The 220,723-nt window shown below is 71.4% G+C and carries 210 protein-coding genes (2 of these 210 running past the window's edge); 113 read left to right on the top strand and 97 right to left on the bottom strand.

What is annotated here, in order from left to right; genetic code table 11:
• Positions 1–971, bottom strand: partial view of an APC family permease gene (locus ACFVTX_RS07375; RefSeq protein WP_386898939.1) — the 5' portion only. It extends 460 nt beyond the left edge of the window; only the first 971 of its 1,431 coding nucleotides appear in the window; its start codon is at positions 969–971; its stop codon lies beyond the left edge, outside the window.
• Positions 972–1,160: 189 nt separating this feature from the next.
• Positions 1,161–2,906: an alpha-glucosidase gene (locus tag ACFVTX_RS07380; protein ID WP_386898940.1), complete on the bottom strand. Its 1,746-nt coding sequence runs from the start codon at positions 2,904–2,906 to the stop codon at positions 1,161–1,163.
• A gap of 205 nt (positions 2,907–3,111) precedes the next feature.
• Between ACFVTX_RS07380 and ACFVTX_RS07385 the strand changes: the two genes are divergently transcribed.
• Both ACFVTX_RS07385 and ACFVTX_RS07390 read left to right on the top strand, forming a co-directional pair.
• Positions 3,112–4,251 (top strand): ROK family protein, encoded by a 1,140-nt coding sequence (locus ACFVTX_RS07385; protein ID WP_386898941.1) that lies wholly within the window; start codon positions 3,112–3,114, stop codon positions 4,249–4,251.
• Positions 4,252–4,392: 141 nt separating this feature from the next.
• Positions 4,393–4,878 carry a nucleoside deaminase gene (locus ACFVTX_RS07390; RefSeq protein WP_386898942.1) on the top strand — a complete coding sequence of 162 codons (486 nt, stop codon included), beginning with the start codon at positions 4,393–4,395 and terminating at the stop codon, positions 4,876–4,878.
• A 9-nt stretch (positions 4,879–4,887) separates the two neighbouring features.
• Here the strand turns inward: ACFVTX_RS07390 and ACFVTX_RS07395 are convergent, their stop codons facing one another.
• Positions 4,888–6,624, bottom strand: a complete 1,737-nt coding sequence (locus ACFVTX_RS07395; protein WP_386898943.1) for an L-aspartate oxidase — start codon at positions 6,622–6,624, stop codon at positions 4,888–4,890.
• Between the two features lie 77 nt (positions 6,625–6,701).
• Here ACFVTX_RS07395 and ACFVTX_RS07400 point away from each other — a divergent pair, with 77 nt between their 5' ends.
• Both ACFVTX_RS07400 and ACFVTX_RS07405 read left to right on the top strand, forming a co-directional pair.
• A complete protein-coding gene (locus ACFVTX_RS07400) occupies positions 6,702–7,676 on the top strand; it encodes a LysR family transcriptional regulator (RefSeq protein WP_386898944.1) in 975 nt (324 codons plus the stop codon).
• Complete coding sequence (locus tag ACFVTX_RS07405) at positions 7,673–9,976, top strand: HelD family protein (protein ID WP_386898945.1); 2,304 nt, start codon at positions 7,673–7,675, stop codon at positions 9,974–9,976. Before ACFVTX_RS07400 ends, ACFVTX_RS07405 begins: the two co-directional genes overlap by 4 nt.
• A gap of 36 nt (positions 9,977–10,012) precedes the next feature.
• Here the strand turns inward: ACFVTX_RS07405 and ACFVTX_RS07410 are convergent, their stop codons facing one another.
• Positions 10,013–10,822, bottom strand: coding sequence for an SDR family oxidoreductase (locus tag ACFVTX_RS07410; RefSeq protein WP_386898946.1), 810 nt, complete (start codon positions 10,820–10,822; stop codon positions 10,013–10,015).
• Positions 10,823–10,893: 71 nt separating this feature from the next.
• Between ACFVTX_RS07410 and ACFVTX_RS07415 the strand changes: the two genes are divergently transcribed.
• Positions 10,894–11,505, top strand: coding sequence for a TetR/AcrR family transcriptional regulator (locus ACFVTX_RS07415; protein ID WP_386898947.1), 612 nt, complete (start codon positions 10,894–10,896; stop codon positions 11,503–11,505).
• 38 nt (positions 11,506–11,543) lie between these two features.
• On the opposite strand, the gene ACFVTX_RS07420 is transcribed toward ACFVTX_RS07415, so the two are convergent.
• Positions 11,544–12,446, bottom strand: a complete 903-nt coding sequence (locus ACFVTX_RS07420; protein ID WP_386898948.1) for an alpha/beta fold hydrolase — start codon at positions 12,444–12,446, stop codon at positions 11,544–11,546.
• Positions 12,447–12,511: 65 nt separating this feature from the next.
• Between ACFVTX_RS07420 and ACFVTX_RS07425 the strand changes: the two genes are divergently transcribed.
• Positions 12,512–13,255 carry a formylglycine-generating enzyme family protein gene (locus ACFVTX_RS07425; protein WP_386898949.1) on the top strand — a complete coding sequence of 248 codons (744 nt, stop codon included), beginning with the start codon at positions 12,512–12,514 and terminating at the stop codon, positions 13,253–13,255.
• A 15-nt stretch (positions 13,256–13,270) separates the two neighbouring features.
• Here the strand turns inward: ACFVTX_RS07425 and ACFVTX_RS07430 are convergent, their stop codons facing one another.
• A complete protein-coding gene (locus ACFVTX_RS07430; RefSeq protein ID WP_386898950.1) occupies positions 13,271–13,879 on the bottom strand; it encodes a TetR/AcrR family transcriptional regulator in 609 nt (202 codons plus the stop codon).
• A gap of 67 nt (positions 13,880–13,946) precedes the next feature.
• Here ACFVTX_RS07430 and ACFVTX_RS07435 point away from each other — a divergent pair, with 67 nt between their 5' ends.
• The 3 genes from ACFVTX_RS07435 (at position 13,947) to ACFVTX_RS07445 (ending at position 19,685) form a co-directional block, all read left to right on the top strand.
• The gene (locus ACFVTX_RS07435; RefSeq protein ID WP_386898951.1) at positions 13,947–16,400 is read left to right on the top strand and encodes a glycoside hydrolase family 3 C-terminal domain-containing protein; all 2,454 of its coding nucleotides are present in this window, start codon (positions 13,947–13,949) and stop codon (positions 16,398–16,400) included.
• Positions 16,401–16,403: 3 nt separating this feature from the next.
• Positions 16,404–19,145 carry a glycoside hydrolase family 3 C-terminal domain-containing protein gene (locus ACFVTX_RS07440; RefSeq protein WP_386898952.1) on the top strand — a complete coding sequence of 914 codons (2,742 nt, stop codon included), beginning with the start codon at positions 16,404–16,406 and terminating at the stop codon, positions 19,143–19,145.
• Positions 19,146–19,460: 315 nt separating this feature from the next.
• Positions 19,461–19,685: a hypothetical protein gene (locus tag ACFVTX_RS07445; RefSeq protein ID WP_386898953.1), complete on the top strand. Its 225-nt coding sequence runs from the start codon at positions 19,461–19,463 to the stop codon at positions 19,683–19,685.
• A gap of 793 nt (positions 19,686–20,478) precedes the next feature.
• Here the strand turns inward: ACFVTX_RS07445 and ACFVTX_RS07450 are convergent.
• Positions 20,479–22,275 (bottom strand): acyl-CoA dehydrogenase, encoded by a 1,797-nt coding sequence (locus ACFVTX_RS07450; RefSeq protein WP_386898954.1) that lies wholly within the window; start codon positions 22,273–22,275, stop codon positions 20,479–20,481.
• Between the two features lie 167 nt (positions 22,276–22,442).
• Between ACFVTX_RS07450 and ACFVTX_RS07455 the strand changes: the two genes are divergently transcribed.
• The 4 genes from ACFVTX_RS07455 to ACFVTX_RS07470 are packed head-to-tail and all read left to right on the top strand — an operon-like array spanning position 22,443 to position 26,389.
• A complete protein-coding gene (locus ACFVTX_RS07455) occupies positions 22,443–23,219 on the top strand; it encodes an electron transfer flavoprotein subunit beta/FixA family protein (RefSeq protein WP_386898955.1) in 777 nt (258 codons plus the stop codon).
• A gap of 11 nt (positions 23,220–23,230) precedes the next feature.
• A complete protein-coding gene (locus ACFVTX_RS07460; RefSeq protein WP_386898956.1) occupies positions 23,231–24,217 on the top strand; it encodes an electron transfer flavoprotein subunit alpha/FixB family protein in 987 nt (328 codons plus the stop codon).
• Between the two features lie 6 nt (positions 24,218–24,223).
• A complete protein-coding gene (locus tag ACFVTX_RS07465) occupies positions 24,224–25,804 on the top strand; it encodes a cytochrome b/b6 domain-containing protein (protein WP_386898957.1) in 1,581 nt (526 codons plus the stop codon).
• The gene (locus tag ACFVTX_RS07470) at positions 25,805–26,389 is read left to right on the top strand and encodes a TetR/AcrR family transcriptional regulator (RefSeq protein WP_386898958.1); all 585 of its coding nucleotides are present in this window, start codon (positions 25,805–25,807) and stop codon (positions 26,387–26,389) included.
• 36 nt (positions 26,390–26,425) lie between these two features.
• On the opposite strand, the gene ACFVTX_RS07475 is transcribed toward ACFVTX_RS07470, so the two are convergent.
• The gene (locus ACFVTX_RS07475; protein ID WP_386898959.1) at positions 26,426–27,565 is read right to left on the bottom strand and encodes an acyl-CoA dehydrogenase family protein; all 1,140 of its coding nucleotides are present in this window, start codon (positions 27,563–27,565) and stop codon (positions 26,426–26,428) included.
• Between the two features lie 202 nt (positions 27,566–27,767).
• Here ACFVTX_RS07475 and ACFVTX_RS07480 point away from each other — a divergent pair, with 202 nt between their 5' ends.
• The 3 genes from ACFVTX_RS07480 (at position 27,768) to ACFVTX_RS07490 (ending at position 29,936) form a co-directional block, all read left to right on the top strand.
• A complete protein-coding gene (locus ACFVTX_RS07480) occupies positions 27,768–28,679 on the top strand; it encodes a lytic transglycosylase domain-containing protein (RefSeq protein ID WP_386898960.1) in 912 nt (303 codons plus the stop codon).
• 67 nt (positions 28,680–28,746) lie between these two features.
• The gene (locus tag ACFVTX_RS07485) at positions 28,747–29,412 is read left to right on the top strand and encodes a hypothetical protein (protein WP_386898961.1); all 666 of its coding nucleotides are present in this window, start codon (positions 28,747–28,749) and stop codon (positions 29,410–29,412) included.
• Positions 29,412–29,936 carry an RNA polymerase sigma factor gene (locus ACFVTX_RS07490; protein ID WP_386898962.1) on the top strand — a complete coding sequence of 175 codons (525 nt, stop codon included), beginning with the start codon at positions 29,412–29,414 and terminating at the stop codon, positions 29,934–29,936. Before ACFVTX_RS07485 ends, ACFVTX_RS07490 begins: the two co-directional genes overlap by 1 nt.
• 22 nt (positions 29,937–29,958) lie before the next feature.
• Here the strand turns inward: ACFVTX_RS07490 and ACFVTX_RS07495 are convergent, their stop codons facing one another.
• Both ACFVTX_RS07495 and ACFVTX_RS07500 read right to left on the bottom strand, forming a co-directional pair.
• Positions 29,959–30,627, bottom strand: a complete 669-nt coding sequence (locus ACFVTX_RS07495; protein WP_386898963.1) for a YdeI family protein — start codon at positions 30,625–30,627, stop codon at positions 29,959–29,961.
• 79 nt (positions 30,628–30,706) lie between these two features.
• Positions 30,707–31,132, bottom strand: coding sequence for a winged helix-turn-helix transcriptional regulator (locus tag ACFVTX_RS07500; RefSeq protein ID WP_386898964.1), 426 nt, complete (start codon positions 31,130–31,132; stop codon positions 30,707–30,709).
• Positions 31,133–31,282: 150 nt separating this feature from the next.
• Here ACFVTX_RS07500 and ACFVTX_RS07505 point away from each other — a divergent pair, with 150 nt between their 5' ends.
• Complete coding sequence (locus ACFVTX_RS07505) at positions 31,283–31,642, top strand: DoxX family protein (protein WP_386898965.1); 360 nt, start codon at positions 31,283–31,285, stop codon at positions 31,640–31,642.
• Between the two features lie 28 nt (positions 31,643–31,670).
• On the opposite strand, the gene ACFVTX_RS07510 is transcribed toward ACFVTX_RS07505, so the two are convergent.
• Entirely contained in the window at positions 31,671–32,570 is a 900-nt protein-coding gene (locus tag ACFVTX_RS07510) for a LysR family transcriptional regulator (protein ID WP_386898966.1), read from the bottom strand.
• 74 nt (positions 32,571–32,644) lie between these two features.
• Here ACFVTX_RS07510 and ACFVTX_RS07515 point away from each other — a divergent pair, with 74 nt between their 5' ends.
• The 3 genes from ACFVTX_RS07515 (at position 32,645) to ACFVTX_RS07525 (ending at position 36,777) form a co-directional block, all read left to right on the top strand.
• Complete coding sequence (locus ACFVTX_RS07515; RefSeq protein ID WP_386898967.1) at positions 32,645–34,147, top strand: aminotransferase class I/II-fold pyridoxal phosphate-dependent enzyme; 1,503 nt, start codon at positions 32,645–32,647, stop codon at positions 34,145–34,147.
• A 73-nt stretch (positions 34,148–34,220) separates the two neighbouring features.
• The gene (locus ACFVTX_RS07520; RefSeq protein WP_386898968.1) at positions 34,221–35,696 is read left to right on the top strand and encodes an amino acid permease; all 1,476 of its coding nucleotides are present in this window, start codon (positions 34,221–34,223) and stop codon (positions 35,694–35,696) included.
• Positions 35,697–35,814: 118 nt separating this feature from the next.
• Entirely contained in the window at positions 35,815–36,777 is a 963-nt protein-coding gene (locus ACFVTX_RS07525; RefSeq protein WP_386898969.1) for a LysR family transcriptional regulator, read from the top strand.
• A 239-nt stretch (positions 36,778–37,016) separates the two neighbouring features.
• On the opposite strand, the gene ACFVTX_RS07530 is transcribed toward ACFVTX_RS07525, so the two are convergent.
• The gene (locus ACFVTX_RS07530; protein ID WP_386898970.1) at positions 37,017–38,399 is read right to left on the bottom strand and encodes an MFS transporter; all 1,383 of its coding nucleotides are present in this window, start codon (positions 38,397–38,399) and stop codon (positions 37,017–37,019) included.
• Between the two features lie 151 nt (positions 38,400–38,550).
• On the opposite strand from ACFVTX_RS07530, the gene ACFVTX_RS07535 reads away from it, so the two are divergent.
• Positions 38,551–38,778 (top strand): hypothetical protein, encoded by a 228-nt coding sequence (locus ACFVTX_RS07535; RefSeq protein WP_386898971.1) that lies wholly within the window; start codon positions 38,551–38,553, stop codon positions 38,776–38,778.
• 28 nt (positions 38,779–38,806) lie between these two features.
• Here the strand turns inward: ACFVTX_RS07535 and ACFVTX_RS07540 are convergent, their stop codons facing one another.
• Both ACFVTX_RS07540 and ACFVTX_RS07545 read right to left on the bottom strand, forming a co-directional pair.
• Positions 38,807–40,501 (bottom strand): glycoside hydrolase family 13 protein, encoded by a 1,695-nt coding sequence (locus ACFVTX_RS07540; RefSeq protein WP_386898972.1) that lies wholly within the window; start codon positions 40,499–40,501, stop codon positions 38,807–38,809.
• Positions 40,502–40,625: 124 nt separating this feature from the next.
• Positions 40,626–41,006, bottom strand: coding sequence for a DUF2255 family protein (locus ACFVTX_RS07545; RefSeq protein WP_386898973.1), 381 nt, complete (start codon positions 41,004–41,006; stop codon positions 40,626–40,628).
• 141 nt (positions 41,007–41,147) lie between these two features.
• On the opposite strand from ACFVTX_RS07545, the gene ACFVTX_RS07550 reads away from it, so the two are divergent.
• The 4 genes from ACFVTX_RS07550 to ACFVTX_RS07565 all read left to right on the top strand — a co-directional run bounded on the left by ACFVTX_RS07550 (position 41,148) and on the right by ACFVTX_RS07565 (position 47,211).
• A complete protein-coding gene (locus ACFVTX_RS07550) occupies positions 41,148–41,678 on the top strand; it encodes a bifunctional nuclease family protein (RefSeq protein WP_386898974.1) in 531 nt (176 codons plus the stop codon).
• A gap of 61 nt (positions 41,679–41,739) precedes the next feature.
• Positions 41,740–42,540 (top strand): alpha/beta fold hydrolase, encoded by an 801-nt coding sequence (locus ACFVTX_RS07555; protein ID WP_386898975.1) that lies wholly within the window; start codon positions 41,740–41,742, stop codon positions 42,538–42,540.
• A gap of 158 nt (positions 42,541–42,698) precedes the next feature.
• Positions 42,699–46,661 (top strand): collagen binding domain-containing protein, encoded by a 3,963-nt coding sequence (locus ACFVTX_RS07560; RefSeq protein ID WP_386898976.1) that lies wholly within the window; start codon positions 42,699–42,701, stop codon positions 46,659–46,661.
• Positions 46,662–46,755: 94 nt separating this feature from the next.
• Positions 46,756–47,211 (top strand): recombinase family protein, encoded by a 456-nt coding sequence (locus ACFVTX_RS07565; RefSeq protein WP_386898977.1) that lies wholly within the window; start codon positions 46,756–46,758, stop codon positions 47,209–47,211.
• 9 nt (positions 47,212–47,220) lie between these two features.
• Here ACFVTX_RS07565 and ACFVTX_RS07570 read toward each other — a convergent pair whose 3' ends face one another.
• Positions 47,221–47,778, bottom strand: a complete 558-nt coding sequence (locus tag ACFVTX_RS07570; protein WP_386898978.1) for a TetR/AcrR family transcriptional regulator — start codon at positions 47,776–47,778, stop codon at positions 47,221–47,223.
• 135 nt (positions 47,779–47,913) lie between these two features.
• Here ACFVTX_RS07570 and ACFVTX_RS07575 point away from each other — a divergent pair, with 135 nt between their 5' ends.
• A complete protein-coding gene (locus tag ACFVTX_RS07575; protein ID WP_386898979.1) occupies positions 47,914–50,448 on the top strand; it encodes an MMPL family transporter in 2,535 nt (844 codons plus the stop codon).
• Between the two features lie 82 nt (positions 50,449–50,530).
• Here ACFVTX_RS07575 and ACFVTX_RS07580 read toward each other — a convergent pair whose 3' ends face one another.
• Positions 50,531–51,451 carry a LysR family transcriptional regulator gene (locus tag ACFVTX_RS07580; protein ID WP_386898980.1) on the bottom strand — a complete coding sequence of 307 codons (921 nt, stop codon included), beginning with the start codon at positions 51,449–51,451 and terminating at the stop codon, positions 50,531–50,533.
• A gap of 93 nt (positions 51,452–51,544) precedes the next feature.
• Here ACFVTX_RS07580 and ACFVTX_RS07585 point away from each other — a divergent pair, with 93 nt between their 5' ends.
• Complete coding sequence (locus ACFVTX_RS07585; protein WP_386898981.1) at positions 51,545–53,047, top strand: aminotransferase class I/II-fold pyridoxal phosphate-dependent enzyme; 1,503 nt, start codon at positions 51,545–51,547, stop codon at positions 53,045–53,047.
• Positions 53,048–53,167: 120 nt separating this feature from the next.
• Here the strand turns inward: ACFVTX_RS07585 and ACFVTX_RS07590 are convergent, their stop codons facing one another.
• The 4 genes from ACFVTX_RS07590 to ACFVTX_RS07605 form a co-directional block, all read right to left on the bottom strand.
• On the bottom strand, positions 53,168–53,506 hold the full coding sequence (locus ACFVTX_RS07590; protein ID WP_386898982.1) for a CHY zinc finger protein: 339 nt from the start codon (positions 53,504–53,506) through the stop codon (positions 53,168–53,170).
• A gap of 22 nt (positions 53,507–53,528) precedes the next feature.
• Positions 53,529–54,803, bottom strand: a complete 1,275-nt coding sequence (gene ectB, locus ACFVTX_RS07595) for a diaminobutyrate--2-oxoglutarate transaminase (protein ID WP_386898983.1) — start codon at positions 54,801–54,803, stop codon at positions 53,529–53,531.
• Positions 54,804–54,911: 108 nt separating this feature from the next.
• Positions 54,912–55,865, bottom strand: a complete 954-nt coding sequence (locus tag ACFVTX_RS07600) for a hypothetical protein (RefSeq protein WP_386898984.1) — start codon at positions 55,863–55,865, stop codon at positions 54,912–54,914.
• 86 nt (positions 55,866–55,951) lie between these two features.
• Positions 55,952–56,977: a LacI family DNA-binding transcriptional regulator gene (locus ACFVTX_RS07605; RefSeq protein WP_386898985.1), complete on the bottom strand. Its 1,026-nt coding sequence runs from the start codon at positions 56,975–56,977 to the stop codon at positions 55,952–55,954.
• 150 nt (positions 56,978–57,127) lie between these two features.
• Here ACFVTX_RS07605 and ACFVTX_RS07610 point away from each other — a divergent pair, with 150 nt between their 5' ends.
• The 7 genes from ACFVTX_RS07610 (at position 57,128) to ACFVTX_RS07640 (ending at position 64,603) form a co-directional block, all read left to right on the top strand.
• Positions 57,128–58,771: an ABC transporter substrate-binding protein gene (locus ACFVTX_RS07610; RefSeq protein ID WP_386898986.1), complete on the top strand. Its 1,644-nt coding sequence runs from the start codon at positions 57,128–57,130 to the stop codon at positions 58,769–58,771.
• 26 nt (positions 58,772–58,797) lie between these two features.
• Entirely contained in the window at positions 58,798–59,745 is a 948-nt protein-coding gene (locus ACFVTX_RS07615; protein ID WP_386898987.1) for an ABC transporter permease, read from the top strand.
• Positions 59,742–60,674, top strand: coding sequence for an ABC transporter permease (locus tag ACFVTX_RS07620; RefSeq protein WP_386898988.1), 933 nt, complete (start codon positions 59,742–59,744; stop codon positions 60,672–60,674). Before ACFVTX_RS07615 ends, ACFVTX_RS07620 begins: the two co-directional genes overlap by 4 nt.
• Complete coding sequence (locus ACFVTX_RS07625; RefSeq protein WP_386898989.1) at positions 60,674–61,504, top strand: ABC transporter ATP-binding protein; 831 nt, start codon at positions 60,674–60,676, stop codon at positions 61,502–61,504. The genes ACFVTX_RS07620 and ACFVTX_RS07625 overlap by 1 nt, the downstream gene beginning before the upstream one ends.
• On the top strand, positions 61,501–62,328 hold the full coding sequence (locus ACFVTX_RS07630; RefSeq protein WP_386898990.1) for an ABC transporter ATP-binding protein: 828 nt from the start codon (positions 61,501–61,503) through the stop codon (positions 62,326–62,328). Before ACFVTX_RS07625 ends, ACFVTX_RS07630 begins: the two co-directional genes overlap by 4 nt.
• Positions 62,329–62,414: 86 nt before the next feature.
• Entirely contained in the window at positions 62,415–63,500 is a 1,086-nt protein-coding gene (locus ACFVTX_RS07635) for a C45 family autoproteolytic acyltransferase/hydolase (RefSeq protein ID WP_386898991.1), read from the top strand.
• 116 nt (positions 63,501–63,616) lie between these two features.
• A complete protein-coding gene (locus tag ACFVTX_RS07640; protein ID WP_386898992.1) occupies positions 63,617–64,603 on the top strand; it encodes a CPBP family intramembrane glutamic endopeptidase in 987 nt (328 codons plus the stop codon).
• Between the two features lie 24 nt (positions 64,604–64,627).
• Here the strand turns inward: ACFVTX_RS07640 and ACFVTX_RS07645 are convergent, their stop codons facing one another.
• Together ACFVTX_RS07645 and ACFVTX_RS07650 are read right to left on the bottom strand one after the other, a co-directional pair.
• On the bottom strand, positions 64,628–64,918 hold the full coding sequence (locus ACFVTX_RS07645) for a DUF4287 domain-containing protein (RefSeq protein WP_386898993.1): 291 nt from the start codon (positions 64,916–64,918) through the stop codon (positions 64,628–64,630).
• 57 nt (positions 64,919–64,975) lie between these two features.
• Positions 64,976–65,362 carry a cupin domain-containing protein gene (locus ACFVTX_RS07650; RefSeq protein ID WP_386898994.1) on the bottom strand — a complete coding sequence of 129 codons (387 nt, stop codon included), beginning with the start codon at positions 65,360–65,362 and terminating at the stop codon, positions 64,976–64,978.
• An 83-nt stretch (positions 65,363–65,445) separates the two neighbouring features.
• Between ACFVTX_RS07650 and ACFVTX_RS07655 the strand changes: the two genes are divergently transcribed.
• Entirely contained in the window at positions 65,446–66,435 is a 990-nt protein-coding gene (locus ACFVTX_RS07655; RefSeq protein ID WP_386898995.1) for a DUF5937 family protein, read from the top strand.
• Here the strand turns inward: ACFVTX_RS07655 and ACFVTX_RS07660 are convergent, their stop codons facing one another.
• The 5 genes from ACFVTX_RS07660 to ACFVTX_RS07680 form a co-directional block, all read right to left on the bottom strand.
• Entirely contained in the window at positions 66,436–68,445 is a 2,010-nt protein-coding gene (locus tag ACFVTX_RS07660; RefSeq protein ID WP_386898996.1) for a YhgE/Pip domain-containing protein, read from the bottom strand.
• Position 68,446: 1 nt separating this feature from the next.
• Positions 68,447–71,359, bottom strand: a complete 2,913-nt coding sequence (locus ACFVTX_RS07665; protein ID WP_386898997.1) for an MMPL family transporter — start codon at positions 71,357–71,359, stop codon at positions 68,447–68,449.
• A gap of 138 nt (positions 71,360–71,497) precedes the next feature.
• The gene (locus tag ACFVTX_RS07670) at positions 71,498–72,862 is read right to left on the bottom strand and encodes an FAD-binding oxidoreductase (protein WP_386898998.1); all 1,365 of its coding nucleotides are present in this window, start codon (positions 72,860–72,862) and stop codon (positions 71,498–71,500) included.
• 102 nt (positions 72,863–72,964) lie between these two features.
• The gene (locus ACFVTX_RS07675; RefSeq protein WP_386898999.1) at positions 72,965–76,162 is read right to left on the bottom strand and encodes a glycoside hydrolase N-terminal domain-containing protein; all 3,198 of its coding nucleotides are present in this window, start codon (positions 76,160–76,162) and stop codon (positions 72,965–72,967) included.
• Between the two features lie 136 nt (positions 76,163–76,298).
• Positions 76,299–76,874: a GNAT family N-acetyltransferase gene (locus ACFVTX_RS07680; protein ID WP_386899000.1), complete on the bottom strand. Its 576-nt coding sequence runs from the start codon at positions 76,872–76,874 to the stop codon at positions 76,299–76,301.
• 95 nt (positions 76,875–76,969) lie between these two features.
• Between ACFVTX_RS07680 and ACFVTX_RS07685 the strand changes: the two genes are divergently transcribed.
• Both ACFVTX_RS07685 and ACFVTX_RS07690 read left to right on the top strand, forming a co-directional pair.
• Complete coding sequence (locus ACFVTX_RS07685; RefSeq protein ID WP_386899001.1) at positions 76,970–78,043, top strand: alpha/beta hydrolase; 1,074 nt, start codon at positions 76,970–76,972, stop codon at positions 78,041–78,043.
• Between the two features lie 117 nt (positions 78,044–78,160).
• Positions 78,161–79,042 (top strand): bile acid:sodium symporter family protein, encoded by an 882-nt coding sequence (locus tag ACFVTX_RS07690; RefSeq protein WP_386899002.1) that lies wholly within the window; start codon positions 78,161–78,163, stop codon positions 79,040–79,042.
• Positions 79,043–79,078: 36 nt separating this feature from the next.
• On the opposite strand, the gene ACFVTX_RS07695 is transcribed toward ACFVTX_RS07690, so the two are convergent.
• The 4 genes from ACFVTX_RS07695 to ACFVTX_RS07710 all read right to left on the bottom strand — a co-directional run bounded on the left by ACFVTX_RS07695 (position 79,079) and on the right by ACFVTX_RS07710 (position 82,087).
• Positions 79,079–79,720 carry a GntR family transcriptional regulator gene (locus tag ACFVTX_RS07695; protein ID WP_386899003.1) on the bottom strand — a complete coding sequence of 214 codons (642 nt, stop codon included), beginning with the start codon at positions 79,718–79,720 and terminating at the stop codon, positions 79,079–79,081.
• Between the two features lie 7 nt (positions 79,721–79,727).
• Positions 79,728–80,546 (bottom strand): cytochrome c biogenesis CcdA family protein, encoded by an 819-nt coding sequence (locus ACFVTX_RS07700; RefSeq protein WP_386899004.1) that lies wholly within the window; start codon positions 80,544–80,546, stop codon positions 79,728–79,730.
• Positions 80,547–80,558: 12 nt separating this feature from the next.
• Positions 80,559–81,410 carry a DsbA family protein gene (locus ACFVTX_RS07705; protein ID WP_386899005.1) on the bottom strand — a complete coding sequence of 284 codons (852 nt, stop codon included), beginning with the start codon at positions 81,408–81,410 and terminating at the stop codon, positions 80,559–80,561.
• A gap of 65 nt (positions 81,411–81,475) precedes the next feature.
• Entirely contained in the window at positions 81,476–82,087 is a 612-nt protein-coding gene (locus ACFVTX_RS07710) for a hypothetical protein (protein ID WP_386899006.1), read from the bottom strand.
• Positions 82,088–82,199: 112 nt separating this feature from the next.
• Between ACFVTX_RS07710 and ACFVTX_RS07715 the strand changes: the two genes are divergently transcribed.
• The 3 genes from ACFVTX_RS07715 to ACFVTX_RS07725 all read left to right on the top strand — a co-directional run bounded on the left by ACFVTX_RS07715 (position 82,200) and on the right by ACFVTX_RS07725 (position 84,573).
• Positions 82,200–83,570 carry an NAD(P)/FAD-dependent oxidoreductase gene (locus ACFVTX_RS07715; RefSeq protein ID WP_386899007.1) on the top strand — a complete coding sequence of 457 codons (1,371 nt, stop codon included), beginning with the start codon at positions 82,200–82,202 and terminating at the stop codon, positions 83,568–83,570.
• Positions 83,571–83,674: 104 nt separating this feature from the next.
• Positions 83,675–84,067, top strand: coding sequence for a cupin domain-containing protein (locus ACFVTX_RS07720; RefSeq protein ID WP_386899008.1), 393 nt, complete (start codon positions 83,675–83,677; stop codon positions 84,065–84,067).
• A gap of 17 nt (positions 84,068–84,084) precedes the next feature.
• On the top strand, positions 84,085–84,573 hold the full coding sequence (locus ACFVTX_RS07725; protein ID WP_386899009.1) for a GNAT family N-acetyltransferase: 489 nt from the start codon (positions 84,085–84,087) through the stop codon (positions 84,571–84,573).
• A gap of 19 nt (positions 84,574–84,592) precedes the next feature.
• Here the strand turns inward: ACFVTX_RS07725 and ACFVTX_RS07730 are convergent, their stop codons facing one another.
• From ACFVTX_RS07730 to ACFVTX_RS07740, 3 genes are all read right to left on the bottom strand, one after another.
• Positions 84,593–85,531: a DUF1254 domain-containing protein gene (locus ACFVTX_RS07730; RefSeq protein WP_386899010.1), complete on the bottom strand. Its 939-nt coding sequence runs from the start codon at positions 85,529–85,531 to the stop codon at positions 84,593–84,595.
• A gap of 77 nt (positions 85,532–85,608) precedes the next feature.
• Complete coding sequence (locus ACFVTX_RS07735; protein WP_386899011.1) at positions 85,609–85,983, bottom strand: hypothetical protein; 375 nt, start codon at positions 85,981–85,983, stop codon at positions 85,609–85,611.
• Between the two features lie 35 nt (positions 85,984–86,018).
• The gene (locus tag ACFVTX_RS07740) at positions 86,019–86,486 is read right to left on the bottom strand and encodes a VOC family protein (protein ID WP_386899012.1); all 468 of its coding nucleotides are present in this window, start codon (positions 86,484–86,486) and stop codon (positions 86,019–86,021) included.
• Positions 86,487–86,795: 309 nt separating this feature from the next.
• Here ACFVTX_RS07740 and ACFVTX_RS07745 point away from each other — a divergent pair, with 309 nt between their 5' ends.
• Complete coding sequence (locus tag ACFVTX_RS07745) at positions 86,796–87,296, top strand: FBP domain-containing protein (protein WP_386899013.1); 501 nt, start codon at positions 86,796–86,798, stop codon at positions 87,294–87,296.
• Between the two features lie 44 nt (positions 87,297–87,340).
• Here ACFVTX_RS07745 and ACFVTX_RS07750 read toward each other — a convergent pair whose 3' ends face one another.
• The gene (locus ACFVTX_RS07750; RefSeq protein WP_386899014.1) at positions 87,341–88,960 is read right to left on the bottom strand and encodes a PucR family transcriptional regulator; all 1,620 of its coding nucleotides are present in this window, start codon (positions 88,958–88,960) and stop codon (positions 87,341–87,343) included.
• Positions 88,961–89,058: 98 nt separating this feature from the next.
• Here ACFVTX_RS07750 and lysA point away from each other — a divergent pair, with 98 nt between their 5' ends.
• The 4 genes from lysA (at position 89,059) to ACFVTX_RS07770 (ending at position 93,211) form a co-directional block, all read left to right on the top strand.
• Positions 89,059–90,375, top strand: a complete 1,317-nt coding sequence (gene lysA, locus ACFVTX_RS07755; protein WP_386899015.1) for a diaminopimelate decarboxylase — start codon at positions 89,059–89,061, stop codon at positions 90,373–90,375.
• An 84-nt stretch (positions 90,376–90,459) separates the two neighbouring features.
• Positions 90,460–91,395: an ABC transporter substrate-binding protein gene (locus ACFVTX_RS07760; RefSeq protein ID WP_386899016.1), complete on the top strand. Its 936-nt coding sequence runs from the start codon at positions 90,460–90,462 to the stop codon at positions 91,393–91,395.
• Positions 91,392–92,378 (top strand): amino acid ABC transporter permease, encoded by a 987-nt coding sequence (locus ACFVTX_RS07765; protein ID WP_386899017.1) that lies wholly within the window; start codon positions 91,392–91,394, stop codon positions 92,376–92,378. Before ACFVTX_RS07760 ends, ACFVTX_RS07765 begins: the two co-directional genes overlap by 4 nt.
• Positions 92,375–93,211, top strand: a complete 837-nt coding sequence (locus tag ACFVTX_RS07770) for an amino acid ABC transporter ATP-binding protein (protein WP_386899018.1) — start codon at positions 92,375–92,377, stop codon at positions 93,209–93,211. Before ACFVTX_RS07765 ends, ACFVTX_RS07770 begins: the two co-directional genes overlap by 4 nt.
• A 101-nt stretch (positions 93,212–93,312) precedes the next feature.
• Here ACFVTX_RS07770 and ACFVTX_RS07775 read toward each other — a convergent pair whose 3' ends face one another.
• A complete protein-coding gene (locus tag ACFVTX_RS07775; RefSeq protein ID WP_386899019.1) occupies positions 93,313–94,008 on the bottom strand; it encodes a hypothetical protein in 696 nt (231 codons plus the stop codon).
• Entirely contained in the window at positions 94,005–94,694 is a 690-nt protein-coding gene (locus ACFVTX_RS07780; protein WP_386899020.1) for a TetR/AcrR family transcriptional regulator, read from the bottom strand. Before ACFVTX_RS07780 ends, ACFVTX_RS07775 begins: the two co-directional genes overlap by 4 nt.
• Before the next feature lie 100 nt (positions 94,695–94,794).
• Here ACFVTX_RS07780 and ACFVTX_RS07785 point away from each other — a divergent pair, with 100 nt between their 5' ends.
• The 3 genes from ACFVTX_RS07785 to ACFVTX_RS07795 all read left to right on the top strand — a co-directional run bounded on the left by ACFVTX_RS07785 (position 94,795) and on the right by ACFVTX_RS07795 (position 96,744).
• The gene (locus ACFVTX_RS07785) at positions 94,795–95,802 is read left to right on the top strand and encodes an NAD(P)-dependent alcohol dehydrogenase (protein WP_386899021.1); all 1,008 of its coding nucleotides are present in this window, start codon (positions 94,795–94,797) and stop codon (positions 95,800–95,802) included.
• A gap of 130 nt (positions 95,803–95,932) precedes the next feature.
• Positions 95,933–96,415, top strand: a complete 483-nt coding sequence (locus ACFVTX_RS07790) for an SRPBCC domain-containing protein (RefSeq protein WP_386899022.1) — start codon at positions 95,933–95,935, stop codon at positions 96,413–96,415.
• Positions 96,412–96,744: an ArsR/SmtB family transcription factor gene (locus ACFVTX_RS07795; RefSeq protein WP_386899023.1), complete on the top strand. Its 333-nt coding sequence runs from the start codon at positions 96,412–96,414 to the stop codon at positions 96,742–96,744. Before ACFVTX_RS07790 ends, ACFVTX_RS07795 begins: the two co-directional genes overlap by 4 nt.
• Here ACFVTX_RS07795 and ACFVTX_RS07800 read toward each other — a convergent pair.
• Complete coding sequence (locus ACFVTX_RS07800) at positions 96,719–97,987, bottom strand: glycosyltransferase (protein ID WP_386899024.1); 1,269 nt, start codon at positions 97,985–97,987, stop codon at positions 96,719–96,721. The two genes, ACFVTX_RS07795 and ACFVTX_RS07800, sit on opposite strands and share 26 nt — an antisense overlap.
• A 114-nt stretch (positions 97,988–98,101) precedes the next feature.
• Entirely contained in the window at positions 98,102–100,210 is a 2,109-nt protein-coding gene (locus ACFVTX_RS07805) for a discoidin domain-containing protein (protein ID WP_386899025.1), read from the bottom strand.
• Positions 100,211–100,435: 225 nt separating this feature from the next.
• On the opposite strand from ACFVTX_RS07805, the gene ACFVTX_RS07810 reads away from it, so the two are divergent.
• Genes ACFVTX_RS07810 through ACFVTX_RS07825 form a run of 4 tightly spaced genes read left to right on the top strand, consistent with a single transcriptional unit; the run spans position 100,436 to position 103,962 of the window.
• Complete coding sequence (locus ACFVTX_RS07810) at positions 100,436–101,353, top strand: ABC transporter ATP-binding protein (protein WP_386899026.1); 918 nt, start codon at positions 100,436–100,438, stop codon at positions 101,351–101,353.
• A gap of 44 nt (positions 101,354–101,397) precedes the next feature.
• Positions 101,398–102,105: an ABC transporter permease gene (locus ACFVTX_RS07815; protein ID WP_386899027.1), complete on the top strand. Its 708-nt coding sequence runs from the start codon at positions 101,398–101,400 to the stop codon at positions 102,103–102,105.
• Positions 102,106–102,110: 5 nt separating this feature from the next.
• On the top strand, positions 102,111–103,328 hold the full coding sequence (locus ACFVTX_RS07820) for a sensor histidine kinase (RefSeq protein ID WP_386899028.1): 1,218 nt from the start codon (positions 102,111–102,113) through the stop codon (positions 103,326–103,328).
• Complete coding sequence (locus ACFVTX_RS07825; protein WP_386899029.1) at positions 103,321–103,962, top strand: response regulator; 642 nt, start codon at positions 103,321–103,323, stop codon at positions 103,960–103,962. Before ACFVTX_RS07820 ends, ACFVTX_RS07825 begins: the two co-directional genes overlap by 8 nt.
• A gap of 35 nt (positions 103,963–103,997) precedes the next feature.
• On the opposite strand, the gene ACFVTX_RS07830 is transcribed toward ACFVTX_RS07825, so the two are convergent.
• Positions 103,998–104,588: a TetR/AcrR family transcriptional regulator gene (locus ACFVTX_RS07830; protein ID WP_386899030.1), complete on the bottom strand. Its 591-nt coding sequence runs from the start codon at positions 104,586–104,588 to the stop codon at positions 103,998–104,000.
• A 62-nt stretch (positions 104,589–104,650) separates the two neighbouring features.
• On the opposite strand from ACFVTX_RS07830, the gene ACFVTX_RS07835 reads away from it, so the two are divergent.
• Positions 104,651–105,448, top strand: coding sequence for an SDR family NAD(P)-dependent oxidoreductase (locus ACFVTX_RS07835; RefSeq protein WP_386899031.1), 798 nt, complete (start codon positions 104,651–104,653; stop codon positions 105,446–105,448).
• Between the two features lie 34 nt (positions 105,449–105,482).
• Here ACFVTX_RS07835 and ACFVTX_RS07840 read toward each other — a convergent pair whose 3' ends face one another.
• Positions 105,483–105,944 carry a hypothetical protein gene (locus ACFVTX_RS07840; protein ID WP_386899032.1) on the bottom strand — a complete coding sequence of 154 codons (462 nt, stop codon included), beginning with the start codon at positions 105,942–105,944 and terminating at the stop codon, positions 105,483–105,485.
• A gap of 106 nt (positions 105,945–106,050) precedes the next feature.
• On the opposite strand from ACFVTX_RS07840, the gene ACFVTX_RS07845 reads away from it, so the two are divergent.
• A complete protein-coding gene (locus ACFVTX_RS07845) occupies positions 106,051–107,124 on the top strand; it encodes a winged helix DNA-binding domain-containing protein (protein WP_386899033.1) in 1,074 nt (357 codons plus the stop codon).
• A 39-nt stretch (positions 107,125–107,163) separates the two neighbouring features.
• On the opposite strand, the gene ACFVTX_RS07850 is transcribed toward ACFVTX_RS07845, so the two are convergent.
• From ACFVTX_RS07850 to ACFVTX_RS07865, 4 genes are all read right to left on the bottom strand, one after another.
• Positions 107,164–108,306 carry a trypsin-like serine peptidase gene (locus tag ACFVTX_RS07850; protein WP_386899034.1) on the bottom strand — a complete coding sequence of 381 codons (1,143 nt, stop codon included), beginning with the start codon at positions 108,304–108,306 and terminating at the stop codon, positions 107,164–107,166.
• Positions 108,307–108,538: 232 nt separating this feature from the next.
• Positions 108,539–109,720, bottom strand: coding sequence for a low temperature requirement protein A (locus ACFVTX_RS07855; RefSeq protein WP_386899035.1), 1,182 nt, complete (start codon positions 109,718–109,720; stop codon positions 108,539–108,541).
• A gap of 108 nt (positions 109,721–109,828) precedes the next feature.
• Positions 109,829–110,491 (bottom strand): CatA-like O-acetyltransferase, encoded by a 663-nt coding sequence (locus ACFVTX_RS07860; RefSeq protein WP_386899036.1) that lies wholly within the window; start codon positions 110,489–110,491, stop codon positions 109,829–109,831.
• A gap of 44 nt (positions 110,492–110,535) precedes the next feature.
• Positions 110,536–112,506 (bottom strand): ABC1 kinase family protein, encoded by a 1,971-nt coding sequence (locus tag ACFVTX_RS07865; RefSeq protein WP_386899037.1) that lies wholly within the window; start codon positions 112,504–112,506, stop codon positions 110,536–110,538.
• Positions 112,507–112,711: 205 nt separating this feature from the next.
• On the opposite strand from ACFVTX_RS07865, the gene ACFVTX_RS07870 reads away from it, so the two are divergent.
• Complete coding sequence (locus ACFVTX_RS07870) at positions 112,712–114,304, top strand: ABC-F family ATP-binding cassette domain-containing protein (protein WP_386899038.1); 1,593 nt, start codon at positions 112,712–112,714, stop codon at positions 114,302–114,304.
• Between the two features lie 18 nt (positions 114,305–114,322).
• Here ACFVTX_RS07870 and ACFVTX_RS07875 read toward each other — a convergent pair whose 3' ends face one another.
• On the bottom strand, positions 114,323–114,775 hold the full coding sequence (locus ACFVTX_RS07875) for an Lrp/AsnC family transcriptional regulator (RefSeq protein WP_386899039.1): 453 nt from the start codon (positions 114,773–114,775) through the stop codon (positions 114,323–114,325).
• Positions 114,776–114,876: 101 nt separating this feature from the next.
• Between ACFVTX_RS07875 and ACFVTX_RS07880 the strand changes: the two genes are divergently transcribed.
• Entirely contained in the window at positions 114,877–115,539 is a 663-nt protein-coding gene (locus ACFVTX_RS07880) for a LysE family translocator (RefSeq protein ID WP_386899040.1), read from the top strand.
• Between the two features lie 52 nt (positions 115,540–115,591).
• Positions 115,592–116,140 (top strand): dihydrofolate reductase family protein, encoded by a 549-nt coding sequence (locus ACFVTX_RS07885; RefSeq protein WP_386899041.1) that lies wholly within the window; start codon positions 115,592–115,594, stop codon positions 116,138–116,140.
• Positions 116,141–116,240: 100 nt separating this feature from the next.
• Here the strand turns inward: ACFVTX_RS07885 and ACFVTX_RS07890 are convergent, their stop codons facing one another.
• The gene (locus tag ACFVTX_RS07890) at positions 116,241–118,598 is read right to left on the bottom strand and encodes a beta-N-acetylglucosaminidase domain-containing protein (RefSeq protein WP_386899042.1); all 2,358 of its coding nucleotides are present in this window, start codon (positions 118,596–118,598) and stop codon (positions 116,241–116,243) included.
• A gap of 299 nt (positions 118,599–118,897) precedes the next feature.
• On the opposite strand from ACFVTX_RS07890, the gene ACFVTX_RS07895 reads away from it, so the two are divergent.
• Positions 118,898–120,127, top strand: a complete 1,230-nt coding sequence (locus tag ACFVTX_RS07895; RefSeq protein ID WP_386899043.1) for an ROK family transcriptional regulator — start codon at positions 118,898–118,900, stop codon at positions 120,125–120,127.
• An 18-nt stretch (positions 120,128–120,145) separates the two neighbouring features.
• Here ACFVTX_RS07895 and ACFVTX_RS07900 read toward each other — a convergent pair whose 3' ends face one another.
• Entirely contained in the window at positions 120,146–120,844 is a 699-nt protein-coding gene (locus ACFVTX_RS07900) for a helix-turn-helix transcriptional regulator (protein ID WP_386899044.1), read from the bottom strand.
• Positions 120,845–120,916: 72 nt separating this feature from the next.
• Here ACFVTX_RS07900 and ACFVTX_RS07905 point away from each other — a divergent pair, with 72 nt between their 5' ends.
• The 5 genes from ACFVTX_RS07905 (at position 120,917) to ACFVTX_RS07925 (ending at position 124,672) form a co-directional block, all read left to right on the top strand.
• A complete protein-coding gene (locus ACFVTX_RS07905; RefSeq protein ID WP_386899045.1) occupies positions 120,917–121,654 on the top strand; it encodes an alpha/beta fold hydrolase in 738 nt (245 codons plus the stop codon).
• Between the two features lie 4 nt (positions 121,655–121,658).
• On the top strand, positions 121,659–122,081 hold the full coding sequence (locus ACFVTX_RS07910) for a hypothetical protein (RefSeq protein ID WP_386899046.1): 423 nt from the start codon (positions 121,659–121,661) through the stop codon (positions 122,079–122,081).
• A gap of 129 nt (positions 122,082–122,210) precedes the next feature.
• Entirely contained in the window at positions 122,211–122,846 is a 636-nt protein-coding gene (locus tag ACFVTX_RS07915; protein WP_386899047.1) for a carboxymuconolactone decarboxylase family protein, read from the top strand.
• Complete coding sequence (locus tag ACFVTX_RS07920; protein WP_386899048.1) at positions 122,843–123,718, top strand: RNA polymerase sigma-70 factor; 876 nt, start codon at positions 122,843–122,845, stop codon at positions 123,716–123,718. Before ACFVTX_RS07915 ends, ACFVTX_RS07920 begins: the two co-directional genes overlap by 4 nt.
• Before the next feature lie 57 nt (positions 123,719–123,775).
• Positions 123,776–124,672: a TerC family protein gene (locus tag ACFVTX_RS07925; protein ID WP_386899049.1), complete on the top strand. Its 897-nt coding sequence runs from the start codon at positions 123,776–123,778 to the stop codon at positions 124,670–124,672.
• A 3-nt stretch (positions 124,673–124,675) separates the two neighbouring features.
• Here the strand turns inward: ACFVTX_RS07925 and ACFVTX_RS07930 are convergent, their stop codons facing one another.
• The gene (locus ACFVTX_RS07930) at positions 124,676–125,116 is read right to left on the bottom strand and encodes a VOC family protein (protein ID WP_386899050.1); all 441 of its coding nucleotides are present in this window, start codon (positions 125,114–125,116) and stop codon (positions 124,676–124,678) included.
• Positions 125,117–125,126: 10 nt separating this feature from the next.
• Positions 125,127–125,462 (bottom strand): hypothetical protein, encoded by a 336-nt coding sequence (locus ACFVTX_RS07935; protein WP_386899051.1) that lies wholly within the window; start codon positions 125,460–125,462, stop codon positions 125,127–125,129.
• Positions 125,463–125,612: 150 nt separating this feature from the next.
• Here ACFVTX_RS07935 and ACFVTX_RS07940 point away from each other — a divergent pair, with 150 nt between their 5' ends.
• Entirely contained in the window at positions 125,613–126,071 is a 459-nt protein-coding gene (locus ACFVTX_RS07940; RefSeq protein WP_386899052.1) for a nitroreductase/quinone reductase family protein, read from the top strand.
• 81 nt (positions 126,072–126,152) lie between these two features.
• A complete protein-coding gene (locus tag ACFVTX_RS07945) occupies positions 126,153–126,947 on the top strand; it encodes an SDR family NAD(P)-dependent oxidoreductase (protein WP_386899053.1) in 795 nt (264 codons plus the stop codon).
• 30 nt (positions 126,948–126,977) lie between these two features.
• Here the strand turns inward: ACFVTX_RS07945 and ACFVTX_RS07950 are convergent, their stop codons facing one another.
• Together ACFVTX_RS07950 and ACFVTX_RS07955 are read right to left on the bottom strand one after the other, a co-directional pair.
• A complete protein-coding gene (locus tag ACFVTX_RS07950; protein ID WP_386899054.1) occupies positions 126,978–128,465 on the bottom strand; it encodes a multicopper oxidase family protein in 1,488 nt (495 codons plus the stop codon).
• Positions 128,449–128,937, bottom strand: a complete 489-nt coding sequence (locus ACFVTX_RS07955; RefSeq protein ID WP_386899055.1) for a hypothetical protein — start codon at positions 128,935–128,937, stop codon at positions 128,449–128,451. The genes ACFVTX_RS07950 and ACFVTX_RS07955 overlap by 17 nt, the downstream gene beginning before the upstream one ends.
• Before the next feature lie 194 nt (positions 128,938–129,131).
• Between ACFVTX_RS07955 and ACFVTX_RS07960 the strand changes: the two genes are divergently transcribed.
• The 3 genes from ACFVTX_RS07960 to ACFVTX_RS07970 are packed head-to-tail and all read left to right on the top strand — an operon-like array spanning position 129,132 to position 132,401.
• Positions 129,132–131,291 carry a sensor histidine kinase gene (locus tag ACFVTX_RS07960; RefSeq protein ID WP_386899056.1) on the top strand — a complete coding sequence of 720 codons (2,160 nt, stop codon included), beginning with the start codon at positions 129,132–129,134 and terminating at the stop codon, positions 131,289–131,291.
• Positions 131,284–131,994: a response regulator gene (locus tag ACFVTX_RS07965; RefSeq protein ID WP_386899057.1), complete on the top strand. Its 711-nt coding sequence runs from the start codon at positions 131,284–131,286 to the stop codon at positions 131,992–131,994. The genes ACFVTX_RS07960 and ACFVTX_RS07965 overlap by 8 nt, the downstream gene beginning before the upstream one ends.
• Before the next feature lie 56 nt (positions 131,995–132,050).
• A complete protein-coding gene (locus tag ACFVTX_RS07970; RefSeq protein ID WP_386899058.1) occupies positions 132,051–132,401 on the top strand; it encodes a metallopeptidase family protein in 351 nt (116 codons plus the stop codon).
• Between the two features lie 27 nt (positions 132,402–132,428).
• Here the strand turns inward: ACFVTX_RS07970 and ACFVTX_RS07975 are convergent, their stop codons facing one another.
• Positions 132,429–133,787 (bottom strand): low temperature requirement protein A, encoded by a 1,359-nt coding sequence (locus ACFVTX_RS07975; RefSeq protein ID WP_386899059.1) that lies wholly within the window; start codon positions 133,785–133,787, stop codon positions 132,429–132,431.
• A gap of 245 nt (positions 133,788–134,032) precedes the next feature.
• Here ACFVTX_RS07975 and ACFVTX_RS07980 point away from each other — a divergent pair, with 245 nt between their 5' ends.
• A complete protein-coding gene (locus tag ACFVTX_RS07980; protein ID WP_386899060.1) occupies positions 134,033–134,962 on the top strand; it encodes a hypothetical protein in 930 nt (309 codons plus the stop codon).
• A 122-nt stretch (positions 134,963–135,084) separates the two neighbouring features.
• Here the strand turns inward: ACFVTX_RS07980 and ACFVTX_RS07985 are convergent, their stop codons facing one another.
• A complete protein-coding gene (locus ACFVTX_RS07985) occupies positions 135,085–135,858 on the bottom strand; it encodes a PspA/IM30 family protein (RefSeq protein WP_386899061.1) in 774 nt (257 codons plus the stop codon).
• Positions 135,855–136,460 carry a hypothetical protein gene (locus tag ACFVTX_RS07990; protein WP_386899062.1) on the bottom strand — a complete coding sequence of 202 codons (606 nt, stop codon included), beginning with the start codon at positions 136,458–136,460 and terminating at the stop codon, positions 135,855–135,857. The genes ACFVTX_RS07985 and ACFVTX_RS07990 overlap by 4 nt, the downstream gene beginning before the upstream one ends.
• A 117-nt stretch (positions 136,461–136,577) precedes the next feature.
• Here ACFVTX_RS07990 and ACFVTX_RS07995 point away from each other — a divergent pair, with 117 nt between their 5' ends.
• Together ACFVTX_RS07995 and ACFVTX_RS08000 are read left to right on the top strand one after the other, a co-directional pair.
• On the top strand, positions 136,578–137,018 hold the full coding sequence (locus ACFVTX_RS07995; protein ID WP_386899063.1) for a DUF3995 domain-containing protein: 441 nt from the start codon (positions 136,578–136,580) through the stop codon (positions 137,016–137,018).
• A gap of 79 nt (positions 137,019–137,097) precedes the next feature.
• A complete protein-coding gene (locus tag ACFVTX_RS08000; protein ID WP_386899064.1) occupies positions 137,098–137,817 on the top strand; it encodes an SGNH/GDSL hydrolase family protein in 720 nt (239 codons plus the stop codon).
• Positions 137,818–137,823: 6 nt separating this feature from the next.
• Here ACFVTX_RS08000 and ACFVTX_RS08005 read toward each other — a convergent pair whose 3' ends face one another.
• From ACFVTX_RS08005 to ACFVTX_RS08015, 3 genes are all read right to left on the bottom strand, one after another.
• Positions 137,824–138,234 (bottom strand): hypothetical protein, encoded by a 411-nt coding sequence (locus tag ACFVTX_RS08005; protein ID WP_386899065.1) that lies wholly within the window; start codon positions 138,232–138,234, stop codon positions 137,824–137,826.
• Positions 138,235–138,321: 87 nt separating this feature from the next.
• Positions 138,322–139,062: a hypothetical protein gene (locus ACFVTX_RS08010; protein ID WP_386899066.1), complete on the bottom strand. Its 741-nt coding sequence runs from the start codon at positions 139,060–139,062 to the stop codon at positions 138,322–138,324.
• 83 nt (positions 139,063–139,145) lie between these two features.
• Positions 139,146–139,514, bottom strand: coding sequence for a hypothetical protein (locus ACFVTX_RS08015; protein WP_386899067.1), 369 nt, complete (start codon positions 139,512–139,514; stop codon positions 139,146–139,148).
• A 174-nt stretch (positions 139,515–139,688) separates the two neighbouring features.
• Here ACFVTX_RS08015 and ACFVTX_RS08020 point away from each other — a divergent pair, with 174 nt between their 5' ends.
• On the top strand, positions 139,689–140,237 hold the full coding sequence (locus tag ACFVTX_RS08020; RefSeq protein ID WP_386899068.1) for a hypothetical protein: 549 nt from the start codon (positions 139,689–139,691) through the stop codon (positions 140,235–140,237).
• A gap of 56 nt (positions 140,238–140,293) precedes the next feature.
• Here ACFVTX_RS08020 and ACFVTX_RS08025 read toward each other — a convergent pair whose 3' ends face one another.
• Entirely contained in the window at positions 140,294–141,250 is a 957-nt protein-coding gene (locus tag ACFVTX_RS08025) for a helix-turn-helix transcriptional regulator (protein WP_386899069.1), read from the bottom strand.
• A gap of 55 nt (positions 141,251–141,305) precedes the next feature.
• On the opposite strand from ACFVTX_RS08025, the gene ACFVTX_RS08030 reads away from it, so the two are divergent.
• Positions 141,306–142,502, top strand: coding sequence for an epoxide hydrolase family protein (locus ACFVTX_RS08030; RefSeq protein WP_386899070.1), 1,197 nt, complete (start codon positions 141,306–141,308; stop codon positions 142,500–142,502).
• Between the two features lie 54 nt (positions 142,503–142,556).
• Here the strand turns inward: ACFVTX_RS08030 and ACFVTX_RS08035 are convergent, their stop codons facing one another.
• Positions 142,557–143,147, bottom strand: coding sequence for a hypothetical protein (locus tag ACFVTX_RS08035; RefSeq protein WP_386899071.1), 591 nt, complete (start codon positions 143,145–143,147; stop codon positions 142,557–142,559).
• Positions 143,148–143,282: 135 nt separating this feature from the next.
• Between ACFVTX_RS08035 and ACFVTX_RS08040 the strand changes: the two genes are divergently transcribed.
• Positions 143,283–143,798, top strand: coding sequence for a MarR family winged helix-turn-helix transcriptional regulator (locus ACFVTX_RS08040; RefSeq protein WP_386899072.1), 516 nt, complete (start codon positions 143,283–143,285; stop codon positions 143,796–143,798).
• Positions 143,799–143,804: 6 nt separating this feature from the next.
• On the opposite strand, the gene ACFVTX_RS08045 is transcribed toward ACFVTX_RS08040, so the two are convergent.
• On the bottom strand, positions 143,805–144,767 hold the full coding sequence (locus tag ACFVTX_RS08045) for a hypothetical protein (protein ID WP_386899073.1): 963 nt from the start codon (positions 144,765–144,767) through the stop codon (positions 143,805–143,807).
• A 38-nt stretch (positions 144,768–144,805) separates the two neighbouring features.
• Positions 144,806–145,729, bottom strand: a complete 924-nt coding sequence (locus ACFVTX_RS08050; protein WP_386899074.1) for an EamA family transporter — start codon at positions 145,727–145,729, stop codon at positions 144,806–144,808.
• Positions 145,730–145,801: 72 nt separating this feature from the next.
• Between ACFVTX_RS08050 and ACFVTX_RS08055 the strand changes: the two genes are divergently transcribed.
• Positions 145,802–146,758 carry a LysR family transcriptional regulator gene (locus ACFVTX_RS08055; RefSeq protein ID WP_386899075.1) on the top strand — a complete coding sequence of 319 codons (957 nt, stop codon included), beginning with the start codon at positions 145,802–145,804 and terminating at the stop codon, positions 146,756–146,758.
• Positions 146,759–146,791: 33 nt separating this feature from the next.
• Entirely contained in the window at positions 146,792–148,075 is a 1,284-nt protein-coding gene (locus ACFVTX_RS08060) for a serine hydrolase domain-containing protein (RefSeq protein ID WP_386899076.1), read from the top strand.
• Between the two features lie 32 nt (positions 148,076–148,107).
• On the opposite strand, the gene ACFVTX_RS08065 is transcribed toward ACFVTX_RS08060, so the two are convergent.
• Positions 148,108–149,337, bottom strand: a complete 1,230-nt coding sequence (locus ACFVTX_RS08065; protein ID WP_386899077.1) for a serine hydrolase domain-containing protein — start codon at positions 149,335–149,337, stop codon at positions 148,108–148,110.
• Positions 149,334–149,726 (bottom strand): hypothetical protein, encoded by a 393-nt coding sequence (locus ACFVTX_RS08070; protein WP_386899078.1) that lies wholly within the window; start codon positions 149,724–149,726, stop codon positions 149,334–149,336. Before ACFVTX_RS08070 ends, ACFVTX_RS08065 begins: the two co-directional genes overlap by 4 nt.
• A 296-nt stretch (positions 149,727–150,022) precedes the next feature.
• Between ACFVTX_RS08070 and ACFVTX_RS08075 the strand changes: the two genes are divergently transcribed.
• The 3 genes from ACFVTX_RS08075 to ACFVTX_RS08085 all read left to right on the top strand — a co-directional run bounded on the left by ACFVTX_RS08075 (position 150,023) and on the right by ACFVTX_RS08085 (position 152,295).
• Entirely contained in the window at positions 150,023–150,319 is a 297-nt protein-coding gene (locus ACFVTX_RS08075) for a hypothetical protein (protein ID WP_386899079.1), read from the top strand.
• Between the two features lie 400 nt (positions 150,320–150,719).
• A complete protein-coding gene (locus ACFVTX_RS08080; protein ID WP_386899080.1) occupies positions 150,720–151,349 on the top strand; it encodes a hypothetical protein in 630 nt (209 codons plus the stop codon).
• A 130-nt stretch (positions 151,350–151,479) separates the two neighbouring features.
• Positions 151,480–152,295, top strand: a complete 816-nt coding sequence (locus ACFVTX_RS08085) for an Ltp family lipoprotein (RefSeq protein ID WP_386899081.1) — start codon at positions 151,480–151,482, stop codon at positions 152,293–152,295.
• An 84-nt stretch (positions 152,296–152,379) separates the two neighbouring features.
• On the opposite strand, the gene ACFVTX_RS08090 is transcribed toward ACFVTX_RS08085, so the two are convergent.
• The gene (locus ACFVTX_RS08090) at positions 152,380–152,970 is read right to left on the bottom strand and encodes a hypothetical protein (protein ID WP_386899082.1); all 591 of its coding nucleotides are present in this window, start codon (positions 152,968–152,970) and stop codon (positions 152,380–152,382) included.
• A gap of 50 nt (positions 152,971–153,020) precedes the next feature.
• On the opposite strand from ACFVTX_RS08090, the gene ACFVTX_RS08095 reads away from it, so the two are divergent.
• Both ACFVTX_RS08095 and ACFVTX_RS08100 read left to right on the top strand, forming a co-directional pair.
• Positions 153,021–153,551 (top strand): hypothetical protein, encoded by a 531-nt coding sequence (locus ACFVTX_RS08095; protein ID WP_386899083.1) that lies wholly within the window; start codon positions 153,021–153,023, stop codon positions 153,549–153,551.
• A gap of 155 nt (positions 153,552–153,706) precedes the next feature.
• Positions 153,707–154,519: an MBL fold metallo-hydrolase gene (locus ACFVTX_RS08100; protein WP_386899084.1), complete on the top strand. Its 813-nt coding sequence runs from the start codon at positions 153,707–153,709 to the stop codon at positions 154,517–154,519.
• A 16-nt stretch (positions 154,520–154,535) separates the two neighbouring features.
• On the opposite strand, the gene ACFVTX_RS08105 is transcribed toward ACFVTX_RS08100, so the two are convergent.
• The 4 genes from ACFVTX_RS08105 to drt3a all read right to left on the bottom strand — a co-directional run bounded on the left by ACFVTX_RS08105 (position 154,536) and on the right by drt3a (position 159,415).
• A complete protein-coding gene (locus ACFVTX_RS08105) occupies positions 154,536–154,931 on the bottom strand; it encodes a hypothetical protein (protein ID WP_386899085.1) in 396 nt (131 codons plus the stop codon).
• Positions 154,932–155,025: 94 nt separating this feature from the next.
• The gene (locus tag ACFVTX_RS08110) at positions 155,026–155,658 is read right to left on the bottom strand and encodes a hypothetical protein (RefSeq protein WP_386899086.1); all 633 of its coding nucleotides are present in this window, start codon (positions 155,656–155,658) and stop codon (positions 155,026–155,028) included.
• 374 nt (positions 155,659–156,032) lie between these two features.
• Positions 156,033–158,087, bottom strand: coding sequence for an antiviral reverse transcriptase Drt3b (gene drt3b / locus ACFVTX_RS08115; protein WP_386899087.1), 2,055 nt, complete (start codon positions 158,085–158,087; stop codon positions 156,033–156,035).
• Complete coding sequence (gene drt3a / locus ACFVTX_RS08120; protein ID WP_386899088.1) at positions 158,078–159,415, bottom strand: antiviral reverse transcriptase Drt3a; 1,338 nt, start codon at positions 159,413–159,415, stop codon at positions 158,078–158,080. The genes drt3b and drt3a overlap by 10 nt, the downstream gene beginning before the upstream one ends.
• A 139-nt stretch (positions 159,416–159,554) precedes the next feature.
• Here drt3a and ACFVTX_RS08125 point away from each other — a divergent pair, with 139 nt between their 5' ends.
• Positions 159,555–162,137, top strand: a complete 2,583-nt coding sequence (locus ACFVTX_RS08125) for an ATP-dependent Clp protease ATP-binding subunit (protein ID WP_386899089.1) — start codon at positions 159,555–159,557, stop codon at positions 162,135–162,137.
• A 158-nt stretch (positions 162,138–162,295) separates the two neighbouring features.
• Positions 162,296–163,060 (top strand): hypothetical protein, encoded by a 765-nt coding sequence (locus ACFVTX_RS08130; RefSeq protein WP_386899090.1) that lies wholly within the window; start codon positions 162,296–162,298, stop codon positions 163,058–163,060.
• Between the two features lie 105 nt (positions 163,061–163,165).
• Here ACFVTX_RS08130 and ACFVTX_RS08135 read toward each other — a convergent pair whose 3' ends face one another.
• Positions 163,166–164,554 carry an NAD(P)-binding protein gene (locus tag ACFVTX_RS08135; RefSeq protein ID WP_386899091.1) on the bottom strand — a complete coding sequence of 463 codons (1,389 nt, stop codon included), beginning with the start codon at positions 164,552–164,554 and terminating at the stop codon, positions 163,166–163,168.
• 12 nt (positions 164,555–164,566) lie between these two features.
• Complete coding sequence (locus tag ACFVTX_RS08140) at positions 164,567–164,995, bottom strand: YybH family protein (protein WP_386899092.1); 429 nt, start codon at positions 164,993–164,995, stop codon at positions 164,567–164,569.
• Between the two features lie 128 nt (positions 164,996–165,123).
• Between ACFVTX_RS08140 and ACFVTX_RS08145 the strand changes: the two genes are divergently transcribed.
• Positions 165,124–165,933 (top strand): inositol monophosphatase family protein, encoded by an 810-nt coding sequence (locus tag ACFVTX_RS08145; RefSeq protein WP_386899093.1) that lies wholly within the window; start codon positions 165,124–165,126, stop codon positions 165,931–165,933.
• 27 nt (positions 165,934–165,960) lie between these two features.
• On the opposite strand, the gene ACFVTX_RS08150 is transcribed toward ACFVTX_RS08145, so the two are convergent.
• Together ACFVTX_RS08150 and ACFVTX_RS08155 are read right to left on the bottom strand one after the other, a co-directional pair.
• Entirely contained in the window at positions 165,961–166,815 is an 855-nt protein-coding gene (locus tag ACFVTX_RS08150; protein ID WP_386899094.1) for a class I SAM-dependent methyltransferase, read from the bottom strand.
• Between the two features lie 106 nt (positions 166,816–166,921).
• Positions 166,922–167,554 (bottom strand): LysE family translocator, encoded by a 633-nt coding sequence (locus tag ACFVTX_RS08155; protein WP_386899095.1) that lies wholly within the window; start codon positions 167,552–167,554, stop codon positions 166,922–166,924.
• A gap of 75 nt (positions 167,555–167,629) precedes the next feature.
• Here ACFVTX_RS08155 and fosX point away from each other — a divergent pair, with 75 nt between their 5' ends.
• Complete coding sequence (gene fosX, locus ACFVTX_RS08160; protein WP_386899096.1) at positions 167,630–168,046, top strand: FosX/FosE/FosI family fosfomycin resistance hydrolase; 417 nt, start codon at positions 167,630–167,632, stop codon at positions 168,044–168,046.
• Positions 168,047–168,220: 174 nt separating this feature from the next.
• Here fosX and ACFVTX_RS08165 read toward each other — a convergent pair whose 3' ends face one another.
• Together ACFVTX_RS08165 and ACFVTX_RS08170 are read right to left on the bottom strand one after the other, a co-directional pair.
• Entirely contained in the window at positions 168,221–168,730 is a 510-nt protein-coding gene (locus ACFVTX_RS08165; RefSeq protein WP_386899097.1) for a hypothetical protein, read from the bottom strand.
• 69 nt (positions 168,731–168,799) lie between these two features.
• Complete coding sequence (locus ACFVTX_RS08170; RefSeq protein WP_386899098.1) at positions 168,800–169,453, bottom strand: FMN-dependent NADH-azoreductase; 654 nt, start codon at positions 169,451–169,453, stop codon at positions 168,800–168,802.
• 94 nt (positions 169,454–169,547) lie between these two features.
• Between ACFVTX_RS08170 and ACFVTX_RS08175 the strand changes: the two genes are divergently transcribed.
• The 3 genes from ACFVTX_RS08175 to ACFVTX_RS08185 all read left to right on the top strand — a co-directional run bounded on the left by ACFVTX_RS08175 (position 169,548) and on the right by ACFVTX_RS08185 (position 172,049).
• Positions 169,548–170,000 (top strand): MarR family winged helix-turn-helix transcriptional regulator, encoded by a 453-nt coding sequence (locus ACFVTX_RS08175; protein WP_386899099.1) that lies wholly within the window; start codon positions 169,548–169,550, stop codon positions 169,998–170,000.
• Positions 170,001–170,010: 10 nt separating this feature from the next.
• The gene (locus tag ACFVTX_RS08180; protein WP_386899100.1) at positions 170,011–170,622 is read left to right on the top strand and encodes a phosphotransferase; all 612 of its coding nucleotides are present in this window, start codon (positions 170,011–170,013) and stop codon (positions 170,620–170,622) included.
• Positions 170,623–170,825: 203 nt separating this feature from the next.
• The gene (locus ACFVTX_RS08185) at positions 170,826–172,049 is read left to right on the top strand and encodes a hypothetical protein (protein WP_386899101.1); all 1,224 of its coding nucleotides are present in this window, start codon (positions 170,826–170,828) and stop codon (positions 172,047–172,049) included.
• Positions 172,050–172,094: 45 nt separating this feature from the next.
• Here ACFVTX_RS08185 and ACFVTX_RS08190 read toward each other — a convergent pair whose 3' ends face one another.
• Positions 172,095–172,886 (bottom strand): CPBP family intramembrane glutamic endopeptidase, encoded by a 792-nt coding sequence (locus ACFVTX_RS08190; RefSeq protein ID WP_386899102.1) that lies wholly within the window; start codon positions 172,884–172,886, stop codon positions 172,095–172,097.
• 185 nt (positions 172,887–173,071) lie between these two features.
• Here ACFVTX_RS08190 and ACFVTX_RS08195 point away from each other — a divergent pair, with 185 nt between their 5' ends.
• The gene (locus ACFVTX_RS08195) at positions 173,072–173,719 is read left to right on the top strand and encodes a glyoxalase (protein WP_386899103.1); all 648 of its coding nucleotides are present in this window, start codon (positions 173,072–173,074) and stop codon (positions 173,717–173,719) included.
• 12 nt (positions 173,720–173,731) lie between these two features.
• Here ACFVTX_RS08195 and ACFVTX_RS08200 read toward each other — a convergent pair whose 3' ends face one another.
• Positions 173,732–175,387 (bottom strand): ABC-F family ATP-binding cassette domain-containing protein, encoded by a 1,656-nt coding sequence (locus tag ACFVTX_RS08200; RefSeq protein ID WP_386899104.1) that lies wholly within the window; start codon positions 175,385–175,387, stop codon positions 173,732–173,734.
• A 319-nt stretch (positions 175,388–175,706) separates the two neighbouring features.
• On the bottom strand, positions 175,707–176,063 hold the full coding sequence (locus tag ACFVTX_RS08205) for a DUF4406 domain-containing protein (RefSeq protein WP_386899105.1): 357 nt from the start codon (positions 176,061–176,063) through the stop codon (positions 175,707–175,709).
• A gap of 59 nt (positions 176,064–176,122) precedes the next feature.
• On the opposite strand from ACFVTX_RS08205, the gene ACFVTX_RS08210 reads away from it, so the two are divergent.
• Positions 176,123–176,890, top strand: coding sequence for a DeoR/GlpR family DNA-binding transcription regulator (locus ACFVTX_RS08210; protein WP_386899106.1), 768 nt, complete (start codon positions 176,123–176,125; stop codon positions 176,888–176,890).
• A 24-nt stretch (positions 176,891–176,914) separates the two neighbouring features.
• On the opposite strand, the gene ACFVTX_RS08215 is transcribed toward ACFVTX_RS08210, so the two are convergent.
• Entirely contained in the window at positions 176,915–177,574 is a 660-nt protein-coding gene (locus ACFVTX_RS08215; RefSeq protein WP_386899107.1) for a TetR/AcrR family transcriptional regulator, read from the bottom strand.
• Positions 177,575–177,701: 127 nt separating this feature from the next.
• Here ACFVTX_RS08215 and ACFVTX_RS08220 point away from each other — a divergent pair, with 127 nt between their 5' ends.
• Complete coding sequence (locus ACFVTX_RS08220) at positions 177,702–179,120, top strand: amidase (RefSeq protein WP_386899108.1); 1,419 nt, start codon at positions 177,702–177,704, stop codon at positions 179,118–179,120.
• Between the two features lie 89 nt (positions 179,121–179,209).
• Positions 179,210–180,661: an APC family permease gene (locus tag ACFVTX_RS08225; RefSeq protein ID WP_386899109.1), complete on the top strand. Its 1,452-nt coding sequence runs from the start codon at positions 179,210–179,212 to the stop codon at positions 180,659–180,661.
• A gap of 75 nt (positions 180,662–180,736) precedes the next feature.
• On the opposite strand, the gene ACFVTX_RS08230 is transcribed toward ACFVTX_RS08225, so the two are convergent.
• Positions 180,737–181,918: an FAD-dependent oxidoreductase gene (locus ACFVTX_RS08230; RefSeq protein ID WP_386899110.1), complete on the bottom strand. Its 1,182-nt coding sequence runs from the start codon at positions 181,916–181,918 to the stop codon at positions 180,737–180,739.
• 194 nt (positions 181,919–182,112) lie between these two features.
• Here ACFVTX_RS08230 and ACFVTX_RS08235 point away from each other — a divergent pair, with 194 nt between their 5' ends.
• Positions 182,113–184,689 (top strand): lamin tail domain-containing protein, encoded by a 2,577-nt coding sequence (locus ACFVTX_RS08235; protein ID WP_386899409.1) that lies wholly within the window; start codon positions 182,113–182,115, stop codon positions 184,687–184,689.
• Positions 184,690–184,752: 63 nt separating this feature from the next.
• On the opposite strand, the gene ACFVTX_RS08240 is transcribed toward ACFVTX_RS08235, so the two are convergent.
• Positions 184,753–185,382 carry a hypothetical protein gene (locus ACFVTX_RS08240; RefSeq protein WP_386899111.1) on the bottom strand — a complete coding sequence of 210 codons (630 nt, stop codon included), beginning with the start codon at positions 185,380–185,382 and terminating at the stop codon, positions 184,753–184,755.
• A 232-nt stretch (positions 185,383–185,614) separates the two neighbouring features.
• On the bottom strand, positions 185,615–188,188 hold the full coding sequence (locus ACFVTX_RS08245; protein ID WP_386899112.1) for an alkaline phosphatase family protein: 2,574 nt from the start codon (positions 188,186–188,188) through the stop codon (positions 185,615–185,617).
• A gap of 262 nt (positions 188,189–188,450) precedes the next feature.
• Between ACFVTX_RS08245 and ACFVTX_RS08250 the strand changes: the two genes are divergently transcribed.
• A complete protein-coding gene (locus tag ACFVTX_RS08250) occupies positions 188,451–189,056 on the top strand; it encodes a hypothetical protein (protein WP_386899113.1) in 606 nt (201 codons plus the stop codon).
• A 39-nt stretch (positions 189,057–189,095) separates the two neighbouring features.
• On the opposite strand, the gene ACFVTX_RS08255 is transcribed toward ACFVTX_RS08250, so the two are convergent.
• Both ACFVTX_RS08255 and ACFVTX_RS08260 read right to left on the bottom strand, forming a co-directional pair.
• On the bottom strand, positions 189,096–189,875 hold the full coding sequence (locus ACFVTX_RS08255; protein WP_386899114.1) for a DUF2306 domain-containing protein: 780 nt from the start codon (positions 189,873–189,875) through the stop codon (positions 189,096–189,098).
• A 75-nt stretch (positions 189,876–189,950) separates the two neighbouring features.
• The gene (locus ACFVTX_RS08260; protein ID WP_386899115.1) at positions 189,951–190,655 is read right to left on the bottom strand and encodes an endonuclease/exonuclease/phosphatase family protein; all 705 of its coding nucleotides are present in this window, start codon (positions 190,653–190,655) and stop codon (positions 189,951–189,953) included.
• Positions 190,656–190,735: 80 nt separating this feature from the next.
• On the opposite strand from ACFVTX_RS08260, the gene ACFVTX_RS08265 reads away from it, so the two are divergent.
• Both ACFVTX_RS08265 and ACFVTX_RS08270 read left to right on the top strand, forming a co-directional pair.
• Positions 190,736–191,119: a PLDc N-terminal domain-containing protein gene (locus ACFVTX_RS08265; protein ID WP_386899116.1), complete on the top strand. Its 384-nt coding sequence runs from the start codon at positions 190,736–190,738 to the stop codon at positions 191,117–191,119.
• Positions 191,120–191,236: 117 nt separating this feature from the next.
• On the top strand, positions 191,237–193,510 hold the full coding sequence (locus ACFVTX_RS08270; protein WP_386899117.1) for a hypothetical protein: 2,274 nt from the start codon (positions 191,237–191,239) through the stop codon (positions 193,508–193,510).
• 24 nt (positions 193,511–193,534) lie between these two features.
• Here the strand turns inward: ACFVTX_RS08270 and ACFVTX_RS08275 are convergent, their stop codons facing one another.
• Both ACFVTX_RS08275 and sigJ read right to left on the bottom strand, forming a co-directional pair.
• On the bottom strand, positions 193,535–193,825 hold the full coding sequence (locus tag ACFVTX_RS08275; RefSeq protein WP_386899118.1) for a DUF1905 domain-containing protein: 291 nt from the start codon (positions 193,823–193,825) through the stop codon (positions 193,535–193,537).
• Positions 193,826–193,829: 4 nt separating this feature from the next.
• Positions 193,830–194,735, bottom strand: a complete 906-nt coding sequence (gene sigJ / locus ACFVTX_RS08280; protein ID WP_386899119.1) for an RNA polymerase sigma factor SigJ — start codon at positions 194,733–194,735, stop codon at positions 193,830–193,832.
• A gap of 123 nt (positions 194,736–194,858) precedes the next feature.
• On the opposite strand from sigJ, the gene ACFVTX_RS08285 reads away from it, so the two are divergent.
• Positions 194,859–195,620 carry an SDR family oxidoreductase gene (locus ACFVTX_RS08285; protein WP_386899120.1) on the top strand — a complete coding sequence of 254 codons (762 nt, stop codon included), beginning with the start codon at positions 194,859–194,861 and terminating at the stop codon, positions 195,618–195,620.
• On the opposite strand, the gene ACFVTX_RS08290 is transcribed toward ACFVTX_RS08285, so the two are convergent.
• Positions 195,589–196,479: a 3-methyladenine DNA glycosylase gene (locus ACFVTX_RS08290; RefSeq protein WP_386899121.1), complete on the bottom strand. Its 891-nt coding sequence runs from the start codon at positions 196,477–196,479 to the stop codon at positions 195,589–195,591. The genes ACFVTX_RS08285 and ACFVTX_RS08290 overlap by 32 nt on opposite strands.
• A gap of 42 nt (positions 196,480–196,521) precedes the next feature.
• Between ACFVTX_RS08290 and ACFVTX_RS08295 the strand changes: the two genes are divergently transcribed.
• The gene (locus ACFVTX_RS08295; protein WP_386899122.1) at positions 196,522–198,051 is read left to right on the top strand and encodes an ATP-dependent DNA ligase; all 1,530 of its coding nucleotides are present in this window, start codon (positions 196,522–196,524) and stop codon (positions 198,049–198,051) included.
• Between the two features lie 26 nt (positions 198,052–198,077).
• On the opposite strand, the gene ACFVTX_RS08300 is transcribed toward ACFVTX_RS08295, so the two are convergent.
• Positions 198,078–198,401, bottom strand: coding sequence for a hypothetical protein (locus ACFVTX_RS08300; protein ID WP_386899123.1), 324 nt, complete (start codon positions 198,399–198,401; stop codon positions 198,078–198,080).
• A 35-nt stretch (positions 198,402–198,436) separates the two neighbouring features.
• A complete protein-coding gene (locus ACFVTX_RS08305) occupies positions 198,437–199,039 on the bottom strand; it encodes a dihydrofolate reductase family protein (protein WP_386899124.1) in 603 nt (200 codons plus the stop codon).
• 241 nt (positions 199,040–199,280) lie between these two features.
• On the opposite strand from ACFVTX_RS08305, the gene ACFVTX_RS08310 reads away from it, so the two are divergent.
• Positions 199,281–199,706: a VOC family protein gene (locus ACFVTX_RS08310; RefSeq protein WP_386899125.1), complete on the top strand. Its 426-nt coding sequence runs from the start codon at positions 199,281–199,283 to the stop codon at positions 199,704–199,706.
• Positions 199,707–199,742: 36 nt separating this feature from the next.
• On the opposite strand, the gene ACFVTX_RS08315 is transcribed toward ACFVTX_RS08310, so the two are convergent.
• Positions 199,743–200,666 carry an alpha/beta fold hydrolase gene (locus ACFVTX_RS08315; RefSeq protein WP_386899126.1) on the bottom strand — a complete coding sequence of 308 codons (924 nt, stop codon included), beginning with the start codon at positions 200,664–200,666 and terminating at the stop codon, positions 199,743–199,745.
• Between the two features lie 91 nt (positions 200,667–200,757).
• Here ACFVTX_RS08315 and ACFVTX_RS08320 point away from each other — a divergent pair, with 91 nt between their 5' ends.
• Both ACFVTX_RS08320 and ACFVTX_RS08325 read left to right on the top strand, forming a co-directional pair.
• A complete protein-coding gene (locus ACFVTX_RS08320) occupies positions 200,758–201,354 on the top strand; it encodes a TetR/AcrR family transcriptional regulator (RefSeq protein ID WP_386899127.1) in 597 nt (198 codons plus the stop codon).
• Between the two features lie 72 nt (positions 201,355–201,426).
• Positions 201,427–202,353, top strand: a complete 927-nt coding sequence (locus ACFVTX_RS08325) for an intradiol ring-cleavage dioxygenase (RefSeq protein WP_386899128.1) — start codon at positions 201,427–201,429, stop codon at positions 202,351–202,353.
• 70 nt (positions 202,354–202,423) lie between these two features.
• Here ACFVTX_RS08325 and ACFVTX_RS08330 read toward each other — a convergent pair whose 3' ends face one another.
• A complete protein-coding gene (locus ACFVTX_RS08330; RefSeq protein WP_386899129.1) occupies positions 202,424–204,295 on the bottom strand; it encodes a choice-of-anchor A family protein in 1,872 nt (623 codons plus the stop codon).
• A 223-nt stretch (positions 204,296–204,518) separates the two neighbouring features.
• Between ACFVTX_RS08330 and ACFVTX_RS08335 the strand changes: the two genes are divergently transcribed.
• Complete coding sequence (locus ACFVTX_RS08335) at positions 204,519–205,319, top strand: siderophore-interacting protein (protein ID WP_386899130.1); 801 nt, start codon at positions 204,519–204,521, stop codon at positions 205,317–205,319.
• A gap of 33 nt (positions 205,320–205,352) precedes the next feature.
• The gene (locus tag ACFVTX_RS08340) at positions 205,353–205,880 is read left to right on the top strand and encodes a hypothetical protein (RefSeq protein ID WP_386899131.1); all 528 of its coding nucleotides are present in this window, start codon (positions 205,353–205,355) and stop codon (positions 205,878–205,880) included.
• A gap of 21 nt (positions 205,881–205,901) precedes the next feature.
• Here the strand turns inward: ACFVTX_RS08340 and ACFVTX_RS08345 are convergent, their stop codons facing one another.
• Positions 205,902–206,855, bottom strand: a complete 954-nt coding sequence (locus tag ACFVTX_RS08345; RefSeq protein WP_386899132.1) for a helix-turn-helix transcriptional regulator — start codon at positions 206,853–206,855, stop codon at positions 205,902–205,904.
• Between the two features lie 62 nt (positions 206,856–206,917).
• Here ACFVTX_RS08345 and ACFVTX_RS08350 point away from each other — a divergent pair, with 62 nt between their 5' ends.
• A complete protein-coding gene (locus ACFVTX_RS08350) occupies positions 206,918–208,090 on the top strand; it encodes an epoxide hydrolase family protein (protein ID WP_386899133.1) in 1,173 nt (390 codons plus the stop codon).
• A gap of 70 nt (positions 208,091–208,160) precedes the next feature.
• Here ACFVTX_RS08350 and ACFVTX_RS08355 read toward each other — a convergent pair whose 3' ends face one another.
• Positions 208,161–209,003 (bottom strand): alpha/beta hydrolase, encoded by an 843-nt coding sequence (locus ACFVTX_RS08355; protein WP_386899134.1) that lies wholly within the window; start codon positions 209,001–209,003, stop codon positions 208,161–208,163.
• A gap of 148 nt (positions 209,004–209,151) precedes the next feature.
• Here ACFVTX_RS08355 and ACFVTX_RS08360 point away from each other — a divergent pair, with 148 nt between their 5' ends.
• Positions 209,152–209,748, top strand: a complete 597-nt coding sequence (locus ACFVTX_RS08360; RefSeq protein ID WP_386899135.1) for a TetR/AcrR family transcriptional regulator — start codon at positions 209,152–209,154, stop codon at positions 209,746–209,748.
• A 9-nt stretch (positions 209,749–209,757) separates the two neighbouring features.
• Positions 209,758–210,345: a class I SAM-dependent methyltransferase gene (locus tag ACFVTX_RS08365; protein ID WP_386899136.1), complete on the top strand. Its 588-nt coding sequence runs from the start codon at positions 209,758–209,760 to the stop codon at positions 210,343–210,345.
• Between the two features lie 90 nt (positions 210,346–210,435).
• On the opposite strand, the gene ACFVTX_RS08370 is transcribed toward ACFVTX_RS08365, so the two are convergent.
• On the bottom strand, positions 210,436–211,191 hold the full coding sequence (locus tag ACFVTX_RS08370) for an EI24 domain-containing protein (RefSeq protein ID WP_386899137.1): 756 nt from the start codon (positions 211,189–211,191) through the stop codon (positions 210,436–210,438).
• Between the two features lie 57 nt (positions 211,192–211,248).
• Between ACFVTX_RS08370 and ACFVTX_RS08375 the strand changes: the two genes are divergently transcribed.
• Complete coding sequence (locus ACFVTX_RS08375; RefSeq protein WP_386899138.1) at positions 211,249–212,085, top strand: alpha/beta fold hydrolase; 837 nt, start codon at positions 211,249–211,251, stop codon at positions 212,083–212,085.
• Between the two features lie 30 nt (positions 212,086–212,115).
• Here ACFVTX_RS08375 and ACFVTX_RS08380 read toward each other — a convergent pair whose 3' ends face one another.
• Complete coding sequence (locus ACFVTX_RS08380) at positions 212,116–213,198, bottom strand: trans-sulfuration enzyme family protein (RefSeq protein WP_386899139.1); 1,083 nt, start codon at positions 213,196–213,198, stop codon at positions 212,116–212,118.
• Between the two features lie 9 nt (positions 213,199–213,207).
• On the bottom strand, positions 213,208–214,113 hold the full coding sequence (locus ACFVTX_RS08385; protein WP_386899140.1) for a transposase: 906 nt from the start codon (positions 214,111–214,113) through the stop codon (positions 213,208–213,210).
• 62 nt (positions 214,114–214,175) lie between these two features.
• On the opposite strand from ACFVTX_RS08385, the gene ACFVTX_RS08390 reads away from it, so the two are divergent.
• A complete protein-coding gene (locus ACFVTX_RS08390) occupies positions 214,176–214,877 on the top strand; it encodes an NAD-dependent deacylase (RefSeq protein WP_386899141.1) in 702 nt (233 codons plus the stop codon).
• Positions 214,878–214,886: 9 nt separating this feature from the next.
• On the opposite strand, the gene ACFVTX_RS08395 is transcribed toward ACFVTX_RS08390, so the two are convergent.
• Positions 214,887–215,384, bottom strand: a complete 498-nt coding sequence (locus ACFVTX_RS08395) for an NUDIX domain-containing protein (RefSeq protein ID WP_386899142.1) — start codon at positions 215,382–215,384, stop codon at positions 214,887–214,889.
• A gap of 66 nt (positions 215,385–215,450) precedes the next feature.
• Between ACFVTX_RS08395 and ACFVTX_RS08400 the strand changes: the two genes are divergently transcribed.
• The 5 genes from ACFVTX_RS08400 to ACFVTX_RS08420 form a co-directional block, all read left to right on the top strand.
• Complete coding sequence (locus tag ACFVTX_RS08400) at positions 215,451–216,089, top strand: NAD(P)H-binding protein (RefSeq protein ID WP_386899143.1); 639 nt, start codon at positions 215,451–215,453, stop codon at positions 216,087–216,089.
• Between the two features lie 235 nt (positions 216,090–216,324).
• Positions 216,325–217,365, top strand: coding sequence for a GNAT family N-acetyltransferase (locus ACFVTX_RS08405; RefSeq protein ID WP_386899144.1), 1,041 nt, complete (start codon positions 216,325–216,327; stop codon positions 217,363–217,365).
• A 219-nt stretch (positions 217,366–217,584) separates the two neighbouring features.
• Entirely contained in the window at positions 217,585–217,887 is a 303-nt protein-coding gene (locus tag ACFVTX_RS08410) for a DUF1540 domain-containing protein (protein ID WP_386899145.1), read from the top strand.
• Between the two features lie 219 nt (positions 217,888–218,106).
• On the top strand, positions 218,107–219,564 hold the full coding sequence (locus tag ACFVTX_RS08415; RefSeq protein WP_386899146.1) for a Gfo/Idh/MocA family protein: 1,458 nt from the start codon (positions 218,107–218,109) through the stop codon (positions 219,562–219,564).
• 23 nt (positions 219,565–219,587) lie between these two features.
• A protein-coding gene (locus ACFVTX_RS08420) for an NEW3 domain-containing protein (protein ID WP_386899147.1) crosses the window boundary here: on the top strand, positions 219,588–220,723 show its 5' portion. Its footprint extends 67 nt past the window's final position; only the first 1,136 of its 1,203 coding nucleotides appear in the window; it begins with the start codon at positions 219,588–219,590; its stop codon lies off the right edge, out of view.

The following is a 220,723-nucleotide window of genomic DNA, read 5'->3' on the forward strand; positions in this document are numbered from 1 at the left end:
ATCCGGCGGCCGATCGGGCCGGAGCTGTTGCGGCCCATGACGTAGAGCATGCGCGAGACGCTCGCGTGCGAGGCGAGGCTCGACGCGGCGACCGCCGCGACGGCCGCCGCGACGAAGAGGATCTGGAAGAGCATGCCGCCGACCGAGAACGCGAGCTCGGGGAGCGCGGTGCCCTCGGTGAGCCCCTCGACGCTGGGGAAGAGCGACTGGGCGAACCATCCGGCGACGAAGAACAGCGCACCGCCGATGAGGAGCGAGAGCACGATCGCCTTCGGCACGGTGTTCGCGTCCTTCGCCTCCTCGGTGTACATCGTGATCGCGTCGAAGCCGATGAACGAGAAGCAGACGATCGTGGCCGCGCTGATGACCGTCGCGATCTGCACGTTCGCGTGGTACAGCGGTTCGATGCTGAAGGGCGTGCCATTGCCGGCGCCCGCGTTGAGCGCACCCCACGCGAGGCCGATGAACACGACGATGAGCACCACCTGGAAGACGAGCAGCGTCGCGTTCACCCGCGAGGTCGACGTGATGCTCCAGAGGTTCAGGAGGGTGATCAGCGCGACGTAGGCGCCGACCCACACCCAGCCCGAGATGTCGGGGAAGAACGACTCGAAGTACTGGCGCAGCAGCAGCGCGTTCACGAGCGGCAGCAGCAGGTAGTCGAGCAGGGCCGTCCAGCCGACGAGGAAGCCGAAGTTCGGGTGGATCGTCTCCGAGGCGTACGTGTACGCCGAGCCCGCCGACGGGTACACGCGCGTCATGCGCCCGTAGCTGATGGCGGTGAAGAGCATCACCACGAGGGCGAAGAGATACGCGAGCGGCACGACCCCACCGCTCTCGTCGGACACGTAGCCGAAGGTGTCGAACACCGTCATCGGCGTCATGTAGCCGAGGCCGAGCCCCACGATGGCCCAGAGGCCGAGCGAGCGGCGGAGCTTCGTGGGGTGCGATGCGAGTGCGGGGGAGGTCATGCGAGGTTCCTGTCGTCGCCATTGATCGAGCGGGGTGACACTACGCTACTGCGATCGCACGCGAAGCGGTCGTCGTGGCCAATCGGGAAGGCCGGCTTCGACACGGCGTCCAGCGAGCATCCGCGCGGGGTGCCAGAGGATGATCTCGGCCCCGAGACAGCGCGGCAGGAGGCGCCCGAACGGTCGGACTCACTCGTCGTGCCGTGTGTAGACCTTCGCCTCCCACGGGGTGAGTGTCGCGTCGATCCGGTGGTCGCTCGCGCCGTTGCTCAGCAGCAGCTCCGCGTCGCGCCATCCCGCGGCGAGTTCGGAGTCGAGTTCGACTCGTCGCGGCTCAGAGGAGAGGTTCGAGATCACGAGCAGCGCGTCGCCGTCGAGCTTCCGTTCGAAGGCGAAGACGGCGGAATCGCCGGCGTCGACCCGCGCGAAGGTACCGTGGGCGACGACCGGCCGGCGGTGTCGCAGCTCGATGAGCGCGCGGTAGTGCTCGAAGATCGAACCCGGTGCGTCGTACTGCGCCGCGGCATTGACCTCCACGTGGTTCGGATTCACCCGGATCCACGGCTCGCCGTCTGAGAAGCCGGCGTTCGCCGTGGCCGTCCACTGCACGGGAGTGCGGGCGTGGTCGCGGCCCATCGCGAGCAGCCCGGCCATGACCGCGGCGGGCTCCTCGCCGCGGGTGGTGGCTTCCGCGAAGTAGTTGAGCGATTCGAGATCGCGGTAGTCGCCGATCTCGGCGAACGGAGCGTTCGTCATGCCGAGCTCCTCGCCCTGGTAGACGTACGGTGTTCCGCGCTGCAGGTGCAGTACCGTCGCGAGCGCCGTCGCGGATTCGCGCCACCATCGCTCGGCGTCGCCGAACCTGCTGACGGGGCGCGGCTGATCGTGGTTCGACAGGTACAGGCTGTTCCAGCCGACCGCCGCGAGCGCGTCCTGCCATTCGGTGAACGACGACGCGAGTTCGCCGGGTTCGAGCCGACGAGGTCGGAACTTCCCGTCCGCGTGGTCGAGGCTGACGTGCTCGAACTGGAAGACCATGTCGAGTTCGCGGCGGGCAGGGTCGGAGAACAGTGCTGCCTCGGACTTGGTGACGCCCGGCGTCTCGCCGACGGTGAGCAGGGCGCTGCGGCCGTCGAAGACCTCGCGGTGCATCTCCTGCAGGTATTCGTGCAGGCGCGGGCCGGCGGAGTAGTGGGGGAAGCCGTCGCCGTAGGCGCGTCCCTCGGCGACGATGCCATCGGGCAGCTCGGGATGCTTCGAGATGAGGTTGATGACGTCCATGCGGAAGCCGTCGACGCCGCGGTCGAGCCACCAGCGCATCATCTCGTAGACCGCCGCCCTCACTTCCGGGTTCTCCCAGTTGAGGTCGGGCTGCTTCGAGGCGAACAGGTGCAGGTAGTACTCGCCCGTCCGCTCGTCGAAGGTCCAGGCCGGTCCCGAGAAGAACGACTCCCAGTTCGTGGGCTCGCTGCCCGGGAGGCCCGGCTCGTGCTGCGGCCGTGCCCCGCGCCACCAGTACCAATCGCGCTTGGGCGAGTCGAGGCCCTGGCGGGATTCGACGAACCACGGGTGCTCGTCGGAGGTGTGGTTGACGACGAGGTCCATGACGAGCTTCATGCCGCGGGCGTGCATCGCGGCCAGGAGCTCGTCGAAGTCGTCGAGCGTGCCGAAGGTGGGATCGATGGCCTGGTAGTCGCTGATGTCGTACCCGTTGTCGGCCTGGGGGGACCGGTAGATCGGTGAGAGCCAGACGACGTCGATGCCGAGCCGCTCGAGGTGGTCGAGGCGCTGCAGGATGCCCCGGAGATCGCCGATCCCGTCGCCGTCCGAGTCCTGGAAGCTCCGCGGGTACACCTGGTACACGACGGCGTGCTTCCACCACTCGGCCTGTTCGGGGATACCGCCGTCGGCGACGAGGATCTCGGAGAGCGTCATGAGCGGACCGCCCGCGAAGCGATGTCGGCGAGCGACCCAGCGCCCGCGACGAAGGTGGTCTGCGCCATTGCACGTTCCTCCAGAATCAGGACAGCCACGAGCCGGCTGTCGGAGTTATTTCATCACAGGAAAAAAGTTCAGGTCAAACCGCCGGCTCCGACCGATCCGTTGGGGTAGGTTTCTTCACGTCGGAGGAAGGGTCGAGATGGGGTGGCAGCCGAGAGACGAGCTCTCGCAAGCGGTCGCGCTCGAGGTGATGCTCCATGGGCCGCTCGGCCGATCGGAGCTCGCTCGCCGACTCGATCTCGCCCCGGCGACGCTCACTCGGATCAGTGGCGAGCTCATCCGCTCGGGCCTCCTCGTCGAGACGCCGCACGCGGCGAAGCGCGGCACCGGTCGACCCTCCATCCCGCTCGACGTCGTCCCAGAGTCGCACCACTTCATCGGGGTGAAGCTGACCGGCCGCGCCATGATGTCCGCCGTGACGAACCTCCGCGCCGAGGTGCTCGAGTACCGGGAGTTCCCGCTGGCGTCCCGTCACCCCGAGGAGGTCGTCGCGCAGATCGTCGGGCTCGTGCGCGACGCACGCACTCGGCGCGACCTCGACGCCGTCGGCATCGGCCTCGGCGGAGTCGTGACGCAGGACGGGACGGTCGCGAGCGCGCCGTTCCTGGACTGGGCCGACGTGCCGCTCGCGAAGCTCGTCGAAGAGCTCGTCGAACTGCCGGTCTTCGCCGCGAACGACCTGACGGCCTTCACCGAATCCCAGCACTGGTTCGGGCTCGGTACCGGCCACGCGAACTTCGCCACGCTGACGATCGGGGCGGGAGTCGGGTACGGGTGCGTCGCGAACGGGCGACTGCTCTCGAACGAGGATTCGGGGGTCGGCCTCGTCGGTCACTGGCCGCTCGACCCGCTCGGACCGTTGTGCTCGCGCGGGCATCGTGGCTGCGCCGACGGGATGCTGACCATCCCGGCGATCGAACGCGATGTGTCGACGGCGCTCGGGCGCGCGGTCCCATGGGGTGAGGTGCTCGCGCTCGCCGCTGCCGGCGAGCCCGCCGTGGAACGGATCGTCACCGCGTCGGCGCGAGCGCTCGGACGCCTCATCGCGGCGGTCGCGAACCTCGCTGCACCGGATCTCGTCGTGCTCGGCGGCGAAGGGGTCGGGCTCGCTGCGATCGCGTTGGACGCGGTGCGCGCCGGCATCGTGGAGCATCGCGATCCGCGGGCCTCCGAGGTGCGCGTCGAGCTGACTCCGGGCGATGACGAGAGCTGGTGCCGCGGCGCCGCGGCGCTTGCGATCCAGGGCTACGTGCTCACGAGGAGCCGACCGTCGCCGTAAGGAACGACTCGTCGACGCGTCAGCCCATCGTGGGCGGCGGCAGCTCCCCGGTGTAGGTAACGACTTTCCCTCGTCGGTCGCGATGAGCCTCGGCGCCGGCGACGCTCGCCTTCGGCTCTCTCCGGCGCCAAGCTTGACTCCATGACGATCTCCGAAGCAGACCTCATCCACCTGCGCCGCGCGGTGGAACTCGCCCGCCAAGCGCTCGACTCGGGCGACGGCCCGTTCGGGTCCGTGCTCGTCGACGCGGCCGGCGTCGAACGGTTCGCCGACCGCAACCGGGACGCGAGCACCGGTGACCCGACGCGGCATCCCGAGTTCGAGATCGCCCGCTGGGCGGCGACGAATCTCACCGCCGACGAGCGGGCCGCTTCGACGGTGTACACCTCGGGTGAGCACTGCCCGATGTGCTCGGCCGCGCACGCCTGGGTGGGGCTCGGCCGCATCGTCTACGTCGCCTCGGCCGAGCAGATCACTGGGTGGCGCCGCGAGCTCGGCGCCCCGGCGGCACCCGTCGCGCCGCTGCCGATCACGGCGGTCGCGCCCGGCCTGCCCGTCGAGGGGCCGGTCGACGAGCTCGTGGCCGAGGTGCGGGTGCTCATCGAGCACGAGGTCGCCGCAGGGTAGCGGCCCCGGCTACTCGACGAGCTTGCCCGCCACCGAGACCTCCTCGCGCATGAGCGCCGAGATCTCGGCGGAGATCGGTGGGATCTCCTCGCGGGTCACCCCCGTCGACGGCGACCAGACGAGGTTCACCTGCAGCGTCTCGTCGATCGACGGGTAGTCGCTGCGGTTGTGGCAGCCGCGGGTCTCGCGCCGCTCCAGCGCCGCTTCGAGCGTCGCACGAGCCGCGAGCGCCGCCGACTTGAGGTCGAAGGCGTGCGCGAGGTCCTGGTAGCCGGCGATGTCGGGGTGCACGCCGACGTCGGCGAGACGCGCCTCGATCGCGTCGAGCTCGGCGAGCCCGGCGCGAAGACCCGGCTCGTCGCGCACGACGCCGGCGTGCTCGGTCATGGTGTCGCGGATGGCGCGCTGGAGGGCGCGCACGTTCTCGCTGCCGCCGGCGGCGAGGAGGGCGTCGATCTCGTCGCGCGCGGCCTGCACCGCGCTCGCCGAGCGCTGCTGCGCCGTGAGGCCGGCCGAGTAGGCGGCCGCGGCCTCGCCGACGATGCGCCCGAAGACGAGCAGTTCGATGAGCGAGTTGCCGCCCAGCCGGTTCGCGCCGTGCAGCCCACTGGATGCCTCGCCGATGGCGTAGAGGCCCGGGACATCCGTGCCGTGGTCGTCGGGGCGCACCCAGACGCCGCCCATCGAGTAGTGCGCGGTGGGCGCGATCTCGATCGGCTGCTTCGTGATGTCGAGCATCTGCAGTTCGAGCATGGTCTGGTAGACGCGGGGGAGGCGCTGCATGATCGTCTCGCGGGGCAGGTGCGAGACATCCAGCCAGACACCGCCGTTCGCGGTGCCGCGCCCCTCCTTGATCTCGGTGTAGCAGGCGAGGGCCACGCGGTCGCGGGTCGACAGCTCGAGGCGCTCGGGGTCGTACTTGTGCATGAAGCGCTCGCCGAGGCCGTTGGTGAGGATGCCGCCTTCGCCGCGCGCCGCCTCGCTGATGAGGGTGCCCGCGGCGTTCTCGGGCTCGATGATGCCCGAGGGGTGGAACTGGACGAGCTCGGGGTCGCGCACCCGGCCGCCGGCCTCGACGGCGAGGCGCCACGAGTCGCCCGTGTTCTCGTCGCGCCGCGAGGAGGTGCGCCGCCAGATGCGGTTGTGGCCGCCGGCGGCGAGGATGACGGCGTCGGCGTGGATGAGGTACCGGGTGCCGGTCTCGAGGTCGAAGCCGTAGGCGCCGAAGATCGCGCCGTCGTCGTTCACGAGGAGGCGGGTGACGTAGACGGTGTCGAGCACCGGGATGTCGAGCTGCGCGGCACGGTTGACGAGGGTGCGCTGGATCTCGAGGCCCGTGTAGTCGCCCGCGAACGCGGTGCGGCGGTAGGTGTGCGCGCCGAAGAAGCGCTGCGAGATGCGGCCGTCGGCCTCGCGCGCGAACGGCATGCCGTAGCGCTCGAGGTCGTCGATGCCGCGGGCGGCGCCCTTCGTGACGGTCTCGACCGTGCGCGGGTCGGCGAGGAGGTAGCTCTCCTTCAGGGTGTCGGCGGCGTGCTGCTGCCAGCTGTCGTCGGCGTCCATGGTGGCGAGTGCGGCGTTGATGCCGCCCGCGGCGAGCGAGGTGTGGGCGTCGTGCTTGGGGCGCTTGCCGAGCGCGAGCACGTCGACGCCGGCCTCGGCGAGCTCGATGGCGGCGCGCAGGCCCGAGCCGCCGGTGCCGATGACGAGCACGGAGGTGGAGAGGCGACGTTCTGAAGCGGTCATGCGCACCACGCTAAGCAGGCACCGTGAATTACTCCAATGCATATCTTGCGTGAGTTCAATGCGCATACGCTATGGATATGAACCTCGAGCAACTGCGCGGCTTCGTCGAGGTCGCCCGCTTCGGCAACTTCACTCGCGCCGCCGAAGAGCTCTACCTCGCGCAGCCCTCGCTCAGCCGCCAGATCGCCGCTCTCGAGCACGACCTCGGCGCCGACCTCTTCCATCGCGCCCGCGGCGGCTCGACGCTCACGGTCGCCGGCGAGTCCCTGCTGCCGCTCGCCCGCCGCATGCTCGCCGACGCCGAGTCGGTGCGCCGCGAACTCGCCGAGCTCGCCGGCCTCGAACGCGGCCGGGTGCGCCTCGGCGCCACCCCGACGCTGTGCATCAGCCTCGTCGCCGAGGTGCTGAGCGCGTTCCACGCGGAGCATCCGGCCATCGAGCTTCATCTCTCGGAGCGCGGATCGCGCGCCCTGCTCGACGAGCTCGCCGCGGGCGAGCTCGACCTCGCGCTCATCACCACGACGGATGCCTCGTCGGCCGAGCGGTTCACCGTGACGCCCCTGCTCGTCGAAGAGCTCGTGGTGATCTCCTCGGCCGCGCGGCCTCCGATCACCGACCGCGACACGATCGACCTCGCGGGCGTCGCCGCACTGCCGCAGATCGTGTTCAGTGCGAGCTACGACCTGCGCAGTGCGACCGATGCCGCGTTCAGGGCCGCGGGGCTCACGCCCGAGGTCGTGCTCGAGGGCGCCGAGATGGACGCCGTGCTGCGGTTCGTCGAACGCGGGCTCGGCGTCGCGATCGTGCCGGCGCTCGTGCTCATCGACCGGCCGGGGCTGCGCTCGGTGCGGCTGGGGTCGAGGCGAGGGGCGACGGGCGGGGCGAGGGGCGGTCCCAATGGCGGGTCGACGCTCGAGCGCACGATCAGCCTCGCCGCCCCCGTCGGCGTCGCGCCGACCGCCGCCGTCGAGGTCATGCGGCAGACGATCGCCGTGGGGGTCACGGCGTTCGCGGCGCGTGCGGGCGCGACGATGCGGCTCGCGGCGGAGTGAGTGCCCCCGGCGCAGGTAGAATTGACGGCTCCGCTGTTCCGAGGGGGCACGTCATCAGCAGCAGCATCTCCACCACGCCGATCGCCGAAGAGCAGGCGGCGCTCGACCGCATCCGCGAGGTCGTCACCGAGCTCGTCGATCAGGAGTCCGAGTACCTCCGGGCGATGCTCGCCCGGCCCAGCGACGAGCTCAACCTCACCGAGCGCGACGCGCTCGTCGCGCATCACGCGCAGCGGCTCCAGGGCCTCCGCACCGCCTCGTACGGGCTGCTGCTCGGCGGCGTCGAGACCGACGAGGGCCAGCGGTTCCGCATCGGGCGAATCGGGCTCAGCGACCCCGACGACGGCGAGCGGCTGCTCGTCGACTGGCGCGCGCCCGTCGCCCGCCCCTTCTACACGGCGACGCCCCTGCACCGCGAGGGGGTCAGGGCGCGCCGACGCATCACCGCGACCGACCGCACGGTGACGGGCGTCTACGACGAGTCGCTCCTCCTCGACGAGCTCGAGGGGCTGGGCGGCGACGGCGAGGTGCGGGATGCCGCGTTGCTGGCCGCGCTCGATCGCCCGCGCACCGCGCACATGAGCGACATCGTCGGCACCATCCAGCGCGAACAGGACGCGATCATCCGCTCGCCGCTCGCCGGCACCCTCGTCGTGCAGGGCGGGCCGGGCACGGGCAAGACCGCGGTCGCCCTGCAGCGCGCCGCCTACCTGCTCTACGAGCACCGCAACCGGCTCGCGAAGTCGGTCGTGCTCATCGTCGGCCCGAACCCGCGGTTCCTCGAGTACATCTCGCAGGTGCTGCCCTCGCTCGGCGAGGACTCCGCCGTGCTCGTCACCCCGAGCACCCTCGTGCCGGGCGTCACGGCGACCGCGAGCGAGTCGGCCCGTGCCGCCGAGTTCAAGGGCCGCCTCGAGATCATCGACGCCCTGAAGCGGGCCGTGCACGAGGTCGAGGTGCCCGGCGGCAGCCGGGTGCTCCGACCCGCCGGCCTCAAGCCGATGACGCTCGACGGCCGTCTGCTGCACCGCGTGCGCATGCGCGGCCGCCAGGGCGGCACCCCGCACAACGCCGCACGCCCGAAGTTCGAGAGGGCGCTGCTCACCGAGATCCTCCGGCTGGAGGACGCCGACCACGGCAGCTCGGCGATGGAGGACCACGAGCGGCGCGCCGACTGGGCCGAGGACCCGGCCGTGCAGGAGCTCTTCGACGAGCTCTGGCCGCTGCTCGACCCCGTCGAGGTCGTGCGCGCCCTGTTCAGCGACCCCGAGCGGCTCGACGCCGCGTTCCCCGGGCTCGATCCGGCGCTCCGCGCCGCCCTCCTGCGGCCCCGCGAGCACGGGCTCACCCCCGCCGACATCCCCCTCGTCGACGAGCTCGCCGAACTCCTCGGCGACGACCCCCGGCCCGCGGTCGCCGCCGCGGCCCGAGCCCGCGCCGACCGCGCCGTCGACCTCGCCTACGCGCAGAACGTGCTCGACATGGTCGAAGACGCCGACGCCGACGAAGACCATCTGGCCGCCCCCGTCTCGATCGTGACCGCCGCGACGCTCGCCGACCGGCAGCTCGCGGGCGACGGCCGCACGCCCGCCGAGCGGGCCATGTTCGACCGCGAATGGGTCTACGGCCACGTCATCGTCGACGAGGCGCAGGAGACGAGCCCGATGCTGCTGCGCGCGCTCATCCGCCGCTGCCCGTCGCGGTCGATGACGCTCGTCGGCGACGCCAACCAGTACACGGCGACCGATGCGCCGTTCACCTGGGAGGGCCTTCTCGACCCGCAGGTGCCGCGCTGGCGGCGCACCGATCTCACCGTCAACTACCGCACGCCCGGCCGCATCATGCGACTCGCGACCGGGGTGCTGCGCCGCATCGACCCGGGGGTTGCCGAACCGGCCTCGGCGCGCGACGGCGAGCACGAGCCGCGGCTCGTGCGGGTGCCTTCCGCCGAACTCGGCGAGGCCGCCGCTCGCGCCACGGTCGACGCGCTCGCCGAGAGCGAGGGCACGGTCGGGGTGATCGCCCCGCTCGGCGTGCTCGGTGCGCTGCGCGAGGTGCGCGACGCCGAGACGGCCCGCTCGGCCGCCGCGAAGGCGGCCGGCCACGCGGCATCCGACCGTCTCTGGATCGGCACCCCCGACGACGCGAAGGGCCTCGAATTCGACGCCGTCGTGGTCGCCGTGCCGCCGATGCCGTCGCCCGACGCGGTCTCGGTCGCGACGTGGAAGCGGCTCTACGTCGCCCTCACCCGGCCGACGCAGCGGCTCACCGTCGTCGAGGCGGGCGACGTCATCGGCTGAGGTGCGCGACGCTCGCGACGTGTCGGCGCGCGCGGCCTACGCGGTGGGTGCGGGGTCGTTCCACGACCAGATGTCGTCGCCGCGGAGCGTCGCGTCCGCGCCGCCGTCGCAGTAGATCGTCTGGCCGGCCATGTGCGTGTTCTCGGCGCTCGTGAGCCAGATGAGCAGGTTCGCGATCGACTCGGCCGGCTGGTGGTAGTTGAGCGGCATCGGCACGGCGGCGTCGACCATCGCGAGCCCTTCGGGGTTGTCGAGGAGCTTCTCGGTCATCGGGGTGATGACGGTGCCGGGGGCGACGGCGTTGAGCGGGATCCCGGAGCCGGCCCACGCCTCGCTGATCGACTCGCGTCGCACCCAGCGAGAGAGCGCCCGCTTCGACGAGGGGTAGGCGAGGTAGCCGAGCTCGGGGCCCTGCTCGGCGAGTGCCGCGGCTGCCGCGAGTGCGCCGGGTTCGTCGCCGGCGAGCGCCGCATCGACGACCGCGGGGGCCACGGGCTGGAGGGAGGCCATCGAGGAGACGACCGCTGCGCGCGGGGCCGAGGAGGCGCGCAGGGCGGGCAACAGGCCCTCGAGCACGGCCGTCACGCCGAAGAAGTTGACCGACATCGTGATCGGCGCGGGGGCCGAGATGCCGGCGCACGCGATGACGCCGTCGACCACGCCCTCCGAGAGCTCGAGCACCTTCGCGACGGCCGCGTCGCGGCCTTCGGCGGTCGACAGGTCGGCCTCGACGTCGGCGTCGCGGAGGTCGACTCCGATCACGGTCGCGCCCTGCGCGAGGAGGGCGCGCTTCGTCGCGGCGCCGATACCCGAGGCGGAGCCCGTCACGACGTACTTGCGGGTCATGGTGTGTGTCCTTCCGATTCGTGAAGCGAGAACTATATTTGACACACTACGTCAAAATACTTGGAGGTGGCATGGAGACCCAGTCGACCCATGGCCGCGGCCGCGGCCGGCCGAGCATCGTCGACGGGGCCGCGGTCGCCGAGGCGGCACTCGCCCTCTGGTCGGAGCGCGGGTATGCGGCGACCGGCTGGAAGGAGCTGGCCGAGGCCACCGGGGTGAGCGCGCGCACCCTGATGCGCCACTTCGGCACCCGCGACCGCATCGCCTGGGCCGAGGTCGCGTCGGCGAACGACCGGCTCGCGCATTCGATCGCCGAGATGGACCCTGCGATGCCGGTCGCCGACGCCGTCCGCCGGGCGATCGTCGCGTCGGTCTCGCACGACGCGCACGTGCGCCGCAGCGCGGAGGCCTGGTTCCGTCTGATCGCGAGCGAACCCGAGCTCGCCGCCACCGCGGCCGCCGCAGACCACGCCTGGACCGGGCGACTCGCGGAGTTCCTGCGTCGCCTGCTGCCCGGCGCATCCGCCGGCACCTGCCGTGCGCTCGCGGCAGCCCTCCAGGCGGCGACCTTCGCCGCGCTCACGAGCTGGGTCGAAGCCGGTGGCGAAGGCGACCCCGCCGACGCCGTCGAGCAGACGCTCGCCTGGATCGAGATCACGGTCCCGGGGACGAGCCTCGACTGAGCCGCCGGTCGGCGTCCACCCGTCGCGCGGGAGGCCGGTCAGCCGGCGTCGCGAAGCCAGTCGACGACATGCGCCGGCGCGGAGTCGGCGGCCTCGAGCGCGAACGCGACGTGCGATCCGTCCATCCAGTAGAGCTCCGACCCGCGGATGTTCGCATGGGCGTATTCGGCGTTCGCCGGAGGCACCGCCTTGTCCGAGCGCGCATGCACGATCAGGGTGGGGCAGGTGATGCGGTCCAGCGGCGCAGGCACGAACACGGTGAAGTCGTTCTTCACGCCCGGACGTCGTCGCGCCGCGCCGAGCGAGGCCCGCAGCGACGCCTCGAGGGTCGCCGTGCTGCCCGGGATCGCCGCGAGCCGCTGCGCACGAGCGGACGTCACCGCCCGGGTGTCGCTGCCCACCGCACGGAGCAGCGCCGTGAGGGTCGGCCTCGTCGCATGTCGGAGCAGCCAGATCTGGGCCCGCGCGAAGCTGTCGCGCGCGGCGATGCTCGTCGGGACCCGCGGGATCGGACCGGGGATGCAGACACCGTCGATCTGGACGAGCCGGCTCACACGATCGGGATGCCTCGCAGCGAGCTCGTAGCCCGCGGGCCCACCGCCTGATGCGGCGATCACCGCGATGCGGTCGATGGCGAGCGCATCGAGCAACGCCGCGAGGGCATCGCCCTGCTGGGCGAAGGTGCGCCCGGTCGACAGCGGTGTTCCCAGGTATCCCGGCCGGCTCGGCGCGATGACCCCGTACCCGTTCACGCGCAGGAACTCCGCCGCCACGAGGCCCTGATCCCATCCGCCGAGCGTGCCGTGGACGGCGAGGACCGGATCGCCGTCGCCGCGCTTGGCATACTCGACCGGCCCGGACGTCGTCGAGACCGTGTGCGGCGTCTCGTCGAGGCATCCGGCGAGGTCCTTCCGAGTGGGCGAGATGGGCGTTGCGGCCATGCTCGAACTCTCCCAAAGGCGACATGGCGCCGCCAGCCCCCGTCCGCGCGTGCCAGACTGCCCGGATGGCCGACCTCGAACTCGCGCGCATCGCCGCGGGCACCGTCACCCTCCACGACGCGCGCCGCAAGCGGCGCTGGAGCGTCGAGCTCGAACCGTTCGAGATCGGCGTGTACCCGGTGACGCAGGAGCAGCTCGGCGAACTGCTCGGCGAGACGGCGTCGCACCCGCGGCGACCGGCGACCGAGGTCAGCTGGTTGCGCGCGATCCGCTTCTGCAACGCCGCCTCGGAGTGGGAGGGCCTCGACCCCGCGTACGGCGTCGACGGCGAGGAGGTCACTTGGCACGTCGACTCCGACGGCTACCGCCTGCCGACCGAGGCTGAGTGGGAGTTCGCCTGCCGTGCCGGCTCGACCGGCCCGCACTACGGCCCGCTCGCCGAGGTCGCCTGGACGGCCGCCGACGGGGTCGGCACCCCGCAGCCCATCGGCGGCAGGCTGCCGAACCTCAACGGACTGTTCGACACCCTCGGCAACGTCTGGGAGTGGTGCTGGGATCTCCTCGATCCCGCCCGTTACGACGACTACCGGGTGTTCCGCGGCGGCGGCTTCGCCGACGACGCGTGGAGCGTGCGCGCCTCGACGAGGCGCGGCGGCGCGCCCCGCATGCACCACGAGGACCTCGGCTTCCGCGTCGCGCGTGGCGGCTTCGACGGCACGGATGCCGCGCAGGGGTGGTCGGCGGCCGCCGACCTCGAGCGCGCCGACGTCGACGGCCCGCTGCCGCCCGGCTGGACGCCGCGGCGCTGAGCGGTCGCGCCCGGCTCAGTCGAGCCCGAACGCCCGCCGGAAGGTCTGCTCGACGAGCGCGGGCACGTCGAGCTCGCCGGGGTGCAGCGCGCTGTAGACCTGCAGGCCCTCCCACGTCGCGATGACGACGCCGGCGCGCTGCTCGGGGGTGAGGTCGTCGTCGATCGAGACCTGCTCGCGGCGGGTGCGGATCGCCGGGGCGATGAGCCCGACGAGCAGGGCATGGCGCTTCTGCAGAGCGGTGCGTGCGGGGTGGTCGGGGCTGCCGGCCTCGGCCGTGAGCGTCGAGAGCAGGTTCACGAGACCGGGGGTGGCCTCGTTGCGCCGGGCGACGCCGACGAAGCCCTCGAGGAGCAGTTCGGCGTCGACCACGGTGGGGAGCACCTCGGGGGCGCCCTCGAGGTCGTGCCATTCGAGCACGGCGAGCAGCAGCGCGACCTTGTTGCCGAAGTGGTGCAGCAGGGTCGTGTGGTCGACGCCCGCTTCGCGTGCGATCGATCGTACGGATGCCCCGTAGAACCCCTTCTGCGCGAAGGCCTCGGCCGCACGGGCGACGATCAGCTGCTTCGTCGCGTGACCGGTCGCGTAGCCGTGGGAGCGCAGCGTGGCGGGGGAATCGGTCACGATCGGCTCCTTCGGCGCTGAATTCAATTTCCACCACATGGTGGAACTTCGTCTAGACTAGCCAATCGTGTCCTCCCAACGCAATGACGCCCGACCGATCGAGCGCATGACGCTGCACGAGAAGGCGTCGCTCACCTCGGGGGCGAACTTCTGGAATACGAAGCCCATCGAGCGCCTCGGCGTGCCGTCGATCATGCTGACCGACGGCCCCCACGGGCTGCGCAAGCAGGCGGGCGCCGCCGACCACCTCGGCCTGAACGCGAGCATCCCCGCGACCTGCTTCCCGCCGGCCGCCGCCCTCGCGAACAGCTGGGACGCCGCCCTCGTCGGCCGCGTCGGCGAAGCCCTCGGCTCCGAGGCCGCCGCCGAACGGGTGAGCGTGCTCCTCGGCCCGGGCCTGAACCTCAAGCGCAACCCGCTCGCCGGCCGCAACTTCGAGTACTTCTCCGAAGACCCCCTGCTCGCGGGCACCCTCGCCGCGGCGATGGTGCGCGGCATCCAGTCGCGGGGCGTCGCCGCGAGCGTCAAGCACTTCGCGGTCAACAGCCAGGAGACGCACCGCATGTCGATCGACGAGGTCGTCGACACCCGGGCGCTGCACGAGCTGTACCTCGAGGGCTTCCGCATCGCGATCACCGAGGGCGACGCGTGGACGGTGATGAGCGCGTACAACAAGATCAACGGCACCTACGCGAACGAGCACCGGCTCCTCCTCGACGAGATCCTGCGCCGCCGCTGGGGCTTCGAGGGGCTCGTCGTCACCGACTGGGGCGGCAACAACGACCGTGTCGCGGGCCTCGTCGCGGGCAACGCCCTCGAGATGCCTTCGACCGACGGCGTCACCGACCGCGAGGTCGTCGCAGCCGTCGAACGGGGCGAACTCGACGAGTCGGTGCTCGACGCGCGGGTCGCCGAACTCCTCGCCCTCGTCGAGCGCACCGCGCCCGCCGACCCGGATGCCACGGGGCAGACGGCGGGTTCCGCCGCCGATCTCGACGCCCATCACGAGCTCGCCGTCGAGGCCGCCCGCCGCTCGATCGTGCTGCTCGAGAACCGCGACGGCATGCTGCCGCTCGGCGCCGACGCCGGAAGGGTCGCCGTCATCGGCGACTTCGCCAAGCACCCGCGCTTCCAGGGCGCGGGCAGCTCGCTCGTGAACCCCACCCGCGTCGACGCGGCGCTCGACGCGCTGCGCGACTCGACCCTCGACGTCATCGGCTACGAACCGGGCTTCGCCCGCATGGATCGCGTCTCGCGGTCGCACCACCGGGCCGCCCTGCGCCTCGCGCGGCGGGCCGACGTCGTGCTGCTCTTCCTCGGGCTCGACGAGTCGGCCGAGGCCGAGGGCGTCGACCGCAAGCACATGCGTCTCGCCGAGAACCAGCTCGCGCTCGTGCGCGAACTCACGGCGCTCGACGCCCGCATCGTCGTCGTGCTCGCGGGCGGCGCCCCCGTCGAGCTGCCCTTCGCGGGCGAGGTCGACGCGATCGTGCACAGCTCGCTCGCCGGCCAGGGCGGCGGCCGCGCCGTCGCCGAGGTGCTCACGGGCGTCGTGAACCCCGGCGGCCGGCTCGCCGAGACCTACCCGCTCCGCTACGAGGACGTCGCCTCCTCCGCGAGCTTCGGCCGCACCGAGGCCACGAGCGAGCACCGCGAGCACCTCTACGTCGGCTACCGCCACTACGACAAGATCGGCGCCCCCGTGCGCTACCCCTTCGGGCACGGGCTCGGCTACACCTCGTTCGCCTATTCGGCGCTCGAGGTCGGCCCGCGTTCGGCGCGCGTCACCGTGACGAACACGGGCGATCGCGCCGGCACCGAGACGGTGCAGCTCTACCTCGAGGCGCCCGGCGCCGCCGTCGGCGAGATCCGTGCGGCGCGCGAACTGCGCGGCTTCGCGAAGGTCGAGCTCGAAGCCGGGGCGGATGCCACGGTCGAGATCCCGTACGCCGAGCACGCCTTCGACGTGTTCGACGCGGGCGCCGACGACTGGCGCACCGTCGGCGGCGCGTACACGGTGCTCGTGGGGGCGTCGTCGCGCGACATCCGTGCGCGCGCCGCGATCGAGGTCGAGGGCGGGCCGATGCCGGGCCCCATGGCATCCGAACTGCCGCACTATGCGAGCGGTCGCGTCGACCTCGTGAGCGACGCGGAGTTCGAGACCCTGCTCGGGCGACCGCTGCCCGACCCGAACTGGCCCGTCGGCCGCCCGCTCACCCGAGACGACATCGTCGCGCAGACGAAGGGACGCGGCGGGTTCGCGAGCTTCCTCTACTGGCTCATCGACGGCACCAGCCGCCTGCTCATGCGGCTCGGCCGCCCGCACGCGGCGAACAACACCCGATTCGCCCTCGAACTGCCGTTCCGATCCATCGCCCGACTCTCGGGCGGCTCGGTCGACGACGACATGGTCGACGGTCTGCTCATCGCGGTCAACGGCCGCTTCTGGCGGGGCATGACCCGCAGCTTCGCCGCCTGGCGGGCATCACGACGAACCGCACGGACGCGGGGAGAGGACTGAGACGTGGCGACACGCAAGGAGATCAAGCAGGAGGCGCTCGCCCGGGTGCGCGCCGAACGCGAACTCGCGAAGCAGTGGAAGGCCGAACTCGCGGCCATGCCCGCCGCCGAGCGGAAGGCCGCGAAGGCCGCTCACAAGGCCGAGGCGCGTGCGGCCAAGCGCGCGGCGAAGGCCGAGCGCAAGGCCGCCCGCGCCGAGATGACGCGCGCCGAGCGCCGTGAGGACTCGCGTCGCGAGCGCGTCTACCGCAAGGTCAAGCACCGCCCCCGCCGCATCGTCGGCTGGAGCGTCGTCGTCGCCGTCGTCGCGATCATCGCCGTGCTCGCAGCCCCCACTGTGCGCGACATCAGCCGACTGCTCTCGATCAAGGTCGACTCCTCGACCACCGACGGCGTCGCCGCGCGCGAGCACGGCGCCGAGGTCGCCGAACGCATCTCCGACGAGGGCCTCGTGCTGCTCGAGAACGACGGTGTGCTGCCGCTCGCCGAGCCGCGCGTCAACGTGTTCAGCTTCGCCTCGTTCAACCTGCGCTACGGCGGCAACGGTTCCGGCGGCTCCGACCAGTCGACCGCCGTCACGCTCTACGACGCGCTCGACGAGCAGGGCGTCGAGGTGAACCCCGAGCTCAAGCAGGCGATGGAGGACGCGGGCGCGAAGACCGATGAGGGCCCCGCCAACGGGCTCGTCGCGATCGTCGACATGCTCGCGGGCGGCGGCGAGAAGGAGCCCGCCCCCGACTACCTCACCGACGACGTCATGACGCAGGCGAAGTCGTTCTCCGACACCGCGCTCGTCGTGATCGGCAACGACGGCACCGAGAGCACCGACATGACCGCCGAGCAGCTCACCCTCACCGACGAGCAGCGCGCGCTCTTCGACACCGTGACCGGCACCTTCGACCAGGTCGTCGTCGTCGTCAACTCGGGCAACCAGATGGAGCTCGGGTTCCTCGAGGAGTACCCCGAGATCACCGGCGCCGTCTGGATCGGCACCCCCGGCCCGCGCGGCGCGGTGTCGCTCGCGAAGATCCTCACGGGCGAGGTGAACCCCTCGGGCCGCCTCACCGACACCTACGCGTACGACGTCTCGAGCGCCCCCGCCACCGAGAACTTCGGCGACTACCGCTACGAGAACGCCGAACGCGGCCTGCTCGAGTACGAAGAGGGCATCTACGTCGGCTACCGCTACTACGAGACCCGCTACCTCGGCGACGAGGCGGGCTACCAGGCCGCCGTGCAGTACCCCTTCGGCTACGGGCTGAGCTACACGGGCTTCGACCGGCAGGCCTCGGCGCCCGTCGTCGCCGACGGCCGGGTCTCGATCGACGTCGCCGTGACGAACACGGGCGATGTCGCCGGTAAGGACGTCGTGCAGGTCTACGCCTCCGCGCCGTACCTCGAGGGCGGGGTCGAGAAGTCGTCGATCGTGCTCGCGGGCTATGCCAAGACCGCCTCACTCGAGCCCGGAGCCAACGAGACCGTGAGCATCGACTTCGCGCTGCGCGACCTCGCCTCGTGGAACCTCGACCAGGGCGCCTACGTGCTCGACGCCGGCCAGTACCAGCTCTCGGTCGCGACCGACGTGCACACCCCGGTCGCGACGTTCCCGATCGACGTCGCCGAGACCACCGTCTACGACACCGACGAGACCACCGGCGCCCAGCTCGAGAACCGCTTCGGCTACGCCGCAGACGGCCTCACCTCGCTGTCGCGCGCCGACTGGGTTGGCACCTACCCCTCCGACGACGACCTCGACCCCGTGGCATCCGACGCCGTGCTCGAGGCGATGGACCCGACCATCGAACCCGCCGACGGCGACGCGCCCACCCTCGAAGCCGACAACGGGATCAAGCTCGAAGACCTGCAGGGCCTCGAGTTCGACGACCCGAAGTGGGAGGAGTTCCTCGACCAGTTCACCCTCGACGAGCAGATCGACCTCTTCGCGACGGGCGCCTACGAGACGAAGGCGATCGACCGGCTCGGCATCCCCTCGGCGATCCTGTTCGACAGCCCCTCGGGTCTGAGCTTCTTCTTCGGGAACGTCACGGCCGCCGCCTACCCGACCGAGGTCGTCGTCGCCTCCACCTGGAACGACGCGCTCGCCTTCGAGCTCGGCGAGTCGATCGGCGCGGAGGCCAACGCCTACGGCGTCGAGGGCTGGTACGCCCCCGGCATGAACCTGCACCGCACCCCGATGGGCGGCCGCGACTTCGAGTACTTCTCGGAGGACCCGCTCGTCTCGGGCAAGATGGCCGCCGGCATGATCTCGGGCGCGCAGAGCAAGGACGTGCTCACCTTCATGAAGCACTTCGCGCTCAACGAGCAGGAGATCAACGCCCGCCTCCCCGGTGTGAACGTCTTCATCGACGAGCAGGCCATGCGCGAGCTCTACCTGCGCCCCTTCGAGATCAGCGTCAAGGAGGGCGACGCGAGCGGTGCCATGTCGTCGTTCATCAACATCGGCGGCAGCTGGTCGGGCGGCAACGAGCAGCTCCTCCAGGAGGTGCTGCGCGGCGAGTGGGGCTTCGACGGCGTCGTCTCGACGGATGCTGTCATCGGCGGCTTCATGGACCCGACCCTCGCGGTGCGCCACGGCAACGACCTCATGCTCGCCCCGCTGCCGAACTCCTCGATCTCGGCGGTCAAGAAGGCCTACAAGGAGGACCCCGTCGGCATCGGCGAGGGCCTCCGCGAGCGCGCGCACAACATCAGCTACGCGCTGCTGCAGACCGAGCTGTTCCAGTGACGCTCGGCTGAGCGTCGCTGCTGCTTCTGCTTCTGCAGGAAATTGGGACCTCTCCCCAGCTGAGGGGATGTCCCAGCGTAAATCTCCTGCAGAAGCAGCGGCAGCGGCTGAACGCCGAACGGCCCGGCACCTCGATCGAGGTGCCGGGCCGTTCGTGTTCGTGCGGGACATGTACTGTCTGGTGGTGAACGAGGCGTGTTGAACGCCTGAGGAGTACCCGAGATCCTTCGGGGAACACCGCGAGGGTGTCGGCTGCATCCGGCGCTGTGGCCGGGTGTGCTGGTTGATCATTTGGACTTGGTAGGGACCCGAGACATGAACATCTGGATGCTTCTCGTCGGGTGTGCCGCGATCATCTTCGGCGTAGTGATCCTCCTGAACCAGGAGCGACTCCTCCGCTGGAGCCAGAAGAACATGAGGCAGAATGTCGGGCGAATCGGTGAGACATTCGCCTCCCTCGGGAAACCAAGGGATATGGTCTGGCCAGGCGTCGGCGCGATCGCCGTCGGTTTGATCCTCGTCGCCCGTTCGTTCGGATAACGCCGGAGTGGGCGGACTACCCATTAGGTTTGCCACAACCCATTCGAGGAGTATCTGGTTGGGGCTCACGGGCGTCGGGACACAACGCAAGCGATCCGCAAAATGGTGGGGTCCTGGATGGGAAGCTGTGGATCGAGAGAAGCCGGCGTCTGCAGAAGGTTCGGGTGAGTCCTTGGCTGGAGGGCGCACCTCATGTTGAGGCGTGAGATGAGGCGGTTTCTCGCAGCAGGTGGTGTCGGCGCGCTCATAGTGTCGGCTCTCACTGGTTGCGACCCGATTGATTCCGCTGGTCCGATCGCAGCGTCCCTTCAGGGTGGGAACATCGTGATGATGCTGTGCGAACCTCTCGAGGTCGAGACGATGTTGGCGGAACAGAAGGGCCAGATCACCAGCGGGAAATGGCGCACGCTATTCGAGGCGACTGGTTCAGGTGGCGAGATCGCTGGAGAAATCGACCTCTTGGATCCTCCGGCTGAACTCACTGTGGAGTCGTCGATCCGTCTTGAGGCAGACTCTGGTGGTCAGGTGGCTGTCCAGGTCGTTGGCAATGACGTCTCCGGCGCTCAGGTTACCTGGCGCATTCGAACCACATACGACGCGCTCCTGAATAGCGGCCACGGGTGGCTGCGCTCAGATGGGAGTACCGGGAAGAACCCGTGCATCTAACGAACGACGGCGACTTCGATCCGCTGAGCTGAACGCCCGAGCGCTGAAGCCCGCTTTACGCACGGTCCCCGCAACCCCCTGTGACCAGGGTGTTGCGGGGATCGGGTGATGCTGCGTGCGGTTCGCGTCAGACGCGCGCGCCGCGGGCGGCCGTGTCGGCGAGTGCGTCGGCGTCGAGCGCGAACAGGTCGCGCGAGCCGGCGGTCGCGGCGCTCGCGAGGCCCGCCGCCTGCGGCAGCAGCTGCTCGGCGTAGAAGCGCGCGAGCGGCAGCTGCGTCTCGGCGATGCCGTCGGCGTCGAGGCCGCGTGCGGCGAGGGCCGACTTCGCCATCAGCCAGCCGCCGACGACGAGGCCCCAGATGCGCTGGTACGGGCTCGAGCCCGAGAGCACCGCGTTCGGGTCGGTCGCGCCGGTGCGGAGCATCCACCCGGTGGTGCGCTCGAGCACGTCGAGCTGCGCGTTCAGGTTGCTGCGGATCGAGGCGAACTCCTCGCCGGCCGCGGCGAGGTCGGCGTCGAGCTCGCGCATGGTCGCGATGAATTCGAGGGCGGATGCCCCGTCGCGGACCGGGAGCTTGCGGCCGACGAGGTCGGCGGCCTGGATGCCGTTCGTGCCCTCGTAGATCGCGGTGATGCGCACGTCGCGGTAGTGCTGGGCCGCGCCGGTCTCCTCGATGAAGCCCATGCCGCCGTGGATCTGCAGGGCGAGCGAGGTGAGCTCGTTGCCGAGGTCGGTGCCGAACGACTTCGAGATCGGGGTGAGGAGGCCGACGATCTCGTTGGCCCGGGCGCGCACTGCCGCGTCGGGGTGGTGCGTCGACACATCGGTGTACGTCGCGACGAGGAACATCATGCGGCGCATCGCGGCGATGTACGCCTTCTGCGTCATGAGCATGCGGCGCACGTCGGGGAAGTCGATGATGGGGGAGTCCTGGGTGGCGCCGATCGCACGGCCCTGGATGCGCTCGCGGGCATAGTCGAGCGACTGCTGGTAGGCGCGCTCGGAGACGGCGAGGCCCTGCATGCCGACCGAGAGGCGGGCGCTGTTCATCATGACGAACATGATGCGCATGCCGATGTTCTCCTCGGCGACGAGGTAGCCGGTGGCGTCCTCGTAGGAGAGCACGCAGGTGGGCGAACCGTGGATGCCCATCTTGTGCTCGACGCCGACGGTGTGCACGCTGTTGCGCTCGCCGATCGAGCCGTCCTCGTTCATGAGGAACTTCGGCACGATGAAGATCGAGATGCCCTTGGTGCCGGCGGGCGCGTCGGGAGTGCGGGCCAGCACGAGGTGCACGATCTGCTCGCTGAGGTCGTGGTCGCCGAAGGTGATGAAGATCTTCTGGCCCGTGATGCCGTAGGTGCCGTCTTCGCGCTTGACCGCCTTGGTCGTGAGCGCACCGACGTCCGAGCCGGCGTGCGGCTCGGTGAGGTTCATGGTGCCCGTCCACTCGCCCGAGACCATCTTCGGCAGCCACTGCTGCTTCTGCTCGTCGCTGCCGTAGTGGAGGAGCGCCTCGATCGCGCCCTGGGTGAGCAGCGGCGCGAGGGCGAAGCCCATGTTCGCGGTCGCCATGAGCTCCTGCAGCGCGAGGCCGACGGTGCGCGGGAACCCGCCGCCGCCGAACGCCTCGGGCAGGGGCACCGAGCCCCAGCCGGCGTCGACGTACGCCGAGTACGCCTCCTTGAAGCCGGTCGCGGTGGTGACGGTGCCGTCGGGGTTCAGCGTCGAACCCTCGAGGTCGCCTGCACGGTTGGTGGGGGCGACCATCTCGGCCATGAAGTTGCCCGCTTCGTCGAGGATCTCGGTGACCGTCTCGAGGTCGGCGTGCTCGAAGCCGGGCAGCTGCGCGACGGCGTCGTAGTCGACGACGTGCTCGAGTGCGAAGGCGATGTCTGCAACAGGGGGTCGGAATCCGCTCATGCCCGCAGCGTAACCCCGCGTCACGGTGCGGGCCAGCGAAACTGTGCGGGTTCGACGAGCGGCCCGGGCGTGCCCTCGGGCCGCTTTGGCGGCATCCCACAAATCAGTGCCCTATTCAGGCAAGCAAGTGCTTGGTTAGGATGGAGCGTCTCGTGCGAAGGAGCGGAATGAAGATCGTCGTCTTGGTCAAGGAAGTCCCCGATACCTATGGGGACCGCAAGCTGAACCTCGAGACCGGCCTCGCCGATCGCGGGGCGAGCGACACCGTGCTCGACGAGATCGGCGAGCGCGCCCTCGAGGTCGCGCTGAGCTACGCCGACGCGAACGCCGACACCGAGGTCGTCGTGCTCTCGATGTCGCCCGAGTCGGCCGCCGCGACCGTGCGCAAGGGCCTCGCCATGGGCGCATCCAGCGCCGTGCAGCTCGTCGACGAGGCGCTCGCCGGCGCCGACCTCGGCCTCACCGCCGAGGCGCTCGCCGCGGCCCTCCAGCACATCGGCTACGACCTCGTCATCGCCGGCAACGAGTCGACCGACGGTTCGGGCGGCGTGCTGCCCGCGATGATCGCCGAGCTCCTCGACGTGCCGAACGCCACGAGCCTCAACTCGGTCGAGATCGCCGACGGCGAGGTGCGCGGCGAACGCGCGAGCGACCACGGCACCATGCAGGTCACGGCCGCGCTGCCCGCCGTGATCTCGATCACCGAGCGCCTCCCCGACGCCCGGTTCCCGAACTTCAAGGGCATCATGGCGGCCAAGAAGAAGCCGTTCGAGACCCTCTCGCTCTCAGAGCTCGGCGTCGACGCCGACAGCACCGAGGCATCCCGCTCGATCATGATCTCGCTCGGCGAGAAGCCGCCGCGCACCGCCGGCACCAAGATCGTCGACGAGGGCGACGCCGGTGAGCGTCTCGCCGAGTACCTCGTCCAGAACCGGCTCGCGTAAGGAAAGCGACGATGACTGACTTCCAGCCCGACTCCATCCTCGTCCTCCTCGACACGACGCCCGCGGGCGACCTCGCCAAGAGCGCCGCCGGCCTCCTCGGCGCCGCCGCCGGCGTCGGCACGCCCGTCGCGCTCGTCGTCGCGGGCTCCGGTGCCGACGGCGACCGCCTCGCAACGGATGCCGCCGCGCTCGGCGCGACCCACGTGCTCGTCGCCGAGCCCGCCGACGCCGCGCAGCTCACGGTGCCCGGCGCCGACGCGCTCGCCGCCGCCGCCGAACTCGTGCGCCCCGACGCCGTGCTCGTCTCGAACTCCATCGAGGGTCGCGAGATCGCCGCACGCTTCGCCGCGCGCACCCGCTCGGGCCTCGCGGTCGACGCGGTCGGGGTCTCCCGCGACGCCGAGGGCGTCATCGCCCACCACTCGGTCTACGGCGGCGCGTACAATGTCGACTCCGCCGTCACGTGGGGCGCTCCCGTCGTCACCGTGCGCGAGGGCGCCGTGGATGCGCGCGCCGAGGCGCAGCCCGCGTCGAGCGAGCGGCTCGCGGTCGTGGCATCCGGTCGCCGGGCCGCCGTGGTCGGCAGCGTCGACGCGGAGGTCGTGACCTCCTCGCGCCCCGAGCTGAAGGGCGCCGCGAAGGTCGTCTCGGGCGGCCGCGGCCTCGGCTCGGAGGAGCAGTTCGCCCTCGTCGACCAGCTCGCCGACGTGCTCGGCGCCGCCGTCGGCGCCTCGCGCGCCGCCGTCGACGCCGGTTACGTCCCGCAGTCGTACCAGGTCGGGCAGACCGGCGTCTCGGTGTCGCCGCAGCTGTACATCGCGCTCGGCATCTCGGGCGCGATCCAGCACCGCGCCGGCATGCAGACCGCGAAGACGATCGTCGCGATCAACAAGGACGCCGACGCCCCGATCTTCGAGATCGCCGACTTCGGCATCGTGGGCGACCTGTTCACGGTCGTGCCGCAGCTGATCTCGGCGCTCGAGGCGCGGAAGGCGTAACCCCCGATGGCGACGTACGGGCGAACGACCAGGCAGGGGCTGCCCCGGGTCGCGGGCGGCGAACTCTGGCCGCCGGTGGTCGAGATCGCGGGGTTGGCGCAAGCGGAGCCCACGGCCGCTGCTCCGGCGGCGGCGGCTCCGACCGCCGTTCCGACCGCCGCTGCGGCTGCTGCACCGGTCGCCGCTGCGGCGCCGGTCGTCGAGACCGTCGTCGCGGGTCGAGCGCTTCGGCGCGGACTGCCCCGCGTCGCGGGCGGCGAACCGTGGCCCCCGGCCGGCTCGGTCGCAGTCGCGGCTCCGACGAGCACCGCGGATGCCACGAGCGCGAGCGCTCCCGACGCCGCACCGGCGGCACCGGCCGCAGCGGTCGCAGCTGCACCCGTCGCCGCGGCTGTTGCCGCCGGGGGTGGAGCCGCACTGCGCCGCGGCCTTCCCCGCGTCGTCGGGGGCGAGCCGTGGCCGCCCGCGGGCACCGCGCCCGTGCGGGCAGAACGCGTCGTCGAAGCACCGGTCGTCGAGACGCCGGCCGTCGAGGTCGCACCCGTCGTGGAGGAGGCACCGGCACCGGCACCCGCCGCCGCGCCCACCCCGGCACCGGCGCCCCAGCGCGCCCCGGCCGCGCAGCCCCGTCGTGCGGCGCCGGTCGTGGCATCCGCCCGCCCTGCCGCCGAACCGTGGCCGAAACTGTACGGGCCGTACTCGCGTGCGCAGTGGGCCGGCGCCCTCTTCATCGGCGGCTTCGGGCTGCTGCTCGCCGCGACCGGCGTGGTCGTCGTCGTGAACTGGCTGCTCGCGCTCGAGCCCTTCCGCGACTTCATCACGACCTACCCGGGCGAGTACCACCTGCCCGAGGGGGCGCCCATCGGGATCCCGGCGTGGATCGGCTGGCAGCACTTCTTCAACGTGTTCCTGATCGTGCTCATCATCAGGTCGGGCCTGCAGGTGCGCACCGAGAAGCGGCCGACCGCGTTCTGGTCGCCCCGCTGGAACCCGAAGCGCAAGATCAGCCTGGCGCTCTGGTTCCACCAGTCGCTCGACATCCTGTGGCTCGTCAACGGGCTCGTGTTCGTCGTGCTGCTGTTCGCGACCGGGCAGTGGATGCGGATCGTCCCGACGAGCTGGGAGGTCTTCCCGAACGCGATCTCGGCGATGCTGCAGTACCTCTCGCTCGACTGGCCGACCGAGAACGGCTGGGTGAACTACAACAGCCTGCAGCAGATCGCGTACTTCCTCACCGTCTTCATCGCGGCCCCGCTCGCGGTGATCACGGGCGTGCGCATGTCGGGCCTCTGGCCGAAGAACGCGAAGACGCTGAACCGCATCTACCCGGTCGAGTGGGCGCGTGCCGTGCACTTCCCGGTGATGCTGTACTTCGTGGCGTTCATCTTCGTGCACGTCGGGCTCGTGTTCGCCACGGGGGCGCTGCGCAACCTCAACCACATGTACGCGAGCCAAGACGTCGTGAACTGGGTCGGATTCGCGATCTTCGCGGTCTCGCTCCTCGTGATCGCCGCCGCCTGGGTCGCCGCGCGACCGCTCGTGCTGGCGCCCATCGCGCGCCTCTTCGGCAAGGTCAGCGGGCGCTAGGTGGGCGACGGAACGGGGCGGCGCGACGAGATCATCGCGATCGCGACGGGGCTCATCGCCTCCCGCGGGTACTCGTCGACGACGGTGCGCGACATCGCCGACGCCGCCGGCATCCTCTCGGGCAGCCTGTACCACCACTTCTCCTCGAAGGAGGCGGTGCTGCAGGAGATCCTGCGCACCTTCATGGATGACACGCTCTCGGCGTTCGAACGGATCGTGGCGGGGGAGGGCGGCTACCGTGAGCACCTCGACCGGCTCATCGAGCACGCGTTCCTCACGATCGAGCAGCGCCCCGACGAGGTGAGCATCTACCAGAACGAGACCGGGTTCATGATGACCCAGCCCGGGTTCGAGTTCCTCGCCGAGGGCGCCGCGCGCATCGAGGAGCTGTGGCTCGAGCAGATCGTCGCGGGGCAGCGCGACGGCGCGTTCCGCGAGTCGATCGACCCGCGGCTCGCGTTCCGGTTCATCCGCGACGCGGTCTGGTCGACCGTGTTCTGGTACCGTCCCGGCGGCAGCCACACCGCGGCGAGCGTGAGCGCGAACTACCTCGAACTGCTGCACGCGGGGCTGCTGGCCGACTGAGGCGCTCAGCCGGGCGCTGGGCTGCTCGGGCCGCGCTCAGCCGCTGAGCAGGCGCTTCGCGATGATCATGCGCATGACCTCGTTCGTGCCCTCCAGGATCTGGTGCACCCGCAGATCGCGCACGACGCGCTCGATGCCGTACTCCGACAGGTAGCCGTAGCCGCCGTGCAGCTGCAGCGCCCCGTTCGCGACGGCGAACGCCGCATCGGTCGCGAACCGCTTCGCCATCGCGCAGCGCATCGTGGCGTCGGGGTCGCGGGCGTCGATCGCCTGTGCCGCATCGTGGAGGAGGAGGCGCGCGGCGTGCAGCTCGGTGGCGAGATCGGCCAGGGTGAACCCGATCGTCTGGTGCTCGGCGAGGGGGCGGCCGAAGGTCTCGCGCTCGTGCACGTAGCGCAGGGTGCGGTCGAGCGCCCACTGCGCGCCGCCGATCGAGCAGGCTGCGATGTTCACCCGCCCGCCGTCGAGCCCCGACATCGCGATCGAGAACCCGGCGCCCTCGTCGCCGAGCCGATTGGCGGTCGGCACCCGCACGCCCTCGAGCACGACCTGCCTCGTGGGCTGCGCACGCCAGCCCATCTTGCGCTCCTCTGGGCCGAATGAGAGCCCCGGCACCCCGGCCGGCACGACGATCGCGCTGATGCCGCGCGAGCCCTGCTCGCCGGTGCGGGCGAAGACGAGGTACACCGCCGAGACGCCCGCCCCCGAGATGAACTGCTTCACCCCGTCGAGCACGTACTCGTCGCCCTCGCGTCGTGCGGTCGTCGTGATGGCCGCCGCGTCGGAGCCGGCTGAAGGTTCGGTGAGGCAGTAGCTGCCGCGATCGACGAGCGAGGTGAGCCCGGGCAGCCAGCGCTCGCGCTGCGTCGCATCGCCGTAGCGGTCGATCATCCACGCGACCATGTTGTGGATCGACAGATACGCGGCGATCGTCGTGTCGCCCTTCGCGAGCTCCTCGAACACGAGTGCCGCGGTGAAACGGTCGAGCGTCGAGCCGCCGAACTCCTCGCCGACGTAGATGCCGCCGAGCCCGAGCGAACCCGCATGCTCGAGCGCGTCGATCGGAAACTGTTTCGTCTGGTCGCGCTCGTTCGCGAACGGGGCGAGCTCGGCGTCGCTGAACTCGCGCACCGCGTCGACGATCGCGAGCTGATCTTCGGAGAGTGCGTTCGCCATGGCCCCATCAGCCCTTCTTCGTGCCGCCGCTGCCGAGCCTAGCCGCGCGTCCGCCTCGGGAGAAGAGCCGTCCGTCTTCCCGTGTGCCCGTGTCGCACCGAGGGCGCGTAGGGTGGAGGGGGGCCGTCGCCGTCGCGTTCGTACGGGCGCGGAGATTCGGCCCTGCGGGCAACGTGGACCAACGCCCGAAACGGGAGCAACGATGGCCTGGAACGACGACTTCGACGCCGATGAGCGCGATGAGCGTCGTGCAGCCCGCGAACCGGGCGGTTGGCGCCGTGCACTCGTGCGGGTCGCCGTGTACGCCGGCGCAACCGTCGGTGTGGTCGCACTCGTCGCCGGGGTGATCGTCGCGGTCAACCTCATCGGCACGGCCCGCAACCCGGGCGGCTTCGCGGCGCCCGCCGCCTACGGCTCGTACGTCGAGCCGCCGCCCCTGACGACGGCCACCGACTCAGGCACCGAGCTCGATCCGGGGTCGACCGCCGACGGCGGCGAGCCGAGCGACGAAGCCCCGGTCGACGTCTCGGGTTCGATCTCCGACGAGGTGCCGGTGCCCGCCGTCGACGAGGACTGGCTCGCCGAGGTCGCCGAGTCCACCGGCATCCCCGCTCGGGCGCTCTCGGCGTACGGGCTCGCGCACGGCACCCTCGCCGAGGAGGAGCCCTCGTGCGGTGTCGACTGGGCGACGATCGCCGCGATCGGGTCGATCGAGTCCGACCACGGTCGCCACGGCGACGCCGAACTCGGCGAAGACGGCCTGGTGGAGCCCGCCATCATCGGCCGGGCGCTCGACGGCAACGGCGTGGCGAAGATCGTCGACACCGACGGCGGCCTGCTCGACGGCGACCCGAAGTGGGACCGCGCGGTCGGGCCCATGCAGTTCATCCCCTCGACCTGGGAGCGCTGGGCGAGCGACGCGAACGGCGACGACGTCGCCGACCCGCACCAGATCGACGACGCCGCACTCACGACGGCCCGCTACCTCTGCGCATCCGGTGCGATGACGAGCGCAGAGGGATGGCGCGCCGCGATCTACTCGTACAACCACGACAACGACTACGTCGACAAGGTCGCGCGCGTCGCGCAGGAGTACGCCGACGCGATCGGCTAGAAACCGTTAAGGCGCAGGCCCGTTCGGACATGCCCGGTGTGTAGGGCATTCGACGGAGGGCTTGGACATGGACTGGTTGGACGACGCGGTGCGGCAGGCTGCGCCACCGTCATTGGGGGCGGATGCCACGACCGCCGAACTCGCTCGGGCGACTGCGCGGGCCGTGGTCGACACGACTCCGCGGCGAGCGGGGTTCGCGCGCAGGCTGTTCGCCGGCTTCGCCATCGGCGCCGGAGCTCTCAGCGTGGGCGTCACCGCCGCGGTCGCCGCTCCCGCCGTCGCCGACTGGCTCGGCTGGACGCCCGATGTGGTCGCCGAGCGCAGCTTCGAACTGCCCGACGGCATCGATCTCGGGAGCTGCGAGGTGTTCATCCGTGTCGCTCCCGACTACCAGGACCCGGAGGTTCCGGTCGCGGAGGTCGACCGCCGGGTCGAGTCGGCGCGCGCCTTCCTGGCCGAGCACGACTGGGATCCGCTGCTCGCCGCCATCACGGCGGAGGAGATCGAGGCCGCGTACCTCGAGGAGGTCGAGCGGCGCACCGCCTTCACCGACCCCGACAGCATCGCTTCGGGCGAGACACCGCCGCCCGCAACGTACTCGATGACGGCGACCCAGCTCATGAGCGACCGCATCGGGGCGGAGTTCGAGCGGGCAGGTCACCTCGAACCGGGGGTCTCCCTCGAGGGCGCGGCCGAGCCGTGCTCGGGCGCGAGCGAAGGCGCTGCGCAGTGATGCGCGGTCGCGACGGGTCGGCGCGGCGGGAGCAGGTGGAGCGCGCCTACGAGGCGAACGCCGCCGACCTGCTCGGCTACTTCGGCCGACGCGTGCGCATCCGTGCCGATGCGGCCGACCTGCTCAGCGAGACCTTCGTCGTCGCGTGGCGCCGCAGTGATCGCATGCCCCTCGAGCCGGTCGAGGCCCGAATGTGGCTGTTCGGTGTCGCGAGGCGGGTGCTCGCGAACGACGTGCGTCGCAGGACCCGGCAGTCCGCGCTCGCCGCGAAGCTGCGCGCGCATCTCGAGGTGCTCCCGAGCGAGGAGGTCGACCCGGGGGCACTCGACATCCGCGCCGCGCTCGATGCGCTCCCCGACCACCAGTCGGAACTCGTCCGTCTCGTGTTGTGGGACGGCTTCACGCTCCCTGAGGCGGCGCAGGTGCTCGGCATCAGCGAATCGACGGCGCGCGGGCGATACCAGCGGGCGCGGCTCCGGCTCCGCGAACTCCTGGAGGAGCACCGCCCCGCATTGAACAGGTGAGCGCGGCGGCTCGCGCCCGGGTTCAGGCCCGCTTCGCGGCGGCGGCCGCCTCAGCGGCCTTGATCGCCCACTTCGGCGTCTCGCCGTAGCGCTGGAACGGCACCAGCAGCCCGGCCGCGCTGTCGTCGATGAGCTGCACGAGCCGTCGCTCGCGGGTCGCCGCCTGCTTCGCCTGCAGCACCCAGTGGGTCGTCTGGCGGCGGTAGGTGGGCGTCGCCGCCGCGAGAAAGGCGGATGCCGCGGGGTCGGCCGCGATGCGCGCCTCGGCCTCGGGCGGCAGCGCCTGGTCGGGGTTCTCGTGCGAGTAGACGGCGGTGCGGTCGTCGCGCCGACGCTCGAACGCCGCGAGACCGGCCTCAGTCATGAGGCCCTGCTCGGTCAGCTGCCGAACGAGCTCGATGTTGACCTTCGACCAGATGCTCGACGGCTTGCGGGGCGACCAGCGCTGGCGGGTCGCGTCGTCGTCGATGCGCTGGGCGACCGAGTCGATCCACCCGTAGCAGAGGGCCACCGGCACCGCTTGCGCCCACGTGATGGGACGTTCGGGCACGTGCTTCTTGTACAACCCCATCCACAACTCGGTCTCGGAGTCGTGGTTCGCCTCGAGCCACGCACGGAACTCGTCGGGGCCGGAGAAGAAGATGGCCGGCCGCTCGGGCGTGCCGCCCGGCGTGCCGATGCTCGTCGTCATGACCCGAGTCTGGCAGGCACCGCCGACACGGCGCGCCGACCGCTCAGCGCGCGCCGCCCGCTCAGCGTTCGTCGGACACTCACCGCTCGTCGAACGCTTCGCGCGCCTCGAGGATGTCGGCGCGGTGGGCGAACGCCCACCTCGCGAGCTCGATGACGGGCTCGGAGAGCGAGCGGCCGAGCGGGGTCGCGGCGTACTCGACGCGGGGCGGGATCTCGGGGTAGCTCGTGCGGGTGACGAGACCGTCGCGTTCGAGGCTGCGCAGGGTCTGCGTGAGCATGCGGTGCGAGATGCCGTCGATCTTGCGCTGCAGCTCGGTGAAGCGCAGCGGGCCGTCGTGCAGCACGCCGATGACGAGCATGCTCCACTTGTCGCCCACGCGCGCGAGGATCTCGCGGATGAGCCCGCTCGCGGGGTTGTCGACGCTGCACGCGGCGGTGCCCTCGTGCCCGGGCGGGGCCGCGAGGGGAGGGGTCGCGAGCATGCGCGCGGAATCGTTCGCCATTTCGCCTCCTGGGTCGAGCAGTGGTGCTGCGCGGCGCCGCCGTTACGCACGTCGAGGTGCGTGACGCACGGAGAAGTGCCGGAGCCTCGAGGGTTACGATACCAGATCGTGCGTTACGTACTCTTCGTAACCGAGAAAGGACCCCCTGCAATGATCACCGCCCTCTGGATCGTCACCGCCGTGCTCGCCCTCGCCTTCGCGATGGCCGGCACCATGAAGGTCGTCACCCCCTACGAGCGCGTCGGCGAGAAGATGTCGTGGGTCGAGGTCGTGAACCCCGGCCAGCTCAAGGGCATCGGCGCGCTCGAGGTGATCGGCGCGCTCGGCATGATCCTGCCCGCCGCGACCGGCATCGCACCGTGGCTCACCCCCATCGCCGCCTTCGCGCTCGCCGGCATGATGGTCGTCGCCGTGGCCTTGCACGTGCGCCGCAAGGAGCCCTTCGCCCCGAGCCTCGTGCTCGGCCTCATCGCGCTCGCCGTCGGCATCGGGTGGCTGGTCTTCGCGTAAGCGAGACCTCGTGCACCCAGCGCGGCCCTCAGCGCGCGAGCGCCCTGGCTGCCTCGACGAGGATGTCGCGGAGCGCCGCGACCGCGGGCAGCTGCACGTCGTCGCGGGTGACGAACGCGAGTCGGCGCAGGCCCAGATCGTGCCCGGCGGGCCGCATGACGACGTCGAACCCCGGCATCACCGCCGAGGGCACCGCGAGCGCGACGGCGAGGTCGGCGGCGACGAGCCCGTGGATCATGTTGAGGTCGTCGGTGCGGGTGAACTCGGCGAAGTCGCGGCCGAGCGCCGCCCCCACCCGGCGCAGCACCCGATGCGAGACCTCGTCGTCGTTGCGGCTGACGACCCAGTGGTGGTCGAGGCTCGCGAGGTCGAGTTCGTCGAGCTCGGCGAGAGGCCCCGCGGCGCCCACGAGCACCTGGAGCTCCTCGGAGAGGAGCGGGGTCGACTCGAGGTCGGGCGCGTCGAACGCCGGGTCGCCCTCGAGGTCGTAGATGAGGGCGGCGTGCAGGGCGCCCTCGCCGAGCTTGCGCACGAGCTCGGTCGGCTCGCCCTCGACGAGCTCGACCTCGACGTGCATCGTCTGCCGCAGCTCGCGGATCGCCGCGGGCAGCAGGCGTGAGCCGATCGACGGGAAGGTGCCGACGACGAGGGTCATCACCCCGGCGTCGCGATAGGTGGCGACGAGCCGCTCGGCCTGCGCGACCCTCGCGAGGATCTGCTCGCCCTCCTCGGCGAGCAGCGCGCCGATCGGGGTGAGCACGGCGCCCCGCGGGGTGCGGTCGACGAGCCGGGCGCCGAGCCGTGCCTCGAGGGCGTCGAGGTGGTGGGTGACGGTCGGCACGCCGTAGTGCAGTGCCGAGGCCGCTCTCGTGAGGCTGCCGTGGTCGCGCACGGCGAGCACGACGCGGAGCTGCTGCAGGGTGATCACTCATAGAGGGTATGTCGAAGCATCCATGTTTCACACACTTCTCATGACGCCGAGCGCTCCCTAACCTGAAATCCATGTTCCACGCCGCACCGACGCAGCTCCCCACCCAGACCGACGTCCCGTACGCAGACGCCCTTCGGTCGCTCGCCGCCGGCGACTGGCAGCACATCCACGTGCCCGCCCACCACGGCCACACCGAGAACGCCCCCGGGATCGCGTCGTTCATCGGCGAGCAGGCGCTGCGCATGGACAAGCCGATGCTCTTCAGCGGCATCGACCAGGAGAGCTGGCGCATGATCAACCCGGCGAAGCCGACGCCGCTCGCGCGGTCGCTCGAGCTCGCCGCCGACGCATGGGGCGCGCGCCGCGCCTGGTTCCTCACCAACGGCGCCTCGCAGGGCAACCACATCTCGACGATGGTCGCGCGCGCACTCGGCCGCGAACTCGTCGTGCAGCGCGGCGTGCACTCGAGCGTCATCGACGGTATCGCGCACGCGGGCATCGACGCCCACTTCGTGCAGGGCGCCGTCGACAGCGCCCTCGGCTCCTCGCACGGCCTCACCGCCGAGCAGGTCGACGCCGCACTCACCGCGCACCCCGACAGCGGCGCCGTCTACCTCACGAGCCCGAGCTACTTCGGCGCCGTCTCCGACATCACCGCGATCGCCGACGTCGCGCACGCCCACGGCATGCCGCTCATCGTCGACGAGGCGTGGGGCGCCCACTTCGGGTTCCACCCGGGCCTGCCGACGAACGCCGCCCGCCTCGGCGCCGACCTCGTCGTCTCGAGCACGCATAAGGGCGGCGGCTCGCTCACCCAGTCGGCCATGCTCTTCCTCGGCGAGGGGCCGTTCGGGCAGCGCCTCGAGGGGCTCGTCGACCGCGTGCACCGCTCGTACCAGTCGACCTCGTCGAGCGCGCTGCTCATGGCCTCCCTCGACGAGGCCCGCCGCCGGCTCGTCGTCGACGGCGAGCGCTCCATCGGCGAGACCCTCGACGCCGCCGAGGCCATCCGCCGGGGCGTCCGCGAGGGCGGTCGCTTCCGCGACGCGAGCGACGACATCCGCTTCAGCGACGGCACCGTCGACCTCGACCCGTTCAAGATCGTCATCGACACCCGTGCCGGGGGCATCTCGGGCGGCGAGGCGCACCACCGGCTCATCCGCGACCACGGCGTCGTCGTCGAGCTCTCGACCCACTCCGCGATCCTGCTGCTGCTCGGCGCGACGAGCCGCGTCGACGTCGACCGGTTCCTCACCGCGCTCCACGCCCTCCCCGAGGTGCCCGAGAGCCTCAGCGAGCCCCGCGCGCTGCCGCGCGTCGCCCCGCTGGCGATGAGCGTCCAGGACGCGTTCCTCAGCGAAACCGAGGTGATCCCGTGGGAGGAGGCGGTCGGCCGAATTTCGGCTGACGCGCTCGCCGCGTATCCTCCTGGTATCCCCAATGTGCTTCCCGGTGAACCGTTCACCCGTGAGGTGCTCGATTTCCTCCGCGCCACCGCCGCCGATGCGTCGGGTTATGTGCGCGGCAGCGTGGATCCCCGGCTCGACCGGGTGAGGGTCGTCGCCGCGGTCTGATCGCGGCCGTCCTGATCGCGGCGCGTCCGCACGAGCATCCCAATTCCCCCGCACAGACGAAGGAGTCTCTGACATGACCGATCTCGCAGCGCCGGCCGCCCCGGCCGACGCCCCGCCCCGCGACCTCGAACGCGGACTGAAGAACCGCCACCTGCAGCTCATCGCCATCGGCGGAGCGATCGGCACGGGGCTCTTCCTCGGCTCGGGCACCGTCATCAGCCTCACGGGGCCGTCGATCATCTTCGTGTACATGATCATCGGCGTGTTCGTGTTCTTCATCATGCGGGCGCTCGGCGAGCTGCTGCTGTCGAACCTGCACTACAAGACCTTCGGCGACATCGCGAAGGACATGCTCGGGCCGTGGGCGGGCTTCTTCGTCTCGTGGACGTACTGGTTCTCGTGGGTCGTCGCATGCGTCGCCGACATCGTCGCGATCACCGCGTACACGCAGTATTTCGCCCCCGACATCCCCGTGTGGGTGCCGGCGCTCGCGACCGCGATCGGCCTCACGATCCTCAACCTGCAGCCCGTGAAGTGGTTCGGCGAGACGGAGTTCTGGTTCGCGATCCTGAAGATCGTCGCGATCCTCGGCCTCATCGCCGTCGGCATCGTGCTGCTCATCACGGGCTACACGAGCCCTGACGGCGTGCAGGCCTCGGTCACGAACCTGTGGGAGCACGGCGGGCTGTTCCCGCTCGGCGCCTCGGGCTTCATCATGGGCTTCCAGATGGGCGTGTTCGCGTTCATCGGCGTCGAGCTCGTCGGCACGGCGGCAGCCGAGACCGAGAACCCGCGCCGCAACCTGCCGAAGGCGATCAACTCGATCGTCGCGCGCATCCTCGTCTTCTACATCGGCTCGATGATCGTCATCATGAGCATCACCCCGTGGGACCAGATCGAGGCGGGCACGAGCCCCTTCACCTCGACCCTGCTGCTCGCCGGCTTCGGTTCGGCGGCGTTCGCGATCAACCTCGTCGTGCTCACCTCGGCGGCGTCGAGCGCGAACTCCGGCCTGTACTCCGGAACCCGCATGCTCTTCGGGCTCTCGAAGGACGGCCACGCCGCGCGCGCCTTCGCGAAGGTCGACAAACGCTTCATCCCGCGGAACGCCGTGTTCTTCACCTGCGTGTTCCTCTTCGCGGCGATCCCGCTGCTCTACGCGGGCGACGGCGTCGTGGCGGCGTTCACCTTCGTCAGCTCGGTGTGCGCGAGCCTCGTGCTCTTCACCTGGGGTTCCATCGTCGCGAGCCACCTCGTGTACCAGCGCCGTCACCCCGAGAAGCACGCGGCGTCCGCGTTCCGTCTGCCGTTCGCGAAGGTCACGCCGTGGCTCGTGTTCGCGTTCTTCGCGTTCATCATCGTGACGCTGCTGCTCGGCGAGTCGACGCGTCCGGCGCTCCTCGCCGCCCCGATCTGGTTCGCGGTGCTCGGGGTCTGCTGGATGCTCCGTCGTCGCCGTCTGCTCCGCGAGGGCCAGCCGCTCACCGGGGCGATCCCGACGACCGTGCACCCGCTCGACGAGGTCGACGAGGTCGACGCGGGCCGCTGACCCGGGTGCCCTCGCGGGCACCCCGACAGACCGGCGCCGCGGTCGCCCTTGGGGGAGGGCGGCCGCGGCGTCATCTCCGCCTCCCGCGGCGCCCGCTCAGCTGTGCGATCATGCACAGGTGATTCCGGCACCGCGGCCAGCACCGAACCCCGACGACCTGCTCGTGTTCCTCGCGGTCGCGCGTTCGGGCCGGTACACGACCGCGGGCGCCGCGCTCGGCATCAACCACACGACCGTCGGCCGGCGCATCGAGTCGCTCGAGCAGTCGCTCGGCGGGCGAGTGCTCGTGCGCGGTTCGGCCGGCTGGGCGCTCACCGCGCTCGGCGAGCAGGCGCTCGTCGCGGCCGAGGGCGTCGAGCAGGCGCTGCGGGGGCTCGACCCCGAGGCGGCCGCGCTCGCGGGGGTCGTGCGGCTGTCGGCGACCGACGGGTTCAGCGGCTTCATCGCTGCGCCCGCGATCGTGGCGTTGCGCCGAGAACACCCCGAGGTGTCGCTCGAGATGGTCGCCGCGACGCGGCGGGCGGCGATGCAGCGGGTCGGCGTCGACCTCGAGGTCGTCGTCGGGCGCCCGCACGTGCACCGCGCGGAGGCGAGCCACCTCGCCGACTACACGCTCGGGCTCTACGCGAGCCGCGGGTATCTCGAGCGGCACGGCACCCCCGCGGGGGTTGCCGAGCTCTCGGGCCGACCGCTCGTGTACTTCATCGAGTCGATGCTGCAGGTCGACGCCCTCGACGACGCCCGCCGGGCCGTGCCGCGCATGGTCGACGCCGTGTCGAGCACGAACGTGTACGTGCACATCGACGCGACCCGTGCGGGCGCCGGGATCGGGCTGCTGCCCGCGTTCCTCGCCGACCAGCACGACGACCTCGTGCGCCTCATGCCCGACGAGGTCGAGGTGCGGCTGCCGTACTGGATGGTGATCCACCCCGAGGCGCTGCGCCAGCCGCTCGTGCTCGCCTACATCACGGCGCTGCGCGCCCGCGTCGAGGAGGTGCGGCCCGCGCTGCTCGGGCGCTTCGCCGCCCCGCCGGTCGAGGAGCGCCGACGCGGAGCGGCGACGCGTCTCGAAACCGCGTGAGTCGTGGTGTGGTTTCGAGACGCGTGCTCCTTCGTCGCTCGCTCCTCAACCACCGGGGCGGACGCTGGTCGGGGAGCGCCGACGCGGAGCGGCGACGCGTCTCGAAACCGGGTGAGTCGTGGTGTGGTTTCGAGACGCGTGCTCCTTCGTCGCTCGCTCCTCAACCACCGGCGCGGGGCGGACGCCGACGGCCGGCCCGTGGGGGAATGGGCCGGCCGTGGCATCCTGATTCGCGGTGATCAGGCGTTCGCGTCGACCTTCGCGGGGGAGTCGGCGGCGGTGAGCCGCTCGCGGTCCACGGCGTCGAGGGTGCGCAGGTCGAGCCCTCGGGTCTCACGGGCGGCGGCGACGGCGACGAGCGTGATCGCGCAGGCGATCGCGACGTAGATCGCGACCGGCACGCTGGAGCCGTACTGCGCGAGGAGGCCGGTCGCGATGATCGGTGCGAGCGAACCCGCGAAGATCGACGTCACCTGGTAGCCGAGGCTCACGCCCGAGTAGCGCATGCGCGTCGGGAACATCTCGGCCATGATGGCCGGCTGCGCCGCGTACATCGCCGCGTGGAACACGAGGCCGAGCGAGATCGCCGCCCAGATGACGAGCGGCTGCGCGGTCTGCATGAGCGGGAACGCGAAGAACGCCCACGTCGCGCCGAGCACGGCGCCCGCCGCGTACACCCGCTTGCGGCCGAGCGCGTCGGAGAGGCGGCCGAACACCGGGATGACGAGGAAGTGCACGACGTGCGCTCCAGCGAGGATGAGGAGGGTCGCCGAGGTGCCCTCCTTCACGACCTGCGTCAGGTAGACGATCGAGAACGTCACGACGACGTAGTAGAGGATGTTCTCCGCGACGCGGAGGCCCATGGCGACGAGGACGCCCCGCGGGTAGCGGCGGATCACCTCGAGCGGGCCGAAGGAGTTCGCCTTCACCTGCTCGCGCTCCTGCTGCATCTCGAGGAAGATCGGCGCCTCGGTCACCTTCGTGCGGATGTACCAGCCGATCAGCACGATCACCGCCGACAGCCAGAACGCGACGCGCCAGCCCCAGCCGAGGAACGCCTCGGCGGTGAGCGTCGACGACAGCACGAAGAGCACGAGCGTCGCGAGCAGGTTGCCGATCGGCACCGCCGCCTGCGGCCAGCTCGCCCAGAACCCGCGCGAGCGGTCGGGGCTGTGCTCGGCGACGAGCAGCACCGCACCGCCCCACTCGCCGCCGAGGGCGAAGCCCTGCGCGAAGCGCAGCAGCACGAGCAGCAGGGGAGCGGCGAGGCCGATCTGGGCGTAGCTCGGGAGGCAGCCGATGAGGAAGGTCGCGGCGCCGATGAGGAGGATGCTCACCTGCAGCAGCCGCTTGCGGCCGTACTTGTCGCCGAAGTGGCCGAAGACGATGCCGCCGAGCGGGCGGGCGATGAAGCCGACCGCGTAGGTCAGGAACGCGGCGATGATGCCCGCGAACGGGTCGTCCGACGGGGGGAAGAACACCGTGCCGAAGACGAGCGTTGCGGCCGAGGCGTAGAGGAAGAACTCGTACCACTCGACGACGGTGCCCGCCATCGACGCGGAGACGACGCGTCGGAGGCCCGACGTGGACGTCGGTGCCTGGGCGGCTGGGGATTGGGTCATCCGATGCTCCTTTGCATGAACGGCATGAACGCGGGCGGCAGCAGGGGGCGCGCCACTGCTCGATTCTGGGGCCCGATGCAGTCTGCGCCAATGGGGAGATCCGCACGCGCCGTGTGCGAAAACGCACAGCGTCATGTGTCAGGCTGGCGGCATGCCGATGACGAGACGCGCGAAGCGACGCCTCTCCGCCGTGCTCGTCGGACTCGGCGGCATCGCGCTCGCCCTCGTGTTCGTGCGCGTCTCGCTCGACTGGTCGGACGCCCAGCCCTACGAGGGCGAGGCGACCGAGATCCGCTACATGGTGTTCGCGACGATCGCGGGCGTCACGATGATCGCGAGCGTCGTCGCCGCGATCGTGCTCTGGCGACGGGCGCGCTGAAGCGCACCCGCGCCGCCGCTCCCGTGCGTCAGCGCACCCACACCGTCGTCGCGCCCGGCAGGGTGCCGTCGCCGGGCAGCGGCCCGCTCGCGACGAGCACCTCGCCGCCCGGCAGGGGAACGGCGTCGTCGCCGAAGTTCGTCACCGATCGCCAGCCGCCCGGGCGGGCGAAGGCGAGCACGGCAGGGTCGGATGCCTCGAGCCAGTCGAGCGTCTCGGCGTCCTGCAGTTCGTGGCGCAGCCGCAGGGCGGCCCGGTAGAACTCGAGCGTCGAGCCCGGCGCCCCCGTCTCGGCCTCGGCCGCGTACTCCGCGAACCAGGCGGGCTGCGGCAGGTGCGGTGCCGCCCCGCCGTCGGGGCCGAACCCGAACGAGGTTCCGGCGGCCGTCCACGGCAGCGGCACGCGGCATCCATCTCGACCGATCTCGACGCCCGTGTTGCGGAAGAACGCCGGATCCTGCCGGTCGCGGTCGGCGATCTCGCCGACCTCGGGGAGGCCCAGCTCCTCACCCTGATAGAGGTAGGCCGAGCCGGGCAGTGCGAGCATCAGCAGCGTCGCGGCGCGCGCCCGGCGGAGGCCGAGGGCGTCGTCGACGTACTCGGGGTCGCCGCCCGCGAGCAGCCAGGCCTTGCCGTCGGCACCCACAGGCGTGCCGCCCGCGGCGCCCGACTCCTCGGTGAGCCCGTACCGGGTGGCGTGCCGCACGACGTCGTGGTTCGAGAACACCCACGTCGAGCTCGCGCCCGTCGCGGCGGCCTCGGCGAGGTTCTTCGCGATCACCTCGCGGAACGAGTCGGCGTCGAACCCGGCCTGCAGCAGGTCGAAGTTGAAGGCCTGCCCGAGCCCCTCGGGCGAGGCGTAGCGGGCGCGACGGTCAGCGTGCACCCACGCCTCGGCGACCGCGGTGCGCGGCGGGTCGTACTCGTCGAACACGCGCCGCCACTCGGCGTAGACGTCGTGCACGTCGTCGCGATCCCAGAGGGGGTGCGAGCCGTCGGAGAAGAGCTCGGCGCGGTGGATCGTGGTGAGGTCGTCGTGCGCGGCATCCAGGTCTTTCTTGAGGCCGTGGGCGACGTCGACGCGGAACCCGTCGACGCCGCGATCGCTCCAGAACCGCAGCGTGCGGAGGAAGTCGGCGTGCACCTCGGGGTGCTCCCAGTTGAGGTCGGGCTGCTCCTTCGCGAAGAGGTGGAAGTACCACTGGCCCGGTGTGCCGTCGGGCTCGGTCACGCGCTCCCACGCGCCGCCGCCGAAGATCGAGGTCCAGTCGTTCGGCGGCAGTTCGCCGTTCGCACCGCGCCCGTCGCGGAACAGGTAGCGTTCGCGCTCGGGCGACCCCTTGCCGGCCGCGACCGCGGCGCGGAACCACTCGTGCCGGTCGGAACTGTGGTTCGGCACGATGTCGACGATCACCTTGATGCCCGCGCCGTGCAGCGCCTCGACCATCTCGTCGAACTCGTCGAGCGTGCCGATCTTCGGGTCGACGTCGCGGTAGTCGTCGACGTCGTACCCGCCGTCCGCGAGCGCCGACGGGTAGAAGGGACTGAGCCACACCGCGTCGATGCCGAGCTCGGCGAGGTAGGGCACCCGCGAGGTCACGCCGACGAGGTCGCCGATGCCGTTGCCGTCGGCGTCGGCGAAGCTGCGCGGGTAGATCTGGTAGACGGCCGCCTGCCGCCACCAGTTCGGGTCGGATGCCACGTGCTCGGCGTCGTTCGTCATGCGGTCCTCTCGGCGGCCATGCTGCGGGATACGCAGACTGCGCGGGATACGCGGACTGCGCGGGATGCGCGGCGACGGCCGCCGCCGCGCATCCCGCCATTCTCGCGGAGCGGGCGCGCGCGGGCTATGCCTCGTTCGGGGCGAGTCGCACGGTGACGTCGTAGCGGTGCGGGCCGACGACCGTGGCCACGATGTCGTCGGCGTAGCGGCCGTACTTGCGCCGGTACTCGTCGTCGAGCGGCTCGTTCCCCCCGGGGTCGCCGGGCTCGAAGCTCACGTCGCGCTCGACGCCGCCCGCGCGGATGCGGCCGCGCCCGCTCGCGAGCGCCCGCCGGTACCAGCGCGCCTCGGGGCCGTACGCCGAGCGGGTGTACAGCTCGTCGCCGGTGCGGGCCACCCACATGATCGTGTACGGCCCCAGCGTGCCGTCGGGGCGGTACGAGGCGAGCTGCAGTTCTTCGGCCTCGCCGATGCGGTCCAGTTCGTCGGCGGTCCAGCTGCTCATCGTGGCTCCTTCGCTCGGGCGGTGGTCGTCCCATCCTGAAGGCGGACCGCCCCTCGCGCCACCCTGCTCGCGGACGGCGAACAGGCGTCGCGCTTCGGGCGCGCCCTGTCGGCGAGCGACGAACGCGCCTACCCTCGGAGGATGGTCCAGGTCCGCGTGCTCGGCATCGCCCTCGATGCGGCGAAGCAGCACCTGGTGCTGCTGAAGCCGCTGCACGACGACCTCACCCTGGGCATGCCGAGGGTGCTGCCCATCTGGATCGGCGCGCAGGAGGCGACGTCGATCCTCGTGGCCCTCGAGGGCGAGCGGCCGCCGCGGCCGCTCTCGCACGACCTCATCACGACCCTCTTCGCCGCCGTCGGCAGCCGGATCGAGCGGGTCGACATCACCCGCATCGACGGCGGCACCTTCTACGCCGAACTCTCGATCGCGACGGCCGACGGCCCGCAGGTGCTCGATGCGCGGCCCTCGGATGCCATTGCGCTCGCGTTGCGCGCGGAGGCCCCCATCTTCGTCGCCGACGAGGTGCTCGACGACGCCGGCATCCCCGCCGAGCTCGCCGAGGGCGAGGACGACCGCGGGGAGGAGCCCGACGAGGGCGACAACGAGGCGAAGCTCGCCGAGTTCAAACGCTTCCTCGACGAGGTCGACCCCGAGGACTTCCAGGGGTGAGGGCGCGACGCGATGGGGCAGGGTGCGGCACGAGGCATCCGCGACCGGGAGAATGGCCGTCATGGATGCCCCGCTTCCGCAGCTGACCGAGATGCCCGCCCCGCAGTTCGTGATGACCGCCGAAGGGCGGCGCATCGCGACGTACTCGTGGGGCGACGAGTCGTCACCGACCGTGCTCGCGGTGCACGGCTTCGCCTCGAGCTGCCGCGACAACTGGGTGAACACGGGGTGGGTACGCGACCTCCTGCGCGCCGGGTACCGCGTGCTCGGCGTCGACCAGCTCGGGCACGGTGCGAGCGACAAGCCGCACGAGGCATCCGAGTATGCGATGTCGGCGCTCGTGAACGACCTCGTGACCGTGCTCGACACCTACCTCCTCGACACCGTGCGCTACGCGGGGTACTCGCTCGGCGCGCGCGTCGGCTGGCAGCTCGCGGTGCAGGCGCCCGAGCACGTCGAGTGCGCGGTGCTCGGCGGCATCCCCGACGGGCGCCCGCTCGCGCGGCTCGACGTCGCGCAGGCCCGTGCGTACGCCCTGCACGGCACGCCGATCGACGACCAGGTGACGCGCAACTACGCGACCCTCGCCGAACGGGTGGCCGGCAACGACCTGCTTGCGCTGATCGCGCTCGCCGAGGGCATGCGACACGGCGACGCCGACCCCGACGTTTCGAGGCCGCCCCGCCAGCGCATCCTCTTCGCGACCGGCACGAAGGACGCGATCATCGAGGAGTCGCGACAGCTCGCTGCGGCGACGCCGAACGGCTCGTTCGTCGAGCTGCCCGGGCGGCACCACTTCAACGCGCCGGGGTCGCGGGTATTCCGCGAGGCGTCGATCGGATTCTTCGGCGCGGCCGGCTGAGCCCCGCAGCGACGTCGAGCGCGCGGGCGCCCGGGGCTGTTCACCTCGCTCCGAGTCCGCTACGGTGAGACCGTGCGCACGCCGGGAAAAGGCGGTCTGATCAGCGCGACGGTGGCACCGCCGCCTGGGATCGCCATGCACGGGAGCGTGCGTCGACCATGACCGGACGGCGGCGGCGCAGCGCGGCGATGATCGCCGTGGCGCTGCTCGCGGCCGTGCTCGTGCCGCTCGGCGCCGCCGCGCCGGCCTCGGCTGCGACCCTGTCGCCGTCGGGGCTCCAGACGGGGATGGTGATGAACGGCACCACCGCCCCGGCCTCGCCGCCCAACACCTTCAACTGGGGCGACTTCATCACGGGTGTCCAGCCCGACAGCAGCTTCACCTTCACCCCGACCGGGACGTACACGACCGCCCAGGGACTGCAGTCGAGCGGCGTCGTGCAGGGGGCGTTCGCCTGGGACAACAACGCGGCGACCGCGGCCTGCAACGTCGGCGCCGAGCCGACGGGCGCGCCGCCGAGCCAGAATCCGAACACGAACCCGTGGCTCCCGGGCTCGGCGAAGCCCAACGAGAAGGGCGACCTCTGCTCGACCGGCTACGGCGTCGAGATCGTCCTGGGTGCCGACGGCAGCCGCCACGGCATCCTCTACGGCTACTGGACGAGATACGCGGGCAACGGCGAGGTGAGCATCTTCCAGCATCTCGAGGGTCCCGCCGCCGGCCGCTGCGACGACGTCCTCATCGAGTTCGACTACGCCTCGTCGGGTACGACGGCACGGGTGCTCCGATGGACGCCGACCGCGGGCGACGGCTGCGCGAACGCGCTCGGCGCCGGCACGTGGCAACCGCAGCCCGGGACCGCCGACCTCGACTGGTCGACGGGGGTGCGGCAGGAGGGGCCGCCGCTCACGAACCAGCCGCTCGAGACCTTCGGGGAGTTCGCGATCGACCTGACTACCGCGGGCATCTTCGATCCGACGGAGTGCAGCACCTTCGAGGTGTCGGCGATGTTCACGCGCACCGGCAACTCGCAGCAGGCGAACATCCAGGACTTCGCGGAGCATTCGCCCGACCCGATGAACCTCTCGAACTGCGGCGCCCTCACGGTGACGAAGGAGACCGTGCCGGCCGGCATCGTCGCCGATGACGACTTCGGTTTCACGATCGCCCGCGACGGCGGTCCGGTCCTCCCGGGGCTGCCGCCGGTCGAAACGATCGTCGACACCATCGGGGCGGGCGAGACGAAGACCTACTCCGAGGTGCTCGCCGCATCGGACTACCGCCTGTCGGAGACGCAGATCCCGCCGCCGTGGTCGTTGCAGTCGGTCGTCTGCACCGCGATCCCGCTCACCGGCGGCCCCGCGCAGCAATTCGTGCTCGACGACCCCTCCGACACGTTCCTCGTCTCACCCGAGAACACGACCGAATGCGTGATCACCAACTCGGCGGCCGTGATCACCGTCGTGAAGCAGACCGAACCCGACGGCGCGACGGCCGGGTTCGAGTTCGAGGCCACCGGGCAGGAACCCTTCACGCTCGGCGACGACGGCAGCCGCTCGTTCGCAGTGCCGGTGGGCGAGCCGGTCACGATCACCGAGGGGCCCGCCGACGGATGGCTGCCACCGAGCCTCAACTGCGACGCCGAGGTGGAGACCGGCGAGCGCTCGGTCACCGTGACGCCGTCGGCCGGCCAGAACATCACGTGCACGTTCACGAACACCCAGCTCGGCACCGTGATCGTCTCGAAGGAGGTGCACGGGGTCGACGGGCGCACCTTCGACTTCACGAGCGACCTGCCGGGCGGCGAGAACTTCAGCATCGCCGCCCCGAACGGCGACGGAACCCTCTACGAGCAGGTCTTCACCGGGGTCGCACCGGGCGACTACACGATCGCCGAGGCGACCGACGCGCAGGACCCCGCGACCCGCCTGGCCGACCTCTCGTGCACCTACGGCGGCAGCGACCACACCGGCGACCTCGAACTGCGCAGCATCGACTTCTCGGTCCTGCCGGGCGAGACGGTGCGCTGCTTCTTCACCAACAGCCTTCCGGGCTCGATCGCGGTCGTGAAGCGGACCATCCCCGTCGAGTTCGACGAGCAGTTCGCCTTCCTGTTCGCGCCGCCCGACGACGATCCGACGGCCTTCGCACTCAACGGCAACTCGACCCCGCCGAACGTCGCGCTCGAATCCTTCGGGGCGCTCGAGCCCGGCAGCTACACGATCACCGAGCCGGTCGACGTCGAGGGGTGGTCGTTCGACGGCGTCGACTGCAACGGCGCCGAGTGGGCGCCGAGCGCCGACGGGCGCGGCGTCGTCGTCGAACTCCTCGACACCGAGGCGGCGGTCTGCTTCTTCACCAACCGCGCCGAGCCGGCGTCGTTGTCGGTCGAGAAGTCGGTGGTGGGCGTCGACCCGGGCTTCGCGTGGTCGTTCGATTTCGAGCTGGTCGCGCCCGACGGCACCGTCGCCGGACGCACCTCGACCGACACGGCACCGCTCGTCGAGTGGGGCGAGCTCGTGCCCGACAGCGCCTACACCGTCCGCGAGGCGGGAGCCGATCAACCGGGCTGGACGCGCGGCGAGCTCAGCTGCGAGGGCATCGCCGACCTCGATCCCGCCGCGCCGGGCGTGCAGTTCGTGCCGGCGCCGGGCCAGTCGATCTCCTGCTCCGTCGAGAACACCGCGGCGACGTCGTCGATCACGGTCGCGAAGATCGCCGGCGGCATCGCCTCCGACTTCGAGTGGTCGTTCGACCTGTCGATCGCCCCGGTGCCGGACGGCGAGACGACTCCCAAGACCGTGAGCGGCACCGGGCAGTCCGGCCAGAGCGCGACCTGGTCGGGACTGGTGGCGGGGCGGAGCTACTCGATCACCGAGAACGTCCCCGGCGGGTGGACCGGCACTGTCGATTGCGGCGGTCTCGTCGACGAGGCGCCCGAGGAGCCCGGGGTGCAGTTCACGGCGCCGGTGGGCCAGGAGCTCGCCTGCACCTTCATCAACCAGGCCACGGCGGGCACGGGCACGCTCACCAAGACCTCGCTGGGCGGCGACGGCGCCTTCGAGTTCGTCCTCACCGATCTCGACGAGGAGGTCGACCCCGTGACGGTGAGCGCCGTCACCGTGGGTGGCACCGCGAGCGTCACGCTGCCCGTGATCGTTCCGGGCGTCCGCTACTCGCTCGTCGAGGTCGACCGCTCCGATTGGATCGAGGGGGCGCTCAGCTGCACGATCACCCCGGGCGACGGGAGCGCGCCGTTCGTGATCGAGGACCTCAGCGATTTCTCTCTGAGCCCGGGTGACGTCGGCGACTGCACCGCGGTGAACACCGCCCTCGGGCGGATCGTCATCGCGAAGGCGGTCGACGGCACCGATGGAACCTTCGACTTCACGGGTGACTGGCTCGAACCGCCCGAGTTCACCGTGACGACGAGCGGCGGCACCGGGTCGGCGAGTTTCGACGGCATCGCGCCCGGGAGCTACACGGTCGAGGAATCCGACGAGGACGGCTACGACACCACGGGGTTGAGCTGCGTCGACGGCGATGCCGAAGGAACCGCGTCGACGGTCGACGATCTCGTCGGCTCGATCGAGCTCGACCCGGGCGAGACGGTGATCTGCACGTTCACCAACGTGGAATGGGGCCTGATCATCGTCGACAAGACGACGGTGCCGAGCGGGTCGACGCAGGAGTTCGCCTTCGAATGGGGTGCTCAGGGCGAACCGGTCGAGGCGTTCGTGCTGGCGGATGCCTCGCCGCCGTTCTCGACCCGGCCGCTCGCGCCGGGCGAGTACGTCGTCACCGAGCTCGACATGGATGGGTGGAAGCTCGCGGGGGTCACGTGCGCGGGGGCGACCGGCGGAGCGGTGATCGAGGGCGCCAGTGCCGTCATCGACCTCGGTCTCGGTGAGACGGTCGTTTGCACCTTCGCGAATGAGCAGACGACTCCGCCCGGCCCGACGCCGACGCCCACGCCGCCGGGGCCGGCGGGGCTGCCCGACTCCGGATTCGACGGCGCAATGCCGCTGTTCGTCGCGTTCGTCGTGCTGATGCTCGGCGCGGCGGCCGTCGCCTTCGCCCGAGGCCGAGCTCGGAGAGTGCGCCTCCGCGCCGACGACTGAAGCCGCGCCCGCTGGGCATTGCGCCGTTTCCCGCCCTTGATGTCGGTGCGACCGCGTACGATGTAGCCCGACCCTGCGAGGAGCGAGCGAGACCATGAGCGACGAGAATCCCACCACAGAACGGGAGTCGTCGACCCACACTCCGACGCAGTGCCCCGAGTGCTTCGTCGAGGTGCAGCACGACCACCACTGGTGGATGGCGCGCCCCGAGGGCTCGCGCCTCGTCGGCCTCGTGATCGCGCGCCCCGACATGCCGCCCATCCTCGAGCAACGGCAGGACCTGGCCGCGTTCGGCGTGCAGATCCTCGACTTCCGCTACCCGGCGCCCGAGAACCTCGGCGAGTCGTGGGAGCAGCGGCTCGCCCGCTTCTTCGGCACCCTGAACCACGGCGACGTGCTCGTCGTCGCGAACGTGCACGCGCTCGGCCGCGACCTCGACGAAGAGGTGCGCACCCTCGCCGAACTCCGCGGGCGCGGCATCGTCGTGAAGGTGCTGAGCCACGGCGCGCGGCACCTCACCGACACGGTCATCGAGCAGACGGCCGAGTAGGGCCGAGCCTCACCGCCAGGCGTCGCCCGGGCCGAGCAGCACCCGCCACAGCCATTCGGCGGCCGTCTCGACGGGCGGCCGAGGGTCGCGTTCGAGCCACGCCTGGATCACGCCGAGCGCGGAGCCCGCGATGCCGGCGCCGACGACGTCGAGCGGCATGCCCTCGAACACGCCGGCGCCGGACGCCGTGATGCCGTCGCGCACGATCGCCTCGATGCGGGCGCGGAGGCGCGCCATCACGATCGCCGAGCCGTGCGGCCCGAGCACGCGCCGGTAGACCTCGGCATTGGCGTCGAAGTGGTGGAGGTAGTCGAACAGCGCCTGCGGCGGGCCGGGGAGCGGCTCGGAGATGCGGGGGAGCGACGCGCCCGCCTGCTCGGCGGCGGCGTCGAGGGCGTCGGCGAGCAGGGTCTCCTTGTCGGCGTAGTGCTGGTAGAAGCTCGACCGGTTGACGCCCGCCTTCAGCGTGATGTCGGCGACGGTGAGCTCGTCGAGGGGGCGTTCGCGGGCGAGCGCGAACAGGGCCTCCTGCAGCGCGCGGCGGGTGCGTTCGACGCGGACATCCATACCGCGATTCTGTCAGCCGGATGCCTCGGTCCGGGCTCTGATCGACGCCTGTCGGATATCCGACAAATGTCGGTTATCCTTGCAGTGGCCCGACGAAGCGCCGCCACTCCCGCGACTCGAAAGGGCAGCATCCCCATGGCCGAACTCCTCTACCGACTCGGGCGCTTCGCCGCGCACCGGCCCTGGCGCGTCATCGTCTCGTGGGTGATCGCCCTCGCGCTCGCCGTCGGCGGGTTCCTCGCGTTCGGCGGCACGCTGACCTCGAGCATGAGCATCCCCGGCACCGAGACCGACCGGGTGACCGCCGAACTCCAGACCGAGCTCGACGACCTCGGCGGGGCGACGGGCACCGTCGTCTTCCGGACCGACGACGGCGAGGCGTTCACCGCCGAGCAGCAGGCCGAGATCGGTGAGCTGCTGGCCGACATCGCCGAGCTCGACGGCGTCGCCGACGTCGTCGACCCCTTCGCCGCCGACGCGCAGCGCGCCGACGCGCAGGCGCAGCTCGACGACGGCGCCGCCCGGATCGACGCAGCCGAGCAGCAGATCGCCGCCGGCGAGGCCCAGCTCGACGCCGCCCAGCAGCAGCTCGATGCGGGGCAGGCGCAGCTCGACGCGGCCATCGCGCAGGCGCAGGCCGCCGGCGCGTACGAGCTCGCCGCCGCGCAGTTCGCCGCGCAGCAGGCGCAGCTCGATGCCGGGCAGGCCGAGCTCGACGCGCAGCGCGCCGAGCTCGAAGCCGGCGCCGCCGAGCTCGCGGCCCAGCGCGTGCAGCTCGACGCCGGCGTGCGGCTCGCCGACGCGGCATCCGCCATTCGCACCGTCTCCGACGACGAGGCGACCGCCCTCGGCGCCGTCATGTTCACGGAAGACCTCTTCAGCCTGCCCGACGAGCAGAAGGCCGCGGTCGCCGCCGAACTCGACGGCGCCGGCATCGACGGCGTGACGATCGACTACTCGAGCGAGATCGCCGCCTCGATCGACGGGCTCATCGGGCCCGGCGAGATCATCGGCGTGGTGCTCGCGCTCCTCGTGCTCGTCGTCATGTTCCGGGCGCTCCTGCCCGCCGTGCTCCCGATCCTCTCCTCGCTCGTGGGCGTCGGGGTCGGCGTCGCCGGGTCGCTCGCCTTCTCGGGCGTCGTCGACATGTCGTCGGTCACGCCCGTGCTCGGCGTCATGCTCGGCCTCGCGGTCGGCATCGACTACGCGCTGTTCATCTTCAACCGGCACCGCCGGCAGCTGCTCGCCGGCCTCGAGCTGCACGAGTCGATCGCGCTCGCGAACGGCACCTCGGGCAACGCCGTCGTGTTCGCGGGCTCGACCGTGCTCGTCGCACTGCTCGCGCTCAACGTCACCGGCATCCCCTTCCTCGGCGTCATGGGCACGGTGGGCGCGGTCTGCGTGCTCATCGCCGTGCTCGTCGCGATCACCCTGAGCCCGGCGCTCCTCGGCCTCATCGGGCTCCGGGTGCTGAGCCGCCGCGCCCGCGCCCAGATCGGGCACGAGACGCACGCGCAGCCCGTGCTCGAACCGATGAAGACCTCGCGCGCCCTGCTGCGCGCCGGCATCGCGATCGTCGCGCTCCTCGTCGTCGCCATCCCGGCGCTGTCGATGCGCCTGGGCTTGCCCGACGGCTCCTCCGAGGCGGCCGACTCGACCCAGTACCGGGCGTACACCGCGGTCGCCGACGCGTTCGGCGCCGGGCAGAACGGCACCCTCCTCGTGACGGTCGCGCTGCCCGAGTCGATCGACGAGGACGAGGTCGTGCCCGCGCAGGCCGAGCTCGCCGAGCTGCTCCTCGAACAGCCGGGCGTCGTCGCGGTGGCGCCGGTCGCCGTCTCCGACGACCGCGACTTCCTCGCGTTCCAGGTCGTGCCCGAGGACGGGCCGTCGAGCGAGTCAACCGAGGCGCTCGTGCACGAGCTGCGGGCGCTCTCGCCGCTCGAGGCGGGCGACGCGGGGCTCGAGGGCTCCGACGAGCTCGCCCTCGGCGTCGCCGGGCAGGCGAGCGGCAACATCGACATCTCCGAGAAGCTCGCGAACGTGCTGCCGCTCTACCTCGGGCTCGTCGTGGGGCTCTCGATGCTCATCCTCATCCTCGTGTTCCGCTCGATCCTCGTGCCGCTCATCGCGACGGCGGGCTTCGTGCTGTCGCTGTTCGCCGCGTTCGGCGCGGTCGTCGCGATCTTCCAGTGGGGCTGGTTCGGTGCGGTCTTCGACGTGCACGACCCGGGGCCCGTGCTGAACTTCGCGCCGATCATCGTCATGGGCGTGCTGTTCGGCCTCGCGATGGACTACCAGCTGTTCCTCGTCTCGGGCATGCGCGAGGCGTACGTGCACGGGGTGCCCGCCCGCACGGCGGTCGTCGCGGGGCTCCGCAACGGGCGCGCGGTCGTCACGGCGGCGGCGATCATCATGGCGGCCGTGTTCGGCGGCTTCGTGTTCTCGCACCTCACGATGGTGCGCCCGCTCGGCTTCGGCCTCGCGGCGGGCGTGCTGCTCGACGCCTTCGTCGTGCGGATGCTGCTCATCCCCGCGGTCATGCACCTGCTCGGCGAGAAGGCGTGGTGGCTGCCGAAGTGGCTCGACCGCATCCTCCCCGACGTCGATGTCGAGGGCGCCGCCCTCGAGCGCACGCACCCCGTGCACGGCGCCGCCCAGCGCGACTGAGCCGCGGGCGCGGCCGCGGCCGGTTTCGGCGAGGGGCGGATGCCACGTGGCATCCGCCCCTCGCCGTCGACGCCGCCCGCGATCAGGCGAGCGCCCGCACCATGAGCTCGCGCAGCTCGGGGTCGAGGCTCGGCGCGGTCGCGAGCGTCACCTCGCGGGTGAGCGGCGCCCCGGCGACCTCGACGACGGCGAGGTCGTCGCGCCCGACGGGGACGGCGAGCTCGGGCACGAACGCGAGGCCGAGCCCGGCGGCGACGTACTCGACGACCACCCGGTAGTCGTCGCTGCGGGGACCGAGCAGCGGGTCGAACCCGGCGCGCAGCGCGGCCGAACGGAATGCGACGTCGACCGGGTCGTCGTCGAGGGTGCCGACCACCCAGCGCTCGCCGGCGAGGTCGGCGAGGTGCACCGGCTCGGCGCCGGCGGCGGAGGCGAGCCCGCCCGCCCCCGCGAGCGGATGGCCGGCCGGCACGACGAGCGCGAAGTGCTCGGTGAAGAGCGGGGTTCGCAGGACGCCGCTGCCCGTTCGGCGCACGCCGCGGGCGGCAGGGGCGCCCGGCGCGGTGTAGACGACGGCGGCGTCGAGTTCGAGGCGTTCGAGCGAGGAGACGAGGACGTCGAGTTCGGCCTCGACGATCTCGGGCACGAGCCCGGCGGCGTCGAACGCGGCGACCAGGCGGGGGAGGAGGCGCGCTGCCGCCGTCGGGAACACGCCGAAGCGCACCGTGCGGCGCGCCTGCTCGAGCGTCGCCGCGACCTCGACGAGCGCCCGGTCGGCACGGCCGACGATCGCGGCGGCGTGCGGCAGCCAGAGCCGGCCGGCGACCGTGAGCGAGGTGCCGGAGGCCCGGCTTTCGACGACGGGGGTGCCGGTTGCGCGTTCGAGCCCCGCGAGGTGGTGCGCGACGGTCGGCTGGCTCCAGTCGAGAGCGCGCGCGGCGGCGGCGACCGAGCCGTGCTCGTCGAGCGCGAGCAACGCGCGGAACTGCCGCAGATCGAGCATGTCTCGCCTCCGTTCGCCGCTCTATATCTGATATCGATCATTCCAGAACACTCGCTATTCCGTATGGATGTCGTTTGGGCGCAGGATTGAGGAATGCCCACCCCCTACGCCGACGCCGTCGCCCGCTACGCCGAGACCGACCGTGTCCGGGTCTACGTGCCCGGTCACGCCGCCGACCCCGCCGCCGCGCCCGCCCTCGCCGACTGGTTCGGCACCGAGTTGCTGCGCCGCGACGTTCCGCCGCTCCTCGCCGGCATCGACAAGGGCCCGGGCAACCCGCTCGACGAAGCGCTGCAACTCGCCGCCGAGGCGTGGGGCGCGCGCCGCACCTGGTTCGTGACGAACGGCGCCTCGCAGGCCAACCGCATCGCGGCGCTCGCGCTCGGAGCGTTCCGCAGCGCGGGCGACCCCGTCGTGGGGCAGCGCAGCGCGCACTCCTCCTTCATCGACGGGGTGATCCTCGCGGGGCTCTCGCCGAGCTTCGTCGCCCCCACGATCGACACGGTGCTCGGCATCAACCACGGTGTCACGCCCGAGGCGCTCGCCGCCGCGCTCGCCCGCGCCCCGCGCCCCAAGGGGGTCTACCTCATCTCGCCGAGCTACTTCGGCGCGGTCGCCGACATCGCGGGCCTCGCCGAGGTCGCGCATGCCGCGGGCGCCCCGCTCATCGTCGACGCCGCGTGGGGCGCGCACTTCGGGTTCCACCCCGAGCTGCCCGAGAACCCGCTGCGCCAGGGCGCCGACCTCGTCATCTCGAGCACGCACAAGCTCGGCGGCTCCCTCACCCAGTCGGCGATGCTGCACCTCGCCGACGGCCCCTTCGCCGACGAGCTCGAGCCGCTCGTCGACCGCGGCTTCACCCTCACCCAGTCGACGAGCGCCAGCTCGCTCCTGCTCGCCTCCCTCGATCTCGCCCGCGAGAGCCTGCAGACCGGCGAGGCACGCATCACCGCGTCGATCGCCGCGGCCGACCGACTCCGCGACGAGATCCGCCGCCGCGGCCGCTTCGGCATCGTGAGCGACGGCTTCGGCGCTTTCGCCGACATCGTCGACGCCGACCCGCTGCGCGTGTCGATCGACGTCGCCCGCGGCGGCCTTCACGGCCACACCGTGCGCGACCGGCTCGAACGCGAGGGCATCTCCTTCGAGATCGCCACCGACTCGGCCGTCGTCGCCGTGCTCGGCGCCGGCACCGTGCCCGACGTCGACCGCATCGTCGAGGCCCTCCACGCGCTCGCGCCCGAGCCGGGCGCGCGCGAGGCATCCGCGGCCGGTGCAGACGGCGCGGATGGTGCGGATGCCACGCGAGCGACGCCGCCCGTCGCGCTCCCCGAACCCGGGGCCCTCGCGATGCTGCCCCGCGACGCCTTCTTCGCTGAGGGCGAGGCGGTGCCGATCGCCGAGGCGATCGGGCGCGTCTCGACCGACGCCCTCGCCGCCTACCCGCCGGGCATCCCGAACGTGCTGCCGGGCGAGATCGTGACGGCCGAGGTCGTCGAGTTCCTGCAGCGCATCGCGGCCACGCCCGGCGGCTACGTGCGCGGGGCGATCGACCCCTCGCTCGTGACGCTCAGGGTCGTGCGGGGCGCCGTCTGACGGTCGGCCGGGGTCGGCCGGTGGTCAGCCGAGGCTGGCGCGATCGACGACACACCGTTCTGCCGACCGGGACCCCGGGGTGTCGTGTACCGGATCAGCCACGGCTGACGCGGCAAGGGGTCACACCTCGAAGTAGAGGTGCGTGTGCAGGCGGCACCGCTCGTTGAACGCGGCGCCGCAGTGCGGGCACACGGTCGTCGCGAGATACGCCTCGATCGTCAGCTCGGTGCGGCACACGCCGCACAGCACCGCCTCACGGCCGCGTTCGGCGAGCGGCCACTGCGTCGCCGGGTGATCGGCGGTCTCCTCATGGCAGGCGTGGCACGGGTAGTACTCGCCGCAGCAGGCGAAGCGGATCGCGATGACGTCGAGCTCGGTGCGGTAGTGCACGCACCGGGTCTCGTCGTCGACGGTAGGCCCGAGCACGCGGGGCGTGCCCGGGGCATCCGTCTCGCTCATGTCGTCGCGAAGGCGCGCCGGCTCAGGCCGCGCGCACCGCGGCGAGGCTCTCGCGAACGATGTCGAGACCGCGGCCGAGCTCCTCTTCGGAGATGGTGAGCGCCGGGAGGAACTTCAGCACCTCGTCGAACGCGCCCGAGGTCTCGATGACGAGGCCGCGCGTGAAGGCCTCCTTCGAGATGCGGCCCGCGAGGGTGCGGTCGCCGTCGGAGACGAGGCCGTACATGAGGCCGCGGCCGCGCACCGTGAGGCCGAGCTCGGGGTTCGCCGCCGCGATCTCTTCGAGGGCTTCGGCGAGGAACGCCGACTTGCGGGCGATCTCGTCGACGAAGGCGTCGTTCGCCCAGTAGTTCTCGAGGGCGACGCGCGCCGACACGAAGGCGAGGTTGTTGCCGCGGAAGGTGCCGGTGTGGGCACCCGGCTTCCACACGTCGACCTCGGGGCGCAGCAGCACGAGCGACATCGGCAGGCCCGAGCCCGAGATCGACTTCGAGATGGTGACGAGGTCGGGCACGATGCCCGCCGCCTCGAACGCGAAGAACGCGCCCGTGCGGCCGACGCCGGCCTGGATCTCGTCGAGGATGAGCAGGATGCCGCGTTCGGCCGTGATCGCCCGGAGACGCTGCAGCCACGGCACGCTCGCGACGTTGATGCCGCCCTCGCCCTGCACCGCCTCGACGATGACCGCCGCAGGCAGGTCGAGACCCGAACCCGGGTCGTCGAGCATCTTCTCGAACAGGTCGAGGGTGTCGACGCCGTCGCCGAGGTACCCGTCGTAGGGGAGGCGCACGATGTCGTCGAGCGAGACGCCCGCCGCCTCGCGGTAGTGGTGGTTGCCCGTCGCCGCGAGCGCGCCGAGGCTCAGCCCGTGGAACGCGTTCGTGAACGCGACGACCGTCGAACGGCCCGTCGCCTGGCGCGCGACCTTGAGTGCCGCCTCGACGGCGTTCGCACCGGTCGGGCCGGTGAACTGGAGCTTGTGGTCGAGGCCGCGCGGCTCGAGGACGAGGCGCTCGAACGCCTCGATGAAGGCGCGCTTGGCCGAGGTCGCCATGTCGAGGCCGTGGATGATGCCGCCGCGCTCGAGGTACTCGATGAGCGCACCCGTGAACGCCGGGTTGTTGTGCCCGTAGTTCAGGACGCCCGCGCCCGCGAAGAAGTCGAGGTACTCGCGGCCGTCGGCGTCGACGAGCGTCGAACCCGACGCCCGGTCGAAGACGGTCGGGAAGGAGCGCACGTAGCCGCGCACCTCGGACTCGCGGCGGTTGAAGACGTCAAGGTTCGCGGCGTCGCTCATGGCAGGCGGACTCCTCTGCAGATCAAGGGTTGCGGTGATCAGAGCCTACGGCCTCGAACGGTGAGTCGGCTGCGAGCGGATGCCACGGGGCGCGTGCTCGGCCGCCGGTCAGGCCCGTGTCGCACCGCCCTCGAACCAGCGCAGCACGCGGAGGGCGCGCAGGGTGTTCCACCGGCTGGGCTCGCCCTCGGGGGCGTCGACGGCGAAGAACACCTCGCCCTCGCGGGGTTCGCCCGCGAGCCAGCGGCCGTCGGCGGTGCGCTGCGCCGTGAGCAGGTCGATCGCGGGTGCGATGCGCGGGTCGGGGGCGGTGCCGGCGGCACGGAAGTGGTCGAGGGCGCGCAGCACGTCGTAGAACCAGTACGGCGGGAAGGCGAAGTTCGCGTAGCCGGGCTGCACGAGCTCACCCGTCGAGCGGCGGCGGAAGAGGTTGCGTTCGAGCAGGTACTCCTCGCCTCGGGCCCGGGCTGCGGCGACCGCCGGCGCGAGCTCGGGGGAGAACCCCGGGGCGCCCGCCGCCTGCTCGTAGGCGAGCAGCCCTTCGAGGACGCACAGCGTCGAGTCGAAGGAGGAGCGCTCGGACTCCTCGCGCGGCTCGCAGTTCCACCCGCCGTCGGGCAGCTGGTCGTCGAGCAGGACGCCGATGATGCGGTCGCTCCCGGGGCCGAGCTCGCCGAACCCCGCGGCGGCGGCCAGCACCCCGCCGTTCACGCACTCCTCGACCTCGCCGTGGAAGAACGGCCGACCGCCCCACTCGTGCCACACGACGCCGTCGCGCACCCGCTCGATCGCGCGATGCGCCGCGGGCGAAGCCGGGTCGAGCCCGAAGCGCAACAGGGTCTGCATCGACCACATGACGCTGCGCCGGTCGCCGTGCTTGCCGTAGATCGCGTCGTGCCAGTACCCGCGCTCGTCTTGCAGCGCGAGGAGCTGCGCCCCCCAGCCCTCGTCGGCGACCCGCGCACGCTCGACGGCTGCCGCGGCCGGGTCGCCCCGCAGGTCGCGATGCACCTGCCACGCGATCGCCGGATCGGCGTCGAGCAGCCACTCCGTGACATCCATGTCGACATGATGACGCGGGCCGCCGACATTGGTGAGTCGGCTGCGAGCGGATGCCACGGGGCGGGCCGGGCGCCGCCGGCTCCGTCTCAGTTCCGCGACGTCGAGTCGCGGACCACGAGGAGGCTCTCGGGGTCCATGAGCGACCAGTCGACGGGCTCGCCCTCGAGCACGCGGATCAGCGACTCGACGGCGAGCCGTGCGGTCTCGACCGGGCGCATGTCGAGCGCCGTGATCGTGGGCGTCGAGGTGCGGGTGACGACCGCGTCGGAGCCGGCTGCGACGAGGACGTCGTCGGGGACGCGGAGGCCGAGCTCGCCGGCTCCGGCGACGAGTCCGGCCGCGTGCCGGCCCGTCAGGCAGTACACGCCGTCGGGTCGGGTCGGGCCGGCGAGGAGCTCGTGCGCGATCGCCCGGCCGCCGTCGACCCCGCTCGTCTCGTCGAGGGAGCGGATCATCGGTTCGAGTCCGTGCCGGGCGGTCCAGCGCTCGTAACCGCGTCGCGCGAGCGTGTTCCAGGAGTTCTCGTCGGTGCCCGTCACGAGCGCGATCCGGCGCGCCCCGGCCTCGCGCAGGTGGTCGAGCACGAGGAAGGTGTCGCGTTCGGTCTGCTGCGCGATCGCGGGGAAGTCGTCGGGTCGCGCAGGGTCGACGCCGATCGCCACGAACGGGATGCGCTTGCGGTCGAGGAGCGTCAGGGCGGGGTCGTTGCGGATCGGGGCCTCGACGAGGCATCCGTCGGCCGCGAGCGACGAGGGGGGTGCGCCGGGCTTCGCGGGGTCGGTGATGAGCATGAGCGAGTAGCCGTGGTCCATCGCGGCGAGGGCGGCGGAGCCGGCGAAGCGGAGGAAGTAGTCGACGCCCTCGGGCAGCGCGGTGTCGAGCGACTCGAGCGGCCGGATGAGCAGCGAGATGACGCCGAGCTTCGACTGGCGGAGACCCCGGGCCACGGCGTTCGGCTCGTAGCCGAGCTCGTCGGCGACGCGTTTGACCCGCTCGATGGTCTCGGCGCCGATCGTGCCCTTGCCGTTCAGCGCGTTCGAGACCGTGGTGCGCGACACCCCGGCGCGTTCGGCCACGTCGTTGATGGTCGGTCTGGCGGCTTCGAGGGACACCCGCACAGCGTAGCAAGCCGATCGCTCGAGGAACAGGGTGAAGAATCGATTCAGGGAATCGATTTACAAGAATCGATTTTCCTAGTACCGTCGCCGTAGCTCATCGCACCACGCAGCGAGGGATTCAACGAAGAAGCTCAGGAGGACACAGTGAAAACCGGATTGACGAGAGCATCGATCGCGCTCCTCGCGGTCGCGAGCCTGGGGCTCGCCGGCTGCACGGCGGACCGGGGCGGCGACGCGGGGCCGGCGCTCGACGACGCCGAGCTCCTGCAGGTCACGCCCGAGGCGACCGGCGAGATCGACACGGTCACGTGGAACTCGACCTACGGCGAGCTCGCCACGCTCGACCCCGTGAAGGCGTTCAACTACCCCGAGAACACGATCATCTCGAACCTCTGCGAGTCGCTGTTCCAGATGCAGCCCGATTTCTCGGTCGAGCCGAACCTCGCCTCCGGCTATGAGGTGTCCGACGACGCCAAGACCTACGTCTTCCAGATCCGCGACGACGTCACCTTCTGGGACGGCACCCCGATGACGGTCGACGACGTGGTCTACAGCCTCAACCGCCACCTCGACCCCGCCGAGGGCAGCTACCTCGCGTCGAGCTTCGCCGACGTCACCGGCATCGAGAAGACCGGGGAGTGGGAGGTGACGCTCACGCTGTCGGAGCCGAACACCATCCTCGACGAGGAGCTCGCCACGAACCTCGGCGCCGTCGTGCAGCAGAAGCAGCGCGAGGCCGCCGGCGAGAACTACGGCAACCCCGAGGCCGGCGTCATGTGCACCGGGCCGTTCCAGGTGGGCGAGTGGAAGCAGGGGCAGTCGATCTCGCTCGACCGCTACGACGGCTACTGGAACGCCGAGAAGCGCGCCAAGGCGAAGGAGGTCGTGATCGGCTTCGTCGTCGACCCGACCGCGATCGCGACGGGCCTCTCCACCGGTGAGATCCAGGGCTCCTACGACGTGCCGCTGCCGGCGCTCGGGCAGCTGAGCTCGAGTGCGACGGGCTCGCTCTCGTACGGCCAGGGCATGCAGATCATGGCCATCATCTCGACCGGCAACGGCACCTTCGGCGACCCCGCCGTGCGCCGTGCGCTCACCCGGGCGACCGACCGCCAGGCGATCGCCGACACCGTCTACGAGGGCACCGGTTCGCCGTCGCGCTCGATCGTCCCGCAGGGGCCGTGGAACCGCTACCCCGACGTCGCCGAGCTGCGCGACACCGAGCTGCCCGACCTCAGCCACGACCTCGAGGCGGCGAAGGAGGAGCTGAAGGCCGCGACCGTCGACCTCTCGCAGCCGATCAAGATCGCCTACCCGAGCGAGCGGGCGTTCTACGCCGACATCCTCAACGAGATGGCGAACGGCGCGAAGGAGCTCGGGCTCACCCTCGAGCCGACCGGCGTGCCGAGCGCGCAGTTCGGGGCGTTCTTCTCCGACCCCGAGGCGCGCAAGGGCTACGACGGCTTCGTCACCACGAACTACCTGTCGAGCCCGTCGCCGCTCGCGCACCTCGACAACGTCGCCTACTCGGGCAGCCAGCAGAACTACTCGGGCTTCTCCGACCCCGCGATCGACGCGGCCATCGACGCCGCCTACGCCGAGAGCGACCCCGAGAAGCGGGCCGAGCTCACGGTCGAGGCCGAGGCGCTCGTCATGCAGCAGCAGCCGTGGGTGCCGATCAACGACCTCGCGGTGCGGCTCTACCTCGACGAGTCGGTGACCGGGGTTCCGGCCTCGTTCATCTACCTCTACTACCCCTGGGCCGCCGACCTCGGTTCGGCCGAGTAACGGGTTCGCACGGGAGGGGATCGTCCATGATCTACGTACTGAAACGGATCGCCGCGCTGGCGCTGGTGCTGCTCGTCTCGAGCTTCATCGTCTTCAGCGGCATGTACCTCGCTCCGGGAAGCCCCGAGCAGTTCCTCGTGCAGGGCCGCACGGTCACGCCCGAGGTGCTCGAGGCGATCCGCGCGCAGTACGGGCTGGACGATCCCTTCCTCGTCCGCTACTGGAACTGGCTCGTCGACGTGCTCCACGGCGACTTCGGCCGGTCGCTGATCACGCAGCAGGATGTCTCGACCCTCGTCGAGTCGCGCCTGCCGACCACCCTCTTCCTCGCCGCCTACGCGGCGATCCTCATCGTCCTCTTCGGCGTCGGGCTCGGCGTGCTCGCGGCGACGCGTTCGGGCGTCTTCGAGAAGGTCGTGGTGTTCGGCTCGAACCTCGGCTTCGCGGTGCCGACCTTCTTCGCAGCCCTCCTGCTGATGGCGCTGTTCGGCGCCAACCTCGGGTGGTTCCCCGTCTCGGGCTCGGGCGAGGGGTTCACCGACCGGGTCTGGCATCTGACCCTGCCGGCGATCGCCCTCGCCTTCCCGGCCATCGCGGTCGTCGCCCGCATCACGCGCACGGCGGTGCGGGAGGAGCAGGGTTCGGAGCACGTCGTCATGGCGATCGCCCGCGGGGTCCCGAAGCGGATCGTGCTCGCCCGTCACACGATCCGCAACTCCATGCTGCCCGTCACCACCGTGCTCGGCACGAACATCGCGGGCCTGCTCGCGAGCGCCTTCGTGATCGAGTACGCGTTCACGCTCGACGGCATCGGCTCGCTGCTCGTGAACTCCGTGCAGAAGAAGGACTTCGCCGTCGTGCAGGCCATCGCGCTCATCATGGTGCTCGCGTTCGGCCTGATCAACCTCATCGTCGACCTGCTCTACGCCGTGATCGATCCGCGGGTGCGCCTGGCCAGGGAGGTGTCGGCATGAGTCGGCAGACCAGCATCGAACCGCCGACGAACACCGTCGGTCAGGACACCGTCTCGGTGCAGGCGGTGCGCCGCCGGCGCCTCGACGGACCGGTGTCGGGCTGGAGCCTGCTGCGCCGCCGGCTCGGCACCCTCGGACTCGTCTGCGCCGGGGTGCTCGCGGTCGTCCTGCTGACGGCGATCTTCGCGCCGCTGATCGCACCCTACGACCCGTACCAGGGCTCGGTCGTCGACCGGCACCTGGCGCCGAGTCCCGAGCACTGGCTCGGCACCGACCAGTCGGGCCGTGACATCCTCTCGCGCATCATCTGGGGTGCGCGGACGAGCCTCATCGGGCCGATGATCGTCGTCGTGGTGGCCGCGACCGCCGCCGTGACGCTCGCGCTCACCGCGGTGTGGTTCGGCGGCCGGGTCGACGCGTTCATCGGGCGCGTCCTCGACATCCTCTTCGCCTTCCCGAACATGCTGCTCGCGATCCTCGCGGTCGCGATCTTCGGCCCCTCGCTCCTCACCGCCTCGATCGCGCTCGCGATCGGCTTCACGCCGTACTCGGCGCGGGTGATCCGCTCGGTGGCGCTGCGCGAGCGCAACCTCCCGTACGTGTCCTCGGCGCAGCTGCAGGGCATCTCGGGGTTCCTGATCACCGTGCGCCACATCCTGCCGAACGTGCGGACGCAGATCTTCACGGGCATGACCATCAACTTCGGCTACGCGATGATCGACCTCGCCGCCCTCTCCTTCCTCGGACTCGGGGTGCAGCCGCCCACGCCCGACTGGGGCCTCATGGTCTCCAACGGCCAGGCGTCGCTCCTGCAGGGGTACTGGGAGCAGAGCGTCTTCGCGGGGCTCGCGATCGTGATCACCGTGGCCGCACTCGGCTACGTCGGCGAGCAGCTCGGCGGTCGCCGCGCTGCGGGAAGGACACGCTGATGCTGGACGTCCGCGGGCTGACGCTCTCCGTCACCGACCCCGACACGGGGCACGAGACCGAGATCCTGCGCGGCAACTCGTTCTCGCTCGGCCAGGGCGAGGCCCTCGGCCTCGTCGGCGAGTCGGGCTCGGGCAAGTCGATGACCCTGAAATGCCTGCTCGGCATCGAGCCCTCGGGGGCGAGGGTCGGCGGCTCGATCGACTTCGCCGGCACCGACCTCCTCCGGGCGGGCGGTGAGAAGCTGCGGCGGATCCGTGCGAACGAGCTCGCCCTCATCGCGCAGAACCCGCACGGCGCCCTCAATCCCGTGCTCCACGTCGAGCGGTTCCTCATCGAGGGCATGGCCGACGCGCGCGGCCTCCCGAAGGCGGAGGCGAAGGCGCGGGCCGCCGGGCTCCTGCAGCAGGTCGGCATCACCGACACCGATCGGGTGCTGCGCTCGTACCCCCACCAGCTCTCGGGGGGCATGCTGCAGCGCGTCGTGATCGCCGGAGCGATCTCGGGCGAGCCGCGGCTGCTGCTCGCCGACGAGCCCACCACGGCGCTCGACGTGACGACGCAGGCCGAGGTCGTCGCGATCCTCGACGAGAAGCGGCGCGAGCACGGCCTCTCGATGATCTTCGTCACGCACGACCTCGACCTCGCAGCCGCGGTCTGCGACCGCCTCGCGGTGATGAAGGACGGCGCGATCCTCGAGATCGGCACCCCCGAGGAGATCCGCGACCGACCGAAGACCGAGTACACCCGCGCCCTCATGGCGGCGCGGCCGCTGCTCCACCCGGAGCCGCGCGAACCGGTGATGAACGATGGAACGGGGGCGCGCGCATGAGCGCGGACGTCATCCTGGAGGCCGAGGGCCTCCGCCGCACCTTCCACCTCGGTCGCCGATCGAGCGTCACGGCTCTCGACGACGTCACCTGCGTGCTGCGCCGCGGCACCTGCCTCGCCGTCGTCGGCGAGTCGGGCTCGGGCAAGTCGACGCTCGCCCGCGTGATCGTCGGCCTCGAGACGGCCGATGCCGGCCGGGTCGTGATCGACGGCGCCGAGGTGAGGCCGACCACCTCGAGGTCGCGCCTGCGCGCCCGGGCCAAGCTCGTGCAGATGGTGTTCCAGGACCCGCAGGGCTCGCTCAACCGCTCGCTGCCCGTGGCCGCCACCATCGACGAGATGCTGCGCGTGCACCGGCCCGACCTCGACCGCGCCGGGCGTCGGGCCCGGGTGCTCGAGCTGTTCGCCGAGGTCGGCCTCACCGAGCGCCACGCCGACGCCAAGCCTGCGGCGCTCTCGGGCGGGCAGAAGCAGCGCGTCGCGATCGCGCGTGCCCTCGCCGCCGAGCCCGAGATCATCGTGCTCGACGAAGCGGTCTCGGCCCTCGACGTCTCGGTGCAGGCCCAGGTGCTCGACCTGCTCGACCGCCTGCGCGCCGAGAAGGGGCTCAGCTACCTGTTCATCACGCACGACCTCTCGGTGGTGCGCGCCGTCGCCGACGACGTCATCGTCATGCGCCGCGGGCGTATCGTCGAGCGGGGAACGGTCGACGAGATCCTCGACCGCCCCTCGCATCCGTACACGAAGCTGCTGCTCGAATGCGCGCCCCAGCCCGGCTGGGTACCGCGCCGCGGGGTCATCGACGAGCTCGCCCGGCAGATCTGAATCCCGGCGACGGCCGCTCCGCCGCACCGGCGGCACCGTCCGCATCGCCGACCGAAGTACCAATGCACATCCGAAGGAACGATCCATTGCACAGCATCACCGACCGCCTGCACGTCGTCGCGAACGGCAGCGACCCCCTCGAACGCGGTCGCGAGCGGGGCGCGCAGCTCCGCGACGCCCTGCCCGCGGGGCTGCAGACCTATCTCGAGCTCTTCGCGAAGTACGCGCTCGACGAAGCCCGGGTCCGCGACCTCGCGCTCCGGTGCGCCGACGCGGTCGGCGAGTGGCGCCCCGCCCGTCTCGCCGAGATGGACGGCATCGCCGCCGGCGCGGGGGTCGAGCCCTGGCACGTGTACGCGCTGAACGCCCGCACCGAGATCCTGTCGCAGGGGCTCGGGGCCGCGCCGGGCGAATGCTCGACGATCGGTCGCCGGGTCGAGCTCGGCGGCGGCGCCGTGCGCACCTTCGGCCTGCAGACGTGGGACTGGCACCACCAGCTCGACGGCGAGTGGCACACGCACGAGACGCGCGGCGGCACCTACGACGTCGTCGGACTCACCGAGCACGGGATGCTCGGCAAGATCGGCGTGAACAGCGCGGGCCTCGCGCTGCACTTCAACATCCTGGGGCACCGCGCCGACGGCGCCGGCGGTGTGCCGGTGCACGTGCTGTCGGCGACCGTGCTCGAGGAGACCGCCTCGGTGGAGGAGGCCGTCGACCTCGTGCGGGCGGCGCCGCGCAGCGCCTCGAGCTCGTTCACCCTGCTCGACGCCGACACCGTCGTCACGACCGACATCACGCCGATCGGGGTGTTCGTCATCGAGCCTGTCGACGGCACGGTGGTGCGCACCAATCACTTCCTGAGCCCCGAGCCGCAGGCCGAGGAGAAGACGGAGATCTACCAGCCCGACTCCGACGAGCGCTACGGCCTCATCGCGAGCCGGTTCGCCGACTACCCCGAGCCCCGCACCGACGAGGAACTGCTCGCCTTCCTCTACTCCGACCCGGGGCAGCCGCTGCTCTGCCACCGTCCCGACCCGGCGCTGCCGTTCGGCGAACGCTGGGCGACGCTCGCGACCGTGCAGACGGACCCCGTCGCGCGCACCGCGCGCATCGCGAACGGCTCGCCGATCGATGCGCGCGCGGGCGACTGGCGGACCCTCGTCGCGTAGTTCGCGCGGCTGCGCCCCTGGCTGCGCGGGCGGCTTCGCCGGCGGCCGTGCCTCCGGAGGCGATCTCCGTCGCGCGGCGGATCCGCTGCGGGGCGCGGCTCGGTAGCGTGACCCGGGTGAGCGAGAGTATCGAAACCCAGGCCACCGCCGACGTCGAAGCACCGCCCGAGACGCGTGCGACCGTGCCCTGGGCGGCGGTCGGCGTGTTCGCGCTCGTGTCGTGCGGACTCGCCTGGCTCGTCGCCGCGCCGCTGTGGGCGCGCGGCGAGGGGCTCGGCGACCCGCTGCTGCCGCTCATCGCCATGGCGATGATGCTGACCCCGGCCGCGGCGACGTTCGTCGCGATCGTCGTCGACGGGCGGATCCGCGGCCGGCGTCCGGCACGCGACATCCTGCGCGAACTCGGCATGTGGCCGCTTCGGCCCGTCGGCCGCACCATCGGCACGAGCCTCGCGATGATCGTCGCGATGCCGCTCGTCATCGGCGCCGGCCTCGTGGTGGTCGGCGTGCTCGGGCTCGCCGTGTTCGACCTGGTCGGCTTCTCGGGGTTCACCGAGCTGATCTCCGCGCAGCTGCCGCCGGGCCAGCCGCTGCCGCCCATGGGGCTCGTGGTCGCGGCCCAGTTCCTGATGATCCCGGTCGGGGCGGTCATCAACGCCCCGCTCGCGTTCGGCGAGGAGGTGGGCTGGCGCGGGTGGCTGCTGCCCGCCCTGCGCCCGCTCGGCGTGTGGCCGTCCCTGCTCCTCTCGGGCGCGTTCTGGGGCTTCTGGCACAGCCCGCTCATCCTGCTCGGCTACAACTACGGCCTGACCGACGGCACCGGCGTGCTGCTCATGATGCTCGCGTGCACCCTCTTCGGCGTGCTGCTCGGCTGGACCAGGCTGCGAACGGCCTCGGTGTGGCCCGCGGTCTTCGCGCACGGCGCGTTCAACGCCTCGGCCGGGCTCGGGGCGCTCGTCATCGCCGCCGGCTCGCCGACACCCGAGGCGTGGCTCGCGAGCCCGCTCGGGCTCATCACCTGCGGCGTGTTCGCCGTGCTGATCGTGCTGCTCGTCGCCGTGGGCCAGTTCCGCGCCTCGCGGCTCGCGGCGCGGCTCGGCTGAACCGGGCCGCGCCGCCGCGCCGCGTCAGGGATTCGGGTTCGTCGCCTTGCCGTCGAGCCACAGGGTGTCGGTCGCGTCGCGGTGCACGCCGTCGGTGCCGACGTGCTTGGTGCTGATCTGCGGGCCCTTCGTGATGACGTGGACCAGCGCCATCGCGTGCCCCTGGCCGAGGCCGTAGTCCTCTTTCAGCCAGGCGACGATGGGGGTCGCCTTCGTGGTGGCGTCGAAGCCGCGTTCGTTCGCGAGCTCGATGAACTGGCGCGGCGTGAGTCCCGTCTTCGTCTCGATGTTGTCGAGGTAGGCCTGGAACGACATTCGGATGCTCCTTCGGTGGGTGGTCGGTGGTCTTCGGTTCGGTGGACAGCGGGCGGGCTACTCGGCCCAGGTCTGCACGATCGTCTCGGCGGCGTGGATGCCGATGAGCTTCAGCCTGCCCTCGCCGGCGTTCTTGAAGCCGTGCCACACGCCGGCCGGCGCCGTTGCGGTGTCGCCGGCGTGCGCGACGAGTTCGGTGTCGCCGACGGTGATGCGGGCGGTGCCCTCGAGCACGATCCACGTCTCGGCGTAGGGGTGCCAGTGGAGGTCGGGACCCTCGCCGGGCTCGTTGTCGACGAAGAAGTACGAGATGCGGGCGCCGTGCTCGAGGCCGACGAAGCGGCGCGTGCGGCCGGTGCCGATGCGCAGCTCCTCGGCCGAGACGACACGCGGCGTCTCGGGCGGCGTCATGGTCGGGGTGAGGGTGATCTCTGCGGCGTTCACGTTCGGCTCCTCGGTTCGGGATGTCTCGGTGTTGATCTGCGAACAGCTTCGCGCCGTGGCATCCGACGCTCTAGAGTTTCGATGTGGATCGAAACTACGTCGATTTCCGACTCGCGCCCGACGACATCTCCGCGATCCGCTTCGGCATCTCTCCCGGGCACGAGCTCTGCCACGCCGTTCGCGTGCTGCAACGCCCCGAAGACCACCCGCTGCAGTGGGGGTGGCTCCGCGCGGTGCGCGGGCGCCTGCCGCGCGAGTCCTTCGAACTGCTCGCGGTGCTCATCGGCGTCGACGGCTACATGCCCGACTTCCTCACCGCCGACCCCCGCTGGGACCTCGAGCCCGAGGAGGAGGCCGCCCACCTCGCCGCGGCACCCGTCGCGCCCATGCTCGTCGACCTGCACAAGATGGTGCTGCGCTCGAGCGGGGCGCGGCAGCAGGCGATCCTCCGCATGATCGACGAACCCGAACGCGCCCGCGCCATGATCGCCGAAGCCTGGAGCGAGGTCTGGGCCGCTGCGCTCGCCCCCGTGTGGACCCAGCTCGAACGCCTCCTGCGCGCCGACATCGCCGTGCGCGCCCGCCGCGCCGCGACCAGCGGGCTCGCCGCCATGGTCGGCGAGCTGCACCCGCGCATCAGCTGGAACGACCACGCCGTGCGCGTGCAACTGCGCCTCCACCGCGAAGCACTCGACTGCCGTGGCTCCGGCCTCGTCCTCGTGCCGTCGGTGATGTCGGGCGCCGGCTGCATGGTGCTCACCGAACCGCCCGTGCAGCCCAGCGTCTTCTACCCCGCGCAGGGCGTCACCGAGACCTGGGCGCGCGACTCAGCCGGGACGGAGGCCGCGCTCGGCGCGCTCATCGGCCCCGCCCGCGCCGAGATCCTGCTCGGTGCGCACACCGCCCGCACCACCTCCCAGGTCGCCGCAGCCCTCGGCATCGCCGTCTCGACCGCCTCGCACCACCTCGCGGTGCTGCGCGACGGCGGGCTCGTCACCTCCACGAGAGACGGGGCACGGATGCTCCATCTGCGCACGCCGCTCGGCGAGGCGCTCGTCGGCGCGGTGCTCTGATCAGTCGACCGAGGCGAATCGTCGCGGATCGCCGCTCCGGCGCACGGCGACCCCGGCGAGCACGAGGGCGAACGCCGCCACGGCGACGAGCACGAGCAGTCCGAGCGGGCCCCAGACGGTTCCCGAGACGGCCGCGGTTTCGGCGAGCGTGCCGCCCAGCAGCTGCAGCGCCGGAGCGGTCGGGACCGTCGCCGCCGCGGCGGCGACGAACGGGGGCACCGTCGAGGAGAGCCCGGCGGTCAACGCGACGAGCGCGATGAACACCGCGACGAGGCGCCCGGCACCGCCGAAGGCCGCGGCGAGCCCCTGGTTCGCGATCGCGAAGACCGCCCCCACCGCGATGCTCGCCACGGTGAAGGCCGCACCCTGCACCGGCGTCACGGCGAGGCCCGTGAGCACCACCACGCCCACCACGAGCCCTTGCGCGGCGCCGAGGCCGAGCCCGGGCAGCACCGCGCGCCACGCGATCGACCGCGACGGATCGGCCGCGGACAGGCGCTCGATCGGCACCGCGCGACGGGCGAGCGCGAGCGCGAGGCCGCCGAGCCAGAGCGCGAGCGCGCAGGAGAGCGGCACCGAAAGCACCCCGGGGGTGCCCGAGCCCTGATCGGCGGCGACCGGCTGCGAGACGACCGTCGAGAGCGTCGTGATGTCGTCGTCGGTGTAGCTCGGGATCTGCTCGCTCGCCTGCGCGAGGCCGGCGGCGAGCTGCGCGGCGCCCGCATCGAGCGAGCCCGCGCCGCTCGCGACCTCGCCTGCCCCGCTCGCGAGCTCGGCGCCCCCGCTGCTCGCTCCGCTCGCACCGCTCGCCAGGTCGTCGGCACCCGTCGCGGCGGCGTCGAGACCGTCGACGAGGCCCGTGGTCGCCCGGGACAGGTCGGCGTTGCCCGTCGCGACCCCGTCGGCGCCGCCGGCGAGGGCATCGATCTTCGCATCGAGCCCGCGCAGGTTCTCGAGCGCGGTCGACGCGCGCTCGCAGACCGGGCCGGGGGTCGTGCACACGCGGTCGACCACCGCGGCGAACTCGGCGGTCGCGCCGGCCAGGTCGCTCGCGAGCGCATCGACGCCCGCGGCGACCTCGGCCGCGCCATCGGCGAGCAGGCTCGAGGCGCCGGGCAGCGGGCCGGCCGCGGCATCCAGCGCCGAGACACCGGCCGAGAGCTCGACGGCGCCGGTCTCGAGCGCGGCGAGGCCGTCGGCGAGCGACGCGGCGCCTGCGGCAAGCTGGGCGGCCCCCGCGTCGAGCGAGCTCGCGCCGTCGGCGAGCTGGGCGGCGCCGCCCGCCGCGTCGCCGATCTGCTCGTCGATGGTGTTGAAGCCCTGGTACACCTGCGAGAGGTACTGCTCGATGAGCTGCCGGTTGAGCGCATCGACCGCGGCCCGGGTGACCGCGGCGGTGAGCGCCGGATCGAGGACCGCTGAGGCCGGGGTCGTCGCGACCTCGATGGCGGCCTGCCTCGCGTCGCTCGCGGCTCCGCTGAACGAGGTCGCCGCCGCCGAGAACGAGGCAGGGATCGTGACGACGGCGCTGTAGCGACCGCTCGCGAGGCCTGCCGCTGCCTCGTCGGCGTTCGTCAGCACCCAGTCGAAGTTCGTCGGGGACTCGGTCGGGGTCCCCGCGGCGGGGGACGGCAACGGGGTCGGCGGGGGCGACGCCACCGCGCTCGGGGTCGCGCTGGCAGTCGGGGGCGGGCTGGCGCTCGGGCTCGAGCTCGCGCTCGCGCTCGCGGTCGGGCTCGGGCTCGCGCTCGGGCCCGTCGCCGCGTCGCCGCCGCCCTCCATCAGTCCTGCCGCGAACTGCCGACCGAGCGGTACGGTGCGTCCGTCGATCGTGACGGGCTCGTCCTCGTTGACGATGGCCGCCGTCATCCGGTCGAGGTGCTCGGTCGGCGCGGCGAGCGCCCAGCTCAGCACCCCGCCGATGAGGACGGGGAGCAGCACGAGCCCGAGCATCGCGAATCGGCCGAGCCGCTCCGAGCCCGAGGTCGCCGCGAACGTGTGCGAGGCCATGTCAGCCTGCCGCCGCCAAGCTCGGGGCGGCGCCGGCCCGGACCGGGGCGCTCAGCTCGACGACCTGCCGGGGAGCACCGCCCGGCAGCAGCCGCTCCGCCGCCTCGGCGTCGCCCGCCGCGACCACGACGCTGAGCGCCGGGCCATGCCGCCCGGAGCCCGCTCTCGCCGCAGCTTCGGCGAGCAGCGCACGGATGCCCCGTACGACGGTCGGGTCGCCCACCTCCTCGACCGCATCGAGCACGAGCAGCTCGGGGTCGGCTGCGAGCGCGGCACGCACCTCGTCGAGGGCGGTCGGCGATGCGGCGAAGCGCACGAATGCCGAGCGGGCCCGGACCGCCGCCGCCCGTGGAGGCACGACGAACCCCGCGACCTTCAGCCGGCCTGCGGCGACGGAGCCGCGCCCGCAGACCGCGAGCAGCAGCCGGGTGCGCTCATCATCGGTGCCGCCGAGGAGGATGAGATGCGAACCGCGCGGCACCATCGCATCGAGGTGGGGCGAGGCATCCGTCTCGTCGTCGAGGCCGGGCACGGCCGCGCGCACGCGGTCGGCCGCGATCGCGAGTCGAGCGCCCGGCTCCGGCCAGTCGGCGAGGGCGAACTCCTCGGCGAGGCCCTCACCCTCGATGTCGAAGTGGGGCAGCGCGCGATCGAGGCTTCGCGGCATCCACCACGCGCGCGCACCGAACAGCACGAGCACCGCCGGGATCAGGGACATCCGCACGACGAAGGCGTCGATCGCGACGCCGACCGCGAGGCCGAACGCGATGGGCTGGATCGACGCGTCGCCCTCGGGGACGAACGCCGCGAACACCGCGAACATGATGATCGCCGCCGCGGTCACCACCCGCGCCGAGCTCAGGAACCCGGCGTCGACCGCCGCCTCGGCGTCGCCCTGGTGCACGTAGTCCTCGCGCATACGGCTGACGAGGAACACCTCGTAGTCCATCGCCAGCCCGAAGAGCACGCCCATGAGGATGATCGGCATGAAGCTGATCACCGTGCCGACGTCCGCGACGTTGAGCTGCTCGGCGAACACGCCGTCGACGAAGACGGCACTCGTGAGCCCGAACGCCGCGCCGATCGAGAGGGCGTAGCCGAGGGCCGCCGTCACCGGCACTACGATCGAGCGGAACACCATCGCGAGCAGCACGAGCGAGAGCCCGATGACGAGCAGCCCGAAGGGCAGCAGGGCGCCGGCGAGCTGCGCCGAGATGTCGATGCCCGCGGCCGTGTAGCCCGTCACCGAGAGATCGACGCCGTACTGCTCCTGCCAGTCGTCGTGCATCGCGCGCAGCTCGGCGACGAGCGCCGCCGTCGCCTCCGAGTCGGGCGCGCCCTCGGGGATCACCTGCACGATGCCCGTGTCGCCCGTCTCGTTCGGCGTCGCGAGCGGCACCGCCGCCACCCCGTCCACGGCGGCGATCGACGCGGCGAGGTCGTCCATGAGCGCGACCGGGTCGGTGCTCTCGATGACGGTGCCCGTGACGATGAGCGGGCCGTTGTAGCCGGGCCCGAAGTGCTCGGCGATGAGGTCGTAGGCGATGCGGCCGGGGGCGTCCTCCTCGAGCGAGCCCGCGTCGGGGAGGGCGAGCCGCAGGTGCGCCGCGGGCAGCGCCGCGAGCCCGAGCAGCCCGACGATCACGACGATCGTCACGGGGGGCCATCGGGTCACGGTGCGCACCCATCCCCAGAAGAACCCTCGGTGCACGGGCGGATCGACGCCGTCCTCGTCGTCGATCGATCGAGCGTCTTCCTCGGCGGTCTCCTCCATGGTCTCCGCCGCCGTCTCCGCTTCCTCCGCTTCCCCCGCTGCTTCTTCGGGCGCATCGGCAGCCTCGCTCACCGTGCGTTCGGCCGCGTCGGTGCCGCCCGGGCGGAAGCGCTTCGCGACCACCCGCCAGCGGGCGAACCCGAGGAGCGCCGGAGTCAGCGTGAGCGAGATGAGCACGGCCACCGCCACCGCGAGCGCCGCGGCCACGCCCATCGTGGTGAGGAACGGAATGCCGGCCACGGTCAGCCCGAGGAGCGCGATGATGACCGTCGTCGCCGCGAAGACCACCGCAGAGCCCGAGGTCGCGACGGCGCGCGCCGCCGACTCCTCGGGGTCGAGGCCGTGCTTCAACTGGTCCTGATGGCGCGAGACGATGAAGAGCGCGTAGTCGATGCCGACGGCGAGGCCCAGCATGAGGGCGAGGAGCGGCGTCGTCGAGGTGATCGTCATGAACCCGGTGCCGGCGAGCACGATCGAGAGGGATGCCGCGACGCCGAGCAGCGCCGTGACGAGCGGCAGCCCGGCGGCGATGAGCGAGCCGAAGGTGATGAGGAGCACCACGTAGGCGATCGCGATGCCGAGCAGCTCGGTGACGCTGATGCCCGTCGAGGTCTGCGAGAAGAGCTGTCCGCCGACCGCGACCTCCGATCCGTCGGGCAGCGCAGCCTCGAGCGAGCGGCCGGCCGCCTGCAACGCGTCGGCCGTCGACGGGAGCACCTCGCTCGTGGACACCGACAGTTGGATCGGCACGATCACCGCCGACTCGTCACTCGCGATGTTCGCAGCGCCGCTCGTCGCCGACGAGTACGGCGAGGTCGCCGAGGTGACCTGCGGGAGCGCGGCGATCGCGCTCGCCGCGTCGTCGACGGCCGCCTCGAAATCGGCGTCGGTGACGGAACCTCCCTCGGGCGCGACCGCGATGAGCTGCGCCGAGCTGCCGCTCACCTGCGGGAAGGTGCGCGCGAGCGCGTCGAGGGCCTCCTGCGACTCGGTGCCGGGGATCGAATAGCTGTTGTCGGTGCCCTCGCTGAGCAGCGCCGTCCCCGTGAACAGCACCGCGAGCACGGCGACCCAGATGAGCAGCATCGCGCGACGTGCCTGGAATGCCCAGCGGCCCAGGGCGTACAACGCTGAAGACATGCGGTCACCGTTCCGGAGCGGATTCGGGGGACCTCGTCGGTCTGGCGGGGTGCATCTCAGGCTAGAACCGGGGGACAGACACGGCAAGACACCGGTAGTGGGGGTGTCTTGCCGTGTCAGGCCCGAGGCCCTCGGACGTCAGCGCAGCGGTCGGTTGCTGCGGATCAACCCGTCGGGGTCGACGCGGTGCTTCACAGCGGCGAGCCGGTCGAGCACCGCGGGGCCGAACGCGTCGGCGAGGCTCGTCTGCGAGCCCAGGAAGCTCGGCACCATGCCCTCGGCCGGATACCTCGCGGCGAGCTCCCGCAGGGGCGCGAGGGCCGCGGCCCCGTCGACCGTCGGATCGAGGAGCAGCGCGCCCGAGCTGAGCAGGCCGGGGGCGTGCACCGCCCCGATGGCCGAGAGCTCGGCGCCCAGCTCCTCGGCGATCGCGCCGCCCATGGCACGGATGCTGCAGCGGGTCAGCCCGTGTTCGGCGCCGCGGAGGAAGGCCTCGACGAAGTCGCCCGCGAACGTCTCGTCGAGCGGGCCGATCGCGGCACCGAAGTCGGCGGTCGGCATGGGGTCGACGGGTTCGGCGGCCACCGCCGCGAGCTGACCGATCGTGAACGGGGTGAGGGAATTCGCGATCGGCTCGGCGACGGCGAGCAGCCGATCGGCGAAGACGCGCCCGGTCGCCTCGTCGCCGACGTGCACCAGCCCGACCGTCGCGACGATGCGCCCGCGCAGGTGCGGCGGCATGACGGGCAGGTCGGGGAAGCGCATCATGCCGAGGTCGAGCCCGAGCTCGGGCTCGTCGTGCGCGAGTGCGTAGGCGGCCGAGAGGACGGCGGTCGCCGACTCGGCGGGGAACACGAGGCCACCCCCGTAGAGGGCGTCACCGGGGTGGAGCGCGAGCTCGATCGCGGTGATCACGCCGAACAGCCCGCCGCCGCCGCGGAGCGCCCAGAGCAGCTCGCCGTCGTCGGCGTCGGTGACCCGACGGACGTCGCCCGCGGCGTCGACCAGTTCGACCGCGATGATCGACCGGGCCGTGAGCCCGTAGCGGCGGCTGAACATCGACTGGCCGCCGGCGATCGCGAGCCCCACGACGTTGACCTCGGGGTTCGAGCCGGCGAGCCCGATGAGGCCGGTGCCCTCGAGCGCCGCCAGGGCGCGACCCCAGTTGACACCCGCGCCGACGCGCAGCACTCGCGCCTCGACGTCGACGTGCAGCTCGTCGAGCCGCCGCGGACGCACCAGCACGACGCCGTCGAGGTCGTCGGAGGCGCCGTGCCCGTTGGGCTGCGCGGTGACGCCGAGCCCGGCTTCGCGGGCGGCGCGCACGATCGCCCGCACGTCGTCGACGTCGGCGGGCTCGGCGACCGCGGCCGGGCGCTGTTCGATCGAGAGGTTCCACGGGGTGCGCGCGGCGTCGTAGCCGGCGTCGCCGGGCAGGAGCAGTGTGCCCCGGAGTTCGGTGCGGAGCCGTTCGAGCGGTGCGGGGTGGTGCGAGGCGGTCATCGGTGTCCCTTCGTCGGGGCAAAGCTAGCGCGCCCCTCCGACACGAGGGATGCCCCGGGCGTTCGCCCGGGGCATCCCCTGCTCACGAACTCGAGAAGCGACTCAGCCGGCCTTGCCGAGTTCGCGCATCGGCTTGCCGTTCTTCGGGTTCGCGGGCTTCACCTTGCGCCGCGTCCCGTCGACGACGACGATGACGTTCGACATGTTGCCCGCACGGTCGGCGACGACGTCGTACGAGACGACCCGGCCGTCCTTCCACTCGCAGCTCACCGAGTAGCCGCCGCGGGCGCGGAGGCCCGTGAACGACCCCGAGGCCGCCCAGTCGGCGGGCAGCGCCGGCAGCAGGCGGATGACGCCGTCGTGGCTCTGCACCAGCATCTCGGCGATCGCGCCGGTGATGCCGAAGTTGCCGTCGAGCTGGAACGGCGGGTGGTTGCACCACAGGTTCGAGAGGGTGTTGTAGGTGATGAGGCCGCGCAGCATGATGCCGGCCCGCTCGGCATCGCCGAGCCGGGCGAAGAGCGCGGTGCGCCACGGCCAGGTCCACGAACGGCGGCTGTCGCCGGAGACCGTGCCCGCCGTGAACGGCACGCCCTCCTTCTCGCCGCAGCGCGCCTTGAGCGACACGAGCGCCGCCGCGGCGAACTCGGCCGACTCGGGCGTGATCTGCCGGCCCGGGTAGACCGCGAACAGGTGCGAGGTGTGCCGGTGGATGTCGGTCGGGTTGTCGCGGTCGGCCTGCCACTCCTGCAGCTGGCCCCAGCTGCCGATCCTGTTCGGCGCCAGCCGCGCCTGCAGGTCGGCGACCGTGGCCCGGTACTCGGCGTCGATGTCGAGCGCGTCGGCGCAGTCGAGGTAGTTCTGGAAGAGATCCCAGATGATCTGCTGGTCGTACATGACGCCGTCTTCACGGGGGCCGTGCTCGGGCGACCAGCCGTCGGGCGCCACGAGGGTGCCGTCGGGCAGCTCCTTGAGCCGGTCCTCCCAGAACTCGCAGATCTCCTTGATCAGCGGGTAGGCGGTGTCGCGGAGGTACTTCTTGTCTTGCGTGAACGCCCAGTGCTCGTACACGTGCTGCATGTACCAGGCGCTCGCGACCGTGTTCCACTCCCACGAGTTGCCGCCGAAGATGCTCTGCGAGGTGCGGGCCGTCCAGCCGCGGGTGCTCTCGCCGAAGGCGTTGCGCGTCGCGACCCGGCTCGGCACCGCGACCTGCTGCACGAACGAGATGAGCGCCTCGTGCGACTCGGGCAGGTCGGTCGTCTCGGCGCCCCAGTAGTTCATCTGCACGTTGATGTTGGTGTGGTAGTCGCTCGCCCACGCCGGCTGGTTCGAGTTGTTCCAGAGGCCCTGCAGGTTGGCGGGCAGCCCGCCCGGCCGCGAGGAGCTCAGCAGCAGGTAGCGGCCGAAGTCGTACATCGACTGCTCGAGCGTCGGGTCGGCCGCTCCTGCGCCGTAGCGCGCGAGGCGCGCCGTCGTGGGCAGCGCCAGCACCGAGGCATCCGTCTCGCCCCACTCGACCGCGGCGCGCGACATGAGCGCCGAGACCTGGGCGACGTGCTCGTCGCGCAGCTCGTCGAAGCTGCGCGCGCCCGCCGCCTGGAGCGCGGCGTCGATGCCGGGCTGCGGCGCGGCGCCGCGCCAGCCGTCGGCGGCGCTGAGCTTGTAGTCGGTGCGCGCGTCGAGGAGGAGGGTGATGGTCGACGCCCCGCTCACGCGGAGGCCCGCGCCGTCGGCGGTGACCTCGCCGTCGGTGTCGGCGATGCGCACCGTGGCCGCGTGGCTCAGCTGGTTGGCCATCGTGCCCGCGACGCCGAGGCGGCGGGCCGCCACGTCGACCGAGGTCGGCGAGTTCTCCTGCTCGGAGGCGAGGGCGATCGTGCCGGTCAGGGCGCCGGCGGTGTCGCTCGTGTAACGCAGCACGACGACGTCGGCCTCGCGGCTCGCGAACGCCTCGCGCAGCACGGTGCCGGCGACGGTCGCGAAGTGGGCGGTGTGCAGGCCGACCGTGGGGTCGAGCGCGCGACGGTAGCCGACGACCTGGCGCTGCCCGCGGGTCGTGTAGCCGCTGCCCGTGAACGCGACCCCGGCGAGGCGGAACGCGCCCGGTGCGGTGAACGTCAGGCGGTAGTGCGAGTACGCGGTCCCGTTCGCGAACGAGAAGCTCTGCGCCTCGCTGCGGCCGGCGAACGCGACGCCCGACCTCGTGTCGAGGGTCGTCCACGTGACGCCGTCGTTCGAGGCGGCGAGCACCCAGTCGCGCGGGTCGCCCTCGGGTGCGTCGGGCGCGTTCGTCAGCACGTAGCCGGTGAGCGCCCGCTTCGCGCCGAGCTCGAGCTGCCACGCGGCACCCGATCCGGCGTCGTCGACCTGCCAGACGGTGGATGCCTCGCCGTCGACGCTGCCGACGAGCGAGTCGGCGTGGCCCGTCGGCGACGAGACGTACACGCTGCCGCCCTGCGCCAGCTCGACGCCGCCCAGCCCGATTTCGGAGAGCTGGAAGTGGCTCACCCCGGCCTTGGGCACGAAGTCGATGCGGTAGAAGCGGTAGGCGGCCGCGTTCTGGAACTCGTACGTCTTGGTCTGGAAGCGCTGCTCGAACGGTGCTCCGGTGCGCGAGTCGAGCGTCGCCCAGGCGCTGCCGTCGTTCGAGCCCAGCACGCGCCACTCCTGCGGGTCGCGGGCGGGCACGTCGTTCGCGCTCGTGAAGCTGTACGACGTCACGACGGCGGCGGTGGGCAGCTCGGCCTGCCAGAGCACGTGCGCCGGCGGGCCGTCGATGCACCACTTCGTCTGGCTGTTGCCGTCGTAGCTCTTGTCGACGTCTTCGGCGCCCCAGATCTTGTAGGGGCCGCCCGGCGCGGTCACCTTCGGGCGCGCGCCGAACCCGATCGTGAGGGTGCCGAAGTCGCGGTACGAGCCGAAGCCGGTCACGCTCGTGTCGTAGGCGCCGTCGGGCTTGCCGGCGAGGGCGTTGTCGTAGTCGTTGAGCCCGCCCCAGAGGCTCTGCTCGTTGAACTGCACGACCTCCTCGTCGGGGTTGCCGAAGAGCATCGCACCGAGTCGGCCGTTGCCGATCGGCAGGGCCTGCGTCTCCCAGTCGGTCGCGGGCGTGCCGTACCAGAGCGACTTCGTCGAGAGCTCGGGGATGGGGATGCCTCCGCCGACGGCGGCGGCCGCCCGACCGCCGACGAGGGCCGCCGCGGGTTGGGCGGCGAGGAACTGTGGCACGAGCGGGGCCAGGGCGACGAACCCGCCGAGCTGTAGGGCGCGGCGGCGCGGGATCTCGCGTTCGAGCATGCGTGGGGACCTCCGGAGCATCATTGATCTGGTGTTTCGGTGCGGAACGGTCGCAGATTCGGGTGAATCTGCGACCGTTGCTCATCTTGCCCGATTAAAGATCGGATGTATAGGCCTGTGCGCGAGAGGCTCGTCGTCAGTCGAGATCGAGGCGCATCAGCACCCGCGGGAAGCGGTTGAGCACCGAGGTGGTGTCGGCCGCCTTCGTGAAGCCTGCTCGCTCGAACGCCCGGCGGGTGCCGACGTACGCCATCGTGAGGTCGACCTTCGCGTCGCAGTTGTCGACGGGGTAGCCCTCGATCGCCGGCGCCCCGTTCGCCCGGGCGAACTCGACCGCCCCGGTGAGCAGGTGGTGCACGATGCCCTCGCCGCGGTGGCCGGGGCGCACGCGGAAGCACCAGAGCGACCACACGTCGAGCTCGTCGACGTGCGGGATCTTGCGATTGGTCGCGAAACTCGTGTCGGCCCTCGGATGCACCGCCGCCCAGCCGACCGGTTCGTCGTCGTCGTACGCGAGGACGCCCGGCGGCGGCGTCTCGTGGCAGAGCTCGCGCACGCGGTCGCCGCGGGCCGGGCCGGCGAGCGCGAGATTCTCTTTCGAGGAGCGCAGCCGGTAGCTCAGGCAGAAGCACACGTTCGACGTGGGCTTCTTCGGCCCGATCACCGCCGCGACGTCGTCGTACACCGACGCGGGCCGCACTTCGATCGCCATGCGCCCAGCCTGCCACCGGCCGCCGACACGCGGCGGGCAGACCCGGACGGCGCGCCCACCTCGCGTGCTCCCGGCCCTCTGCCAGCATGTGAGCCGTGCCCACTCGTGAGCGAACCACCCGACCCGACGAGCTCGAGCGCGTGCTCGCCCGTCGCCCGCCGTGGTCGGCGCGCGCCCGCCGCTGGACGCTGACCGCGCTCATCGCCGCGTTCGTCGTCACCGCGCTCGGCGCGGTCGCGGCGAGTTCGCCGTGGCCCTCGGCGCTCGCGATCCGCTGGGTGTTCGAGCAGGGCGCCGCGGCGACGATCGCCGAGATGGAGCGCCACGCACCCGACGGCGGCGTCGACGAACGCCTCGACGTGCCGATCGAGGGCAGCGCGACGGGCGCCGGCTTCGACGTGTTCACACCGGCCGGAGACGATGAAGCGCGCCCGACGGTCGTCTGGGTGCACGGCGGCGCGTGGATCTCGGGCCGCAAGGCCGACGTCGCCCCCTATCTGCGGATCCTCGCGAGCGAGGGCTACACCGCGATCGGGGTCGACTACTCGATCGCACCCGAGGCCACCTACCCGACCGCCGTGAACGAGCTCAACGACACCCTCGGGTACCTTGTCGAGCACGCCGAGGAGCTCGGCATCGACCCCGATCGCCTCGTGCTCGCAGGCGACTCGGCCGGCGCGCAGCTCGCGAGCCAGCTCGCAGTGCTCACCACGAACCCGCGCTACGCCTACCTCCTCGGCATCGAACCGGCGCTCGACGCCGAGCAGCTCGCCGGGGTGATCCTCAACTGCGGCGTCTACGACCTGCGGTCGATGGCCGAGCTCAACGGGATCGGCGAGTGGGGTTTCAAGGTCGCGCTCTGGGCGTACACGGGCACGAAGGACTGGTCGTCGAGCGCGCCCGGTTCGATGATGTCGACGATCGAGTTCGTGACCGAGGAGTTCCCGCCGACGTTCATCAGCGGCGGCAACGGCGACGCGCTCACCTGGATCCAGTCGGTGCCGATGGCGGGCGCGCTCGCCGACGCCGGGGTCGAGACCCACGAACTGTTCTGGCCGGCCGAGCACGCGCCCGCGCTCGGCCACGAGTACCAGTTCCACCTCGACCTCGACGAGGCGCAGCTCGCCCTCGACGAGACCCTCGACTTCCTCGACGAGCACACCCGCTGACGCCGGGCGACGCGCACTCCGGCGCGCCTCCCGCAGCCCCCTGGATTCGCAGGTGACACGCACCCGCCGCGTCCTCCAGACTGTGACCCACCGTCATCACGAAGGAGTGATCACCTCATGGGTCCATTGACCACGATCGGGCTGCCCGTCGCGCTCGGCATCATCATGTTCGGCCTCGGCCTCTCGCTCACCCCGCGAGACTTCGCGCGGGTCGCGAAGCAGCCGAAGGCGGCCCTCGTCGCCCTCGTCTGCCAGCTCCTGCTACTGCCGCTCATCTGCTTCGGACTCGTGCTCCTCTTCGATCTGCCGCCGGTGCTCGCCGTGGGCATGATGCTGCTCGCGGCATCCCCGGGCGGCACGACCGCGAACCTCTACAGCCATCTCTTCCGCGGCGACGTCGCGCTGAACATCTCGCTCACCGCCGTGAACTCGGTGCTCGCCGTGTTCACCCTGCCGCTCATCACGAACCTCGCGATCGCGTACTTCCTGCCGGGCGACGAGGGGCTGGGCCTCCAGATCGCGAAGACGATCGAGGTGTTCGCGATCGTGCTCGTACCCGTCGCGCTCGGCATGCTCGTGCGCTGGTGGAAGCCCGCCTTCGCCGACCGCATGGACAAGCCGGTGCGCATCGCCTCGGTCGTGATCCTCATCGTCGTGATCGCGGGCGCCATCGCCTCGAACCTCGAGCTGCTGCTCGCGAACGCGGGCACCCTCGCGCTCATCACGGTGCTGTTCTGCGTGCTGAGCCTCACCGTCGGGTTCCTCGTGCCGCGCCTGCTGAAGGTCGGGCGGGCGCAGTCGGTGGCGACCTCGTTCGAGATCGGCATCCACAACGCGACGCTCGCGATCGTGATCGCGCAGACGGTCATCGGCAGCGTCGAGATGAGCCTGCCCGCCGCGGTCTACGGGGTGCTGATGTTCTTCGTCGCGCTCGCGTTCGGGTTCCTGATCCGCGAGCGGAAGCCGGTCGCGGAGGCGGTTCCGACTGCGTCTGCCTGAGGTGAGCGGGGTCGGCAGCCGGGCCGCCGACCCCGCTCAGACCGGCCCGAGCTCGGGCCCGTGCGTGTCCATGATGTGCGCGCGCAGCGCCTCGGCGAACGCGGCGGGGTCGTCGGCGCGCAGCGCCTCGATGAGGGCGAGGTGCTCGGCGATCGTCTCGTCGACGCGTTCGAAGAGGAGGTCGCGGTGGGCGCTCAGCAGCAGCCGCTGCCGGTCGGCGAGCCGGTCGCCGATCTCGACGAGCACGGCATTGCCGGATGCCTCGACGAACGAGCGGTGGAACGCGATCGTCAGCTCGACGAAGCCGTCGAGGTCGCGTGCGACGAGGGCGGCCCGTTGCGCCGCGAGGCCCGGCTCGAGCCGGTCGGCGAGGCTGCGGCGCACCTCGCTCGTCGCCCGCTGCACGCCCATCGCCTCGAGGATGAGGCGGGCGTCGGCGAGGTCGGCGATCTCGCGCGGGCCGAGCTCGCGCACGAGGGCGCCGCGCTTCGGGTAGATCGTGATCCAGCCCTCGTCCTGCAGGCGGGCGAGGGCGGCGCGCACGGGGGTTCGGCTCATGCCGAGGCGGCCGGCGAGCTCGTTCTCGCTGAGCATGCTGCCGGGGCGGTGGGTGCCGTCGAGGATCGCCGTACGGGTCGCGGCGTAGGCGCGTTCGGCGGCGCTGTCGGTGGTCGGCACCCGCCCATCATCTCCGCTGGGCACGGCGGTGCACCAGCCACACGCCGACGAGCACGGCGGCTGCGGCGGCGACGAAGACGAGGTCGGGGATGCCGGCCGTCGCGCGCAGCGCGCTCGACTCGATCGCGAACTGCTGCGAGGCGCCGAGGAGGCCCGAGAGTCCGGCCGTGCCGTCGGTCACGATGAGCAGCACCCCGAGCCCGATGCCGATGAGTCCGGCCACGACCTGGGTCCAGGTGTTCGACCAGCGGCCGATGCGCAGCATCCGCGGCCGGACGAGCGTGCGCACCCATGCCGAGCGCGACCACAGGAGCGCGAGCACGAACAGCGGCACCGTCATGCCGAGCGCGAAGATCGCGAGCGCGAGCCCGCCGTAGAGGGGGCTTCCGCCGAGCGCCGCGAGCGTGAGCACCGAGCCGAGCACCGGCCCCGCGCAGACGCCCGCGAGCCCGTACACGGTGCCGAGCAGGTAGACGGATGCCACGGAGCCGGCGTCGCCCGCGTCGTCGCCCGCGCCCGTGTCACGGGTGAACGCGGGCAGCGGGATGCCGATCACCTGTACGAGGCCGAGCACGATGACGACGACCGCGGCGATCGTGACGAGCAGCGTGCGGTTCGCACTGACGAACGCGCCGACCGTGCCCGAGAGCACGCCGATCGGCACGAGCGTCGTCATGAGGCCGAGCGCGAAGACGCCGGTGCGGGCGATGAGGCGGGTCGGCGTGGTGAACGCGTACGCGAAGAACGCGGGCAGCAGCATCACCGAGCACGGGCTCAGCAGGGTGAGGATGCCGCCGATGAACGCGCCGGCGAAGCCGAGATCCACGGGTCGCCGGGGTCAGCGGGCGGTGGGCAGGTCTGCCGCGTCGACGCCGGCGGCGAGCAGCTGCTCGTCGAGGAACGCGCGGACGGCGTCGATCGGCTGCGCGCCCGAGAGCGCCTGGTCGCCGGCGACGAAGAACGGCACGCCGGTGACGCCGAGCTGCTGCGCCTGCGCGGTGCTCGCGGTGACGGCCTCGGCGAGGTCGGCCCGGTCGAGGTCGGCCTCGAACGCGGCGAGGTCGGGCACGCCCGCCTCCTTCGCGAAGCCGACGAGCTTCTCGCGCGGCATGTCGGGGTGGCCCTTCTCGGGGGCGGCGGCGTAGATCACCTCGAGGTACTCCTGGAAGCGGCCCTGCTCGCCCGCGGCGCGGACGGCGACGGCGGCGGCGGTCGAGTCGTCGCCGAAGAACGCGACATCGCGGAACTCGTAGCGCACGAGCCCCGACTCGACGTACTCGTCGAGGACGACGGGCAGCGTCTGGTTCGTGAACACCGCGCAGTACGGGCAGCGGAAGTCGGCCCACTCCACGAGCACGACAGGCGCGTCGACGTCGCCGATCGCGAGCGGGTCGTCGGCATCGCGCAGCGCGATCGCGGGGTTCTCGGCGTAGTTCGCGGTGCCGGATGCCTCGGGCCCGGCGGTCGCCGTGCCGTCGCCGCCGCCCGGGGCCGCGACGGTCGACTGCGGGAAGCTCTGCGCGATGACGACGACGAGGAGGAACGCAGTGGCGATGCCGAGCACGACGTTCAGGATCTTCGAGCGGCGCAGCCGCCGCTCGAGCGCGGCGCCGTGGGCCGTCGCGTGGCCGGGTCGCTCGCCCTTCGCGGGAGTCTCGGCGGGGTTCGGGGTCGTCTGCTTCGTGCCCATGCTCGGAAGGATACAACTTGTATCCAAGATGAAGCTGGGTCGGGACTGAGACCGCGGCTCCGGCGTCAGCGCCGTGGGCCGCCGTCGAACACGAGCGCCGCGAGCAGTACCTCGAGCGAGGCCTGCACCCGCTCGTCCGTCCACGATTCGGGGTCTTCGACCGCCTTCACCTCGTAGCCGCGGCAGTACAGGTAGAGGATGTCGGCGATGTGCGCGGCGGTCTCGTGGTCGACGGGTTCGTCGCCGGCCACGATGTGCCCCGCGCCCGCGAGGAACTTGCCGTACGTGGCATCCGTCACCCCCCTCACGACCTCGTAGGCGCGCCGGTTGGCGCCGCGCACGTCGGCGATGACCTCGATCCAGAGGCTGCGCAGCACGTTCTCCTCGGGGGAGGAGCTGCACATCCACCGGGTGAGGGCGGCGAGGCGTTCGACGCCGAGGAGCTCGCCGAGGTGGGCGGCGCGCTCGGCGTCCCACTGGGCGCGCGCGTGTTCGAGCGCGTTCGCCATGAGGTGCGCGCGCGAGGGCACGAAGTTCGTGATGTACGCCGTCGAGCGGTCGAGCCGGGCGGCGACGGCGCGGAGCGTGATCGCGCCCGTGCCCTGCTCGCGGGCGATCTCGACGGTCGCGCGGGCGATGTCGGCGAGGCGCTCCTCGGCGTCGACCTCGATCGGCACGTTGCCCCCTTCGTTCGCGTCGGCTCGTCGTTTGACAGCCTGCCATGCCGGGCACTACGTTTCAAAACACTGTTTTACAACGGTTCGCATCGACGAGGAAGAGGAACCACGCATGACCGTGAACGGCGGCGTCTCGTACTGGTGGCAGCACCTCGGCCTGCCCGCGCAGCGCCCCGCCCTCGGCGGCGACCTCGACGTCGACGTCGCCATCGTGGGCGCCGGATACACCGGCCTCTGGACGGCGTACTACCTGAAGCGCGCGCAGCCCGACCTCCGCATCGCCGTGCTCGAACGCGAGTTCGCCGGCTACGGCGCCTCGGGGCGCAACGGCGGCTGGCTCACCAACTCGGTCACCGGCGGGCGCGAGCAGTACGTGAAGCAGCACGGCCGCGACGCGGCGATCGCCCAGCAGCGCGCCCTCAACGCCACCGTCGACGAGGTCATCGCGGTCGCCGCCGCCGAGGGCATCGACGCCGACATCCACAAGGGCGGCGAGCTCAACGTCGCCCTGAACGCCGCCCAGCTCGCCCGGCTGAAGTCCGCCGACGCCGACGAGCAGTCGTGGCCCGACACCGACGTCGAACTGCTCGGCGCCCGCGAGACCGCTGCCCGCGTGAACGTGCACGGCGTGCTCGGCGGCGTCTGGCACCCGCACTGCGCCCGCGTCGACCCCGCGAAGCTCGTCAAGGGCCTCGCCGAGACCGTCGAACGCCTCGGCGTCACGATCTACGAGGGCACCGCCGTCACCGAGATCCGCCCGGGCGAGGCCCGCACCGAGCGCGGCACCGTGCGCGCCGCCCACGTGCTGCGCGCCACCGAGGGCTTCACACCCGACCTCCGCGGCGAGCACCGCACCTGGCTGCCGATGAACTCGTCACTCATCGTCACCGAGCCCCTCGCCCCCGCCGTGTGGCGCGAGATCGGCTGGAACGGCCGCGAGACCCTCGGCGACTTCGCGCACGTCTACATGTACGCGCAGCGCACCGCCGACGACCGCATCGCCTTCGGCGGGCGCGGCGTGCCCTACCGCTACGGCTCGCGCGTCGACCGCGACGGCGAGACCCAGCAGCGCACGATCGAGGGGCTCGGCACGCTGCTCGCACGGTTCTTCCCGGCTGCCGCGGATGCCTCGATCGACCACGCCTGGGCCGGGGTGCTCGGCGTGCCGCGCGACTGGGCCGCGACCGTCGGCCACGACCCCGCGACGGGTCTCGGCTGGGCGGGCGGCTACGTCGGGACCGGCGTCACCGCGACGAACCTCGCCGGCCGCACCCTCAGCGACCTCGTGCTCGGCCGCGACACCGAACTCACCAAGTTGCCGTGGGTCGGGCACCGCGCCCGCAAGTGGGAGGTCGAACCGCTCCGCTGGCTCGCCGTGCAGGCGATCTACACCGCGTACCACGCCGCCGACCGCGGCGAGCAGCGCGGTCGCGCCACGACCTCGCCCATCGCCCGCGTCGCCGACCTCGTCGCGGGGCGCTGAGCGCGCCATCCGTTGCTTCTGCAGGAGAATTGCGCTGGCAGCCCTGAATCCGGGGGCATCGTGACGATTTTCCTGCAGAAGCAGCAGCACCTCAGGAGGAGACCATGACCGACCAGGCCGACCAGCCCGTTCAGCCCGTCGCGACCGTCGCGGGGCTCGCCCCGATCGCACGCGACCTCGGCCCCGCCACGCCGAAGCCCACCGCGCTGACCGAAGGGGTGCTCGAGGCATCCGACGCACTGTGGGCCGTGCCCGGCGTCGACGTGGGCTACTGGGAGTGCACGCCCGGCCGCTTCGCCGCGACCCGCGAGGGCTACACCGAGGTGTGCCAGTTCCTCTCGGGGCGGGTGACGATCGAGGTCGACGGCGAGGAGCCCGTGACCTTCGGCGCCGGCGACACGCTCATCACCCCGAGCGGCTGGCGCGGCACCTGGGACGTGCACGAGACGGTGCGCAAGCTCTACGTCATCATCGACGACGCGCCCGCACCCGAGTGATGTGGGAGCGTGGTGGGGTGACCCTCACCACGATCGCGACCCCGAACACCTCGTACACCCTTCGGCGCGCTCGCCGAGACGACGTCGATGCGCTCGTCGCCCTCATGGCGGCCGACTCGCTGCGCGCCGCCGAGTTCGCATTCGACGACGCCGCGCTCGCCGGGTACCGCCGGGCGTTCGACGCCATCGACGCGGATGCCGCGCAGCTGCTCGTCGCGCTCGAAACCGAAGACGGGCGGATCGTCGGCACGATGCAGCTCACCTTCATCCCCGGGCTCTCGCGCGGGGGCGCGACGCGCATGCAGATCGAGGCGGTGCGGGTCGCCGAGGAGCTGCGCGGCGGCGGCATCGGCTCGAAGATGATCGCCTGGGCGGTCGAGCACGCGCGGCTGCACGGTGCGCGACTCGTGCAGCTGACCTCGGATGCGCGCCGCGACGACGCGCACCGCTTCTACGAGCGGCTCGGCTTCGAGGCATCCCACGTCGGGTTCAAGCAGTACCTCTGAAGCGCGAAGCGGGCGCTCGTCAGCCGGCGAGCGTCGGGAAGCTCCACGTGCCGTCGGCGATCTCGGCGCGCGGACGGTAGAGCCGGACGAGGTAGTTCCACCCTTCGGCGATCGGGATCGCGTTCGGCACCTCGGCGGGGTAGTCGCCGAACCTGACGGTGATCGTGCCGTCGTCGTTGCGGGTGCCGGTGATGTTGTTGATCGTGTACGCGCCGCGCTCGTTCGGTTCGAAGAACCCGGCCGCGTTGTAGACGGAGATCGACCAGAACCCGTCCACCGGGACGTCGCCGACCGTCAACTCGTACCGGCCCACCGGCAGGCGCGGGTCCACTCCGATGTAGCTCGCCTCCGACGAGGGCAGCCCGCCCCAGCCGGCCGCGGTGCCGATGAGGTGGCGGACGGGGTCGACCTCGTCCTTCGAGCCGAACGTGCGGTCGAAGCCGCTCAGGTTGCGGGCGAGCGCGAGCAGCGCGTCGCGGGTCTCGTCGAGGCTGCGCGTGTCGTAGTCGGGCTGTTCGAACGGGACCGACGAGCCGGCCTCGAGGAGGATCTGGTCCTGGAGCGCCACCACCTCGGCGAGATCGTCGGCATCGGCCGGGTCGACGAGGGTGCGCATCGCGAGCACGACGTATCGAGTGCCGAACTGTTCGACCGACAGGGTGTGCTCGCCCGCGTCGTGGAAGATCGCATCGACGTAGTGGTGCTCGTTGACGACCATCGCCGACAGGTAGCGATCGCCGTGCTCGGGGATCGTGAACGTCGCGCCGGCGCTGAGATCGACGACCGCGAAGCTGTACAGCGTGTCGCGGTTCAGGCGGATGACCGTCTGCTTGTCGATCGACGCGGGTTCGCGGTTGTGCACGAAACGGTTCACGCCGCCCGCGTCTCTCTGGAGATCGTGCATCATCCGGTGGGTCTCAGCGAGGGCGAAGTTATCGACGTTGACGAGAATGCTCACCGTTCGATCATGGCATCGGTGACGCTGCGGATGGTGGAGCCGGGGTGAACCGTCGGTGGCGTGTCTTCCGCGCCGTCTCAGCCGAGCGCGACGAGGAGGCTCAGCAGTGCGAGCACCGCGCAGACCGGCACCATCGTGACCCGCTCGGCGCGGCTGCGCGAGATCGCGTTGAGCCCGATGCCGAGCACGAAGTAGCCGAACACGATCCACATCGCGACCGTCGAGACGGCGTCGGGGACGACGTCGATCACCTCCGCGCGATCGAGGGCGAACGCCCCGATGACGGCGTAGATCACGACCGAGACGGCGCTGCCGATGCGGAGGCGCGCGGGGAGCACCCGGTGCTGCCCGCCCCACGCGAACCGGCCGATCGGGGCGCCGAACACGAGCGCGAGCTGGAAGACGGCGAGGAGCGCGAGGATCACGCACAGGAGGACCGCGGCGACGGGCATGCGGCGAGCCTAGCGGCGGCCGCTCGCCGCGCGCATCACGCGTTCTCGAGCTCGGCGATCACGATCTTGTGCTGCTGCATCATCACCTGGATCTGCTCGGGCCGACGGGTCAGCTCGGCCATGTTCGCCGGGACGATCTGCCAGCTGAGGCCGAAGCGGTCCTTGCACCAGCCGCACTGCTCGGCCTCCGGCACGTGCGAGAGCGCCGCCCAGTAGCGGTCGATCTCAGCCTGGTCGGCGCAGGAGACGAGGAAGGAGATCGACTCGGTGAAGGTGAAGAGCGGGCCGCCGTCGAGGCAGACGAAGTCGACCCCGTTGAGCGTGAACTCGCCGTTGAGCACCTTGTTGCGCATGCCTTCGAAGTGCTCGTCGAGCGACTCGTCGGGGTACTCGGTGATGCTCCTGATGCGCGAGTCCGGGAAGACGGAGACGTAGTACTCCATCGCCTCGCGGGCCTGGTCGTCGAACCACAGGCACGGCTGGATGGCGGCGAGTGCGGCCATGGTGGAACCCCCTCGTTCGGTCGCGCCGGTCGCACGACTCGGCGGCCACGATACGCCGACGGGGGAGCGCGGTCGAGGGGGAAGCGCATCCTCCGCGTGTAGGCTGCCGCACTGTGAATCATGCCGACCTGCCCGCGATCCCGCGCGGGCGTGAGGGGGTCGCGGGCGCTTCGTGCGCCGCGATGAGGTGACCCCGCCCTCGGCCGGTGGCGATCGACGCCGCGGGCCGCGGTCGGTCGCGCCCGCGACCGGTCACTCCCACGTCAGCGTGCCGTCATCCCGGCGGCGAACAGAACAGGTTCAGATTCCATGCTCCCCATCACCGACGCGCAGATCCGCGCATCGTTCATCAACGCCAGCGTGCGCGAGCGCGCCGCCCTCAGCCTGCCGGCGGACTTCGCCCGGCTCGACTGGGATCGCCGCGACTTCCTCGGCTGGCGCGACCGCAAGCTGCCGAACGTCGGCTACGTGGTGGCCCCGATCGGCGGCGAACTCGTCGGCGTCATGCTGAAGCGCGCCGACGGCCGGCTGCGCTCCAGGCCGCAGTGCTCGTGGTGCGAAGACGTGCACCTGCCGAACGACGTCCTGTTCTTCGTCGCGCGTCGGGCCGGAGCCGCCGGGCGCAGGGGCGACACGATCGGCACGCTCGTCTGCGCCGACTTCCAGTGCTCGGCGAACGCGCGCAAGCGACCGCCGGTCGCGTATCTCGGATTCGACGTCGAGGCGGCCCGCGACCGTCGCGTCGAGGCGCTTCGCGAGCACGTCGTCGGTTTCATCCGCGAGGTCGCCGAGGAACCGCTCGGGGGCTGAGCGCCGGGCCGGGCGCACGGGCGGGGCGCTCAGCCGTTCTCGGTTCAGCGCGCCGCCGCCCGCAGTTGCAGCCACGCCGCGAGGCGGTCGTCGGGGTGCTCGAGGCGGAGGCCGTGCGCCTCGCCCGCGCGGCGCAGGCGGTGGCGCACGGTGTTCTCGTGCACGCCGAGCCGCTCGGCGGTCTGCGCGACGTTGCCGAAGCACTCGAGCCAGGTGAGCGCGGTCTCGATGATCGCGGCGGATGCCTCGTGCTCGCCGCGGGCCGTAAGCAGCGCGTCGATCGCGGGGTCGCGCAGTTCGGGCGCGGTGGCGAAGAGCTCGGCCGCGCGTTCGACGACGAGCTGCGACCTGAGGTTCGCCGCGGTCACGATGCGGCGCGCGTGCGGGTCGGCGGCGCGCGCGGCGGTCTCGAGGAGGCGGTCGGCGAGGTCGCGGGCGCCGGCCACCTCGCCCGAGCGGTGCACCGGGCCCGCCGCGGCGATGCGGATGCCGTCGCCCACGAGGCGGTCGACGAGCGGCAGCAGGGGTTCGGCGAGGCGCACGGCCTCGTCGACCGAGCCCGCCGCGAACAGCGCGTACACGCGTTCGCGGTGCGCGACGGCGACGGTGTCGGGCCGGTTCAGCACGAGATGGCGGATGACGGTGGACCGGAGCTGCGCGATCGCCGTCGGCCCTGCGCCGCGGGCTTCGAAGGCGAGCAGGGATGCCCCTCGCTCCTCGTCGATGCCGAGCTCGGCGAACTCGGTGCCGGTGAGCTCGAGGCCAGTGAGCAGGGTGCGCAGCCGGTCTTCGCGGGGGCGCTGCGTGGTGGCGTGCGCGCGCAGGTCGTCGAGGAGGTGCGCGCCGGCGAGGGCGCTCGCCCGCCGGATCCGCTCCTCCTGCTCGGGCGTCGTCGGCCCTTCGCCCGAGGCGTCGATCGCCCAGATCGAGCCGAGCGGCAGTGCACCTGCGCGGATCGCGAAGGCGACGCGAGGCTCCTCGTCGCCGAGGCGCGGGTACTTGATGGGGCGGTCGCTGCGCAGCACGGTGCGGTACTGGTCGTCGTTGTAGGGGGAGGCGGGCACCTGCCTGGCGAGGATGCCGTGGGTGCGGAGCGCGTCGATGAGCTGCCCCGGCACCGAGGAGTAGGCGAGGATGTTGCGGCTCAGGTCTTCGATCGCGACCGAGCCGCCGAAGAACTCGGCCAGTTCGTTCGCGATCGCGAAGAGCGGTTCGGCGCCGCGGTTCTGCGGGCCGGCGAGCGGGGCGTCGGCCTCGCCGAGGAGGTGGGTGAGCTGCGCGTCGAGGAGCCGCCAGCTGATGCGGTCGGCGACGCGCACGATCGGCAGCCCCGTCGCGTCGGCGATCGCCGCGAGCGCGGGCACCCGGTCGGCGCTGCACTTGAGGGCGAGCCCCGCCGCGCCCTGCTCGGCTGCGGCGGCGGCGATCGCCGAGAGCCTCGCCGTCGAGAGCGAGGCGGTCGAGGGGGCGAGCAGCAGCGTGCCCGGGGCATCCGTCATCTCGTCGACGATGTCGATGAACTCGGTGCCGGTGACCGCGGCGCCCGTGCCCGGCGACCCGATCGAGGTGACCGTGCGGGGGCCGAGCTGTTCGACGAGCTCGGCGAGCGTCACCTTCGGGGCGGTCGCGCGAAGCGGGCCGCTTGGAGAAATCCCTGCATCCACCCTCCGAATCTATCCGAGATCGACAACCTGACGCCGTCGTGATCTTCCTAGGCTGGCCTCCGTCGACGGCGAAGGCGCCGCGCACGAGGAGGAGACAGATGACCACGGACCGGCCCGCACCAGACGGCACCCGCCTCGGCGAACTCTGGCGGATCCTGCCCGAGGAGGCGACCGCGAACGCCGACGGCGTGCTCGAGATCAGCGGCGTCGCCGTCACCGAGCTCGCCGAACGCTTCGGCACCCCGCTGCACGTGTACGACGAGACCGGGCTGCGCCGCCAGATCCGCCGCTTCGTCGACGGGCTGCGCGAACGCTGGCCGAACTCCGAGGTGCTCTTCGCATCGAAGTCGCTGCCCGCCGTCGGCATGTACCGCCTCGCGCAGGAGGAGGGCCTCGCGGTCGACGTCGCCGGCGGCGGCGAACTGCGGCTCGCGCTCGCCGCGGGGGTCGACCCCGAACGCCTCTACTTCCACGGCAATGCGAAGACCGACGCAGAACTGCGCATGGCGCTCGACGCCGGCATCGGCGCGATCATCGTCGACAACGACGACGAGCTCGACCGCCTCGAGCGGCTGCTCGAGCGCCCGCAGCGGCTCCTGCTCCGGGTCATCCCCGGCGTCGAGGCGAAGACCCACGCCTCGCAGGCGACCGGTGGCCAGAACTCGAAGTTCGGGCTGCCCCTCGACCAGGCCGCCCGTGCCATCGCCCGCATGCAGGCGCACCCGCTCATGCGCTTCGAGGGCGTGCACCTGCACATCGGCTCGCAGATCCTCGACGTCGCCCAGTTCGGCGAGGCCGTCGAGAAGATCTCGGGGGTCGGCACCTTCGGCACCTACGACGTCGGCGGCGGGCTCGGCATCGCCTACACCTACGACGAGATCGCGCCCGAGGTGGGCGACTACCTCGACGCCATCGTCGCCGCCGCCCGCGCCCACCTGCCCGCCGAGGCGAAGCTCATGATCGAGCCGGGCCGCTCGGTCGTCGCCCGCGCCGGCGTGACCCTCTACCGCGTCACGAGCGTGAAGCGCACCGGGCGCACCTTCGTCGCCGTCGACGGCGGCCTCGCCGACCAGATGGACATCGCCCTCACCCAGCAGCGCTACGAGGCCGTCGTCGCCGACCGCCTGCACGAGCCCTGGACGGAGACGGTGCAGCTCGTCGGCCGCCAGTGCGAGTCGGGCGACCTGCTCGTCGACGGCGCCCCCATGCCCGCCGCCCGCGTCGGCGACCTCGTCGTCATGGCTGCGACGGGCGCCTACGCCTACACGATGTCGAACAACTACAACGGCGCCCTGAAGCCGGCGATCGTCTTCACCCGCGAGGGCGACGCCCGGCTCGTGGCCCGCCGCGAGAGCTACGACGACCTCCTCGCGACGCACGAACCGGCGATGGCCGCCGTCGACGCGTTCGCCTGAGGCATCCGCACCGCCGTTCACCAGCGCCGTCGGCGCGACCACCCCACCCGCCCACCGCACCGTCCCACGACAAGGAAGTCTCCGATGAACGCACGCACCACCACCCTCCTCGGCACGACCGCCGTCGCCGCGGCCCTCGCCCTCGCCCTCACCGGCTGCTCGGGCGCGGGCGCCGGCGCGGCCGCCGCGTCGGGCCCCGAGCTGCCGACCGGCGACGAGGTCTCGACGACCGTCGGCGCGAAGCTCACCGCGCTGCTGCCCGAGGAGATCGTCGAGAAGGGCCGACTCGACATCGCCCTCGACATCCCGTTCCCGCCCATGGCGATGTACGACGAGACGAACCGCGCGATCGGCTTCGATCCCGAGCTCGGGCGCCTGCTCGGCCAGAAGCTCGGCATCGACGTGTCGCTCAACAAGCAGGCGTTCGACTCCGTCATCCCGTCGCTGCAGGCGAACAAGAACGACCTCATCATGAGCGGCATGAACGACACTCCCGAGCGGCAGGAGACGGTGAGCTTCGTCGACTACACGCACGGCGGCTTCGCGATCCTCGTGAAGGCCGGCAACGAGGTCGGCGTGACCACCCAGCAGGACCTCTGCGGCAAGACCGTCGCCGTGCAGAAGGCGACCGTCCAGGGCGAACTGCTGCGCGCCATGGACTGCGACGGCGACCCGGTCGCCGTCACCGAGCTGCCGAGCGACCTCGACGCGCAGACCGCGCTGCGCGCGGGCAAGAGCGACGCGTACGTCGCCGACGCGGTCGTCGCCGAGTACGTCGCCGCGACGACCGACGACGGCGAGGCGTTCGACGTCGTCCGCGACCCCGAGAACCCCGCCGGATTCAACCCGGTCTACAGCGGCATCGGCATCCTCAAGGGCGAGACCGAGCTCATCGAGGCCGTGCGCCAGGCGCTGCAGGCGCTCATCGACGAGGGCGCCTACCAGGAGGTCCTCGAGCGCAACAACATCGCCGCCTACGCGGTCGAGTCGGCCGAGGTGAACCGGGGGGCCGCCGAATGACGACGACGGCCCCGGCACCCGTCGAGCCCGGCACGGCCTTCGCACCGGATGCCACGGACGACGACGTGCGGGCGATCCCGCTGCGCCGTCCGTGGCGGTGGATCGGCGCCGCCGCGGTGCTCCTCGTCGTCGTCGCCTTCGTGCAGTCGGTGCTGACGAACCCCAACATCGACTTCGCGGCGATCGGGCAGTTCCTGGTCGACCCGCGCATCCTCGACGGCGTCGTGCTCACGCTCGTGATCACCCTCATCGCGATGGTGGTCTCGACGCTCCTCGCCATCGTCATCGCGGCGATGCGGCTCTCGTCGAACCCCGTGCTCTCGAGCGTCGCGTGGTTCTACGTGTGGGCGTTCCGCGGCACGCCGCTGCTGGTGCAGATCGTGCTGTGGGGATACCTCGGGCTGCTCTACGAGAAGCTCTCCATCGGCATCCCCTTCACCGACATCGTGTTCTGGCAGATCGACACGAACGTGCTCATCACGGCGATGGTCGCGGGCCTGCTCGCGCTCACCCTCAACCAGGCGGCGTACTCCTCGGAGATCGTGCGGGCGGGCATGATCTCGGTCGACGAAGGGCAGCGCGAGGCGGCCTACTCGCTCGGCATGTCGCCGCTCTACACCTTCCGCCGGGTGCTGCTGCCGCAGGCGATGCGCGTCATCATCCCGCCGATGGGCAACGAGACGATCTCGATGCTGAAGAACACCTCGCTGCTCTCGGTGATCGCGGTGCTCGAGATCTACACGCAGGCGACCGTGATCTCCTCGCAGAACCTCAAGCAGGTCGAGCTCCTCATCGTCGCGAGCCTCTGGTACCTGCTCATGACGAGCATCCTGTCGATCCCGCAGTACTACCTCGAACGCCGGTTCGGGCGCGGCTCGAGCCGCAGCCTGCCGCCCACCCCGTTGCAGCGGCTGCGTGCGGCGTTCACCACGCGCCGGGCCGTCGAGCCCGCGCCCGAGACGAAGGCGGTCAGCGCCGTATGAGCACCATCATGAACACCGCAGGGCAGGCGGCCGCCGCCGAGGTCGCGGGCGCGACGGATGCCGCGGACGCACGCCGTCCGCTCGTGGAGATCCGCCGGGTGCGCAAGAGCTTCGGCGCCCACCAGGTGCTGCGCGACGTGTCGCTCGCGGTGCCGGAGGGCACGGTGACCGTGCTGCTCGGCCCGTCGGGCTCGGGCAAGTCGACGCTGCTGCGCTGCGTCAACCACCTGGAGTCGATCGACGGCGGGCGCATCCTCGTCGACGGCGAACTCATCGGGTACCGGCAGTCGGGTCACAACACGCACGAGATGACGCCGAAGCAGATCGCGAAGCAGCGGCGCAGCATCGGAATGGTGTTCCAGAAGTTCAACCTGTTCCCGCACCTGACGGCGCTCGAGAACATCGTCGAGGCGCCCGTCGGCGTCGCCGGGGTCTCGCGGGCCAAGGCGAAGGCGCGCGCCCTCGAACTGCTCGACCGGGTCGGCCTCGCCGACTTCGCAGGGCACTACCCGTCGCAGCTCTCGGGCGGTCAGCAGCAGCGCGTCGCGATCGCCCGCGCGCTCGCGATGGACCCGAAGCTCATGCTCTTCGACGAGCCGACCTCGGCACTCGACCCCGAGCTCGTCGGCGATGTGCTCGACGTCATGCGCGCGCTCGCGAAGGAGGGCATGACGATGATCGTCGTCACGCATGAGATCGGCTTCGCCCGCGGCGTCGCCGACCAGGTCGTGTTCATGGACGGCGGGGTCGTCGTCGAAGCCGGCACACCGGAGGAGGTGCTCGACCGGCCGCAGCGGCAGCGCACGCGCAACTTCCTGGAGAGCGTGCACTGACGACGGCCGACGAGACGCGCACGGGGGAGTGCGCATGGGGGGAGTCGAGGGCTCCGGGGCTTCGGCCCCGGGGCCCTCGGCGTGTCCGAGGAAGACCTCGCTCACACCCAGGGCACGTACCGCAGCACCAGCTCGGCGACGACGAGGCCGACGAGGGCGCTCATCACCCAGCCGATCGCGGCGCCGAAGTACCAGTGCTGCACGACCTCGCGCCGGGCCCGCTCGGGGTCGTCGCGCTCGAATCCCGCGAGCGACCGCTCGCCGTACGCGAGGAGCGGCATCAGGAGCGCGAACATCACGATGAACGCGCCGAGCTGCAGCGCGAGCCACCACGACCGGCCGCCCGCGCTCGCGCCGTCGAGCGCGTGGAGGACCGCGAGCGTGATCGGCTGCGGGCCGCAGAGCGCGAGCAGGCTCGCGGCGCCGATCACGAGCACGGCGACGCGCATCCAGCGCTCGCCGGCGGTGAGCTCGACCTTCGGTGCGGGCGCCGTCGGCTCCTCGCCCCAGCGCACCGGCTGGCCCGGCTTGGTGCCGCGGTGGTGCCAGAGCTGACGGTGCGAGCCGTACACGGCGAGCGGCCAGAGCAGGAACGCGATGAGCGCCGCGGTGATCCACGCGAAGATGCCGTCGGCGGTGAGCTCCCAGCCGAGTCGGTCGCCGAGGAGCACGAGCCCGATCCACCCGAAGAGGATGATCGGGACACCCACCAAGACGGCGAGCATGGCCCAGAGGAGCTGCTTCAATGCCGAGCGGGGGCGGCGCGCTGCGGGCGCCGCGGGGGCCGCGTCGCTCACTCGGCCGCCGCTTCGGCGAGCCGGCGGCGCTCGAGCCCCTCGAGCAGGAGGTCGAGGCCGAACTCGAACTCGGTCTGGTCGTCGCACCAGCCGAGCGTCGAGTCGGGGTCGTCGTGCACGACGTCGGCGAGCATCGCCGCGAGGTGCGGCGCGAGCGCGGCGAACTGGTCGGGGTCGGCAGGGGGCTCGGCGGCGTTGTCGTCGTTGAGCTCTTGCACGTAGCCGTACATGCGGCTCCCGATCGCGTGCAGCCCGTGATGGATGAGGTCGTGCGAGAGCCCGCCCGAGCGCATGATGCCGACGACGCCGTCGGCGTAGCGCACGGCGGTGAGGCCCGGCGTGCCGCGCACGTTCATGAGGGCCGGGGCCCAGGGATGCCGCAGCAGCACCTGTCTCGCGCCGAGGATGCGTGCGCGGAGCCGCGAGGCCCAGCCCGCGGCATCCGCCGCCGGGGGCGCGAAGCCGCCGATCTCGTGCTCGATCTCGGCGAAGACCTGCTCGATGAGGCCGTCGAGGATCGCCGGCTTGTTGGGCAGGTGGTAGTAGAGGGACATCGCCTCGACGCCGAGCTCGTCGGCGAGGGCGCGCATCGTGAGGCGGTCGAGGCCGTCGCGGTCGGCGAGGGCGAGCGCGGTCTGCAGCACGCGGTCGCGGCTGAGGGGGGTGCGCTCGGCGGTTCTCGGCATGGTCTCACCGTACAACGTCAGGTTTGCTCGGGGGGTCTGGACATGGGGGTGCTCGAGGGGTATCTTACGACGTAAGACTTACGACGTAAGGGAGCATCGCATGTCCACCGCATCGACCACCCGAGTGCTCACCATGCGAGCCGCGCACATCGAGCGGTTCGGTCCGCCCGAGGTGGTCCGGCTCGTCGAACTGCCCCGCCCCGAGCCCGGCCCCGGCGAGCTCCTCGTGCGCGTGCGCGCCGCCACCGTGAGCGTCGCCGACGAACGGCTGCGCGCGCGGCGGCTGCCGCCCGGGCTGGGCCTCCTCGTCGGGCCGACCGTCGGCCTGTTCCGGCCGAGGCGGCGGGTGCTCGGCATGGACGCCGCGGGCGTGGTCGAAGCGATCGGGGCCGGCGTCGACCGTTTCGCGCCCGGCGACGAGGTCATCCTCATGCGGGGCTCGCGCATGGGGTGCCATGCCGAGTTCGTGACGATCGAGGCCGACGGGCAGGTCGCCCCGAAGCCGCGGAACCTGTCGTTCGAGGAGGCCGCGTCGATCGTCTTCGGCGGGCACACCGCGCTGCGCTACCTCGATCGCGTCGAGCTCGAGCCAGGCAGCGAGGTGCTCGTGAACGGCGCCTCGGGTGCGGTCGGCACGGCGGTCGTGCAGCTCGCCGCGGCGCGCGGCGCGCGGGTGACGGCGGTCACGAGCGGGCGCAACGCCGAACTCGTGCGCTCGCTCGGGGCCGAGCGCGTCATCGACCACACCCGCGAGGACTTCGCCGCCGGTGAGGCCGCCCGCTACGACGTGATCGTCGAGTGCGTCGGCAACGCTCCGCTCGCCCGGGTCGCGCACCTGCTGCGCCCGGGCGGCGCGCTGCTGCTCGTCATCCTCGACCTGCGGGGCCTCCTGTTCGCGAAGCGTCAGGGGCGACGCCGCGGTCTCGTCGTCGACCACGAGGGCGGCGCGATGGATGCCGCGGGCATGGAGCGGCTCGCCGCCCTCGCCGAGTCGGGGGTGCTGCGTCCGGTCATCGACCGCGTCTTCGCGTTCGACGAGGTCGTCGAGGCCCACCGGCTCGTCGACGGCGGGCACAAGCGGGGGAGCGCGGTGCTGCGCCTCGGATGATCGTCGCGCAAATTGCAACCCATCGGTTGCAATGTCTCGGAGTTAATGCAACTCTTGAGTTGCAGATGGTCGACCGGCCGTCGCAACCGGCCGTCGCAACGGCACGACATCCGAACGAAGAGGAAGCATCATGGTGAACATGACCGACAACGAGGCATCCGTCATCGACGAGGGCACCTTCTCGGTGCGGCGGACGATCCGCATCGCCGCCCCCCTCGAGAAGGTGTGGCGCGCCGTCACCGAACCCGAGCACATCTCGCAGTGGTTCGGGCAGACGGTGCTCGACGGCACCGGTGCGGGCGCCGCCGGCACGATGACCTTCGAGGGCTACGGCGTCATCCCGCTGCGCGTCGAGGCGATCGACGCGCCCCGCTCAGTCTCGTACCGCTGGGGCAACGACGACGCGGTCCGCCGCGAAGGCGGCCCGATCGACGAGGCGACGACGACCGTCTTCACCTTCACGCTCGACGAGGTCGAGGGCGGCACCGAGCTCACCGTCGTCGAGACGGGATTCGACCGCACGAGCGACCCCGTCGCCAACATGGCCGACCACGCCGAGGGCTGGGTCTCCGAGCTCGACAAGCTCGTCGCCCTCCTCGAGCGCGGCGCATGAGCGCAGCCGCGATGAGCTCCGAGGCGCTGGTCACCGTGTTCGCCGCCCTGGGCGACGAGACCCGTTGGAGCATCCTCGAGGCGCTCGGCGAGGGCGAGGCCTCGGCCTCCGCCCTCGCCGAACGGCTGCCGGTGACCCGGCAGGCCATCGCGAAGCACCTCGCCGTGCTCGCGGAGGTCGGGGTCGTCGAGCCCGTGCGGGTCGGCCGCGAAGTGCGCTACCGCGTCATCGGCGCCGAACTCAGCGCGACCGCCGCACGGCTCGATGCCGTCGGCCGCGAATGGGAGCGCCGCCTCGCCGCGATCAAGGAGATCGCCGAGCGGTTGTGACCGGCTCGAGGTGCTCGAGCTCGTCGAACAGGGCCGTGCCCGTGACATCCCGCTCGATCGCCTCGCCGAGTCGCGCCGCCGCCTGCCGGTACTGCTCGCGACCGAGCACCTTCTCGACCGCCGCCGCGATGTCGTCGGCCTGCGCGCGCCGCGGCACCGCGACGCCCGCGCCCCGCTTCGTCACGCGCACCGCGTTGTCGGCCTGATCGCGCCCGTGATGCAGCACGACGAGCGGCAGGCCCGCCGCGAGCGCCTTCATCACCGTGCCGTGCCCGCCGTGCGTCACGACGAGGCTCGCGTGCCGCATCGCCTCGACATGGGGTGCGGATGCCACGACGACGACGTTCTCGGGCGCCTCGATGAGCTCGGGCGGGATCGCGGGACCCGTCGTGACGAGCCCCCGCACCGGCAGCGTGCCGAGTGCGTCGGCGATGCGCTGCAGGCAGTCCGCGTGGTTCTGGAACGTCGACGACATCGCCACGAGGACGAGCGGGCCGTCGCCCGCAGGCTCGACGAACGTCGACATCGCCGCCCACCCGGGGTCGTCGAGGATCGGCCCGACGAAGCGCACGTTCGGCGGATACTCCCCGGCGAACTCGAACTCGGCCGTCGTGAGCACGAGCTCGCGCCGGGCGTGATGGATCTGCTGCCACACGTGCTCGATGGGGCCGAGTCCGTGCTTCGCGCGCACCGCGTTGAGCGGTTCGACGGTGTGCCGGTCGAGCAGGCGCGTCGCGGCCGAACCCGCCATGCGATCGCGCATCACCCCCACCGGTCCACGCATCGGGGTCATCCCCGCGCCGCCCGGCGGCCTCCCGGGCACCGGGGCGATGTACACGTTCGGCATGAGCACGTCGAACGGGAGCTCGCGCGCCTCGGCGGCGATCATCGCCCCCAGGGTGAAGAACGTCGCGACGACGAGGTCGGGCCGTGTCGCGTCGACCGCCGTCAGGGTGTCGGCCGCATGCCCGCGCGCCGGCCCCGCGAGGTAGTGCTCCGACATGCTCTTCGCGAGCTCGAGCGGATTGCGGATCGCCCAGTCGCGGAAGTCCTCGCCCGGGCGGGTGCTCCAGACGTGCACCGAAGCGCCCGCCACCCGTGCCTCATCGGCCATCGACGCGTCGACGAGGGCACTGACGTGATGCCCGCGCGCCACGAGGCGGCGTACGACGCCGAGCTCGGCCGGCACGGTGCCGCCGCCGTCGGCGAGCGCGAAGAGGTAGCGGTGCAGGGGGCTGCGCATGACGTCAGAGTAGGGACGGCGGCGGGCCCGTGGCATCCGCGCTGGCGCTGAATCGGCGCCGCGCACGACGAAGGCCCGACGACCGAGGTCGCCGGGCCCGCGTCGCCTCATCGCTCAGCTGCCGTAGACGCCGAGCTCCCAGATCGAGTACCCGTACTTCGTGGTGCGATCGGTGCAGTGCACGCGCACGTAGCGGGCGCTCGTCGCGTCGAACGCGGCGGTGTCGAGCCCGCCGTCGCCCGTCGTCGTCGCCCACACCGAACGCCAGGTCTGCCCGTCGTCGGAGAGCTGCACCTCGTAGGCCTTCGCCGCCGAACGCTCCCACGACACGGTCACCCGGCTGACGGGCTGCGACTCGCCCAGGTCGACCTGCAGCCACTGCGGGCTCGTGCCCCAGTTGCCGCTCGCCCACCGGGTGTTCGTCGCGCCGTCGACCGCGCGCGACGCGGCGTAACTCGTGAACGGGTTCCACTCGTTCGAGCTCGACGACGCCGCCTTGCCGGTCGCGAGGTTCTGCCCGCTCTCGTGGCCGCGCGTCGCCTCCCACGTCTGCAGGTACGACTCGGCACCCGACATCAGGTCGTCGACGAGTTCGTCGCCGCCGCCCGCGAGCCGCAGCTGCTCGATGTAGTCGGGGGTGAGGCCGGCGTGCGCGAAACCGTCGGTGTTGATGTCGAAGGTGCGCTCGCCGCTGACCTGCCGGTCGACGACGGTGCTGCCGTCGGCGGCCGTGAACGGGTAGCTCACCGCGACCGGGGCGGTGCCGCCGGCCGGGTGGCTGCCGACGCCGTTGAAGTCGAGGCCGAACCCGTAGCCCTTGCCGTACTGCTGGCGCAGCGCGGCGGTCGCCCGCCACTCGCCGATGAACCCGGCGGCGTCGTGCGGGTAGCCGGTCTTGAACCCGCCGAGGCGGTAGAGGCGCTCCGACCAGTTCGAGTCCATCCAGCTGTGGCTCGACAGCACGCCCGGGTAGTCCTCGGCCTCGAGGAGGTCGAGGGCGCGGCCCGCGGCCTTCACGCTCATGTGGTCGAGTTCGATCATCATGCCGCGCGACATCGCCGCCTTGAGGGCGTACTCGCCGAGCGAGGTGAGCCCGCGGGTGTTGCACTGCGCGCCGGAGGGGTAGGTGGGCGGGTCGGCGCCGGGCAGCTGCTCGGGCACCTCGGCGTTGCCGATGGGGTTGTCGTGCTGCGCGCCCGTGCAGGCCTCCGTCTGCCAGTAGGTGCCGGTCGAGTAGAACTGGCCGACGTTGATGATCGTGCCCTGCGTGCCGGTGTCGAAGCGCACCCCGCAGAGGGCGTTGTCGAACTTGTGGCAGAGGAACATGCTCGACACGCCCATCGCCTCGAACTCGTCGAGCCCGCGGTCGATGTCGGCCTTCGAGCACTGCGCGACGTCGAGGATCATCTTGCAGCCGAACGGCTCGCTCGTCTCGACGCCGAGCACGACGGCGAGCTTGCCGTCGGCGATCACCTGCCGCGCCTGTTCGGGCGTGGTGACGATGCGGAAGAAGCCCTTGCCCGGCCCGCCGTAGATGCCGTCGATGTACGACTCCATCTCGCGCACCTTCTGCGCCTCGAGGCGGATCGCGGTCATCTCGTCGCACGAGCGGTCCTTCGGCATGATCGGCAGCGAGCAGATCACGCCGTTCGTGACGAGGTCGTTGACGAGCACGCGCTGGCCTGCGCGCCACGAACGCTCGACCCAGGCGTAGTACGAGGCCTGGTGGCTCATCGAGGTGGTCTTCGGCCAGTCCTGGAACGTCGGCCAGCCGACCGGGTCGTGCTTGCCGTCGGGGTCGCTCGTCAGCATCTCGAAGAGCGCGCCGCTGCCGTCGGGGTAGTGCTCGGGGCAGTCCTTCAGGGCGTCGGCGACGCCGTTCGGCGAGAACGGGGCGCCGCAGATCATGCGCCCGCCGAAGCCCTCGTTCGAGTTGAGGTGCGTGTGCGAGTCGATGAAGCCACTCACCTCCTCGTCGACGTCGCCGGTGATCGGCGCGCCCGTGACGTTGAGCTCGACCTCGACGGCGGGGCGGTTCGGAGCGTCCCACCAGTCGGTGGGGGCGGCGCTCGCGCTCGCGACGGGGATCGTCGCGAGCAGTGCGCCGACCGCGGCGATGCCGAGGAGTGCGCGGATGCGGGTGGAAGTGGAGCGAGTGGAGCGGGGTCGCCGACGGTCGGCGAGCGGTGTAGCGGCGGATCTCGAGTGATCGTGGTGCGCCATGTCTGAGCCTCCTTGCTCGATGGCTCGCAGCGTATTGTGGGACGAGCGTCCCAGTCAAGCGCCCCAGACGAACCGGATGTCCCGAGCAGGCCTTCCCGGCCCGCCGCGCGCGGCGCATCCGCATCGCAATCCACCGAACGGTTGATTCGCGGATCCACCGCGCACCCAGTGAGGTCCGGCCGGCCGGCCGATGTCCGTCGGGCGCGATGCGGCGAGGCTCGAGTCATGCCAGTCATCGACGTCATCGACCTCACCAAGCGCTACGGCGCACGCACCGTGCTCGACGGGATCTCGTTCTCGGTCGAGGAGGGCGAGATCTTCGGGATCCTCGGCCCGAACGGCACCGGCAAGACCACGACGGTCGAGATCATCGAGGGCCTGCGCCGCGCCGACGGCGGGACGGTCCGCGTGCTCGGACTCGACCCCGTCCGCGACCGCCGCGAGCTGCACGAGGTGATCGGCGTGCAGCTGCAGCACACCGAGCTGCCCGAGAACCTCAAGGTCTGGGAGGCGCTCGACCTCTACGCCTCGTTCTACGCGGACCCCCGCGACTGGCGGGAGCTGCTCGACGAATGGGGGCTGGCCGAGCAGCGCAACACCCGGTTCGCGAAGCTCTCGGGCGGACAGAAGCAGCGGCTCATCATCGCGCTCGCCCTCGTCGGACGTCCGCGCGTCGCCTTCCTCGACGAGCTCACGACCGGCCTCGACCCCCAGGCGCGCAAGGCGACCTGGGAGCTCATCGGGCAGATGCGCGACACCGGCGTCACCGTGGTGCTCGTGAGCCACTTCATGGACGAGGTCGAGGCGCTCTGCGACCGCGTCGCGGTGTTCAGCCACGGCCGCATCGCAGCGATCGACTCGCCTGCGGGGCTCATCGACCGGGTCGACGCCGACCACGCGATGCACTTCACGATCGCGGGGGAGGTCGCGGCCGGACTGTTCCCGATGATCGAGTCCCTGCCCGGCGTGACGTCGGTCACCGCAAAGGGACCCCAGGTGTCCGTCACCGGGCGCGGCGACTTCGCGACCGCGGTGACGTCGATGCTCGCGCGCAACCACGTGCTCGCCTCGGACCTGCGGATCGACAAGCGCACGCTCGACGACGCCTTCGTCGCACTCACCGGGCGCGCGTTCGAGCGCTGAGCCCGCACCATCCACGACCACCCCGACCTACCAAGGAGACTCACATGGCCGCCGCGACCGTCAAGCTCACCGTCGTCGAATCGAAGCTGCTCGTCCGCGAACCGGGTTCGCTGTTCACCGTGCTGATCCCGATGTTCATCCTGATCGTGTTCGGCGGCTCGATCGGCCCGGGCGACACCACGCTCCTGCCGATGGCCATCGCGATCGCCATCGGCCTCGTCGGCCTCTACCTCATGCCCACCGCGCTCGCCGGATACCGTGAGAAGGGCATCCTCCGACGCATGTCGACGACGCCGGTCGAGCCGATGAGCCTGCTCGTCGTGCAGCTTCTGCTGCAGTTCGTGCTCGCCCTCGCCAGCTGCACCGCGCTCGTCGTCGTCGCCGTGCTCGTGCTCGGCGCCGCGGCGCCGGCCGACCCGCTCGGCTTCGCGGCCGCGTTCGTGCTCGGCACCGCCGCGATGTTCGCGGTCGGACTGCTCATCGCCGCGCTCGCACCGAGCGGTCGTGCGGCGAACGGGATCGGCGTGCTGCTGTACTTCCCGATGGCCTACCTCGCCGGACTCATCCAGCCCGCCGGTCAGATGCCCGATATCTTGGTGACGATCGGGGAGTTCACCCCGCTCGGCGCTTTCCGCCAGACGATGTCCGAGGTCTGGGTGGGCGGCGCCGCCGACCCGGTGCTGCTCGGCGTGATGGCCGCGTACGCCGTCGTGGTCAGCCTCGCGGCGGCCAGGTTCTTCCGCTGGGAGTGACGCGCATGACGGATACTGCAGACCGACTCGATCTCCGCGAGCAACGGCTCGAGCGGCTCACCGCGGCCGTTCCGTATGTGCTCCTCGCCGCATCGACGGCCCTCGCGCTGCTCACGGGGCGGCATGCCCCGGTCGACGTGCTCGTCATCCTCGGCCTCGTCGCGCTCGCCGCGGTGTGGATCGCGACGCTCAGCCGGCGCGTCTCGCTCGGCCCGCTCTACGTCGCCGGGCTGATCGTGCTGATCGGTGCGCTGTGCGCTCGCGACATGTGGTTCGCGAGCTTCTTCGCCTTCGTCGGGTACGTGCACTCGTGGCAGCGGCTGCACGGCGCGTGGCGGTACGTCGGGCTGGCCGCAACGGCAGCGATCAGCATCACCGCCTTCCTCGGACCGCCCGAGCCGACGCCGGCGGCCGTCGTGGTGCGGCTGTTCTTCGTCGCTGCGCTCGTCGCGCTCGTCTCGCTCTTCAGTCATCTCGGCGACGTCACCCTCGAGCGGAGCGTCGAGCGCAAGCACATGGTCGAGCAGCTCGAGGCAGTGATCCACGAGAACGAGGGCCTGCACGCGCAACTGCTCGTACAGGCCCACGAGGCAGGTGTGCTGGACGAGCGCCAGCGCATCGCCCGGGACATCCACGACACGATCGCACAGGGCCTCGCGGGCATCATCACGCAGCTGCAGGCCGCCGAGCGCGCCGACGACGCCGGCCGCGACGACGACCGTCGCCGGCGCATCGAGGTCGCGACGCGACTGGCACGCGAGAGCCTCGCCGAGGCGCGCCGCTCGGTGCACGCGGTGGGGCCGGTGCAGCTCGAGAGCGCGCAGCTGCCCGATGCCCTGGCCACGGTCGTGGCGGAGTGGGGGGACAGGAATGGCGTGCGCGCCGAGTTCTCCGCCGTCGGCCCGGTGCGTCCGCTGCATCCCGAGGTCGAGGTCGCCCTGCTGCGGATCTCGCAGGAGGCGCTCGCGAACGCGGGCGCGTACGCCCGGGCGGGCCGCGTCCGGCTGACCCTGACCTTCATGGACGACGTCGTCACGCTCGACGTGCGCGACGACGGCGTCGGGTTCGACACCGCGACGACCGACGGCGGATTCGGGCTCACCTCGATGCGACAGCGGGCGACGAGGCTCGGGGGTACGCTCGACCTCGAGTCCGAGCCCGGAGCCGGCACCGCGATCTCGGCCACCGTGCCCGCACTCTCGAGGGAGACCCCGCTTGGCTGAAGCACCCATCCGCCTGCTCATCGCCGACGATCATCCGATCGTGCGCGACGGATTGCGCGGCATGTTCGCGGGCGACGACCGCTTCGACGTCGTCGGCGAGGCGAACGACGGGGCCGAGGCGGTCGAAGCTGCTCGAGGGCTCGACCCCGATGTCGTGCTCATGGACCTCCGGATGCCGCGGGTCGACGGGGTGACCGCGATCAGGCGGCTCGCCGAGCACGGAGTGCGGGCGCGCGTGCTCGTGCTCACGACGTTCGACAGCGACACCGAGGTTCTGCCGGCGATCGAGGCCGGCGCCACCGGCTACCTGCTGAAGGACGCCCCGGTCGACGAGCTGCTGCGCGCCGTCGAGTCGGCCGCGCGGGGCGAGGCCGTGCTCGCACCGTCGGTGACGCAGAAGCTCATGGGCCGCGTGCGCGAACCGGCTCCTGCACCCGCTGCGGTGCTGAGCGAGCGCGAGCTCGAGGTGCTGCGTCTCATCGCGAGCGGCAGCACGAACCGCGAGTCCGCCGCAGAGCTGTTCATCAGCGAGGCGACGGTGAAGACGCACGTGCTGCACATCTTCGAGAAGCTCGGGGTCAACGACCGGGCCGCGGCCGTGGCGGTCGGGTACCGTCGAGGGCTGCTGACGTAGGGCCCGTCGGCCCGTCGGCCCGTCGGCCCGCCGGGTCAGTCGGCCGCGAAGGCTCCGAGCACCACGGCGATCGTCGACTCGGCGGCATCCTGCCAGGCGACGCCGTCGAGCAGGTCGTCGGTCGCGAGCGCGGCGACGCCGTGCACGGCGGCGAAGACGACGAGCGCCTGCCGCTCGACGTCGCCCTCGCGGATCTCGCCCTTCGCCTGCGACTCGGCGACGAGGGCGACCACGGCGGCCATGCTCGCCCGGCTGAGCTCGAGGAGCTCGGGGGAGGCGTCGGGGTGGTGCTTGGCCTTGTACATGAGGTCGAGGATCGCCGGGTGCTCGACGGCGAAGCGGACGTAGGCGAGTCCGGCGGCGCGCAGGCGCGCGTCGAAGGTCGGCTCGCTCGTGACGGCCTCGGCGAGCGTGGCGTTCATGCGTTCGAAGCCGGTGACCGCGATCGCGTCGAGCAGGGCGGTGCGGTCGGCGAAATGGCGCGCGGATGCCCCGTGGCTGACGCCGACGTCGCGGGCGAGCTGCCGCATCGACAGGGCGTCGAGCCCGTCGTCGTCGATCGTCGCCCAGGCGCGGGTGAGCAGCGCCTCGCGCAGGTTGCCGTGGTGGTAAGCGCGTTCGGTCACCACTGCACCATATCCGAAAGTAGGCATTGACAACAATGATGGCACTGTCTACATTGTCGGATATGACCACCGACTTCTCCGGAACCACCGCCCTCGTCACCGGCGCGAGCTCTGGGCTCGGCGCCGAGTTCGCGACCCAGCTCGCCCGCCGCGGCGCCGACGTCGTGCTCGTCGCCCGGCGCGAAGACCGGCTGCGCGAGCTCGCCGACCGCCTCGAGCGCGAGCACGGCGTGCGGGCGACGCCCATCGCGCTCGACCTCGCCCGGCCAGAAGCGCCCGCCGAGCTGCGGGTCGCGCTCGACGAACGCGGCATCCGCGTGCAGACGCTCGTGAACAACGCCGGCTTCGGCATGCGAGGCCCCTTCGCCGAGGCCGACCCCGCGCGCATCGCCGAGCTCGTGCAGGTGAACATCGCCGCACTCGTGGCGCTCACCCGCGAGTTCCTGCCCGACCTCGTGCGCGACGGGCGCGGGGCGCTCGTCAGCGTCGCGAGCACCGGCGCCTACCAGCCGTGCCCCAACATGGCGGTCTACGGGGCGTCGAAGGCGTTCGTGCTGAGCTTCACCGAGGCGCTCGCCTACGAGACGCGGGGCTCGGGGCTCCGCGTGCTCGCCCTGAGCCCCGGCGCCACCCGCACCGAGTTCTTCGACGTCGTCGGCACCGAGCGCGCGGCGGTCGGCCGCTTCCGCACGACCGAGCAGGTCGTCTCGCTCGCCCTGGGCCGCGTCGACCGTCGCCGCGGCCCAGCGAGCGTCGTCTCGGGCCGCGCCAACGCGTTCACCAGCAAGCTCGTCGGCTTCATGCCGCGGCGACTCGTGCTCACGATGACCGGCCGCGTGCTGGCAGGGCCCGGGCGGTGAACGTCGCGCTCGCGTCGCGCTGACGGTCGGCGCGTCAGCCGAGCTCGGTGAAGTCGCTCATCACCGCGCCGAACGGGAACGGGAACCAGAGGCCGCCGCCGTGGTCGAGCACCTGCTGCACCGGCAGCGCCCAGAACCACACCTGCGCGATGACGAGCGAGGTGAGGGCGATCGCGATGATGACCGTGCCGGTGCGGTCGAGTGCGCGCATCGCGGCCCGTGCATCGGCGCGTCGGCTCGCAGCGCCGAGCCCGACGAGCAGTGCGATCGCCATGGCGGCGACCACGACCCAGCTCGGGCTGAGCGTGTAGGTCACGCACTGGGCCGTGGAGACGCTGCCGGTCTGCGTCGGGCATGCGCTGCGACTCGAGTTCGTGAGCATGCCGTAGACGACCGCGGCGAACGCGCCGCTCAGCATCAGCCCCCGGACGCGGAGCAGCAGCGTCGCCCATGCGGGAGGCGCGGCCGCCGTCACGGGTGCGGCGGTACCGGTCATCGCGCCTCCGATCGATCTGCGCTCATGCTGCCAGTGCGAGCGGAGGGCGGGCAAGCCCGCGCGCGCGACGGTGCGCCATGACGGCGGCCGGCAATACGCTGCAGACATGACCACCGATCGCGACATCGCCCGCTGGCGGCTGCGGTCGCAGTCGCTCGCCGCTCCCGTCGACGACGCCGAGCGGGTCGTCGGGTCGCTGCTCGCCGTGCAGGCCGAGAACCCGTCGCAGTCGGCGTGGGCGGTCGCGACGCGCACGACGACGCCCGACCGGCACGACCTCGCCGGCGCGCTCGCGTCGGGGCGGGTCATCCGCACGCACGTGCTGCGGCCCACCTGGCACTACGTGCACGCCGACGACGTCCGTTGGCTGCTGGAGCTCACCGCACCTCGAGTGTTCCCCGTCTTCGACCAGCAGTTGACGGCCCTCGACGGCCGCATGCACGCCATCACCGACGCGATCGAGGGGGTTCTCGGCGAGGCATCCGACCGCACCCGCGCCGATCTCGCGGCGGCGCTCGCCGACCGCGGGTTCGAACTGACCGGGCAGCAGCTCATGCTGGTCGTCGGGCGCCTCGAGATGACCGGCCTCGTGTGCAGCGGCGTGCCCCGCGACGGCGAGCACACCTACGCGCTCATGGACGAGCGCGTGCCGACCGGGCGCCCGTTCGACCGCGAGGAGGCGCTCGCCGGGCTCGCGCTCCGGTACTGCACCGGGCACGGCCCGGCGACCGAGCGCGACCTCGCCTACTGGGCGACGCTCACCGTGACCGACGCGCGTCGGGGCATCGCGGCCGTCGCCGATCGGCTCGACTCGTTCGAGCACGACGGGCGCACCTTCTGGCACGCGCCCGGCGGTCCGCCGACCGGGCCTGCCGAGCCCGCCGGCCACCTGCTGCAGGTGCTCGACGAGATGTACCGCGGCTACCAGGACTCGCGCTGGGTGCTCGACGGCGAGGGCACGGTTCCGCGCGAGCGCGAGTCGGCGATCGGCATGGCGCTCGTCGACGGCCAGCTCGTCGCCGCGATGAAGCGCACCGTCACGGCGAAGGCGGTCGCCTTCGCGCTGCATCCCCACCGAGCGCTCACCGCGGGCGAGCGACGGGCGATCGAGGATGCCGCGGCGCGCTACGCCGCCTTCCTCGAGCTCGAACCGCGCGTGCAGTTCGACGCAGCCGGGTGATCCGGCGCTCGGGTCGCGCCGGAGCATCCGCCGTCGAGGTCAGGCCGGCCAGTTGCTGCGCGCCCAGCTCACGAGCGAGTTGAGCGCACCGCCGCCCGCGCCGACATTGGTGTCTTCGATGGTCCACCAGAGGAAGGTGGTCTTCGAGCCGCCGCTGTGCGTCGCGATGGCGTACGGCGCCCCGTTCCAGAACCCGAACACGGGGCCGCCCGAGTTGCCGGGGGTCGCGTCGGCCTCGTACTCGACCTCCTCGGCCGAGCCGCTGCCGTCGTCGTCGAGCACGGGCCACCACATCTGGCGCGAGGGCCGGTTGCCGCCCGAGACGGCGCCCGGATACCCGGCGAGCGTCCAGTAGTCGCCGCCCTCCCACGCGCTGTTGTAGTTCTTCGAACCGAAGTAGCCGTGGGTGACGCCGAGCGGCGTGTACAGCCGCAGCACCGCCATGTCCCAGGCCGAGACCGACTCGTCGGTGTCGTAACCGTAGTAGTCCGACACGTACGAGCTCACGCCGCGGCCCAGGGTCGACGTCCCGTCGTAGTACGCCGGGACGAACTGCATCGCCCAGTTGCGCGACCCCCACGGGCACATGTGCCCTGCCGTGAGGACCGTGCGGTCTCCGATCAGCACGCCCGACCCCGACCAGGCCGGGTAGGGGGAGCCCCAGTCGTCCCAGACGAGGATCTTGCCGACGCACGTCCACGGGTAGCCGCCGGGGTAGTAGACCTGGCGGTTGTCGGCCCCGAAGACGCCGTAGTGCGGCTCGATGATCCGTCCGTCGACGCGGCGCAGCACCGTCGTGCGCGGTGCCGTCACCTTGGGATGCGGCTCGAAGTCGACCCACGACGGGCGGGACGGTTCGAGCTCGAACCCCGAGCGCTCGTCGCGCGCGGCCGCCTTGCCGACCTCGTCGAGCGAGAGCCGACCCGAGGTGCGCCCCGGCATGACGAGCCCGGCTCCCTCCGGCAGTCGCAGCTGCCATCGATCGGCGTCGTAGCGAACGGGCTCGGCCGCCTTGAGATCGAACTTCTCGCGCGTCGTGATCGTGAGCGTGCGCCCATCGACCTGCCGTGCGAGCTCCTCGGGCATTCGTTCGTCGCTGCGCTCGTTGTCGAGGCGGAGGAATTCCTCCGGGCCGCTCGGCGGTTCGGAGGCGCCGTTCTCGGCCGGCGTCGTGTCATCCATGGTGATCACCTCCGGAGGCCCGGGGACCTTCTCCGGGCCGCAGGCGGAGAACGGCCCCTGCGTGCGATGCTCGGGTGCCATCCGGGTACGACGAGCTGTCGTCACGCGACCGCCCTTCCGTGCTCGAAGACTCCTCCGAGCGGCGCGGGTCGGCATCAGGGCGGGCACCGTGGGGTGCTCGGTGGGCGCACTGACGGTCGGTGCGGCGGGGCCTTCGCCTCACCCGTTCACCTCACCCACTCGGCGCGAGCGGTAGTCCTGCGCCGGGCCCGACCACCCGCTTGCGACGGTTCGTGGTCTCGGAGATCGCGACGATGACGGCGAGCACGACCACCGCGGCGGCGATCGCGAGCTGCGCTTCGAGCACAAGGCTCACGAGCGCGAGTGCGACGGTCAGCGCGAGGGCGGGCACGGCCCAGCCGAGCACGGTCCGCAGCGGGCGGCCGAAGCGCAGCGAGATGATCGCGTTGGTCAGGTAGAAGATCGCGATGCCGCCGCAGAGGGCGACCACGGACGCCTCGGGCAGGGGTTCGTGCGGATGGGTGATCGCGGCGTCGATCGCGCCCGAGATCGCGGTCACGCCCACGACGATCAGGAACGGCAGGAAGCCGACCGTGTCACGGATGGCGCGGTAGTCGCCGGCCTCGCGGAGTTCGTCGAGCCCGGTGCGCATGGCGTCGGTGCCGTACATGAAGAACGACCAGGCGAGCAGCGAGATGACGCAGAGACCGAGCACCGCCGCGATGCTCGATGCGGCGCTCCAGTGCTCGTCGAGCGCGGCGACGCCCGAGAGCACCGACTCGCCGAGCACGATCACGACGAGCAGGCCGAACCGCTCGGAGAGGTGCTCGGTGTTCATGTTCACGAGCACGCGGTCGGCCCAGCTCCGGCTGCTCGCGATCAGTAGCGTCACCTCGACGAGGATCGAGGCGCCCCAGAGCGCGAACATCCACGGCATCGGCACCCAGATCGACACGAGCCAGAGCATGGCCGTCGCACCGTTGTAGGCGAGCACGCGCACGCGGGAGGCGGCGCCCCCGGTGCGCCAGGAGATCGTGATCCAGAGCCCGAGCAGCACGAACCGCAGGGCGGCGTTGCCCGCCGCGAACAGCCAGGCGCGGTCACCGGTGGCCTCGGGCGCGGCGACGGCGATCGCGCCGACCGCGATCATCGCGGCGAGCATGACGAGTGCGAGCTGACGCCGGGTGAGCCACGGCATCAGGTTGACCGTGAAGGTCAGGTTGACCCACGACCACCACACTGACGCGAACAGGGCGGTGAAGAGGAGCAGCCCTGACAAGCTCGGATGCTCGTGCAGTCCGTGGGCCAGCTGGCCGACGAGCGCCACGAAGATGAGGTCGAAGAACAGTTCCATCCAGTGCGCGCGGGATGGATCTCGATCGGGAACCGTCACGGACACCCCCTCGTCCGGCGTGGCGTTGCTGCCGCACAGGCTACGCGCGGCGTGCTGCGGTGTCACGCCCCGGTTCGCGGGGTGGATCGGTCGGTTCGAGTCGATGCGTCAGGCGGTGACCCACGCGGGGTCGGCGAAGAGCTGCTCGAGCTCGCCGACGAGCCGGGCGGTGTGGAACCCATCGGCCGCCGCGTGGTGGATCTGCACCGCGAGCGGCAGCAGCGTGCGGCCGTCGCGTTCGAGGTAGCGGCCGAGCGTGAAGATCGGTGCGAGGTGGTTCGAGCCGCCGTCGATCTGCAGCGCGAACCCGGTGAAGCTCGTCCACGGGAGGCTCGAGACATCGAAGCCGTTCGCCGGGAGGCCGCCCTGCGGGAACATCCCGGTCGCCGCCGACGCCGCCGCGAGCTCGGCGATCGCCGCCGCGTGGAAGCGGCCGAAGTCGGCGTCGTACGGCACCGACACGGCGGCGAAGGTCTCGCGGTCGGGGTTGAACACGGTGAATGCCGGATGCACCACGGGCCAGGTCGCCGGCGCGCCGTCGTCGGTGAGGGCCATCCGGAACTCGGGATGCCGGTTGACGACGTTCGCGATCGCCCAGATCTGCGCCGGATAGGTCTTGCGCGTCGAGGCGCGCAGCGCGGCTGCGAAGGCGGTCACGTCGAGCTCGACCGTCAGCGCGTAGGTGCAGGGCACACGATGCCGGTAGTGCTCGTAGGCCTCGCGGCGCGGCCAGCTGTCGAGGTCGATCGGGGTGGGCACGGGAGTCGGCATGCGTTCGATCCTCGCATCCCGGTGCGGCTCGCGGCCGGAGCCGATCAGGGCGTGCGCCGCCGGAAGACGTCGAACAGCACCTTGAGCGTCAGCAGCCCCGAGACGATCACCAGCATGTATCCGAAGAGCTGGTAGAGCGTGAGTTCGGGGGTCACGGCGGGGCCGCCCTCGCTGATGAGCAGCATCGAGGCCATGATGCCGAACACGCCGGCGAGGAAGGCCACGGCGACGAGGCTGACGAGATCGCGGACGAGCGCACGGTCTCGGCGATCGGCGAACAGGCGCACGTTGAACGCGAGGCGCCCGTCGGCGAGTGCCGCGCTGATGCGGTCGGCGCGCTGGGGCATGCGGCGCAGGATCGGCAGCAGGCCGCCGACCTCGTCGATCGCGCTCGAGAACAGTGCCGACGGGCGCGCGGCATCGGCGACCCGGGCCTTGGCGAACCCCTCCGCCTCGGTCAGCAGGTCGAAACCGGGGTTCACGAGGCGCAGCGTGCCTTCGACGGTGCCCACCGCGCGGAACGCCGCGGCGAGTTCGCCGGGCACCGCGATGCGGTTCTCGGCGAGGAGCCGCACCATCTCGGTCACGACCGTCGCGTCGACGGTGCCGCCCGGGCCGAGCCGGCGTGACATGAACCCGCCGATCTGTCGGCGCAGCGCGACCTCGTCGAGGTCGTCGGGCAGCTCGACAAGCCCGAGCAGCGCGTCGCCGAAGCTGCGGGAGTCGCCGCGGTAGAAGGCGAGCAGCACCTCGCCGATCTGGCGGCGGAGCTCGGAGTCGAGACGCCCGATCGATCCGAAGTCGAGCAGCACGATCTCGCCGGACCCGGCGACCACGATGTTGCCGGGGTGCAGGTCGGCGTGGAACACCCCGTCGTCGATGATCTGCCGCATCGCCGAGGCGAAGAGCCGATCGGCCAGATCGGTGCGTTCGGCATCGGAGTGGCCTCGCAGGGTGGCCGGATCGCTGAGCGTGCCCCCTTCGACGAGGTCCATCACGAGGACGCGCTCGCCGCTGAGCTCGGCCTGGTGCCGTGGCACCGTCACGCGCTCGCGCGCGGGATGCCTGGCGAGGGTCGCCGCCATCGCCGCCATGTTCGCCGCCTCGATGCGGTAGTCGAGCTCCTCGCGGAGATTCGACGCGAACGCCTGGGCGAGCCCCCGGACGCCGAGCGACCTGCCCCATTCAGTGGACCGTTCGAACTGGTCGGCCAGCCGGAGCACGATGTCGAGGTCGCGATCGACGAGCGGCACGATGCCGGGGCGCTGCACCTTCACGGCGACCGGCTCGCCCGAGGCGAGCGTCGCGCGGTGCACCTGGCCGATCGACGCCGCGGCGAGCGGCGTCTCGTCGAAGTCGGCGAACACCTCGTCGATCGGCCGGGGCAGTTCGGACTCGAGCAGGGCGCGCACCTCGCTCCACACGGCCGGCGGCACGCGCTGCTGCAGCCGGCTGAGCTCGGCGACGAACTCGGGGGGCAGGATGTCGCTCCGGGTCGAGAGCACCTGGCCCAGCTTCACGAACGCCCCGCCCGCATCCTCGAGCGCGGATCGCAGCGCGACGGCCTGACGGGTCCGCTCGGCGCGGCCCGCGGCCGTCGGCTCGGTGTTCGGCCGGAAGGGCACGAGCCCGTGGCGCACGGCTATGCGCGAGATCTCGGTGTACCGGCGGGTGCGTGCGGCGCTGCGGCGCAGCGACGGCAGCCACTGGTCGGGACGCTGCACGGTGCCGGGCGGAACGATGATGTCGGCGAGCACGAGGAACGCCACCGACGCGAACATGACGATGCCGAGCTGGACGGGGATGAGGGCAGGGGAGTACTCCTGCTTGCCCCAGATGAACTGCGACTCGAACCCGACCTCGGCGGCGAGGCCCACCAGGCCCGCGATCACGATGCGCACGATGCCCACGCGGACGCCGAGCACCCGCCTGACGAACGCCGTGAGCACGGCGAGGTAGACCAGTGTGAGCACGATCATGAGCCCCACGTTGAGCAGCACGTCGGCGACGTCCATCCCGACCCCCATCCGCGACCCGGCGGTCGCCACTGATCACGCTAGCCAACGCGGCGGGCCGGCGGCGAGCCCGCGGCGGCCGGGCGGGAGTCCGCAGCGATCGCGCAGGCCCCGTCGGTAGACTCGACGCCGGCTCGAGGCATCCGTCTCGCCGTCTCTCGCGCACCGCGCGACACCGCAGCCCCACCCGAAACCGAGGACGCCCGTGAGCCTGATCCGCCTGAACGACGTGAGCATCGAGTTCGACGGGCGACCGGTGCTGAAAGAGGCGTACCTCAAGCTCAAGCAGGGCGACCGGGTCGGGCTCATCGGCAAGAACGGCACCGGCAAGTCGAGCCTGCTCGAGGTCGTGCTCGGCCGCCGCGAACCGTCGGGCGGCACGCGCGACGTCACCCTCGGCACGACGATCGGGTACTTCTCCCAGTTCTCGGAGCTCGACGGGGAGCAGAGCATCCAGCAGACGCTGAGTGCGCACTTCGCCGACGTCCACGAGACGCAGGCGCGCCTCGACGAGATCGGGCTCGCGCTCGCCGAGCCGATGGGCGACGACGAGATGACGCGCCTGCTCACCGAGCAGGGCGAGCTGTTCGAGCGCATGGACCACATCGGCGGCTGGACGTACGAGACGACGATCGACACCGTGCTCACCCGGCTCGGCTTCGACGCCGAGCGCCGAGCACTGCCCGTCGACCGCCTCTCGGGCGGCTGGCGCAACCGCGCCGCGCTCGCGCAGATCCTCGTGCAGGCGCCCGACGTGCTGCTCCTCGACGAGCCCACGAACTTCCTCGACCTCGACGGCGTGAAGTGGATCGAGAACTGGCTGCAGAGCTTCGCGGGCGCCGTGCTCGTCGTCTCGCACGACCGCCAGTTCCTCGACGGCGTCGTCGACCGCATCATCGAGATCGAGAACTACCGCCTGCAGGAGTACGAGGGCGACTACTCGGCGTACGTGCACGCGAAGCAGTCGCGGCTGAAGATGCTCGAGAAGCAGTTCGCGCACGAAGAGGAGCTGCTCGCCTACGAGCAGGCCGCGTCGGCCGCCCGCCGCGAGGCCGCCCGCAACCCGCAGAACGCCGTCGCCCGACGCCTCGCCGACATCAAGAAGCGGCAGGCGCCGCGCCCCATCGACCAGATCATCACCACGATCTACGACGGGCTCAAGGTGTCGAACGACCTGCTCACCGTCACGGGGCTCACCAAGGGCTTCGGCGGTGCGCCGCTCTTCGAGGGCGTCTCCTTCGACCTGCAGCGCGGCGACCGGGTCGCGGTGATCGGTTCGAACGGCTCGGGCAAGTCCACGCTGCTCGAGGTGCTCACCGAGGATGCCACGCCCGACGCGGGCACCGTGCGCTGGGCGAAGGGCGCGCGTTTCATCTCGTACAACCGGGTCTACGCCGAGCTCGACCTCACCGACACCGTCGGGCACGCGGTCAACGCCTACCCCGACTCGCTCGCGTTCACCGCGACCAAGAAGAGCGTCGGCCGCTTCCTCGCGATGCTGCAGTTCTCGGAGGCCGACCTCAAGCAGAAGATCGGCACCCTCTCGGGCGGGCAGAAGGCGCGCGTCGCGATCGCCCAGTGCCTGCTCTCGGGGGCGGCCGTCATCGTGCTCGACGAGCCCACGAACCACCTCGACATCACCTCGACCCAGGTGATGGAGCGGGCGCTCACGCACTTCCCGGGCGCAGTCGTCGTGGTCTCGCACGACCGCTTCTTCGTCGACAAGCTCGCCGACCGGCTGCTCGTCTTCGAGGGCGGCGGGCGGGTCGTCGAGAAGCCCGCCACCGGCGCGCTCTGATCGCTCGCGCCCGCCGTCTCAGATCGGCAGCGGGCGATCGTCGACGATGGCCTTCATGACGAGCGTCGACTCGACGCGTCGCACTCCGGGCAGCGCCGAGAGCTGCTCGTCCCAGAGGCGCTGGTACGCCGCGAGGTCGCGGACCGCGACGCGCAGCAGGTAGTCGGGGTCGCCGAAGAGGCGGAGCGCCTGGATCACCTCGGGGATCGCGGCGACCGCCGCGTCGAACGCGGGCACGGTGGCGCGATTCGCCTGCTCCAACGTGACGAACACGAGTGCGCCGAAGCCGAGGCCGACCCGTTCGGCGTCGATGTTCGCCCGGTAGCCGGTGATCGCACCCGACTCCTCGAGGGCGCGCAGGCGCCGATGCGTGGGCGACATGCTGAGCTGCACGCGCTCGGCGAGCTCGGTGAGGCTCAGCCGGCCGTCGCGCTGGAGTTCGGCAAGAATTCTCCGGTCGATGGCATCCATCCAGAAGATTATTCCACAACACTCCCTCTGCAAGGCAGAACTCGGCAGCGGCTGCCCCGGCCTGACGCGTAGCGTCGAGCTGTTCGATCGGAGGAGGCGTCATGGACGTGCAACTGCTGCTCGCATGCTCGGTCATGATGACGCTCATGGTCGTGCTGCCAGGGCCCGACTGGGCGTACCTCATCGCGGCCGGCACGAGCGGGCGGAGCATCCTGCCCTCGCTCAGCGGGGTGCTGCTCGGCTACCTCGTCACGGTGGCGGCCGTCGCGGTCGGGGTCGGCGCGATGGTCGCGGCGGCGCCCTGGGTGATCGTGGTCCTCACGTTCGCGGCCGCCGCCTACCTCGCGTACCTCGGCGTGCGGGTGCTCCGCGATCCGCCCGTCGTCGCGCGGGCGGATGCGCCCGTCGCGATGGGCGTCGGCGCCCCGCCCGCCACCGTCGACCGCCCCTGGCTCCGCCTCGCGCAGGGCGCGGGGGTCAGCGGCCTCAATCCGAAGGGGCTGCTCGTGCTCGTGGTGCTGCTGCCCCAGTTCACGGATGCCTCGGGGTCGTGGCCCATCTCGGTGCAGCTCGCCGTGCTCGGGCTCATCTTCGTGGGCTGCTGCGCCGTCGTGTACACGGTCGTCGGCCTCGGGGCGCGGGCGGTGCTGCGGTTCCGGCCCTCGGCGATGCGGATCGTCTCACGCGTCTCGGGCGGCGCCATGATCGTGCTCGCCGTCGTGCTCGTGGCCGAACAGGTGCCGCACCTGGCGGGCTGGGCGTGAGGGCACTTCGCCCATCGTCCGCAATGCATCGACACCGCGGGGCGCGCGGGGCATGCTGGGGCTCATGGGCAAGGTGACGATCTCCTTCGAAATGACGCTCGACGGGGCGTTCGACCAGATGGAGCAGTGGTTCGACGAGAACGACCCGGGGCTGCAGCGAGCGAGCGACGAACTCGTGTTCGGCGCCGACGCCGTGCTCCTCGGCAGGCGCAGCTACGAGTTCTTCCGCGAGTACTGGCCGGCGCAGACCGACGAACGCGGCTTCGCCGCGCACTACAACGCGCTGCCGAAGTTCGTCGCCTCGACGACGCTGACCGGCCCGCTCGACTGGAACTGCACGCTCATCGAGGGCGACCTCGCCGAGGCGGTGCGGGGCCTCCGCGGCCGGTACCGCTCCATCGTCTCCCACGGGTACGGCGGAGTGGCTGCCGCGCTGGTCGACGCCGGGCTCGTCGACGAGGTGCACGTCGGCATCCACCCGTTCATCGTGGGCAACGCCGAGGATCGGCTGCGCTCGCCGCATCCGGTCGGGCTGCGGCTGCTGAGCACGGAGGTGTACGACTCGGGCATCATCGCGGCCAAGTACGCACCGCTCGACTGACGCGGAGGTGCCCTCCCGCTCGTGACGAGCGGGAGGGCACCGGTCGGCTGCGTCGGTGGTCTCGAGGCGGCGCTGCGCGCCTACTCGACCGACGAGGCGATCACTTCGCCGCGTAGACGCCGAGCTCCCAGATCGAGTAGCCCCACGTCGTCTTGCGGTCGATGCCCTGCATGCGCACGTACTGCACCGGGTCGGCTTCATCGAAGGTGAAGATGTCGAGCCCGCAGGTCGAGTCGTTCACCGTGCGGATCGTCGTCCACGTCACCCCGTCGTTCGAGGTCTGCAGCTCGTACGCGTTCGCACAGGCCGACTCCCAGTTGAGCGTGACACCGCGCACGACGGTCGGCTCGGCGAGCTTCACCTGCACCCACGAGTCGTCGCTGTAGCCCGAGGCCCAGCGCGTCGTCGCCTTGTCGTCGTTCACGTTCGGCGCGCTGAACTGCGGCACCTCGACGCTCGACGCGGTCGCCGTGCCCTGGGGTGCGACGTTGACGACGTCGCCGGCCTCCCACATCGCGAGCGTGAACCCGATGCGACCGTGGAACACGTCGAGCACGCCGTCGGCGATGCGCACCTTGGCCTTGCCCCACGCGTTGTCGACGGGGTCGACGACGACCGCGGCGGCCTCGGCGGCCGTCGCCTTCGCCGATGCCGCGAGCGCAGCCGAGGATGCCTCGTCGCCGTCGATCCTCGCCTGCACGGCGTCGAGCAGCTCGACCGTCGACTCACCCCAGAGCGCCGTCGCGTCGAGCCACGGGCTCGCGTCGGCGACGAACGCCGAATCGGTCGGCCCGTTGCGGATCGCATCGGGCGCGTCGGCGATGGCCTCCGCGTACTCGCGCAGCTCGGCGACGGCGCCGGCCTTGTCGCCGGCCTCCCAGCTCTCCCAGAACGCGGCGATCCGGGCGTTGAGCTCGGGCGATTGCGGCTGCCACGGTGCCCCGAAGCTCGGGGCGAGGTGGTTGAGGTCGGCGAAGACCCGCAGCGAAGCGGCCGTCGCAGCATCCCCGTCGGCGAGGTAGCCCAGCGCCTGCGACCAGTTGCTCCCGGCGTCGTACGCCTCGTCGTTCCAGGTGAAGTCGGCGACGCCGAAGATCGCGATCTTGCTCGCGGCGGCCTGGTTCATCGGGTTCGAGACGATGCCCGAGAGGTACTCGCCGAGACCGGCCTCGCGCTTGTCGTACGGGGCGAGCAGCAGGCGGCCCGAGGTCTGGCCGTAGTCGTTGACCGGGTAGTTGTCCCAGAGGAAGGTCGGCCCGCCGAACACGGCGGCGGCCTTCTGCGCCTGTGCGACGGTGACCTCCTGCGGCACGACGCCCTCGCCGGTCCACATCACGACGACGTCCTCGTCCATGCCGCGCAGCGCGGTCTTGTAGCCCGAGTCGCTCGTGTTGTAGTACTCGGTCGGCACCATCTGCAGCGGCTGCACACCCTCGTGCGTCTCGACGAACTCCTTCTGCACGCGGTCGAGGAACGAGGCCTGGGCGATGCCGGCCGTGCGCCCGCTCGGGGCGCCGAACGCGGTGCGGTCGCCGTCGCAGTGCCAGCGCCCGTAGTCGATGTCGTCCAGCGGGATGTTGAAGGCCCGCACGCCGAGGTCGTACATCTGCTGCAGCTTGCCCGTGAGCGCCTGGTAGTCGGCGTCGCTCGAGTAGCAGACGGTGTTGCCCGGCGAGAGTGCGAAGGTGAATCGCACGTGGTTGTCGGTCGCGGTCTGCACGAGCTCGCCGAGCTCGGCGAGCTTGTCGGCGGGGTACGGGTCCTTCCACTTGTCGCGGTGGTAGGGGTCGTCCTTCGGGGCGTAGATGTAGGTGTTCGCCTTGACGTCGCCGTAGAACTCGAGCTGGTCGAGCCGCTCCTCGTGCGTCCAGGGGTTGCCGTAGAAGCCCTCGATGGTGCCGCGCAGCGGCATCGAGGGGTAGTCGCTGACGGAAGCGCCGGCGATGCGGTACCCGCCGTCGTCCTTCGGCACGAAGAGCTGCTCGAGGGTCTTCACGGCGTAGTACTGGCCGGCGGCGTCGACGCCGCCGAGTGCGACGGTGCCGAGCGGGCCTTTACGCGCGTCGGCGCGGATCGCGTAGCCCTCGGCGTGCGACGGGATCTCGGTCTCGCCGAGCACCGAGCGGATGTCGCTGCGCGAGGCCGCACCCAGCTCGATGGTGAGCGGGGCCCGGCCCGATCGGGTGGAGCGTTCGTCGATGCGGTCGACGCCGTGCGCGGTCAGGGTCTCACGCAGTGCCGCGAGCGCGGCGGCGTCGGTGCCGTCGTCGACGACGACCTCGACGCGCCCGGGCACGTTGAGGTCGGCGCCGGCGCGGTCGATCGACTGCGGGGTCGGGCTCACGGCGGGCAGCGGCCCCGTGGGTGGGGCCGCGGCGGCCGGGAGCGGCACGAGCACCCCGGCCAGGGCGACGGCGCAGACTCCTGCCGTGGCCAACGTCTTGCGAATTGATTGCATCATTGCCTCCAAGTTCTCGACGATCGTCAGGTCGACCGAGTCCCGGAGTCGTCGTGCACCGACCGCGCGCACGGCCGCATCACGGCGGCAGGGCGCGCTGACGGAGCGGGGGAGTCTCGCGGTCCATCCCCGACCGCGGGACTCGTGCGACGGAGGAAATCCGTGTACCCGGCCCACTTTCTTGACTTAGTAAACTAAGTTGGGTCGAACCTAGGGGATCGCTGTGGACCCGTCAAGGGGCAAGATGTTCTCGTGCCCGGCAGCGCGGCCGGCGACCGTTTCGCCCGACCGAGGAGACGATGACCGTGAGCACCGGCAGCCCGCAGCGCAGATCCGCCCTCCTGCGTCGATTCGCGAGCGACGGGCCGCCCGACGCCCAGACGGCGATCCGCCGCGACAACCTGCTGCGCGCGCTCGCCCTCATCGCACGCGAACCCGCTCCGGTCACCCGCGCCGTGATCGCCCGCCGCACCGGCCTCACCTCCGCGACCGCATCGTCGCTCGTGGCCGAGCTCCTCGAAGTCGGCCTCGTCACCGAGACGGGCCCGGCCGAGAGCACCGGCGGCAAGCGCGCGACGCGCCTCGCGATCGACAGCGACACCCACCTCGTCGTCGTCGCGGTGGTGCGTACGCGCGCCGTTGACACCGCGCTCGTCGACCTCGCCGGTCGTACCGTCGCGAGCCGTCGGGTCGACCACTCGGACGGCGTGGAGGTCTCGGCGGTCGTCGACGCGGTGCGTGAGATCACGCAGGGCGTCGAGTCGAGGGTGCTCGCCGCCTGCGTGCAGGTGCCCGGGGTCACCGCCGACGGCGTCGTCGTCGACAGCGTGCAGCTCGGCTGGTTCGGGGTGCCGCTCGCGAGCCTGCTCGAGGAGGCGATCGGCGCCCCGACCTCGGTCGTGAACGACGTCGACGCCGAGGCCCTCACCGAGGCCGCCGATGCGGGCGAGGGCGTGATCAGGCTCGTGGTGCACCTCGGCGAGGGCGTCGGCGCCGCCGTCACCAACGGCGGCACGCTCATGTCGGGCGCGACCGGTCGGGCCGGCGAGATCGGCCACGTCCGGGTCGTGTTCGAGGGCGCGAGGGCGACGTGCCGCTGCGGCCTGTCGGGATGCCTCGAATCGGCGGCCTCGATGAGCGCGATGCTCGGTGACGCCTACACCGACGAGCTCGACGGCCACGACACGAGCCTGCTCGCCTCGACCGCGGACTCGCGGGAGCGCATGGCGTTCGGCGCTCGCGCGCTCTCTCGCGCGCTGCGCATCATGGCAGCGCTCCTCGACCCGCAGGAGGTCGTCATCGCCGGTGCCGCCCCGGCGCTCGGCCCGCACTTCCTCGGCACCCTGCGCGACGAGTTCGAGATGTACCCGGCGAAGGGCACGGCCCCGGTCCCGATCCGCTACGGGCGGGTCGAACTCGGCCGGTACCTCGGCCCGGCGCGCTCGGCGCTCGCGCCGATCCTCGGCGATGCGCTGCCGTTGACGGAGCCGCCCGCAGGCCTCGCCCCGGTCGGCGATGAGACGACCTGACCCGAGGTAACGGGCGCGTCAGTCGTCGCGACCGTGCACCGGCCGTGCCGAGGCGGGCGGTACTCCGATCTCGTCGACGGTGTGCCCCGTGCAGGCGATCGCGGTGACCCGGGCCTGCTCGATCCGCGCGACCGTGAACCAGCGCATCGCATCGCGCATGCGGCACCAGCCGATCAGGTGCCACTGCCCGCCGGTCGAGGCGAACACCACCGGTTCGACGTCGCGAGACGTGCTCGTGCCGTCCGCGGAGGTGTAGCGGATGCGGACCACCCGTTGCTCGGTCATCGCCTGCTCGAGCGCCGATCTGACCGCCCGCCTCGGGGCGGGCGGCGCGTCGACCCAGACACGATCCGCCAGTCGTCGAGCTCGGTCCCGGGCGTCGGGATCGAGCACGTCGAGGATCTTCTGCATTCCGGCGGAGGCCAGGTCGGAGTACGGAGCATCGGGGGCGGCGGACACCGCCGCCAGGAGCGCGACCGCCTGGGCGGGGCTCAGGCTGACCGGTCGAAGCGAGGCCATCTCAGTCAGCCCGTAGCCGCCACCGGGGCCAGGGCGGGACCACAGCGGGGCGCCGCCGCGTTCGAGCGACGCCAGGTCGCGCTTGATCGTGCGCACCGAGACGTCGAACTCGGCGGCCATCCGCTCGGCGGTGCACCCGCGAGACCCCTGGCGGCGCAGCATCTCCGAGATCGCATGGAGGCGCTCGGTTCTCTTCACGAGACCATCCTCCCAAATTCGTGTCAGAAATAGTGACATACAGCTGTCCGAGCAGCCCGCGAGACTGGAGACATGACGAGTGATGAGCAGAACCCGACCATCTTCCTGATCCCCGGCCACTGGTTGGGGGCATGGGCCTGGGACGACGTCGCGGAGCACCTGCGCGCAGCCGGACACCGTGCCATCGCGCTGACCCTGCCCGGGCTCGACCCCGAGGACGCGCAGCGATCGTCGAGGACGCTCGACGATCAGGCGGACGCGATCGAACGTGCGCTGGCCGAGGATGCCCCGACCGGAGACCGCTCGGCGGTGATCGTCGCCCACAGCGGCGCCAACGCCCCGGTCAGCATGGTGCTCGACCGGCACCCCGAGTCGGTGCGCCGCGTGATCTGGGTCGACAGCGGCCCGATCGCCTCGGGCAGTGTCTTCGCCCCCGATGCACCCGCGGACCTCGACGAGCTCCCGCTGCCCGATTTCGAGGATCTCGGTGCGCAGGCCAGCCTCGACGGGCTCGGCCCCGACGACCTCGAGCGGTTCCGCCGCAGGGCCGTTCCCGAGCCGGGCCCGGTGCTGCGCCAGGCCGTCGCGCTCACCGACGACGAGCGCCGCGACGTCCCGACCACGCTGGTGTGCTGCTCCATCACGAGCGGCCAGATCCAGGAGCTGGCCGCCGCGGGGCATCCGATGTTCGCGGAGGTGGCCAGCCTGACGCACGCCGATTTCGTGGACCTCCCCACCGGCCACTGGCCCATGTGGAGCCGCCCCGCGGATCTCGCACAGGTGGTCGCCTCGGCAGCCCTCGTACAGTGATGGGATGGACGCCTGCGCCGCCCTCGCCGACTCGATCGCCCGCCTCGCCGAGCGCGGCTACTCCGACCGGCGGTTCCTCAAGGAGCTCGGCCGGATCGCCGGGGTGCGCCGCGGGCCGCTGTGGCTGTTCGATGCGGCGAGGGGCGGCCGCAACAGGCTGCACGGCCGCGGCTTCCGCCGGTCGGTCGACGACGACACCGACGGCCAGGCGCGGCACTTCGCCGGCACGGTGGCCGTCACGGCCCGCATCGGGGGCCGGCTCACGAGATGGCTGACGGTCACCGTGCTCCGTGACGGCCCCGGCACCGCCGACGGCCGGCTGAGCGAGGAGGCCATCGACTTCGCACGCGCGATCCGCTCGGGCGAGCTCGCTCAGGCGGATGCCTCGGGGTGGGTGCGTCGGCGCCTCTGCCACGCCTCGGCGTGACGCCTTCGCGGTCGTCGAGCAGAGATTCCGGCTCGGATGTCACATGGCGCCGCCCGCCGGTGTCTTCATGTGCGACGGGATGATCCGGGGAACCGAATCCCTGGCCGTCGACGATCGCAGGAGGACACGATGACCACCCAGACCCGCATTCCGCCGACCGAGCTCACCGGCCTCTTCGGCGCGGTCGTGAAGGTCGCCGCCAAGCGCATGCTCGGCCAGGTGCCCGACTCGATGGGCGTGCTCGCGCACCACCCCGCTCTCATGCGGGCGTCGATGGGCATCGGCCGCAAGGTCGAGGCGCTCGACGAGTTGGATCGCAACCTCGCGAGCTACGCCGTGATGGCGACGGCGGCGACGATCGGCTGCAGCTGGTGCCTCGACTTCAACTACTACAAGGCGCACAACGAGGGGCTCGACGAGGCGAAGGCCCGTCAGGTGCCGGTCTGGCGCGAGGCATCCGTGTTCACGCCCCTCGAACGCAACGTCATGGAGTACGCCGAGGCGATGAGCCAGACCCCGCCCGCCGTCACCGACGAGCTGTCGGCGGCGCTCCTCGACGAGCTCGGCCCGGCCGCGCTCATCGAGCTCACGGCGAAGGTCGCGTTCATGAACATGAGCTCGCGCATGAACGTCGCACTCGGCATCCATTCGGAGGGCTACGCCGACGCGTGCGAGCTGCCGCCGCTCGCGATGCGTGCGCCGGCGACGTCGTCGGCCTCGGCGACGACGGATGCCGCGACCGAGGTCGTAGGCTCGGCGTCATGACCGACGACCCGTTCGTCACCCACCGGGCCCTGCTCTTCACCGTCGCGTACGAGATGCTCGGCTCGGCGGCCGACGCCGAGGACGTGCTGCAGGAGTCGTGGCTGCGATGGAGCACCGTCGACCGCACGGAGGTGCGCGACGAGCGCGCGTACCTCGTGCGGATCGTCACGCGGCAGGCGCTGAACCAGCTGCGCACCCGGTCGCGCCGGCGCGAGTCGTACGTCGGCGAGTGGCTGCCCGAGCCGCTGCTCACGAGCCCCGACGTGGCCGACGACGTGGAGCTCGCCGAGAGCGTCTCGATCGCCATGCTGACGGTGCTCGAGACGCTCGGACCGACCGAGCGGGCGGTGTTCGTGCTGCGCGAGGTGTTCGACGTGCCGTACGACGAGATCGCCGACGCGGTCGGCAAGACGCCGGCCGCGGTGCGCCAGATCGCCCACCGCGCGAAGGAGCACGTCGCCGCGCGGCGCCCGCGGGTGGCCGTCGAGCGGGCCGAGCAGGAGGCCGTCGTCGCCCGGTTCGTCGCCGCGGTGAACTCGGGCGACCTGCAGGGCCTCATGGACGTGCTCGCGCCCGACGTCGTCTCCGTCGCCGACGGCGGCGGTTTCGTGAAGGGGGCCGCTCGCCGGCCGATCGTGGGTGCCGACAAGATCGCCCGCTACCTGCTCGGCGGGCTCGCGAAGCTCGGCCTGCCGTTCGAGGCGCGGCCGACGTGGGTGAACGGGCATCCGGCGATCCGCGGCGAGGTCGACGGAGCGCTGGCCGGGGCGATCTGCTTCGAGGTCGAGGGCGGGCGCATCACCCGCATCTTCTCGATCGCGAATCCCTACAAGCTCGGTCACCTCGACGAGGAGGCCGAGCTCGCGCGCTAGCCCCACGACGCGCGGGAATGGCGGGGCGGGCGGCCCGGCGCTCTCTACGATGAACGGGTGGACTTCTCCCTCGCCCTGACTCCCGACCTCATCGCCGTCTTCGTCACGCTGTTCGTGCTCGAGATCGTGCTCGGCGTCGACAACGTGATCTTCATCTCGATCCTCGCGTCGAAGCTGCCGAAGGAGCAGCAGGCGAAGGCCCGGAACCTCGGCCTGACGCTCGCGATGGTGATCCGCGTGGTGCTCGTGTTCTTCGCGGGCTGGATCATCACGCTGAAGGAGGACGTCGTCGTCTGGTTCGGCATGGGCTTCTCCGTGAAGGACTTCATCCTCATCGCCGGCGGGCTCTTCCTCGTCTACAAGGCCGTCACCGAGATCCACCACAAGCTCGAGGGCGCCGAGGAGGAGCACGGCGCAGCGCCCAAGCGCATCACCTTCGGCTCGGTGCTCGCGCAGATCCTCGCGCTCGACATCGTGTTCTCGCTCGACTCGGTCATCACCGCTGTCGGCATGACCGAGAACCTCGTCGTGATCGTCACCGTCGTCGTGCTCTCGTTCGCGATCATGCTGTTCGCGGCGCGCTTCATCTTCACCTTCGTGAACCGTCACCCCACGGTGAAGATGCTCGCCCTGTCGTTCCTCCTGCTGATCGGCGTGTTCCTCATCGCCGAGGGCTTCGGCGTGCACATCGACAAGGCCCTCATCTACGCGCCGATGGCCTTCGCGATCCTCGTCGAGGCGTTGAACCTCCTCGCCGCGTCGCGCAAGGCGAAGCGCGAGCAGCGCCGCCGCCAGCCGGTGCAGCTGCGCCCGCAGTACCCCGACGTCGACGAGTCGGTCGCGGTGTCGGCGGCGCTGTCGAAGGGCGAGCCGGGCGCGGGATCGGTGGGCCTCTCGAACCGCCCGGTCGAGGGCGAGCTGGATGCCTCGGAGGAGCGCGCCGGCCTCGGCTGACCCTCAGCCCAGCCGTTCGGCGAGCGCCACGACGATGCCGGCGGGGCCGCGCAGGTAGCAGAGCCGGTAGATGTCCTCGTAGTTCGCGATCTCGCCGAGGAGTTCGGCGCCGTGCCCGCGCAGGCGGGCGACCGTGTCGTCGACGTCGTCGACCGCGAACATCACGCGGTGGAATCCGAGGGTGTTCGGCGGTGGGTTCCGCGGTGACATCTCGGATGCCGCGGGCTCGAGGTACTTCGCGAGCTCGAGCCGGCCGTGGCCGTCGGGGGTGACGAGCACGGCGATCTCGCTGCGGACACCGGCGAGCCCGACGGTCTGGTCGGCCCACGGCCCTTCGATGGGGGCACGGCCCTCGACGGACATGCCGAGTTCGACGAAGAAGGCGACCGCGGCGTCGAGGTCGTCGACGACGATGCCGACGTTGTCCATCCGTTGAATGGTCATGGGCGTGAGCCTACGCCCGGGGTGCGCGGGCGCGGGAGGACGCCGGCTGTTCAGCGGGGCGGAAGCGGCCGCGAAGGAACGGCAGCGCGGGCGCGCGGTAGACGAGCGCTGCGGGATGCCCCGGCGCGAGCGTGAACTCGGCCGCCCCGAAGCGCCACACCCGGTTGAAGAGATAGGCGCCGATGACGGCCGGCTCGTCGGCGCGCACCTGCCAGGTTCCGACGCCCCACTGGCTCGGCTGGCCGCGGCCGTCGATGACGAGCGTCGGCTTGACGCCCCAGTAGATCGCGAACCAGGGCTTGTGCAGCGTCAGCTCGATACGGCGGGTGGCGGGGGCGTCGGTCACCCGGCGAGTCTAGGCGGCCGGCGAGGCTGCGCTCGCCCGGCGGGTCACGACCTGCCTGCAGGCCGGCTCGGCGGAATTCGGGCTGCCGTGCGGGCGGAAACGGCGGGATGATTGAGGTGAAGCACTCGCCACCGAGAGGAGGCGATCCCCATGGCATTCGACACGCACAACGGCACCCGCGGGGCGCATCAGCCGGCCCGCAACCGGTTCGAGCAGTGGGCCAACCAGCGCATGGCCGAGCGGATCCGCCGCAAGGGCGACCGTCGCGGCACGAAGCTGGCGCTCGTCACGACCGGTCGCCGCACCGGCCTCGAGCGGGTGACGCCGGTGCGATGGTTCCCGGCCGGCGGCGGCGCGAGGTACATCGTCGCGTCGGCGAACGGCGCCGCCCAGAACCCCGCGTGGTACTACAACATCGCCGGGCACCCCGACGAGGTGCGCATCGAGTTCGCCGGGCGGCGCATCGACGTCGTCGCCGAGCAGTTGCACGGCGCGGAGCGGGCGGCCGCCTGGGCGCAGATCACGGCGACGGCCAGAGGCTTCCAGCGATACGAGCGGATCACCGACCGCGAGATCCCGGTCATCCTGCTCAGGCCGCGCGAACGCTGAACTGCAATCAACTGATTGCATTTCCTTCGTCAATGTGCAACCCTGAAGTTGCAGATCATTCGATGAAGGACGGGGTGCGACATGCTGCTCGAGCAGAAGGTGGCCGTGATTCACGGCGGCGGCGGATCCATCGGGGGTGCTGCGGCGCGGGTGTTCGCCCGCGAGGGCGCGCGCCTGTTCCTCGCAGGGCGGAGCCGGCCCCGGCTCGAGGCCGCGGCATCCGCGGCCAGGGCGGCGGGCGCCGAGGTCTCGATCGCGGTCGTCGACGCGATGGATCAGGACGCGGTCGACCGGCACGTCGACGAGGTGGCCGAGGCCGCCGGTCGCATCGACATCGCCCTCAACGCGGTCGGATTCGACCACGTGCAGGGGCTGCCCATCGCCGAGACCTCGCTGAGCGACTACCTGCACCCCGTGGTCGGGTACCTGCAGACGAACTTCGTCACCGCGAAAGCCGTGTCCCGGCACATGATCGCGCAGCGGAGCGGCGTGATCCTCACGATCTCGACGCCGGGGGCCAGGCTCACCGGCCGCGGGCTCATCGGCAATGCGGCGCAGTCGGCCGGACTCGAGGGGTTCTCCCGTGCGCTCGCCGGCGAGCTCGGTCCCGACGGGGTGCGGGTCGTCTGCGTGCGCCCCCACGCCATGTCCGACGCGCTCGCGACCTCGTACACGGGCGAGATGTTCGGCCGTATCGCCGAGGCCGGCGGGATCCCGATGGAGGAGTGGCTCGCCGGGCTGGAGGGCATGACGATGCTGGGGAGGCTGCCGACCCTCGACGAGATCGCGGAGTACCTCGCGTTCGCGGCCTCCGACCGTGCGCGGTCGATGACCGGCGCGATCGCGAACCTCTCGGCAGGGGCGCTGGTCGACTGAGCAGCGCGGTGTCGGGCCGCGCCGCGGTCGTCACTCGGGCCGGTTGCCCGCGTCGCCGCCGATCGTGAACGGCGTGGAGACGCCGTCGTACATGAGGTGGGCGATGAGCCCGTCGACCGCGTGCGGCAGCGTGTGGCAGTGGTCGCTCCAGATGCCGGGGTTGTCGGCGACGAACGCGATGTCGTACGACTCGCCGGGGTGCACGTCGAGCGAGTCGACGATCCACGGGCTGCCGGAGGCCGCGACGCCGTCCCGCGAGAGCACGACGACGTGGTGGCCGTGCAGGTGCATGGGGTGCACGTCGCCCGAGTCGTTGCGGAGGCGCATCACCACGACGTCGCCCTCGGTCACGGCGAACATCGGCACGTCGGGGAACATGCGCCCGTTGATGGTCCAGAAGTTGCCGGGCCGGCCGTCGATGATGCCGAAGCGGCGCGCGATGACGTAGTCGTACGAGCGATCGGGCGAGGCCGGGTCGAAGTCGAGCGGCGCGGGCGCGCCGTAGGCGAGGAGGTCGAGGTTCCCGGAAGGTTGGCGCACGGGCGGCGCGGCGGCCTCGGCATTCGAGACGTCGCCGATGAGGATGCTCCGGGCGCCGCCCACGTGCAGGCGCACCGCGCCGCGATCCGGCGCCGTCACCGTGACATCCGCCCGCCCGCCCGCGGGGACGAGCAGCCGCTGCCCGTCGACCGCGCCGGGCCGATGCACCTCGTGCCCGTCGGTCGCGACGACGCGGAACGGGGCGCCCGACCACACCGCGGCGGTGCCCTGGTCCGTGTTGACGACGCGGACCCGCACGGTCGCGTCGGCCGCCGCCGCGATGCGCTCGTCGGCGACGCGACCGTTGAGCGTGTGCTGCCCGCCGTAGACGTGCAGCAGTGCGGTGACGTCGAGCGCGGCATCCGTCGTCGCCTCGGCGGGCTCGATCACGATCGCGCCGAGGAGCCCGCCGAGCACCTGCTCGTGCGAGATCTGGTGCGAGTGGTACCAGTAGGTGCCGGCGTCGAGCGCCTCGAAGCGGTAGACGTGCCGGCCGCCGACCGGCACCGCGTCCTGCGTGATGCCGGCGACGCCGTCGGCCGCGTTCGGCACGTCGATGCCGTGCCAGTGCAGCGTCGCGCCGTCGGCCACCGACTCGTTCACGAACTCGACCTCGACGAGTTCGCCCTGACGGGCGCGGATCTCGGGGCCGGGTGAGGTGCCGTTCACGGTGTAGCCCTCGATCGAGCGACCGCCGGGCACCTCGACGGTACCCTGCCGGGCGACCAGTTCGACGCGCACGTCGGCGGGGCGGTCGGGCGCGGTGAGCGCGGTCACGCTGAGCGCACCGCTGTCGCTCCCGCCGCTGCCGCCGCTGCTGCCGCCGCCGTGACCTGCGTGGCCCTCGCCCGATCCCATGTCCATGACCGAGTACTCGCCGAGCAGCGTCGAGCTCCACGCGAGTGCGCCGGCGCCGAGCGCGGTCGAGACCGCGACGCCGACGACGGCGCACCGCAGGAGATCACGCCGAGACGGCATCGCTCGTCGCCTCCTCATGGCTCGCCGAAGCGGCCTCGGCCGCGGCCCGCCGAGCGCGCCGCACCCGCAGCGCGGCGACCGCACCGGCGGCGACGATCGCGAGGGCGTTCGCGCCGTGGATGATGCCGAGGTACGGGGAGCCGGTGATCGAGAACCCGAGCGTCACCTGCAGCACCACGAGCCCGAGGGTGATCGCGGCCCAGAGCTTCGCCCCACGGACACGGACGAAGAACGACACGACGAGCAGCGCGACCGCGACGAGCGGGACGAGCACGCCGCCCACGACCGCGTGGACCATGAAGCCGGCCTCGCCGACCCCCGCCGCCTGGAAGCTCTCGAGCAGCGCCTTGTCGACGACGCCGCCCTCGGCGACGAGGTTGAGCATGCCGCCGAACGCGAATGCGATCGCGGCGGCCTGAATGACGACGGCGCCCGAAACGGTCCAGGCGAGTCCCGAGTAGAGCTTGCGCATGATGCCTTCTCCTCAGTGCGGCGCCGGTGCGTGGCATCCGCTCGTGTTCACGCTCTTCGATGCCGGGCCGCGCCGGAACGCGGCGGGCCGGATGCCGCATGGCAGCGGGCCGCATGCACAGTGGGGGCCTGCTGCTAAGGGCGGCCGGGGCAGGCCCCCTCCCGCCGAACGAGAGAGAGGAGGACGATGGAAGCGTGGAACGCAGGTGGGTGTGCCTGGCGACGCTCGGCCCGATCGGGGTCGCAGCCTTGGTCTACATCGTCGTCGCGCGCGGCTTCGTCGAGGGCCAGGCCGACCACACGCTCGCGTGGCCCATGCTCGGCGTCCTGCCGATGTTCGTGTTCGGCATCTGGCTGCTCACGGTCTCGGCGTCGCGCACGGCGGTGATGGTCGCGCTCGCCGCGACCGCGATGCTCGTCAGTTCGGCTTACGAGACCCTCATGCTGCAGAACCCCCAGCTCGCGGCCCAGCCGTGGTTCCCACTCTTCAACGCGATCGGGCTGACCGCCGACGGAACCGCGACGGCGGCGTTCCTGATGGTGTTCGCGACGTTCCCCGACGGCGTCGTCGAGCACCGGTGGCAGCGGATCGCGGTCGCGTTCCTCTGGCTGCCCCTGCTCGCCGCGCCGCTGACGCTCCTCACGACACCGCACGTCGTGATGTCCCCGTACATCGGCATCAGCGGTGACGCGATCCCGAATCCGTACGCGGTGCCGTGGCTCGAATGGGCGGCGGCACCGGTGTACTACCTCGTCGTGCAGTCGTGGGTGGCCGTGGCGATCGGGCTCACCGTGCTCGGCACCCGGGCGCTGTTCGGTGCCCCCGAGGTGCGCGCCCGCACGCGGGTCATGGCGCTCGTGGTCGCCGGCGCGATGGTCGCCTTCCTGCTCTGGACGTTCTTCGACAACTGGCTCGTCCAGGTGCTCGTGTACGCCTCGCTCATCGCGATCCCCATCGCCGCGATCCACGGCATCCTCAGCTACGGCGCGTTCGACATCGCACCCGGCGATCGCGGCCGGCTCGTCGCACGGTCGTCGAACCTGCTCATCACGGTCATCTACGCGGCCGCCGTCGCGACGCCCGCGTTGCTGCTCGCTCCGCCGCTGCGCGCCGTGCCGGCGATCCTCATCACCACCCTGTTCGCCGTCGCGCTGCTGCCCGTGCGCACCTGGCTGCAGCGCCGGCTGCACCGCCGGCTCTTCGGCGACCGGGAGCGCCAGCTCGAGATGCTCGGCGAGCTCGGCGCGCGGCTCGAGCAAGCGGTCGAGCCGCGCGAGCTGCTCACGAGACTCGCCGAGGCGGTGCGTGAAGGGCTGGATGCCTCGTGGGTGCGCATCGGGCTCGTGTCGGCCGACGGCCGGCTCGCCCCGATGCCGGGCGGCATCGGTGTCGCGGGTACGAGTACGACTACGAGTGCGAGCGCGGGTGCAGGTGCGGCCGGCGAGGTCGCCGTCGACGTGTGCGATCTCGTGCACGGCGACGAGGTGCTCGGCCGCATCGAGGTCGGGCCGCGGCGGCGCGGCGAGTACAGCGAGGCCGAGCGGATGCTGCTGCGCACCGTCGCGGGTCAGGCCGCGGCGTCCGTGGCGAACGCGCGCCTGACGGTGCAACTGGCCGAGCAGCTCGAGGAGCTGACCGCCTCGCGGGAGCGGCTCATCGCCGTGCAGGACGACGAGCGCCGACGCCTCGAGCGCGACCTGCACGACGGGATCCAGCAGGACGTCGTGGCCCAGATCGCGGGACTCCGGCTGGCCCGCAATCGGTTGCAGCGCGGCGAGCTCACCTCGGCTGAGCTCGAGGAGCTGCAGGAGCAGGCCCGTGCGACGCTCACCGACCTGCGAGAGCTCGCACGCGGCATCCACCCGCCCGTGCTGAGCGACAACGGGCTCGCGGCCGCCGTCGAGTCGGGCGTCGCGCGATTCCCGATCCCGCTCACCGTCGAGGCCGACGAGCGCGTGCGCGGCGAACGATTCTCCGACGACGTCGAGACGACGGCGTACTACGTCGTGCGCGAGGCGCTCGCGAACACCGCCAAGCACGCGAACGCGACGCACGCCTCGGTCGGGCTCGCGCGAGACGACGGGCGGCTGCGCATCGCGATCGCCGATGACGGCTGCGGCATCGATGCCGAGCACGCGGTGGGCGCGGCGGCCGCGCGGGCGTCGGGGCGCGGCGCGAACGGGGTGCCGGTGTCGCACGGGGGCCTCGCGAACATCCGCGACCGCGTCGCCGCGCTCCGCGGCACCATGCGGGTCACCGCGAACGAGCCGTCGGGCACGATCGTCACGGTCGAACTCCCGGTCGACGGCGTCGCCGCGGGCGGATCGGCGTCGGACGGGGTGCGCGTTGGCTGAGCCGGAAGTGCTGCGCGTCGTCATCGCCGAGGACAACTATCTCGTGCGGGAGGGGGTGCGGCGGCTCCTCGAGGACTCGGGCGAGGTCGACGTGGTCGCGTCGGTCGGCAGCGGCATCGAGCTGCTCGACGCGGTGCGCCGGCTCGCACCGCACGCGGTGCTGACCGACATCAGGATGCCGCCGGGGCACCACATGGAGGGCATCGAGGCGGCGCACGCGATCCGCGCCTCGACGGACTCGACCGGGGTCGTGGTGCTCTCGCAGCACGCCGACGAGAGCTACGCGCTCGCGCTGTTCGCCGACGGCTCGGCGGGCCTCGGGTACCTGCTGAAGGACCGGATCGGCGACCTCGAGGATCTCGTGCACGCGCTTCGCGAGGTGTGCGCGGGGGGCTCGGTGATCGACCCGCAGATCGTCGATACTCTGGTGCGCCGCCGCAGCGCGGTCGGTGCGGCGAGTCCGCTCGCGACGCTCTCGCCGCGCGAGCTCGAGGTGCTGCGCGAGATGGCCGCGGGCAAGACGAACGCCGGGATCGAGCAGGCGCTGTTCCTCTCGACCTCGACCGTCGAGAAGCACGTGAACGCGATCTTCACGAAGCTGCGACTGCCCGAGTCGGGCGTCCACCGGCGGGTGGCCGCGGTGCTCGCGTTCCTGCAGAGCGACGGAGGCACCGGGTATCCGGCCCAGGAAGGCTCGACCTGACTTCGCTGCACGCGAACGAGTGCCGCTCGCGCCCGTTCGGCGCGCACAATGGGCAGATGGTCGAGATCTCCGACGACGACTTCGAGCGCATGGTCTCAGCAGAGTTCGACGCGCTGCCCGACGACATGGTGCGCGGTCTCGAGAACGTCGCGATCCTCATCGCGAACCAGCCGCCGGGGGAGCGGCCGCGTCTCTTCGGCCTGTACAGCGGGCGACCGCTGAAGACGCGCGGCGTGTACGGCTACGGCGAGCTGCCCGACCGCATCACCCTGTTCAAGAACAACATGCAGGCGCACAGCGCCGATCTCGACGCCCTCCGCACGCGGGTGCGCATCACGCTCGTGCACGAGATCGGGCACTACTTCGGGCTCGACGACGCCAGGCTGCGCGAGCTCGGCTGGGCGTAGGCGCTCGTCGCCGAGGGCGACGAGCGATCAGGTGGATGCTTCGGCGGCGTCGGTGGCGGCGTGCCGTTGATCGATCTCGGGCTCGAGCAGGTGCCGCTTCGCCGCCTGCAGCGTGTGCGAGTAGCCGACGAGTTCGTGCCCGACGACTTCGATGACGCACGACAGCGACACCAGGCCGATCACCGTCACGAGGGCGGTGAGGTCGCCACCGGGCTCGAGGTCGATCGGCGCTCCCGCGTCGACGACGGCCGCGATGATCACCGCCGCGACGAGCGGCACGAGGTTGCAGATGAACAGCGGCACGTGCGTGAAGTCCATCGAGCGCATCAGCACGCTCCAGATGAGGAAGACGAGCACGACCACGCACGCGACCGGCACCGCGAGCGCGAGGGTGATCTGCAGCAGGCTGAGCTCCTGGTGCTCGACCCCGAGCGCGGCGACGTGCAGCCCGGCGCCGACGGCGGCGATCGCGCCGAACAGCGGCAGGTGCACGTATCGCCAGCCCCACGTGCGTTCGGGCCATCGTTCGAGGATGGTGCGCGACGGATTCAGGTAGTACGCCCACCACAGCCCGGCGGCGATGACGAGTCCGGCTGCGACGATCGCGACCGCCGCGACCGACCACCCCTGCTCGGCGACGAGGGCGCCGACCGCCGCGACCGTTCCCGCGATGACCTCGCCGATCGTGATGAGCGTGAGCAGCCCGAACCGCTCGGCGATGTGGCCGGCATTCCATGGCGCGCGACCGTAGCGGCGTTCGATGACGAGCGGTGCGATGAGCTCGGCGACGGCGAGCACCACGATCGCGACGACGGTCGCTCCGGCGGGGATGCCGGGGACGGTCGTGAGCAGCCAGCCGAGCTGCGCGACCGCGATCACGACGGCGTAGGCGACGGAGGTGCGCCGGTGGGCCGGATCCTCGCGCGCCGCGCGCAACCAGAGCGCGATGAGCGGCACGCGCATGACGATGTAGCCGGCGACGAGCAGCATGTTGTTCGGGCTGGCGCCGTGCGCGGCATCCTCGAAGCTGACGGGCAGGCCGAAGACGAAGATGACGACGCCGACCATCTGCGCGACGACGGACGCCCGAACGAGCGTGTCGTCGTTGTCGTAGGCCGACGAGAACCACGTGAAGTTGAGCCACGCCCACGACACCCCGAAGATCGCGAAGAGGTACGCGCCGATGCCGGGCCCGACCTCGCCGACGAACAGCGCGTGCGCCAGCTCGTCGGCCGCAGCGGCGAACGCGATGACGTACGTCAGGTCGTAGAGCAGCTCGAGCGGGGTGACGGCGCGATGCGGTTCGTCGGGGTTGCGGCCCGACATGGGTCGCAGGCGATGCCTGAGGTCGAGCCGGAGCTGCGCGGTGAGGGTCGGCGTCGTCATGGGGCCATGATGCGCCCGTGTGCGCCGCGCGTCGAGAGCGCGCGTGCTCAGCCGACGGCTTCGAAGAACAGCGCCTGCAGTTCGTCGGGCCAGTCGGCGCCTCGCCGCGTGCGGGCTACACCGATCGTTCTGCCACCGGGGGCCCTCCTCCTCGCCCGGCTGCCGCTATCGCGGCCGGACCGCCCGAACTGGGGCCAGCGCAGAGCGGAGGCAAGGTCGAGAATGACGCTCATGGGGGGCAGCGCATGACGCTGGACGCGATCGAGGGCGGCGCATCGTCGGATGGTCACCTTGTCAAGACGTACATCTACCTGCGCGTCTCACTCATCGCCGCGGTGCTGCTGGTCTTCGCCGCCCTCGTGTTCGAGACGTTCGGCACGGGGGACCTGCTCAACTCGATCAGCGCCTACTACTACACGCCGGTCAGGAGCGTCTTCGTCGGCGCCCTCGTCGGAATGGGGTTCGCGCTCATCGCCCTGGTCGGCCGGCCCGGGCCCGAGGATGCGGCGCTGAACCTCGCGGGCATGCTCGCGCCAGTCGTCGCGTTCGTGCCGACGCCGGTGCCCGCGCCCTGCCCGATCGAGGGGGAGCGGTGCATCCCCGAGGCGTACTTGCCGGGTGTCGTGAACAACATGTCGGCGCTCTTCACCGTCGGCTTCATCGCCCTGGCCTTCACCGCGTTCTCCATCCGCAAACTGCAGCGCGGCGACCGCTGGTCGCTCGGAGGGTTCTTCGTCGCCGTGGTCGTCTGGGTCGGCGCACTCGTATGGTTCGGTTTCACCGACGATTGGGCGCTGCGCGAGTCGTTCCTGTCATTCGCGCACTACGGCTCGGCCGTGCCGATGTTCGTGCTCATCATCGTCGTCGTGTTCATCAACGGCTTCAGCTCTGAGACGCCGCTCGTCACGATCCGCGACCGCGAGGTGACGTACCGGCCGTTCTACAAGGCGATCGCCGTGGTGATGGCGGCGACGGTGCTGATCGGCCTCGTGGCATGGTTCATGACGCGAACCGAGGAGCGCCCGCCGCCCGTCATCTTCTGGGTCGAGGCCACCGTGCTGCTGTTCTTCGGCGTCTTCTGGGGACTGCAGACGTGGGAGCTCCGGAGGTTCGGACCGCCGCCGCCGTCGTCCGATGCGGCGAAGCAGGCGGCCGCGGCGCAGGCGGCCGTATGACACCGGGGGCTGGGGCGGAGAACCTCTGGACCTGGGCCGGGCCGAACAGCGTTCGGGCCGCCACCGCCCACTTCAGGCTGCCGACCGCGCAGCCGACGATCCGCCCCGCACTCTGAGCCGACTCAGCTCGTCGGCGCCTGCCCGATGCCCAGCCAGCCGTCGGGCCCCTCGCGGTGCGGCTGCGAGGCGGGCGCGCCCGAGGCATCCTGCTTCATCGCCTGCAACTGCCGCTCGACCTCGGCATTCGCCGAGAGCACCGCGAGCTGCCGATCGATGTCGGCGTCGGGTGCGGCGGTGAGGTCCTTGAGGGCTCCGCTGGCGAGCAGTTCGTCGGTCGCGGCGGCGCGCGCCTGCATCTGCGCGACCCGGTCCTTCGCGCGGTCGAGGCTGGCGCCGACGTCGTCGATGCTCGAGCCGATGCCGGCGACGGCCTCGTTCGCCTTCACCTGCGCTTCGGACGCGGTGTAGGTCGCCTTGATCGTCTCCTTCTCGACGCGGAACGCGGCGACCTGCTCGGAGAGCTGCCGCTCGCGCTGCTGCAACTGCGCCGTCTGCTGCTGCATCGTCTGATACTGGTCCTGCAGCTTGGAGACCTGGGACTCGAGCAGCGCGCGGCGCTCGAGGGCCGCGCGGGCGAGATCCTCACGGCCCTGCGCCATCGCCTCGCGGGCCTGTTCGCCGAGCCGCTGGTACCGGGTGCCCATCTCCTGCCCCTGCAGGTCGACGCGCTTCTTCGCCGTCGCCATGTCGGCGACGGCCTGGCGAACCTGCTGGAGCAGTTTCACCTGCTGCTCGTAACTGTCATCGAGGGTCTCGCGCGGGTCCTCCATCTTGTCGAGGGCCTTCTTCGTCTTGCTGCGGAAGATGGTGCGCATGCGCGCGGTGTTGTCGCTCACGGTCGGGTCTCCTTCAGATTCGACATCGGATGCGTGTGGTGCGCGAACTCGTCGCGGCGATTGAGACGCTGCAGTTCGTGGACGCCGGCGGCGAGGGCGGCGACCTCGCGCTCCATCTCGGAGTGCAGCGTGCCGAGCGTGTCGTCGGTGGAACCGGCGAGACCCGACGCGACCGCCGCACGTAGGCGACGCACGAGCGCCGACACCTGCGCGACGCGATCGGCGGCCCGCGGCAGCTCGGCGGCGAGGGTCGGCCCATCGGTCTCGCTCTCGAGCAGTCGAAGCTGCAGGTCGAGCGCGTCGCCCTCGGTCTGGATGCGCGCGAAGAGCCGCGGCAGTTCGCCATGCGCGCCGCCGCTCTGGGCGGCGAGCTCGATGGCGGCCCGACCGCTGTCGAGGGTCTCTGCGAGGGTCACCCGCAGGCCGAGCACCTTTCGGCGCGGCCCCCTGCTGAGGCCCGCCCGCGTGCGCAGCGCGGTCGCGGTGACCGTGCGGTTGCGGCGGATGCGCCGGATGATCGCGCGGGCGACGAGCACGAACACCGTGATCGACACGGCGATGAACACGAAGAACGCGATGACTATGCCGAGCAGGATCTCCACGGACGCCACCTCCTTGAGACGCGATATAACGCAATCTACGCTTGCTCTCGCCGAAGCCCTAGCGCTCTCTGCGAATTCGGAGCGAGGCCGTCGCGCCACCGCCTTAGGCTGGGGCGCGTGAGGATCGCCGCAGCCGCCGTCAGGACCTCGAGAGCAGTCGCCGCCGTCGGACTCGTGGGCGTCGGGGCGCTGCACGCCGCGTGGGCGAGCGGATCGAGCTGGCCGGCCCGCAGCAGGCGTGAACTCGCCGACGCGGTCGTGGGCTCTGATGCCGCGCCGGCGCCGCTGGCGACGGCCGCAGTGGCGGTCGCCGCGACGGCGGGCGGCATCGTCGCCGGTGGCGCGCTCGGCGATCGCCCGATCGCCGTCGTCGGTCGTCGGGCTGCCGGGCTCGCCCTGATCGCGCGGGCCGTGGTCGGCGGCCCGGTCGCCTGCCGTCTGCTCGGCCTGCCCGAGCCGAGCGACCGGTTCCGCAAGCTCGACGCGCGGTGGTACCGACCGCTCTGCGCCGTGCTCGGGGTAGCGGCGCTCCTCGGGGCGCGCCGAGCCCGACCCTGAGTCCGCCGCCAATAGCGCTCGTGGCGGCATCCGCCCAGTCTGACAGGGCGCGGCGATGACCGCTTCGTAGACTCGCAGCATGGGTGACGTCATCGACCGTGCATCGCGGCGACTCGCCAGGCGGACGCTCGCGGTCGGCGTGGCGGTGCTCGCGGGCGTCGCGCTGGCTGCGTGCTCCTCGCCCGCGAGCACGGGGTCCGAGGGGGCCACGAACCCGGCAGCGTCATTCCCCTCGACTGACCCGACCGAGCCCGGCCGGCAGCAGGCGACGAGCTTCGCCGTCGTCGGCGACTCCATCACCGACGCGAACAGCCCCGACCTCGCTGGCGGCGACCTCGGCACCGAATCGTGGGCGAGGTACGTCGCCGAAGCGGGCGTCGGGTTCGCCGGCGGCTGGGCCGAGTGGGGTGCGCAGACCTCGTTCATGGCCGACTCGGTCACCGCGTACGACGCCGACGTGCTCGTCGTGCTCGCCGGCACGAACGACCTCGGGTTCGGCGTCCCGTTCGACGAGTCGGCGGCGCATCTCGACCGCATCGTGGCGACGGTCGGCATCGACGACGTGGTGATCTCGTCGATCCCGCCGACGGGCGCGTTCCCCGAGGCGTCCGCGCAGTACAACGAGCAGCTCGAGGCGCTCGCCGACGATCGCGGCTGGCGGTTCGTGGATGCCTCGGCCGGCCTCCGCAACACGGATGGCGGGTTCGCCGACGGGATGTCGTACGACGGGATCCACCCGTCGGAGCAGGGCGCGCGTGTGCTCGGCGCGGCGATCGCCGCGGAGCTGCTCGCGGGGTGAGCCGAGTCAGGCGCTGCCGTCGCGCGGCTTCGCGCCGTCGACGAGCAGGCGGATGCCGAGCCGCGCCGCCATGAGCACGACGATCAGCAGGGTGACGGAGAAGAACCCGCCGAGCTGCACGGCGTCGCCGAACAGGAGGTCGGTGAGCCAGAGGATGACGAACTTGCTGCCCGCGCCGAGCACCAGCAGCAGGGCGGCGTTCAGCGTCTTGCGGGCGCGCGTCCGTGATGCGCGCACCCGATCGAGGATGCGTTGCTTGAAGACCGCGATGACCTCGAGCGCGAGCTTGAACAGCACGGCCGTCAGCAGCGAGACGACGAACGACTCGGTGATGATGGTCGGGAAGAACTGGGTGAACACCCCGAGCACGACGAGGTAGACGAAGACGTCGACGATGTCGACGGCGCGAAGACGCACGGGTCGCTCCTCGGTGGGCGGTGTCCGATGCGCCGGGCTCGGTGGCAACGGTGTTCGCAGGTTACACCCGGGGTGTTCGACGGCGGGTCAGCTCCCGCCGAACATCGCCGTGGCGACCATCCCGAGCCAGTACGTCCCGGCAGCGAGCATGAGCGCTGCGGCAGCGGCGATGCCGACCTTCTGCACAGCGGTGGTGCGCGTGCGAAGACGGCGGCCGGATGCTCCGACCACCTGCCGCTCCTCCGTCGCCCGGTTCGCGGTGACCTGCGCTCGCCGGAACGGGTCGTCGAGTTCCTCGTCGGTGCGGCGCTCGTCGCGGTAGCGGCCGGTCTGGCGCTCGAACTTCTCGTGGAGGTATCGCACCAGTCCGGGCAGTTCGTCGAGCTGCCCGGGCTTCGCGAACGCGCGCGCCGGGGCGTAGATCAGCACCCGGTCGTCGACGAGTTCGAGGTCGCAGCCGGCGGCCGAGTCCATGAGTCGGCGCAGGAGGTCGGGGGTGAACACGTAGAGCGCGTCGCGCTCGTACCCCGCCGGGCAGTAGAGCGTGAAGACGTCCTGGAAGTCGCCCTCCACCGCGAGGCGCTGGGACTCCTTCAGCGCGATGCCCGAGTTCCGCAGCACGCCCCCGCTCGAGCTGAGCAGCACCATGTTCGGGACGGGCCGCGGCAGCGGGATCACCACGAGCTTCAGGCCGCGCACCCGTCGGCGCCGCGCGGCGACTCTGGCGAAGACGAAGGGCGCGTCAGCATCGAGCGCGTCCACGACGCCCTCCATGACCACGTTCTTCGAGCTTCGGAAGAGCAGCCCCGAGACCGGGAGGTTGACCACCCGGTCTCGGAAGGGGTAGCCCCGCTCATCGCAGAATGCCTGCGCCGGTTCGTGCTGCGCCGTGCGCGAGCGGGGAGCGCCCACTACGCCTTGCCGCCGAGGCCTCGGATGACGGCGATCAGCTTCTCGTTGTCCTCGTGCTGGATCTCCTTGGCCTGCTCATCGCCGAGCCCGCGCTCGAGCGAGTGCTCGTACGACACCATCACCTTGTACTTGTTGCCGTTCACGACGAGCGTCGGGATCGAGCTCATCGAGTAGGTGAACCCCTTCTTGAGCTGCACTGCCGAGACGGGCGCGCTGTCGATCAGGTCGCCGTTCTCGCGCAGGAGGCCGAGGTGCCCGTCGGAGATCACCAGGCGGCCGCGCTTGGTGTGGGTCTTCATGCCCGACGCGATCGTCGCCCAGGGGCCGGTGTCGAAGTCCGGTTCGGTGGCGTTCGAGGTTTCCGACATCGTTGTTGAGCTCTCTTCTGTTGGATCGCCCGAGCGAGACGGAGGGACTTCCGCTCATCTGCGCGCGAAGTCTCGAACATATCGGGGTATCGGCATATGTCGGGGAAACTCGCCAGAAGAAGTTCGGTGGACTTTGGATGTCACGGTCGAAGCCCCGCCTCTAGACTGCGCGGCATGCGAATCGTCGTTTCGGGCACTCATGCAAGCGGCAAGACCACGCTCATCGACGACTTCCTCGACCTGCACCCCGAGTACGAACGGTGGGGCGACCCGTTCGAGTTCGTCGATTCCGCGCTCGACGAGCCCGATGCCTCGAGCTTCTTCGAGCAGCTCGTCGCGAGTGCGAAGCGCCTGCTCGCCGGCGGATCCGATCAGGACGTCGTCGTGGAGCGTGGGCCCCTGGACTTCCTCGCGTACCTCGCCGCGCTCGAGAACATGGGGCGCGGTGGTCGTTCGGCGGCGCTCTTCGAACAGGGGGTCGAGTTGACTTCGCGAGCCATGAACGAGGTCGACCTGCTCGTCATCCTGCCGCTGCACCATCGCGACGGCATCAGTGTCGGCGACGACGAAGACCTCGAACTGCGGAGCGCCATGAACGAGTCACTGCTCGAATTGAGCGACGACTCGGATCTGGTGGGCGACCGCGCTCGCGTGATCGAGGTCGTCGGCGATCGAGCGACCCGGCTCGCCGCGCTGAACGGGGCGCTCGCCGCGTTCGGGTGACGGACCGAACCCGCTCTGCTTCACTCGCTCGATCGTCGTTCCGCCGTGGTGGGCGTTCACCCGGTCGCGGTCGCGTACCTGCGAGCGAGCGCCTGGATCGCCTCGGTGAGCTCGGCCGGGCCGTCGACGGTGAAGTCCTCGTCGAGCAGGGCGAGGTACACGGCGACCGTCATGGGGTGGTCCGCTCCAGTGACGAGTACGCAGCGCTCGTCGTCGATCGCCTCGACGAGGCCGACCGAGGGGTCGATCTTCTCGGCGACGACGCTCGCCGGCGCATGCACGACGACGCGGGCCCGGAACCGCCATCCCGCGGAGGCGACGCCGCGCAGCACGTAGCCCGCGACGTCGTCGGCCGGGAGACCGCGGGGGGTGAATCCCCGACGGGTCGGCTGGCGCAACGACATGCGGTCGACGCGGAAGCTGCGCCAGTCGTCGCGCTCGAGGTCGAACGCGACGAGGTACCAGCGGCGGCCCCAGCTCACGAGCCGGTACGGCTCCACTCGCCTCAGCGACGCCTCGCCCTGGAACGGGGTGTACTCGAACCGCAGCCATTCGGTGCGCTGCACGGCCCGGGCGATCGCCGCGAGCACCGGTGCCTCGACGCTCGGCCCGGTATCGCGGGTCTGCCGGGCGGTCGCCGCGGACATCGCGCTCACCTGTTCGGCCAGTTCGTGCGGAAGCACGTGCTCGAGCTTGGCGAGGGCCCGCGCCGCACTCGCCTCGATGCCGTCGACGGCGTTCGAGGTGACCTGGTGCAGGGCGATGGCGACGGCGATGCCCTCGTCGTCGTCGAGCATCAACGGGGGCAGATCGGTGGCGCGGTCGAGGCGGTAGCCGCCCGCCCTCCCGCTGGTGGCATCGATGACGTAGCCGAGTTCGCGGAGACGCCCGATGTCCGAGCGGATCGTGCGGGTCGAGACCTCCAGTCGATCGGCGAGCTGGGTCGCCGACCAGTCGGGACGCAGGCGCAGCAGGGCCAGTACCTGCAGCACGCGCGTCGCGGTCTGGTTCACGGGATGCCTCGTTTCGCGGAAGCTAACCTTCCGCATTCATTTCTACCGTAGGGGCATGACGAACAGCGAGCCGACCACCGGCATCCAGCAGGCCACCCTCCCGATCATCGAGTCGAGCGACGAGCGCATCGTTCCGTTCACCCTCTCGATCCCCGCCGCCGATCTCGACGACCTCCTCGACCGCCTCGCTCGCACGAGGTACACCACCGAGGTTCCGGGCGGCGACCCCGCCTACGGGGCGAGCCTCACGAAGGTGCGGGCGATGGCGGAGTACTGGCGCGACGAGTTCGACTGGCGTGCGGTCGAGGCGCGACTGGCCGGCTTCCCGCACTTCATGACGACGATCGACGGTCAGCCGATCCACTTCCTGCACGTGCGCTCGGCCGAGCCGAACGCGTTCCCCATCGTGCTCACGCACGGCTGGCCGGGGTCGTTCGCCGAGTTCGCCGACATGATCGGGCCGCTCGTCGACCCGGTCGCCCACGGCGGGCGAGCCGAGGACGCCTTCCACGTGGTGGTGCCGAGCTTCCCCGGCTACGCGTTCAGCGGGCCGGTCACCGAGGCGGGATGGGGGTCGGCGCGGGTCGCGGCGGCGTGGGACACGCTGATGAAGCGCCTGGGCTACGAGCGCTACGGCGCGCACGGCGGCGACGGCGGGTCGTTCGTCGGACGCGAGCTCGGAATCCTCGCCCCCGACGGGCTCGTCGGGACGCACGTGCTGCAGCTGTTCTCCTTCCCGAGCGGCGATCCCGCCGAGTTCGAGCAGCTCGGCCCGAAGGACTTCGAGGCCCTCGAGATCCTGAAGAACTTCGGTGAGATCTCGGCGTTCGCCGCGCTGCAGTCGACGAGACCGCAGACGCTCGCGCACGCGCTCGCCGATTCCCCCGTCGGGCAGCTCGCCTGGAACGAGTTGATGGCGACGTTCGACCGGCCGACCGAGCTGACCCGCGACCAGATCCTCACCCACGTGTCGCTGTACTGGTTCACGAACACCGCCGGTTCAGCGGCGCGGCAGTACAAGGAGGACGCGCGGTTCAACGCGGGCGAGGGCATCGCGGCCCGCATCAACCACGCGCCGACGGGCGTGTCGATCTTCAAGAACGACTTCCGCTCGATCCGTGTGTTCGCGGAGCGCGACAACGACCGGATCGTGTTCTGGAAGGAGCACGAGGTCGGCGGCCACTTCGCTGCGATGGAGGTGCCCGACGTGCTGGTCGGCGACCTGCGCGAGTTCTTCCGCCCCCTCCGCTGAGCAGCTGAACCGAGACGGCCGCACCCTTCGGGGTGCGGCCGCCTCGTCGGTCGCTCACGCCCATGGGAGTCGCGTCGATACCGGCTCAGGGGCAGGCAGCGAGCCGGGCACGATGCGCCTGACGGCCTGCGGTGTCGCGCCGATCCGGATCACCGACACGTGACTCCCGACGCGGACGGCGGCGAACGAGCTCTCGAACGGGACCTCGTCGGGAATCGGGATCTCGTGCTCGCCGGCACCGAGTTCGCCCTCGAAAGCGGTCATCGAGTGGCCCACCGGCTCCGGCGGCACGAACACTCCCCAGATTCCCTCGACCATGACGGGCGCAACGTCGTCGAGCGTCAGGTGGAGCACGCGCGACGCGGCGTCGTATCCGACGTCCGGGGTGGCGTCGCTGAAGAACTCCTCGACCTGGGCGACCAGCAGCGGGGCGACGCCGCCGAGGCCCGGCATGAAGGTGACCCGGGGATTGAGGTCGCGAATCTCCACCTGGAGTTGCTCCTTCTTCTCCGGGGGAACCATTCCGCCGAAGATCACGAGGTCGACGTCGCGAAGGTCGTAGTCGTCGAGCAGCCGATCGAACCGGTTGCTCGCATTCGCGCCGTATCCGCGCTCACGCAGCATCGCCACGGTGTCGACCAGCACCGGCGCGCTGCGTCCGACGATGAGTACTCGGTGGGTACGTGTTGACATCTCTCACTCCTTGTTGGTGAATCCAATGTTGGCGCGCCCAACGTAACAGACTGTTGGCCTCACCAACAAGGGCAGTACAATCCGGGTATGCGCGAGACTTCCCCCGGCCGCACGCCGAATCGCCTCAAGGACCGGCCCACGTGGCTGCTCGGACGGGCCGCCGCGAGAGCGTCGGCATTGCTGGCGAGCGGGTTCGAGGCGGGCGGTGATGGCATGCGCGGCTATCACTACCGACTGCTTGCCGCCCTCGACGAGTTCGGGCCGGCCAGTCAGGCCGACCTCGGGCGTGACACCGGCATCGACCGCAGCGACGTGACGGTGGCGCTCACGCAGATGGAGGACCGCGGACTCGTGCTTCGCGAGGTCGACCCCGGGAACAGGCGGCGCAACATCGTGTCGATCACGGCGGCCGGAGTGGCGAGGCTGGGCGAACTCGACGAGGTGCTCGACGGCATCCAGGAGGTACTGCTCGCGCCGCTGTCGCCGGCACAGCGCGCGCAGTTCGCGAAGATCATGGGCCGGCTCGGCGACGTCGACCAAGCTGATTCCGATCCTGATCAGCGGGGCGGCGAGGCGCATCGCGACCGTGTGCGACCTGAGTGACGCGCCCTAGCGTCGAACGGTGCGAGCGAGCGATTCGGTCGCTTCGGCCTCGGCGAACTCGACCACGAGCGTGAGTCGGCCCGCCGGCGTCCACGCGCCGACGGCGACGCCCCCGCGACCCAAGGGGGTGAGGCTCTCGATCTCGCCGTCGTCGCCGAACGCGATCGGGAGCTCGACTCGTTCCGGCGAACCCAGGTCGCCGGTTGCGACGATCAGCGAGTCCTCGGTGGCGTAGAAGGCGACCCGGTCGTCGTCGATCCAGCATCCCGCGAGCCCGAAGCCGTATTCGGCGTCGACCTCGTCGGCCTCGACGCGGGAAAGCGCGTCGAGCCCGGGCCAGGTCAGGGCGCGAACGGTCTCGAGCGCGCTCGGGTCATCCACGACGAGCAGCCGGTCGCCCGAGGGGCTGAAGCCGGCGATCACCGGATCGTCGCCCTCGAGGATCGCGGTCAGTCGGAGGCGGGACTCCTCGACGTCGACGCGATAGACCAGGGTTCCGTCCTGTCCGAGCGCCATCTCGAGAACGGCCGTGCCGTCGTTCGGATGAGGGTAGAGCGCGGCGCGAGCATCGTCGACCTGCGCCGTCTGCTCGTCGAGCACCGCACCGGTCGCCCGATCGAGCAGCAGGACGCGATGGACCTCGTTCTCGGGAGCGGTGATCACCAGCAGGCCGTTCACGATCGCCGCCGCGTCGGCAGGCAGCTCGAGCAGATCGACCTCGTCGTCCTCGACGATGGTCACGCCGCCCGCAGCGGCGATGACCACGAGGTCGAGCCCCGATGCCGCGAGCACCCGGGCATCGCCCGCCAACGACAGCTTGCGATGCGCGACCTCGGCCAGCCGGTCGTCGAGCAGGCGCACCGCGCCGTCCCGCCATGCCGCGAACGTCCGACGCCCGTCGACCTCTCCCGCGAAGACGAGGCCGGGAATCGGGTCCAGGATGTCGATCACTTCAGCGGAGGGCAGCATCCGCTCACTGTATCGAGGCTGGGCGGCGGGCGACCGCCTCAGGTGCTCGACGCCCCCTGTGGCTGCGGAGATACGACGGCGGGCACTCCCGGTCGCCGCACCGGCGCGTTCGCGATGAACACTCCGGCGACGAGCACGGCTCCGCCGATCGTCTCCCAGAGGTTCGGGACCTGCCCGAGCAGCAGTGCCGCCGACGCCATCGCCACCACCGGTGCGAGCAGCACCCACGGCACCACCGCCGCCGGGCGATTGCGCGCGAGCAGCGCGTTGAAGATCGCGTAGCCGACGAGGGTGCAGAGCCCCGCCGTGTAGAGGGTCGAGACGAGCGGCCGCCAGCCGAACGCCGCGATGCCCGCGGCGATCGCGTCGGGGCCCTCGATGAGCGCCGACAGCCCGAGCGCCGGCAGTGGAACGACGAGCGACGACCACACCGTGAGCGACAGTGCACCGAAGCGTCTCACGGGCGCGACCGGACCGGCCTTGCGCGAGATGACGTTGCCGATCGCCCACGAGAGCGCCGCCAGCAGGCACAGGGCTACCGCGAGTGCCGGGGCGTCGCCGCTGCGGCCCAACGCGACCACCCCGAGCCCGACGGTGCCGACGAGCACGCCGATCGTCTGCATCCGCGAGGGGCGCTCGCGCAGCGCGAGCGCCGCCACCACGATCGTCAGCACCACCTGCGCCTGCAGCAACAGGGCGGCGACGCCCGGCTGCAGGCCGAGCGCGATCGAGGTGTAGAGCAGGGCGAACTGGCCGAGGCTCATGAAGAGCCCGACGCCGACGACGGTCTTCCAGCTCGCGAGCGGGCGCGGCACGACGATCACGGCGAGGGCGACGACGGCGAAGCGCACGGCGACGAAGAACAGCGGCGGAATGCCGTCCATGCCCCAGTCGATCACGACGAAGTTGAAGCCCCACAGCGTCGCAACCATGGCGGCCAGCAGCATGTCGCGTCTCGTCATGCTTCGAGTCTCGCCCGTGGCATCCGTAAGCACCAGCGATCATTTCTGCGGGGGATTCGGTAGCATCCGTACATGATCGATCTCGAAGCCGTCGTCGCCCTGCGCGCCGTGGCCACCAAGGGAAGCGTCGCCGCGGCGGCCGACGCGCTCGGCTTCACGCCTTCGGCGGTGTCGCAGCAGATCAAGCGCCTCGAACGCGGTACCCGGGTCGCGCTGCTCGAACGAGCCGGCCGCGGCGTCGTGCTGACCGACGCGGGGAGGCACCTCGTCACCTCGTCGGCGACGGTGCTCGCCGACCTCGAACGTCTCGAGGCCGACCTGCACCTCGCGGGCGGCGCACCTGGTGAGGGTGCCGCGGCGGGCCGCCCGGTCACGGGCGAGGTACGGATCGGGGCGTTCTCGACGGCGGTGCGCGGCATCCTGGTCGAGGTGCTGCCGCGCCTGCGGGCCGAGCATCCCGAACTCCGCGTTCCCATGCGCGAGAGCGAGCCGTGGGAGACGATCGCGCTCGTGGCATCCGGTCAGCGCGACCTCGGCATCGTGCACCGCTGGGGCGGCGTGGCGCTCGCGATGCCCGACCACCTCATCGAGACGCCCCTGTTCACGGATGTCGCGGACGTGATCCTGCGGCGCGACCACCCGCTGGCGCTTGCCGGCATCGCCGAACTGACCCCGGCCGATCTCGCCGAGGAGGAGTGGATCGCGACGTTCGACTCGACGATCTGCCGTCAGTGGCTGCGGCGCCTGTTCGATGGGGTCGCGAACGCGCCGCGCATCGTGCACGAGTCGATGGAGTTCGAGAACCACCTCGAACTCGTGCGCGCCGGGCTCGGGGTCGCGCTCGTGCCGCGGATGGGGCGGCCCGAACTGCACGCCGATCTCGTGGCGATTCCGACGGTGCGGCCGGCGTCGACGCGCGACATCTCGGCGGTGCACCGACGCAGCCAGGCCGACTCGCCCGCGCTGCAGGCGGTGCTCGACGCGGTGCTGGCGACCGTGGTGGGCCGCGCAGGCGTTTCAGTAGAGTGAGGCTCAGCCCGAGCCTGATCGAATGGGGACGTCATGCCGAGCACCATCCGCACCGCTCTTCTGACCCTGGCCCTCAGTGCGCTCGTCGTGGGTGCCGCCGGCTGCTCGAGCCCTTCGACCGACGTCTCGTCGTCCGAGACGGCGACGGCCGAGGCATCCGATGGCGGTCTCGTCATCGTCGAGGACGGTCTCGGCGCTGAGCTCGGCGAGGAGCTCGCGGCCGCCGCGACCGAGGCGTTCGCCGGCATCAGCGCCCCCGGCGCCGTCATCGGGGTGCGAACGCCCGAGGGCACGTGGGCCGCGACGATCGGCTACGAAGACTGGGACGAGACGGTGCCGATGAGCGCCGACGTCAATCATCGCGTCGGCAGCGTGACCAAGACGTTCACCGTGTCGGCGCTCATCCAGCTGGCCGAGCAGGGCGAGCTGTCGCTCGACGACCCCATCGAGCAGTACGTGCCGGGCATGCCGAACGGCGACGCGACGCTGTACGAGCTCGCGGCCATGCGCAGCGGCATTCCGTCGTACACGTTCGACCCGGAGTTCGAGAAGAAGCTGTTCGGTGACCCGAACTACGTCTGGACCCCCGAGGCGCTCGTCGACCTCGTGCGGGGCGAGCAGCCGATGTTCGCGCCGGGCACGATGACCTTCTACTCGAACACCAACACGGTGCTGCTCGGCATGGTCATCGAGCAGGTCACGGGCGAGCCGATCGACGTGGTGCTGCAGAAGCAGATCTTCGAGCCGCTGGGGCTCGACCGCACGATCTTCCCGACGGATGCCTCGTTCCCCGAGCCGCACGCCCACGGGTACACGCTCCAGGGCGTCGACGACGGCGTGCCCGTCGAGACCACCGACTGGAACCCGTCATGGGGGTGGACGGCGGGTGCCGTCATCTCCGACCTCGACGACCTGCTCACCTGGAGCGAGGCGCTCGCGACCGGTGACGGGCTGCTCGCACCCGAGTGGCAGGAGCAGCGCATCGACTCGTTCGACTTCGATCTGCCCGTGTACGTCGACGAGACCACCACGGCGCCGCAGTCCCCGGCCCGCGCCTACGGCCTCGGGCTCGGCCTGGCGCTCGGCTGGTACGGCCACGACGGCACGATGCCCGGCTTCAACACCGTGCTGCAGCATCACCTCGAGTCGGGCACCACGCTCATCGTCATGGCGAACAGCGACATCAAGTCGGGGGAGTGCCCCGCGACGACGGGCACGGTTGCCGGGGGTCGTACGACGGGTGCGTGCGCCGACCCGGCCGTGTTCATCGGCAACGCGCTCGCCGAGGTCGTCGGACACCCGATCGTCGAGCAGTGAGGCGGAGCGTCAGCGGCTGACCTCGCAGCCGCTCACCCCCACGGCGTGGTGCAGGGTTCGCTCCACGGCATCAGCATCGGCTGGAGCAGGGGGTTCAACGCCGCCGAGACCTCCTGGATCGCGTCGCCCGTGCCGCCGTCGCCGTTGCCGAGCATCGCGACCACCGCGCCGGTCGACGGGTAGTAGGTGACGATCGAGCCGTACCCGGGTTCGGCGCCGGCGTGCGAGACGCTCAGCACGCAGTCGGTCGCGGCGTCGAACACGACCCCCGTGCCGAGGCCGTACGCCGACCCGGTCTCCTCCGAGATGATCGCGCGATCGGCGTACCGCGCGAGCTGCAGCTCGGGAGTCACGCCCGCACCGTCGCCGAGGGCCTCGCCCCAGCGGTGGAGGTCGTCGAGGGTCGACACCATGGCCCCGCCCGCCCAGCTCTCGCCGTTCGACCAGTCGACGGTGTCGGCCGGGTCCCCGAGGTCGGGGCAGAAGGCGGAGTAGCCGTGCGTCAGCGGGGCCGTGACCTTGCCGTCGGGGGCGAAGCGGCTGCGCTCCATGCCGAACGGTTCGGTGATGCGGTCGTGGATGAGGGTTGCGAGGTCTTCGCCGGTGACCTGCTCGAGGATGCCTCCGAGGAGGAAGTAGTTCGTATTCGCGTACTCGAACCCCTCACCCGGCGCGAAGTCGGCACGCGGGGTCGCCGCGCTGACGGCGATGAGTTCGTCGGGGGTCGGCACGGCGTACGGGGCGGCGCAGATGCGGTCGACCTGCGCGCGGCCGGCTTCGCCGGTGCCGCTCGAGTGGTTCAGCAGCATCCGCACCGTGATGTTCGACGCCTCGGGGAAGTCTGGGTACCAGCGGTCGAGGGTGTCGTCGAGGCTCACGTCGAACTCGGGTTCGCCGATCACCTGCAGCATGACCGTGCCGACGATCGTCTTGGTGATGCTGCCGATCTTCTGCTGGTTGCCGCGGCTCATCGGCTCGCCGGTCTCGACGTCGGCCACGCCCCGCGCGGCCACCCACTCGTCTTCGCCAGGCATCCACAGCCCGACGATGACTCCCGGCATCCCGGATGCCGCGAATCCCTCGTCGAGCGCCGTGTCGAGCTGCGCACGCAGCGCGTCGTTCAGCGATGACTCGTTCAGCGCAGCGGCGGGCGGCTGACTGGGCGGCGGGTCGTGCGACGCCGTGGCGAAGCATCCGCTGAGTGCGAGGGCGGCGACGCTCATGATGGCTGCGGCCGCCCATTTCGAGCTCCGCACGCTCATCGGGTGCTTCCATCCGTGGTGTCAGGCGAAGTTGCGTTGGTCTTGTAACCGAAGGAAGAAAGGGTGTAGTCGAAGGTTCCGTACTCCTCCGTCGGCACCTCGACGGTGAAGACTCCGTCGGGGCGGTCCAGGCCGTCGTAGAAGTCCCCGTAGACGAGGAGCGCCTCGGCCGCGAGACGCTCTGCAGCGCGTCGTTCCTCGTCATCGACGAAGCGGTATCCGGGCGTGCCGGCCTGCTCTGCGGCGATCGGGCTCGTGCCGAAGCCAGAGACGCGACCGACGAAGCGCTTGCCGGCCTCCGTGGTGACGGGCTCGAGGTCGTATTCGAACGGGATCACCCGCTCGCCCCACACGAGCTTCATCAGCCTGATCGCTTCGTACGCGCGCATGCCGAGAGGTACGAGCGCGGCATCTCGTCCTCGATCGACGACGTGGCGTTTCCGAGGCCGCTCAGGATCCGATTCGATCACGAACAAGGGCACTTCTCCATTCGGGGCCGGTGCCCCCGCTCGCGACCCTACGCCGTGGGCGCGCGCCGAGGCGGACTGAAGGCACCCCAGTTCAGGGGCGGCTTCGCGGCCGCACGAGACCGCCCCGTGGCATCCGCCATCGAAGCGAAGCCGACGACTCGCCCGCAGACACTCGCCGAACGCTGATCGTGAACGAGCCGACTACCATCGTTCGAATGCAGATGCTCGGGGCGCTCCTCCTGATCGTGCCCCCGTTCGTGGCCTGGATCCCGTACCTGCGCCTCCTCTTCGCGTCGGGCGCACTCGACGACGACGTGCTTCAGGCGGGCCGGAGCGCAGCGCTCCTGCCCGTGACGGTCACCGTCTTCGTCGGGATCGCCGCTGGCGTCGTGGTCCTGCTGCTCCCGGTTGGTGCGTGGACGCCCTGGCTGATCGCGATCCCCGTGATGGCCGGCGCGACCTGGGCGACCGCCCGCATGAGCGCGGCGGCGAAGCAGCTTCAGCTGAACTGATCGGGCCGAGCATTCGCGGCGCAGCGGATGCCACGTGGTCGCGGCCGCAGCGGTGCCCATGACCGTGGGCCGCGCCCGCGGCCGCGGGTACGAGACCGCCGCATTCAGGCCGGGTCGATGCGCAGCACGGGCGCAGATTCGCCGACGGTGAGGTCGTCGACGATGCGGATGCCACGTGCGAGCTCGTCGACCGCGCGGTGTTGACCCTTTCGCTCGCCGAGGTGAGTGGCGCCGCGTTCTTCGCCCGCTGTGACCTTTCGAGGTGACCGTTTGCTCTGCCCCAAAACGGGGTACAGGTCCGCCGAATCGCTGCCGTTTGCGCGAGGGCCGCAGTACGTTGGGCTACTTGCGGGTCGAAAGCTCGCGGTCGCCCGGGGGCTCACATGAGGGGGGACAAACGATGAATGTCGACGACGAACAACCGGTTCCATCTGGGGAGATACCTGAACAGCTGCCGGTCGTTGGCGCAGATGAGGTTGCCGCACCCGAAATAACCCCCGGACCGCCACCGCCCGTCACCGACCCGAGCGTCGAGCAGACCGCGGCGACCGTGCCGGTCGTGCAGAAACCGTGGTTCCTTCCGACGATCGTCGGTGGGGGCGCACTAGTGGTGGGCCTACTGCTCGGGGGAATGATCGGATCCACCGCCGCGACCGCGAGCTTCGAAGCTGAAGCGCAAGCGGCAGCCGAGGCAGAGGAGAGCGCGGCGAAGGAGGCGGAGGCCGCGAAGCTCAAGATTTTCAGCGATGCCGTGAAGAAATGCAGCGTGAGCGGCAAGGTCGTCGTCACCGACGGCGGGCACTCGATGATCATCGACGCCGCCGGTGAAGAGTTCGGTTCGGGTGACGTTGACTTCGGGGAACTCGATTGCATCATCAGCGCAGTCGACACCCCGGCTTCAGTGAGATCGAAGATGTACGAGACCCGCTCGCTCGACGGGCGACAGGAGGGCGCGTGGGGCGACCTCACCGCGAGTTGGAGCTACCACCCCGATGACGGACTCGACATCATCTTCGAGCTCCAAGAGTGATGACGGGTGATGGGAGCGATCCCCTGATAGCGCAAAGGCGAGAGCTGAGCAGCTCGACTGCACCGTTCGGGTAGGTCCCGGACCGGAGCGTCCTCGGGCAGTTCAGCCGGTTCAGAGAAAGGCAAGAGGCGTGAGCAATACTCCCGAATACAGGGTTGGCGACGTCGTCAACGGCCACCGACTCACAGAGACTCCGGAGGGGTTGCAGTGGGTGCCGCTCACCGAGCAGCCGGCGTCGACTGTCCCGCAAACCGAGCAGCCGAAGTCGTCTGCCGGTCTCCCGTGGTACAAGCGCAAGGCGATAATCATCCCCGCCGTCGTCGTCGCGGGCTGCATCGTCATCGCGGCGATCGGTTCGGCCAACTCGCGCGGCGACAAGGCCGACACGACCGCGACATCGCAGTCGCCGAAGACCGAAGCGAAGCCCGAGGAACCCGCTGAGCCCGAGGAGCCTGAGAAAGTCGTCGTGCCCGACGTAGCCGGCCTCACCGTCGCCGACGCCACGACACTGCTCGAAGGTTCGGGGCTCACAGTGAAGCCCGGCCTCGACGCCACGTGGATTGTCTCGGTGAGCGCGCCCTCGGTCGGCGGCATCGCGGACCCGGGCGCTGAGGTCACCCTCACCGCTGCCGCGCCGCTGACCCTCGCCCAGCAGAACGCCGTCGAGCAGGCGCAGTCCTACGTAGACACCATGCCGTTCAGTCGAGCGGGCCTCATCGAGCAGATGACGAGCGAGTACGGCTCCGGCTACGAGCAGGCCGACGCCGAGTTCGCGGTCGATCACATCACTGTGGACTGGAACGTGGAGGCCGCCGAGGCGGCCCAGTCGTACCTTGATGTGATGGCAATGAGTCGTGACGGGCTGTATGACCAGCTAACGAGTGAGTTCGGCAGCCAGTTCACACCTGAACAGGCGGATTTCGGACTGAAAGCCGTCGGCTACTGAGGAGGAACGAGCGGAGGTTACTCGCGCGAAGCAGCGGAGTTCCTTCATGGATACCCGGTGGGCCGGTCAGGAATGACTTAGAGGTCAAACCGGGTCGATCCGCAGCACGGGCGCAGATTCGCCGACGGTGAGGTCGTCGACGATGCGGATGCTACGGGCGAGCTCGTCGACCGCGCCGATGACGGTGCCGAACCGCTCGCGATCGCTGCAGACGGCCGTGACGGTCACGAGGTGCGTGCCGAGATCCCAGGTGTAGGTGGCGAACGGCGGGCGACCGCCCTGCGGCAACGGCATGGCGAGCTTCTCGCCTACGCCGAGGTAGGTGCCGCGGAACTCCTCGGTGTCGTCGTACTCGATCGGCATCGAGGCCCGCGCGATGCGGATCTCGGGCGTCGCGGCCTGCACCTGGGCCATGACGACCAGCAGGTCGGGCTCTGCCTTCCAGACCCACACGAGCACGCGCCCGGCCGCCTTGCGCATCAGGAACGGGACCGCCTGACTCATCGCCCACGCGCTGAACCCACCGCCGCGCTTCGACGGCGTGGCATCCGGCCCCTTGGCCTGCGACAGGAGCATGCCGATCGCCTGCTTGCGGGCGCGGCGACCGCGGAAACCGAGGGAGTCGGTGACGGGCACCCACTTGGAGCGATCGGGTTCGGCGTGGAGTCGGGGCACGCGCCCAGCCTACGAGGCGAGGCTGTGCGTCCCGCCCGTAGGGTGAGCAGGTGAACACGCGTCACCGCCTCCACGCACGCAAGCGGTACCTCAGCCTCGGACTCGGCGAACTCACCTCGGCAGCGGTGTTCGCCGTGGTGGCCGTGGTGGGCATTACGCCGAGACTGGCGTCGTCGACGACGGCCGTGCTCGCCCTCTGGTGCGCGCTGGTTCCGCTTCTGCTGGTGCTGGTGCAGGCGGGCGCGTACTGGCTGCTCGCCCGCGGATGGGTCGGGGTCGGCCCGATGCCGTCGCAGCTCGCGCGGCTCTATCGCCTCTTCCTGGTCGTCGACCCGCTGCTCCTGCTCGTGGGGTTGGTCGGGGTGCTGGTGTGGTGGCCCGACGAGCTGTTGGCCGCGCTCCTCGTGATGGGCGTCTGGCTGTTCGGCGTGATCGAGTACCTCAACTACTTCGTCGTGCGACTCTCGTACCCGGCCTCCGAATGGTTCGCGAGAGTGCGAGAGCGGCGTCGCCCGCGACTGATGAAGGATGTCGGGCTGGCCGGTCGCTCCACCGAGCGCCGGGCGGTCGCTCGCCGGTAGGCGCTCGGATCAGCAGTTGGGCACGACGGCGCCGACAGGCTCTAGCGCGCCGTGAGTGCGCCCCACGCGCGACTGGGCACTCGCGCCCCAGCGATCGACCGTGGCGGTGGAGGCGGCGCCGGCGGTAGAGTCCGCGGCATGAAGGACCCTGCGGCATGAGGCTGACGCGCATCGGCGGCCCGACCGTGCTGGTCGAGCTCGACGGCTGGCGCCTGCTCGTCGACCCCACGTTCGACCCTGCCGGCGGGCACTACTCGTTCGGCTGGGGCACCGGCTCGACGAAGACGGCCGGCCCGGCGATCGGCATCGACGAGCTCGGACCGGTCGACGTCGCCCTCGTCAGCCACGACCACCACGCCGACAACCTCGATGACACGGGCCGCGCGATGCTGCCCTCGGTCGGCGCGGTCGTGACGACGGCGAGCGGCGCTGCCCGGCTCGCGCAGGGTCGGCCCGGGCACGCAGTGCCCGCCGATCGCTTGCACGGGCTCGAGGCAGGGGAGTCGGTCACGCTGCCCGGCGTGCGCCCCGGGCTGCCGACGCTCGAGATCACGGCGACGCCGTGCCGGCACGGGCCGCCGCTCACCCATCCGATCGTCGGTGACGTGATCGGGTTCGCCGTGCGCAGACAGGGCGAAGAACGCGTCGCGATCTGGATCACGGGCGACACCGTGCTCTTCGGCCCGCTGCGCCGGGTCGCCGAAGAGCTCTCGATCGACGTCATGCTCGCCAACGTCGGCGGCGTGCGCTTCGGCGTCAGCGGGCCGCTGCGCTACACGATGAGGGGTCGCGAGGCCGTCGAGCTCGTCGGCATCGCGGCTCCCCGCGTCGCGACGTTCGCGCACTACGACGGCTGGTCGCACTTCGTCGATGGCGAGCAGGGGCTGCGTGACGCGCTCGACGCATCGGCGGCGTCGGTGCACGACCGCGCCGTGTGGTTGGTGGACGGGGTCGCGGTCGAGGTCTGACCGGGCCGGCGACGGCCTACATCATCGACTGCAGCAGCTGCGTGGCCTTCTGGTTGTCGCTCGTCGCGAGCACGACCCGGTTTCGGGATGCCACGTAGACGAGCGAGATGTTGATGCCCGCCTCGGCGAGGGCGCGTGCCATCCCACCGAACACGCCAGGCGTGTCGAGTTCGGGCTCGGGCAGTGCCGGACTGACGATGACGTCGGTCTCGGCATCGACCCTGATGCCGACGCTCGCGAGCGCCGCCTTGGCACCCTCGACGTCGTCGATGAGGATGTGGACGGCGCCCCGACCGCCCTCCATGATCGCGCAGAGGCCCTCGATGTTGACGCCCGCCCTGCCGAGCGCCTCGCCGAGCCGCGCCCCCTCGCCGGGCTGATCCTCGAGGGTGACCAAGAGATCCTTCGCCATGACGGCACCTCCTTCTCGGGATGCCTCAGGTCTACGCCGGTGGGCGGGGGGCGTCAACGGCTCAGGCACCGGAGCTAGCCTCGCGCATCAAGAATCAGCCGGCCGATGGTGAGCCGTCGGAGTGGCCGATAATTGTTGGCAGTGGAAGCAGGGTTGGCTCGCCGTCGGCATTGACATCCTTCTGCGCTTTGTCAAGGGCGAATGACTGGACCCTTCTTCTCTTTCGATTCGGAACCTGAGACCAGACGACCTCCACTACTTCGCCTTCGAAGTCGAACAATGCCGCATCCCCGCTCCAGAATTCATGAACCCGCGCCGGTTCCGTGGCCGTGATCTCCTTTCGCGCGGGCCGAACAAAGGTAATCGCTTCCCCGGGGGCCCGGCTTGCATAGTGGTGCCTGCGGAGTCGTGCGGTGCGCCCGTCTCGCCTAGAACGAAGCACGACGTCGAATGCCGCGCCATCGCCATGATTCGCGATGGACAATTCGACATCACGGGTGCCAGAGGTGACGGTTGAGTCGACATAGGCAATGTCCCGAAAGACCCACACAGGGCGTGCTTGATATCTGAAGCGCTGCCAAACGCCCCATCCGGCGAAGATTGCTGCGGCTAGCGCACCGATCACGATCACTACTTGCCCGGCGACCTCCCACCAATCCGGTGCGGCATCTATGGCATCCGCGATCTGCGTGAGTTGGCAGCTGATTCGGTAGGGCTCGCAATCCACATCGTGGAGCCTAGCGACTGCCTGCCGGCACGAAGACGTGCGAACATCTGTCGCGTAAGCCAGATAGCCGACGCTCTCCGAAGCCATCGGCAACGACAGAGCACACGGCGACATCTCGACATACGCGACGCAGAAGAAGACTCAGCTGAGGTCTTGGTTCTCATGAGCGAAGCGCTCGATGAGGTGTTTCGAGGCCAGCTCTCGAGCACATCAAGTACAGGGCGCAATGGTGGGAGTGCCGAAAGGGCGTTCGGGCGCAGTCTCATGGAGCACCTTGGCGGGGGCAGTTGCCCCCGCCAAGGCGGGCGGATTACCAGGCGTCTCGCCAACGCTGGTGTGTGCTACCCGTAGAGGGTAGATGCCTGGACGCGCGATCAATATACCTCGTACAGGCGCTTCTGCTGGACCGCGGCATACAGGTCGAAGTTCTCCCAGTGCACGTTCCACGAGCGGCTCGAAGAGCGTGCGGCACCTCGTTCTGTTGGGTCTACAACGTTGTAGGCGGCAAGCACGGACTCCTTCGCTGCGTTGCTTGCGAAGGGGCAGGAGAGAAGGTTCAGCGCAACGAGTGCGCGCTCGGAGTCTCGCGGTGACCGAGCCTGCGTTTCCACGGCCCAGGCGATGCTGGCGGCGCGGAGCCGCTCGAACGACGAGTTATCTCGCATGTGCAAGAGCAAGCTGAAAAGCAACGTGGCGTTCATGATTCTGGGCGGTGAGTAGCCGCCCTTTTCATTCGGGCTGAAATGGAAGATCTGCGCCAACTCCTCCTCCGGAAGAATGTGCCCCTCGCCGAGTTCGGACAAACAATCGAGCAGCGTGCTCGTAGTTGCCGTCGGAGGCTCACTTCGGGCTAGTCGAACAAGCTGTATTCGAATCTCATTTCCCAGAGCCTTCTCCACGCGTTCGCGATCGTGACCCGGGATGCCTGGCTCGCGGATGTACTGCAGGACTGTGCTTGCGATGCGCGCCACCTTCACCGCAGGGCTCATTCGCGGTGCGCCCGAGAACGCGAAGAATGTGAACTCGACGAGCGCGAGCAACGCATTGGTAGTCGCTCGTACATGTTTGACGAGCTCGAGAATGCCAACTTCGTCTGCAGCGGCGAGGGTTTGGAGGGATCGGCTGATCACCTTCTCAGTTGCGCGCTCAACTCTCGCGAGCGTGTAGTTCGCGAGGTCATGATGACTGGCGCCTGTGTCGAGCAAGACGGATTTGTAGCCCACGACGAGCTCTTCGCGACGAACTCGGGGCATCGGAACCCGCGTCTCTTCCTGAGTTACCTCGAGTTTCTCGCCACGGTCAACACACGCCTTTATCAACCTGCGAGTCCGTTCTTTGGCAATCGTGAGGGCAGACGTCCACGGGGTATGCTCACCTTCCTCTTTCGAGGCGTTGAGGTGCAGCTTGAAGGGGCGCAGTGCATTCGCGATTTCGGTAACGACGTGCTCCCGCTTCTCAGGATTAGCGAGGAACACAAAGTAGTCATCGACGTATCGCAGAATCTCGTAGTCGACTCGGTGACGGAGCCCATCCGATGCGAGCCTTGCGTGGATCTCTCTATCGACAGACTGAAGAATGATTTCCGCAAAAATGCGGGAGACTTCGGAGCCGATGGTTATCCCACTCGTCTCACTGTGATTCAGGTTCTGCATGAGGCGGTCAAAGGAATCACCAAACGAACCTCTTGAGTCACGGATGTTCTCTTTGATCAGCTCGTGGCCGTGAGTGGCCCAAGCGATGGAGTGGGTATAGATGCTGTCGAAGCACTTGGCAATATCTACCCGCATGAGGTAGCCGTACTTTCGTTCGCAAAGCCTGTACTCGGCGGAGTCATAGAACTTGTAGACGTTGGAGTAGCGATCGTAGGTGAAGTACGAGCGCAGCCATTCGTACTCATGGGTCACGATCTCGACTGACGACGTCGTTGCTCTCTTGCTGCGGAAGAGCCAATCACGCGTAAGCGAGTAGCGGGCGACTTTGGTTGGCCGTCGCAGGCTGTACTCGCCCCGCGAGCAATAGAACAGCATTAGGTCCGCAAACTGGCGGTAGAACGCGACAATATCGACCTGCGCTCGCGGGTGAGGGACCGTTAGAGCGCGAAAATCATTGTGACGGTGGCGAATCGCGAACTGAAATGGGATGGTCTCGTCGCGCGACGTCTTAGCTCGTTCCAGTTCAAGCCGGCCCCGCCCTTTCGTGGGAAACACAATCTTTTCTCCGAGGAGGATCTGCAGAAATGTCTCCGTACCTGGCCCGAGGTCACGCGCATAATACGTCCCGCCCACGCGTTCCAGCCGCGTCGCGTTAATGAAGTCATACATACCGCGATTGCTAAAGCTCGGCGGGAGTTCATACGGCAGGACGTCACTCAGCAACACTCTTGCATCGTGCTGGCGGATTGGGCGCCGTCGCCTCCTCGTCATCTCCATGCTCCTCGGATTTGCCGTAATTGATCTGCACTAAAGCGATGCATCGTCTTCTGCTCAAAACCTCCTCGGAATGACAGTCGAGCGATCGCCCGACCAACGGGCACCGGAAGAGTCCGATTGCTTAGCTTGTCTTGGAGCGCTATGTCGAGATCGTCAAATTGATCCGGCTGGGTGGACTCTGAGTTCGAGTAGTAGATCCCCACCATCGCGTTCCGCTTGTTGTTGCTGAGACGGGTGTTTCCGGTGAGCATTCGAACTCGATTCAGGAAGAGCAGTTGTCTGCCGCCATTCGATTGGTCACACGCGTCCCACAGCTCGAATGTCCGGTCGAGTCGTCGCTGCAACTCCACCAGCCGAGGCTGCGACAGTCGAACCTCAACCTGCTTCGGACCGCGCGAAATCTCATACCCGAGAAGGTCAAACGCGGGAACAGCCCCTTTGACGCCGGACATGTGCGCATCCGACTTCGTTGGGTGCGCGGTGAGGCCGATTGCGGCAAGCGCATCTCCCGGCTCCTGCAAAAACGCGGACTTCGTACGTGGTCCGCTACGTGTGAGTCCTCGAACCACGACGATGTCATCGACGAAGCGGGCGTAGTAGATGACATCGTCTCCGTTGGACAACTGACGATCGACTGCTTGGATGTAGAGCTCTGCAAGTTTCGCACTGAGTCCTACCCCTGTCGGCAGGCCGGTTTTCGCGCCAGTGAGCGCCGCGTACTCGTCGATCAGCATGAGAATCAGCCGAACAGACGTCGGGGTGAGTCCCGCCCCACACACAAGCTCACGAAGCTCGGAGTGTGGGATCGACTCATAGAACTGTTCAACGTCGACCTTCAGGACAGCCTTCGGCAACGCATCGCCGAGGGAGACAGCGACGGCTCGGACAATGGCGTTCCGAGATTGTTGGCGTTTCGGTACGAGCGCGGCGACATTTCGCTGCAACTGCTTCTCAGCGAAGTACCGTGCGGAGTTCCCGCCAATCGAGTAGATACTTCGAGACGTCGAGGCTACCTTCACCCTTTGTAGGCCCCATGTGAAGGTTCCGCGTTCCAGCCTGTGGGCGAGTTCAAGACTCGTCGCGGTCAGCGCGATCTCGAGCTTGTCTTCCGTCTGTTGCCGAAGCTCTTTCAATGAAGTATGAGCCGTGACCGGGTCGTACGGGGACGTGCCCAGGTCGCCTGCGAGTCGGCGAATCAGGCGCCGCTGGTCCCGAGCTTGCCGGATCGTGCGAGCGACGTCGGGATACAAGGTCGACAAATCGCGTCCACGCCGCGTCTGGAGGTCCCAGACTCTCCTCAGGTTCCTTGGCGTGAAGCCCTCGTCCACAGCGACCTCCATCCTTGGTTTTTGAACTCTATCGGGGCGCTTCGAGTCGGAGCACCGCCACGGCTTTGGCGTGGGAATACTGATGACTCCGATGCGTTGAACTTGAGCGAACCACACTCAACTTCAACCAGGAGGCAAGGTGCCCAACGACTTCAACGAGGCCGGCGCGAGCTCGTTCGACGAGTTCCTCGCCCGATACCTTGCGGGTGAGCAAGCCCGACAGGCACGGTCGATCGACCTCAGCCGGTTTCTGACCGCGCGCACCCAGTCGATCCTTCAGCAGGCGGGGCGCTTCGCCCTCGAGCGCGGGCAGACCGAGCTCGACGCCCTGCACATCCTGCGCGTGATCGTCGAAGACGAGAGCGTGCAGCAGGCGATCCGCCGCATCGGGGCGAGCCCCGAGCGGATCGTGACGGCGACCGAGGCACGTTTGCCCGCGGCATCCGATATCGCCGACATCAACGCGGCGACGATCACGCCGTCGGCCTCCCGCGCGCTGTTCCACAGCTACCAGGTGGCGCGGTCGAGCGGGTCGACGTACATCGATCCTGAGCACCTGTTCTTCGCGCTGGTGCTGGGGCAGGATGCGCCTGCGGGGCAGGTGCTGGCTCGGGCTGGGGTTACTGCCGAAGCACTCACGCAGGGGATGCGGGAGCACGACGGGGAGACCGGTTTCGAGACGCGTCCGACTTCGTCGGGCGCTCCTCAACCTGCGGAGGAGAGCGACACTCCCATGCTCGACAAGTTCGGGATGGACCTGACCGAGCGGGCCGCGAACGGCGAGCTCGACCCCGTGATCGGGCGCGCCGACGAGATCGAGCAGACCATCGAGATCCTGTCGCGCCGTACGAAGAACAACCCCGTGCTCGTCGGTGAGGCGGGCGTCGGCAAGACGGCGATCGTCGAGGGCCTCGCCCGCGCGATCGTCGAGGAGAACGTGCCCGAGGCCCTGCTCGGCAAGCGCGTCATCGCGCTCGACCTGCCCGGCATGCTCGCCGGCACCCGCTACCGCGGCGACTTCGAGGAGCGCCTCACGAAGACGATGGAGGAGATCGCCGCGAACAAGGGCGACCTCATCATCTTCATCGACGAGGTGCACACGGTCGTCGGCGCCGGTGGCGCGGGCGAGGGCGGTATGGACGCGGGCAACATCCTGAAGCCGCGCCTCGCGCGGGGCGAGCTGCACCTCGTGGGCGCGACGACCCTCAACGAGTACCGCAAGATCGAGAAGGACCCGGCGCTCGAACGCCGCTTCCAGCCCGTTCGCGTGGGCGAGCCGAGCGTCGAAGACGCCGTGCTCATCCTGCACGGGCTGAAGCCCGCGTACGAGCAGCACCACGGCGTCGAGTACACCGACCAGGCGATCCGCGCCGCGGTCGAGCTCAGCGCCCGCTACCTCAGCGACCGCGTGCTGCCCGACAAGGCGATCGACCTCATCGACCAGGCCGGTGCGCGGCTTCGTTTGAAGCTCGGCGTGAAGGTGGATGTCTCCGCGCTGCAGGCGCGACTCGGTGAGCTCGAGGCGGAGAAGAATGCCGCGGTGTTGGCCGAGCAGTATGAGGAGGCGTCGCGGGTTCGGGATGAGATCTCGCGGGTGCAGTCGAAGATTGATGAGGTCGTCTCGGGTGGTTTCGATACGCGTCCTCCTTCGTCGGGCGCTACTCAACCGACGAACACCATCGACGAGGCGGAGATCGCTGCGGTGATCTCGCGGGCCACCGGGATTCCGGTGCACCGGCTCACCGAGAGCGAGCGCGAGCGCCTCGGCGACCTCGAAGGCGAGCTGCACGGGCGCGTCATCGGGCAGGACGACGCGGTCGCCGCCGTCGCCAAGGCCGTGCGCCGCAGCCGCACCGGCATGGGCGACGCACGTCGGCCGGTCGGGTCGTTCCTCTTCCTCGGGCCGACGGGCGTCGGCAAGACCGAGCTCGCCAAGGCACTCGCGTCGAGCCTGTTTGACGACGAGGCATCCGTCATTCGATTCGACATGTCGGAGTTCGGCGAGCGGCACACGGTGTCGCGGCTCGTCGGCGCCCCTCCCGGATACGTCGGGTACGACGAGGCCGGCCAGCTCACCGAGCGCGTACGGCGCAACCCGTACTCGATCGTGCTGTTCGACGAGATCGAGAAGGCGCACCCCGACGTGTTCAACCTGCTGCTGCAGGTGCTCGACGACGGACGCCTCACCGACGGCCAGGGCCGCACGGTCGAATTCCGCAACACGGTCGTCGTGATGACCTCGAACCTCGGCAGCGAGTTCCTCGCGTCGCGATCGGGTGCGCTCGGTTTCGTCGCCGGGTCGGATGCCTCGGGCTTCAGCTCGGCCGAAGATGTGCGCCAGCGCGTCATGGGCAAGGTGCGCGAGGCCATGCGCCCCGAGTTCCTCAACCGCATCGACGAGATCGTGCTGTTCCAGAAGCTCGATCAGCCGCAGCTCGCGTCGATCGTGAGGCTCATGCTGGGTGCGACCGCACGTCGCCTCGCGTCGCGCGAGATCGCGTTCGAGGCGACGGATGCCGCGGTCGCGCTGCTCGCCAAACGGGGCTACGAGCCCGAGTACGGTGCGCGGCCCCTGCGCCGGGTCATCCAGCGCGAGATCGACGATCGCATCAGCGACCTCTTCGTCTCGGGCGCGCTCGGCGACGGGGGAGCGGTGCACGTCGACGCCCAGGGCGGCGAGTTCGTCGTCAGCGCGACGGGAGTGCTGCCGCTCGCGGCGTAACCACCGCTGCAGGTCGAGTAGCGACGAAGGAGCGTATCGAGACCTCGCGAGGGGTCTCGATACGCGTCCTCCGAGGCGCGGCGCCGAGCGCACCGACCACGACCGATGTCGGTGGGTACCCGCACACTGGGAGTCACTCGGGGAGTGAGGGGGAGCGCATGGAGGCGCTGCAGGCGATTCTGTGGAGCGTCATGATCGGGCTGGTGGCCATCGGGCTGGTGCTGATCGTGACGACGGTGCTGACCAGTCGGCGGATGAAGCGCCATGCGCAGATGGTCGATCCGTCGCAAGCGGAGCACCTCGGCGAACTGCTGCTCGAACGGGTGCGGGAGCGCTCGCTCGAACCCGGCTGTGCTGTCTCGCTGTCGGGGTTCTGGCGGGAGCACGCTTCGACGAGCGCTGAGCGCTACGCCGCGCTGCAGCCGCTACTCCGGAGCGGAGTCCTTCGCGCGACGAAGGATTCCGACGAGATCTTCCGCTTCTTTCAGTTCATCGCATGGGACCTGCTGAACCGACCTGTCGGTGTCGTGACGCTGAACCAGCGTGACTGGACGCGGATGGCGACCGGCGCGACCGCGGCGACGGTCATCCAGAGCGTCCATGGCACCGTCGTCGGCACCGTCAGCGGAGGCGTTGTCCAGACCGGCGACCACAGTGTCGCTCACGTCACGAACTCAGTCGATCATCGGCTGATGATGGAGATCATCGCTGCGCTTCGTGCTGACGCGACCCGGCTCGCGGGCATCGATCGGGAGCGCGCCGAGTCCCTTGCGGATGCGATCGAGAACGATGCATCCAAGGGGCGGGAGGGGGCCGTTCTCGACGTGATCAACAGCTTGAGCGGCGTCATCGCGAACAGTGCAGGGACGTGGGCGTCGACCGCCGAGATCCTTACACGGATCACGAGCGCGAGCGCGACATGAGTTGCGCGATCGCTCTCGGCGGACCGGCGTGGGTGTGAAGCGGTGGCCGTAACCGGTCGAGCTGCGAACACCCGGTCCTCTCGTCGAGGTCGGGCGTCCGCCGTCTCATGCTGGAGCGAGCCGGCTCAACTCGGCGAGGCGGGCGGCGCCGCCCGGCGAGTGCTTCTGCAGGCGCTCGAGGGTGCCGTCGAGCACGGCAGAGCGCGGGGCATCCCGCGGAATGCGCGCCGGATTGATCGCGACCGTCGACGCCCAGGAGGAGATGTCGCGCTCCGACCCGAACGACCCCGCGTTGCGGGTGCCCACGGCCGTCATCCGCGCCCATGACGCCATCGAGTCGGGGTATGGCGACGGCGGGCAGAGCCGGTTCTTCTCGTCGTCGTCGGAACGGGTGGCCTCGACGTAGCCGGCGATTGCCGCCCCGAAGCAGGGGAACCCCGCCCGGATCGGCTGGAGCGTCATCGCGCCGGGCGACCAGACCGGCACGAGCGGGCGGTAGATGAGGCCTTCGCCGGCGCAGTGCACGACGAGCGCATCGGACGGAATCGTGATCGAGCCGTCGTCGAAGTGGATGCTCCCGCGTTCCACGCGGCGGATGTGACCACGACGCACGACGTGCTCGATCGTGCGCAGCTGCTCGAGCTCCCACAGCGCGAGCGTGGGAGCCTTCGCCATCGTGGGCGTCACCGAACGGTCGACCCGCAGCATGATGCCCGCGTCCTCCATCCGCAGGAACAGGTCCTCGAGCGAGGTCGCCGCCTCGGCGGCCTCCATCATGTCGGCGACGAAACCGAGGAACACCTCGGGTACGGGCTGCACGACCGCGCGGTTCAGCATCCACGGGTCGCGGGGCCGCACCCAGGTGATCGCGTCGGGGGCCACGCCGCGAGCGAGCAACCAAACGATCGCGTCGGTCGCCGTCTTGCCGGAGCCTGCGATCACGTAGCGGCTCGGCGCGTCGTCGACATGGGCGAGCTCGTTCACCGGAATCACCCGGGCGTCGTCGTCGACCTCGAACGGCGGCGGCATCTCGGCCGGCACGCGCGGGGCGAGGTAGTGGGCGTCGACCACCCGGCAGCGCTCGGCCACGGTGAATCGTTCGCCCGACACCCGCGACACGAAGGTGCGGTCGCCGAGGTGCTCGCAGCCGGCGAAGAACTCGACCCGGCCCGACTCGAGCAGGCGCTCGGCGAGGATCCGCTCGTAGTAGGCGCAGATCTCGGACTTCGTCGCCCGCTCCTGGAGGCCGGCCTCGGGCCCCTGCTGCTGCACGCGACCGCCGCCGAGCAGGGTCGACGCGACGCCGTACAGGGCCGAGGCCTGGTGCAGCCGCACGAACGGGTACGCCTCGAGCCAGTGCCCGCCGGCACCGTGGCGGCGATCGATGAGCGCCACCCGCGCGGCGGGGGCGTGGTCGACGAGGGCGTCGGTGAACGCCATGCCCATCGCCCCGGCCCCCACGACGAGGTAGTCGACATCGAGCGTGCGGGGCACGGGGGATCGCCCCTACTCGACCGCCGGGACGGCCGGCAGCGGAGCGCGCGCGACCGAGTCGGCGTGGCGGTGCACGACGCGCCAGCCGTTCGCCTCGCGGCGGTACACCTGGGTGGCGCGCAACGTGAAGGTGCGCGGGGCGCCGTCGACCGAGGTCGACACCCGCTCGTAGCCGACGGTGTACGCCATATCGCCGCGCACGTCGAACGAGACGAGCTGGAAACCGTAGTCGGTGCAGTGCGAGAAGCTCGCCGAGAGGTCTTCGAACGCCTCGACGAGTTCGGCGCGATTCGTGGCATTGCGCCACGCCCCGAGTACGCTCACCGGCTCCACGGCCGACCAGGTCGCCCGCCGCGGCCCGTCGTCGCCGTCGAACAGCGCACGCTCGGCCCGCACGACGTCGCTCTGCAACCAAATCAAGAAATCCTCACGATCGGTCATGATCTCAGGATCCTCCCGTCGGCCGCCGCGCACAATGACCAGGGGAGGATGGCCCGCCCGCGACTTCCGCCGTGGTGCGGCAGTCGTGCCGTCGTATGGTCCGTCGCGCGCGCTGCTATCGTCGGCGCGTGACGCTGAGTGATGTCGACGTGGCGATCGCCGCCGCACAGGCCGGGGCCGAGGTCGTGGCGCGCGGCTACGGCGCCGCGCACGCGCGGATCGCGAAGTCGGCGACCGATTTCGCCACCCAGGCAGACCTCGATGCCGAGCAGGCGATCCTCCGTGTGCTCGACGAGCACCGGCCGGCCGACGCACGCATCGGCGAGGAGTCCGGCGCGTCGGGCGGCGAGTCCACCGCGCGCCGCTGGTTCATCGACCCGCTCTGCGGCACCCTGAACTACGCCGCCGTGACGCCGCTCGCCGCCGTGAACGTCGCGCTTCGCGAGGGCGATACCGACCTCGCCTCGGCCGTCGCCGACCCGATCGCCGCCGAGCTGTTCTGGACCGATGGCCGACGTGCGTTCCGCCGTGCGGGTGGCGCAGACGAGCCCCTCGTGCCCACAGTGAGTTCGCGCCTCGTCGAGATCAACTGCGATGGGCCCTCTGATCGACCGTTCGTCGGCGGTCAGCTCGTCGCCGACCGACGACTGCGGGCGGACTACGGCCCGCGGGTCATCTCGTCGACGCTCGGCGTGGCCTGGGTCGCGGCCGGTCGGCGGGCGGCGTATCTCTCGGACGGCCGACTGCACGACAACCTGCACTACGCCGCCGGGATCGCGCTGGCCGAAGCATCCGGTTGCGTGGTCAGCGACCTCGACGGCGAGCCGCTGCGCGGTGGCCGCGGCCTGCTCATCTCCGCCGATCCGCCGACGCACGAGCGCATGCTCGAACTCGTCGCACCGCACCTTGCGGACGTTCGGGCCGACGGCGCCGCGTAGCCGGCGACCGGGTCGGGGGTGCTCTGCTCAGCGGCGGGTCGCCGTGACGAGCAGGTACTCCCACGGCATCGTGCCGTCGCCCGCGGTCTTCAACTGGGTGTCGCCGAGGGCGGCGAGGGCGTCGTCGAGTGCGCGAACGGCGTCGGCGTCCTCGGCGATGCGGCGGTACACCGCGATCGTCGGCCCGTAGTTCGCCTTGAAGTAGTCGCGGAACTCGGCGCCCGTCGCGAAGCGGCCGATCGTGACCGCGCCGCGCTGCACCTCGACGCCGTCGACCGCGTCGCCGAGCAGGGCGCGCACATGCGCCTCGTCGCCCCACAGCGGGGCGGGCTGCGCCCCTGCAGGCAGCGGGGGTGCGAACGGCTTCATCGCCCGGAACATCCGGCCGATGAATCCGTCGGGCGTCCAGCTCGCCACGCCGACTCGGCCGCCCGGGCGAACCACGCGCAGCAGTTCGCCCGCGGATGCCTCGTGGTGGGGCGCGAACATGATGCCGATGGCCGAGATCGCGGTGTCGAAGGAGCCGTCGTCGAACGGCAGCTGTTCGGCGTCGGCTTCGACCCACTCGAGCTCGACGCCGGCATCGGCCGCGTTGCGGCGGCCCGCCTCGAAGAGCTCGGGAGCGAGGTCGCTCGCGACGACGTCGGCACCCCGCTCGGCGGCGCGGATCGCGGCGCTGCCGGTGCCGGCGGCGATGTCGAGCACACGGTCGCCGGGGCTGACGCCGACGGCGTCGACGAGACTGGCGCCGAGCGGCCACACGAGCTCGGCGGCGACCGCCGGATAGTCGCCGGAGGCCCACATGCCGCGGTGCTTGGCTTTGAGTTCGCGGTCGGCGTCGCTGCCGACGCCGGCCGCGACGGTCGGGTTCGATTCGGTCACCGGAGGCTCCTTCAGTCGGGGTGATGACAACAGGAGCGAGTGTCGGCCGGGCGCCGCGGGGCCGCATCCGTGCGTGCACGGATATGCGCCTCAGGGTCGGGCGGCGTCAGCCGGCGGGTTGCCGTTCGACGGCGAGCTTGACGGCGAAGCCGGCCAGCACGGTGCCCGACACCCACCGCTGCAGCCGCATCGCCAGCGGTCTCGCGCGCAGGAAGCCCGCGAGCCGGCCGGCGCTCACGACGACCAGGCCGTTGACGGTGACGCCGACGACGATCTGCACGGCGCCGAGCAGCAGGAACTGCGACCACACGGGCTGCGAGGCGTCGATGAACTGCGGCAGGATCGCGGCGTAGAGCAGCGCGATCTTCGGGTTGAGCAGGTTCGTGACGAGGCCCATGCCGAACAGCCGGGCGGGCCGGATCGGGGCGACCTCGGCCGGGTCGAACGCCGAGCGGCCGCCCGGGCGCAGCATCTGCCAGGCGAGGTAGCCGAGGTAGACCGCCCCGGCGATCTTCACGACGAGGAACGCGGCCGGCACGGCCGCGAACAGTGCTGCGAGGCCGAACGCGGCTGCTGCGAGATAGACCACGAACCCGACCGCCGTGCCCGACAGGGCAACCAGCCCGGCGCGGGTGCCCTGACTGATCGACCGCGCCGCGAGGTGCACCATGTTCGGCCCGGGCGTCAGGGCCATCCCCAGCTCGACGAGTGCCACACCGAGTACCGCTGCCCAGCTCACGTGCATGCCGCTCCCAACGTCGTCGACCATCGTATGGGCGGCCGTGCCGTGGGGTGCCCTCGGTAGTCTGACGCGGTGACCAGCAGCGGACTCAGCCATGTGACCTTCATCGTGCGCGACCTCGATCGCATGGAACGCATCCTCACGACGGTGCTCGGCGCCGTGCGCGTCTACGACAGCGGCAGCGCGACGTACTCGCTCTCGCCCGAGCGGTTCTTCCTCGTCGGCGACGGTGACGCGGCGACGTGGGTCGCGATCATGCAGGGCGACGGCGGGATGCCACGGAGCTACAACCACGTCGCGTTCCAGGTGGAGCGGGGCGACCTCCCCGCGTTGCGCGAGAAGGTCGCCGCGCTCGGGCTCGAGCTCCGCCCGCCGCGGTCACGCGTCGACGGCGAGGGCGACTCGCTCTACTTCTACGACGACGACGGTCACCTGTTCGAGCTGCACGCGGGCTCGCTGCGCGAGCGCCTCGCGGTCTACGCGCCGTAGCCGCGATCGCCGGTTGAGGAGCGCCGACGCCTGTCGCTGGTTGAGGAGCGCCGACGCCCGTCGGTGGTTGAGGAGCGCCGACGCGCAGCGGCGACGCGTCTCGAAACCCGGTGAGCCGCTTCTCGAGACCTGGTCACCCGGTTTCGAGACGCGTGCTCCTTCGTCGCTCGCTCCTCAACCCGCGAATGTGGGCTCGGCAGCGAAGCTGACCGAGAGTGACCGGATGCGGGCGGCATAGACCGCGATCGCGAGGGTGGTGACGGCGTAGAGCACCACCGCCTGCAGCACATACGCCGGGTAGTCGATGACCCACGGCGGGCCTTGCACGTACGGCACCGCCTCGCCAACGAGGTAGCCGATCGCCTGGCCGGCGCAGTAGACGAGCACGAGGGCGCCGAACGCGAGCCACGCCTGGCCGGTGCGCCGCCGCCACACCTCACGGGTCGACCGCAGCGCGGTGCGCGGCTCCCAGCGGCCGGCGACGGGCGTCGCCAGTGCGTTCAGCACGGGCGCGAACACGATTGCGGCCGCGAGCAGTGCGAGGAGCAGGAGCATCCCGACCATCAGGAGTGATTCGCTGCCCGCGCGGCTGCGCATGAGCTGGGGCGTGAGCATGAGTGCGGCGAGCGGCAGGCAGCCGACGGCGACCGCCGCCCACCCACGCAGGAACGTGACGAAAGGCATGTCTCGAGCCAAGCGGTTGCGGGTGGGCGGCCGGTATCGGGAGAACCCCCGAATCACCGACCCGCGACGTCAGGCCGCCGCGGCCCGAGCGTCTCGGCCGAACTCGGCGCCGAGATGACCGGCCTCGGCGAGGGCGGCGAGTCGTCCGGGCTCGGCGTCGGCGATCGCGAGGTTCGGCCGGAACTCGACCGAGTCGATCTCGTCGATGCCCGCCCACCGCAGCCAGCCCTCGAAGAACGGCTGCTGGAAGTCGGCGCCGAACGCGGGCGGACGCCCCTCGCCGTAGACGGCGCTCGTGTACACGACCGCGGCGCGCTTGCCCTCGAGGAGCCCCGAGTAGCCGGTCTCGCCGTCGAAGCCGAACACCCAGCCGGGCTGGCTCACGACGTCGATGAACTGCTTCGCGATGTACGGCACGCCCGCGTTCCACATCGGCAGGCTGAACAGGTAGAGGTCGGCGGCGGCGAAGCGCTCGAACGCGAGGCGAGCCCGGTGCCAGGCGATCTCCTCGGCCCCTTCGGGCTCGTCGCCGGCGAACACCCGCATCTTCGCGCCGGCCCCGTCGGGGCCGAAGGCTGGCAGTGAGCCGTCCCAGAGATCCCAGTGGTCGATGGATGCCTCGGGCGAGGCCTGTGCGAACGACTCGACGAAGCGCTGGGCGATCGCGAGCGAGTGCGATGCCTCGCCACGCGGCGAAGCGGAGAGGTGCAGGAGCGTGGTCATGGTCCGGTCCCTTCAAGTGTGTGCGGACGCACATAACTGAGGTGAGCGAATCTGGCATATGTGTGCGCACGCACGCAACTGGTAGAGTCGGGGCATGACGAACGACGCCGAACGCGCCTGGGAGTCGCTGCTGCGACTGCACGCCGCCATGCTGCCGCGCCTCGAGCGCGCCGTGGCGAGCGAAGGCGGCCTGCCGCTCAGCTGGTACGACGTGCTGCTCGAGCTCCACGACGGGGGAGGGCGACTCACGATGGGCCAGCTCGCCGAGCGCGTCGTGCTGAGCCGCACCCGGGTGAGCCGGCTCGTCGACGAGCTCGTCGCCGCAGGGCTCGTCGCCCGCGAGGTCAACCCCGACGACCGCCGCTCGGCCTACGCCGTGCTCACCGCCGACGGGCGCCGCCGCTTCCTCGCCGGGGCGAAGGCGTACCTGCCCGCGATCGATCGCGAGTTCTCACCGGTCGGCGCCGATGGGGTGCGCGCGCTCGCCGAGGCGCTCGAGGCCGCGCTCGCAGCGGTCGATCCCGAGGCGCCGATCCGCAGGCGATAATCTGACCCGGATGCCTGACTCGACCACCCCCGCCTTCCCCGAGCTTCGGCCGACCGCGGTGCTCGTCGTCGGCATCCCGGCCGCCGGCAAGTCGACGGTGGGCCGACTGCTCGCCGAGCGGCTCGGCACCGCCGCGTTCATCGAGGGCGACGCACTCTGGCAGATGGTCGTCGCCGGCCGTGAGGACATGGCGGAGCCGCCGTCGCCCGCGGCGCTCGCCCAGCTCGAACTGCGCTACCGACATGGTGCGCTGCTGGCCCGGTCGTTCGTCGATGCGGGCATCAGCGCGGTGCACGTCGACAACATCTACGGCGACGCGGTCGCCGACCAGCTCGGCCGGATGGGCGGTCGCCGCGCGCTCGTGGTGCTGCGACCCGGCGTCGAAGCGGTCATGCGCCGCGAGCTCGAGCGCGGCACGGGCGCGTACGACGGATGGCTCGGCGACGGCTCGCTGGCCGACGCGGTGCGAACGTTCGACGGTTGGCTCGCCGAGACGCCGCCGGTCGGTCTCTGGGTCGACTCGACCGACCAGGCTCCCGAGGAGACCGTCGACGCGATCCTCGAGCAGTGGGACCGCGCCCTCATCGACGACGAGTTCGCCGTGCGCGAGGCCCGAGGGTGATGGCCGACGTGGATGGACGCGACGAGCGCGCCCGGTCGGGGCGAGCGGCCCGAACCGAGCGACGGCGTGCGGCGCGCGCCCGAGCCGAGCGCGAGCTTGCCGACCTCCGCTTCGTCGAGGTGCCCGAGACAGCGCGGTCAGCCTTTGCCCGAACCGCGGTCGGCCTGGCGATCGCGTTCGCGGTCGGCGCCGGAGCGACCTGGGTGACGATGCTCATCGCCGCGATCGTCGGCGACGAGGCGCTGTGGGAGCTGTCGAACGAGCTCCGGTCCGAGGAGCTGCTCCGCGCGACCGTGCTGCCCCTGTTCGGGCTGGCCGCGACCCTCGCGCTCGCGATCCCGCTGCTCGGCGCCTTCGACGCCGCGACCGCGTTGCGACTGCTCGAACGCCACGCCGCCGAGCATCCCGATCAGGTGCCCTCGGCCGCGCAGCGCGCGCGACTCGGCGTCCTCTCCGCCCGCCACGTGCGCCGCACGGTGCTGGCTGTCGCGGTGATCGCCATGGCGGTCGGCGGCTTCTGCCTGTTCTTCGCGCTCGTCGACGACGAGGGTCGAACCCCGCTCGTCTGGACGATCGTCGCCGTGAGCGCAGTGCTCGTGGCCGCCTCGCTCGTCGTGCGGACGATCCTGCTCGGCGTCGAAGAACGGCAGGCGGGCCGTCGTGCCGTGCTCGAGGTCCGCTGGAGGCGCGATGCCGTCGCCGCCGAGTTCGCCGAGGAACGTCGGCGCGAGGCATCCCCGGCCGAAGACCCGCCCGCGATGCTGCGCCCCGGAGTCTTCGCCCGCATCGACCGGGCGCTCGCCGTCGCGGCCGGCGCGCTCGTCATCGTCGTCGCGATCTGGTTCGTGTCGGTCTGGTTGCGACAGCCGTGCAAACGGTGCGACGAACGCTACTTCGACGAGCCGATCGAGCGTTTCATCGACGGGCTGAGCCTCTGGGGAGGCATCGCGATCGCGTGCGCGCTGGCGGTCACCGCGGTACTCGTCGTCGTGCGGCTGGTGCTCATGCGACGGGTCGAGACGGCGGCCGCACGCTGGGTCGCCGACGGACGGCCTCGGCGAGTGCCCGAGGAGGTGGCCGAGTCGATGCTGCTCAGTCCGCGCGCCGGGCTCTGGGTTTCGCGGCTCATCGTTGCGGTGTTCGTGCCGTTCGCCGTGTTCGCGGCGTTCGCGGCGCTCGTCGACCCCGAGCTGCCACTCGGCGGGCCGACGGTCGCGATCGCCCTCGCGGTCGCCGTCGCGGCACCCGTCCTCGCGGCGCTGGTCGGCATGGCCGATCTGCGGCGCGCCGAGCGCGAGCGCAATGCGCTGCGCGCCGTGCTGTCGCCCGGCGATCCCGACGCATCCTCGATCGCGGCGCGCGACGCGGCCGAACAGCGCGCAGGGGCGAAGCGGGCGAGACGGGCGCAGCGCCGCAGGCGGGGCTGAGGCCGACCCCGACCGCTGCCGTCACTTCCTCGCCGGCAGGGCGGCTTACGCTCGGGGAGCGACCGGGGCATCCGTTCGCTCGTTCGCGCCGCGGATCACGAAGGCCACGCACGCGAGACCCAGGAAGCCGGCGGTGAGTTCGACGACGTTCGCGATCGCGGCGAGGTCGCCTGCCTGGCCGACCTCGGTGGCGAAGACCGAGAAGTCCCAGAGCCCGTGCAGCACCATCGCCCAGATGAGCGAGCCCGTGACGCGGCGCAGGATGTAGAACACCGTTCCGGCGAGGAACGCCGAGATCACCTGGATCACCGTGCCCGAGTCGGGCGCGCCGAGCAGGATGTTCACGAGGTGCGAGAGACCGAACAGCACCGAGGTGATGAGCCAGACCCAGACCTCGCGCAGCCGACTGCGCAGCGAAGTGAGCAGCAGGCCGCGGCTCACGAGCTCCTCGGTGAAACCGACGAGCAGCAGCGCGAGGGAAGCGGCGAGGAACGCGCCGCCGTACGCGCTCCAGTCGGTGGCCGAGAGGTTCATGATCGCGGCGATCGCGGTGAGGATCGGCACGAAGATCGGCCAGCGATGCCGGCTGCGCTCGCGCTCGAAGAGCGCCGGGCGCCACCAGCCCAGCAGGGTCGTCGTGATCACGAGGAGCACCGTCGCGACGATGAGCGAGACGCCCGCCCCGAAGAACAGGTTTCCCGCGCTCTCGCCCCACGCGTCGTAGGGGATGCCGCTCGCCCCCTGGATCGCGACGACGAGCGCGAGGTACGCGAGCCAGATCAGCAGGCCGATCCAGATGCGGGGTCGGACCTTCAGCGGGGGCTCGGTGCTCGTCAACGGAAATCCTCTCGGCACGATGGGGTGGGGTCTCGCCGACTGTATCGCCTACTCGGTCGAGGTCATGGCGGGCGCGCGCCGCTCGGCGATCGCGAGCTCCGCGGGGTCCTTCCGTGCGCTCGGAAGCCGCGGCATCGATCGCCAGGGGGTTGACGCCTGTCGCCGACCCCGGCATCGTCGGCCGCATGAACACCGACAACCGGCAACAGCTGACCTCGATCGAGTCGGTCACGCTCGAGGTCGACGATCTCGCGGCGGCCGAGCGGTTCTACGGCGAGGCGTTCGATCTCGACGGGCGCGTGATTCTGGCGACGTCGGCTGAGCCGACGGGCGGCTTCCGCGGGTTCACCATGTCGCTCGTCGTCGCGCAGCCTGCCGACGTGGTCCACCTGTTCGAAGCGGCGGTCGCCGCCGGCGCGACCGTGCTGAAGCCCGCGGAGAAATCGCTCTGGGGCTTCGGCGGCGTCGTGCAGGCCCCCGACGGCACGATCTGGCAGATGGCGAGCGAAGCGAAGAAGGACACAGGGCCCGCGACCCACCGGATCGAGCACGTCGTGCTGCTGGTCGGTGCCGACGACGTGTCGGCGAGCAAGCGCTTCTACGGCGACCGCGGCCTCGAGGTGGCGAAGAGCATCGGCGGCTACGTCGACTTCGCGATGGCGGCGAGCCCGATCGGCTTCGGGCTCTACAAGCGACGTGCGCTCGCGAAGACGGTCGGGGTCGCCGACGACGGCAGCGGCTCGCACCGCATCCGCATCAACGGCGATTCCGAGGGCTTCGTCGACCCCGACGGGTTCGCCTGGACTCAGGCGTCCGACGCATCGGACGCCTGAGCCCGAGGCGACTCACCCCTCCAGATCGAGGCGCTCACCGCCGAACCGCTCGCGCAGCAGCCGGTCGTGCGAGACGAGCACGACCGCGCCCGTGAAGGTGTCGAGCGCCCCCTCGAGATCCTCGACGAGCTCGGGCGAGAGGTGGTTCGTCGGCTCGTCGAGCAGCAGCAGCTCGTGCGGTTCGCTCACGAGCAGCGCGAGCTCGAGGCGGCGTCGCTGCCCGTACGACAGTGCGCCCACCGGCACCGCGAGGTCGCGCGGATGGAACAGCCCCAACGGCATCAACCGCGCCTCGGCCGTCACGAGATCCTCGCGCAGCCCCGCCGCGAACACTTCGAGCAGGGTGCGCCGGCTCGGCACGATCGCGCTGTGCTGACGCAGATGCCCGACCCGCGGGGTCGCCGTCACCGTGCCCGCCTCCGCCCGCACCTCGCCCGCGATCACTCGCAGCAGGGTGGTCTTGCCGACGCCGTTGCGTCCGGTCACGAGCAGGCGCCCGCCGGCCCCCAGCTGCACTTCGCCGACGGATGTCCCCGCCACGCGCACCCCGTCGAGCACGAGCAGCGGCGCAGCCGACGCGGCCGGGGCCGCGCCCGTGGCATCCGCCCCCTCGACCGGGACGGGCGCGCCGCCGAACCCGGACGCGCGGAACGTCAGCCGCTTCGGCGGCGGTGCGACCGGCTCGGCGAGCAGCCGCGACATCCGTGCTTTGGCGTTGCGGATGCGACCCATCGCACCGTGATCGCGACTGCGGGGCGTGAACGCGCCAACGCCCATGCCCGCCTTGTCGAGTTTGCGCGGAATCGCCGCCAGCCGACCCGCGTTCGCCGCGACGAGCCCGCGGTTGCGGGCGAGCTCGGCCTTCCAGGTCTCGTAGGCGAGCCGGTGCCGTTCGCGCTCGTTCCGCTTCGCCACGAGGTAGCCCGGGTAGCCGTCGCCGTAGCGGGCGACCGCGGCCCGATCGACCTCCCAGATCGTGTCGGTGAGCGCCTGCAGGAACGCGCGATCGTGCGTCACCGCGACGACCGTGCCGTCGTGCGCGCGCAGCCGGCCGACGAGCCACTGCCACCCCGCGTCGTCGAGATCGTTGCTCGGCTCGTCGAGCAGCAGCAGTTCGGGGTTCGACGCGAGCGCCGCCGCCAGCGCGACCCGCGAACGTTCACCGCCCGACAGCGTCGACCACGGGCGGTCGCGCGCGACGCGGCCCACGCCGAGCGCCTCGAGCGAGGCGTCGAGACGGGCGGGCGCACCGTAGCCGTCGCGTGCCTCGAACCGTTCGATGAGCGCCGCGTATTCGGCCAGGGCGTCGTCGAGCGCCGAGCCGTCGAGCCCCGCGAGGCCGCGCTCCGCGGCGTGCATGACGTGTTCGAGCGCCCGCAGCCCCGCCGAACCCGCGTCGATCGCGTCGGCCACCGTCGCGTCGCCCGGCAGTTCGAGTACCTGCTCGAGCGCGCCGACACCGCCCGCGAACCGGGCGACGAGCTCGCCCGTATCGGGGCTCAACGCGCCGGCGATGAGGCGCAGCAGCGTCGACTTGCCCGCGCCGTTGTCGCCGATGACCCCGATGCGTTCGCCGGGTCGGGCCGACAGCTCGACGCGGTCGAGCACGACGCGGTCGCCGAAGCGCTTCGTCACGGCGTGCAGTGAGAGTTGGCTGGTCGGATACATGGAGAAGCTCCCTTCCCGGCCCGTCCGCGGAGGATGCGAGCGCCGGTCGAGGACTCGTCGGCGAACCCCTGCGAGGGGTGCGCGAGCGTCGACGGCAGCGGGCCGAATGATCAGTGGTCGGTTGCGCGTCGATCAGCGGCGCTCAGCGCCGGCTGCGATCGATGTGGAAGCCGCGGAGCGAATGCTCGACACGGCTCACCACTCAGGAGTAAATCAGCGTACCCATCGCGATGACGGTAGCAGTTCGGGGCGGAAGCGGGAAGGGCCCGGCCGGCCCGGACGTCGAGTCGCCGCGCCGGTCGGGGCCCCATCCGGCTGCCTAGGCGGCCGCGGGAATCTCCTCGAGCGAGTGATAGACCGGGATGCCGCGGTCCCGAGCGATCGCGACATCCTGGTCCGCACCGCGCGACACTCCGGGCAGGCGGAGGACCGCATCGCAGTGCTGGAGGAGCCGCTCGGCCGTGGGGTACATGACCTCCGCCGCCAGGGGGTGCGACGGGCCGTCGGCGCCGGCGCTCGAGAGCACCGGGAGCGCGACCCACTCGCCGATCATCGGCACGTGGCCGGCCTGGAAGATGGGCCAGGCCGCCTCCTCGAGCCGCTTCAGGTTCTGCGCCATCAGTTCGGGGTCGCCGCCGGTGCCCGAGGCGTAGGGGCCGGCGATCAGGATCAACATTGACTTGCTCATATCTGGCACAATAGTGCAGAAACGTGAAAGAACCGGAAGGATTTCGCATGCTCGCCGCTGCGCGCAAAGACCTGCTCCTCGAGCGCCTCCGTCGCGACGGGCGCCTCGTCGCGAAGGAGATCGCGATCGAACTGGGGCTGTCGGAGGACAGCATCCGCCGCGACCTGCGCGAACTCGACGCCGCGGGCCTGGCCGTCCGCGTGTACGGCGGCGCGCTGCCGGCCTCGCCGGCCGTCGCCGACTACGCGAGCCGTGCCGCGGTGGCGCCCGAGAGCAAGCGGCGGGTCGCCGCCGCCGCCGTCGCCTTCATCGAACCCGGCGCCACCGTGATCCTCGACGGCGGCACCACCGCGCTCTCCATGGTCGATGCGCTGCCGACGAGCCTCGAGTGCACGGTCATCACGCACAGCCCGACCATCGCGGCGAGTCTCCTGCACCACGCCGCCGAGGTGTTCCTGATCGGCGGCCGGCTGTTCAAGCACTCCGCGGTGGCGTGCGGTGCCGCCGCCGTCGAGGCGGCCGGCATGATCGGCGCCGACCTCTTCTTCCTCGGCGTCACCGGGGTTCACCCGACGGCGGGACTGACGACCGGCGACCCCGAGGAGGCTGCGATGAAGCGCACGCTCGCTTCGCGCGCCGCAGAGACCTACGTGCTCGCCAGTGCCGAGAAGATCGGCGCCGCCTCCCGATACACGGTCATGCCGCTCGACGCCGTCGCGGGCGTCATCACCGACGGGGAGCGCGGGAACCAGGCGCTGAGCGAGCTCGCCGCCGCAGGAGTCCCGCTCGTCTCGGCGGCGGCACACGGGTCGTGATGCTCGGGGGCGGCGGCTCGAGGATCAGGCGGGCGGGTCGGATGCCGCGGGCCCGTGTGCGAGCGTCGCGTCGAGCCCCGCGATCAGCGCCTCGAGGCCCTGGTCGAAGGTCTCGAGCTCGCGCATTCCGGTGAGCTCGGGCGGCGCAGCGTCGGCCCCGAGGGTGCGCTCGGCCGCCCGGCTGCGCGCCCACACCACGAGGAACCCCGTGGCGTAGGCGTCGACGATGCCGAGGATCTGGCGGGCCTCGGCGGCACCGAGTCCGCCTCGCTCGAGGCTCGCGACGACGCGCGCGAGGTGCGGGGCGACCGGCGAGGTGTCGTACGGGGCGAGTGCGAGCAGTTCGAAGCTGTGGGGGAGCTGCACCGCGAGGTCCCTGTACGAGCGCAGCGTGCGTCGCGCGGTCTCCTGCCACGATTCGCCCGGGGCATCGCGGAGCTCGAGCCGCTCGATCAGTCGAGCGACGATGGCGTCGACGAGGTCATCGCGGTTGCGCACGTGCGTGTAGAGGCTCATGGGCGCCCGGTCGAGCTCGGCGGCCAGTCGGCGCATGGTCAGCGCGTCGAGCCCGTCGCGTTCGACGAGCGCGATCGCGGCCTCGGTGAGGTCGTCGCGACTCACCGTGCGGCGCGGTGCAGTCTTCCTGCCGGATGCCTCGGGGTTTGCCACTTGACGGGACGCCATGGGTGCAAGAGTATCGTCCGTACAGTGTACGGATCCGTACGACGTACGGATGGTCTCGAGACGCGTGCTTCGCGCGCTCCTCGACCAGCGTGGGCGCGCGTGCTTCGCGCGCTCCTCGACCAGCGGAATGACGAAAGGCACCACCCAGATGGAACTGTTCCGGCTCACCGCCACCGAGGCATCCGAGCTCATGCGACGACGCGAGCTCTCGCCCGTCGAACTGCTCGACGCCGTCGTCGCGCGCACCGCGGCGACCGAGCCCGCGATCAACGCCGTCACCGAGGAGTGGGTCGAGGAGGCGCGCGCTGCCGCCCACGTCTCCGAGCAGCGCTTCGCCGCAGGCGAGGCGGCGCGCCCGCTCGAGGGCATTCCGCTCATGCTGAAGGAGGAGCAGCCCGTCGCGGGCCGCCTCGCCGAAGAGGGATGCCTCCTCGAACGCGGCCACATCGCCGACGAGACCCACCCCATCGTGGAGCGCATCCAGGCGGCCGGCGCCGTCATCCACGCCCGCACCACCACCCCCGAGTACTGCTGCGCCCCCGTCACGCACACGAAGCTCTGGGGCGTCACCCGCAACCCGTGGAACACCGAGTTCAGCCCCGGCGGCTCCTCGGGCGGTTCGGGCGCGGTGCTCGCGGCGGGCTCGACCCTGCTCGCCACGGGTTCCGACATCGGCGGCTCCATCCGAATCCCGGCCTCGTTCTGCGGCGTCGTCGGCTTCAAGCCGCCGTTCGGCCGAGTGCCCGGAATCGCCCCCTTCAACTCCGACACGTACTGCGCCGACGGGCCGATGGGGCGCAGCGTCGCCGACGTCGCCCTGCTGCAGAACGTGATCTCGGGGCCGTGGGTCGGCGACGCGGCATCCCTGCGCGACCTCTCGACCGTCTCGGGCGCCGTCGCCTCGCTCGAGGGCATGCGCATCGCGCTCTGCCTCGACCTCGGCGGCTACGACGTCGACCCCGCCGTCGAGCAGAACACCCGCACGGCCGCGGCCGCCCTCGTCGCCGCCGGTGCGACCGTCGACCTCGTCGAACTGCCGTGGGGCCCCGAGCGCACCCTCGCCACCGCGTGGCCGCACTTCGGCGCCGTGATGGGGCCGTTCATCGAGCAGATCGCCGAGGGCGAGCCCGAGCGCGCCGAGCAGCTCATGCCGTACACGCGCGCGTTCGCCGCGCAGGCCGCCGCCGGCGGCGAGTACGTCGAAGGGCTCGTGGCCGAGACATCCTTCTACCGCCCCTTCGCCGAACTCATGACCGGGTACGACGCGCTCGTCTGCCCGACGATCGCGACCACCGGCTTCGCCGCCGACGAACCCGCGACCGACAGCGCCGCCGTCTTCTCGAAGCTCATGACGCTGCCGTTCAACGTCATCGGCCGCGTGCCCGTGCTCGCCGTGCCCTCGGGGCGCGCGCCCAACGGCGTGCCGACGGGCGTGCAGATCGTCGGCAAGACGTACGACGACACGACGGTGTTCCGCATCGGCGCGGCGCTCGAGCAGGAGCTCGGCCTCTGGACCGACCCGGCCTGGTGGCCCGCGGTCGTGTGATCTCCGCGGGCGGGTGCGCAGCGCGAACCCGCCCGTCCCTCCCCATCCCCCTTCCCTGCCGTCATCACCGTCGCTGACAAGGAGTCCCGATGAGTTCGACCCCGGCCCCGGCCCCCGCCCCCGCACCCGCGCCACAGAGCACCGACCCCGGCGGACTCGCCGGCGGGAGGCTCGGCACCTTCGACATCTTCTTCTTCGTCGTCGCGGCGGCAGCGCCGCTCGCAGTGATGGCCGGGGCGGCGCCGCTGGCCTTCCGGCTCGGCGGCATCGGGGCGCCGGGCGCCTACCTGTTCAGCGGCATCGTCTACATCCTCTGCGCGGCCGGGTTCACGGCGTTCGCCCGCTACGTGCGCAACGCCGGGGCGTTCTACGCCTTCATCGGACGCGGACTCGGTCGCACCGCGGGCGGTGCGGCCGCGGTCGTCGCCCTCCTCTCGTACGCGCTCATCTGCGGCGGGTTCTACGGGTTCCTCGGCTTCTACGCCGCAGAGACCTTCAACCCGATGCTCGGCATCGACGTGCACTGGGCCGTGTACGCGCTCGTCGGTCTCGCGATCGTCGCGCTGCTCGGCTACCGGCAGATCGACATCGGAGCGCGAGTGCTCGCGGTGCTCATGATCCTCGAGGTCGTCATCCTCGTCGTGATCGCGGTCGCCGTGCTCGCGACCGAGGGCACCGCGAACTTCTCGCTCGAGCCCTTCGCTCCGGGCAACGTGTTCAACCTGGCGAGCGGCGGGATGTTCGTGCTCGCGCTCGGTGCGTTCATCGGCTTCGAGGGCACCGCGATCTACGCGGAGGAGGCGAAGCGCCCCGAGCGCACCGTGCCGCGGGCCACGTACCTCGCGGTCGGGTTCCTCGCGGTGTTCTACGGGTTCATCGCGTGGATCGCGGTCGCGGCGCTCGGGGTCGACGGGCTCGTCGAGTACTCGCTCTCCGACGTGTTCCAGGGGTTGTACTTCATGCTCGCCGAGTCGTACCTCGGGGTGTGGGCGAGCACCGTGATGGGTCTGCTCATCGTCACGAGCATCCTCGCGGCGACCATCGCGTTCCACAACGCGACCTCGCGCTACCTGTTCTCGCTCGGCCGCGACGGGTTGCTGCCCGCCCGCCTCGGCCGCACCCACGAGCGTCATCGCTCGCCGGCGACGGCGAGCCTCGTGACGACGATCGTGTCGCTCGTGCTCATCTCGTTCACCGTCGTGCTGAACGGCGACCCCTACCTGCAGCTCCTGCTCTGGACCAACGGCGTCGGCATCATCGGCGTCGTCGCCCTGCAACTGCTCTGCATGATCAGCGTCGTGCGGTTCTTCAGCCGTGATCGGCGCGGGCACGGGGTGTTCCGCGTGGTGATCGCGCCGCTCCTCGGCGCCGCAGGCCTCGTCGCCGGGCTCGTGCTCATGCTCACGAACCTCGAACTGCTCACGGGCCGCACCGACTGGGTCAACTGGGCGCTCATGGCGACGCTCGTCGTCGCGGCGGTCGTCGGCGTCGTGCTCGTGCGCCGGGCGCCTGCGCCGGCCGACGGCAGGGCGTCGGAGTAGCCGGCGGTACCGAAGCACCGGGACCCAGACGGCCGATCCCGCGCGCACCGCGCAGGATCGGCCGTTCGGCGCGATCTACGCCTTGGGGGCAGCGCCCGTGGATGCGCCGCCGAGCGAGGTCGGGGTGTCGAGTGAGGCGACGGACCCTGTCGCGAAGCGGGCGAGGCCGAACGGCTCGAGGTCGATCGGCGGCTCAGCGCCCTCGGCGAGGTCGGCGAGTACGAGGCCCATGAGCGCCGAGAACTTGAAGCCCTCGCCCGAGTCGCCGCAGCCGACGGTCACCCCGGGCAGGGGAGTGTCGATGATGAAGCGGCCGTCGGGGGAGTCCGTCCAGCTGCAGACCTTCGCGTCGACGAGTTCGGCGCCCGTCATGCCGAGCTGAGTGCGCGCGTAGTCGAGCAGCACCGCCGAACGTTCGGCCGACGGGGTGCGGTCGTCGTCGACGCCCCACTCGACGTCGCGCAGCGGCTGGTCGAGCCCGAGCTTGTAGCCGACGCCGGGCGTCGTCATCGCGTAGAGCGTGGGGCGCTCGGGCGTCGCGATGTCGATGAGGTCCGGCAGCTCGTCGAACGGCCGAGCGGGGTCGGCGACGTGCACGACCTGCTCGAGCCGCGGGCGCAGCGGCACGTCGAGACCGAGGTGACCGAGCAGGGCGGATGCTCCGGGGCCGGCCGCGATGACGAGCGCCTCGGCGTCGAGCGTCTCGCCGCCCTCGAGGTGCACCCGGTGCAGGCCGTCGCCCGAGGCATCCGGTTCGATATCGACGACGTGGGCGATGCGCAGCGTGCCGCCCGCCCGCTCGAACCGCCGCAGCTGCGCGCGCAGCGAGACCTCGGCGAGCACCGGGCCCGCCTCCGAGGTGTAGATCGCGCCGCGACCGTCGGGCACGAGCCCCGGGAACCGCGTGCCGACCCGCGCCGCGTCGAGTCGCAGGTGCGGCACGCCCTCCATCGCGAGCGCCCACTCGAGCCCGTCGAGCGCGGCGGCGCTGTCGCGCCACACCAGCCCGCGCTTGAGGAACACGGGTTCGCCGGCGATCGACGAGAGCCGTTGCATCGCGTCGAGGCTCTGCCGGGTCATGCGCATCTTCGCCGGATCGGGGTCGGCGAGCCGCCAGATGCGGGTCGGCCCGTGCGACGACGACAGGGGATTCGCGGGGCCGTACCGGTCGACGAGGGTGACCCGGTGGCCGCGTTCGGCGAGCTCGGCCGCGCCGGGCAGCCCCCACGCGCCCGCGCCGATGACGATGATCTGCATGCGTTCCATCCTCTCGCACGGCAAGGCGACAGGCGGCGGACACCGGCTGTTCACCGGCGCGACGGATGCGCGTCACCGGCTGCCGGTCGAGTGGCATCTGACCCCCGTCTTACCCGCGTCAGGAGCGCCCGCATGCCCGTGCAGCACCCGAATCACCCACTTCTCCCGCGCAGGCGCGGGCCGCCGTGCCCGCGATGCTCACGGCGTTCGCCGTCGTCGCATCGGGGCTCGCGCTCGCCGCGACGCCCGCGCTCGCGACGTCCGCGGCGGCCGCGCCCGCCTCGGGCGTCGTCGTCAACGAGATCGTCTACGACGACGTGGTCGCAGGCCAGGTCGACGCGATCGAGCTCTACAACGCCGGCACCGCGAGCACGGATGTCTCGGGGTGGAAGGTCTTCGACGACAAGCGCGAAGAGGCCGGGGAACTGCCCGCCGGCACGACACTCGCCGCGGGCGCGTTCCTCGTGCTCGAGAAGGACGCCTCGCCGCTCGGGTTCCCGTTCGGCCTCGGCAAGGGCGACGCCGTCACCCTCGTCGACGCCGCGGGCGCCGACGTCGACTCGTACGCCTACGCCGCGACGGCCCCGCTCGCCGACTGGTCGCGCTGCACCGACGGGGGCGCCTGGGCGCACGGCACCGCCATCACGCTCGGCGCCCCGAACGCCTGCGAGACGCCCGCCGTGCCCGGGACCGTCGTGCTGAACGAGGTCGACTCGGGCCCCGCCGACTGGATCGAGCTCGTCAACCCGGGCGACGCGGCCGTCGACCTCACGGGCGTCGAGATCCGCGACAACTCCGACGACCACCGCTGGTTCTTCGCCGACGGCACGAGCCTCGGCGCGGGCGAGCGGCTCGTCGTCGACGCCGAGACCCAGGGTCTCGACGCGAACGGCGCCGCGCAGCAGTTCCAGGCCGCGATCGGCATCGGCGGCTCCGACTCGATCCGCGTGTTCGGCGCCGACGGGGTGCTCGTCGATGAGACGTCGTGGACGGGACATCCGGCCATCGACGGCGACGAAGCGGCCGCGAGCTACGCGCGCTGCCCCGACACGACCGGCGACTTCGCCCTCGCCCGCGTGACGCCGGGCGCCGCGAACGAGTGCGTGCTGCCCGCCGTCGCGATCAACGAGGTCGAGTCGAACGGCGACGCCACCGACTGGGTCGAGGTCGTGAACACCGGCACCGCCCCGATCGACCTCTCGGGCTGGACGCTCATGGACTCCGACCCCACCGGCCACGCGGCCGACGTCACCCCGGTCGCCGCCGGCACGACGCTCGCGCCGGGCGCGTTCTTCGTGTTCGACGGCGGCGCGCACTTCACGTTCGGGCTCGGCGGCGCGGATGTCGCGACGATCCGCAACGCGAGCGGCCTCACCGTCGCCGAGTACGCGTGGAGCGAGCACGCGGCCGTCACCTGGGCGCGCTGCCCCGACGGCACCGGTGACTTCGCCGCCGCCACGACCGCGACGAAGGGCGCCTCGAACTGCGACGGCACCGGCGAACCCGGCGGCCCGGGCGAGGAGCCCGAAGCCGCGGCGTGGCCCGGCTCGGCGGAGGTGCGCGTGCTCGACGAGACCGTGATGTTCCTCGAGGACTCCTCGGGCCTCGACGCGCAGGCGACCGATGCCGGCACCGTGCTCTGGGCCGTCGACAACGGCACCGGCACCTTCTGGAAGCTCGACATCGCCGCCGACGGCGCCGCATCGTTCGCCGACGGCTGGGAGGACGGCAAGCGCGCCCGGTTCCAGCGCGACGCCGGGAACCCCGCCGCCGCAGGCCCAGACGCCGAAGGGATCACGGTCGACGCCCGCGGCGACGTCTACCTCGCCTCCGAGCGCGACAACTCGAAGAAGGGCGTGAACCAGAACGTCGTGCTCGCGGTCGACGTCGACGCACCCGGCCCCGACGTGGTCGCCTCGCAGGAGTGGGACCTCACCGCCACGCTGCCGCAGGTCGCCGCGAACACCGGCATCGAGGCCGTCGAGTGGGTCTCGGACGCCGCGCTCGCGGGTCGCCTCGTCGACCAGAGCACCGGCGCCGGCTACGACCCGGCCGACTACCCGGGCCACGGCGACGGCCTCTTCTTCGTCGCCGTCGAGGACAACGGCTTCGTCTACGCCTACGCGCTCGGCGCCGACGGCGGCATCGCCCAGGTCGCGACGATCGACCCGGGTCTCGGCGGCGTCATGGCCCTCGACTACGACACCGTGCTGGGCGAGCTGTGGGCCGTGTGCGACGACGGCTGCGAGGGGCGGTCGGCCCGGATCGCGTTCACTGGCGGCGAGCCCGGGATCAGCGTGTTCGAGCGGCCGGCGGGCATGCCGAACCTCAACAACGAGGGCTTCGCGACGGCGCCGAGCGCGTCGGCCGCGCCGTCGCTCGTTTCGGCTGCGCGCACGGCGACGGGCGGGGCGGATGCCACGGCGACCGCCTCGGCCGCTGCAGGCGCCGAGCGTGCGGCCTGGTGGTTCGCCGACGGCGTGCAGCCCGCCGCCCTGCGCGCGGGCACGCTGCCCGGTGCGGATGACGGCGGCACGGGCGGCGAGCCCGGCCCCGGCCCCGGCGACGGCAGCGGCGTCGGCGGCGGCACGGGCGGCGGTACGGCGACGCCGACCTCGCCCGCGGGCGCCGCAGGCGACCTCGCCGAGACGGGTGTCGACGCGGGCCTGCTCGCACTGGCGCCGCTCGCCGTGCTCGTCGCGGGCCTCGGTGCGGCGCTCATGATCGCGGCACGCCGCCGCCACCGCGCCACGGCGCCGACTCGCGAATAGCAGGACCACCGCACGAACGAGCGGCCGGGCGACTCAACGCGAGACGCCCGGCCGTCTGCGGCATTAGCGCTCGCTCAGGAACTCCGGCCGTACTTCGGCGACCCCGTGGAGCTCGTCTCGCAACCGGGCCAGGAGCGCGATTCCTCGATCCTCCCATCCCGCGGGAAGCGGATCATCCGGCTGCCGTCGCAGCCACTCCTCGTTCCACACGAACAGCGCGTCGCTGAGACCAGCCGACAGCCCGAGATCGGGTCCGGTGAGGCGGTAGTCCTCGGTGTAGCTCTCCCAGAGCGGCCAGCCGCCGACCCACTCCGGGAACACGCGGATGAGACGGAGACCGTTCGGAAGGAGCGTCGGCGCTCCTCGCAGACTCTTCGCCCTGAGGTAGCGATCCTGCATTTGACGCCGTCGCCGCCACTCCCGGGCAGAGCTCGGCGGATCGTTGTAGTCCATACCGGAAAGCCAGATCAACCCGCGCATGCCCCGCGAGTCGTTTTCGACGAGCGCGAGCGCCCAGAGGTGCTCATCGCCGTTCGAGAGTGCGAGCCCGGTTTCCAGTGCCTCTTCGATCGTCGCATCGACCAGATCGACGGTGAGGACCGCGTTGTCAGCGCCCGTGAAGACGTACACCCGGTAGCGGGCATCATCCCGTTCCCAGGCCGAGTCCCGTTCGTCTGCAGGGATGGCGTGCATAGCCTCAACCTACGCGGCGATGCGACGACCTCGCACGCCCGCACGCCCGCGTGTGCTGCGGTCGGCGCAGTGATCACCCGGCACCCCGGCAACTCGGTCTGAGAGGATCATCGGATGGGATTCCTCGTCCGACAGGTCGTCGCAGACGGAGGCCGAGCAGCCCGCTCGATGAGCGCAGCCGACGGCCGGACGACCCTCGCGGGTCGCCCGGCCGTCGGTGCATCGGGGCGGGTCAGTTCGCGCCGAGCCCGAGACCGCGGGTCACCGCGATCGGCACCGCGTGCTCGCTGCCGTCGGGGCGCACCGCGACGATCTCGTAGGCACCTCGCTTCGTCGATCGCGGCACGGTGACGTCGAGCTCGAACTCGCCGAGGATCGACGCGGTGACCGTGGCCGTCTCGAGGGCGCGGCGGTCGCCGCTGCGCCGCAGCTCGAGGCGCACCTCCTCGTCGGTGCCGAAGCCGGTTCCGCTCGCCTCGACGGTGCGGCCCGCGGTGACGCTCGCGGCGCCGAGCGCGAACGCCGGGTCGACGGCGCGGGTCTCGGCCGAGATCTGCGGGGCGTCGATCGCCCAGTACCCGTTGTCGCCCGCGGTGAGCCGCCAGCCGATGCGCACCTGACGCGAGTCGGCGGTGGCGTGCGTGCTGAGCGAGACGGGCTGGTTGATCTCGAACGAGGCGCCCTGCGCGGCGTCCCGGCTCCAGAGCACCTGGGCGGTGCCGTCGTCGAACTCGGCGACGACCTCGGCGTGCTGCGGCACGGTCGCGCTCAGCTGGCGGTAGTGCGAGACGAAGGTGAGGTCGACGGTGCCGCCGGGCTTCACCTCCTGCCACGGGGAGTACAGCGTCGAGTCGAACCGTGCACCCGAAGCGGCCGGGTCGCCGAGGTCGTTCCACTCGTCGGCGTCGGCGACCGCGATGACGTCGCGGGCGCGCACGAACGAACCGCGACCCTGCCCCTCTTCGCTCGTCGTCCAGAACTCGCCCGACATGAACGACCAGCCGCGGTATTCGCTCGAACCCGCGGCGGGGGTGCGCTCGTCGATCTGCCATCCCTCGGGCGCCTGCTTCGTCCAGCCGGCGGTGTCGGCCGGCTTCGCCGGTTCGTCGACGACGGGGCCGAACGCGGCGGCGACGGTGTCGAACGGGTCGGTCGAGGGCGTGCCGATCGGCACCCCTTCGAGCCCCCACGCGGGGTCGATGTCGACGCCGAGGTGGCGGAGGATGGTCGGTGCGAGGTCGACCTGCCGCCATTCGCGCGTGGCCGCGCCGGTCGCGGGCACGTCGCCGCCCGAGGCGAGCGTCCACACCTTGCGGGTCTTGTGCTGGTCGCCGCCGTGGCCGTAGCCCGTGAAGCCGTGGTCGGTCGAGGCGACGACGAGCCAGTCCTCGGATGCCGCGTCCTCGCGCGCCTCGATCGCGTCGACGAGCTGCCCGACCTGGCGGTCGAGCAACTCGATCGTGGTCTTGTACTGCGGCGACTCGGCCGTGTAGGCGTGCCCCGTGGCATCCCCGTTGTGCAGGTACACGACCATCGCGTCGGGGTTGCGGGTCGAGAGCACCTCGACGGCGTCGTCGACGCTCTGCACGTCGGTGGCCGCGGCCGAGGCGCCGCGCTGCTGCAGCTTCACGTCGGGGCGGAGGATGAGGTGGTCGTTGAGCGGCTGCCAGTCGGCGGTCGAGAACGTCGAGAACGCGGGGTTCACCTGTTCGAGGCGCGTGAGCACGTCGGGGTAGGCCTCGATGTTCGGGTTCGTGAAGTTGTTGTCGGGCGAGCGGTGCTTGTCGACCCAGACCCCCGAGAGCAGGTTCGCGTGGCCGTGACCCGAGACGGTCGGGCCGAGCGCGTTGTCCTGCAGGTACGAGACGCCGAACTGCCCGGCGGCGGCGAGGGCGTCCAGGTTCGGGGTGTCGTAGGCGCGCAGTTCGTCGAGTCGCACGCCGTCGAAGTCGATGAAGAGCACCTTGCGGTCGCTGATGCCGTCGGGCACGTCGGAGGGCTCGGGCGGTGCGGGCGGCAGCGGGCTCTCGGCGCCGACGGCGGGGGCGTCGGTGACGGTGATGTCGTCGATCGCCCAGTACCAGTCGTTGGTGGCCTGCTCGACGACCCAGTCGAGTCGCATCGTCGTCGCGCCCGCTGGAACGTCGATCGGCTGGGTCAGCAGCCGGTCGTGCAGGTACGTCTGGTCGCCGAGCACCGCGGTGCTGTACTCGAAGAGGCGCGTCGGCGCGCCGCCGTCGAAGGAGACCTCGAGGGCGGCGAGCTGCGGCCCGGTCTGTCGGTAGTTCGAGTCGAAGTTGACGTGCACCGTCGTGCCGCCCGCGACCGCGATGCCGGGGGAGGAGAGGGTGCTCGAGAACAGCTGCTCGCCCGGCGAGTTGCCGTCGTCCCATTCGTCGTTCTCGGCGACGGCGATGACGCCCGAGCCGCGGGTGAACAGCTCCCGGCCCTGGCCCGTCTGCGCGGCGGCCCAGAACTTCGGCGTCGCGAAGCTCCAACCGCGCCATTCGGTCTTGCCCTTGCCCGACATCGAGGCGTCGCTCGTGACGGTCCATCCGGCGGGTGCGTCGGGGGTCCAGCCGAGCAGCTCCGTGGAGATATGCGTCTCGTCGACCCGCGGCCGCAGCGCCGGGGTCAGCGAGTCGAAGGTCTCGGTGAAGAATGCCGAGCCGGATGCCGCGGCGCCGACGCCGGCCGAGGCGGAATCCGCTTGCGGGGTCTCGGCCGCGGCGGGCGCGACGGGCAGCAGCAGTGCTGCCGCCACGCCGAGCGCGGTCGTCAGGCAGATGGTCTGGGATGTTCGCATTGGTCGTCCTTCCGATGGGATGCGAGTCGGCGTCAGCCTCGTCGCGGCCGGCGACCGCACACCCCCGTTCGTCCGTCCCGCAGATGAACGGCAGGGGGCGACGGCGGCAGCTTGTGCGGACAATGCGCGGCGGCCGGCTGCCCCTCCAGATCGCCCCGACCACCCGAACCTGCGAGGGGTGGCGGCGCGCGAGTCGACGTGCTATACCCAGAGGGGGTATCCGGTAACCGGGTCCCCGTCGCACACGCGAGGAGGCGCAGCGATGAACCGAACCGACCGCGCAACGCCGGGCACGACCGAGCCTCCGCCCGTCGAATCCGCACCGCCGGCGCCGCCCGCGCCGCTCTTCATCGTCGTCGCGATCCTCATCGGCGTCGCGAGCGGGTTCGGCCTGCTCTTCAGCGGCTACCCCGAGGCGCTCGGCCCGAACGTGCCGATGACCGCCCTCGGCATCGCCACGCTCTGCTATCTCGCCGCCGCCGTCACCGGGCTGCGCTGGGTCGCCTGGCTCGTCGTCGTGCTCGGTACGCTGCTCGTCTTCGGAGCCGAACTCCTCGACCTGCCCAGATGGGCGGCGCTGGCGGCCGCCGGGTTCGTGCTGCTCGTCGTCGGCCTCATCCGCAGGCCGCGGGCGACGACCCCGCAGGCGATCGCCATGCTCGGCTTCTTCGGCGTCGCCGTCGCCGCGCTCGCCCTCGATCCTCGCGTCGGGCTGGCGCTCGCCGGGTTGGCGCTCGCGGCCCACGCCGGATGGGACGTCGTGCACTACCGCCGCAACGTGGTCGTCGGTCGCTCGCTCGCACTCTGGTGCATGGGCCTCGACCTGTTGCTCGGCCTCGTCTGCGTCGGCATCGCGATCGCCGGCTGAGCGCGGGCGACCCGCACGGCGAAGCGGAGGCGGCCGTGTTCAGCGGGTGGCAGGCACCGTCGCCCGCCAGAACGTGGGCAGCCCCCGCCGGGCGATGAGCCACTCGGCGACGATGAGGTTCGGCACCCAGCAGAGGAACGGCACCGCCGCGTACGCGTTCGCGAACACCGCGTCGAAGTCGAAGGCGCCGGTCGTGAACGGCAGTTGCGCGACGATCAGGAGCGGCAGCCAGAGGCGGAGGGCGACGGCCGCGTAGGTGAGGGCGAAGTTGCGCATCATCCAGGCGCGGTGGCTCGGGACATCCCCTCGCCTGATCGCGCGATACCCGGCGAACCCGGTCGCGAACCACAGCACCGCGAGACCGCCGAAGCCGAACATGCCGACGATGCCCGCGTCGTTGACGGGCGCGATCGCGAGGCCCGCGGCCGCCCCGATCGCGACGGCGACGAGGTACGTGCGCCCGACGGTGCGGTGCACGAGCGGATGCCTCGTGCGGAGCCCCTTCCAGAACTGCAACGGGCCGACGACGAGCGCGAGGCCGCCCGCGACGATGTGCGCGTAGAACGCCAGCTGGATCGGCCACGGCTGCTCGGCGTAGTTGCCGGCGAGGCCGCCCGAGGGCGACTCGGCGAGGGCCCGCAGCGGGGCGGTGAGGTACGGGATCACGGCGAACGCGGCGATGCCGAGCGAGGAGAGGAGCACCCAGGTCCAGCCGATGCGGGCCGGGGCGGTGCGCGGGCGACGGGGTGCGGGCGCGGCGGGCGCGGCCGGTGCGGCCGGGCGGGTGCCGGTGGCTTCGGGGGTCTCGGTGGAGGTCATGCGCCGCACGCTACGACCGTGCGGCGCGGGCGGTCAGGGGGTGAACCCCCGGGTTCGACGTGGGGTCGGCCGGCGTCAGATGACGACGTCGATCTCGTCGTCGGCGTGCGTGCCGACGTACTGCGCGTCGATGAGGATCGGCAGGTGGTCGCTCGATCCGCGCGGCAGGGTCTCGACGCGGCGGATGTCGAAGTCGGCCGAGGTCGCGAAGTCGAAGTGCCCCCGGAAGTACTTGTAGCGCGTGTAGGTGCGGCTGTCGCTCAGCGTGAGCTCGTAGCCCGCGTCGCGCACCTTCTCGGCCAGGTTGTCTTTGAAGACGGGGTAGTTGTAGTCGCCGACCATGAGCGTCGGCAGGTGCGGACCCATGAGCTGGAGCGAGCCGAGCGCCGAGTGGATCTGGTGCCGACGCAGGGAGTTGAGCGCGGTGAGCGGAGCCGCGTGGAACGACGCGACGATGAGCTCGCGGTCGTGCTGCAGGTCGATGAAGCGGGCCCCGAGGAGGCGCTCGTGGGCTGGCCGCAGCACGCGGTCGTGCAGCGACTTCTTGAGGGCGAAGGCGCGGATGCCACGGGGCGTCAGCCGATCGGGCCGGTAGTACATGGCGAGGCCGAGCCGGTTGCCCGTCGTGGAGTGCGCCAGCCGGAGCCGCCCGACCTCCTCGGCGAGGTCGGTGGTGTCGCACTCCTGCAGGCAGAGCACGTCGGGGGAGTAGCGCGAATCGAGCGCCGCGAGCTCTGAGATCGCGCGGTGCTTGCGGAGGTTGTAGCTGATGACCAGCATCGCCTCAGCCTATTCGGTGAAGTTGAACGGTGGCCGTGGATGACGTGACGAATCGCCCGGCCCGCCCCTAGGCTCTGGCCATGCCCTTCCTGTTCAGCATCCTGACGGTCGCCGGCATGGTGATCGCGCTCGTCGACCTCATCATGCGCGACGAGTCGCAGGTCAAGCACCTGCCGAGGTTCGCCTGGATCCTGCTCGTCATCCTGCTGCCGCTCATCGGCACGATCCTGTGGTTCGCCCTCGGGCGCGAGTACTCCTCGGCGGGGCTCGGCGGGTTCACCCCCGCGGGGCGCGCCCACCAGGCCCCGGCCCCTGCACCGCAGCAGAGCGCGCCGCCGCGCCCGTTCGAGGCGCGTTCGACCGAAGAGCAGCTCGCCGACCTCGACCGCGAGATCGAGTACTACGAGCGTCGCGCCGAGCTCGAGCGCCGCAAGCGCGAGCTCGACACGGGTTCGGTCGACTAGGCCGGCGAGGCCGGGCTTTCGGTGTCAGCCCGGATGCCGCGAGCGAAGGTCTGAGCTTCTCTCATTCCTGCGGGGTCGCCTGCGCCGAACCACGGCCTGCGCCCGCTGGGAGGGATCGTGGACGGCATCCATGCTGCGCTGACACTGGCGGCGGCCGAGACGAGCGATTGGGTCGCGTTCCAATCGGGGTTCCTCGCCCCGATCATCGACTTCGGCGTCGTGTGGGCGGTCGTCTGGCTCATCTGCATCGTCGCTGCACGCCTCCTCTCGGCGCTGCCGCACTGGACGGCGACCCCGGTCACCCGCCGCTGGAGCATGAACGCGAAGTGGGTCGGCGGGCTCATCACCGCGGTCGCGGCGGCCGGCTTCGTCGGCGCCGCGGCGCTCACGAGCACCGTCGGGCCGTGGCTGCCGCTCATCTGGGTCGGCATCGTCGCGCTCGCCGTCGCGGGAGTGCTGCTCCTCGCCCACGGCATGGCGACGACCCCGTGGCTGAAGGTCACGGTCATCGGATCCGACGGCTCCTCGAACGACGCGTGGGCCACCGAGGTCACCGTGCGCATGCGCGAGCTCAATGCCGACAACCCGAGCGGCCGCGTCGAACGGCCCGACGGCTCCGACCTCAACGAGCTCGTCACGATCGCCGACCGCACCGAGAACTGGGCGGTCGCCCTCGTCGGCGGCGCCATGTCGATGCTCCTGAACCTCACGCCGTGGAGGCTCGAGGTCACCGTGTTCGACCCCGACTCGGGCGTCGCGCGGCTGCGCCGCAACGGTCGCATCGTCGAGGACGCCTCGCTCGAACTGCCGGCCGCGCCCGCCGACCCGCACCACCCCGGCGAACTGCTCGTGCTCTCGGCCGCGTTCGCCGCGACGAACGTGGCCCGGCGATACCCCGACATCATCGGGTTCTACAACACGCGCGAGTGGCTCGGGCTCGGCCTCATCGGTGTCGCCCGCCGCACCCGCGACGACGACCTCCGCGAGCTCTACATCGCCCGCGCGATCCAGGCCGATCCACGGAGCATCCTCGTCGAGTTCGAGGACGTCTACGAGCGCTACCGCGGCGTCGCCGACCCGCAGAGCCTGCGCGATCTCCTCGACCGCCTCGAGCCGATGATCCAGGTCGCCGCGGTGCTCGCCGGCCGCGACCTCGCGCCGCTCCACGACGCCCGGTTCCGTCCGTGGCACGAACTCGACCGCGCGCCCCGGCGCGACAGCGCCGAGTCCGCGCGCCGCTGGCGGCGGCTCACCGCGCACCCCGAACCGCTGCTGCTCATGCTCCGGCTGCTCGCGTACTACACGATGACCGTGCGCAACTGGCTGATGTCGGGCGACGAGGAACTCGCCGACGACGCGGTGCGCCTCGCGCGCACCGAGCGGGCGATCGGCATCGTCGGCGAGTTCGTCGCCGCGCTCGACGAGATGCCCGCGCGCGAGAAGGATACCGCGGGGCAGGTGCTCGCCCGCATGGAGCAGCGGGCCGGGCTCGGGCTGCTGCTCCTCCTCGACGACCGCGACGCGCTGCGCGAAGGCCGGCCCGACGAACGCTTCGCCGCGCAGCGTGAGATCGCCGAACGCTGGAAGACGCAGGCGATGGCGTCGAGCGAGGTCGAGGTGAAGTACTCGGTCGCCTGCTACCAGAGCCGTCGCATCGCCGCCGGGCGCGCCGAGCTCGCCGCCGAGCTCGCCGACATCGTCGAACGGCTGAGCGGCGTGTGCTGGGTCGAGGAGTACCGCGACCTCGCCGTCGTCGACCCAGAACTCACCCCGCTCGGGCGCGAGCCGGCGCTCCGCGACGCCGTGCTCGCCGACCTGCAGGACGCCTGGCGCATCGACCGCTTCGGTGCGGTGCGCCTGCAGCTCGAGCGGGCCGGGGTTCGGCACCCCGAAGAGCTCGTGAGCCCGGCGGTGCAGCACCGCGTCGTGCAGCGCTCGGGGCTCGACGCCGAGGTCGTCGAGAAGCTCGCCGATGCCGCCGTCATCGTGCGGGCGGCGCTCGGCGCCGAACTCGACGTCGTCGCGATCGACGACGACGGCGACGTGCGCGGCCGCCTGAGCGCGCAACGCGAGCGCTGGGCGAGGCTGCGCGCCGCGCGCTGCCTCGTCGACACCGGTCGGCACTCCACGACGACGCTCCTCGCCGAGGCCGACGAGGACCCGGCGGGCCTCGCCGCCGATGTCGCGACCGCGATGTTCTGGGTGCCCGACGAGGCCGAGCAGCGCGCCGTCGCCGCCTACCTCGACCGGCTCGTCGCGCTCGTGCGTGCGGCGGGCGCGGGCGCCGGCGCCAGCACCGGCGCGACGCCGGCGTCCCGACCGGCCGAGCGCACCGACCTCGTGGTCCCCGAGCTCCACCTCGCCTCGACGAACGGCCGCCACCCAGCCTGAGCGCGCGGCCCGGCGACGCGCGCCTCAGGGGCTCCCGACGGTGAGGCGCACCCCGACGCGGTCGCCGAGCTCGAGCGACTCCGCCGCACGCACCCACGTCTTCACGGGGACGATGTAGCCCCCGTCCTTCGGCCAGAGCGCCGTCGCCCACTCGCTCGCACCGATGCGCACGGTGGCGGGCACCATGCCCCAGCCGTAGCTCACGAGCGGGGCGACGGCGGCGAGCGCCTCGCACTCGGCGGCGGGCACGGTGACGAAGTGCCACGGCGCGGGCCCCCGCCAGAACCACAGCTCTCCGTCGAACTCGAATTCCATCGCCTCAGCCCTCCGGGTTCCAGCGTCGCAGCTTCTCGGGGTTGCGCACGATCCAGACCCGGCTGATCCGCTCGCCGCGCACCTCGACCGCGGCCACCGCGTCGACCGTGCCGCGTTCGCCGAACGCGACGGTGAGCCCGTCGCCGTCGTCGTGCAGCGACCATTCGAGCGCCGCCCCGCGCTGCGCGATGATCCCCGCGAGGAACCGGGACACATGGTCGGGTCCGAGTACCGGGCGACGCGCGGCCGAGACGAGCCCGCCGCCGTCGGAGACGAGCACGACCTCGGGGTCGAGGAGCGACACGAGCGCGTCGAGCCGCCCGGTGCCGGTCGCCGCGATGAACGCCCTCACGACCTCGTCGTGCCGTTCGCGGCTGACGATCCCGGCGCGGCCCTCGTGCACGTGCCGTCGCGCCGACACGGCGAGCTGGCGGCAGGCGGCGGGCGTGCGCCCCACGATCTCTGCGACCTCGGCGAACGGCACCGCGAAGACCTCGTGCAGCACGAACACGACGCGTTCGGCAGGGGTCAACGACTCGAGCACGACGAGCAGTGCCGTCGAGATCGACTCGTCGCGGGCGACCAGGTCGAGCGGGTCGTCGCTCGCGGGCGGTGCGAACATCGCCGCGACCGAGCTCGGCAGCGGCTCGGGCAGCCACTCACCGACGTACGACTCGCGCCGCACACGGGCCGAACCCAGCACGTCGAGGCAGATCCGGCTCGTCGCCGTCATCAGCCACGCGCCGGGGTTCGCGACCGCCTCGCGCGCGCCCTGCGGCATCCTGAACCATCGCGCGTACGCCTCCTGCACGGCGTCCTCCGCGTCGGCGACCGTGCCGAGCATGCGGTAGGCGAGCCCGGTGAGGGCGCGGCGCTCGCGCTCGGGGTCGGGGCGGTCGTCCGGGTCCATGGCCCCAGCCTCTCACCACCCGACCTCACAAAGTGCGGTGCCGCATCGTCGAAGAGATGAGGGCGGGCGGATGCCACGCCTGCGGCGCCCCGCCGCACCGCACCCACACGAGAGGAACGCACTGTGAAGATCGCCGTCGCCGGAGGAACCGGAACCGTCGGACGCCACGTCGTCGATGCGGCGCGCGAGCGCGGCCACGAGGTCGTCGTGCTCGCGAGGTCGACCGGGGTCGACCTCGTCACGGGGGAGGGCCTCGATGCCGCGCTCGCCGGGGTCGAGGCCGTCATCGACACGGCCAACATCATGTCGATCGACCGGGCGAAGGCCGAACGCTTCTTCACCACGACCTCGCGCACCCTGCTCGCCGCAGAGGCGCGCGCGGGCGTCGCCCACCACGTGCTGCTCTCGATCGTCGGCATCGACGGGGTGCCGTACGCGTACTACGAGGCGAAGCTCGCGCAGGAGCGGGTCGTCGAAGCCGGCGGGGTGCCGTTCAGCATTCAGCGGGCGACGCAGTTCCACGAGTTCGCGGGGCAGATGGCGGGATCGCTGCGGTTCGCCGGCGTGCAGTTCGCCGCCCTCATGCGCACGCAGCCCGTCGCCGCCCGCGAGGTCGGGGCGCGGCTCGTCGACGTCGCCGAGCAGCCGCCCGCCGCGGGGCGCTCGCGCGATCTCGCCGGCCCGCGAGAGGAGCAGCTGGCCTCGATGATCCGCCGACTGGTACGTGCGGAGGGCCGGCGCGGGCCCGTCGTCGACGTGGCGATGCCGATGCGGGGCATGCGCGAGATGCGGCGCGGCGCGGCGCTGCCCGGCCCCGACGCGGTGCTCGGCGTGCAGACCTTCGACGAGTGGCTCAGCGAGCGGGAACCGCAGGCGGCGCGCTGACCGGCGCGGCGCCCGACGCCTCGAGGATCAGGGCCCGCAGCGCGTTGCCGCGCTCGGCGAAGCCGCGCTGCTGCCTGACGTACTCGGCCTTGCCCTCGGGCGTCTCGATGCGCACCGGCTCGCCCGCCCACGGCGCCATGTCGTACGGCGACGCGAGCATGTCGAGCAGTCGGATGTCACGGGCGAGCTCGAACGCGTCGAGCAGCAGCTCACCGGGCACGAGCGGGCCGAGTTTCACCGCCCACTTGTAGACGTCCATGCCGGCGTGCAGGCAGCCGGGCTGCTCGAGCTGCGGCTGCGTCTCACGCGTCGGCGCGAAGCGGTTGCGCGGCACCGCGTCGGGTGTGAAGAAGCGGAACGCGTCGATGTGGGTGCAGCGGAGCTCATGCGTCTCGACGACGGCGTCGGTGCCCGCCTGCCCGAGTCGCAGGGGCACCGGGTGCCGGTGCTCGCCCTGCCGGTAGACCATCGCCCACTCGTGCAGCCCGAAGCATCCGAACGCCGCGGGCCGCGACGCGGTGAGCCGCAGCATGCGCTCGACCGTGCCGAGCATCGGCCCCTTCTCGGCCTCCATCGCGGCGCGGTCGACGACGAGCGACCCCGGCTCGGTGCCGGGCGCGTACCAGCGCCACTCGGCTCGCGGCGTCGACGCCGCCTCGGCGAGCTCGACGCCCGCGCCCGGGTGCCAGCGGCGCAGGAGGCTCGGCGAGTACGAGTAGTAGGTGAACAGGAAGTCCCAGACGGGATGCTTCTCGCCCCGGGCCGCCCGATCGCGGTGGCCTGCCGTGAGCGCGTCGGCCCGCTCGGCGTGCGCCTCGGCGCGGGCGCGCCACTCGGCGGCGGGAAGGAGCGTGTTCACCCGTCAAGGGTACGTGTCGGCGGCTGGTGCGAGACTGGGCGCGTGCTGATCGACGAGCTCGTCACCACCTCGGCGGCCGTGGCCGCCACGCGCTCGCGCCTCGCGAAGATCGAGGCGCTGGCCGAGCTGCTGCGCCGCCTCGAACCCGACGAGATCGTGCCCGCCGTCGGGTTCCTCGTCGGCCGACCGCGGCAGGGGCGGGTCGGCGTCGGGTGGCGCGGCGTCGCCGCGGCGAGCGAGGCCAGCGCGCCGGCGACGAACCCGTCGATCACGGTCGGCGAGCTCGACGCCGCGCTCGACCGGATCGCCGCCGCCTCCGGCACGAGCTCCTCGGGCGAGCGCGCCGACGAGCTGCGCGAACTCCTCGCCCGCGCGACCGAGGGCGAGCAACGGCTCATCGCCGGGGTCCTGCTCGGCGAGGTGCGCACCGGTGCCCTCGAGGGGGTGCTCGCCGACGCGATCGCCCGGGCCGCCGACCGGCCCGCCGACGTCGTGCGCCGCGCGGCCATGCTCTCGGGCGACCTCGGCTCCACGGCGAGGCTCGCGCTCACCGGCACCGCCGACGAGCTCGCGGCCGTCGGGCTCGTCGTCGGGCGCCCCGTGCAGCCCATGCTCGCGGCGACCGCGGGCAGCGCGGCCGCCGCGATCGAGCAGACCGGCGAGGCATCCGTCGAGTTCAAGCTCGACGGCGCGCGCATCCAGGTGCACCGCTCGGGTGACGAGGTGCGCGTGTTCACCCGCAACCTCGCCGACATCACGCACCGCGTGCCCGAGGTCGTCGACGTCGTGCGGGCGCTGCCCGTCGACCGGGTCATCCTCGACGGCGAGACCCTCTCCCTCGGCGAAGACGGCACGCCGCGACCCTTCCAGGAGACCATGTCGCGGTTCGGCGCCGAGCACGCGCGCGAGGCGGTGCTGCACCCGTGGTTCTTCGACGTGCTGCACGTCGACGGGCGCGATCTCATCGACGAGCCGCTCGCCGCCCGCCTCGCCGAGCTCGAACGCATCGCACCCGCCCACCGCATCCCGGGTTCGGTCACCGCCTCGCCCGAGACCGCCGAACGGGTCTCGCGCGAGGCGCTCGCCGCGGGCCACGAGGGCGTCGTCGTCAAGGCGATCGGCTCGCCGTACGCCGCCGGTCGACGTGGCGCGAGCTGGGTGAAGGTGAAGCCCGTGCTCACCTACGACCTCGTCGTGCTCGCCTGCGAATGGGGCTCGGGGCGCCGCACCGGCCTGCTCTCGAACCTGCACCTCGGCGCCCGCGACCCCGACGGCGAGTTCGGCGAACCCGGCGGATTCGTGATGGTCGGCAAGACCTTCAAGGGCCTCACCGACGAGCTGCTCCGCTGGCAGACCGCCCGGTTCCCCGAGATCGAGGTGCGCCGCACCGCGAACACGGTGTTCGTCGAACCCGTCACGGTGGTCGAGATCGCGATCGACGGGGTGCAGCGCTCGAGCCGGTATCCCGGCGGCATCGCCCTCCGCTTCGCCCGCGTCAAGCACTACCGCGACGACAAGGGTGCGGCCGAGGCCGACACGATCCAGACGCTGCGAGCGCTGCTGCGGGCGTAGGGTTCGGCGCGGGCGCGCCCCGCCCCTCAGCGCGGCGTGATCTCGTCGACGAAGCCGTGTGCCGCTCGTGCGATCTCGCGCCAGCGAGGCAGGCCGGCCGAGATCGGCACGACCGCCCACTCCCGCATGGGGCGGCCTCGCATCACCATGTTCTCGAGCCCCTCCGCCTCGATGCGCTCGGGGTCGAGCTTCACGACGAGATCGCCGCCCGACGAGACGAAGGCGAAGAACTTGCCGCGCACCGACAGCCCCTCCGAGCCGAACATGCGTCCGAAGGCCACGCCGGGCTCGGCGAGGAGCTCCGGTGCGAGTTCGCCGAGGAGCTCGAAGCCCTCGTCACGAGTCCCCATGTCCCGTGCCTCCCGCTCGTCTGCTCGTCCGCGCGTCATTCCATCGAGATGCCGGTCACCGGCACCCCGGCCCGGTCGTAGACCAGCCCGATCGCGCCGCTCGAGTACGTGCGGGCCGGCCGGGCGAGCGTGAACGAGGCCGGCTTCACCCCGTCGCGGAACATCCGCTTGCCGGTGCCGAACGCGATCGGGTAGACGAACAGGTTCAGCCGGTCGACCAGGTCGTCGTCGAGCAGCGTCTGCAGCAGGTCGCCGCTCCCGATCATGTGGATCTCGTCGAAGCGCGACTTCACTGCGGGCAGCTCGCGGGCCGCGTCGTGCAGCACGGTGGTGCCAGCCCAGTCTGCATCGGCGAGCGTGCGGGAGACGACGAACTTCGGTACGGCGTTGAACTTCTCGGCGATCGGCCCCTGCTGATTCGGCCAGTACGCGGAGAAGATGTCGTAGGTCTTCCGCCCGAGCAGCAGCGCGTCGAGCCGGTCGATGCCGGCCATGATGTCGGCGCCGTTCTCGTCGTCGAGGTACGGCGCCTGCCAGCCGCCGTAGGGGAAGCCGTGCTCCTCGTCCTCCTCGGGCCCGCCCGGGGCCTGGTACACCCCGTCGAGCGTGACGAACAGGTCGGCGGCGATGATGCCCATGGTTCCGCTCCTTCGCATGCCCGGCGGAGAACCCCGGCACCTCATCGGCGGCGGACCGCGGACGCGCCCCGCACCGTCCCCATCATTCGCCTCCGGGACGGTGAACGGAACCCCCTCATCGAGCAAGCCCCGTCGTCGTCCCCGCCACCGACGCCGGTGGAGGATGTCACAGGCCCGGCGTAGCCTGTGCCGCGTGACCGGCCGCGACGCGGCGAGCCGGCGATGAGCGGACGGAGCCATGATGGCGAACCTGGTCGTGCACTTCGAGATCCACGCGAGCGAGCCGCAGCGGCTCGTCGACTTCTATACGAGCCTGTTCGACTGGCGCTTCACGCAGTTCGGCGACTACCCGTACTGGATGATCGAGACCGGCGAGGAGGCCATCGGCAACGTCGACGCCCGCCCCGGGCTCGGCATCAACGGCGGGCTCACGCAGCGCGAGGGGCCGGCGCCGACGGCCGACGCCCCGGTCAAGGGCTGCAACATTGTCGTCGGCGTCGACGACGCCGATGCGATCTTCGCCCGTGCCGTCGAGCTGGGTGCGATCGAGGCCGTGCCGCTGGAGGACACCGAGGGCGTCGGGCGTACCGCGTCGCTCATCGACCCCGACGGCAATGTGTTCGGCATCATCTCACCGGTGATGAGCGACGGCACTCGCGCGATGTAGCCGGGCGGCTCCGACTGTGCCGAGATCGCCCGAGCGTCACCCGACCCGGTCGAAGAAGTCGACGACCAGCTCGGTGACCGCCTCGGGCTGGTCGTCGGTGACGAAGTGTCGCGCGTCGTCGACGAATGCGAGTTCGGCGTGCTCGGCGTACCGCGAGAGGTCGCCGCAGAGCCGCCGAAGACGATCCTCGGTGAACGCGCCGTCGTGGTCGCCGAAGACGAACAGGTTCGGCGGCATGAGCCGCTGCCGCTTGTAGGTGCCCCGCATCATCTGCAGCACGAGGGGCATCACGACGCGTCGGTAGAGCTCCGGGATCGCCGCGTCCAGCCCCGGGCGGGCGTACGGCGAGAGGTACGCGTCGAGCATCTCGTCGCTCAGCCGGTGGGCGATGTGCTGCTCGTCGAACAGCCAGTCCAACGGTGCGCCCGGGCGGTGACGCATGAGCGGCGGGATGTGGGCGAAGTTCGGGAACAGGCTCGGGCTGAACGACATGAACCCCGGCGGCACCGCCATGGTGACCGTCGCACGAACCCGCTCGGGGTGCGCGTACGCGAGCTGCATCGCCGAGATCGCCCCCATGTCGTGGCAGACCACACGAACCCGGTCGAGCTCGAGTGCGTCGAACATCGTGAGGAGGTCGTGCAGCCAGGTCTCCGGTTCGAGTCGGGCGCCGTCGTCCTCCGTCCAGCCGAAGCCGCGCTGGTCGGGGCAGATCACCCGGTAGCCCGCGGCGGCGAGCCTCGGGCCGATCTCCCGCCACTGCCACCAGTGCATCGGAAGGCCGTGCAGCATCACGACGGGTTCGCCGTCGCCGATCATCGCGACATGGCGGCGCAGGCCGGGCGTCTCGACCGCGAAGTGCTCGAACCCCGGGGCGTCGGGGAGGGGCGGAGACCACTCGGGCGGCGAGGCCCGGCGGTTCGTCGGGAGACCGGTGTCGCGGGGTTCTGGCGTGTTCATGACGACTCCTTCGTCGCACTGACTACTATGGTCATAGTAGCACTATGTTCATAGTAAGACGATGTTCACGAGGGCGGACCCTGGAGGCGCAATGACCGCGACCACACGGGACCGGGCGCTCGACGCCGCGATCGAGCTGCTCGGCACCGAAGGCGTGCGCGCGCTCACGCATGCTCGCGTCGACGCGGCGGCCGGCCTGCCCGCCGGCAGCACCTCGAACTGGTTCCGTACCCGTCGTGCGCTGCTCGCCGGGTGCGTCGACCACCTCGCCGAGCAGGAGCGGGCCGACTTCGACGCGTCGGCCGTCACCGCCCCGGCCACGCTCACCCCCGACGAGTTCATCGACGGGCTCTGCCGGGTCTTCGACGTCGAGACCGGTCCGCTCGCCGCGCGCACCAGGGCCAGGTACTCGCTCTGGCTCGAGCTCGGCAGCGACCCCGAACTCGGCGCCCCGCTCCGGCGGCAGCGGCTGGAGTTCGAACGCTGGACGGAGTCCCTCCTCGGTGCCATCGGCATGCCGAACCCCGCGACCGCGACGAAGACCGTCATGGCACTCGGCGACGGGCTGGTCCTGCACCGGCTCGCCGTCGACCCGGGCCTCGACCCCCGCCCGCTCATCGAACGGGCGATCCGCTCCCTGATGATCGACGCGGAGTCCGCTCCCGGCAGGGCCTCGACCGAGTCATAGCGGATTCATCGCAGGCGCACAGCGCACGCCGACCGATGGCCGCCAAGCTGGCGCCACCGGAAGGAGCCGACCATGACCACGACCGACCGCGAGCACGACGGCACGCGAGACACCGAGACCGCACCCGACCCGCGCTGGCTCGACGCCGACGGCAACGAGATCGACGAAGACCACCGCGGCCTCGTCTACGACATCCGCACCCTCGTCGACCGCCGCAAGGCGCTCGGCATCTTCGGCGGCATCGGCCTCACCTCCTTGCTCGCGGCCTGCTCGGCCGACACCGCAACCTCGGCGGCGTCGCCGAGCGCGGCGGCATCGACCACCACGCCGAGCTCGACGGCGACGCCCGGCGCGAGCGCCGAGGCATCCGGCCCGGTGAGCGAGGTGCCCGACGAGACCGGCGGTCCCTACCCGGCCGACGGCTCGAACGGCGTGAACGTGCTCGACGACTCGGGCATCGTGCGGAGCGACATCCGCTCCTCGTTCGGCTCGTCGACGACGGTCGCCGAGGGCGTGCCGCTCGAGATCGCGCTCACCGTGCGCGACGCCGCGACCGGCAGGGCACTGGTGGGGGCGGGCGTCTACCTCTGGCACTGCGACCGGGGCGGCGACTATTCGCTGTACTCGCCGGGGGTCGAGAACGAGAACTACCTGCGCGGCGTGCAGGCCGCCGACGAGACGGGCACGGTGCGGTTCACCTCGATCTACCCCGCGTGCTACTCGGGGCGTTGGCCGCACATCCACTTCGAGGTGTACTCCGACGTCGACAACGCGGTCGCCTCCGGGCCGATCGTGAAGACCTCGCAGATCGCGCTGCCCGAGGAGATCAACGCCGTCGTCTACGCCACCTCGGGGTACGAGCAGAGCATCCGCAACGCCTCGCAGGTGACGCTCGCGGGCGACAACGTGTTCGGCGGCGACGGCGGCATCCACCAGATCGCGAGCATGTCGGGGTCGGTCGCGGCCGGGTACACCGCGTCGCTCACGATCGGGGTCTGATCGGGTCGTCGGTGCGAACAGGGATGCCCCGGGCTGCAGGTGCAGCCCGGGGCATCCGGCTCGTCGTCGCTCAGGCGGTGCGACGACGGCGCACGAGAACCAGTGCGACACCTGCGGCGAGCAGTGCCGCGGCGCCCGCGATCGCGGCCGTGAGGCCGGCGACGCCGGTCTCGGCGAGGTCGCCCTCACCGCCGGGGCCGGGGCCGGGGCTCGGGCCGTGCGGCGCGCCGGCAGTGTTCGTCACGGTGACGAGCACGTCCGCATCGGCACTGATCGTCACGGTTTCGGGGGAGAAGCTCGGTTCGCCCCATTCGACGCCGTCGATCTCGGGCAGGTCGACCTCCGTGAACGAGACGACGGTGCCGGCCGGGAGGTCCTGCGGGCCCTGCGTCACGGTGCCGTCGGCGAGCACGACGACGGTGCCCGTCTGCGCCGCGCCGTCGAGGTCGTAGCGGTACTCGACCGTGAACTCGGTGCCGGAGGGCACGGCATCGGCCAGGTCTCCCTCGACGACCTTCGCGAGCGAGAAGCCGCCGTTCGCGAGCACGTTCGAGCTGGTCGGGTTCGTCACCGTGACGAGGGTGTTCGCGTCGTCGGCGATCGTGACCTGCTCGGGGCTGATGGTCGGCGTGCCCCACGCGACGCCCGGGATCACCGGCAGGTCGATCTCCTCGAAGTCGACGACCGTGCCGACGGGAAGGTTCTGGGGGCCGTCGACGACGGTGCCGTCCGCGAGCAGGGTGAGCTCGCCGGTGGTCGTCACGCCGCCCAGCTCGTACGAGTACTTCAGCGTGAACTCGGTGTCGGCGGGCACGTCGCCGGCCAGGGGGCCGGTGACGGCCTTCGCCGCCGAGAAGCCGCCGACCTGCTGGCAGCCGAGCGGTCCGCCGCCGGTCCACGGGTAGTTGTGCAGCTCGTTCCCTGCACCGCGCGTGGTGAGGTCGCCGCCGACGTGCACGCGGCCGTTGGTCGACGCGGTGATGTCGGCGTCGGCCTGCGGGGCGAGGATCGAGCCCATGAACTGGCTCGTGCCGCCGATGAGGAGCGACGGCGCGTCGGAGAAGTTCCAGAGGATGCGCGAGGCGGCGTTGCCGAACCCGGGAGACGTGAGGTCGTCGACGCGGACGCCGTCGATCGCGAAGTAGTTCGGCGAGAAGGCCACGTCGTCGGTGCCGGTCACGTTGATGACGATCGGGACATCGGCGGGCAGCGCGGTGAAGTTGACCTCGGTGATCGCCGAGATCGCCGCCGTGTCGAGCGTGAAGACCTGGGGGTCATCGCCGGGCGTGCCGACGAACTGCACCTGGTTGCCGGCGACGAGGCCGGTGCCGGTCGCCGGGTACCCTGCGATCTCGGCTGAGGTGTCGCCGATCACCGTCTGGAAGTCGGCGTTCGGGTCCATCGCGGCCGTCTGGCCGAGACCGGTCGACAAGCCGGCACCATTGGTGACCACGGTGCCGGTCGCCGTGCCGCCGACCTTCACCGCGCCGCCGCCTGTGATGTTCGCGCCGACGTCGAGCACCGTGGTGGCACCCACGACGAGGTCGCCGCCGACGGCGAGCATGGTCTCGCCGCCCGCCGGCACGATGCCGGAGCCGGCGCCGACGACGCCCACGTTGAAGACGCCGCCCGCGGTCTTGTCGAAGGTCGCGTTGCCGCGGACCAGCAGCAGGCCCTCGGACTCGGCGGCGCTCGAGGTGGCGAGGAAGTCGCCGCCGGCGTAGACGGCGACGTTCGAGTCGGTGTAGGTCGGCAGCGGGCCGATCGGGGGAGCCTCGCCGTCGGGCGGGCAGATCGGCAGTGGCTCGGCGGCGTTCGCGGGGGCGGCCGGCGTGGCGGCGGTGATCGCGACGGCGCCCAGCAGGGCGAGTCCGGTGATGGCGAGCAGGCTCGTGAACGAGCGCAGGCGCGCGCGCGGAGGAACGGTGGCGCGGGAGTGCATGATCGGGTTCCGTTTCGGGGGCTGAACGGGCGGGGGAACGAGTGGGTGCCGAGGGGTCGACCGTATCCACTCAATCAGAGAGACGCAGGAAGTGCCGGATCATGATGCGATTCGACGACATTTTTCAGGATCCCTTCCGAATGCGCCCGGCTGTAGCAGTTCCGCCGAGCGAAGGTCGCATGTAAGGTAAGCATTACCTAACTCGCCTGACCGGAGGAGTCCCGTGGCCGCCAGCAACATCGCCGTCACCCATGCGCCGAGCGGCGTCGTCGAGGTGGAGGTCTCCGATGCCGTGCGCATCTCGCCGCACTTCGTGCGCCTCACGGTCGCAGGAGAGGGGCTCGCCGACTGGAGGCACCTCGGCTTCGACCAGTGGTTCCGGCTCGCCGTGCCGACCGCGGGCGACACGCGCTTCGACAACCTCGCCGACACCTTCGACATGGCGGGGTACCTCCGCTACCTGATGCTGCCGAAGGCGACGCGGCCCGTCATCCGCAACTACACCGTGCGCGAGTTCCGCCCGGCCTCGCTCGAGCTCGACATCGACTTCGTCGTGCACGGCGACGCGGGCGTCGCGGGTCCGTGGGCGGGCGGTCTGCCACTCGGCGCCTCCGTCGCACTGATCGACCAGGGGTGCGGATTCCGCGAGGCCGACGCCGGGCGTGCCGACCACATCCTGCTCGTCGGTGACGAGAGCGCGCTGCCCGCGGTGCTCGGCATCCTCCGCGACCTCCCGCGCGACGCGCGGGGGCAGGCGATCATCGAGGTGCCGGATCTCGCCGACCGCCAGCACGTCGACGGCCCCGAGGGGTTCGACGTGCACTGGATCGTGCGCCGGCCCGAGCAGCCCGCCGGTCGTGCCGCGCTCGAGCACCTGCCGGAGCTCACGCTTCCCACGGACTCGGTGTACGCCTTCGCCGCGGGGGAGTCGAAGCTCGCGACGGGAGCCCGCCGGTTCCTCGTGGGCGAGCGCGGCATCCCCAAGCGCGACATCAGCTTCTGCGGCTACTGGCGCGCCCACTGACCCGGCCGATCCACTGCGGCGTAGGCTGCGGAGATGGAGGCTCCGTCCAGCACCACGCTGGTCGTCGTCGGAGATGAGACGGCGAATGCCATCCATGTGCTCGAGGGCTTCGCGAACGTCCGCGCCGGGTCGCTGCCCGCCGCCTCCGACGCCGACGTCGCCCGCTGGTCGTCGAGCTCGGCCGCGCCGTTCGTCGTCCACGACCACGACCCGCTCGCGCACGTGGCCGCGGCCTGGGTCGAGTTCTTCGACGACCTGTCGACGTACGGCGTGCTCGAGCTCGAGATCGCGCGGGCGCTCGAGGCGGCCGGGCGTCACGACCTCAACATCCCCGACTACTACGTCGTGATCCATCCCGAGAGCCTGCCCGTCACCTGGAAGCACTGGTGGCTCGGGGTGATCGCGAGCGCGTCGCCGCGTCGCGTCATCCCGTGGCCCGCGGCCGATGCCTCGCTCGCGCAGTTGCTGCGACGCCTGCCCGTCGCCCGCGCCTGGCCCGAGGTCGACGCCTGGTTGCCGTCGGTCGCGGCGGCCGTGCCCGACCGCATCGGGCTCGGCTGACGGCGACGGCGCGGTGGCACGTCACTCGGCCGCGGCCCTGGCGTACCGTTCCGAGTAGGTCAGCAGGACCGTTCGCAGTTCGGGCGGCGACTCGACGGTGAAGTCCATGCCGAGCATCCCGATGTACGCGGCGATCGTCTCGAGCGTGTCGGCACCCGTCACGAGCACCGATCGGTGCTCGTCGACCGGCTCGACGACACCGACCGCGTGGTTGATGCGCGCGAGCACCTCGTCGGCCGACGCGGCGATGCGGAGGCGTGCGTGCACGTTCCAGCCGGTCGCGGCGATCGTGCGCATGGCGAACGCGGTCGCGTCGCCGCCGGGCACCGGCTCGGGCTCGAAGCGTCGGCGGGTCGGCATGCGCGGTTCGATCCAGTCGACGCGGTAGGTGCCCCAGTCGCCGCTGCGCGGGTCGCGTGCGACGAGGTGCCAGCGGCGCTGCCAGCTCAGGAGGCGGTACGGCTCGACGAGCACGGGCTCGCCGCGGAAGTCGAAGCGCAGCCACTCGACGTCGCGGATGGCCGCGGCCACCGCCTGCAGGACGGCGGCGTCGACCTCGGGGTCGGGGGCATCCGTGCCCGTGTTCTCGGGCGCCCGGTCGACCGTCTCGTGCAGGGCCGCGACCGTGGGGCGCAGGCGCGAGGGCAGCACCTGCTCGAGCTTCGCGAGGGCGCGACCGCTCGACTCCTCGATCCCGGCGATGCCGGTGGCGGCCCGGAGCCCGACCGCGACGGCGACCGCCTCCTCGTCGTCGAGCAGCAGGGGCGGCAGCTTGCCGCCCGCGCCGAGGCGATACCCTCCCGTGCTGCCGCGGGCGGCGTCGACCGGGTAACCGAGCTCGCGCAACCGTTCGACGTCGTTGCGGATCGTTCGCGTGGTGACCGCCAGTCGTGCGGCGAGCTCGGTGCCCGTCCAGTCGGGGCGCGACTGCAGGAGCGAGAGCAATGCGAGGAGGCGTGCGGCGGTGTCGGACATGGTTCGATTCTCTTCGCTCATTAGGAACGGAACGTGCCTATATGAACCGTAGCGTCGAAGACATGAACACGACCACCGCTTCCACCGAGATCCGTCCCTTCCGCGTCGAGGTCGCCCAGGCCGAGCTCGACGACCTGCAGGAGCGCCTCGCGCGCACCCGCCTCCCGCAGGCCGCCCCGGTCGACGACTGGGACGCAGGCACGCCGAACTCCTACCTCCGCGAGGCCGTCGAACGCTGGCACGGCGGCTTCGACTGGCGTGCCGTCGAGGCGCGCATCAACGAGTTCCCGCACTTCACGACCGAGGTCGACGGGCAGCCCATCCACTTCATCCACGTGCGCTCGCCGCACCCCGGTGCGACGCCGCTGCTGCTCGCGCACACCTACCCCGGGTCATCCGTCGACTACCTCGACGTGATCGGCCCGCTGGTCGACCCGGTCGCGCACGGCGGCCGCGCGGAGGACGCCTTCGACGTCGTCGTGCCGGATGCCCCGGGCTTCGGCTTCTCGAACCCCGTCACCGAGCCGGGGTGGACGACCGCCAGGGTCGCCCGCGCCTACGACGAGCTCATGCGGCGCCTCGGCTACAGCGAGTACGGCATCCACGGCTCCGACAACGGCGCGCTCGTCGCGCGCGACCTCGGGCTGCTGAACCCCGAAGGATTCCTCGGCCTCCATGTGCTGCAGCTGTTCTCGTTCCCCTCGGGCGACCCGGCCGAGTTCGAACGTCTCGAACCGCAGGACTACGCGGGGCTCGAGCACATGCAGTGGTTCCAGTCGGTCGGCGGCTACAACACGATGAACGCGAGCCGCCCGCAGACCGTGGCGGTGGGCCTCAGCGATTCGCCGGTGGGCCTGCTCGCCTACAGCGAGCTCTTCAACTCCTTCGGCAACGGCACCTCGCTGGTGCCGCTCGACGCGATCCTCACCGAGGTGAGCGTGAACTGGTTCGCGAACGCGGCCGCCGGCATGAGCCGGGCCTACCTCGACAACGCCCGTGCCGCCGCCGCGGCCGAGGCTGCGGGGGAGGAGCCGCAGGTCAACGCGGCGCCCACGGGGGTCGCGGTCTTCGCCGACGACTTCCAGACGATCAGGGTCTTCGCCGAGCGCGACAACTCGAACATCGTGCACTGGAGCCGGTTCGAGCGGGGCGGCCACTACGCGGCGCTCGAGGTGCCCGAGCTCGTGGTCGGCGACATCCGGGCGTTCTTCGCGGGGCTGCGCGCAGCGGACTGAGGTCGGCCCGAACACGGCGAAGGCGCGGACCCGAAGGGGTCCGCGCCTTCCGCGAGGTGCGAGCGGCCGGTCAGGCGGCCTGCGGCGCCTGCGCGTGCTCGGTGGCCCAGTTCAGGGCGTACTCGGCCACTTCCTCCCAGCCGTCCTGGCTGACGATGCGGTGGGTGCGGCCGGCGAACTCGCGGAGCTCGACGATCGCGGGGCTGCCGGTCGAGGTGTACTTCTTCACGATCGCGCGGCCGATGGCCGGCGGCACGACGTGGTCGATCTCGCCGGTGATGACGAGGAGCGGCGCGCGGTCGGCGCGGGCGTAGTCGACGTGGGTGACGCCGCCCTTCTCGTTGATCGTCGAGGCGACGCCCTCGAAGAACACCCGGTTGTACGAGTTCACCGCGAACTCCTCCCAGAGGCGGTCGGATGCCTCGCGGCCGAGGTCGTTGCCGAAGGTGAAGTGGAAGTGCGCCTTCGAGAGGGGCTTCGCGCCGTTCTTGTCGAACGGGTTCGCGAGGATCGGGAAACCCGTGCGGAGGGTCGATGCGGGCAGCGTCGTGATGCCGGCGGTCTGCCCGGGCTCGACGCCGACGTACGCGGCGCCGAGGCCGCGGTCGGCGAGCAGCTGGGTGATGACGCCGCCGAAGGAGTGGCCCATGATGATCGGCTTCTCGGGGAGCTCGCGGATGATGCGCTCGTAGTGGTCGGCGATCTGCTTCAGGCCGATGCCCTTGAGCGCTTCGGGGTTCGAGCGGATGTCGGCGACCTCGCGGTCGTCGATGCCGGGCCAGCCCGGGACGATGACGCGGTGGCCGCGGGCCCGGAAGTACTCGGCCCAGGTGTCCCAGCTCTTGGGGGTCATCCAGAGTCCGTGGACGAGGACGATGGTGGCCTTCTCGTTGTTCGCGCCGGTGGTGTTCATGGTTCCTGCTCCTTCTGGTGGGCGATCCTCTGATCGCTTCGAGTTGTGAAGTAGAACGATCGTTCTATCTCTTTCTATTCCCAGAAGATACGCCCATGGCGTAGCGGATGTCAAGCAAAAAGAGAAAGATCGTTCTATCATCTTTGCTATGGCTGTACGAACCACTCCCACCGGCGCCTCCGCGGCGCGCGAACGGCTGCTCCAGACCGCGACCGAACTCTTCTACCGCGAGGGCATCCACGCCGTCGGCGTCGACCGGATCATCGCCGAGGCCGGCGTCACCCGCGCGACCTTCTACCGGCACTTCCCGAGCAAGGAGGACCTCGTCGAGGCCTACCTCGGGGTCGAAGACCGTGGCATCCGCGCCGCCTTCGCGGCCGCCGAGGCCTCGGGCGCCGAACCCGCGCAGCTCGTCGGGCTCGTCATCGAGGGCCTCGCCGACGACGTCGCCCGCAACCACACCCGCGGCTGCCCGTTCATCAACGCCGCCGCCGAGTACCCCGACCCCGGCAGCGGCGTGCGCCGTGCGGTCGGCGAGCACCGCGAGTGGTTCCGCGGAGAGCTCGAGACGGTGCTCGCCGCCGCGGGCGCCGACGCGCCGCAGCAGACCGCAGCAGAACTCGTGCTCCTCCGCGATGCCGCCATGGTCGGCGGCTACCTCGACGGATGGGAGCGGGTGCGCCCCGCCTTCATCGACGCGGCCACCCGGACCGTCGGGCTCGCGGACGACTCCGCCCCGCGGTAGCGTGCCGGAGTGGCGCAGGGCGAACTGATCAGCCAGGACGAGGTCGACGAACTCGGCCGCGAGCTCCTCGGCCGGGTCCGGGGGCGCGTGCTCGAGATCGGCGCGGGCGAGGGCGAGAACTTCGGCGCCTTCGAGCTCGGCGTCGAATGGGTCGGCCTCGAACCCGACCCGCGGCGCCGCTCCGAACTCGCCACCCGCGGCCGCGAATGGGGGCACCCGGCGGCGCCGCTCGACGCGGTCGCCGAACGCATCCCGCTGCCCGACCACTCGGTCGACGCGGTCGTCGGAACCTTCGTGCTCTGCTCGGTCACCGACCAGGCGGCCGCGCTCGCCGAGGTGCGCCGCGTGCTCGTGCCCGGCGGCCGGGTCGTCTTCGTCGACCACGTCGCCGCGCCGACGGGCACGCTCAAACGGGCGGTGCAGCGGGTCGCGACGCCGATGTCGAAGCGCTGGTGCCACGGATGCCACTGGGACCGGGAGACCGAGGCCGCCCTCCTCGCGGCGGGGTTCACGGGCGACGACGTGCGTCGCGTGCGTGCACGCTCGCTGCCGTTCGGGCCGGTGCCGATCCTGCTCTTCTCAGGCCGGGCGCCCTGACCCGCCCGTCCGCTGGTCGAGGAGCGCCGACGCGAAGCGGCGACGCGTCTCGAGACCTCGGTCGGCAGGCCTCGATACGCTCCTTCGACGCTACTCGAGCACCGATCCCGCGGCCGCCGCGGCATCGATCGCCGCGCGCGCGAGCATCGTCGACCCGGCGACGGCGGCGGGCATCGAGATCACCGCGCCGAGCGGCACCATGAAGCAGAGCTGCGTCGCCACGCCGAACCCGAACAGCGAGGCGCGTCGGCCACGGAGCATCCGCCGTCGTGCATCGCCGTGCACCCCGCGCGCCGCGAATGCGCGCGAGGTGAGCTCGGCCGCGAGCAGCCTGCCCGAGAGCACGACGCCGAGCACCGGCCCCACGAAGGCGCCGACGAGCGGCACGAGCCCCGCGAGCGCGACCCCGATCGCGATCAGCGCGCCCGTGCCGATGAGCACGAGCGAGTCGCCGACGGCCCGCCAGAATCCGGGGCCGTGCTCGGGCACCTCGCCGCCGAGCTCGGTCTCGACGGCGTGCCAGATCTGCTCGTAGAAGGGGTCGCCGACGGCGAGGGTCACCGCGGTGAACGTGACCGCGGCGAGCACGACGGCCGCCGCGAGGATGACTGCACCGATCGCGCCTCGCACGAGTCCGGGCCACGGATCGGGCCAGCCGGAGGCCCACGGCGTCAGCCAGTCGGTGAAGGAGGGCAGTCCGAAGCCGAGCCCGACGAGGGCCGCGACGACGAGGAGGAACACGATCGCGGCGGGGATGAGCCCGAGCAGCATCACCCGCGGGCGCTTCGCCCAGAACGCGAAGCCGCGCACGAGCATCCGTACGCCCGAGAAGAAGCCGTCGATCACCCGCCCAGCCTAGGCTGAGCGGGGTCGGCCGACGGCCGGTCCGACCACGGAGGTTCCATGATCACGACGCACGAGGTGCGGCTGGGCGACGGTCGCGTGCTCGTCGCCCACGATGCAGGGGCGGATGCCACGGGCGCGCCGACGCTCGTCTGGCACCACGGTTCGCCGCAGACGGGCGCCCCGCTCGACCCGGTCGTCGCTGCGGCGGCGGCACGCGGCATCCGGCTCGTCTCGTACGCCCGGCCGGGCTACGGCGGGTCGACGCCGAACCCGGGGCGCGACGTCGCCTCGGCGGCGGGCGACGTCGTCGCGGTCGCCGATGCGCTCGGCGTCGGCCGCTTCGCGTCGATGGGCGCCTCGGGCGGCGGGCCGCACGCCCTCGCGGGCGCCGCGATGCACCCCGATCGCGTGCTCGGCGTCGTCTCGCTCGCCGGCATCGCGCCGTTCACCGAGGCGTTCGACTGGTTCGACGGCATGCGCGCGCCCGGGGCACTGGCCGCGGCGCGCGCGGGTGGCCGCGCGGAGCGGGCGCGCTTCGCCGAGACGGAGGAGTTCGACCCGCTGCAGTTCCTGCCGGTCGATCTCGCCGCCCTCGAGGGGCGGTGGGCGTCGCTCGGCGCCGACGCGGGGCGGGCCGGTGCGGAGGGGAGTGACGGGCTCATCGACGACGACGTCGCGTTCGCGAACCCGTGGGGTTTCGAGCTCGCCGAGGTCGCGGCGCCGGTGCTGCTCGTGCAGGGCGAGGGCGATCGGGTGGTGCCCCGACGGCACGCCGCCTGGATGGCCGCGAAGCTGCCGAACGCCTCACTCTGGATGCGGCTCGACGACGGTCACGTCTCGGTGCTCGACACCGTGCCCGACGCCATGGACTGGCTCCTGGACCGCGTGGGCTGACGACGGCCGAGGCGCGCGGCGCCGCGCCGCTCAGTCGAGCGAGTCGAGTGCGGCGGCGAGATCGCGCCAGAGGTCGTCGACCTGCTCGATCCCGACCGACAGCCGCACGAGCCCCTCGGGGATGGTCGGTTGCTCGGCCGGCCAGCGACGACGCCGCTCGAGCGTCGACTCGACCCCGCCGAGGCTCGTCGCGTGCACCCAGAGCCGCGTGCGCTCGGCGAGGGCCTCGGCCGGCGCGGCGCCGCCGCGCACGACGATCGAGACGATCGCGCCGAAGCCCGGGTAGCGCACCTCCTCGAGCGCGGGGTTCCCGTCGAGCCGGCGCACGAGCTCCTGCGCGTTCGCCTGGGCACGGTCGAGCCGCACGGCGAGGGTGCGCATCCCGCGGAGCGCGAGGAACGTCTCGAGCGGCGCCGGGATCGCCCCGGCCAGGCTCCGCCGCTGCACCAGCGCGGCGGTGTGCTCCTCGTTCGCGGCGATCGCGGCGCCCATCACGACGTCGCTGTGCCCCGAGAGGTACTTCGTCGCCGAGTGCACGACGAGGTCGGCGCCGAGTGCGAGCGGTCGCTGCAGCAGCGGGGTGGCGAAGGTGTTGTCGACGGCGACGAGCGCGCCGTGCTCGTGGGCGGCGGCCGAGATCGCCGCGATGTCGGCGAGCTCGAGCGCGGGGTTCGTCGGCGTCTCGAACCACACCATCGCGGCTCCGGCGACGGCCTCGACGACGGCGGGCGTGTCGGAGATGTCGACGAAGCGCACCCGGATCCGTCCCTGTTCGGCCCGCTCCTCGAGCAGCGCGACCGTGCCCGTGTACGAGTGGCGCGGGGCGACGACCAGCCCGCCGGGCGCGACGAGGTCGAGCACCGCTGAGATCGCGGCCATGCCCGAGGCGAACGACACGCAGCCGCCGCCCTCGAGCGCCCCGAGCACGTCCTCGAAGGCGGTCCAGCTCGGGTTGCCGTACCGCCCGTACGCGACCTCGCCGCCCGCCACGTAGGTCGAGGTGAGGTGGACGGGCACGTTCATCGGCGCATCGGGCTCGTGCGGCGGCCGCCCCGCCACCACGGCGACGGTCTCTGGACTGAGGGCGGGGGCGTCGTCGGGGGTCTCGGGCATGCCGACAGGCTAGTGGAGAGCCTCGCGCGCCGCGGCGGCCTCGTCATGCGCCGACTCCGCCGCCCTGGCCGCCCGGTCGTGCTCGCGCCCCAGTCGCCGCTGCTCGCGGCCGTGCTCGCCGAGCCGGTCCTCCACCTCGCGCAGCTCGGCGTCGAGCTCGTCGCGTCGGGCGGTGTCGGCGGCGAGCCGTTCGGTGAGCGCGGCGAGTGCGCGCTCGAGCTCGTTGAGGGCCGCGGATGCCTCGGCCGCGCGCTCCTCGGCCGCCGCGGCCGCGCGCTCGCGCTCCGCGTGCTCGCGCCGTGCCTGCTCCTCGCGCTCCCGGTCCGCCGCTCCGTCGTCGGCGCCGCTCCGCCGGGCGGCCTTCGGCTGCGCGGCCCGCTTCGCCGGCGACGGTCCGCCCGGGCCGCCCGGCCCGCCCGCGACCGCGCCGTCGAGGTCGACCTCGAGTCCGACGGCCTCGAGACCCCGCACGAGCCGTCCGCTGCGCACGGCGTCGGCCGCTGAGGCATCCACCATGCCGGCCGTGAGCGTCTGGGCGACCTCGTCGAGCACCGGTTGCCGCACCGGGACGTCGAGCTCCTCGGCCAGCGTGCCGGCCCCACGTGCGAGCGCCGCGACGAGCGCGCGGCGCTGCTTGGCGAGGCGGGCCAGCGTCGGTGCGTCGAGCTCGGCCTGCGCGGCGCGCAGTTCGGCGCCGAGCGCGAGGAGCTCGTCGAGCTCGTCGCCGCGGTGACGCACGAGCTGGTTCACGAGCCAGGCCGCCGGAGCCGGGCGACGCAGGGCGAGCACGGCGTCGGCCAGCTCACGATCGTCGTCGCGCAACCGGCGGCCGCGGCCGTTCCGAGCCGCGGTGAACTCCTCGGGGCGCAGCGCGTACAGCGCCGCGGCCTCGTCGATGAGCGCATCGCCCCCCATAGGGCCATCCTGCAAGATCGCGGGCGATTCCGACAGCCGCCGCGACGTGGTCTCATGGAGGCATGCGGGTCGTCGTGTTGACCGGGGCCGGGATCTCGGCCGAGAGCGGGGTGCCGACGTTCCGCGACGCCGGCGGGCTGTGGGAGGGGCATCGCGTCGAGGACGTCGCAACGCCCGAGGCGTTCGAGCGCGACCCCGACACCGTGCAGCGCTTCTACGACGCGCGTCGTCACGCCGTCGCGCTCGCGGAGCCGAACCCCGCGCACGACGCACTCGCGCGCCTCGAGGAGGCGCTCGGCGACGAGCTGCTCGTCGTCACCCAGAACATCGACGGGCTGCACGAGCGGGCCGGCTCGACCCGGGTGCTGCACATGCACGGCGAACTCGCGCTCGCGCGGTGCCTCGCGTGCGCCGGGCGCTCGCCGGTGCCCGGCGACCTCGTCGAGCGCCCTGCGTGCCCGGCCTGCGGCGAGCGGATGCTGCGCCCCGACGTCGTCTGGTTCGGCGAGATGCCGTACGGCCTCGACGAGATCGAGGCCGCGCTCGCCGCGTGCGACGTGTTCGCCGCGATCGGCACCTCGGGTGCCGTGTACCCGGCTGCGGGGTTCGTCGTCACCGCGGCCGAGCGCGGCGCGCGGACGATCGAGCTGAACCTCGCCGCGAGCGAGATCACCGGCCTCTTCGACGAGGTGCGGCACGGACCGGCGAGCACGGTGGTGCCCGCGTGGTGCGAGGAGCTCGTGGCAGGGCTCGGCCGGAGCTGAGCCCCCGGGTCAGCCAGAGCTTGCGAGCCACGCCTCGAGCGCGTCGAGGATCTGCCGCTGGCCCTTCGTCACGAGCGTGCGCGCCTCGTCGATCGCCACCCACCGGGCGTCGTCGACCTCGGGGAAGGCCTGGAGACGGCCCGATCGCGGCGGCCACTCGAGCTCGAACTCGTTGCTCTCGACACGGCCGATCTCGAATCCGGGCGCCTCGGCAGCGTAGACCCGCGTGAGTTTGCCCGACGAGGAGCGGAACTCGCCGAGGTCGGCGTAGTCGAGCTCGGGCGCGGCGACCCCGATCTCCTCGCCGAACTCGCGCCGCGCCGCGAGCAGCGGGTGCTCGGTCGCCGCGAGGTACTCGCCCTTCGGCACGGTCCAGGCGCCCTCGTGCTTGCGCTGCCAGTACGGGCCGCCCATGTGCGCGATGAACACCTCGAGCGCGAGGCCGGTCGGCGAGGCGTCCACCGGCGTCGACCGGTAGAGCAGGATGCCCGCGCTGGTCACCGGCACGGCGCAGAGCCGTCCTCCGGCGACGGAGCCGGGTAGCGTGGAGCGGGAGCAGCGAAGGAGTTCCGCATGGCACGCATCGTACTCATCGGAGGGCACGGGAAGGTCGCATTGCGGCTCGAACGTCTCCTCGCGGCGCGCGGCGACGAGGTCGACGCGGTGATCCGAAATCCCGCGCACTCGGCCGAGGTCGCCGCGACCGGCGCGAACCCGGTCGTCGCCGACATCGAGACCCTCGACGTCGACGGCCTCGCCGAGCTCGTCCGCGGGCACGACGCCGTCGTCTGGTCGGCTGGTGCGGGCGGCGGCGATCCACGGCGCACGTACGCGGTCGACCGCGATGCGGCGCTGCGCTCGATGGAGGCGGCCCAGGCGGCCGGCGTGCGGCGCTACGTGATGGTCTCGTACTTCCGTTCACCCGACCACACGGTGCCGGAGGGCGACTCGTTCCACGCCTACGCCGAGGCGAAGGCCGCGGCCGACGAGCACCTCGTGAAGACGGCGCTCGACTGGACGATCCTCGGCCCGAGCCGACTCACCGACGGCGACGGCACGGGACGCATCGACGCCGAGGCATCCGAGAGCCTGACCGTCGACCGCGCTGATGTGGCGGCGGTCGCCGCCGCCGTGCTCGCGGAGCCGGCGACGATCGGCCGCACGATCCGGTTCAACGCGGGCACGACGCCGATCGCCGACGCGATCCGCTGAACCCGTCGGGCTCCGGTCGGGTCACTGCCGCGGGCGCCGTATCAGCGACCAGAGCGCGGCGAGCAGCAGCACCCCGCCCACTGCGCCGATCAGCCCCAGGATCGACCACAACATCGTCTCCGTCGACATCGCCCACCTCCGTGTCCGTGGCTTCATCATGCCCGTGCGGCGACGCGAACTCCAGCATCAGGGCGCGGACGGTCGCTGCCCGGCACCGGCGTGGCAGGATCTGAGGATGGCCGATCCAGGACTCCCGTTGTCGAGCCGAGTGGGCCCGGCGCCCGCGCCCGTCGTGCCCGAGCACCCCGACGTCGCCCGCTGGCGGCCGGCCGTTCGGGGCGATCTCGACGAACTCCTCGCCTTCCACGCCGACGTGGCGCGCGTCGACCACCCCAACTGGGTGGAGTCGCGCGACGAGGTGCTCGAGACCTTCGAACTCTCGCACGTCGATCCTCGCCGCGACACCCTGCTCGGCCTCGCGGAGGACGGGCGGATCCTCGCGAGCGGCTCGGCCGTCGTGCCGCCCGGGCAGGAGACACTGGTGCGCTCGATCGTGCTCGGCGCGGTGCGGCCGGAGGTGCGCGGGCGCGGCATCGGACGTCGCCTGCTGGACTGGGAGCTCGCCCGCGCACGTGAACAGCTCGCGGCGAGCGAGAAGCCGCTGCCGGGCTGGATCATGGCGTACGCGGAGGAGCGCTCGCCCGACGCGCAGACCCTGCTCGCCCGGGCCGGTCTCGAGTTGCGGCGTCACTTCTTCACCCTGGAACGCGAGGCCGCGCTGCTCGTCGAGCTCGGCTCCGACGACGGGGACGTCGCGATCGTCCCGTGGTCGGCGGAATGGACCGAATCGGCGCGGCTCGCGCGCAACGCGGCCTTCCTCGACCACTGGGGCAGTCAGTCGACCGGCGAGGAGCGGTGGGCGCGCTTCGTGGGCGGCGAGCAGTTCGCCCCCTCGCTCTCGTTCCTCGCCATCGCGCCGAACGGCGGTCACGACGAGGTCGTCGGCTTCGTGCTGGCGCTTCGCAATGAGCAGGACTGGGCGGGGCAGGGCTTCAGCTCCTCGTACGTGCAGCTCGTCGGGGTCGTACGGCCGTGGCGCGGTCGAGGCTTGGCGCGGCGGTTGCTCGCCCGCCACCTCGAGGCGTGTCGCGCGGCGGGGCTCGAGCGGGCGACGCTCGACGTCGACGCCGAGAATCCGACCGGCGCGCTGGGCCTGTACACCGGTCTCGGATTCGAGGTCGCCCACTCCCACCGGAGCTACGTGCGCGAGTACTGAGGCCCCGATCGGGCCCGTGCGTCCGACCCGGCGACGCGCCCGTCCTCCAGCCGAGAACACGCCGGATCGGCGTCGGAAAGGTAAGGCAATCCTCAGAAGAAAGTCGCATTGATCTGCGGAAAATCGGCCCGCGAATGCTGCGGCCGGGCGCTGCTCGGGGTTAGCATCCGAAGACCCGGCGGTCGGTCGCGATCGCCGCAACCGCCACAGGAGGTCACCATGAGCATGACGCTCGACGAGTTGCCCGCCGTCGCCGAATGTTCGGTCGCCGGATGCTCCTACAACGACCATTCCCACTGCCACGCCGCGGCCGTGACGATCGCCGGTTCGCCCGGTGATGCCGAGTGCGCGACGTTCATCCCGCTCGGCAGCAAGGGCGGTCTCGACAAGGTGCTCACCCACGTCGGCGCGTGTCAGCGCTCCGAGTGCGTGCACAACTCGAAGCTCGAGTGCACGGCGGCCTCGGTGCGCATCGGCGCGGGCGCCGACGACGCCGACTGCCTGACCTACGAGGTCGCCTGACCTCCCCGACCTCTCCCTGACCACGGGCTGAAAACGGGCCGTTCCGCACTGCGCGGAACGGCCCGTTCTTCGTCGTCTGCGGGGCGATTCGGGCTCGTTCGGCACGAAACATGACGAATCATGATTGTTTGGCCGCTCTTTCAATCAACTCTTGACATTCGTCGATCATGTACGGAAAGGTGCTGAAGCAACGACACAACACGTTCTCTGGGGAGTGCAATGACGCTTTTCTTCACCAGCCCGCGAACCGAGTCGGGCGCCTCGGGCGCCGGCTCCGTGGCATCCGGTTTCACCAGACGCAGTATTCTCGGCGGCGCCCTCGCGGGCGTCGCACTCGCCGCCACCACAGCGCCGGGCGCCGCGAACGCGGCCGCGCCGATGCGCAAGGCCGGCGGCGGTTCGATGGCGAACGAACCGTTCAACCAGGTCGACGTCGTCAAGATCGGCCTCATCGGTCTCGGCAATCGCGGCGCGGGCATGCTCGACGGCTGGGTGAGCATCCCCGGTGCGCAGGTCGTCGCCGTCTGCGACATCCGCGGCGACCGCGCCACCCGGGCGGCCGACCGGGTCGCCGGCGCCGGCAAGACGCGGCCCCGCGAGTACGGCGGCTCCGACACCTCGTTCCAGAAGATGCTCGACACCGAAGAGCTCGACTTCGTCTACATCGCGACGCCGTGGGAGTTCCACCACGCACAGGGCAAGGCCGCGCTCCTCGCCGGCGCGCACGCCGGCATCGAGCTGCCCATCGCGACCGAGCTCGACGAACTGTGGGACCTCGTCGACACGAGCGAGAAGACCCGCAAGCACCTCTTCCTCATGGAGAACTGCTCGTACGGCCGCAACGAGCTCGCGATGCTCAAGATGGCGCACGAGGGCGTCTTCGGCGACATCACGAGCGGCCACGGCGGCTACCTGCACGACCTGCGCGCGCTGCTCTTCAACGACGGCTACTACACCGACGACTGGCGCCGCATCTGGCACACCAAGAGCACCGCGAGCTTCTACGCCATGCACGGCCTCGCGCCGATCGCCGCCGCGATGGACATCAACCGCGGCGACCGTCTCACCACCCTGACCGCCACCACGACCGCCGCGCGAGGTCTCGCCGACTACCGCGAGCGCTTCGTGCCGCGCGACCACCGCTCGTGGAAGGAGACCTACGTCAACGGCGACCTCGTGACCTGCATGATCACGACCGCCAAGGGTCGCACGATCCGCGCCGAGCACAACGTCAGCCAGCCCCGCCCGTACAGCCGCATCAACACCATCGAGGGCAGCCGCGGCCTCTTCGAGGACTACGTCGGCGGCGACTCGACCGGTGCCCGCGTCTACGCCGAACCGATCCACGGCGGCGACTACTGGCGCGGCGCGGCAGAACTGCGCGGCGAGTTCGACCACTGGCTGTGGAAGGACCTCGAGGGTCCCGCCGCCGGCGGCGGCCACGGCGGCATGGACTACATCCTGCAGTGGCGCATCGTGCAGCAGATGCGCACCGGGCAGGTGCCCGACATCGACGTGTACGACTCGGCCGCCTGGTGCGCGCCCGTGCCGCTCAGCGTCATGTCGCTCGCGAAGGGCGGGCGCCCCGTCGAGGTGCCCGACTTCACGCGAGGCGAGTGGAAGAAGCTCCGCCTCGGCCTCGACTCCGTCCGCACCGCGATGCCTGCCGTCGTCTGATCGCCGAATCGAGAGGAACCCACATGTCATCGAAGACCGTTCGTCGCGGGGCCGTCGCGGCACTCGCGCTCGCTTCCACGATCGCACTCGCGGCGCAGCCCGCGTTCGCCAGCGAGGAGCCCGTCGCCCCGGCGACGAGCGCGCCGGCGCCCGAGACGGAGGCGCCAGCGGAGAGTCCGGCGCCCGAGGTATCCGAGACCGACGCGCCGGATGCCACGGCGCCCGAGTCGGCCGCGCCGTCGGCGCCGGCCGCGCCCTCCGCTGAGGCCCGCACCTCGGCCGGGAAGCCCGCCGCGGACAAGCCCGCCGCCGAGCAGCCTGCGGCGGCCGAGGCCGTGGCGCAGCCCGACATCGCGGTATCGATCAGCGAGATCGGCCTCGAAGGGCCGGCGATCGCCGAGGTCGAGGTCGTCGTCGAGAACGGCTCGGACCAGGCCATGCGCAAGGTCGACGTCGCGTTCAGCGGCCCGGTCGGATGGCAGGTCGTCGCCGTCGAGCACGAGCTCAGTCAGATCAAGAAGGGCAAGCAGGGCACGGCGACGTTCCAGGTGCGGATCCCCGAGCAGCGCCCCGGTTTCGCGTTGCGGGTGTTCACCGCGAACGTCTCGTACACGGGCGGCGACGGTGCGGGCAGCGCGACCACGACGCGTGCCGTGCCGACGGCGGCGCCGCTCGCCGACCTCGCCGCGGCGTTCAACAACGTCGGCATCACGAGCGAGCAGGCCACGGGCGCGGGGGCGTTCGACAGCGAGGGCAACTCGTTCTCGGCCGAACAGCTCGCCGCGGCCGGTGCCGGCCCGGGGGCCGTCGTCGAAGCGCTCGGCGCGAGCCTGCAGATGCCGGCTTCGGCGCCGGGCACGCCCGACAACGTCGCCGCGAGCGGACAGGCGATCAGCCTGCCGGGCCAGGGCGAGCGGCTCGTGCTGCTCGGTTCGGGATCGGGCACCGGCGCGACCGGGACGGCGACGGTGTTCTACACCGACGGCACGACGTCCTCGGGGGCGGTCGGGTTCCCGAACTGGTCGTTCCAGGCAGCCGACGCGCACGGCGCGACGCTCGCCGTCGCGACGAACGGCCGCAACCGGCCGAGCGGCTACGGCGACTCGGCCTACCAGTACCGGATGTTCGCGCATTCGGTCGCGCTCGACCCGGCCAAGAC

This window comes from Agromyces sp. NPDC058136 (assembly GCF_042884375.1).
GTDB lineage: Bacteria > Actinomycetota > Actinomycetes > Actinomycetales > Microbacteriaceae > Agromyces.

What these genes read in the sequence shown, in the direction of transcription:
- ACFVTX_RS07905 (WP_386899045.1), top strand. Translation starts at nt 120,917, where the DNA reads ATGACGAGTGATGAGCAGAACCCGACCATCTTCCTGATCCCCGGCCAC.
- ACFVTX_RS08165 (WP_386899097.1), bottom strand. Translation starts at nt 168,730, where the DNA reads ATGCCTTTCGTCACGTTCCTGCGTGGGTGGGCGGCGGTCGCCGTCGGC.
- ACFVTX_RS08200 (WP_386899104.1), bottom strand. Translation starts at nt 175,387, where the DNA reads ATGTATCCGACCAGCCAACTCTCACTGCACGCCGTGACGAAGCGCTTC.
- ACFVTX_RS07420 (WP_386898948.1), bottom strand. Translation starts at nt 12,446, where the DNA reads ATGGCCGCAACGCCCATCTCGCCCACTCGGAAGGACCTCGCCGGATGC.
- ACFVTX_RS07845 (WP_386899033.1), top strand. Translation starts at nt 106,051, where the DNA reads ATGACCACCGATCGCGACATCGCCCGCTGGCGGCTGCGGTCGCAGTCG.
- ACFVTX_RS07895 (WP_386899043.1), top strand. Translation starts at nt 118,898, where the DNA reads ATGACCGTGAGCACCGGCAGCCCGCAGCGCAGATCCGCCCTCCTGCGT.
- ACFVTX_RS07795 (WP_386899023.1), top strand. Translation starts at nt 96,412, where the DNA reads ATGAGCGCAGCCGCGATGAGCTCCGAGGCGCTGGTCACCGTGTTCGCC.
- ACFVTX_RS08330 (WP_386899129.1), bottom strand. Translation starts at nt 204,295, where the DNA reads ATGCACTCCCGCGCCACCGTTCCTCCGCGCGCGCGCCTGCGCTCGTTC.
- ACFVTX_RS08355 (WP_386899134.1), bottom strand. Translation starts at nt 209,003, where the DNA reads ATGAACACCACCGGCGCGAACAACGAGAAGGCCACCATCGTCCTCGTC.
- ACFVTX_RS07670 (WP_386898998.1), bottom strand. Translation starts at nt 72,862, where the DNA reads ATGACCGCCTCGCACCACCCCGCACCGCTCGAACGGCTCCGCACCGAA.
- ACFVTX_RS08400 (WP_386899143.1), top strand. Translation starts at nt 215,451, where the DNA reads ATGGCACGCATCGTACTCATCGGAGGGCACGGGAAGGTCGCATTGCGG.
- ACFVTX_RS08170 (WP_386899098.1), bottom strand. Translation starts at nt 169,453, where the DNA reads ATGACCACGCTCCTGCACCTCTCCGCTTCGCCGCGTGGCGAGGCATCG.
- ACFVTX_RS08225 (WP_386899109.1), top strand. Translation starts at nt 179,210, where the DNA reads ATGAGTTCGACCCCGGCCCCGGCCCCCGCCCCCGCACCCGCGCCACAG.
- ACFVTX_RS07505 (WP_386898965.1), top strand. Translation starts at nt 31,283, where the DNA reads ATGATCACCGCCCTCTGGATCGTCACCGCCGTGCTCGCCCTCGCCTTC.
- ACFVTX_RS07500 (WP_386898964.1), bottom strand. Translation starts at nt 31,132, where the DNA reads ATGGCGAACGATTCCGCGCGCATGCTCGCGACCCCTCCCCTCGCGGCC.
- ACFVTX_RS07805 (WP_386899025.1), bottom strand. Translation starts at nt 100,210, where the DNA reads ATGGCGCACCACGATCACTCGAGATCCGCCGCTACACCGCTCGCCGAC.
- ACFVTX_RS07395 (WP_386898943.1), bottom strand. Translation starts at nt 6,624, where the DNA reads ATGACCGCTTCAGAACGTCGCCTCTCCACCTCCGTGCTCGTCATCGGC.
- ACFVTX_RS07815 (WP_386899027.1), top strand. Translation starts at nt 101,398, where the DNA reads ATGGCCGCCGCGACCGTCAAGCTCACCGTCGTCGAATCGAAGCTGCTC.
- ACFVTX_RS08055 (WP_386899075.1), top strand. Translation starts at nt 145,802, where the DNA reads ATGATCGATCTCGAAGCCGTCGTCGCCCTGCGCGCCGTGGCCACCAAG.
- lysA (WP_386899015.1), top strand. Translation starts at nt 89,059, where the DNA reads ATGACCACGGACCGGCCCGCACCAGACGGCACCCGCCTCGGCGAACTC.
- ACFVTX_RS07675 (WP_386898999.1), bottom strand. Translation starts at nt 76,162, where the DNA reads ATGCTCGAACGCGAGATCCCGCGCCGCCGCGCCCTACAGCTCGGCGGG.
- ACFVTX_RS08345 (WP_386899132.1), bottom strand. Translation starts at nt 206,855, where the DNA reads ATGTCCGACACCGCCGCACGCCTCCTCGCATTGCTCTCGCTCCTGCAG.
- ACFVTX_RS08015 (WP_386899067.1), bottom strand. Translation starts at nt 139,514, where the DNA reads ATGTCGGAAACCTCGAACGCCACCGAACCGGACTTCGACACCGGCCCC.
- ACFVTX_RS07495 (WP_386898963.1), bottom strand. Translation starts at nt 30,627, where the DNA reads ATGACGACGAGCATCGGCACGCCGGGCGGCACGCCCGAGCGGCCGGCC.
- ACFVTX_RS08320 (WP_386899127.1), top strand. Translation starts at nt 200,758, where the DNA reads ATGACCGCGACCACACGGGACCGGGCGCTCGACGCCGCGATCGAGCTG.
- ACFVTX_RS07380 (WP_386898940.1), bottom strand. Translation starts at nt 2,906, where the DNA reads ATGACGCTCTCCGAGATCCTCGTCGCCGACGGCGGTATCCCCGAACAG.
- ACFVTX_RS07880 (WP_386899040.1), top strand. Translation starts at nt 114,877, where the DNA reads ATGGACGTGCAACTGCTGCTCGCATGCTCGGTCATGATGACGCTCATG.
- ACFVTX_RS08300 (WP_386899123.1), bottom strand. Translation starts at nt 198,401, where the DNA reads ATGGGGACTCGTGACGAGGGCTTCGAGCTCCTCGGCGAACTCGCACCG.
- ACFVTX_RS07790 (WP_386899022.1), top strand. Translation starts at nt 95,933, where the DNA reads ATGGTGAACATGACCGACAACGAGGCATCCGTCATCGACGAGGGCACC.
- ACFVTX_RS07930 (WP_386899050.1), bottom strand. Translation starts at nt 125,116, where the DNA reads ATGACCATTCAACGGATGGACAACGTCGGCATCGTCGTCGACGACCTC.
- ACFVTX_RS08240 (WP_386899111.1), bottom strand. Translation starts at nt 185,382, where the DNA reads ATGCACGCCATCCCTGCAGACGAACGGGACTCGGCCTGGGAACGGGAT.
- ACFVTX_RS07555 (WP_386898975.1), top strand. Translation starts at nt 41,740, where the DNA reads ATGGATGCCCCGCTTCCGCAGCTGACCGAGATGCCCGCCCCGCAGTTC.
- ACFVTX_RS07735 (WP_386899011.1), bottom strand. Translation starts at nt 85,983, where the DNA reads ATGCCCGTCGCCGCGGTCCTCCTGTGCGTGATCCTCGCGCTCCTCGCC.
- ACFVTX_RS08215 (WP_386899107.1), bottom strand. Translation starts at nt 177,574, where the DNA reads ATGGCGTCCCGTCAAGTGGCAAACCCCGAGGCATCCGGCAGGAAGACT.
- ACFVTX_RS07575 (WP_386898979.1), top strand. Translation starts at nt 47,914, where the DNA reads ATGGCCGAACTCCTCTACCGACTCGGGCGCTTCGCCGCGCACCGGCCC.
- ACFVTX_RS07785 (WP_386899021.1), top strand. Translation starts at nt 94,795, where the DNA reads ATGTCCACCGCATCGACCACCCGAGTGCTCACCATGCGAGCCGCGCAC.
- ACFVTX_RS08385 (WP_386899140.1), bottom strand. Translation starts at nt 214,113, where the DNA reads ATGGGGGGCGATGCGCTCATCGACGAGGCCGCGGCGCTGTACGCGCTG.
- ACFVTX_RS07810 (WP_386899026.1), top strand. Translation starts at nt 100,436, where the DNA reads ATGCCAGTCATCGACGTCATCGACCTCACCAAGCGCTACGGCGCACGC.
- ACFVTX_RS08105 (WP_386899085.1), bottom strand. Translation starts at nt 154,931, where the DNA reads ATGGCGAAGGATCTCTTGGTCACCCTCGAGGATCAGCCCGGCGAGGGG.
- ACFVTX_RS08315 (WP_386899126.1), bottom strand. Translation starts at nt 200,666, where the DNA reads ATGAACACGCCAGAACCCCGCGACACCGGTCTCCCGACGAACCGCCGG.
- ACFVTX_RS07620 (WP_386898988.1), top strand. Translation starts at nt 59,742, where the DNA reads ATGAGTCGGCAGACCAGCATCGAACCGCCGACGAACACCGTCGGTCAG.
- ACFVTX_RS07885 (WP_386899041.1), top strand. Translation starts at nt 115,592, where the DNA reads ATGCTGGGGCTCATGGGCAAGGTGACGATCTCCTTCGAAATGACGCTC.
- ACFVTX_RS07515 (WP_386898967.1), top strand. Translation starts at nt 32,645, where the DNA reads ATGTTCCACGCCGCACCGACGCAGCTCCCCACCCAGACCGACGTCCCG.
- ACFVTX_RS08255 (WP_386899114.1), bottom strand. Translation starts at nt 189,875, where the DNA reads ATGACCTCCACCGAGACCCCCGAAGCCACCGGCACCCGCCCGGCCGCA.
- ACFVTX_RS07465 (WP_386898957.1), top strand. Translation starts at nt 24,224, where the DNA reads ATGGCGACGTACGGGCGAACGACCAGGCAGGGGCTGCCCCGGGTCGCG.
- ACFVTX_RS08180 (WP_386899100.1), top strand. Translation starts at nt 170,011, where the DNA reads ATGCCTGACTCGACCACCCCCGCCTTCCCCGAGCTTCGGCCGACCGCG.
- ACFVTX_RS08340 (WP_386899131.1), top strand. Translation starts at nt 205,353, where the DNA reads ATGGAGGCTCCGTCCAGCACCACGCTGGTCGTCGTCGGAGATGAGACG.
- ACFVTX_RS08410 (WP_386899145.1), top strand. Translation starts at nt 217,585, where the DNA reads ATGAGCATGACGCTCGACGAGTTGCCCGCCGTCGCCGAATGTTCGGTC.
- ACFVTX_RS07460 (WP_386898956.1), top strand. Translation starts at nt 23,231, where the DNA reads ATGACTGACTTCCAGCCCGACTCCATCCTCGTCCTCCTCGACACGACG.
- ACFVTX_RS07645 (WP_386898993.1), bottom strand. Translation starts at nt 64,918, where the DNA reads ATGTCGTTCCAGGCCTACCTCGACAACATCGAGACGAAGACGGGACTC.
- ACFVTX_RS07940 (WP_386899052.1), top strand. Translation starts at nt 125,613, where the DNA reads ATGGCATTCGACACGCACAACGGCACCCGCGGGGCGCATCAGCCGGCC.
- ACFVTX_RS08235 (WP_386899409.1), top strand. Translation starts at nt 182,113, where the DNA reads ATGCTCACGGCGTTCGCCGTCGTCGCATCGGGGCTCGCGCTCGCCGCG.
- drt3b (WP_386899087.1), bottom strand. Translation starts at nt 158,087, where the DNA reads ATGGAGATGACGAGGAGGCGACGGCGCCCAATCCGCCAGCACGATGCA.
- ACFVTX_RS07455 (WP_386898955.1), top strand. Translation starts at nt 22,443, where the DNA reads ATGAAGATCGTCGTCTTGGTCAAGGAAGTCCCCGATACCTATGGGGAC.
- ACFVTX_RS07450 (WP_386898954.1), bottom strand. Translation starts at nt 22,275, where the DNA reads ATGAGCGGATTCCGACCCCCTGTTGCAGACATCGCCTTCGCACTCGAG.
- ACFVTX_RS07660 (WP_386898996.1), bottom strand. Translation starts at nt 68,445, where the DNA reads ATGGCCTCGCACACGTTCGCGGCGACCTCGGGCTCGGAGCGGCTCGGC.
- ACFVTX_RS08415 (WP_386899146.1), top strand. Translation starts at nt 218,107, where the DNA reads ATGACGCTTTTCTTCACCAGCCCGCGAACCGAGTCGGGCGCCTCGGGC.
- ACFVTX_RS08070 (WP_386899078.1), bottom strand. Translation starts at nt 149,726, where the DNA reads ATGCGCGCGTACGAAGCGATCAGGCTGATGAAGCTCGTGTGGGGCGAG.
- ACFVTX_RS08250 (WP_386899113.1), top strand. Translation starts at nt 188,451, where the DNA reads ATGAACCGAACCGACCGCGCAACGCCGGGCACGACCGAGCCTCCGCCC.
- ACFVTX_RS07950 (WP_386899054.1), bottom strand. Translation starts at nt 128,465, where the DNA reads ATGCCGTCTCGGCGTGATCTCCTGCGGTGCGCCGTCGTCGGCGTCGCG.
- ACFVTX_RS08275 (WP_386899118.1), bottom strand. Translation starts at nt 193,825, where the DNA reads ATGGAATTCGAGTTCGACGGAGAGCTGTGGTTCTGGCGGGGGCCCGCG.
- ACFVTX_RS07625 (WP_386898989.1), top strand. Translation starts at nt 60,674, where the DNA reads ATGCTGGACGTCCGCGGGCTGACGCTCTCCGTCACCGACCCCGACACG.
- ACFVTX_RS08230 (WP_386899110.1), bottom strand. Translation starts at nt 181,918, where the DNA reads ATGCAGATCATCGTCATCGGCGCGGGCGCGTGGGGGCTGCCCGGCGCG.
- ACFVTX_RS07875 (WP_386899039.1), bottom strand. Translation starts at nt 114,775, where the DNA reads ATGGATGCCATCGACCGGAGAATTCTTGCCGAACTCCAGCGCGACGGC.
- ACFVTX_RS08390 (WP_386899141.1), top strand. Translation starts at nt 214,176, where the DNA reads ATGCGGGTCGTCGTGTTGACCGGGGCCGGGATCTCGGCCGAGAGCGGG.
- ACFVTX_RS07860 (WP_386899036.1), bottom strand. Translation starts at nt 110,491, where the DNA reads ATGCCGACTCCCGTGCCCACCCCGATCGACCTCGACAGCTGGCCGCGC.
- ACFVTX_RS07540 (WP_386898972.1), bottom strand. Translation starts at nt 40,501, where the DNA reads ATGACGAACGACGCCGAGCACGTGGCATCCGACCCGAACTGGTGGCGG.
- ACFVTX_RS07690 (WP_386899002.1), top strand. Translation starts at nt 78,161, where the DNA reads ATGGGTCCATTGACCACGATCGGGCTGCCCGTCGCGCTCGGCATCATC.
- ACFVTX_RS07770 (WP_386899018.1), top strand. Translation starts at nt 92,375, where the DNA reads ATGAGCACCATCATGAACACCGCAGGGCAGGCGGCCGCCGCCGAGGTC.
- ACFVTX_RS08325 (WP_386899128.1), top strand. Translation starts at nt 201,427, where the DNA reads ATGACCACGACCGACCGCGAGCACGACGGCACGCGAGACACCGAGACC.
- ACFVTX_RS07715 (WP_386899007.1), top strand. Translation starts at nt 82,200, where the DNA reads ATGACCGTGAACGGCGGCGTCTCGTACTGGTGGCAGCACCTCGGCCTG.
- ACFVTX_RS07835 (WP_386899031.1), top strand. Translation starts at nt 104,651, where the DNA reads ATGACCACCGACTTCTCCGGAACCACCGCCCTCGTCACCGGCGCGAGC.
- ACFVTX_RS08310 (WP_386899125.1), top strand. Translation starts at nt 199,281, where the DNA reads ATGGCGAACCTGGTCGTGCACTTCGAGATCCACGCGAGCGAGCCGCAG.
- ACFVTX_RS07585 (WP_386898981.1), top strand. Translation starts at nt 51,545, where the DNA reads ATGCCCACCCCCTACGCCGACGCCGTCGCCCGCTACGCCGAGACCGAC.
- ACFVTX_RS07980 (WP_386899060.1), top strand. Translation starts at nt 134,033, where the DNA reads ATGACGCTGGACGCGATCGAGGGCGGCGCATCGTCGGATGGTCACCTT.
- ACFVTX_RS08380 (WP_386899139.1), bottom strand. Translation starts at nt 213,198, where the DNA reads ATGCCCGAGACCCCCGACGACGCCCCCGCCCTCAGTCCAGAGACCGTC.
- ACFVTX_RS07850 (WP_386899034.1), bottom strand. Translation starts at nt 108,306, where the DNA reads ATGGATGACACGACGCCGGCCGAGAACGGCGCCTCCGAACCGCCGAGC.
- ACFVTX_RS07920 (WP_386899048.1), top strand. Translation starts at nt 122,843, where the DNA reads ATGACCGACGACCCGTTCGTCACCCACCGGGCCCTGCTCTTCACCGTC.
- ACFVTX_RS08260 (WP_386899115.1), bottom strand. Translation starts at nt 190,655, where the DNA reads ATGCTGGTCATCAGCTACAACCTCCGCAAGCACCGCGCGATCTCAGAG.
- ACFVTX_RS07390 (WP_386898942.1), top strand. Translation starts at nt 4,393, where the DNA reads ATGACGATCTCCGAAGCAGACCTCATCCACCTGCGCCGCGCGGTGGAA.
- ACFVTX_RS07580 (WP_386898980.1), bottom strand. Translation starts at nt 51,451, where the DNA reads ATGCTCGATCTGCGGCAGTTCCGCGCGTTGCTCGCGCTCGACGAGCAC.
- ACFVTX_RS07530 (WP_386898970.1), bottom strand. Translation starts at nt 38,399, where the DNA reads ATGACCCAATCCCCAGCCGCCCAGGCACCGACGTCCACGTCGGGCCTC.
- ACFVTX_RS08405 (WP_386899144.1), top strand. Translation starts at nt 216,325, where the DNA reads ATGGCCGATCCAGGACTCCCGTTGTCGAGCCGAGTGGGCCCGGCGCCC.
- ACFVTX_RS07415 (WP_386898947.1), top strand. Translation starts at nt 10,894, where the DNA reads ATGGAGACCCAGTCGACCCATGGCCGCGGCCGCGGCCGGCCGAGCATC.
- ACFVTX_RS08040 (WP_386899072.1), top strand. Translation starts at nt 143,283, where the DNA reads ATGCGCGAGACTTCCCCCGGCCGCACGCCGAATCGCCTCAAGGACCGG.
- ACFVTX_RS07945 (WP_386899053.1), top strand. Translation starts at nt 126,153, where the DNA reads ATGCTGCTCGAGCAGAAGGTGGCCGTGATTCACGGCGGCGGCGGATCC.
- ACFVTX_RS07740 (WP_386899012.1), bottom strand. Translation starts at nt 86,486, where the DNA reads ATGGCCGCACTCGCCGCCATCCAGCCGTGCCTGTGGTTCGACGACCAG.
- ACFVTX_RS08130 (WP_386899090.1), top strand. Translation starts at nt 162,296, where the DNA reads ATGGAGGCGCTGCAGGCGATTCTGTGGAGCGTCATGATCGGGCTGGTG.
- ACFVTX_RS07520 (WP_386898968.1), top strand. Translation starts at nt 34,221, where the DNA reads ATGACCGATCTCGCAGCGCCGGCCGCCCCGGCCGACGCCCCGCCCCGC.
- ACFVTX_RS07765 (WP_386899017.1), top strand. Translation starts at nt 91,392, where the DNA reads ATGACGACGACGGCCCCGGCACCCGTCGAGCCCGGCACGGCCTTCGCA.
- ACFVTX_RS07975 (WP_386899059.1), bottom strand. Translation starts at nt 133,787, where the DNA reads ATGACGACGCCGACCCTCACCGCGCAGCTCCGGCTCGACCTCAGGCAT.
- ACFVTX_RS08350 (WP_386899133.1), top strand. Translation starts at nt 206,918, where the DNA reads ATGAACACGACCACCGCTTCCACCGAGATCCGTCCCTTCCGCGTCGAG.
- ACFVTX_RS08075 (WP_386899079.1), top strand. Translation starts at nt 150,023, where the DNA reads ATGCAGATGCTCGGGGCGCTCCTCCTGATCGTGCCCCCGTTCGTGGCC.
- ACFVTX_RS07970 (WP_386899058.1), top strand. Translation starts at nt 132,051, where the DNA reads ATGGTCGAGATCTCCGACGACGACTTCGAGCGCATGGTCTCAGCAGAG.
- ACFVTX_RS08140 (WP_386899092.1), bottom strand. Translation starts at nt 164,995, where the DNA reads ATGACCGATCGTGAGGATTTCTTGATTTGGTTGCAGAGCGACGTCGTG.
- ACFVTX_RS08245 (WP_386899112.1), bottom strand. Translation starts at nt 188,188, where the DNA reads ATGCGAACATCCCAGACCATCTGCCTGACGACCGCGCTCGGCGTGGCG.
- ACFVTX_RS07890 (WP_386899042.1), bottom strand. Translation starts at nt 118,598, where the DNA reads ATGCAATCAATTCGCAAGACGTTGGCCACGGCAGGAGTCTGCGCCGTC.
- ACFVTX_RS08060 (WP_386899076.1), top strand. Translation starts at nt 146,792, where the DNA reads ATGCCGAGCACCATCCGCACCGCTCTTCTGACCCTGGCCCTCAGTGCG.
- ACFVTX_RS07630 (WP_386898990.1), top strand. Translation starts at nt 61,501, where the DNA reads ATGAGCGCGGACGTCATCCTGGAGGCCGAGGGCCTCCGCCGCACCTTC.
- ACFVTX_RS07490 (WP_386898962.1), top strand. Translation starts at nt 29,412, where the DNA reads ATGCGCGGTCGCGACGGGTCGGCGCGGCGGGAGCAGGTGGAGCGCGCC.
- ACFVTX_RS07590 (WP_386898982.1), bottom strand. Translation starts at nt 53,506, where the DNA reads ATGAGCGAGACGGATGCCCCGGGCACGCCCCGCGTGCTCGGGCCTACC.
- ACFVTX_RS08000 (WP_386899064.1), top strand. Translation starts at nt 137,098, where the DNA reads ATGGGTGACGTCATCGACCGTGCATCGCGGCGACTCGCCAGGCGGACG.
- ACFVTX_RS07400 (WP_386898944.1), top strand. Translation starts at nt 6,702, where the DNA reads ATGAACCTCGAGCAACTGCGCGGCTTCGTCGAGGTCGCCCGCTTCGGC.
- ACFVTX_RS07865 (WP_386899037.1), bottom strand. Translation starts at nt 112,506, where the DNA reads ATGGACGTCGCCGACGTGCTGCTCAACGTGGGGCTCATGATCGTGCTC.
- ACFVTX_RS07600 (WP_386898984.1), bottom strand. Translation starts at nt 55,865, where the DNA reads ATGGATGTCACGGAGTGGCTGCTCGACGCCGATCCGGCGATCGCGTGG.
- ACFVTX_RS08045 (WP_386899073.1), bottom strand. Translation starts at nt 144,767, where the DNA reads ATGCTGCCCTCCGCTGAAGTGATCGACATCCTGGACCCGATTCCCGGC.
- ACFVTX_RS08305 (WP_386899124.1), bottom strand. Translation starts at nt 199,039, where the DNA reads ATGGGCATCATCGCCGCCGACCTGTTCGTCACGCTCGACGGGGTGTAC.
- ACFVTX_RS07550 (WP_386898974.1), top strand. Translation starts at nt 41,148, where the DNA reads ATGGTCCAGGTCCGCGTGCTCGGCATCGCCCTCGATGCGGCGAAGCAG.
- ACFVTX_RS08205 (WP_386899105.1), bottom strand. Translation starts at nt 176,063, where the DNA reads ATGTTGATCCTGATCGCCGGCCCCTACGCCTCGGGCACCGGCGGCGAC.
- ACFVTX_RS08100 (WP_386899084.1), top strand. Translation starts at nt 153,707, where the DNA reads ATGAGGCTGACGCGCATCGGCGGCCCGACCGTGCTGGTCGAGCTCGAC.
- ACFVTX_RS07840 (WP_386899032.1), bottom strand. Translation starts at nt 105,944, where the DNA reads ATGACCGGTACCGCCGCACCCGTGACGGCGGCCGCGCCTCCCGCATGG.
- ACFVTX_RS07425 (WP_386898949.1), top strand. Translation starts at nt 12,512, where the DNA reads ATGGCCGACCTCGAACTCGCGCGCATCGCCGCGGGCACCGTCACCCTC.
- ACFVTX_RS08195 (WP_386899103.1), top strand. Translation starts at nt 173,072, where the DNA reads ATGAACACCGACAACCGGCAACAGCTGACCTCGATCGAGTCGGTCACG.
- ACFVTX_RS07910 (WP_386899046.1), top strand. Translation starts at nt 121,659, where the DNA reads ATGGACGCCTGCGCCGCCCTCGCCGACTCGATCGCCCGCCTCGCCGAG.
- sigJ (WP_386899119.1), bottom strand. Translation starts at nt 194,735, where the DNA reads ATGGACCCGGACGACCGCCCCGACCCCGAGCGCGAGCGCCGCGCCCTC.
- ACFVTX_RS08065 (WP_386899077.1), bottom strand. Translation starts at nt 149,337, where the DNA reads ATGAGCGTGCGGAGCTCGAAATGGGCGGCCGCAGCCATCATGAGCGTC.
- ACFVTX_RS07480 (WP_386898960.1), top strand. Translation starts at nt 27,768, where the DNA reads ATGGCCTGGAACGACGACTTCGACGCCGATGAGCGCGATGAGCGTCGT.
- ACFVTX_RS07680 (WP_386899000.1), bottom strand. Translation starts at nt 76,874, where the DNA reads ATGGCGATCGAAGTGCGGCCCGCGTCGGTGTACGACGACGTCGCGGCG.
- ACFVTX_RS07705 (WP_386899005.1), bottom strand. Translation starts at nt 81,410, where the DNA reads ATGGGCACGAAGCAGACGACCCCGAACCCCGCCGAGACTCCCGCGAAG.
- ACFVTX_RS08360 (WP_386899135.1), top strand. Translation starts at nt 209,152, where the DNA reads ATGGCTGTACGAACCACTCCCACCGGCGCCTCCGCGGCGCGCGAACGG.
- ACFVTX_RS07535 (WP_386898971.1), top strand. Translation starts at nt 38,551, where the DNA reads ATGCCGATGACGAGACGCGCGAAGCGACGCCTCTCCGCCGTGCTCGTC.
- ACFVTX_RS08375 (WP_386899138.1), top strand. Translation starts at nt 211,249, where the DNA reads ATGATCACGACGCACGAGGTGCGGCTGGGCGACGGTCGCGTGCTCGTC.
- ACFVTX_RS08265 (WP_386899116.1), top strand. Translation starts at nt 190,736, where the DNA reads ATGCCCTTCCTGTTCAGCATCCTGACGGTCGCCGGCATGGTGATCGCG.
- ACFVTX_RS08050 (WP_386899074.1), bottom strand. Translation starts at nt 145,729, where the DNA reads ATGACGAGACGCGACATGCTGCTGGCCGCCATGGTTGCGACGCTGTGG.
- ACFVTX_RS08080 (WP_386899080.1), top strand. Translation starts at nt 150,720, where the DNA reads ATGAATGTCGACGACGAACAACCGGTTCCATCTGGGGAGATACCTGAA.
- ACFVTX_RS07545 (WP_386898973.1), bottom strand. Translation starts at nt 41,006, where the DNA reads ATGAGCAGCTGGACCGCCGACGAACTGGACCGCATCGGCGAGGCCGAA.
- ACFVTX_RS07665 (WP_386898997.1), bottom strand. Translation starts at nt 71,359, where the DNA reads ATGTCTTCAGCGTTGTACGCCCTGGGCCGCTGGGCATTCCAGGCACGT.
- ACFVTX_RS07485 (WP_386898961.1), top strand. Translation starts at nt 28,747, where the DNA reads ATGGACTGGTTGGACGACGCGGTGCGGCAGGCTGCGCCACCGTCATTG.
- ACFVTX_RS07780 (WP_386899020.1), bottom strand. Translation starts at nt 94,694, where the DNA reads ATGCCGAGAACCGCCGAGCGCACCCCCCTCAGCCGCGACCGCGTGCTG.
- ACFVTX_RS08175 (WP_386899099.1), top strand. Translation starts at nt 169,548, where the DNA reads ATGACGAACGACGCCGAACGCGCCTGGGAGTCGCTGCTGCGACTGCAC.
- ACFVTX_RS07745 (WP_386899013.1), top strand. Translation starts at nt 86,796, where the DNA reads ATGCTCCCCATCACCGACGCGCAGATCCGCGCATCGTTCATCAACGCC.
- ACFVTX_RS07615 (WP_386898987.1), top strand. Translation starts at nt 58,798, where the DNA reads ATGATCTACGTACTGAAACGGATCGCCGCGCTGGCGCTGGTGCTGCTC.
- ACFVTX_RS07955 (WP_386899055.1), bottom strand. Translation starts at nt 128,937, where the DNA reads ATGCGCAAGCTCTACTCGGGACTCGCCTGGACCGTTTCGGGCGCCGTC.
- ACFVTX_RS07720 (WP_386899008.1), top strand. Translation starts at nt 83,675, where the DNA reads ATGACCGACCAGGCCGACCAGCCCGTTCAGCCCGTCGCGACCGTCGCG.
- ACFVTX_RS07760 (WP_386899016.1), top strand. Translation starts at nt 90,460, where the DNA reads ATGAACGCACGCACCACCACCCTCCTCGGCACGACCGCCGTCGCCGCG.
- ACFVTX_RS07560 (WP_386898976.1), top strand. Translation starts at nt 42,699, where the DNA reads ATGACCGGACGGCGGCGGCGCAGCGCGGCGATGATCGCCGTGGCGCTG.
- ACFVTX_RS07385 (WP_386898941.1), top strand. Translation starts at nt 3,112, where the DNA reads ATGGGGTGGCAGCCGAGAGACGAGCTCTCGCAAGCGGTCGCGCTCGAG.
- ACFVTX_RS07445 (WP_386898953.1), top strand. Translation starts at nt 19,461, where the DNA reads ATGAACATCTGGATGCTTCTCGTCGGGTGTGCCGCGATCATCTTCGGC.
- ACFVTX_RS07475 (WP_386898959.1), bottom strand. Translation starts at nt 27,565, where the DNA reads ATGGCGAACGCACTCTCCGAAGATCAGCTCGCGATCGTCGACGCGGTG.
- ACFVTX_RS08220 (WP_386899108.1), top strand. Translation starts at nt 177,702, where the DNA reads ATGACGAAAGGCACCACCCAGATGGAACTGTTCCGGCTCACCGCCACC.
- ACFVTX_RS07410 (WP_386898946.1), bottom strand. Translation starts at nt 10,822, where the DNA reads ATGACCCGCAAGTACGTCGTGACGGGCTCCGCCTCGGGTATCGGCGCC.
- ectB (WP_386898983.1), bottom strand. Translation starts at nt 54,803, where the DNA reads ATGAGCGACGCCGCGAACCTTGACGTCTTCAACCGCCGCGAGTCCGAG.
- ACFVTX_RS07915 (WP_386899047.1), top strand. Translation starts at nt 122,211, where the DNA reads ATGACCACCCAGACCCGCATTCCGCCGACCGAGCTCACCGGCCTCTTC.
- ACFVTX_RS08210 (WP_386899106.1), top strand. Translation starts at nt 176,123, where the DNA reads ATGCTCGCCGCTGCGCGCAAAGACCTGCTCCTCGAGCGCCTCCGTCGC.
- ACFVTX_RS07820 (WP_386899028.1), top strand. Translation starts at nt 102,111, where the DNA reads ATGACGGATACTGCAGACCGACTCGATCTCCGCGAGCAACGGCTCGAG.
- ACFVTX_RS08020 (WP_386899068.1), top strand. Translation starts at nt 139,689, where the DNA reads ATGCGAATCGTCGTTTCGGGCACTCATGCAAGCGGCAAGACCACGCTC.
- ACFVTX_RS08030 (WP_386899070.1), top strand. Translation starts at nt 141,306, where the DNA reads ATGACGAACAGCGAGCCGACCACCGGCATCCAGCAGGCCACCCTCCCG.
- ACFVTX_RS07565 (WP_386898977.1), top strand. Translation starts at nt 46,756, where the DNA reads ATGAGCGACGAGAATCCCACCACAGAACGGGAGTCGTCGACCCACACT.
- ACFVTX_RS07570 (WP_386898978.1), bottom strand. Translation starts at nt 47,778, where the DNA reads ATGGATGTCCGCGTCGAACGCACCCGCCGCGCGCTGCAGGAGGCCCTG.
- ACFVTX_RS07800 (WP_386899024.1), bottom strand. Translation starts at nt 97,987, where the DNA reads ATGCGCAGCCCCCTGCACCGCTACCTCTTCGCGCTCGCCGACGGCGGC.